The organism is Leptospiraceae bacterium (assembly GCA_016708435.1).
GTDB lineage: Bacteria > Spirochaetota > Leptospiria > Leptospirales > Leptospiraceae > UBA2033.
In genome coordinates, this window is sequence record JADJFV010000033.1 from 57,672 (window position 1) to 288,357 (window position 230,686).

Genomic DNA, 230,686 nt, shown 5'->3' on the forward strand with positions numbered 1-230,686 from the left:
TTCATCTAAAATGACCACTTGCCAATCTACAGATTTAAAAGTCTCAGCAACATCTTCTTGTTGGATCATTCCATAACTACAGACTATAAGATCGAACGGCTTCAAGCTTTCAATTATCTCGCTTCGATTTTTTCCGCCATATTGAATTGAATTGAGTGTTGGTGCAAAGCGCAAACTCTCTGTATGCCAGTTCATGCAAACAGAACTAGGAGCGATTACTAGGCTTGGTCCTTTTGCAGCGCGAGTTAGTAAAATAGCGAGAGACTGAATTGTTTTACCGAGTCCCATATCATCAGCAAGACAAGCACCAACACCCCAGTGAGAAAGTCGGGCTAACCACTCGTAACCTTCTGTTTGATAATCTCTTAACGTTGCTTGCAATGTATTGGGAAGTTCTGGCTTAAAATCCTTTATCTCTTTAAGTCTTTCCAGTTGCGCCTTCCATGCCTTATCCGCTTTAAGGCTCGCAACTTGGGAGGCGAAGTCTTCCATGAGCGGTGCGATCAAAGGAGAAAAACGAAGTCCTTCTTTGGTGGATTCAGAGAAGGCTCTTAATTCATCTAGTTGTTTTCTAAAAGTAGCGGTTAACGCAAGGAAACTCCCATCGTTCATTTTAATAAATCGACCCGGACTTTGTTCAAGTAATTCCAGAAGAACTTGCATCTCTATAATTTCTTTATTTCCCAAGTCGAGAGTTCCGTTCACAGAAAACCAATCATTGTCTTTTTTGATTCCCATATGAAATTTAGAAATATCAGCCTGTTTTTTGATTCTAAATCTTTCTCCCTCAGGCCATTCAATGATTGCAGTTTCGCCTATCGTTTGTATTTCAGATAATACTTCCAAGCAGGTTTCTGGAGTTTCTAAAATCCATTCATATTCAGAGGCTAAATTGGTAGATTGAAGTGTAGGGCATAATCGTAATAATTCGCTAAATCTCATTTCCTCTTCTAGTAAATTTCTAGTTGTGCTAAGTTTTTTTCCTTCTATGTCTGCGATTAGATTCTTGCCACCCTTGCCAGGTTTGTAATAGGGACCTTTTCCTGCAAAGGGTCGGCAAAATCCTGTTACCCGTAAACCTGCATCGTAAGGTAATAGGTGAAGATAGGGAGTCGAAATTGAATCTACTTTTTCTGTCTGAGTTTCTGCCCCGCCTATATCGGATTGAATTAGGATAGAGCTAGATAGATTTGTAATCGCTTTTAGAACTTGTTCTTTTGCTGTTTTGGGAATCTTTACATTTAACCCACTTAAGATTTTTGCAATTTGACGATGCTCGTTGGAAAATACAATCAGCTTTAAGCGAGAGGGTGTTTCTAATTGCAAAGTAAACTTTTCATCTTCCTCGATTTCTTTTGGATGAAGTAGTAGTTTAATTGTATTATCCGCTTCATTCTCTTCGACGGTTAATTCTGGTTCTCCTCTCTCTAAATCAAAGCGTGTCTTTAAATCTGTCCAGAATAAATAGGGGTGTCCGACAAGCTCTAAGAGAACATTAGCATCTAGAGAGTAGTCAAGTCCTCCATAATAGTTTTGAGAATAGGCTCTAATATAACTCGTAGCTCTAATGTCTTGCTCTAATAGGAAAGGAATTTTACTAGAATCGGTTTTTAGTCTTTTTAAGGATACGGGCTTTCCTGCCGACCATCCAGTTTTTTCAGAATAACTTTGCTCTATTGGTTGAATTCCTAATACAGTATTTCGTTTCTTATCATAGCCTATATTCCAGGCAATTCGCTTTTTGTCCGGCTGATTTGTATTAACCGTTGCTGTTTTTGATTTGAGGGAACTAAGAGCATTTAGAATGATATGCCAATCTTCTTTCTTTTCAATTGTATCTGATATAAAAAAACTACCCAACTCTTTTTTTAATTCTAATGCTTCTTTCGATTCTATCTTTTCAATCTTAGCAATTAGATCGAGCAATTGCATTTCCATCCATTTATAATTGGATTTTTTTACATTGTTTAATGACTTTTTTAAGTAAGGTAAGCTTTTATGAGAAGTGCTAGGATTTGTCCAATACAAAACAATGCCAAAAACAAATACATTCCAAAAGTCTTCACTCGATGGAGGAAGATAGCCAATATTAATTTTATTTACGTCTCTTTCTAAGCCTGAGGCAAATAGGCATAATCCATAAAGGGATTGAAATGGAAATCGAAATGGATGATTTATTTCTTTTGCAATCCTTGCTGAATAGTTCATTGCAGTTTGGTAGTTATCTGATTCCCCGGTTTTAAGGAGAACAAAGAAGTAGACTACACATAGATAAGATTCTAGAAGATAATTCTTCTTATTTGTTGTTCTCTTTCGATTCACGATGCCAGATTCAAAGAATGGAATCGCCTCGTCTGCTTTATTCTTAATAAAGTATTTTATTCCATCATTGAAGGGGTTTGCATTTTCATGGATTTTCTGAGTTAATTTATAAATTTCATCTCTTTCTTGCAATCTCCCTTGAAACATTAAATCTTCACAAACTAAATCTGGGATTATTCCTGTTATCCTCTTATCTTGATTCTTGCAGAGTTGAATAGCAAACTCGATTGCTTCTGGATTTGGAATTCCATTTTCTATAGATAAGGAAATGATAGTTCCATAAAACATTTCGAAATAATCTGAAGGGAATTCAAACGTTTGCATGAATTCTGGATCGTAGGGATTATTCAAAGAGGATAATACTTTGAAAATGTAATGATCAGAATCTCTCAGGGAATAGTAATTTCTCTTAGAAGATTTAATTCTTTCAAATTCGCCGAATATATTTTTCTCTCCTCGATAGAGTCCGATTCTACCGAGGACAAATATATCGTTATTTTCCATTCGATAGCTTTCTTCGGCGGCGAATTCAATGGTTCTAGCGGCTACTAAGAATGTGCCTTCTTTTATGGATTCACGAGTTATGATTTCGACGATTTCTGGATTGCATCTGTAAGCTTTTCCTTCAGGAAGAGTAAGCAATGTTAGCCGCTTTAATTCTTGTAAATGATGTTTTAATGTGTCAAGCTTGATTGTCCCATAGCGGAATGCTTTGAAGGGGGGACTGTTTACCAAAGCAAATATTTTTGTTTGGTTTACTTCAAAGTAAGCCAATGAAAATAGAACTAGAACCTGTTTGCTGAATTCAGGGAGTTTTCGATACTCCTCTAATAATTTCTTCTGGCTGTTTGTGAGGCTCATAGCTTTCTTTATTCTTATTAGAAAAAGAAAACTAATTAGTCAATTCGAAAAGATTTATTTTAATGAATGTAACCTAACGCGTAGGTAACGCATATATGCGTTACCTACGCGTTAGGTTACATTCAATGACCATCTATTTTCTCAAATCCAATGTATACGGAAATTCTGGATTTAACTCTTCTGAAAGAATATTCAAAGTATTTGGAGTATGTCCGAAGGGGGTAAAGCGTGTAAACCTCCTAGACTCTGCCTCATTTGAGTTTACTGGGAATGTAGTGTAGCCGCGACCACCCGGATGAGCCACAAAGTAAGTGCATCCACCAACAGCGCGGTTATTCCAAGTATCCACAACATCAAATACGATAGGTGCATGAATTGGAATTGTAGGATGTAAAGCAGATGGAGGCTGCCAAGCTCTATATCTGACTCCTCCCACAAACTCACCATTAACCCCTGTAGGTTGAATTGGAACAGGTCTACCGTTACATGTGATTATATGCCGTTTGCCGGTCATACCGAATACTCGCACTTGCACTCTTTCGAGAGACGAATCTACATAACGTGCAGTTCCACCTTGAATTCCTTCTTCTCCTAGGACTAACCAAGGCTCTATTGCCATTCTGATTTCTAATTTAATATCTCCTGATTGAACAGTTCCAAAAATAGGAAATCTAAAATCTAAAAATACTTTATACCAATTTGGATCAAACTCATAGCCTGTATCATTCAAATCTAAAATCACTTCTTTGAAATCTTCCCAAATAAAATGAGGTAATAAATACTTATCATGTAAAATCGTTCCATGTCGGAGAAGTGGTCTCTTGTATGGTTCATTCCAAAATTTCGAAACGAGTGAGCGAATAAGGAGCATTTGCGCTAGACTCATTCTTGTATGAGGTGGCATTTCAAATGCACGCATTTCTAAAATTCCAAGTCGCCCTGAGCTAGAATCAGGGGAGTAGAGTTTGTCAATGCAAAACTCCGCCCTATGCGTGTTACCCGTTAAGTCAGTCAATAAATTTCGAAACAATCTATCCACTAACCAAAGAGGAGTAAATGTATTTCTATCTAATTCTTTGAATGCAATTTCTAATTCGTTGAGACTTTCATGCCTTGCTTCATCTATACGTGGAGCTTGACTGGTAGGACCGACAAAAAGTCCTGAGAATAAATACGATAGACTCGGATGATTGTTCCAATAAGAAAGAAGACTTCTTAGTAAATCTGGTTTTCGTAGTAATGGGCTATCAGAAGGAGTCACTCCACCGAGGGTAATATGATTTCCCCCCCCAGTGCCTGTATGTCTTCCATCTAACATGAATTTTTCTGTGCCGAGTCTTGTGAAGTGTGCTTCTTCGTATAAAATTTCTGTATTTTTAACGAGAGTCTCCCAATCTTCTGTTGGATGAACGTTTACTTCTATTACTCCTGGATCTGGTGTGATTTGGAATCTTTGCAAACGAATATCGTAAGGAGGTAGGTATCCTTCGATTAATACCGGTATGCCGAGCTCCGATGCAGTCAGTTCTACAGAGGAAACTAAATCTAAGTATTCTTCCACATGATAGGTTGGAGGTAAGAATACAAATAGATTTCCATTTCTAGGCTCGACGCAAAGGGCAGTGCGAACCATTTCCCAGCTATCTTCTTTTAAATTGAGATTTCTATTCTCCGCATACTTTTTATAAAGTGCGTCTAACTCGCTGTTAGTCCCGTCAGTTCTTTTTTCATTCTTAATATAGACTTGTTGACGCTTGCTTACTTTATCATAAAAATTTTCCAGTTGTGCAGGTCTCGCAAAGCTAGAAGGCTCCTCTTCATAAAAATAACTTTCTGAATGAGGTAAAGAGCTAAGTGGTAATCTAAATCCCATTGGGGAGTCACCCGGTAATAAATAGAGTCTATCTCTTTTTACATGCCACTTGCCAGAGCGCCAAACACGACTTAGCCAGTCCCATTTAATTGGAAGCACAAAACCAGCCGTAGTTCCAAGTCCTGCTTCTAAAACACGACGTAGAGTTTTTCTTTCTTCCGTATCTTTTAAATTTCTTTTGAATGGATCCACATTTACAGGTAAAGTTCCTTCTTTCCATAGATAATAATAAACGTCTTCAAAGCCGGGTGCGACATGTTCGTCCGTTACCGCCAAATGCGTTGTTAGCCTACGAATAAATATCTCTGCATCTTCGGAAGTGTATTTTCCTTTTACTCTTTCATCTGCAATTAAATTTGGATCATTCCAGATTGCTTTCCCGTCTTTTCTCCAATAACAAGATAATGCCCAACGGGGAAGAGATTCTCCGGGATACCATTTTCCCTGTCCATAATGAAGTAATGGACCTGATGCGAATTTATCTTTTAGTTTATTAAATAATTCTATCGCATAATTCTTCTTAGTCGGTCCAAGAGCATCAGTGTTCCATTCTGCTCCTTCCATGTCGGACACGGATACGAACGTAGGCTCGCCACCCATCGTGAGTCTAACATCATTGTCTTTTAAATCCTTGTCTACTTTTTGACCGAGTGCATAAATTTTATTCCACACTTCTTCTGTATATGGCTTTGTAACTCTTGGCTCTTCCTCTATTCTAGTAACAGACATTTCGAATTGAAGTTCAGCCTCTGCTCCTTTCTCAATTCCACCTGCTATCGGTGCGGCACTAGAAGGATTAGGTGTGCAGGCTAATGGTATATGCCCCTCCCCCGCAAAGAGTCCAGAAGTAGGATCAAGTCCAACCCATCCAGCTCCAGGTAGATACACTTCTGTCCAAGCATGTAAGTCGGTGAAGTCAACGGTAGTTCCAGAAGGTCCATCAATTGCTTTTACATCGGGAACCAGTTGAATGAGGTAACCAGAAGTAAACCGCGCAGCCAGTCCAATGTGACGGAGCATTTGCACGAGTAGCCAGGCACTGTCTCTACAAGATCCTTTCTTTAAAATCAAAGTCTCTTCACTTGTTTGAACTCCCGGCTCCATACGAATGATATAGCCGACTTCCGAATGAACGACTTGATTGATATAAACTAAAAAGTCTACTGTTCTTCTTTTGGTGAGGTCTAGTTTAGAAATTAAACTCTTTAGAAGATTTCCGTCTTCTTTAACTTGCAAATAAGGAAGTAATTCACTTTTTAAATCTTCTGTATATTTGAATGGATATTCATCTGCATATTCTTCTAGAAAAAAATCAAATGGATTGATCACAGTCATCTCAGCAACTAAATCCACTTCTACTGTAAATTTATCTGCTTTCTCCGGAAAGACTAGACGTGCCTGATAATTGCCAAAAGGATCCTGCATCCAGTTGATAAAATGATCCCCTGGCTGAATCTTTAACGAATAGGCATGAATCGGCGTTCTAGCATGAGGCGCTGGTCTTAAACGGACGACCTGCGGGAAAATGGAAATAGGCTTTTTGTATTGATAATGAGTTTTATGATGTAAAGCTACGCGTATTGACATGATTTTTCCTATGATCTGAATCTTTCTATATAAGTATGCAAAATTTGGACTTACTTAGATTAAATTTGGTAAAAAAAGAAAGATTACCACGGATGAACACAGATGGACACGGATAGGATTACTCCTGTCACCTCGAACACGCGAAGGGAAGGACGCTTCCAAGCACAGGTTGGAAAAATCGTGAGAGGTCTATCAACCTTAATACTATAGTTCTAAGCAAAATAGACCTTGCGTCGGCGTTGGCTCGCGTGCAAGCGAAGGGAGGACGGTAAAGCTGTTCGAGGTGACAGCTTAAAACCGAAATTCGTAGTTTACTTCGTAGTAAGTTTCTCGACTGACGCCATTCGCGGTTGGAGCAAAGGCTTGGCGCGGCGAGGCATTAAAATTCCAATCTCCAAAGGCTGCTTTTTTGCCAATGGTTGTATTGGCGTTTGGATTAGCTTTTTCCCATTTATAACCTAAATAGAAAGAATGCATTAGCTGAATTGCATACACAATCGCCAATCCTTGGATTGCATTATTGCCAATGGTGGAAGCGCTAGAATAAGGTCCAAAATTTTGTGCACCAGTATAAGCAGCGATTAAAAATTTCGTTGTGCTATCGACATTAGTAGCAGCTGCAAGAACATAGAATGTTGTAGCAGTTTCCTTTTGATAGTTTTTTTCAGAGGCTTGAAATCCCTGGAAACTACTAGCAGCATAGCCTGCTGCTCCAAGGACTCCTACAAATGCTAACGCTGCATACCATTTGTTTCCTGCTTTCCATTGTCCCCATCCTGGAACGACTGCTGACCTCATAAAAAGCGTATACCTATTTTCAGGGATAACAACTGCCACTTTTTTTCTTTTTTCAGGAGGAAGCTTACTTTCTTCTTCGTCGATGATTTTTTTTAATTCTTTTGCATCTTTTACATCTCTGTAAGAAACTTTTAAAATATCGTTTTTCTGCAATTCAATTGCTTTACCGAGGTCATCGTTCATTCTCAGAACATTAGCATCTTGGAATGTGATTTTACCATGAATTACTTCATGAGTGCGTAGAATTACAGTTTCTGCTAATAAGGAATACTGTCCGAGGAGAACAAATAGAAATAATGTTTTCAACTTAAAGGAGTTTATTTTTATCATAATGAATTAGCCTTTTATCCTAATCTGTAAAACAAAGCGTATTGCAACCTTTATCTATAGAAAGATCATATTTTAACCAATTTGATAAAAATAAAGAAATTTATTTACCATTCCAATTGAATAAATTTCAATTTGACTTTATTTATTGAGAGATTTATTGTAAACAGTTAAGTAAGTTTGTAATATAAGTTAAATTAGGATTGCCCAGCATGAAATATGTATTAATACTTTTTTTCTTTTTGTTCTCCTGTAAAGGTAAGATTGATAATGAATTAAAAGATTCCATTTTAAAAATCTTAGCTGAAAATCAAAAGGTGCACGTGCTTTTACTTGAGAAATCTGAGACTATTCCAGAGAGTAAAGCTCTGTTAATTTCCATAAAAGAAGCAAGGTCACTTGCCAGTAAAAACGAAGACATTCAAAAGCAACTAGATAAAATGGAATCCACGCTAACGAATATAAATTCTAAGGATAAAGAAGCATTTTTTGAATCTCTATCAAGTTTCTCGGAAATATTAACCGACATTTTAAAGGCAAATCAGATTCGAACCGAATACAATAAATTCTATTGTCCTATGGTTGCAAAGTATTGGATCGCCAAAGGGGAAGTAGTGGAAAATCCTTATGCCCCTGAAATGCGAGAATGCGGAGAATTAGTAAAATAAATTAAAGTGTCAACCTCAAATTCTGAACTACAAAACTGCTTTCTAGATACGAATGTATACCAGGTATGTCCTGGTAATTGTCGTTCTGTATTGTCTATCAATTCTGCATGGATGGGTAATTTTAAAAAGTTTTGCATTGCAGGCAATAAACTCAATGGCTTCATGCGGGGTGAAAATACATTTACAGTTGCAGTCAGTGCGTTTCTTCAGGCACAAGCAAAGGTAATTGATGAATTTGCGAACGAAGGTCCCGAAAAATTAGATTTAATTCGCTATTTCTTTGGAATCTGTGAGCCAGAAGAAGTGCAAGATTTAGTCGAGAAGATGAGCAATGAAACTCTCTACCAAATTTTAGAAATTGACTACGATAATTATCTCAAAGTGCGAAAGATGCTCGCAAAAAAGCCAGATGTAAATAACTACTTTGCACTGAAGAGTAGCAGATACTGGAAATTAGTCTCTAATCAAAGAATTTGTAATATGATTGTCTATCTAGTTCGTGAAAAACAACAACATAAACTAGCTTCTCAATTCTTACTTATTCTTCCTCCCGAAGTCATGTCCGACTTTGATAAATACACTGACTTAAGTGAAGATGATGAAAAAAATCTTTATTTAGCCCTGGAGGATAATATCTATAACCTCCCACTCATCTCACCTAAGATTTATGAGCATATGATGAATTTGTTTAAGGATGATATGGAGATATTTTTCATCTTGGATACTATGGGAGAGCTTGTAAAACGACGTGGACAAATAGATGACATCACAGGCTCTTTCATCAAGCACTTTAAAAAGAGCGGACAGAGACTTACAATTCAATGGATTTATTCCGAATTGTATGGTTTAGAATATGAACTTGTTGTTGAAGTTTTAGATCAACTCCGCGAGAAAGAATACATAAGCTCTTCCGAAAAAACAACTCTTCAATCTCTTCTTAAAACCGGCAGTCTAGATTACCTAAAAGAAATGAAAATGGAAATTTTAAACACATAATTAATATGAGTTCGACGGTCACCTCGAACAGCTTCACCGTGAGAGGTCTGTCTTGCTTCCCCCCGATGCGATTTTGCTCCAGCGCCTTCGCATACTATCGTATTATTGTCGGATAGATTTCTCCATCCACCCATTTGCTTAGTCGCAAATCCTGCCGCCAAGCGATGTTCGAAATGACAGATAAGTCTTACATCGGACTCATCTCCCTTATTTCTCAATTGTAAATTCTATGTCGCTGCCCTCGACTTTGCCTTGAAGAGAAGCCTGTTTGCATTCGCCTACCCAGAATTCTTTTGAGTCTGTTTTCTCAATGCGAAAGCCATTTGTGGTTAGCTTAACTGGATATGCTTTTCTCTGGTTGGCATCTCGACTGAATTGTTTTACTTTTATTTCTCGATTGTTGATTCCAAAACGAAAGGTTCCATTATTATGAAAGTCGCCAGCTTTTTTTGCCATCCAGATATAATTTTTTCCATAGGTTAATGCACATTTGCTTCCATCATTGGATTTGATTTCTAATTCGGTTGCATCTGGCTCTGGAGGTGCGGGCGGCTTAATGGGAGTAGGCTCTGGTTCTGAGCTAGATTTTTCAAATGGTTTTAGTAATGGGAGTAACCCCTTTGCATCTCTTGCGCCTGACCATTTTCCGAGAGACTTACCGGTATTATCCAGAACAAAGAACATAGGAATTCCAAAGCTTCCGCTTCCTGTTGGAACTCTTCCGTATTCGTTATCACTTACTTTCCATGGAATGAATTTTTCTCTTAAGACAGCTTGCACTTCTGGTTTTGCAAATGCTTCCTTGTCCATGTAACGACAGGCGCCACACCAACTAGGCTCTGTGATGATTGCATAGATATTTAAGTTAGATGATTTTGCCTTTGCTGTGGCAGCTTGAAAATTTGCTTCCCAGTTGATTGGATCTGTGGTTCTAAATCCAATTTTCTTTTTGCCCTCTCTAATCTCAATCAGAATTTCTTTGGTAAATGTCTTAGGTGGATAACAAATGCCATTTTCTTTTTCTTCGCAGATTTGGGTTCGAATGCTCAAAGGAACTTTTGTAGTAGAGCCTTCTTTTTTAGTTCCTAGTTCAAATATTTTAAAGGCAAACACACCGTTATCCTTTAAAACCATTTCATCTAATTTCTTAACACCTAGTGGTCTTTTCGTTTCTATTAACTGAAATCCTAAATCAGGAGCAAAACTAAACGTAGTAATAATTCCAATCGCATCTGCATTGGCATGACTCAAATACAGGTAATGCTTCGGCGGCAAATTAGCCTTTACCTCAAAGTCAATCTCTCCCCCTGTCCTAAGAACGATTGGATTTTTAAAACTGAATTCCATTTTGGAATAGGGGTTTTCTTCTGAAAATAAATTAGGTGCAAAGAGTAAAGCTAGAAGTAGAAATAGTTTATGTATCATATTGCCTCGCAAGCGTTTCAGTCATTTGATTCTAAGTTTTCAGTTTTAGTCAATTCATTAATCAGCGTAGCGGCTATTTGAATCACTTTGACGTTAGGGAACCGTATTACATAAGAGCGACCTAAAAGGGACATAGAAGCCACATAGAAGCCGAATTCGGCTTCTATGTCTCTCTTAGATTAGAGTAAGATTGGTTTTAGATAGAAAGGCAATTTAAGAGAGATGCATGAACTGCTTCATCAATTAAATTTCCCTTTACAAGAAGTCCATTCAGCTTTAAATTATCAGAGTGGAAATCGGACAAAAGCCTGATAAACTCAGTCATATCAAACAATCCTTAGAGCTTGGAAGCATCATTGCTTTTTCTGACGATTATATTTCTTCCAATGAGATATTAACAAAATATAGTTTGTTCAGTGAAAAAAGTTTAAGCAAAGATGAATCAACAATCAAGCGAGCTATTAAAACGATTCATTCTTTTTTGAACTTAAAGATATTTGAATCAAAACCATCTTTCGGCTACAGACTGAAAAAAGAATTTAGGGATAATCGTGATTGGATTCTGCCTATTTTTACGCAATACCTTTTCATTTCAGAGTTAGAGTCCTTGAATTATTTCATGGAGCCGGTTTCCTTTCATTTAGATAGCAAATCACTTTATTATTTATACTTGTTCCAATGCGCAAAGAATAATAGAAAGACGATTCATTTTGAATACGTAAAATATTTAGAGAACGAACCAAAAATAAAATCCTTACAGGTTTATGCAATTATACAAAGAGGAAGAAAGCTCTTTGTTATGGGACTTGATACACAAAATGGAGATGTGAGGCATTATATTTTCACGCAGATAACGAAAGTTATAAAAATTGATCTAGAGAGTAATTATGATTTGCCTGACTCTGAATTTATTTCCAATTTTTATTCCGATAGCATCGAAGCGTATGAAGGTGTTCCTTCTCAAAAAGTGGTATTGAAATTAAGCAAGAACTCAGAAACATTTCTAACAAAGGAATACTTCCATAAATCACAAAAATTCTATCGAGACAAGAACGACTGTCTACTTTTGGAAATGTATATAAATAATGCCGAAGAACTATTCTCTCTTGTCTCCCGATTCATGGTGGATATTGAAATCATCGAACCTATTGCTTGGCGAGAAAAATATATAGATAACATAAAAAACGCATTGCTTTTACATCAAAAAATTGGATAAGGGCAGTAACTGCTCTTAACAGAAGTAAAAAGTGTGGTATAATTGGGGAAAGTGAGGAAGATAGAATGGAAAATGATCAAGTAATTATAGAGTCACCGAAATTAAAATGGGAAAAAGACGGCAGAGAAAATATTCCAACGAAAGGGAAACGAAGAGAACTGAAACCGTATCCTTATCAGGGGGAAACATGGAAAAAAATGGACTTTCACTTCTTACAACAAAATAGACAGACAGGAATCATCTGGGTTCCAACTGGTGGCGGAAAAACAGTAATCGCCGTAAAGTGGTTATATGAGAATGTGCTGGCAAAAGGAATGAGAGTTTTATGGATTACACACAGATTGCATTTATTAAAACAAGCAGCGGAAACATTCAATAGTATTTTTGATAATAAGTTTTTACCAGAAGAAAAAAAGGAAGAAGGAATTCATATAGCCCTAGTTGCAGGAACGGCACCTGGGACAAGATGGAAATCTATTGCCGAGCGTGATTCTGTGGTATTTAGCACAATACAAACTGCTTATAGCGATGAAAATATCCCTTCCGTAGAATTGATGCTACAACAATCTCCAAAAGGTTTATATGTAGTCGTAGATGAATGCCACCATGCACAAGCTCCGAGTTATCTAAAAGTATTGCATGTTCTAAAACAGGGGGGAGCAAAAATCATAGGTCTGTCTGCTACTCCTTACTCTATGGATGATAAAAAGACAAATCTACTTTGGAATTTTTTTGATTCACCGGATAAAAATCCTGTATCTAGAGTATATAAGCAATTTCTAATAGAAAATCATTTTTTAGCACACCCAAAAGTAGAAACAATACCAACTAAAATTGAACAAAGAGAAATTACTGGAGATGACCAAAATATTACAAAGAATAAAACAAAAGATTCCGAGTTAAAGCAATATGTTTTAAAGAGATTAGGAAATAATCCTGCTAGAAATAAACTAATTGCTCAAAGATATAAAGATAACCAAGAAGAATATGGAAAAACGATTATCTTCACGCCAGAAACATTAGCAAATAAGAAACTGGTGGAAGAGCTTAAAAAATTAGACGTAGAAGCTGACTATGTAGATACCTATCGTTCTAGTGAAGACAATCAAAAAGTGATGGAAAGATTTAGAACCGATCCAACTCTCAAAGTTTTAGTTAATACAGAAATTTGTTTAGAAGGATATGATGCACCCAAAACAAAAACCGTGATGATAGCCAGACCGACTTTATCTCAGACATTAGTCCAACAAATGGTAGGTCGTGCCATGAGAGGAGAACTGGCTGGCGGAAATAAAGAATGCAATCTTGTTACATTTGTAGATACATGGAAGGATTTTACTCCTCTTGATCCACAATTGGTTGTAAATGAAGAAGATAATGAAGATAGTAAATCTGTAGATGAAATCGTAAAGACAAAGAATGTAGCTGGTGAATTAATCCCTCAATCAATTATTGATGAATGTTACCTGTTATTGCAATCTATTCAGTTAGGAAGTATCCTCGGAACATTTGCAGCAATTCCCTATGGCTGGTATGAATGGGATACACCTGAAAATACAGAAAGAGAGCCTGAAAATTCTGGCACTAGAATGGGAGAAAGATTTTCTGAGAAAAGGCAGATACCTATCTTTGATGTACAAAGTGAAGGATACGACCAGTTAGTAACAGATATTAGAGAAAATAAATTACAAATTCCAAAAGATTTATCTGACGCTTTTGTAGAAAACGTCAGACATACTTACTTTGAAGTATGCCCAGATCCTGTTCCTCAATTATTAGATTTAAAAGACCTACTTACCGCATGGAGAGATGCTGGTGGAGTCGATGGAGTCACAAGAATTACTTTTAAAGAAAGGGAAAAATTTAATACCAAAAATATAGCACTTGAAATTTTGAAGAATGATTTACGCGAATCAGAAAAACAAAAATTAATTGATGATCATTGGTCTGATCCTATTTGCCAAAGATGCTATAAGCTCCGTCTTAAATTTGTAGAAGATATTGATTACCATAAAAATAATTTGGACGAGAAAAATAAAAAAGACAATGACTCAACAAGTCTAAGAGACAAAAAGCAAATTCCTAAAAAGACACTTGAAAAATGGAAAGAAGGAGAAGTAGGATACGAGTTAAGAAAAATATTGAATGATGTGGGTTCAAATAATAAACTATTTCCTTCTGGAATTCCATCTGTAAAAGATGTTTCTTATAACGATAAATTACTAAGTAAAAATGCCTTAGCTCAGTGCAACATGTCTGATGGAAATAAAATTCTTGTGTTGGATAAATTCAATTCACCTTCTGTTCCATTATTAATTTTGGAATTTTTAATGTACCACGAACTTATCCATGCACTCGGCTATTACAAACACGATGGAGCATTTAAAGAAATTGAAAGAAAGTTTATCCCTTCAAAAGAAGCACAAGAAGATGCAAATAAATATTCTGAATGGAAAGGTAGTTTAGGACAACAAAAGATTCTCTGGCAAGCAATTTGTGATCAGTTTTTAGATAATTTTTTGATAGATTATGATATTCAATCAAAAGATGAGCTTAGTAACGGAGAATACTAATGGAAACAATTTTTATTTCAGATGCGAATCTATTGTTAAAACACTTTGAAAAGGAAATCGCAGACTGCAAATCATTTCGATTTGCAGTAGCCTGGGCTTCAACAGCAGGTGGAAGAGGAAAACATTGGCAGTTGATTGATAGCAATCAAGCTAAATTGACTCAAGCAATTGTCGGAATTCAATTTCATCAGACTGAGCCAGAAGCTTTATTTCAATTGCATAAATGGAATAAGCTGAATATTGTTTATGATACAGCAGGCGTGTTTCATCCAAAATTCTATTTATTTGAAAATGAATCTTCCTTCTCATTGATTACAGGAAGTTCCAATTTCACAGCAGGTGGATTTCACAAGAATACGGAAAGCAATGTTCTAATCAAAGGGAACAAAAAAGAATCTATCTTCTCTGAACTTGAAGGATTTTATAGAATGTGCAAAGAAAAGTCACGCATACCTGATAAAATGGATTTAGTGGCTTATCAAAAGGAATATGAAAGGGCTAACTTGCAGTCTGGATACTTAAGCACATACTTTGCTCCAGAAGAAAGACATGAATTAATTACAAAAGCTGGCGACTCATTGCCAGATTATTCTTGGGAAAATATTTTTCAATTCACTTGGGATGAATATGTGCATGGATTGAAATATTTATCTATTACGAAATATTATAATGCTACTTTTTATCGACTCAATGAAGAAGGATGGCGGACTGATACAGTTTACGCAATAGATAGTTATAAGAAAATTATTCTGGAATATAAAACTCTTTCTAATATGCCTGAAGAAGAAAGAAAAGCTTTTTGTGGCACTCTGAGAATTTCTGAAAAATACGGGGATAGTGGCTGGTTAGGCTCAATGACTGGAGCTGGCTATTTTAAACAAATGGTTATCAATGAACCAAAAATTCTGGATGAATTTTTAAACTTAATACCAATAGAAGGTTCAGTTTCAGAGGATTCTCTCAATGAATATTTAAGTGGGATACTATCTATTGAAAATGTTGGTAATGGAATTGCACTTAGGTTACTTTCAGCGAAACGACCTGATTTATTTTTATCTATCAATAAAGCTACAGGAAATGACTTATTTGAAATGACTGGATTAAAAGGATTGAAGAATTCTCAGAAGAAAGAAGAATTTATTGAGGCTTATATTGAATTACATCGAAGAATTTATCGTTCCCCTTGGTTTCAATTTAATCTTCCTACTGACGGGTTAGAATCCAAGATCGCAAAATATAGAGTAGCCCTATTGGATTGTTTTTTCTATGAAGGATGAAATTACCAAAGGGCGTGGGTTAATCCACGCCCTTTGGTAAATGCAAAGTATACGATGAACCTTAGTCTGAATCAGGATTAAAGGATTTTTGGATTAACAGGATGTTGTGATAGGAATATTAATTTTTTAAAAAAATTTCTTCTTAACCTATTATTTCAATTCAATCTTTCTAGCAAAGGAATATAATCCAAGATCGCAAAATATAGGTTAGCCTCATTTAATACTATCTGCAAAGTTGTGAGGTTTAAGTTATTCATCTGTAGTTTCCAAAGCCCCAACGGGGCGGAATACTTTGTGGTAAGGGTGCTAGCCCTTACCACACAAGTGATAAAAGGTTTACCTTTCCCTAAACCTTAAAACCAATTTAGCTTGTGTATATTAAAATAAATAACTTGTGAGTAAAACATCTACTTCTAAATTGAGTAAGAAATTTATAGGAGATACTATGAAAGGAAAAATTCTTTTTTCAATTTTAATATTTACTCTCGGATTCCAAGGCTTGATTGCTGATGACAAGGAAGATAAATGTGCATCTTTCCAGAAAAAGGATACTTGCTCAAAGTATAGAGAGAAGCGCTCACCCAAAAAACAAGCATGTCAATGGCGAGTAGATAGACGCATCCTTCCATTCGGTGGTGAATGTTTGAATGTTTCTGAATACAAAAAGAAAGTAAAAGAAGAAGCGGAAGCAGCTAAAAAAGCGGAAGAAGAAAAAACATTCTGCGATGCATTTAGTAAAAGCGAAGATTGCAATAAGACAGATCAGAAATTTGCTTGCGGTTGGCTTACACATCCTCGGAAACCAACAGAAGGCAGATGTATCGTCAAACATGAATTAGACCGAATCCTAAGGGCAGAAGATCCATCCGATAGAAGACCTAAGTCACAAGAAGCAATTCAAATGTCTAGAGAAGACTATTTCAGAACGTTCGAATAAAAATAAGGATTCTATACAATGCGACTACACATAATTTACCTCTTAGTTTTAATTTGCCTTTATCCGCTAGAAGTTTTTTCTGAGGATACTCTTCTGGATTTAATGAAGTTAGGCGAGACTAGTCTGAGCCAGGGAAATTATGACAGCGCAATTACTTCTTATGAGAAAGCTTTGCAAAAATGTGATGAAAAAAATACTGATGCAAAGCTTTCCATTCTAGAAAAACTGGGATCATTAAATTTTAGAAAACAAATTTATAAAGAAGCAATTCGTTACCAGAAAGAGGCTTTAGAGTTAGGGTGTAAGATTCGCGGAGAAGCCTCTCTTTATTGTGGAGATGCAAATAAAAATCTAGGAAATTATTATTTTAAAATAGAGGAGACGGATACGGCACTAGAGGCATATGAGAGTAGCCGCAGTATCTACCAAAAAGCGCTTCCTGCTAAAGATGCAAAGCTTGGATTAATTTCCTCTCTCATTGGTGATTGTTATTTTGCCAAGGGAAATTTCCAGAAGGCGTTAGAGTATTACCTGCAGGATTTGGAAATTAGTGAGTTTGTTTTGGGTAAGACAAGTCCAGAGCTTGGAATCATATTTAATAGTATTGGAATTGCCTATCGAAACTTGGGCAAATACGACTTAGCCTTAACCTATTACAAAAAAGATTTTGAAATCAATCAATCGCATTATGGAATCACGCACCGTGCTACTGCCAATTCAATGAATAATATCGCTGCTGTGTATATGCACAAAGGTGACTATGAAAAAGCACTACAAGAATACTTTCGTTCTCTCAGTGAATATTTAAAAGGTAAACCAGTTGATCTAGACTTTGTGGCAAAGCTATACAATAATATTGGAGCTACGTATGAAAGGCAAGGAGAACTTGATAAGTCAATCGAATACTATGAAAAAGCGATTAAGCAGTATAGGTTAAAGGATAATAATAAGTATTCGCTTGCGATTGGTCTGAATAATTTAGGAATTGCCTACTTTAAAAAAACAGATTTGAATCTAAGCATTGATTATTATAAAGCAGCAATTAAAATTGCAGAAGAGCTTTCTTTATTTACTCATCCTTTTTATGCAACGGTTAATGCCAATTTGGCTGTATCCTATTTTCACGCAGGGGATTTTAAAGAGTCCCTAAGGATTCAAGAAAAAGTATTAGAAATTCGCCTGAAACAATACAAAGGGGATAATCCAGATTTGGCGACATCCTATGAAAGTATAGGAAATCTTTCCTTGAAAATGGGGGACAAGGAAAAAGGAAAAGAGTATTTAGAAAAAACTGTCAAAATGCTAGAAGCTTCTATTCCAAATCAACCCAGGCTTGCATTTGGTTATAATAGTTTAGGGCATTATTATTTAGAGAGGCTTGATTTTGAAAATGCTTTGCTCTATTACAATAAGGCATTTGCAATTCTAAAAACATTTAAAGATAGAATGGCGACTATCGACACGATGCTTTTCATAAAGAACACTTACTTGAAACAAGGAGAGACTGCAAAAGCAATTGAGGTTTGGAACAATGCAGTAGAGTCGATTGTAAAATTTCGTCAGGAGATGGGACGGGATAAATATTATTTTACAGAGAGATATAGAACTGAATTCGAAAAGTTGATTCTAAAATTTATATCCATGCAATTATACAAAGAAGCATTTTATACTTCCGAAAAAATGCGTGCGCTTTCTATCACAGAAAGTTTTAATTTAAAAACTGCTTTAACGAATGGTAAAATCAATAAAGAGGAAGTCGAAAAAGTAATCAATCTTCTTTCCGATATTGAATCTCTTTATTCTGCTAGAGCCTCCCAGCTTAGTCGGGGCAAACAAGGAGAAGCCGAAAGTAGTAAAATATTTCAAGAGCTAATGCATAAGGAGCAGGAGTTTGAACAGCTTGATAAAAGGCTAAAGCAAAAATATCCTGAATATGCAAAGTTTAGAGAGCCACCGAGTCTTAATTTAAATTTACTTCTTGAAAAATTAAAAAATTCTAAAAAGAATATCATTGAATATTTAATTTTAACCAATGAAAAAGGAGCAAAAGAAATTCATGTATTTGTTTTAGGGGATAATTTTAATTATCTTTACTTGGGTGAACAAAATGATTTAGTTTTGAAAATTGAAAATTTACGAAGGATGATTTCTACTTATCCCAAAGATAAAGCTAGAGAATTTTATGAACTCACTACACCGGAATCTGGCTCTGCTTATTACAGTGTAAGAGAGATGGCGCCTGATTTAGTAGAAGGGGATGTAATTAAAGAAGAAGTTGCAATCAATAGCCAAAGCCTAGCGCTTAATGCTGATTCTCCTACTCCAAAGGTGAAGACTATTGTAATTGGAAAAGTAAAATCCAGAATTAATCGACAAGCTATTGATGAGAAGATTAAAAAGTTTTCGCAAGAAATATACAATCAAATTTTAAATCCTATCATTAAAAAGAAAATACTCAACTCGAGTCAAATCGTGATTGTCCCCGATGGCTCTATCTATACGATTCCTTTTCCTGCGCTCCTAGACCACAATCGAAACTATCTAGTAGAAAATTATACTTTTTCTCTGATCCAATCTGCCAATGTATGGTATTTCTTGTCTAATTTTAAGAGAGAGGCTAATTATAAATACCCTGTTCTCGGAATCGGAAATCCGGTTTATAATAAAGCCAGCGATAAAAAGAAGAAGAAAGGCTCTGACAAAAGGCAGGCACTTCGCTCGGGGCTAACAAGAGGATTATCTTTTGATACAATCGAAACTGGCTTAAGTAATTTGCCCGGAAGTCTAGAAGAGATTAAAGAAATAAAAGAACTTTTTTATAAAAAAAGCAAAGGCTCCGACAAACATCTATTTACCGGACTTCATGCAAACAAAGATTCCATATTTAAATTAAAAGAGTCAGGAGAATTAAACCTATACAGGGTTGTTCATTTTTCTGTTCACGGGCTTTTCTTTTCGGATTCTCCTGAGTTAAATTCTCTTGCTCTAACCAGTAGAGCTATAGCGGCTAAATACTATAATGCGGAATTAAAAGAATACGAAAGTAAATTCGGAACAATAAAATCAGATTCTTTTTTAAAGAATGGAGAGATTTTAGATTTGGGAATTAATGCGGAGCTAATAGTCATGAGTGCTTGCGAGACTTCCCTTGGAACTCAATTATCGGGGGAAGGTTTTGTTGGTTTGCCGCAAGCATTTCTAATTGGAGGAAGCAAATACGTAATAGCCACACTTTGGTCAATCGATGATAAAGGCAGTAATCTATTTATGAACTTGTTATACAAAAATCTTCTCTCTGCAAAAAAATACGATCGACTTCCGATGATATTGCAAGAGACACAAAGAGAATTTATTAAGAACAGCAAAGCCAATGGACAACAAAAATATTCTGATCCATTCTATTGGTCTCCCTTTGTTATCTATGGGAAGTAGGGCAAATAGGTATTAAACTCTTTCGGGATACTTGCTTTTACGACTAACGATTCACCTTTCGTATTTGTAAAATGCAATTCATAGGCATGAAGTAGAGAGCGCGAAGCAAGTGGCGATTTACGATTTGTATAGACTTTATCACCCAGAATCGGAAAGCCTTTTTCGAATAAATGAATTCGTATTTGATGACGCCGTCCTGTTACGAGTCGAGCATATACTACTGAATAGCCTTTCTTTGCATCCCGATAGATTGTTTTACATTCAGTAATCGCTTTTTTTCCTCCGCTTCTTACAGTTGTCACTCGTTTGTTTCCATCTTTTAGAAAAGATTCGATTTTAAATTCATCCGGTGAATTCCCTTCCACTACCGCCAAATAGTATTTATCCGCTTCTTTTAAAAGCTCGTCTACTTCTTTGTTTGTCTCTTCCTTTAAACCAAATACTACAATTCCACTTGTCTCTAAGTCAAGACGATTCGCAGTTCTTAAATACGAAAGTCCTAATTCTTTTTGCAAGTTTCCTGTGAAATTCTCTCTCTTCGGATCTTTTGTTTCATGCACAGGAATTCCCGCTGGCTTATTTGCGATTAATATCGTTTCGTCTCTGTATAGGATTTGGGTCATGGTCACATCAAGTTTAAAAAATTTCGCAAGCGTAGGCTCCATCTTTCCCAGTTCCAATAAAGAATGAGGGATAAAGGATATTTGTTAAAACGAATGAGGGCACCTGAAACGGAGAATCGTGATTTGGCGCTTGGTGATTCATCTGTATTTTCGTTGAGCCAGATAGCAAGTCCTTTTATCCCTTTGAACTCTTTATTTCCAATTGTAAAATTCAAATCCAATTCCCCTTGAATCTTTTCTGGATGAATGAATGGAGCATAAAACCCGTAAGCCGTTAAATAAAAAACCATTGTTGTTTCCTGGTAATTTGCAGTCTTTAGATTTAAAACACAAATGAGTGGAACTCTAAGAATTTGTCTTTGAAAAAATTCTGGATTAACGAGTCCTCCAAAGAATACACTGATGGCAATCATGAAGGGGTAAATAATGAATATGCTAATATACTCATGAATCAAAATTTCCTTAAAAATAGTTTTTCTTATTTCTGGAAAGAAAGAATGGAGAGCAATGAATAAGAATCCAATGAAAAGGAAAAATAAAATAGAAAGAATTCGCTTCCCTTCGACTCTTTGAAAAAGTTTAATTCTCTTCTTATAAACTTTCTGCGCATTATAAAGCCAGAGTTCATATTTCGTATAACGTCTAATTAATTCGTAGTCCTGAATGGAAAGTTGGATTAAGTCTAATGCAAATTTCGGTAAAGAGCTTTTTGCAAAGGCACTGATGAACTCAACGAAAATAAAGTTGGAAACCAATAGAAGCGGGAGAAGCATAAGATACTTGCCCCCGATAAAGCCTGCATAATTATAGATGGCGTGAGAAATGTATGGAATTGTAAATCCTTCTAGTAGATATTTGTGTTTATAATTTTCCTTTGTAAAAAGAAACTTCATTAAAAAATATCCGGCGATTCCTCCGTTTAGCATATGCAACGAAGAAGAAGTAATTGTTCGCAGCATCATAGGCCAAAAAGATAGAACAGAGGAGTAAATCGTATTTTCGACAAATCCAAAAACTCCACCAATGACCACTCCATAGTAGATTCCATCATACAATACATCCCGGATCCGAAAATACCAAAGAAAGAGAAGAATGAAAGCGTATTTGACCAACTCCTCCAAGAGAGCCGAGTAAAAAAAAGCCTTATTGAAGATGTTTTCAGGGAAGCCGGTCTTTTGGAGGCTCAGTTGAAGCCCCAGTGAAAATCCGACAGCCGCAATGCCGAAAGAAGCACCAGCTAAATAATTTATCTCTCCAGTCGAATAGAGAAGCGAATTCTTGTAATGTTCCTGGTAGGCGTAAAGAATTATGCCACTAAAACCTAAAATTAAGTAAAGATTGGAGTCAAAGAGTAGCATTTTTTAATACTTTCATAAAAATCGAAAAAAAGAGTAGATTTTTTAAAAAAAAATTGTACATTTATGTCGATTTCTTATCATGTCAGAAGCAATAATTTCCGAGGATACTTATGCCAGAGTCTTTACAAAAAGTTATTAACCAAATCAAAGAGCTATTCGCAAAATTAGATAGCACCAAAAAGATTATTTTGGGGTCTGTTTTTGCGATTGTAGTGATCGCGATCATTATTCTCTCCACTTTTTCTTTAGATAAAAATGCTGTCATACTGTTCAAAGACCTCCAGCAAAAAGACTACGGTGAAATTACGAAAAAACTCGATGCTCTCGGCTATAAATATTCTGGCAGTGGTGATTCTATAATTTCGGTCGATCCAGAAAAAAGACAGGAAATAATTACAAAGCTTGCTCAGGAAAATTTAATTCCTGTAGGAGTACAAGGCTGGGAACTTTTTGACATCGAAAAGTTTACGGAAACTCAATTCGATAAAGACGTTAAAAAATACCGTGCCTTAAAGGGTGCGATTGAAAAATCTCTGATGACTCTACACAATATCGAAAAAGCAGACGTAAACATTGCTTTCCCTGATACCCAATACTTTGAACTAGATTCTTCAGCGAATCCTGTTAAAGCAGCGGTTATTCTTCATTTGGTGCCAGGCGTAGAAGGACTCTCTCGAAAAGAAATCAAAGGTATTGTAAACTTAGTTTCTCGTGGAGTTCCAAAATTAAAACCAGAAGATGTAAGTGTTGCTGACTCCAGTGGAAAAATTATCAGTGACTTTGAAGAAGATTTAGAAAAAGAAAAAATTGATCTCAGACTTGTGCAAGAAAAAATGAGAATTGCAGACGCGGAAAGAGTAAAGAAATTAATCGATATTCGTAACACTCTAAGATGGCAATTAGCCGGAGAGGAAAGAGTTGATATTACCCGCTTTGAGTATGATTTAAACTGGGATGAAGAGTCTTTCAAAGAAAACCTTGTAACTCCTGTAATTGCGAAAGCGGATAATCCTAATACTCCCTATGATGAAACAGAATTACTTCCCGGTCACGCTCTAAAAGTATCAAGCAAAGAAACATCGGAGAAATTCAACGGTCGTGGATTTACTCCTGAAGGACCTGCTGGAACAGAGCCAAATCTTCCACCCGGATACAAAGACGTAGATTACCAAAAAGCTAATTATGAGAAGAATGAAAACATTAATAACTTTGAATTCAATCGTAAAGTGCGTGAAGTCAAAAAACAAAAATGGAAGATCGACAAAATCACATTAGCCGTTGCCATTGATGGAGTCTGGACAAAGAAAGAATCAGATGATGGATACAAATTTGATAGAACTTATATTCCTGTTTCGGATGATGACTTGCGTAAAATCAAAAAGCATTTAGAGACAGCCATCGGTGCAGACAAGACTCGCGGTGATGCGGTAAACGTAATGTCTATCCCTCGTGATCGAAGCGCACAATTCGCAGCAGAAGATGCGGAGCTTGCTAGACAAAAAGCAATTCGAAATGCAATTGTGATTTCCCTTGCAATCCTTACATTCTTAATACTCGTAATCTTAATCTACAGAGCAATCAAGAAAGAGATCGCAAGAAGAAGAAGATTAAGAGAAGAAGAATTAGCTGCTCAACAACAAATGATGAGAGAAGCAGCACTCAGAGTAATGGAAGAAGGGGGAGCAGACGTAGAGCTCTCTCTCGACGAAAAACTCAGAAAAGAATTACTAGAAAATGCAATCAACCTTGCAAAAGAAAAACCAGAAGATGTAGCTCAATTACTAAGAACCTGGCTTTCTGAAGAGGAGGCAGGTTGATCCATACCAAGAAAAAAGCTAGCAGAGCGGCTATTCTCTATAGCCTCATTGGAGAGCATCTTCCCAAGGAAGTTTTGGCAGAGTTGAGCCAGGAAGAATTGGAGAAGCTCCTCAAAAAAGTATCTGCAATGAAAAAGCCTACAACGATTGAAGAGAAAAACGTCTTATCTAAGTTTGCCGAAACATTTACTAAGCTTAGTGGTAGCTCTAATACGGCTCTACATGCAAAGATTACAAAAGAGATAGAGAAGTTAATTCAAGAGACAGCGAATAACAAGGTTTCTCCGCTCGTTGAATTGAAAGAGAAAAAACGTGCTGAGCTTGCTTTGATTGTTAATGAAGAAGAAACAAGAATAGTCGCACTTGTAATGAGCTTTGCAAATCCAGATGAAGCATCTTCTCTTATAGAAGATTTTCCTGAAAAGAAAAGAGAGGAAATTATTTATGAAATTCATAAAATTGATTTTCACTCAGAATCTGTTCGAAATGAATTGGAACGATTTTTAAATTTCAAATTCGAATTAATTAAGAATAATCAAACTGTTTCTAAAGTAAAAAATCGGGGAAGTAAAATTACTGCTGAGATACTAAGCCGTATTAGCCCCCATGTTTCTTTTAGACTTTTTTCTAAAATCAAAAAGAAGAATCCACTATTCGCTGAAAATATAAATGAGCACTATTATACAATTGAAGATTTACAATTTGCGAGTAGATCTTCCCTGACAGAATTTTTAGCAAAGGTTCATCCTATTGTAATCGCTTCTTCTTTTAAAGGTGTTGAAACAGCGGTTAAAGACAAACTCTTAGAAAGATGTGAGCCTTGGCTTTCAAAGCAAGTTAGTCTGGAAATGGATTCGATGGGACCAATTTCACTCGCGGAAATAGAAGAAGCGCAAACTGCTATTATAACGCTCTTAAACGAATGTATCGACAAAGGCACTATTAAATTATGGAAGGTATAATCAATGGCTAAATTAGTATTCAAACCAATGCAAATTGCGGAAACTCAAGTTAGTGCGGGTGACGCAGTCGAGCTTGCAATTCCTGAGAAGTATAAGAAATTTCATACTGCAGAAGAGGAAGAAGAGTTTGAAGTAGACCAAGAAGGAAATATCATTGAGCAGTACCAAGGATCTTCCATTGACGAGATCGAAGCAGAGCTAGATCGCTATCGTCAAGAGACAGAAGATCAAGTCAGACAAATGCTTGCCGATGCAGAAGCAAAAGCAGAAAAAATTGTCGAAGATGGAAAGACTCGTGCCTTTCAATTAATTCAAGATTCTAAAGAGAAAGTTAAAACAGAAGAAGATTCGGGTCGTGCAAAAGCAGAGCAAATTTTAGATCGCGCAAAGCTAGAAGTCGAGCGTATGATCAAAGAAGCTGAGATGAAGGTTGCTGAAATCGAGCACGAAGCATATCAACGTGGTTACGATGCTGGACGAGAAGTAGGATTCAAGAAGGGGCAAGGCGAAGTAAGGCGACTCATTGACCGTTTAGGAACGATAGTTGGTAAAGCTATTGATATTCGAGAAGATATTATCCAGGCTTCTGAAAAACAAATGGTAGAAATGATTCTTATCATTGCTCGTAAAGTTATTAAAGATGAAATCATTGAGCGTAAAGAAATTGTGCTCAATAATATTCGAGAAGCTCTCAAAAGAATTAAAGATAGAGATCGTGTGGATATTCGTGTAAATTTCTCTGACTTGGAAATCACGACTGCACATAAAGACGAACTCATTAAACTCATGGAGTCTCTTCGTAAAGTTAATATATTTGAAGATTCTCGTATCGATCGCGGTGGTGTTATTATTGAAACAGATGTTGGCGCTATTGACGCTCGTATCTCTACACAACTCAAAGAAATTGAAGAAGCAATTCGAAACGCAGAGCCAATTTAGGATTAGCCGCTCAGGTAAAATCATTGATAGAAAAAAAGTTTACAGAGAAAATAGACGTACTCTCCAAGTATAAATTAATTGTTACTCGGACAGAGCCTATTCGTAAAAGCGGAAAGGTTCTTAAAGTACTTGGGAACGTTATTTTTTCCCAAGGTCCACCTGATTCTAAAATTGGTGAGATCATGGAGATAGAGCGTCAAGACCAGAAAGGTTATTTGCAGTGTGAAATCATTGGCTTCGATGGGCATAAGTATACTCTAATGCCTCTCGGTGAGGTAAGCGGTATTTTCCCTAAAGCGTTTGTGTTTTCTTCTGGGAAGAAACTTACTATTCACGTTGGCAAAGAGCTATTAGGCAGAGTAATGAATGGAGCCGGTAGACCGATAGACGGTAAAGGTATTATCGTTACAGGAGAAGAGCGTTCTCCCGACAATGATACTCCAAACCCTTTAGATAGACCTCTCATTAGAGAGCCTGTAGTTACTGGAGTTCGTGCCATTGACGGGTTACTCACGATTGGTCGCGGTCAGAGAATTGGCATTTTTTCAGGATCCGGCGTTGGTAAATCGACATTACTCGGTATGATCGCTCGTTATACGAATGCAGATGTAAACGTTATATCTCTAGTGGGAGAGCGTGGTCGTGAAGTAAATGAATTTCTAGAAAATGAAATTGGACCGGAAGCAATGACAAAGACGGTTGTATTTATTGCAACTTCGGATTCTCCTAAGATGCAACAAGTGAATTGTGCGTTACTCGCTACATCGGTTGCAGAATACTTTCGCGATCAAGGAATGCATGTGAATTTAATGATGGATTCCTTAACTCGTTTTGCACAGGCTAATCGTGAGATTGCAATTTCTTATGGAGAACCTTCTATTACCCGCGGTTTCTCCGCTTCCGTATTTTCGAAACTATCAAAATTAATTGAGAGATCAGGAACTTCTAAAACAGGCGGAAGTATTACAGGGATATACACAGTGTTAACCGAACCGGATGAAATGAATGAACCGGTTGCTGATGCTGTGAGAGGATATATGGATGGTCACATAGTTCTATCTAGAGACCTTGCGGAACATAACCATTATCCGGCAATAGATATTCCATCTTCACTTTCCAGAATTATGCCTGCAGTCGTTGGAGAAGATCATAAGATGTATTCTGATTTTGTAAGAGAATTAATTTCTACTTATAGAAAATCGGAAGATTTAATCATGCTCAATGCGTATGTGAAAGGCTCAGATCCAAAGACAGATTTGGCAATCAGTAAAAAGCAGATCATAGATGATTTTCTTACTCAGAAAATTGAGCAGAAGGTAAATTTTCAAGATATGCTCTATCAGCTAAGAGATATTTTCCTCATGCCGCCAGAAGATGAATTATAATTGAGAGACTATGAAAAAGTTCCAATTCAATCTTGAAACAGTCTTAAGAATTCGTCAAATTAAAGTCGATGAAGAATTAAAAAAGCTATCTATCATTGTGGGTAATTTGAATAAGCTGCAAAATGAGATTAATGAAAATAATCGCATAATCCAAACTTCTACAATAAGATATTCTGGGTCTGATATCAAGACATTGAAATTATTTGAAGGTTATATTAAAAGTCTTTATATTCAAAATGAAAATCTAAATAAATCAATGGCAGAGCAACAAACTATTTTGAATGAAGCAAGGCAAAGAGTCATTGCTGTGAAGAAAGACGCAGAAGTTTTAGAAATTCTAAAAAGAAATGCATTGGAAGAATATCACGAGAAAATGCTTAAACAAGAGCGCAATGAGGAAGAGGAAGTTACTAATTCTGAATTCGACCGAAGGAGAAGGGAAAATGAAGAGAATGCTGGCACAGCTACTATTAAAATCAAAAAGAGGGTTAAGAAAGTTAAATCCACTTCGGGTAAAGCTAAAACAGAGTATGAAAAGCTCATGGAGTATGCAGAATCCCTTAAACCAAAAAAGTGAGGACAAAAGGCTTGTTAGCCTCATTTACAATTTGAATTCAGAGAAAAATCCCAAGGATATAAAAATCCAAACTTCTCTTGTGAGACTTTCAAATAAAGTGACTGAGCTAGAAAGCATTGTGTTTAAGCTGAATAAAGCGATACACGATTATAATTAAGGAGTTTATATGGGAACGTTAGCCGATAAAGCAAGAGTTTTATATTTATTATTACTGATATTTTTTTTATTGACGGTTGGATTTTTTATTTTCGACTATTACGGATTAATCGATGCGGATGAAATATTTCCAGCTCTTGCAAAAAAACCAAGTCTAGTCAATTGGGATAAGGAATCTCCTACAGAAGTAGAAAAGTTAGAATACAAAAAAGCTCGTGAACGTCTAGATGAAGAATTAATTGAGATAGAAAAAATCCGCCAGTCTTTGGAAGAAGATAGAGAAAAAATTCAAAGCGAAAATGAAAAACTAAGTGAGATGAAAAAGAGCATTCAAGAAAAAGAAAAGCAAATGGCTCTTAGTAAAAAAGACAAAGAAAGCAGACTAGCAAAGATTAAAGTTCTAGCCAATAAAATTGCGAATATGCCCCCACCAAAAGCGAAAGAGCTTTTAGAAAACTGGCCTGACCAAGATATCATTGATGTTTTAAAGCAAATGGATAAGGATGCGGAAGAAGAAGGAACGAATACAATTACTACTTATTTGCTCACACTTTTCGATGAGAAAAGACGAGCAGTCATTACGAATAAATGGTTAGATCATGAAGCGGATCGAATTCCTGATGAGAACGCAAGTGTAATTTCTGAGTAATCCTTATTATCCGCTATTTGAAAAAGGACAAAAATCAATCTACCATGATATGTTTTTGTTCTTTACCTTCTGAATTGTAGCATCTCAGATTTTCATTCTTAGTGCAAGAACCTGTGTAACCGCCAACGCCACCACATTCGGAACCGCTAATCCTTTTACAAAGTTCTTGTGCTTTTCTTCTATCAGCGTTTGAATCACCATCTATACAGATTTTTACGCTGTCTACTTTTCTAAATGAATAGCATTTTGCAATTAACAATGAATTTGAAAAGAAGAAAGCGAGAAAGGGGATTAGTAAAAAAGTTTTCATAGCCAAACACTCCTGAATACCCTCACATGCTTTTGAAGTATTTTGAATGAATCAATTAAAAAAGATTTTAAAATCAAATAAAAATATTGCAGAATTCAAGTTAGGGGATAATAAAAATTAGACGCAATTAGAGAATTGCTTAAAAAATCATCCCCGATAAAAAGCTCGGAGATGATTCTCGGAGTTTTAAATTTCGAATTCTCCTTCAAAGACAGTGGTTGCAGGACCTTTCATAATCACGTTTCCTTTTTCAGTCCAGTCAATGAATAGAGTCCCGCCTCTCAGGTCAATGCGCGATTTGCGTCCTCCACGGTTTGTTAGATTAGCCGCTACATGCACTGCACAGGCTCCCGTTCCACAGGCAAGAGTCTCGCCTGCACCACGCTCCCAGGTGCGCTGGTAAAAATGATCTTTACCTCGAACGGAAACAAATTCTACGTTGGTTCGTCTTGGAAAAAGAGAATGCGTTTCTAATATCGGTCCAACTTCAGTAACAGGAAATTGATCAGAATCTTCTACGAAAATAACAGCATGCGGATTACCCATGCTAACCGTTGTAAATTTAAGCTTATGACCTTTGATTTCGATTTCGTGCTCGATGATTGGATGTACACCTGGAAGTAAAACCGGAACTTTTTCAGGAATCAATATTGGTTCGCCCATATCAACGGTGATAGACCGTAGTCAAACACGTATTTGCCTACGCAGCGGATTCCATTTCCACACATTTCAGACGAGGAACCATCCGAGTTATACATATCCATCGTAAAATCAGCTTTATCTGACTTGCGAATGAAGATAACACCGTCACTTCCAATTCCAAAATTACGATTCGAAATTTTTTGAATCTGCTCAGGAGTTAAACGAATATTATTCGAAGTTGCATCAATGTAAACATAATCGTTACCGATGCCTTCCATTTTTGTAAATTTAATTTTTTGCAAAGCTTTCCCTCTTAGGCTTTTATTTTTGCCAAACAAGAATTCTAATGGAAACTTAAAATGAGGGCAAACTATGCCAAGTATTTTTTTATTTTAACTCCTTACTTCCAATCTAACTCTCTTCTTATATATTCTAACCTCACTCTGTTGTGGAAAATATCGAATATCCCGAAGACGGAGGCTGATCGAATCTGAACGGTTGGAGTCTTTTCATCAAATAAAAATTCAACTTTATCCGGAAATCTAAATACCTTTGTAAAATAAAAAGTTTTAATGTAAAAGTTATTTGGGTCAGCAGTTACGCTTACATTTTCTTTTCCATCCAAAAGAGTTTTTAGTTTATTGAATGCGTCTTCTCTAGAAATATTTTCATAGGTATAAGGTTTGATACTATGAAGAGGATTCCATTTCCAGCTTTGCGACGAAACGCAGTTAGGCGTTGGCGGACAGTAGTTTAGTTCACCATCGTAAACACCCATTCTAGGACCAATAAAACTGGAACAACAAATTAGCAGAAATGTTAAAATTGGTTCTGGCGCCATATTAATGTTTGCTTTCGGCGTTGACTGCTTTCATGATTTTTGGAAATCCTGCTGGTTCGAGAATACTTGCCGCGGTAGCAACCCCACCCATTAAAGCTCCCATGATTCCGAGAGACATTACGTCAGAGCCAGAAAGATAAAAGTTTTTTAGTGGAGTTTTGGCACCTAGACATTTGAGTTTGTATCTCTCTGGAGTTGCGGATAATCCATAGAATTCTCCGTTTGGTCTGCCCGATAACTCTACATACGTAAGTGGTGTGGATAATTCCATGTATTCGACAAGGTCTTTGAAGCCAGAATAATGCTTTTCTACAAGGTTTAGTAGACCTTCTGAAATTATTTTCTTCAGAGCTTCATAGTCTTCGCCGCGCTTTCTCCATTTTGTATTTTCCCATTTTACAAAAGAATCAAAGTTTGCAAATGAAATAATCTCTGCTGTATGTCCTTTAGCACTCTTATTTTTTAGAGAAGGAAAAGATAAATAGCAGGCTTTTGGATTTCCTTTGAGTAGCGTATTATCTGAATTAGCTGCTTCTTCGTCATGATTGTAGGATTCATAAATCCAATTGTTCTCGCCTTTGAATCCAAGCTCAGAAGGATCTTTTTTTAATCCCAGGTAGAGTGTAACAGCACTTTTCCCCTTTGGGATAGCCTTAAGGTCTGCGTAATAGGATTCAGGAACAAAACCTTTTAGTAGTTTCGAGTAAGAATGGAGTGCGCCTGTAGAGGATACGACAATGGGAGCTTCGAAGATTTCAACTTGCTTTTCTCCGCGTTTGTGTTGGACTTCTACTCCTATCACTGTATTGTCTTCCACTATTAATCGAGTCACTTCCGTGCTTAATAAGCATTTACCGCCGTTTGATTCAATGATAGTTTTCGCGGCTTCTGCAATTGTGCTAGCACCCCCTTCTGGATAAACGGCTCCTTCCAGATAATGAGTTGCTATAATGGAATGAATTAAAAATGCACTCTTGGCTGGAGGCAAACCATAATCACCCCATTGACTCACAAGAAGAGCCTTTAGCTTTGGATTTTTAAAATGAGCATCGAGGTATTCTTGCGTTGTGGACAATGCAAGTTTTTCACTCCGTTGGTTCCAGAGGCGAATAAAAAAGCCAATAAAACTCGGAACTAATTCTGCCATCATTTTTAATTGTGCCCATCTACCGGCTTTTTTCATATCTTTAAAATACGTTTTGATTGCTACTTTTTCTTCCGGGAATTGTTTGCATAATTTCTCCGTATATTCTTTTTCATTAGAAGGAACGGTAAAGGTGAAGTCAGGATAAATGAATTTTTCAAATTCATAGGGTAATGCATTCCATTTCAATTTTTTATTTGTAATAAAATTAAAGATGTTTCCCCCCATTTCTCCTTCTTTCATCTTACCAATATAATGCACTCCGACATCCCAACTGAATTTTACTTTTCGTTTAAATTCATGCGTTAAGCCCCCGAGCTCCCAGTGTTGTTCGATGACTAAAACTTTTTTCTTTCCAACTTTCGTAAGAATTGTAGCAGTGGCTAATCCGCCTATGCCCGAGCCAATCACAATTGCATCGTATTTACTATTCATATTTATTTTCCTTTCGTTAAGTTTTTTATCTCTTTTAAGTCCTGCATGATCCAGAACATCAATTCGAAAGTGTCTCCTACATCTTCTGTGCTTCCTAGGTTTACTATAATATGCGAATCATAATCGGGAGAATAAAAAAGAAGTGTAGATAAAAGACCAGAATGTCCATGTGAATCGGGAGTGCTAGGCATTAGAAAAGACATATCACCAAATCTAACAGTCATTAACCCCTGTCCATAATAGATTCCGTCCATGAATTTATTCTTTCCCATGAGAGAAAGATAGGTTTTGTTTGGGACTAATTTTCCATTGAGAAGAGCTTTCTGAAATAGAAGTAAATCTTCTGTTGTTGAAATCAATCCTCCCCCTGCCCAATCTGCACTTATACTTTTAAATCCAGTCACATTTTTATCCCCAAGCATCATCGTAGAAACGGGTAATTTTGTTTTGTCGCTAGGCTCGCTTCGTAGATACATATATGTATTCTTCATCGCTAGAGGAGCAAATATCTTTTCTTGTAATACCACTTCTAGTTTTTTGTTTGTAATCTTTTCAATGACTAGACCTAATAGAATATAGCCAGTATCGGAATAATGAAATTTGGCGCCAGGTGGTGCGATTGCTTTTTGGTTTGTTCTTGTAAAATTTACTAAATCCAAAGGAGTCCAAAACTTCTCAGGATTTGTTGTGATTTCGTCGATTACTGATTTGTTCTTTTTGTCAACACTGTCAAAGTAATCATCAACTCCTGAAGTATGCGAAAGTAAATGAGAAATAGTTGCTTTTTCAGAATAGTCAACACCTTCATAGACAAATAGATTTATTAAAATTTCGGCTCCAAGTATTTTTTGCACGGAATCGTTTAATGACAATTTGCCGCTCTCAACTAATTGATAAATCAAAACACTGGTAAACATTTTTCCAATGCTAGCTGTATGAAAAGGCTGATCGGGTATTACTTTGCTTTTTTGATCTTCCAATAATCCAGCCGAAGACTTTAGGTGAATCTTTAAACTATCTGAGTGGACTAACAGAGTTGCCGCTTTGCTATATTTAGAATTTTTAAATGTCTTTTCAAATCGTTCAACAATTTTTGCTTCGCCTTCTTTTACAGAAGTTATGCTGCAATGAATAAGGAAAAAACCAATCCAAAAATAAATTAATTTCATATTAATCTCCTTTACTTCCCAATGCTTTTACGATTTTTAAAAAGGATTCAATTCTTTCTTTAGGCGCTTTACGAACTGGACCAAATAGAGTTGATTTAACGGGGCTAATACCGCAAAACTCCAAAGTTCCTTTTTTGAAAGCATTTAATCCAGGGGCATTTCTAAACCATTTATAATACCAAGTTGGTGCATCCATGGTAATGATAATACGAGCAGTTTTATTCTTTAATAGTTTTTCGGGTAATGGCGATTTTTCTCTGTATTTGAAAGCGAATCCGGGTAGAAAAGTTCTATCGATAAATCCTTTTAAGAGTGCTGGCATCATTTCCCACCAAACAGGGTATACAAAAACTAAATGTTGTGCTTCTAAAATATATTTTTGCGCTAAAACTAAATCAGGTTCAAAGACTTGTTTTGATTTATATCCTCCATAAAGAGAAAGATCAAATTTTAAATCAATAAGCTCTAATAACTTCACATCATAGCCGGAATTCTTAGCTTCTGTAAAATATGTTTGAGCAAGAGAAGCGCATAACGAGTCTTTGCCTGGATGCCCTTGTATAATTAGTATTTTTTTCATCGCATTATTCCTCAGTAATTCAATTGAATCGAAAGATTTGTCTCAGCTTGATTCATAATAACAGAAGTATCTTTGAATGCAGGCGGACCCATTTTCCCTTTTACATTATTTGAAAATCCGTATCCTTCTTTTGGCATCCCGATAAAATTTCGATCTAGTTTTTGATTTTCGTTTTCGTCATGGTAGACGGCTACTGAATAGTTGCCGTAATCAATCTTGTCAAAAATGATGATCCCATTTGAATCGGCAGGCGTTCTGCTTACGTAGGTGAATTTTTCCTGATTGAAGTCTGTATCGCTTTTAAATAAAGCAATATTTATAGTGCCTTTTTTATTTTTTATACCCTGAACACGAATTGTGAGTTTCGTATTATTAGCCGCTTGACTGTAGATTGTTTCCATTAAAAGGAAAATTCCAAATACCAAAATATTCTTTGCTCTCATTATTCTTCTCCGTCTTATAATTTTGATTCTATTGTGTGAATAGTTTCCTCTATCCATTCTAAGTAAGCTTTTTCGTAAAGCTCGCCCATGCGACGAGTTGCTTCCCATAGAATTGCATCACGGGCACAGGCCGGGTTTTCAATCGCAGCATCGGCAATTACTTTTGTGGTTACATGCAAATATGTGTTCAATTGCTCAATATGAAGTTTACGCTGTAGATGCAACTCATGCAGCAAATCTTTCTTATTTACATTTGCAGAGAAAAAAAGCTTTAAAAGCAACTCATCTTTGTTTTGAGGTATTTCAGTTAACGGTTTTTCAAGCCAAGTCTGTAAGTCCTTTCTACCCGCAGGCGTAATGGAATATCGTTTCCGATCAGGCTTATCTTCTTGGTTTTCGATTTCCGAAGTGAGTTTTTTTTCTTTTTCCAGCGCCTTCAAAGTCATGTAAATCTGGCTTAATTTGCAGTGCCAAAAATAGCTCGTTGATCCATCCATTGCTTGTTTCAATTCGTAGCCAAACATGGGCTGGTAGTTTAAATACCCTAAAATGGCATATTTAAGCATTTATAATGTCCTTATACATAATAATTTATATATAAATATTTATATATAAAAGCAAGCAATAAAATCACTGACTCGGAAAAATTTAATTTTGTTTATTGAGTGAAAGACTCTAGGGCAGCGTTTTCTGAATCGTAGATTTGCAGAATTGCCTTCATGGAATTTTGTTCGATAATCTTTTTTACAAAGCCAGTTACGTTTAGAATTTTTAGACTACCGCTATATTGCTGAAATTTTCTTGTCCATGTGACTAAGCTTACAAAACCAGAAGAATCCATGAAAGGCACATTTTCTAGGTTTACAATAATGCGAAGCTTGTTTTCGCGTATAAATTTTTCAAGTAGCTGGGTAATTTCTTTCGTGTTGTATAAATCTATTTTCCCACTAATAGATATCAGGATAACATTGTCTTTTTCTTTTGTTTCAATTTTCATATAATGCTTCCATGCAGGCTTTTGGTAATTTGTATCAAGTGCATTTTTACATTTCAAGAAGAATAAATTTTAAACTGATATAATTTTGAAAAAATGTAATTCTGGATTTGATTTAGGAAAAATTACTTGTTTAAATGCAGGGAATTACGCTGATACGTGGTATATTATTATTTGCCTCTTGATGGTAATATCTACTTGAGTAGTTATGACTGAACTAAATTCCTTCGTATTTTTTCTTTAATAATTCTACTAGCGAGTTGTAATCGTCTTCGCGCAAATGAATGGAGTGTCCGCCGGTTAAAATCACTGTATAACCTTCTTCATCGGAAGAGTAATTTCTTATTGCAATGACTGCGTTTAATACGATGTAGCCTGATCCATCTTTTAATTGATACATGTTTACATTCCTTAGAAATCTAGGATTTCTTCAACTGATTTAAATGGGGCTGATTGTGTTCGTTCATTTTTTGCAAGATTTCCAATGTAAAAAATCTTTGGCGAATAAAACCCTTTAGAATCAATGGATATTAGAAGGATTCTAAAATGGCAACTGTAGAAGAAATTAAAAGAGAACTCACCAAAGTAAAACACCCAGAACTCAAGAAAGACTTGGTTTCGCTTGGAATGATCGGAGATATTGAAAAAACAGAAGAGGGCTTTTTGATCAAAGCAAAAACTCCATCGGCAGATAGAAAATTGCAAATCGGTCTCGAAGCGCAAATTCGTCAGTTTGTGACCAAGCTTCCTGATGTGGGAAAAATTAAAATCAAGTTCGATGTAGATCCCAATATGAAGTTTGATGACGGGAATAAAATTCCTGGAGTTAAACGGACAATTGCGATTGGCTCTGGTAAGGGTGGGGTGGGCAAATCTACAGTAACTGCAAATCTCGCAATGACACTTGCAAATAAAGGTTTTAAGGTTGGTCTACTTGATGCAGATATTTACGGTCCTTCCATTGGAAAACTTTTTGGGATTAACGGGCGTGTTGCGCTCAAGTCAGAAGAAGATAAAATCTGGCCTCTTGAAAAATACGGAATCAAAATCATTTCTTTTTCTTTTTTAGTCGATGAGAACCAACCTGTTGTTTGGCGCGGTCCTATGCTTGGCAAAGCAGTTGAACAATTTCTTTACGATATTGTATGGGGTGAACTTGATTATCTGCTAATTGATCTTCCTCCAGGAACGGGTGATGTGCAATTGTCGCTTGCTCAACTTATTGATTTAAACGGAGCGGTTATTGTTACTACTCCGCAGGGTGTTGCTACTCTTGATGCATCGAAAGCGGGTGCAATGTTTAATCAGGTTAAAATTCCTATACTTGGAGTTGTGGAGAATATGAGCTATTTCATTCCGCCTGATATGCCCGATAAAAGATATTCTATCTTCGGCGAAGGTGGTGGGCAAAAACTAGCCGATTCTTTTAAGACGCCGCTCCTTGGAAAAATTCCCATGACCATGGATATCATGCAGTCTGGCGAAGCGGGCGATCCAATTGTTCACGCGCAAAAATCAGGCGCAGTAGCAAGCGCATACTCTGATATATTCGCTAAACTAGAAACCGAAATCGCAAACTGGGAATAGTGTGCAGTCACCTCGAACATGCGAAGGCGTTGGGCGCGACCAAGCGCAGGGCGGAAAAATCGTGAGAGGTCTATTTGACAATACCACAGCGTATTAAGCAAAATAGATCTCTCACGAAAAGGCTGTTCGAGATGACCGTTTAATCCATGTATAAGAATCTAATCATTATTTTCCTTTCTCTGGCACTTGTGCAATCGGGGAGTCTTCTGATGACTTCTACGAATACATTGATTGGGCTTGAATTGACAGGAAGTGAGTCATTATCTACACTTCCAGTTTCCTTAAATATTATTGCCTCCCTTCTTCTTACTATACCGGCTTCTTTTTTTATGGCTCGATTTGGAAGGAAGAGTGGATTTCTATTAGGAATTCTTTTTGGTCTTGTGGGGACAAGTTTTGTTATCCTCGGTTTACATACAAGGAGCTTTGTAATATTTTGTATGGGAAGTATTTTTATGGGATTTTTAAATTCCTTTTCCACATACTTTCGTTTTGCCGCTGCCGAAGTATCTCATCGTGATTTTAAATCTCGTGCTGTATCTCTCGTTCTAGCAAGTGGTGTTATTGCTGCTCTTATTGGACCAAATCTTTATAAATGGGGACTTAGTGTTTTTCAAGAACTCAAATTCATGGGCGGGTTTATTTTATTATACCCCTTGTATGCAATTGCATTTACAATTCTATTGTTTCTAAATACAGGAAAACCCGCTGCGATGAACTGGAGGACTAGCAAATCAACCAAAGAATTATTACTTAAAACTCCCCTTCTTAAAATCATTGCCCTTGGAAGTTTTGCTTACATTGTAATGGTGCTGATTATGGTAGCAACTCCACTCGGTATGAATCATTATCATTTTGGAATGAATGATATAACCCAAGTGATTCAGTTTCATGTTCTAGGAATGTTTGTGCCTTCTTTTTTTACAGGAAGTCTTATTAAGCGTTTTGGTGACAGGAAAATAATGTTAGCCGGTGCAATTCTCTTTTTGATTTGTGCATGGATTAATTTTATTGGTCATTCTCATATGCATTTTATATCTTCCCTGATTCTTTTAGGAGTAGGTTGGAATTTTTTATACGTTGGTGCAACTACACTTCTCTCTTATCAGATTCACGCTGAAGATCAACCGAAAGCGCAGGCACTCAATGATTTTTTTGTCACCGCCTTTGCTGCGATTTCAATAGCATCTTCCGGCAAACTTCACGAAGCACTAGGTTGGGCTAATTTGAATTTACTCGCAGTTCCCATTACTATATTGGGGATAGTTATCATTATGCGCAAACATAAAGTGATTGGGTGATTTAGAATTTGTAAAAACATTTCCATTGTATTTACGCATTGTTATTAAGATAAGAATTTAAACAGTCATTTCGAACATCGCTTGGCGGCTGGAAACTCCATGCAAATGGGAGATTGTGAAAACTAATGGCTAACGATAGTGTTAAGCAAGATAGACCTCTCACGATGAAGCTGTTCGAGGTGACAGTAGTAAAATCATTCTTATCTTAATTGCATTGATCGAAGCTGGACGAAATGTTTAGATTCCTTTTTTTATCAAAAAAAATACTATAGGAATTCGAAAGTATCAGTTTTTAAAACAGGTTCTGGAGAAAATTCGATGTTCTTACCCGTTTCGCCAATGAATGTTTTTGGTTTAAGAAAATTAGATATTACTTGAGATTAACTTGTTTTCCTAAATTCTGGCATATGTTATGCCACAAAGTAAAGATATCTCCTCCGTATTAATCATTGGTTCCGGTCCGATAGTTATCGGGCAGGCTTGCGAGTTCGATTACTCTGGAACTCAAGCAGCAAAAGCACTCAAAGAAAAAGGTCTTCGGACAATTTTGGTGAATTCAAATCCAGCTACCATCATGACCGACCCGATGCTTGCAGATGCAACTTACATTGAACCACTTACCGTTTCGGTTCTCACAAAAATTATTGAGAAAGAAAAACCTGATGCTGTTCTTCCTACTGTCGGTGGACAAACTGCACTCAATTTGGCAATGAATTTAGTCAAAGAAGGAATTCTGGAACGTTATGGGGTAAAGCTCATAGGAGCTCAAGCAGAGGCAATTAAAAAAGCAGAGGATAGAGACTTATTTAAAAAAGTAATGCTCTCTATCGGAATGAATGTCCCTAAGTCAGGTCTTGCTACCAATATGGAAGAGGCAAGAAAAATAAAAGATCAAGTGGGGATACCATTGATTGTCCGCCCAGCCTTTACTCTCGCAGGAACAGGCGGTGGGCATTGTCCAAGAGAAGAAGATTTCGAAGAAGTGGCAATGAAAGGGTTAAATGCTTCTCCTATCAGTCAGATATTAATTGAAGAGTCTGTAATCGGTTGGAAAGAATACGAATTAGAGGTTATGCGAGATACGGCGGATAACGTTGTAATTATTTGCTCTATCGAAAACATTGATCCAATGGGAGTTCATACGGGAGATTCCATTACAGTCGCTCCACAACAAACGTTATCCGATAAAGAATATCAATCCATGCGAGATATGGCTCTCAAAATTATTCGAGAGATTGGAGTTGAGACAGGTGGGTCTAATATACAGTTTGCGGTAAATCCGAAGAATGGGGATGTAATTGTAATTGAAATGAATCCGCGGGTTTCTCGTTCATCCGCTCTTGCCTCTAAGGCGACAGGTTTTCCAATTGCTAAAATTGCTGCTCTACTTGCCATTGGTTATACACTAGATGAAATCAAGAACGACATAACGCGTGTTACCCCCGCAAGTTTTGAACCTTCTATTGATTATGTTGTTACAAAAATTCCACGTTTTGCATTTGAAAAATTTCCCGGCGCAGATAGCACACTTGGAGTTCAAATGAAAGCGGTTGGTGAATCTATGGCGATTGGACGAACCTTTAAAGAAAGCTTTCAAAAGGCTCTCCGCTCTTTAGAAAATGATAGACTTGGTTTTGGTTCAGATGGTTATCTAAAAGAACTCATCGAATTACATAAAATACCCGCTTCTGAGAAAAAAGCATTTATAACTAAAGCAATTAAAATTCCTACAGACAAACGAATCTTCAATTTAAAGTTAGCGTTTAACGCCGGTTTTACAGTAGAAGAAATTGCAACCATCACTGGAATGGAGCCATGGTTCCTACGGCAAATGGAAGATATCCACAAGGTAGAATTTGAGTTTATTGAAAAAGGATTTGCCGTTATCCGCAAGATGAAACAATTTGGTTTTTCCAATCGACAACTTGCTTATCTTTCTTCTAAAGCAGAGATTGATTCTATTTTAGAATCTGAGTCTATTGTAAGTAAAATTAAATCCAAAGTAAATTCAATCCTCGTTAAAAAAGAAAAAGAAGTAGAAGACTATTTAATCAAAGAAAAAATCTTTCCTGTCTACAAAAGAATTGATACCTGTGCGGGAGAATTTGAAGCATATACTCCTTACTTCTATTCAACCTATGATACCGAAGATGAATCCAATGTAACCGATGCAAAATCTGTTATGATTCTTGGTGGTGGTCCAAATCGAATTGGTCAGGGTATTGAATTTGACTATTGTTGTTGTCATGCTTCGTATGCACTCCAAGATATGGGTGTTGAATCTATCATGGTAAATTCTAATCCTGAAACTGTATCGACTGATTATGATACTTCGGATAGACTTTATTTTGAGCCACTTTGTCTTGAAGACGTAATGAACATTTACCGCAATGAAAAACCGGTAGGCGTTATCGTTCAGTTCGGGGGGCAAACACCACTTAAGCTCGCAAATGAATTAGAAAAACGAGGCGTTCCTATTCTTGGAACAAGTCCTGATTCGATTGATCGTGCAGAAGATAGAAAAAGATTCGTAGAAGTTTTACAAAAACTAAATCTCAAACAACCTGCAAACGGTATGGCATCAAGAAGAGAAGATGCACGTAAAATTGCAAAAGAAATTTCTTATCCTGTCTTAGTTCGTCCTAGTTATGTTTTGGGTGGTCGAGCAATGGCAATCATCAACGATGAAGCCGGTCTTGATAAATACATGGATGAGGCTGAGGAAATTTCAGAAGAAAGACCAATTTTAATTGATTCCTTCTTAGACAGTGCCGTGGAAGTAGATGTGGATGCGTTATCCGACGCAGAGACTGTATTTATCGCAGGAATCATGGAGCATATCGAAGAAGCGGGAGTGCATAGTGGGGATTCGGCTTGTATGCTTCCACCGCAAAATATTTCCGAGAAAATGCTTATTGAGATAAAAGCGGCTACTCGTAAATTGGCGCTTGAGCTTGGAGTAAAGGGACTTATTAACATTCAGTTTGCAATCAAAGAAGAAACTCTTTATATTTTAGAAGTAAACCCAAGAGCATCTAGAACAGTTCCTTTTGTTTCTAAAGCGATTGGAATTCCGATTGTAAAGTATGCTACAATGATTATGCTCGGAAAAAAACTAAAAGATTTAATTCCAGCAGATGAGTATTCAGTTAAGTTAGTCAATGTAAAAGAAGCTGTTCTTCCATTTAATAAATTTCCAGGCGTAGATACAATTCTCGGTCCTGAAATGAGATCTACCGGAGAAGTAATGGGAATTGCCGCTACTGCCGGTGAAGCTTATTTGAAAGCACAAATCATGGCAGGGGAAGAGACTCCTAAAGGTGGAACGATTTTTGTAAGTATCAATGATAAGACTAAGCAAGATTTGCTTCCTTATATCGTTAAGCTTTCGAAGTTAGGCTACAACCTAATAGCCACTAAAGGAACTCATAAGCTTTTGTCGGATAACGGTGTTATGTCGCTCGTGATCAACAAACTTCATGAAGGTTTTCCGAATGTTGTGGATTATATCAAAGATAAGAAGATTAATCTAATCATCAATACTCCTCTCAGTCGGGTAACTAGAGACGATGCGTTTGCCATTAGACAAGCAGCGATCAAATATCGAGTGCCATGTTTGACTACTGCGGAAGCAGCAAGAGCGCTAGTTGATGGGCTCGTTGAGATGGGAAATAAAGGCTTTAGCATTCGATCTCTGCAAGAGATTCATAAAAAGTAGAATACTTTGCCACAGAGACAAACAATGTTTGTTGAGACAAGGGAAAATTTAGACACGAAGGGCTGAAGGAAAGAATGATTTTTGTAATCTGCTCAAGTGGTCTTCATGTCCTGCCTGGTGAAAAATCTTAATTCCACCGATTGAGGTCTGAGTGGCAGAAATTACGCCTTATGTCTGTTAGCCGCCCACCATTGGACAAGGTTGATAGAAAAAAATAGCACAAAAGAAATTACAAGTGTAGACACTGCAAGCGCAGTCGCTCCTACATAATCATACTGTTCTAGCTTTGTGAGAATCAGCAAAGGAGTAATTTCACTTACCATAGGCATATTTCCTGAAATAAAAACTACAGAGCCATATTCGCCTAATCCACGCGCAAACGCTAAAATAAATCCGCTGATTAGAGCAGGCAAGATAGTTGGGAAAATTACTTTGAAAAAGGTTTGCAGCCTGTTAGCCCCGAGACTTGCAGCGGCTTCTTCTACTTCTTTGTCTAATTCTTCTATCACAGGCTGAACGGAGCGAACGATAAACGGTAGACCTATAAAAACTAACGCAACAAAAATTCCAGCCGGTTTATACGCGATGAAAATTCCAGCAGGCTCTAAGAATCTACCAAACCAACCATTCTTAGAATAAATAGTTGCCAGTGTAATTCCGGCTACAGCAGTTGGAAGGGCAAATGGCAAATCAATGAGTGCATCTACAATTTTTTTCCCAAAGAAATTATAGCGAACTAAAACCCAAGCAATCAGAAGACCAAAAACAGCATTCGTCAGAGCCGCAAGAAAAGAAGCTCCAAAGCTAAGTTTATAAGAAGCAATTACTCGGGGCTCAGTTATTACACTCCAAAATTCAGCGAAGCTTAAAGAAGAAGTTTTTATAAAAAGTCCAGCAATGGGGATAATTACAATTATGCTGAGATAAAAAACTGTGTATCCGAGTGAAATTCCAAAGCCGGGTAGTATACTTTTTTTCTTTCCGAACATATTTACTTTTCCTTTTAATTTTAGATTGCGTAATCTTGCGATTCATCGAAGAAGATTCTGGTCTCTTTGGGGCTAACAAAGACTTTGTCCGCTTTCTTTATTCCCAATTCTTTATAACGTTGCATTGGAATTTCTACGAGTATAGGTTGATTGAACTCGTCTAATAATTCAACTCTCACAAGGGAGCCTGCTGGACTGATATGCTCTATCACCGCACTTGAAATTGTGTCAGCCTGTTTTGTGCGATGAATATCAAAATGATAAGGACGAATATAAATAAAGGCTTTGTTATTGTCTGACTTAGCTTCGCCTTTATGTTCTAACTCTTTGTCGCCTACGAACAATTTGCCGCCCTCGACTCTTCCGTGAAATAGATTTACATTTCCAATGAAATTGTAAACAAACGGAGTAGCCGGATTTGTATACACTTCTTCTGGAGTTCCAACTTGTTCAATTTTTCCTTGATTCATAACAACTACTCTATCAGCAACTTCAAGTGCCTCTTCTTGATCGTGTGTTACAAATACACTTGTTACATGAATTTCATCATGAAGTCTTCTGAGCCATCGTCTGAGTTCTTTTCTTACTTGAGCGTCTAACGCACCAAATGGTTCATCTAAAAGAAGGACTTGTGGCTCAACAGCTAAGGCTCGTGCGAGTGCGACTCTTTGTCTTTGACCACCGGAAAGTTGTGATGGGAATCTATCATGTAGCAATTCTAATTTTACAAGTTTCAAAAGACTCTCTACCCGATCTTTAATTTCAGATTTAGAAGGACGCACGCTTCTAGGGCGAACTTTAAGTCCGAAGGCAACATTTTCAAACACAGTCATATGTTTAAATAGAGCATAGTGTTGAAAAACGAATCCAACTTTTCTTTCACTTACATGTTTCTTAACAGTATCCTCTCCTGAAAAAAGGATCGAGCCGGAGTCTGGATGTTCAAGACCGGATATTATCCGGAGTAATGTTGTTTTGCCGCAACCGGAAGGACCGAGTAACGCAACAAGCTCTCCAGCTTCAATTTTTAAATTTAAACCTTTGATGGCATGAAACTTTCCAAAATGCTTATTGATATTTTGAATTTCTATACTCATGATTTATCACCTTTATGACTGAAGTAATTTATAATTTCTTTTATGATTAAAGTTGCGATAGCGGCTAATGTTAAAATTGAAGCTACGGCAAATGCACCAACATAGTTATACTCGTTATATAAAATTTCTACATGCAATGGGATAGTGTTCGTTAGCCCCCGAATATGTCCGGATACGACAGATACAGCACCAAATTCTCCCATCGCTCTTGCATTGCAAAGAATTACTCCATACAAAATTCCCCATTTGATATTTGGTAATGTTACTTTCCAGAAAGTTTGCCAACCACTTGCGCCGAGGATGATTGCCGCTTCCTCTTCCTCTGAGCCAAGGGATTGCATAATTGGTATTAGCTCCCGTGCGATGAATGGGAACGTTACGAAGATAGTTACAAGCACAATTCCGGGTGTTGCAAAAATAACTTTGATATCATGATTGTATAAGTATTCTCCGAAGTAGCCTTGCGTTCCAAAGATAAGAACATAAATCATTCCTGAAATGATTGGTGAGACTGAGAAGGGAATGTCAATTAAAGAAATTAACAAACTCCTTCCAGTAAATTCAAACCGTGCGATTGCCCAAGAGGCAGCCACTCCAAAAATTAAATTCAGAGGCACTGTAAAAAGCACTGCAATCAATGTAAGCTTCATTGCGGAAACTGCCATTGGGTCAGTGATACTTTCCAAATATACTTCATATCCTTTTTCAAATGCGTAAATGAAGATCGAGAACATAGGAACAACCAAAACAATCAGTATAAAGAGCAGTGCAATGGATGTTAAAATAAATTTTACAAAAAAAGATTCAGAGGTATTTAAATTGTTTTTCATTTTCTTACGCCGAGTTTTTTCTTTCCAAGCCTGCATACCATATCCAATATATTAAACTTTTTGTCAAATATATTACGCGACATTGTGTCGTTTTAGGGAAACTAGGGAAGAATTTCATGTGAAAGTATTCAAGAATTGAATATCTAGGCATAATTTATTGGATAGGAAAATTACCCTTCCTATTTTATTTGGTTAATAACTCACGAACGAGAGGGTGAATATGAAACAAAAAATGAAGGTATTTTTAATTGTTAGTTTTCTTTTCGCAATACAAGCATTATCCGCTAAGGATTCTATTTTAAATGTATCGTATGATCCGACAAGAGAATTTTATAAGGCTTACAACGAGTTATTTGCAAAGCATTGGAAAACAAAATCAGGAAAAGAAATTGAAGTCAATCAATCTCATGGTGGTTCAGGTAAGCAAGCTCGCTCGGTGATTGATGGACTTGAGGCAGATGTAGTAACACTTGCGCTTGCTTATGATATAGATTCCATTTCTGAAAAAGCCAAAAGACTTCCTGCTGATTGGCAAAGGCGGCTAACACACAATAGCTCTCCCTATACATCGACTATCGTATTTCTAATCAGAAAGGGCAATCCTAAAGGTATTAAAGATTGGAATGATCTAATTAAGCCGGGAGTGTAGGTAATAACGCCTAACCCCAAAACGAGTGGTGGTGCGAGATGGAATTATATGGCAGCCTGGGGATATGCGCTTAAAGCAAATAAGAATGACGAAGAGAAAGCCAAACAGTTCGTAACCGCTCTTTATAAAAACGTAAAAGTATTAGACTCAGGTGCAAGAGGAGCAACGACTACGTTTGTAAATCGTAAAATCGGTGATGTTCTAATCAATTGGGAAAATGAAGCGTATCTTTCTTTGAAAGAAGCAGATCCAAAAGACCCGGTAGAGATTATTGTTCCATCTACAAGCATTTATGCTGAGCCTCCTGTTGCTCTCGTTGATTCTAATGTTGACAAACATAAGACGAGAGAAGTATCAGAAGAGTATTTGAAATTTCTTTATTCTGTTGAAGCACAAGAATTGGCTGCCAAGAACTTTTACAGACCGACGCTTGATTCTGTTTTAAAGAAATACAAATCTACTTTCAAAGATGTAAAACTTTTTACGATTGATGAAATTGCTGGCGGATGGAAGAAAGCGCAGGAAAAGCATTTCAAAGACAAAGCCTTGTTTGATCAGATCTATTCGAACAAATAAAAAATTCTTGCAATCACAATAAATTGAATACGATGACTGCTATGAAACAATTTGTCATCGTATTCCTTTTTACTTTTTCTCTTTATGCAGAGCTTTCGAAAGCGGAAAAAGACAATCTCACAAAGACAGCAGAATGGCTTGCGGCATTCGATATAAAATATTCCAAAGCATGGACTCCGCCTGATAGCAATAAGCCGGTGAAGCTAGACTGCTCCGGGACTGTTCAATATCTATACAGCAAAGCATTGAGCAAAACAATGCCACGCGATTCTTATTCGCAATACAATTTTTTCAAAGAGAAGGGCTGGTTGTTTCAGCCTCCGAAAGGTGCGGATAATAAGGTGAATACGGAAGAATTAAAAAAGCAATTAAAGTTTGGTGATTTAATCTACTGGCAGGATTCATACAATGTGCCACCCGATAGAACACCACCAGTAAGTCATGTTATGATCTATATGGGAACGGATGTAACAGGCGTTATGCGCGTTGCAGGCTCTAATACCTGGGGCGATGGTCTAATCACGAAAGGAGGAGGACCTGATATTTATGTATTTGACCCAAATCAAAAGATTGGTTGTGTTAGAGAAGTTGAAGGAGATAAAAAGAGCAAATGCTTGCGTGATAGTGCCTTCATTGGCTTCGCACGATTTGACGCTGAAAAGCAGGTAATAGAGATTAAACCCAAAGAAGATAAAAATCCAGACATAGTAACTCCAAAGGAAAACAGTCATGATCCTCAAAAGCCAGATCCAGATGTGGAACTAAGATGAAACTACTAGAAAAAGTAAAAGCCAATCTCAATCGAAAATTAATGTCTTCTTCTGTTTTGAAGGTATTAGAAGAAGAAGAGTTAAATGGTGCAATCATTGCAAATCGATTTAGATATTTGTTTTTATTTTTAATTGTTGCAGGGGCAGCAATTAATCAATTTGAAATAAAAGATTTGGAAGCACGAAATAAAGGAATTATCATTTATGTGACAGGATTTTTTATTTATTTTGCGATTACTATTTTTCATACCCGCATTTTGACTTGTGGTAATAAAAATAAAATTCGCTTTTTTGGCTTTGTGACTGTTCTTTCTGATTTTGCTGTTTTGACAGGAATGATGTTTTCCTGGTATAAGTTGGAGAGTGCGGATAATTTTAATTATTTTCTGAAAAATCCATCCTTTATATATTTTTTGTTTCCTTTCATCTTGTCCTTAATACAAATTCGTTTGTCTTTAACGATAGTTTCCATAGTTGCGTTTCTTAGTATTCATATTTCTTCTGTTATATATGGAATGTATTTAGGTGTTCCCTTATCAGTTGATTGGAAATTGTATATTTTAGGAGATCAAATATATACCAGTGATTTATTTCTTTCTAGACCAATAGCTTACAGCAGTTTGGCGCTAGCGATTGGCTTTTCTATTTATAGAACCATTTTTATGGTGAAAAGAATTGGAACTATCGAAGCAGAAAAAAAATCTCTTAGTAAATATTTTTCTCCTGAAATTGTCGAAGAGATTACAAAAAATCCTGAGGTGTTAAATCAAGGAAAAAGGCAAGAGGTCACGATACTCTTTCAGGATATTCGCAATTTTACAAAAATGTCAGAGGGAATGAATCCGGATGAATTGGCTGAATTCTTAAATGAATTTAGAGCAAGGATGACGAATGTAGTATTTGCAAATGGAGGAACATTAGACAAATACATTGGAGATGCAATCATGGCAACGTTCGGAACACCGAATGTTACGCCTAACGACACGGTGAATGCGGTCAATACAGGATTACAAATGTTATCCTCACTAAGCGAATGGAATATGATTCGAAAGAAACAAGGCAAAGAAGAAATACGAATTGGAATTGGTCTTCATTGTGGAGAAGTTTTTACTGGTAGTGTTGGATTTGCCGGTAGAATGGAATATACCGTTATCGGAGATGCAGTCAATACTGCTTCTCGTATAGAAAGTCTTTGTAAGCAGTTTCAAGCAGAGTTTTTGATTTCCGATGAGGTCTATCAAAAAGTTAAGAATTCGATTCAAGCAGAAACTCTTCCATTAGTTGAAGTAAAAGGAAAAGAAAAACCCTTACAGGTTTACAAAGTTATTTCCTGATAAAATAATGGCAAGCACAGAGGCGATAATTAAATATTGAATAAAGGAACTGAGAATAAAATGAAATCAAAATTAGATTTAATCAAAGGCGGTATATGGGGAGTATGCGTTGGTGATGCACTTGGGCTACCTGTGCAATTTAAACTAAGAAATTATTTTAAGCGAGCACCGGTGAGCGATATGATTGGTTATGGAACATTTAATTTACCTCCGGGTAGTTGGTCGGATGATACTTCGATGACACTTTGCATTGCAGAAAGTTTAAGTAGAGGATACAATTTAGACGATATAGCTAATAATTTTATAAAGTGGTTTCAGAAAGGCTACCTTACTCCTTATGGGACCGCCTATGATATTGGTGGCTCAACGAATAGCTCAATCAGGCGACTAGTAAATGGCACTTCTCCATTAAACTCTGGAGATGCAAATATTGAGGCTAATGGCAACGGATCTCTCATGCGAACTTTGCCTTTGGCTTATTACTTTCATTTCAAACAAACAGACGAGCCGACAAAATATAAGATGATAAAAGAAGTATCTGCGATTACTCACGCTCATCCGCTCTCAGTGATTTCTTGTTATATTTATATTGACTTTGCATTGCTGCTATTGCAAGGAATTTCCATCGAGAAATCTTTTCAAATCATTGTAGCGGATAAGAGCAAATACCTCGGGTATTTGAATCCAGCAGAGAAAGTTTATTTTCAGAATATTTTCGAAAAAGACTTAAAGAATTTCTCTGAGCCGCAGATAAAATCGAGTGGGTTTGTGATTGATTCTCTTGAAGCATCTTTCTGGTGTTTATTGAATTTTTCTGATTACAAGCAGACTGTAATTCAAGCAGTTAATCTCGGAGACGATACAGATACGATAGCCGCCATAGCAGGTGGAGTAGCCGGCATTCATTATGGATTTAGTTCTATTCCTGCGAATTGGGTGAGCACGATTGTAAAAGGGAATGATATAGATGCAGTTTGTGAGGTGTTTGCTAAGAGTTTTTAGTTTTTCATTTCTGAATATTGGTTCTAAAAATTTCTTTTGCATCTTTGTCGATAAATTGAACCAATGCATCTCTTTCTTTAAGGGTAACTACAATAAACCCCGCCTCTGCTTTTGCAAAGATAGAGAAGGGGTTACTCTTCATTTCGCGCACCTTTGAACCAGCTCCGGAGATAAAAAAGTGAGTTCTCTTCTTCGGATTTTTTAGAAATTGCAAATCATGATCGTGACCTGAAAAATACAAATCTACCCCGTTATTCTCTAAATTATCCAGGAACTCGCTTTGAAGGGAAACAGTATCTCCGTGGTCTCCGGCTGAATACACTGGATGGTGGCCAACAACGATTTTCCACTGCGAGGAATTTTCTCTCAAAACTATGTTCATCCAATTCAATTGTGTGACTCCCTTTTCTTTTCTCATATAAGACCTATAACGAAATCCCAAGAAATGAATGAACTCATTCGTATCTGTAATTACAAATAACACTTTCTTTGATTGAGTTAAGTTTTTCTCGAAGGAGTAATAAGGGCTAGGAATAATCCAAAAAGAATTTTTCTCACTATAATCAATTAGGCTTTGAATATTGCCCATATAATCGTGATTACCCAGTGCGATATACCAGGGAATTTTGTTTGAAGCGGGATAAATTTTCTCAAACGATTCTTGGAAATGTAGATCGTTTATATCATTGACTCCGGTTTGATAAAAATTATCTCCCGTCGTGAGGATAAAGTCTATTTTCTGCTGGGTCCTGATTTTATTCATAGCAGAGGCAACTTGCTTTTGAAAAAAATTTCCCTTTTCGCCCCAATCTCCAATAACGATAAATCGCAATTCACCTCTCGATTTTTCTTCTTTTTGATTTTCAGTGGAATAATTCTTAGTCGTCGGTCTTGGGTTAGGCATTCTGTGAATCATGAACTCACAGGCGGAAAAAGTGGCTAATATCAAAAGAAACAGGAGAATGGTAGGTGTTTTCGAATTCATTTTGGCTTTTGTTGAATTAAATTCTGAGTGAGCCTTTCTTTCAAGGAAAATTTGAATGTGTAGAGAATTCTAAATCTAGGGAAATTCAAAAATGGACGATAAGAGAAAGAGGATACTTCATTCTAATTCAATTATATCTAGAGTGAATATATTTTATGTCGAGAGGTTTTTGCTTGAGAAAACATTTTATAATTATTTTATTATTGGGAAGTTTTAAATTATTTTCTGATTCGAATCAGCTTCCATCCGAGTTCGCCTATAACTTTAATTGTGCAGCGGCTAAGAGTTGTAATCTTCTACTGAATCATACAGAGGAAGATCTATTTGAAATTGAAGACGGATATAAATATTACGGCAATAGTCTTGGTGAATTCTATTGTGAAGAAGTTTCTGCGGCAAAGAAAATAAAATGGAAGAGAACTCTTGGAGCTGGAATCTATGCTCGCCCTTTAATTTTAGATGACAAAGTGATTTTTGGCTCTAAAGATGGAGCGTTATACGCACTCAATAAAAACACTGGAAGTATTGTATGGAAATACAACACCGCAGGAGAGGTAATAACTTCGGCAGCGGCTAACAAAGAACAAATTGTATTTAGTAGCACAGATGGAAATATTTATTCGATTACACAAAGACATGGTGCAAGGAAATGGTTGCATTTAGCGAGTTATAAAATCAATACTAATCCCGTTGTATTTAACGACAAAGTTTTTTTTGGAGATGCGGACGGAAACTTTTATTGTCTAAGTGCGGATAATGGCTCTTTGCTCTGGAAGATACATCTTACTGGAACAATATTACCTCATCCATCTGTTGAAAAGAATACAATGTATATTGCGACTACAAATGATCTAATGGCAATCGACTTAAAATCTGGAAAGCAAAACTGGAAAGTGGGAATTCCTAAACTCAAAAAAGCAAGCGTAGTATTGGCAGGTGATAATCTTTTGCTTTATGATTTTATTGATTCAATCACTTATTATAATCCATGGTCTGGAAAGAAATTAGGAACTAGATTCCAAAAACCAGCAGGTAGGCAAAAGATTTACAATTTCGACGGGGAAGAAACCAATTAGCCGCTAATACTGATTTCCGTAAATGGAGCCTATAAGTTGACGATAGAGGACAAGGGAAAAGGGAATAAATACTGTATCTGTTTCCCTAATTCCTTCTTCATAACGGCGAAATTCTTTTAATATGATGCGAGCATCGGCAGTCGTATCTAAAAGTCCATTGTAAACGATTTCGGTATTTGTAAGTAGCGGCAAAGTTCCCTTATCCGACTTCAGTTTTACAGATAGCTCTCGGAGGTTAATGATTGTTCTCCGTATATCGGGTCGATTTTCTTCTAATGTATTGTGAGAGGCAATGAAAAAATCATCATAGTATTTTCCAGAAGGAGAGTGATAGGGGACATTTCCATCTTTGGGATAAATCGGCTTAAAGAATGTGCTCTTATCATCTTGAAAACTTCCCGGTTCAATGTCTATACTTCTTCCTGAAAAACTAGTTTTATTTTTAAATTTTACATCGTAGTTTTCCCAGAGAGTAATCGGTTCCCGCATAATGAGTGTTAGCTCAATGGCATGTGATTTTCCTGATTCAAGAAATCTTTGATCGGGAACATCTTCTACCGGAACTTTTTTAATTTCTTGAACGAGTCCGAAGTCAACTCCCTTGACAGAGACTTCTGTTCCTTCTCTAAGACCATCGATACGTGTGTAGTATAATTTCATTCGATAGGGATACATTGCATCCGTATTAGTTTTTTCAACGATAGTATAGTTGAAGCTAAGACCGAGTAGCCCGAAAAAAAATAAACCAACTATCGTATATTTCATTTTTTTACCTTTAGCGAAACCATTAACTCTTTGAGTTCTTCGCCCATAAAATCTATGTATTTTAAATCTCGACTCATCTTCCATAAGTTAATTGAACCTTCATAAATCAAAGCCATTTTGCGGGCAACTTTGTCTAAGTCGGTTGCTTTGTCGATTAACCCTTTACTTGATTGTTCTTGTAGGTATTTTTTATAAACAGAAGTCCAACTAAGCTCAATCTCTTTGAATTTAGAATTGAACTTTGTATTGCTTATATCAAGTTGATTTAGAAAATTTACGAATGGGCATCCATTGTATTTCTTTACCTTGCTCCATTTCTTTATTACACTTACCCATTTTGCTGCGAAGTCTTCTGGTGTCTTACTTGAATTCATAAGTGTCAGCAGAAAATCCCGATTAACCTCTTCTTGCTTTGTAAGATATTCTATCCCTAGTTCATCTTTGGATGGAAAATAATAATAAAAGGCGGGCTTGGTGAGTTTACATTTATCTAGAATATCTTGAACAGATGTATTCACAAAACCTTTCTCATAAATTAGCTCCATGGCTACTTTTAAGATTTTTTCTTTGGTTTTGTTTTTATTCTTTCTAATCATTGCACTGCGGCTAATTTTGCTTGTCTGCGACTTCGATCTTCTAATTCTCGTTCCGTTCCAAGATATTTAACACGAGTTCCCATTACATGATCAAATAGAGGAAACGTAACACAAAAATTCATATCCTGGTCAGGTCCCATATGGTGGTCGTAATGCCAGGGTAGATTTTCTCTTCCCCAGTCAGGGTCTAGGTGAGATTTCTTATGCACATAATAGTAATAACCCCCTGAAAAGAAAATTCCAGCTACAAAACTCGGAGAGATAAGAGCTAGAGGCAAATGAGCAATACCTCCAAGAACAAGTCCGGCTAGTTCTTTACTCTGTGGATTCCATTCGAGTAGGCTGCGCTCATACGACGGGTCTCTAAAATTATTTTGTCTCGTTAGTTTATGATGCTCTCCCCAATGAAATCTCCAAAAGCTATCCTTCTTCTTTCCTTCTTCGTGGAGTAAGTATTTATGTGCAACCCACTCAAATGCATTCGCATAAAATAAGCCAGTTATAAAGCCTAACATAGATTAACCTCTCTCTTTTTATTTTCTTACAATTTCTCTAACATTTTTAGCTAAGATTTTACTTTTTGTCTTTTCTAAATTTTCTTTTACTCTAAATTTTACAATCTTTGTGATGAGACTGACTGGTAGCGGTTTGTCGATTGGAAATTTTATGGCACCTTTAGAGTTTTCATATTTAGATAGGTCTTCTTTGAATTCTTCTATTCCAGATGCTGTCGGATAAAATCCAATATGGGAATTCCAAGCCGCATAGTATACTAGCATTTTATCTAATTGAAATGCGGGCATATTATAGCTGATAAGTTCTTCCGCCTTTGGAGCCGCAGATTTAATAATAGAGCGCATACTCTTAAGTAATTCCTGAATTTCTGTTGGAAAGGTTGCTATGTATTCTTCTACAGTCTTAAATTTTATTTGTGTTTTGCTGCTCATTTTCTCTCCTAGAAAAAATATTTATAATACAAAGGCTACTAAAGAAAGATCACCGAAATGGAAAATTTTGGCAAGCTGATTTATTATCCAATTCAATATGTATTTATGATAACTTCATTATAATGAAAGTCGCAAGATACACTTCTAAAATACTGAGTGGAATTGCAAAGTAAAGAATTGATATAGGCAAAACTCCCATATTTCCAATGACTAACCACATTAATACAAAGCCTGCGAACCAAGCAATAAAGACTGTTTCTAGCAAAGAAAACTTTTTAGAGATCGTATAAATTGTAATGGAAAAGGCTAACGACCATATACCCCAAATAGCTCCATTGATTGGACTAGAAGGGAATATGAGTCCAAGACTCTCGTAGTGTTTCGTCCAATGGGTTTTTAAAATAAATTCATTGCGAGCAAATTCAGAAATGCTGATCCATAAGAATGCTAGTAGAATGGCTGTAACTGTTTTCATTAAAACTCCTATCTTCAATGTAAATCATTTTAAAAACCAATTAATTTTGTAAAGTTGAAAAAGGCTCTTCTTGTTTTACAGACTTTCCCCATATCGTTTGAAGAAATCAAAGTAGTTTGTATTTTGCCGGAAAGATTTCCCCTTTGGATTTTGTTCTTTTGTATTTTCGCAATCGTAAGTAAAATCAGAATTATTTGTTTTAATAAAATTAAGAGCTTTGGCTGATAGCCCAACTTTTCGGGCTATTGCATAATAGTGACTATATCCATACACATTCCTAAACTTTTTCTTCTTGAGTAATTTCTTCTCCAGTTTTGTAAGATAATTGGTTAATAGCTTCTGATCATTCTTTACTTCCACAAATTTATCCTTTTGAAATTTATACAGGACTGGTAAAAGCTTTCCGGTATAATGTGGGTCTGGCTCTAAGGTATTGTAACAATTATTGATTTTAAATTTATAGTATTTGAAATCTGTTAAAATCAATTCTTTATTCTTATCTCGGTCTAAATCTCTGAGGCTAAACTCTATTATGTCCTCAACGGCTCCTTGCTTGAGTTCCTTGTTTTCCAAATAAAAATAGTATAAATTGGAACTAACCATTCCTTCTCCGCCGGTAGTTGCTTGAATGAAGAAAATTTTTTTTCCATTGATCTTTTTCTGTTTTGTTTTAATGATGAAATGCATTCCAATTAAGGATTCGTGTAATACTTTATTTGTTTTTACTTCGATGATTTTTATTTCGGAGACAAAACTAGAAACCGGTCGGACATGAACTTTGTGATCGCTCCCCCAATCATACTCTGTGGCAAACAGCATTTTTCCCGTAAAAAATATTAGAAGTATGAAAATGAAATGTCTATTTATCAATTGGCTTTGCCTCAATACTTGAATCTGTGATATAGAGCGGATAGCCGCACTTCTCATAATAGGAAAGAATAATGTCAGCAATCTCTTCTTCGAATTTATATTTATCTACCTCTTTTATTCTTTCGACTGAGATAAAATTATTATCTAGATAAATAGATTCGACTTTTTCTGTTTTAAATAGTAATTGAATCAAGTTAGGAAGTGAGCTATCAAATTGCTCTTTAGTCAACGCGTAAGTCTTGACTGGCGAATCAGGAAATACGACATACCTATCTAGTTGAAATACAAAGATAGAGTCATTCGATCTAGTTGATACTTCCAGGTGAACGTTTGGATAATGAAAGTAAGCCTCTTCTTCTGAGTGAAAGTCTATATATGAGCCCCGTAAAAATAATTCATCTTGCTCGCTTATGATGAGTGGTATAGGATAATCGTTTAAAGTCTTGCGAATAGATTTGTAATCGTCGAAGCCAACCTGACAAAGAATTTTTTCCTTTTGATAGACTACCACTACTTTGAATGCTGATTTGACATTAGCCGGTCTATTTTCTAAATGATTTTTTATTTTTTGAATTGCATTGTCGGAAAATTGTAAAGGAGACAGATTTACACTAATTGATTTACGCGGTTCTAGGAGAGAGAATAGCTTTGAAATTAAACTCATAATTACTAGAATATTTATATCTATTTGTTTTACAAAATTATTTTCCAAATTTCTCTATGCATTTTATTTTTTGCTTAAGGTTTTAGAATTATGTCCGATAAAACTCTTATGAGTATAGTATATTCTAAACCGCGGAGCTGCCCTTTGCTCCAGTAAAATGTGTGGATTAAACACACACGTAAGTGAGGGCAACGTCTCTCATTTATTTTTTGCGTTTACTATTCGATTTTCTCTTTTTTATATATGTGTGCATACACCTCATTAGCCAAAGTAAATGCAAAAAGAAATTCAAATCATAAACATCGATACCAAGCATCGAGCACAGGCGATAGAATTAGTAAATCAATTCTTTCGGCAAGTGAATGCAATGAAACTCGATGGAGTTTTTAAGATTAAGCCAAGAGCTGCAGTTAAGATGGTCGATATTTATTTAAAGCTCCAAGGCACGGGCAAAGTCGTATTTGTCGGTGCTTTCGAGGACGATGAATTAGTTTCCTTACTCATAGCTCGAACAGAAGAAAGACCTCATTTAGAAGAGGAAAAAATTTTATACATTGATCTGGCTGTTACCAAGAGAGGTCGTATGAAGAAAGGCTATATGCATTCTCTTCTGGATTATACCGAAAGCTGGGCAAAGAAAAAAAAGATTCCTGTTATCGAATTACGGGCTATAACAGAGAATCGCGATGCTGTTCGATTCTGGGCTAATCGTGGTTATTCGGACTTTTATATCCGATTTCGTAAGATTGTGAAAGGCTAATAGTAACTAGACTACGACTCGTTTTATCTCACGCGAATTCACAGGCTGAATAATTCCTAATTCGGTGACGATACCGGAAATATACTTTGCAGGCGTTACATCAAAAGATGGATTGAGTGCTCTTGCTTTAACAGGGGAGAGAATACCTTTTGGAAGGTAAGGATTTCCATTTAAATCTTTTAAGAAAGAATTTTGCGTTAGCTCTTCTTCTTCTCTCATCTCGATTGGAATTTGCGATCCATCTTTAATGGAAAAATCAAAGCTAGTCTTAGTTGCTGCCACATAAAAAGGAATTTTATTTTCCTTTGCGACAATAGATAGTGCATAGGTTCCAATCTTATTCGCAGTATCACCGTTAGGCGCAATTCTATCTGCACCAACAATCACCGCATCTATCTTTCGATTTTGAAATAACCAGGCACTCATTCCTTCTGCGATAATATAGCAGGGAATATTTTCTTCTTGCATTTCCCAGGCTGTAAGCCTTGAGCCTTGTTGGTAAGGTCTTGTTTCATCTGCATAGACCGTGAGTTTGTAACCTGCATCTCGAAGAGAGCGGATAATGCCGATTGCCGTTCCATGCCCTGCTGTAGCAAGTGCGCCGGTATTGCAATGAGTCAGAATGGAAAGTTCTTTTGGTCTTTTAGGAAAAAGACTTAAACTGTTTTTCCCAATTTGTAGATTCCATTTTAAATCTTGTTCTAAAAGAGATAATGCATATTTTTCAGATAATTGGATTAGCTCTTTCAGAGTCTTGGTTAAATATACGGTCTCGGTTATTAATTTTAAATAGTCTTCAATAGCAAGTCGGAGGTTAACAGCCGTTGGTCTCGACTCTAATAGAGTCTTTGTCTTGCGCAAAAAATTATTGTATACTAATTTCTCTTTTGCATTTTTTAATTCTAAGACTAATCCGAATATGCCGGTCAAGGCAATTGCAGGCGCACCGCGAACTACCATCGACTTTATGCAGAATATTACGTCTTCTAAAGACTTACAGTCGATGAATTCTTTACTCGCAGGAATCTTTCTTTGGTCAAGAAGAGAAAGTCTATTTCCTTTCCAAAGTATTGATTTGAGAATTTCTCTTTGCGCCATCATTGCTTTTGACTAAAAATAAAGGCAAAGGTAAGCTGTATCTTCCTTCACTCTCAATTGGAATTTTTCGTTAGCCGCTACTGTAAAAGATTCATTCTTTCCAAAATCTTTCCATTCTGATTCACCCGGGAGTTTAACAGTGAGTAACCCTGAGATGACAGTCATAATTTCTTTTTGTGAAGTTCCAAATTCATAGTGTCCGGGTGCCATTACCCCCACAGTGGCAGGCGCCTCATTTGTTTTAAATCCGATTGATTTTACTTTTCCTTCAAAATACTCATTTACTTTAAACATAATCTTCCTTCTTAATTAACAATAAAACTACTCTTTTTATAAAATGATTTTATTACAAGGAAAAACTCTTGCCTTAATTACTCCTAGTCTTTTTATATAGACAATATGGCAAAAAAAATCTCCACTGTAATTTTCTTATTTTATTTGTTTATTTTTTCCCTAACGTTTTGTAAAGACCAAAGTAGAAATCTGACAATCATTTCCGGATCAGAAAACGAATCGATGGAACCAATCATCAAGCGATTCGCTGATGAAAACAATTTAACAATTAATATGAAATACAAAGGCTCTGTCGATATCATGATAGATCTTGCTAAAGAAAATAATGAGTTTGATGCAGTCTGGCCTGCCAGCACTCTTTGGGTAGGACTCGGTGATACAAATAAAAAAGTAAAACACCTAAAGTCTATCATGACATCGCCTATCGTATTTGGAATCCGAAAAAGTTTGGCACTTGAACTTGGTTTTGTAAATAAAGAAGTAACTGTCAAAGATATATTAAGTGCGATTCGTTCTAAGAAATTAAAATTTATAATGACTTCTGCTACTCAATCAAACTCTGGTACCTCAGCGTATCTCGGATTTCTATACGCTCTCCTTGGCAATCCAGAAACGATTACTGAAAAGGATCTCGCAAATCCTACTTTAAGAAAAGATATGAAAGAACTGCTAAGAGGTATTAACCGCTCATCTGGTAGTTCCGGCTGGCTCAAAGAACTTTTCTTAAATGGAAAATATGATGCAATGGTAAATTACGAATCTCTAATATTAGAAACTAATAAAATACTTGTCTCACGAGGAGAGGAGCCTCTTTATCTAGTCTATCCAATTGATGGAATTGTTATTTCTGATTCCCCCTTAGGCTATATCAATTCGGGAAATCAAAAGAAAGAAGAATCTTTCAAGAAATTACAAGACTATCTTTTATCAGAAAAGATTCAAAAAGAAATTTTACAATCAGGACGACGAGTGGGATTTGGTGGAACAATTGAGAACTCAGATAAAACTGTGTTTAATCCAGATTGGGGTGTTGATACACAAAAAATTATTTCTCCTATTAAACTTCCCTCTGCTGATATTATTCGAAAAGCACTTAGCATTTACCAGCAAGATTTTAGAAAAAGTTCTTATACTGTATTCTGTCTAGATTTTTCTGATAGCATGACCGGCAAAGGTGAAAAAGAATTAAAGGAAGCAATGAATTTACTTTTAGATAAGAAAAAAGCAGAGCAATACTTTATTAACTTTTCTCCCTCGGACAAAATTGTTGTTATCCCCTTCAGTGATATAACAATTGATACTTGGAAAGCTAACGGCAATAATCGGAAAGAAATTGAAACTCTAAACTCGCAGATTCAAGAATTGGCGCCAAGTGGGGCAACTGATATTTATTCTCCTGTTATAGAAGCCCTTGCAGAATTGGAAAATATTGATACAGACCAATACTCTCCTGCAATTATTTTGATGACGGACGGAGTCTCAAACTCTGGAAAGGAATTTGCAGACGTTAGCCGCAAATATAAGAACGCAGGAGTAGACATTCCTGTGTTTTCCATTATGTTCGGTGAAGCTTCGGAAAGCCAATTAAAAGAAATTTCTAAACTAACTCACGCGCGAGTATTTGATGGTAGATCTGATTTGATACAGGCATTTCGAACAGCCAAAGGTTATAATTAATGAAAAATTTTCTTAAAGATAAAGTAACCGTAAAAGGAAATTTATTTGCGGGGTTAACGGGTGGTAGCCTATTCTCGTTTTTCTTTTTGTTTTTAAATCTTCCGCTCACTGTATCAGTGCCTGCGTCTATCGTTTCTTATATTGCAGGGCTAATGATTTTTGCTAAAGCAAATAAAGATTACAATTTGAATTTTGATATTGGTTCCGGGGAAGGGAAAAGATCGAAAGAAATTTTACAAGAATTTCTAAAGAAAATCAATGATTTAAAATTTCATGCGTCTTCTATCAAGAATGCAAAGATTAAGCAAAAGACGGATGAAATTATTTTAGTTGTAGAAAAAATTTATTCTAATTTCGAAAAAGATCCTTCGGATATCACACAAGCGAGACAATTTCTTTTGTATTATATGGAATCTACTGTAAAAATCATTCAACTATATGTCGACTTGAGTTCACAGGATTCCAATTCTAAAGAATTAAAAGCCGCTCTCGTAAGAGGGGAATCAATTTTAGATTTGATTTTACATGCGTTTCAAGTGCAGCAATCACGATTTTTGAGTAATGATGTAATGGATTTTAATACAGAGATAGAAGTGTTAGAGAAGACTTTAAAAATGGAGAGCATGGAGTAAGATATGGATGATTTGAATAAAATAATTGGCGTAATAGTATTAGCCGCAATGATTGGAGCCGGGATCTTTTTTAAAATGTATAAGTCCGATTCTGATGCAATCGTTTTAAAGGGTTATATCGGAGGAGAGAAGGCAAATTTTCTTGAGAACGAAAAAGTTAAAAAAATTTTAAAGTCAAAATATAAAATTATCATAGAATATTCAAAAGCTGGCTCTATCGAAATGGTGCAAAGCTCTCCTGTGGATAATATGGATTTTCTCTGGCCTTCGAGTCAAGTAGCCCTCGAATTATTTAAAATTAAGAATCCAAAGAAGATTGTAAAGTCTGAGATTATTTTAAATTCTCCCATCGTTTTTTATAGCTGGGATTTAGTGGCAGATGCACTTATCAAAGAAGAAATTGTAACAAAAAAAGAAAATTCATTCTATATCAGTGACTTCAAAAAGCTAATACAAATTATCTCCTCTAAGAAAAAATGGAATGATATTGGTTTAAAAGAATTGTATGGAAATATTCTTATTCTCTCAACTGATCCAACTAAGTCAAATTCAGGAACAATGTTTGCTGGGTTGCTCGCAAATATAATAAGCGGAGATACGTTAGACGAAAGTTCTCTTCAAGAAGTGGGAGCCGAAGTAAGAGATTATTTCGCAAGACTCGGTTATATGGAAACATCTTCTTCTGATTTGTTTGAACAGTATTTAAAAACAGGAATGGGTGCAAAACCAATCATCGCCGGATACGAAAATCAAATTGTAGAATTTTCAATTGAACATGCTGACTTCTGGCCGAAAGTAAAAGAGAAAATTCGAATCCTATATCCGATTCCTACTGTTTGGAGTTCACAACCACTGATTATTTTAAATCCAAGAGCGGTTCATTTAATCACTGCCTTACAAGACAAAGAGATACAACAGATCGCATGGGAAAAACACGGATTTAGAACTGGAGTGATTGGACAAGAGAATGATCCGAAAATTTTAGAAGTCGTTGGTATTCCTGAGAGCATAACGCAGGTTGTTCCCATGCCAAATCCAATCATCATGGAAAAATTAATCAAAATAATTAAACCCTGAATTAAATAAACTATGAGTAAACTTCCGATTCACGAAGTATTAGAAGAAGTAAAGAATACTCTTAGAGCAAATCAGACCGTAATTTTAGAAGCGGCACCGGGAGCAGGCAAGACTACTGTTGTTCCTATTTCGCTACTCGAAGAAGAATGGTTGAGAGGCAAATCGATATTACTCTTAGAGCCAAGGCGACTCGCTGCGCGCAATGCTGCAAGTCGTATGTCAAATACTCTGAAAGAAGAAGTTGGTGGAGTTGTAGGTTACAGAATTCGTTTTGAATCGAAGGTTAGCTCTCGCACTCGAGTAGAAGTAGTGACAGAAGGAATTTTTACAAGAAGAATTCAATCTGATCCCGAGCTAAAAAACGTTGGGCTTGTTATCTTTGATGAATTTCACGAGAGAAATTTACAAACCGATCTAGGACTAGCACTTGCTCTTGAAGTGCAATCAGCATTACGCGAAGACTTAAAGATTTTAGTCATGTCTGCGACGTTAGACGGGAAAATGCTTTCTAGTTTTTTAAGTGCACCTGTTGTTAAGAGTGAAGGGCGAGTCTATCCTGTTGATGTTCGTTATACCAATGCATCCAAAGATAAATTGAATGTGGCAATTCTTTCTGCAATTAAAACTGCTCTAGCGGATAAGGGTGATATACTTGTATTCCTGCCAGGCTCAGGTGAGATTAGAAGAGTCCAAAGAGAGCTAGAAGAAAACTTTAATCTTGTGAATACTCTTATTTGTCCGCTCTATGGAGATCTTTCTCCAAAAGACCAAGAGATTGCGGTGAATCCAGATAAGTCTGGAAGAAGAAAAATAATATTATCCACAAACATTGCAGAGTCCAGTTTGACGATTGAAGGAGTAGGCATTGTAATTGACTCCGGTTTTTGTAGGATACCGCGCTTTGATCCTTCTAGCGGAATGTCAAAGCTTGTCACGACTGAGATCGCAAAAGATTCTGTCACACAGAGAACGGGTCGTGCAGGTCGGCTTGGTCCCGGCATCGCCTATCGTATTTGGTCAAAGGAAGAAGAAAAACACTTCGCCGAAAAAACGAAACCAGAAATTTTAGAAACAGAACTTTCTCAATTCTTACTTGAAGTAAGTTCTTGGGGCGCTCAGGTAGAAGATTTACGACTGCTTGATACACCACAGGAAAGTTCAGTGGCTCGTTCCAAATCTCTTTTGCAAAGCTTGCAGCTTTTAGATAAGAGCGGAAGAATTACTGAATTAGGAAAACAAGTCATTAAACTGCCTTTGCATCCTAGGTTGGGGTATATGATTGTTACCTGCTTCCATACAGAGGATTTATACCTAGCCTGTATACTTGCTGCTCTATTGAATGAAAAAAACATTTTCTCTGCAGGTCATTTCAGTTATCGTCAAGCAGACTTGGCTTTACAAATGGAAGAATTCTTAAAAAATCCAAACTCCTACAATGCTAGAAAAATTAAAATCTCTGCTGAGGAGATATTCAGAATTAGCTCCCATTCGAAAGAACAGGTTTTCAAGTCTACTGATTTAGCAAGAATTGGTATCTTGTTGAGTTATGCTTATCCGGATAGAATTGCAAAGATAAGAGAAAAGAAAAGTCTGCGATATAAACTTTCCTCTGGCAAAGGGGCAACTCTTCGCGAGCATGATTCTTTGTTAGGAAATGAATTCCTTGTGATCGCGGAATTAGACGGGGATAACAAAGAGTCAATCGTCTTCTCCGCTGCTAAAATTACACTCGAGCAAATTCTAGAATCTAACAAGAATCGGATTCAACATAAACGAAGTGCAAGGCTAGATGAAAGCACGGGAAGAATCTCTGTAGCAGAAGAAACGATTTTAGGTGAATTGGTGTTAGTCGTAAAAGAAATTCAAGAAGCGGTTACAAGTGATTTGCTTCTTGATGTATGGAAGAATTATCTTACCGACAATGGCTTATCGGTATTACCCTGGACAGAAGATTCTGAGAATTTCAAAATGAGATCTGAGTTTTTACGAACACAGGGAGAAGACTTGCCTTCTTTGGAGGAGGAAGTTTTACTTGCGAGCTTAGATAAGTGGATTCTGCCCTTTCTTGGCTCTACTCGAAAAGTTTCAGAATTAAAGAATCTAGATTTACTTTCCATCTTACAATCCATGTATTCCTATGAACAATTGCAGATTATCACGAAAGAAGCTCCAGAGCGTATGGAAGTTCCAAGTGGCTCTAAAATAAAGCTTGTATACAAAAAAGAAGAAGTCATTCTATCTGTAAAGCTTCAAGAACTATTTGGTCTAATGGAAACTCCGCGTGTTGCTCGCGGCAAAATACCATTAACCTTACAGCTATTATCTCCGTCTCAAAGACCAATTCAAATTACAAAAGACTTAGCAGGTTTTTGGGAGAGAACGTATATTGAGGTTAAAAAGGAATTAGCCGGTAGATATCCAAGACATCCTTGGCCTGATAATCCTAAAGAAGCACAGGCTACAAAGTTTACGAAAAAGAAAGCCTATTCTTCTTGAGGAAGCGCCTTCAATTGTCTGAGCGCGTATTTACCTCTCAGTTCACGCACTCTTAAATGAATCAACTCGCTTAAGCTATCTACCATTTTCTTTTTGTTTGGGTCATCAATTCTAGATTTAATTTTTTCTTTTACTGTATAAAATGCATTAGCCCTAATTTCTTTTGGTAGATTTCCGAAAAGGGATTTTAGAATTTTGATATGTGTATCATTTAAAATTCCCTTTTCATCTTCGGAAATGCATTTGTCTACAAAATCGGCAAGAGGCATTTCTCCTAGAATTTCATCTCTCTCTGAAAGGATTAAAAAGTATATGGTTCGAATCTCTCTTTGTGAAACACGAAGCTTCTCTTCTAGGTTCTGAAAGAAAAAAGATAAATCATCTAGAGTTTGATTTGGCTTTTTTACAACTTCTTTCATGATGAGGTAAATGAGAGTTACGTGCTTCTCACCTATTTCTGGGACATCTTTCTTGAGTCTATTGGTAATGGTTCGAATTGCTTCTTGCACATTAAAATTGGAACTTGCATCTTTGAAAAAAGATTTAATTTCAAATAATAGAATGTCTACAATATACGCATAATCAAGTTTAGTCTTTAATAGATCAGCGCCAGGTCCATGTGCAAGAGCTTCGAGTTTTGCATCTGAATCGCTGAGTGGACTTTTCTCTTCTGTCGTTGATTGCGTCTGAGCGTTGTTAGCCACATATTCTTCTGCGACGGTTTGTAAATGTTGAGCTGCATAAAAAACAGTTTGCACATAAGTTCCAACCAGTTTGATTCGATCTAGAAACTTAGGCATATTGTTTCCATTCTTAATCCAAGTCAAGCATTTACGAACTTGATCGCCTTGCTGTTTTCCAAAGAAAGCAATGTCACCGCCGGAAAGAAAAGGAAAAATATTTTGATTGGCTATGAATTTTTGTGCATCGCTTAGGCTGACAGTGGCTGTGCTAATATCCATTGTGTCAGTGCTGATGAATGAAATTTGAGAAGGATTGCGGGTAATCTTAAAAAAGTCTTCTTCATCCCAGAGACGTTTTACCAGAATATGAATCATCTGGTTATAGCCTATGGTCTTGAGTTTGTTTTGCTTTGGTGGGGGGAAAAAATAGGACTTATTGTTTTTTTTGTCATAAAAAACAGCCTTAATTTCATCTTGAATTCTCTTTTCGTAAGTGGTTCCCCTCTGAAAATTTAGGTAAACCTTTAATGCATTGGCGACAGTATTCTCATCGCTTTGATTTAAGATAATTTGACCTTCTAGATCCTCTAACAACTTGCCCATAAAAACCGTATTAACCTTATTAACATAGGCTCTAAATTTCTTCAAGAATTTATTTCAGCAAAACTTTTTGGATAAATGAACCCTAGAATTCAAAATAATTGCTTACTAATTCCAAACTATAAATAAGGTAGTCGAAAAAAAAACAGTCGGAGCAAGCGAATGGAAAATATACCAGAAGAAATCATAGAAAAAATCAACTCTTTGCAACAAGACCACAAATTCAAGATTATAAAGTATATTGAACGAGAAATTGAAGTAGGCAGAACACCTTCTGTAGAGGAGCTTTCTAGCATCATCCGGTATTTGAAGGAAGGGGATAAGAAAACCACACTCCATGAAATAGAGGGTATTTCGATTGAAAAGGAAAAACCTAAGAAATCTAATCAAGTCAGCGAAAAATGGAATTGCGTTACCTGCCGATTTCAAGAGTCTGGAATTTGTAAAAATAAAAAATCGGAATTATACGAGTCAAAGGTGTTTGCGTCAATCGTTTGCGTGCATTTTTTGGCTCAAAAGCCAACATGAAACAAAAACTCTACAAAGACGGAAATAAAAAGAATCCAGCCATTTTATTTCTACACGGATTTCCTTTTGACCATAGAATGTGGAAATCACAAATTGAATTTTTAAAAAATGACTATTATTGTCTAAGTTACGACATCCTCGAAAAATGGGAAAAATCAAAAAAAACAGAACCAACCCCCTTTGAATTTCTAGTTGATGACTTATTCGCAATTCTAGAAAAAGAGAAGTTGGGCAAATTGATAGTATGCGGTCTTTCGATGGGCGGATATATTATCTTGCGAGCATTAGAAAGAAAGCCTGAATTTTTTTCAAAGATAATTCTTTGCGACACAAGAACAGAAGCAGATTCCAATGAAGCAAAATTAAAACGAGTCGCAGGTATACAGAATATAAATGAGAATGGTGTGGATAAATTTCTAAAAGAATTTGCAACTAATACATTGTCTGAGCTAACAATCAAAGCCTATCCAAAACTTTATAAGAAAGCACTAAAAATCACAAAGGACAGAACAGAAAATAGCGTCAAATCATTCTTACTCGCAATGCAAGGAAGAACAGATACTACATCTGTTTTGAATCAAATTTCTGTTCCTACTTTAGTTCTCTGTGGGGAATTCGATACAATAACTCCTCCTGAGTCAATGGAAAAGTTATCTTCTCAAATTCCTTCGGCTGAATTTGTAAAAGTTCCCGAGGCAGGGCATATGGCTCCCTTTGAAAATCCCAAATTTGTAAATGAGAAGATTTTGGAATTTCTGAATAAATGAAATTAAGTTTGCGACTATCTTACTCCAATCATCTTCTAGTGGCTATTGTTTTTTTTCTGCTACTAGCGATAACTTCTGTTTATCCTCAAACTAATTTAGGTTTTAAGAAATCGCAGAAAGAGACGGTGGAAATAAATGAACTTGAAGTGTTCGCGGATAGGTTTTTCAAAGAAAAGAACTTGAATGCAAACCATGCGTTAGTTGTCTTAGTAAAAGATAAAAAAACTTTTTTTAAAACATACCCAGAGCATTCCCAATCTTTTTCGGAATTAACTCGTTTCAATTCAAAAGCATTTGATGAAATATTTACAGCTCTATCTTTATTGCAATTACAGGAAGCTGAAAAGATAAATCTTCGTGGTGACATTGCCAATTATAAATGGAAGTATGATCGAAATTTTAAACAGAACATTCTAATTGAAAATTTATTAACACATACATCAGGAATACAAGAAAATATAATTTATTCCAATCCAGAAAGAAAACGAGAGCCTGATTTTAATAAGAACACATCGCTCGTTCGATTTAGTGAGCCAAATGAATTTATTAGTTACAGCGCGGATGATTTGGTTATTCTTCATACAATATTACAGGATGCCGCGGGAAAGAGCAGGGAAGAATACATTCGAGAATCTATACTAGCAAAGTTAAATCTAGAAAATTCTGTTTTTGAAAATGCAGAGTTATTGGTAACTGGCAAAGATCTAGAAAAGATTATACCAATTTTTTTAAATGCAGAAGATTTAGCACTAAAAGGTATCCTTAAAAAAGAAACATGGAACGAAATCTTTCAAGAAAAATTACGTATGGAAGACAAACTACCTGGAACAGTCATTGGTTTTTTTGAACACTACGAGAATAATACTTGGGGCTATTCAAGAGTAAACGAAAGCAATGATCACACAGAGAAGTTTGTTTTTTTTCCTGATAAAAATTCCGCGATATATCTATATACTAATTCTTACAATCCAATCTTAAGAAGAGAAATTGTTTCTGAATTCTTAGATACTTTTTTCCCGGTAGAAAAAAAGAAAGTCAAACGCGATAAAAGTCCGGGTTATGATGAGTATCTGCAAAATTTTGAAGGCGAGTATGCTGCTGTTCAGATTTCTAAACATACAATCTCTAAGTTTAGAACTTATAACACTTCTATTCGTATTAAAAAAGAAAACAAAATGTTAATTTTAGAATCCGATAGAATGGATCCTTATGGAGACTTGGAAGGAAGATTGGAGTTTATAGAAATAGATCCATTTCTATTTCGCTGTCTGGATAGAGAAGCCTATATCTCTTTTAAAATGAATGAAGCGGGTAATGTAGAGTATTTGCTTTCAGGCTCTGGTCAACACGGGGCTTATCGAAAGTTGCCGCTTTTTGAAACAAAGACCTTTCATGAGAATCTAGGAATATTCTTTTTAAGCTTTTATTCTATTATGCTCTTGTTGTTGGTGGTAGAATTTCCCTATGCATTTGCTAAAAAAATTGCCTACGTTCCAAATCGAATGAGACGAAATGTGCATATTCTTCTTTGGTTAGAAACGATTCTCGGCCTAATTCTATTTGGTAGTTTTTATTTCTTTGTAGATCATTATAGGTTAATGGATACTCATGATTATATTCTACAACTGACTCCATATGATTATACCATCTTTAGTCTTCCGTTTGCCTTTATCCTCGGTATCAGCGCATTTACCTATTATGCGCTCAAGTCCCTCATCGAAAGAGGCTTACATCTATACCGACAAATTCAATCTGTATTGTTTTTACTAGTCTCTTTTGCTTTTATTTATTGGATGAGTTTCTGGAATTTACTCAGCTTTGGATTTTGAATCTTGGATAATTTTTTTAACTAGAAAAGATACTGTAAGCACAATAAACGAAGGAATCCATATCCAGATAAATTCTGAGGCTAATACAAGTATACCTGCTTCGGAGAAAAACCGTTTTCCAATAGGGGAGACTTGGATTGGGTGAAAGTCAAAAAAGAATCTTTCCGAAGAGAATGGACAATAAAGACAAACTCCAAGTCCTCCATTTGTGAGCGCATCGAGCAATGCATGGGAAAGTGTTGATATAAAAAATACGAACCAGAGTAGCAGATAACGGAAGTTAAACGCAAAATCTTTTCGATAAAACAAAAATAAAATTGGAATTGGAAAAATGGCAGAAAAAAAAATGGAATGTGTAATCCCACGATGTCCTAACCAATGGGAATAAGGAATTCCAAAACGAAATGCAATTACATCAGCATCCGGAATGATTGAGCATAAAAGAATAAGAATATAAAATTTTACTGTATCTGATTTAGTTTTAAATAAGGAACCTGCGGATACTGCTGCTATGCCGTGAGAAAAAATAGTAGGCATCTAGCGGGATTTGAATTTATTTACTAAATCTGTAGAGTTGATTTCTTGCATGAGACCAAATACATTGTCTGGCACAAAACGTCTATAAACCTGTGCCCTTCTGTAACCAAAGAATTTCCCTACATTCTCTCGCATATATTCTTCCGTTGTCATCGGATCATTTGTAATGCGCTTACGTGTAGATGCTGCATTTTCAAAGAAGTTTTTGTAGGATTCCCTAATATTAGAAACGGCTTTTGAGTAATTGATATATGCATCTACTTGAGAGGCTTTTAGGTCAAAGAATTTGTCTGCCCAGAAGTCTATGATATGCTTTTTGATAATTGCTTCTGGAAGAAATTTGATAATCTTATTGTTATCTACAAAATGGCAATAGCCGAAATCTCTACGAACCAAATCTTCTTGGATGATATTATATATTACAATCGGGCCTATATGATATAAGAAAGTATACGTATCATCGCACAAATCAACAAAGTCTCTCGAAAATAAATTAGTTACTGCAAAGTCAAGAAGTGTTTGCAGCATTTTATTGTATTTAGGTGCTGCAGAGTGTCCCATGTTTTTTCTGACAAGAGCCGCTGCGAGGTTAATGTTGTTATTATCCGATGGATTTAAAATCACAAAGCTTGAACTATAAAATTTCTTTTCTTCTTCTTTGAGGTCCCCTTTTTTCACATAGAGAATGTAAGCGTCATTTCTATTCCACTCCTTTGTTCCCTTTATAGTTGTGAAATAATAGTCGGTTTCTTGCGATGGAGTCTTTGGTTTTGATTGAAACAATCGATCTGATAGTTTAGGAGTAGTCGTTGTTGGAATTACTTCTAATTTGGGGAGATTCTTAAAAAGATTTTCATAAGTAAAATCCTTACCCTCTTCATATATGAGGTTACTGACAAGAAGCCGCTTGTCTGCTTTAGAAGAGCCAACAATATGACAATCAAAGGTCTTCTCAATTAAATCGAGCAGAGCCCTTGTATCATCATTTAGAATGCTGATTAGACTTAAATTCTCCTTTTGAATTCTCTCATAGAGAGGCTTGGTAATTGGATAGGTTGAAAATACCTTAGACATTCCAATGATATTATTCCAAGCAGTTTCGACGGATTTTAAAAAGGATGCTAAATTCTCGTAAATAATTTTGATTTTTAAAAATTCAGTTTCTTGCGGCTTCATGTCTTCTTCATCGGGAAAAAGTTCACTAGCTTGCTTCTCGACTTCGTCTTTCATTGACTGTCCGACTAATCTTTGAATAAACTTTGCATAAGCCGCTTGAATTTCTGTCAACTGAGCAAGGATATCTTCTTTCTGACTATCTATAATCTCTCGTGCGTCAGTCGATAGATTGGAGCCAAAAAGCACAGCTCGAATGTTTTCAATCGAGCTTATATGCAGTTGGGTTGTAATCGGAATATCAGTTGAAAATCTTTGTGGATTACCCTTTGCCATATTAGGTTAAAGCTGGATTCAACTCTCCATTAGATTTTGCAGACTTAGAAGTTTTTTCACTGCTTCCACCTTTAGGGTTTGCAGGAGAAACGATTGCCATTAACTCCTCATGTGTAATAATTTCTTGAGAAAGGAGGGCTTTCGCTATTTGCTCTAATTTCTTGAAATTCTTTTTGGCTAGATCACGACCTTTGTTTAGGCTAGTTTGCACAATGGCTCTAACTTCTTCATCAATTAAAGCGGCAAATTGTTCCGAATAATACTTATTAGACGCATGACCCATATCTCTACCAACGAATACTTGGTCGTTAGCCCCATTGTAGTTTACTGTTCCTAACTTTTCGGACATGCCCCATTCGCATACCATCTTGCGTGCAATGTTTGTTGCATGTTGAATGTCATTGCTAGAACCAGTAGATGTATTTCCAAAACGTAATTCTTCTGCAATAAAGCCACCCATTGCCATTACGATTTGATCCAACCAATAATTCTTTGGATGAATATGCTTTTCTTCAGCAGGTAAAGACTGAGTTAATCCTAAAGCACGACCGCGGGGGATAATGGTGACTTTGTGCACAGGCTCGGTATAAGGAAGTAGAGTTGCAAGAATTGCATGACCTGCTTCATGATAAGCAATCACTTCTTTTTCTTTCTCAGTGATAAAGAAAGACTTTCTTTCCGGTCCCATCATTACTTTGTCGCGTGCATCTTCTAGTTCATCTTGCGTGACTCGTTTTTTATTTCTGCGAGCTGCAAGAAGGGCTGCTTCATTAATCAAATTAGAAAGATCTGCTCCTGTAAATCCAGGGGTTCCACGAGCGATAGAGTTAAGAGAAATATCACTTGTAAGTGGAACTTTTTTGGTGTGAACATTTAGAATTGCTTCTCTTCCTTTCACGTCTGGCAAATCAACAATTACCTGTCTGTCAAAACGACCGGGACGAAGTAGGGCAGGGTCAAGAACGTCAGCTCTATTGGTTGCAGCAATTACGATTACCCCTTCGTTAGCCTCAAAGCCATCCATTTCAACAAGCATTTGATTGAGTGTTTGCTCTCTTTCATCATGTCCACCGCCAAGTCCTGCGCCGCGTAAGCGACCTACAGCATCAATCTCATCGATGAAAATAATACAAGGTGCGTTTTTCTTTCCTTGCTCAAATAAATCACGAACTCTAGAAGCTCCAACCCCTACAAACATTTCTACGAAGTCAGATCCAGAAATGCTAAAAAATGGAACTCCTGATTCTCCGGCAACCGCACGGGCTAATAACGTTTTACCTGTGCCGGGAGGACCTACTAATAATACACCTGTAGGAATACGAGCGCCGATTGCTTGGAATTTTTTTGGATCTTTTAAAAAGTCTATCATCTCGGATAATTCGGTCTTAGCCTCATCGCAACCAGCTACATCAGCGAAAGTTACTTTGACTTTTGGATCCATGTTCATCTTTGCTTTGCTCTTTCCGAAGCTAAATGCTTTGTTGCCTGTAGATTGAATTTGTTTCATCATGATGAACCAAACTACACCAATGATAAGAAGCCAGGGGATAATCGCTGTTATCGCATTTAAAAAACGATTTTCTTCTGTGGACTTAGCAACAAATGTAAGATTGGATTTACGAAGTTTTCCCAATACGTCTGTAGTGAGTGGAGCGACTATCGTTCTGAAAGGTTTTACACGTTTATCCTTTGCATCTTCAAACCAGCCTTCGATAACTTCTTTATCTATGGTGATCAGTTTTTTTGTTTTCCCTTCTGGGTTGATGATAATTTTTCCAATTGGTTTAATGCCGTCTGCTGGCTCGATCATATTTAAAAAGTCGGAATAAGAAATTTCCTCTACTTTGTTTTCTCGTTTCTCACTATTGTATAGACCATAGAGGACAAATAAAATAATCAGGAGGATAAAACCTACCTGCTTAAGATTCTTATTAATCATTAAAATTCTCCCGTGAATGTTAGTTTTCTGATTTATCAAATAATTGCAAGATAAAATACAGGCTTAGGACAAAGCGAGCCCAGCAATTATCCATAGTTTTTTGATGCATATCTTAGACCTTGGAAGGTTCCCATTTTGTGATTTAGCTGGAAATCCTTGCGTTATTGGAGACTTTCAAAGAGTGCCACTGATGAACATACGATCCTTGAATTGTAGAAAATTGGACTTGGGAAAAACGAGGGAATGAATTTTTAATCGAGAGCACAAAGCCTGCAGCACTGAAGAAAGTAAAAGAAATCTTTTAGCTGGTTATTTGTTGTCCTGCTCTTTGGAAGTATTCCCCTAGCTTGTCTAAGGCAGCGGAATGTCCAATGTTGTTTAAGCTAATACCTATTCTCCTCTAGTCAACTCGAACAGCTAAGTATACTTCGATTTCTTTATTACGAAAGCCTACGCAAATACGAAATTTACCCATTCCATTTAGCATAAACCTCATTGACTAAACAAATATCCAACATTTTGTAGTCAATAACCCTTAATTTAGATGACAAATTTAACTTTGTATTTAAAAGTTTGGAATAGAAAATAAACATTACAGGAAAATAACCAATGTCGTTGAATGATTTTATCTTTACCTCCGAGTCTGTTTCTGAAGGTCACCCTGACAAAGTATGTGATCAAATTTCTGATGCAATTTTAGATGCATTTCTAGCGCAAGATCCTAAATCAAGAGTTGCTTGCGAGTCATTAGTAACCACTAATTTAGTCGTTGTAGCTGGCGAAATCACAAGCAACGGAAAGATTGATGCCCAAGAAATTGTAAGAGGTGTTATCAACAAAATAGGTTATAATGATATAGCGATGGGATTTGATGCCGAATTTGCAGTAGTCCAAACTCACATTCACAAACAAAGCCCAGATATCTCGCAAGGCGTAACAGAAGGTCAAGGTTTATTTAAAGAGCAGGGCGCTGGTGATCAGGGATTAATGTTTGGATTTGCAATTGACGAAACAAAAGAATTAATGCCAATGCCAATCCAATACTCTCATGCACTCATGAAAAAATTGGCAGACTTAAGACATGGAAAGAAATTAAAATTTCTTCGCCCTGACGCAAAATCGCAAGTAACCGTAATTTACCAAAATGGTAAACCTGTTGCTGTGGATACTGTTGTAATTTCTACTCAACATACTCCAGAAGCAAAACATAAACAAATTAAAGAAGCAGTTATTGAAGAGTGCATTAAAAAAGTGATTCCTGCAAATCTTCTTAAAAAAACAAAATACTTCATCAATCCGACAGGCATATTCATCATTGGTGGTCCTCATGGTGATACTGGTTTAACAGGAAGAAAAATTATTGTCGATACATACGGTGGATATGGTAGACATGGCGGTGGTGCTTTCTCAGGAAAAGATCCTTCTAAAGTTGACCGATCTGCAGCTTATATGGGACGTTATATCGCCAAAAACATAGTAGCCGCTGGTCTTGCATCCAAATGTGAAGTTCAATTAGCTTATGCGATTGGTGTTGCCGAGCCTGTGTCTGTATTAGTAGACACATTTGGAACTTCTAAAATCCCTGATTCTGAAATTGTAAAACGTGTTAAAGCAAATTTTCGATTAACTCCAAGAGGAATTATTGAAACGTTAGGCTTACTTGAAAAAGGAAGAATTTATTCTGATACTGCAAGCTATGGTCACTTCGGCAGAACGGGCGAAACATTTACTTGGGAAAAAACTGATAAAGCAGAGGCACTTAAAGGCTAATGGGAGCAATCACTACTAACACAAATTCTGAACTAAAGGCAACCCGTGATGCTTACGGGGAAGCACTTGCTGAGCTGGGATCTGAAAACGAAAGCGTTGTAGTTTTGGATGCTGACCTTTCAGGTTCAACAAAAACAAGTGTTTTTAAAAAGAAATTTCCCAACAGATTTTTCAATATGGGTGTTGCGGAACAAAACTTAGTCGGTCATGCTGCTGGCATGGCTTTGACTGGATTAATTCCGTTTGCTTCTTCCTTTGCTATGTTCTTAGCGGGAAGAGCTTGGGAAGTTGTGCGCAACAGCGTTGCTTACCCCAATCTCAATGTTAAGTTAGTTGCCTCCCATGGGGGAATTACTCTTGGCGAAGATGGGGCTTCTCATCAAATCGTTGAGGATTTTGCCATTATGCGCGTGATTCCGGGGATGACAGTGATTTGCCCCGCTGACTTCAACGAAACAAAGCTTGTCATAAAGAAAATTGCTGAATACAAAGGTCCTGTTTACGTTCGGGTTGGTCGTCCTCCGATTCCTCTCATTCAAAGAGAAAATTACCAATTTGAAATTGGAAAAGGGGAGCTTCTTTCTGAAGGAAAGGATATTCTGATTGTTGCCTGTGGTCTTTTAGTTGGTGAGTCTATCAAGGCAGTAGAGGTTTTGCATGCAAAGGGAATTTCTGCTACCTTAATTAATATGGCTACGATAAAACCTATTGACAATGAGTTAATTTTAAAACATGCTAGAATTTGTCGTGCAGTAGTGACCTGCGAAGAGCATAGTGTAATTGGTGGCTTAGGATCTGCTGTCAGTGAACTTCTAGCAGAAGAATTCCCTGTTCCTGTATTAAAATTGGGAATGAAAGACGTTTTTGGAAAATCAGGGACATGGAGCGAACTATTGGATTACTTTGGCCTTCGGTCAGAGAAGATTGCTGCACTTGCCCAAAAAGCAGTTAAGATGAAGGCTAATAACTAAACCTTTTTTTTATTGCATACAAGTTTATTTACTTCCCTGTACTAAGTTTTAAACTTGTATTTCCGATAAGAATAGAGATACATTTGTAAACAGCTTGATTACCGATATTTTGTTTTGTGTGAGATATTGGTGGCGGGTTATAAGCGATTGAGCGGAAGTTTTTATTCAGTAGTTTATAAATATTTCTTTCTAAATTTTTTGGTTTCTTAAAAATGATTTAGAAATGGATAGTGAATGTATCAATTTGGGAGAATAAGAGACAAATGATAGATCCTGAAATCCAAACGGAAAAGATTGTGACCCAAAACAAAACTTTTCTAGTTGATTTAAAAAAGAATCAAGCAGGATATTATCTGAAAGTTTCCGAATGGTCAAATAGTAAAAAATCTTCCATCTTTGTTCCAGCGGAAGGAGTTGATAAATTGATAGAAATACTTTCAAGGTTTCAAACTCTGATTGCGAATGACAAAGAATAAGATACAGATAACTATGGACTTTTTAAGCACTAAATTATTCCGTACAAATGAGGAAGGAGAGTTTCGAATGAAGTTTAAAAATATTGTTATGATGGTGTTGATGGCTGTGCTAGGTTTACCATCTCTATATGCACAGGAAACAAAGACAGCTCCGGCTGCTGCTAATAATAGTGGTGGCGGTGGTGCGGCGATTGAGCCTTTGGAAAGAGTTACGCTCGAAGACTTCGAAGAATCCGAAGACTGGAGAGCGAAGTCAACTACTCCTCTGGGACAAACCAAAGTTCTTAAGATGATACAAAGAGGTATCATTAAAGATGTATTTGATGAAAAATCAGTACCTGACAAGAAGGACGATAAAGGTCAATATGTTCCGGTTGCCGAAGACCAAAAAGATAGAATTGGTGCAAACCATATCTTAGGTGTAAAGACATTCTTTGCAGAAAAGGGCTTTGATCGAGTAGAACTTTCTCCTCCGCATGAGTATATCATCAAAGGTAAAGCTCGGCAAATTTCGGTTTGGGTTTTAGGAAGAAAATTCAGACATACACTTTTTGCAAAATTCAGAGATTATAAAGGCAACACTCACAATATCAGATTAGGTAGACTAGATTTCTTTGGATGGAGAAAATTAACTGCTCCAATCCCAGGATACGTTCCACAAAGCACAAGATATTCTTTATTAGATAAGAACATTCACTTTGTTTCTTTGTTTGTTGCAAGTGATGTGCATGAAGTTGCTGGTGATTTTTATTTCTATGTTGATGATTTAGAAGTGAGATCTGATAAGTATGATATGATTTATCCTGGATTTGAAATCAAGGATAATTGGTAGAATTAATTTACTTGGTATGAGGGAATATATGAACAATAAGAAGAAATTAGTAGGTATACTTTCAAGCATAATTGCAATCGCGATTGCATTTTCTGGTATAGCCTATGCAGAAAAGAAAGGATTAAAAACAACAAACGGAAATGACCTAGGAAACAATGAGTTAAAATCAATTACATTGGAAACTTGGGACAAAGTTGAATGGGAAGTCTTCACTGACAAAGACTCTGAGTTGCCAGATAATTATGGGAAAAAACCTTATAAGAAAGATTTAGCTCCATCAACACAGTCTATGAGACAAGTTAAACTTCTTAAAGGCTACCCTAGAGATGTAAAATACATTGATTTAAGCAAAGACAAAGACAATTCTCAAGTTCTTGCGGTAAAATTCCATTTTACTTTTCCAGGAAACAATGAAGTAACAATCAGACCACCTAGAACTGCTGATTTCATAATCAACCGTCCAAGAATGTTTATCAATGACAACGCATTTTCAAACACAGAAGCTCAAAAAGCTCCTGAGAAGCGTGACATTAACAACGTAAACATTCAGCCTATCTACGGTGTAGAGTTACCAGGCGTAACAAAATCTATGTCTGTTTGGGTTCTAGGAAGAGGAATTGACTATATTCTAGAAGGTTGGTTCGAAGACTACAAAGGCGATACTCATGTAATCAAATTTGGCTCAGTTAACTTTGTTGGATGGCGTCCGATGACAGCAGTTATTCCTGCTAACATTCCACAATTCGTAGAAGCATACCCTGCAACTAAGAGCTTAGTTTTCAAACAATTCAAACTAAGATCTACCCCTAAAACTGGTGGAGACATTACTTATCTATTCTTTGATGAGTTAAAAATACTAGCTGATACATTCGATGTTCACTTTGATGGTGCAAATATCGACTTTGATCCAGAAGATTGTTCTAACAAACAAAGAGTGGAAGAAGTTGAGGCAAAAGCTAAAGGTATCAAACCTGTTAAGGATTGTGGTAACTCTGGTGGAGCCAAAAGCGCTCCTGCTGCTGAAAAGAAATAAGCCTTAAAAATCTTGTTTCCTCAAATGGAAAAACCTCACTGCAAAGGCAGTGAGGTTTTTTTTTGCCTAAAAATAGAAAAGCAAAGTCTGATATCCGCTCATCATCTAGAAAATCTTGTAATCTCACATAAGAGAAGTGACGTTTGTTCTCTCATTGCAAAATTCAATTCCTTTTAAAGGAAAGCTGATTTAAGCTGATATTTTATGGTTTACTTATTTCCTAACCTCAAAATATTAGAAATTAACGTCTTCTTTTACTAAAATAAATAAATAGAAATAAATCTTTAATTGCTTTTGGAGTGGTTTCATGTCCCAAGAAACAGTCATTACGAACGAAAAATCAAGCAGTGAACTAGATAAGCTCACAAATCTCTTTAATGAAGATATCTACGTGCGCGTCGATGCTTCTTCTGTTCCCGTTACAAAATTTAAAATCTTAGATGATTTAATTAGTCATTATAAAACCCTTGGAAAGCTCGATGAAGCTAGTCAAAAAATAGAGGAACACCTAAAAGATCATCCTGATAGCATTTCAGCTAGATATTTGACAGGATTTTTATCCTTAATCCAAAATAAAATTGAAGACTCTAATCATCTTAAGTCATTACTTGAGCAATTTAAAGTTCATGGTAAATGGACTATCATTGAATACATATCAGATCATATATTGCAATTTGGCGAGCAAAGACTTGCACTTAAATATAAAGCAGAGGCTCTTGAAAAATTAAATAAGAACAAAGAACTCAAACTTGTTTTAGAGAAATTAGCTAAACATGATCGCAAGAATCCAGAAATTGCAAAAAAATACGCTCTATCGATTCTAGACGAAGATAGAGACAAAGCTATTATCTTCCTTAAACAAGCAGCTGAGTCTTTCGCTAGATCAAAGGAATATGGGCAATTAGAAGAAATCTGGCCTATTCTGATCGAGCACAATTTTGAGGATTTACCCTTCTTTGAAAAAATTGAGCGAATTCTTCTTTCGGCTAGAGAAAAATCGAGAATCGTAATTTTATTTTATCCTTTAATGGAGACCTATAAGCAATTAGAAGACTACGACAAAACAATTCTATTGCTAAAGAAGATTCTTGACCATGAGCCGCTATCTCAAAAAGCAAGAAATGACTTAATTAGAGCCTACAAGGCAAAGTATGTGAATCACTCCTTGTTGGAAGAATTCTTAAAGATGTCAGAGATCGGTAATAGTAAAAAATCAATCAAAGCATGTATTACAAATTTTGAGCGAAATATTGTTTTTGACACCAATAACTATGTAATGCATAGAAATTGGGGTGTTGGCCAGATTAAATCAATCAGCAGCGCTAGTGATTCGATAGTAGTTGACTTTCTGGATAAAAAAGACCATAAGCTCTCTATTCAAATGGCGATTACTAGCCTTAAACCGCTCAAGCAAGATCATATTTGGGTGAAGTTATATGAAAACAGGCAACAGATCGTAGACTTATTTGCAAATGATATTCCAACATTCTTTGTTGAACTATTAACTTCCCACGATAATCTAATGACTCTTGGCGATATCAAGGCTGAGATCACTACAAAATTTTTAAGCAAATCAGAAGAATGGTCAAAGTGGTGGAACAAAGCTAAAATACTTCTAAAGAAAGATCCGCGCATTGGATTTAATCCAAAAAAGAAAGATGAAATCATTTACCGTCAAAAGCCAATTTCTCTAACAGAAGAGCTATCAGATAAATTTGCGGCGGTAACCGATATAAACAAAAAACTAGATATCGCCCTCGAAGCTCTTGAAGTATATGAAGAAGCTGAGGGAGCTGTAGAATCTTTTAATCACTTCTATTACGAAGAAGAAGAAGCGAAAGATATTTTCCGTAGACTTGTTGCTTATTTATACCTAGAAATTGCGTCTAGTTTGATTCACTCCGATGATTTACCACGTCATCAAAAACCAGAAGAAATTCAAAGACTGATTCAGTCTCAAACTAAGGAAGAATTGCTTAGTTTCTCAAAGCAATTAACGAACGTAGAAGTAAAAAAGAATTATGTAAATCTAATTCGAAAATACCATTCAGAATACACAAATATTTTCATGGGAATTTTATTTGAAGTCCCTGTAAAAGTAAACAAATATGCATTTGGAGTTTTAGTTTCTGAAAACAAGCACTCTGAATTAAACCTCTTTGTGGAAACAACGATAAATAAATCAAAAGAGAATCCAGAAGTGTTCTTGTGGGTTGCAAAATCCATATTATCTGGCTCATGGGATTATTCTTGGTTAAATGTATCTACTTCGGACTTAGTTCTTAGAACATTCCGTTTGTTAAAACCGCTTGGAAAGATTGAAGAGAAAGGAACAAAGCTCAAGAATGCAGCAATGGATATCCTGTTTGGAAATGATAATGAAACCGTCTCTATGGTTATCAAATCTAGCGATGCAGACTTTATTAGAAAAATCTACGCACTATTCAAAGAAGTGCCTTATGTTACTGATGCAGAGAAGGATAAACTTCTCAATCTAATTAATACTCTCAAACCTGGATTCTCGTGGGATGATAGCTATACTAGTTCCGATGACGACTCTTCTGACGATGGCTATTCAATTCCAAGCAATGTTATTCTCGTTACTAGAATGGGATTCAATGCAAAGAAAGAAGAATTTGAGCATCTCGTAAACGTTGAAATGGCAGAGAACTCAAGAGATATAGGTGAGGCACAAGAGAAAGGGGACTTGCGTGAAAATGCTGAATACAAGGCAGCAATGGAAAAACAAGTTCAACTTCAAGCTCAAATTAAAAAGTTAGAAACTGAACTCAAGAGTGCTCAGATTTTAGATATTACAGACGTTAAAACTGATAAAATGAATATAGGTTGCACTGTAAAATTGAAAAACGAAAACAATGGAGAAGAAGATACATACTCTATCCTAGGCGCCTGGGATGCTGATACAGAAAAGAACATCATCAGCTATCAGTCTCCAATGGGCAAAGCATTGTTAGGCAAGAAAATCGGGGATATGGCTTCTGTTGATTTTGAAGGAAGTCATATGAACTTTAGAGTTCTTGAGATTAGCCGTTACTCTATATAGTCTAAAAGCATAATCATCACCGCTCATTTATCGTAAGGACTTGATTAATCAAGTCCCTACGATAATGACGTTGCTTCTCTACGACTTAATCTCCCACTCACACTCTACAGGCAAAAAGCTAGGTCCATCAAACTTAGGAACACCAAGCCTCTCTACTTCAAAATCCAAAATATCATCTTTCCATAGATAACAGTTTGTTGTATGATTATCTCCCTCATGGAGTGCAAAACCAAGATTATATTTCCCATGGGAAATATTAAGGGGAAATGTAAAACTAACAGTAACGATAGACCCGGCCTTTAGATTCTTAAATTCCTTTTTTAGATGATAAGAGTTTGTTCCAAAGACTCGGAGTCCCTTTGCATCGTCAATATGAAATCCTATCGTCAAATCAGGAATAGCCGCTCGAAGCTTAATAGAAAAACTAATAGTTACAATTTCACCTATACCGAAAATGGATTTGGCTGTTCTATTGCCTTGCATTTGGAGAGAGTATGATTCTATATGTTCTGATTTAACTTGTTTTTCATTTGTAGATTCAGTAAAAGAATTATCTGCTAAGATCTGGATGTATTTCTTTAAGGCTAATGCCGGTGATCCACAAAATTCAATTTTGCCTTTTTCCATTACAATCATTCTGTCTGAAATCATTTGCAATAGATTTAGATCATGACTTACTATAATGATTGCAGAGCCTTCTTCTTTGAATCTTTGAAATCGAGAAAGAGATTTCTGTTGAAAGCTAGCATCTCCAACGGCAAGTGCTTCATCCACTAAAAGAATATCGGGACGATTAGCAGTTGCAAGTGCAAAGCCAAGACGCATCATCATTCCTGTAGAATAATTTTTTAAGGGAACATTTCTAAATTCATTCAGTCCAGAAAATTCAAATATGGAATCTGCTAAAGATTTAATTTCATTCAGAGAGTAACCCCATACTAGACCATTATAATAAACATTTTCATCACCGGATAACTCAGGATTAAACCCTACACCTAATTCCAAAATAGATCGAAGAGAACCACTCTTCTCCATTACGCCCGACTGAAATTTAGAAACGCCTGATAAAACTTTTAGTAGAGTAGATTTACCGGCACCGTTTCTTCCAATGATACCTATGATTTCGCCTGCATTTACTTCAATGTCTATTCCGCTAAGAGCAGTATAGGAGCGGCTACCCGGTATTAATCCGAAACTTAATGCAGTTAAAATTCTCTCCAGTGGAGTTTTAAAACCTATATATTTCTTTGTTAGATTTTGAACTCGAATCATAGATGATCCATTACAACCTCATCTAACTTGAAGCGAGTTAAAAAAAAGACTAAGACAAAAAAAGACAAAGGAAAAATAAAAATGAGAACTGGAAATTGAATAGAATAATCCTTTAAAACCAAAAATCGAAATACATCTAAAGGAATAATAAAGGGATTATATAGATTAACCTCTCGCAGAACTCCAGAAGGAAAATACAATACAGGCAGTGTCCAAAATATTATTTGTGAAAGAAGTCTCATGATCGGGGAAATGTCTTTTAATAGAATATTTACGCGAGCGAGGTATTCTAATACAAGCATTAGATAAAGTCCTGTTATTAAAATAATTGGATAAGAAAAAAAGAAAAAACGATAATCTAAACTTCCCGACCAAAGTAAAACGATAAACACCGGAATAGAAATTACAAAACTATGAATAATCATTTGCAAAAATGGAATCCACAAGAATAGATTTACTCCAAGACTTGATCGTTTGATTAATTGTCGATTGTCTGTAAGAATGCTTACACCACGAATTAACATTTCCTGAAGAGGTATCCAAAACAGGAGTCCGCTAAAAATATAACTAGAATAATCTAACTTAGAGTTTGGAAGATTTGAAGATTTATTCAGAATAAAAAAAACAAAAGTATAAATGGATATCAAACTCAAACTTTGAATCAACATCCAGAGAATCCCAAGCAGACTTCCTGCAAATTGAAGGGCATAGTCTCGCTTCACTAAGATCCAAAGGACTTGTAAGTTTTTTATTGCATTATTCATTAGGCTTGTCTTGAAACTACATTTTCAGGACTTAGCTCTTTATCAATGATTGATTTTTGGTATATTGGTTTTTTTAATATACCTTTAGTGAAGGTTTTGATTGGCAAAAGTTAAGAAGTGATTTGGTGCTTTAAAAGAATTCTTTTTTCAGCACAAGAGAAAACTCCTTCCTTTCCAATTACATAATGATCGAGTAAGGTTACTTCTAATTGTAAAAGTAAATTCTGAAGCTGGTTAAATAGTAGATAATCCTCTCGACTAGGCTCACAGGATTGGCGTGGATGGTTGTGTGCAATAATTACGTATTTTGCTGTATCATCTAGGACTTGTTTTACAATGTCACGAGAATGGACTCCGACTTCCGACAATCCCCCCCGTGCTAAAAGATCAAAGTTGATCAAAGTTTTATCAGGGGCGAGTGTAATTAAATAAAAGCATTCTCTTACTTCCTTTAATAGTTTTAGATACAGAACTTCTATTATGGATTCTATGTTTGCACCTGATTGATGAAAGATGTTTCTAAACTTTATACGGTTGCAAATTTCTCGCAAGGCTGATAGCATTGCTACCTTCGCCTTTCCGAGTCCCCTCTGCTTGTATAAGACAGAGGAAGGAGCGTTTACCAATCCAACAATGCTTGAGAATTGTAACAGTAGCTCCTTGGAGAGAATTTCTACATCTCGTCCATGTCCTCCACTTCCCAACAATATCGCAATAAGTTCCCAATCCTGAAGTTTTTCAGGGTTTCTTAATGCGATAGAGCGTGGATCGGTCTTCGATGTGAGACCTTTTGGAAAAGAAAGACTCAGATTCTTTTTAAATTGCGCTTCGTCAAATCAGATAGCTGATTTGAAAACCAAGCACCATTCTGAACGACTTCCCCTTGAAAAGCCTCCGATAGATATTCTTCGAAGGTTTTGCCATATCTATCCTCAACTGGTTTGGGTTTTAATTCCGCACCGGATAGACCGCCTTTCTTTCTGCGATAGTAAACTGGATGTTCCAAAGACCTAATAATCATGGTTGCCTCCGTTTCATTTATTAGACGACATAAATATGTATTATGTCAACAAAAAAATAAACTCAGTATATGTTTAGCATACTTAACGTTTATTAAGTATTTGTCAAGCTTTTCATGAAAAAATATGAAATTTACTAACAAATTTCATGAAAAGCTTCCTTGCTAACAAAAATAAGTATAATTTCAGGAAAGGACAAAATGCGTTATTTTTTGAAAAAAAAACTAGAAAATGGAATTTTTTTTGCGATATGCGAAATTGGTCATCCTTAATCTAATTTTTTTAAAGAAGGGCGAATCTAATTTCCTAAAATGCGACTTTTCATTATACCTTTGAAATTTTATTTTGTCAATTATCGCCTTTGAATTTAGGATGAAGTGCTTTGGAGAAAAAGAGAATACTCATTGTCGAAAATGATTTGGATATAGCAAGAACTCTAGCAGAATGCTTTAATAAATCGGGCTTCCGTGTTTCCCAATTTCAAAGTCTCAATTCTATTCTTCTCGAAGAAAATAATTGCCAGTCAGATTTAATGCTAATTGATATTGACTCCCTAGAAAATGGAGAAGAAATCAAAAAGAAGCGAGATTTTTTTCAAGCTTTCGATACCCCTATTCTCCTACTTTCCAATGATGAAAAAGCGGACTTGTCTGAAATCATTGAAATAACGTCTCCATTTGCAATTTTGTCTAAGAATTTTTCTGAATCAATATTACTTTCATCTGCGAACATTGCATTGAGATTAAACCAGAAAATGCAAGAGCAACAAGAAAAGGAGAGAAAATTAACAGAAAATGTTGAGTTAATGCAAAACATTTTAGATTGCTCGGCTGATTTTATTTTTGTAAAAGATAGAAATCTTCGAACAATTCTTTGCAATGAAATGGTCGCAAAGGCAGTCGGAAGAAAAGCTTCTGATTTAATCGGGCATAATGATATTGAAAATGGAGTTGATATTGAGTTAGTGAAAGGGAATCCAGAAAAAGGAATTCGAGGATATGAAAATGATGACCTTGCCGCTCTTGGAGGGGAAACTCTCAATAATCCGGCAGATCTTGTATACACAGATGGAAAAGTTTATGTATTTGATACAGTCAAACGTCCTCTTAGGAACCGAGATGGGGAGATCATTGGGCTACTCGGAATTAGCCGAGATATCACAGAAAGAAAAAATTCTGAGAGGCTACTTGCATCTGAAAGAGAACGACTTGCAGTAACTCTGCATAGTATTGGGGATGGAGTAATTTCAACTGACAGAGATGGAAAAATTTCTATGTTCAATAAAGCTGCAAAGGAACTGACAGGTTGGGATGCGACGGAAGCAATTGGAATGCCATTACCAAATGTGTTTAGAATTGTAGATCAAATTTCCGGAACTCCATTAGAAAATCCAATCGAGAGAATTATCCGAACTAGAGAACGAATAGAATTATCTGCTAATACTAGTTTGGTGACAAGAGCAGGAAGAGAACTTATTATTTCTTATAGCGTTGACCCAATGCAGGATAATGAAAATAAAATAATTGGCGTTGTAATTGTTTTTCGCGATATGACTGAAAAAATTAAACTCGAAGCGACGATTCAAAGAAATCAAAAATTAGAATCTATCGGAATTCTTGCAGGGGGAATTGCACATGACTTCAATAATCTCTTAGCTGGAATTTTTGGATATCTCGAAATTGCATTGATGTATAGTAAAGACCATCCAAGGATAGAGGAATATTTGAATAAGTCGTTATCAGCGTTCAATCGTGCGAAAGCGCTGACTCTTCAGCTTTTGACATTTTCGAAAGGTGGTGCGCCAATAAAAAAAATGGTGAGACTCACTCCAATTTTAAAAGCGAGCATTCAATTTTCCCTCAGTGGATCAAATATTTCGGTTCAATATGATTTAGAAGAAAATCTATGGATGACTGAAATTGATGAAAATCAAATTAGCCAAGTCATCGATAATATTGCGATTAACGCACAACAAGCAATGCCTGACGGCGGCACATTAGTAGTGAAAGCTGAAAATGTTTGGTTAAAACAAAAAGAATTCCCTCTTGATTCAAATCAAAGCTTTATCAAGGTTTCCTTTCAAGATGATGGTGTTGGAATTCAAAGAGAAATACTTCCCAGGATTTTTGATCCTTTTTTCTCTACCAAAACAAAAGGAACTGGACTTGGACTTACAACAGCATTTTCAATTATCAAAAGACATGGTGGCTTTTTCGATGTAGAATCTGTTCCAGGAAAGGGAACAATTTTCATTATCTATTTACCAGCTCAAAAAGGAAATGAAGTTAAAATTATAGATTCGAATGTGTCTACAATTAAAGGTAAAGCAAGAATTCTACTCATGGACGATGAAGAATATCTTCAAGAGATTGAATCTGTCCGATTGGAAAAAATGGGCTATGAAGTTATTTTAGCGAGACATGGTGATGAAGCAATTCATATAATAAAAGAAGCAGAAAATGCTGGAAAAGAATTTCATTTATTTATATTGGATTTAACAATACCGGGAGGGAAAGGCGGGATTCAGACATTAGAAGAAATTCGAAAAATAAATACAAAAACACCTGCCATTATCGCAAGCGGCTATTCAGAATCACCCGCTATCTCAGACCCGAAGAACTTTGGATTTGTTGCAAGCTTAAAAAAGCCTTACTCTAAAGATGAATTACTAGTCATTTTCGAAAAACTATCCTTGTAGCTCACCTTACTGCTCAAATGCGTAAAGTTTAAAATAAAATTCGCACATAAGTTCATTTTCTGTCCTAAGTATTTAGGGAATGATATGAATTATAGCACAGAGCAAAAGGCAATTCTAGAAGACGACTCAAATTTCAAACAGGTAATTGCGGCGGCAGGATCCGGTAAGACAAGCACAATGATTGCGCTACTAGAGAAAGTAATTAGAGAGAACACAGAAGACCAAACCGAGATACTCGTGATTACCTTTTCAAGAAAAGCGGTAGGCGAAATCAAAGAGCGTTTAGAAAAAAAAGTAACTCATTCAGAAATACGAATTCAAACATTTCATGCGTATTGCCTTTACATTTTACAAAAATACAATCCTGACTTTGCAACCACAGGAATCAAAATCATAGAGCCGAATGAAAAAGAAACTATTTTTAAGGACTACTTCAAGAGAGAACGATTTGCGATCGGAGGAATTCCGTATGAGTTCTTGCTTTCTTCGACTGGAAATTTTTTAGAGAAACACTTTCCTAAAATTGCTATCGAGGTAAATAATACGTATGCACAATACAAAAAAGAAAATGGAAAGTTAGACTTCGATGACTTGGTTCAAATTTATCTTCAAGCACTACGAGACAAAAAAGAATGGGCAATGGATGCAAGAAAAGAAGTCAAGCGAGTGATTGTAGACGAATTTCAAGATACAGACTTAAGTCAATTAGAGTGGCTAAGATTACTTAACCCCGAAAAGCTTTGTGTTGTGGGAGATGACTGGCAGGCGATTTACGGATTTAGAGGAGCGAGCACTGAACCATTTTTAAAGTTCAAAGATTTTTTTACTCCTTGCTCGATACATTTTCTAACGACCAATTACCGTTCTCTTCCTGCAATAGTGCAAACGTCCGCTATACCGATTGGAAAAAATAAAAAGAATATTAAAAAGCAAGTTCAACCCTTTCGAAAAGGAATTGCCAATGTGTTTAAAATTTTTCTAGATGAAGAACAGACACTAGATAGCCTTTGTGAAAAAATAAAACAGAGCGTGGTCGCTAATCCTGATTTAATGGTATTGTGTAGATCTAATTTTAGAATTCAACATCTCATTAAACTTGGAATTCCCGAAACGAACATTATCACAATTCATGCCTCGAAAGGATTGGAATTTGGAACGGTGTTTGTAGATTTACAATCAGGTTGGAATATCAAAATCAACGAAGACCCGGAAATCATTGAAGAAGAAAGGAGGATTCTTTATGTTGCCCTTAGCCGTGCCAAAGACAACCTTTATATTTTTGGAAATCGCAAACAAAAAAAAGACTTGATCGAAGACAATTTCTTTGGCTACTTCCGATTTGCCGTTCGAGAGATTCAGCTAGGACGGATAAAAGAATGTGCTTAATTTAGTTTCAATTGCTTCTTAAAGTTATTCACAATGTCTTCTACCGATAGTCTAAGATAATTTTTTGTTTGCTGACTTTTGATTATAATTCTTTCCGGCAAGACAACTCCAGATAAATGTCCTCCCAAGGAACAACCTGTATCTACTAGGATTTTATTGTCTCCGAATAGAACCTCTGGAACATGGATATGTCCATGCACTACTATTTTAGAAGTGATATTCTTGAAGTCATTTTTCCAATAAGTAAATACATAATCCTCTTCAGATTGCTGATTTAGCGGTTTATTTGGATTTAACCCTGAATGCGTAAAAATATAATTTTCGGTTTCGTAAATGAATACTAAATTATCCTTTAGCCACTGAAAGTTCGATTCTGAAATTTCATTCCTTTTTAAATATTGACTCTTCTCTTTTTTGTCCTTTATCGCGTCCATTGTCTGAAATAACCACAATTCGTGATTTCCAAAGAGAAAAATTGCATTTTCTAACTCGCGTAGTCGTGACAGAGTTTCATTTACCGAAGGTCCTCTGTCTATATAATCTCCTAAAAAAATAAGTTGATGGTCAGGGTAAGAATTGGCATAGTCTAAGATTTCATTCAGCGCATCTAAACAACCATGAATGTCACCAATGGCTAAATAATTTTCTTTTTTCACTTTAGCCATTGGCATATACCTTTGCGATGATTTAAAGTAACTTTACCGCCATCTCTACAGCATTTTTAGCGCCATCATAGATTCCATCGTGTGCATTGCGGATAACGCATTCATTCATACGCTGTAAGATTTGATTTTGCTCTGTAAGAAGTTTTACCATTTCAAATGCATGTTCGGGCTCTCTACATTCAGTCGTTCCTTCGCCAAGCTCCATAGAACGAAATGCAGAAGCTGCTTCGTGATCTCCAACCCGACGAATGAAAATTTTAGGAACGGGGTAAAAGGCTAATTCGGAAGGTTTTGTAACTAAAATATCAGACACACGAATCAAATAATCAGTCGTAGTAAAGGCTTCGTAGTAATTTGCATAAGAGAAAATTGTAATAGGAGCAAGTTTTGTTTCTTCTTTAGAATCAAAACTATGAGTCTTACAAAATTCGAGAAGAGATTTCCAATCACTGACAATATTATAATTTAAACCCATCGAAGCAAACTCAGTCTTGAATGTTTCAAAGATATTTGCATGATCGCCTGCGTTGATAAACAGGTGTAATTCGCCATTCTTCAATTTATTCTTAATCTTGTCGATGAGACTAAGAGTATAATTCTTCTGCGCACCGGCTCCACCGATTGGAAGAAGAAGACGTTTTGGTTTTTGTTTTTCAATGCGCTCAATACGGGCTTTAGAGTCTGCTTCAACGTTAGTTACTATAGGCTCAGGAACCCAATGACCAGCGATTTGTAAATTTTCTTTGGGAACACCCATATCAATAAACTTATGATAAGACGCAGGACTCTGAACTAAATTCAAAGCACCCGGAACGAGTAAATAGTATTGCGGATAATTGTCACAAATCAAGTGGATAACATTGGTAAACCCCGCTTCGACAGCGACTTGACCATTGAGCGGATAAGTGGAAATATACGGCAGAGAACGAGAAAGATCGGACATCATATTTGCATAACTCTCAGCGAGAAGAGCAGAAAGATAAAGAGAGCCAATGTTTCCCTGTGCAGTGAGTTGCCCCCAAGCCCATTCAATCGGACCGCCCCACTCAGAAGAGGCACGACTCATCTGACTATAAAGTCCATCAATTTCTTTGATGGCAACGGCTTCATTGGACTGAATACCGAGAAGATCATGTAGATACGGTTTCACTTTTTTGGCGAGCACCCAGGAGTAAACGGCATACGCCATACGATGATGACCGTAGCCCATACGAATTGTGCCAACCAAAATTCCTTTGTCTACTTGACAACCATCACCACGCTGGAAAATTTCTAGTCCACCAAGAATTGGGGATGGTTTAGAACTGAGAAAAATCTTCTCGTCTGATTTAATGCCGTAACGTAAAAATATCGCTGACTTAATTAACTGTGAGTAAGCGACTGTGATGAAATTTGGTTTCAAACCAAAAAGTTTTTCTTTGTTCATTGTTTAAAATTCCTATCTAATAAGAATATAGGAAAAGAAAGGTTTTTATGTGAAAGTATTTTTTTAATTCAAATCAAAAAATATTTGTTCTCTTGAGCAAGAAGTTTTATGGTAACCAAACGAGAATAAATATGAATAATCTAATTTCCTTTTTTGTTGCATCCCTCATCGTAATAGCTGCCGCTTTCGGTTTATTCAAATTAGTCGGAACAGGAGAATTTATGGATTGGTTAGTTGGTTCCCTTTCTATTATTTGGATGCTCTTTGTAGTGACGATTCCCTGGAATGCTTATTTCAAAGCAAGAGAAATCATTTACGAAGCAGAAATCTCCAAACTAAAGAACATTTCAGTCAGCGAAGAAGGCTTATTATTCGCTGAGAAAGTAGGAAGAAGATCTTTTTTTCTTTCCATCGGATTACACATAGTATCCGCTCTTGTATTATTTTGGGTAGCCTATTCGCAAATTAGCATTGTAGGTTATTACTCTTCCCTTTTAATTCTTCTTTTAACATTTCTTAGACCCGGAATTCGGTTTTATGAATATCTTCAGAAAAAATTAGAAATGATTCGCGAAGAATTTCATTATCCAAGAGAAGACATCGAATTACTTAAACATAAATTGGAAGAAGCAGGTTATTTGTTAAACCCTGATCTTAAAAGTGGTTCTTGGAAAGTAGCAGTAGACGATCAATTGTTGACAATGACATCTAAACTAGAACATCTCGAAAACAAACTTTCAGATAATTCTCAGCTAATCAAAGAAAATAAAATCGCACTCGATAAAGAATTAAGCACTCAATTAGAATCAATTCGAAAAGAAAACCAAGATCAAATTTCTAAAATTGTAGAGCACGGCGAAGTAGTAGAAAGTTTATCTGTCATTGGGAAATATTTGAAGAAGATGTGAAGATTTTTTTCGTAGATTTAATTTTCACCACTCAAAAATTTTCGACACACAACCTTTTTCCTTCTTGAAACCCCCAACAGAAAAACTCGGGGGTGACATATAAATGACAAAGTCAAACTTTATTGAACGATAGATCAAACTTAATCTATCATTCAACATTCCTAATTAACCCACCGCCGCTTTACATCTTTCACATAACCCACCCTTGTGGATATCGCGTGTATGTCGCCAGCAGCGCGGGCATTCGGGATTAGCCGGTAGAGTGACTTCAATTAAGAACTCATCGTTTTCGGCAGAGCTGAGTAGAGTGTGTTCGACTGAATTGCCAATTGGTTCAAATTCTACTTGAGAGACTACATAGAACAATTCGAAATCTTCGCAGGTAAAAAGTTTTTCTAGGATAGAAGAATTTTTATAGCTCACGAAAAGTTTTGCTTCGAGTGATTTTCCTATCTTTCCGTTTTGGCGAGCGTTCTCGAGTGCTTTTTGGACTAATTCTTTTGTCTCGAATACCTTTTCGAATTTCTGAATTAAAACTTCGTTTTTGTAAGCAGTTAAGTCAGGAAATTTTTCTAGGAACACAGAAGTTTTCTTTCCATAATTTTCCCAAACTTCTTCGGAAGTAAAGCTTAGAACTGGTGCGAGTAATACAACTAACGACTCGAGGATAACGGCTAACGCAGTGCAAGAAGAGCGTCTTGTTTTAGAGTCTCTTCGATCGCAATACATTCTATCGCGGATGATTTCAAAGTAGTCTTGTGATAATTCACTTACACAAAATTTTAAAACCTTTTGATAAATCTGGTGGAATTGAAAAGTTTCATAAGAAGACTTTAACTCTTCTGCAAGAATGTAAAGTTGTGCAAGATAGTATTGGTCAATCTCTTCCATTTCGGGATAAGGAACAGTATCCGCAGTTGTGTGACCTGCAAGATTTCCAAGTAGATAACGGAAGGTATTTCGAATCTTACGATACTGCTCACTTACGTTCTTGATGCTTTCTTTTCCGATTTTTACATCATCTCTAAAATCTTGAGAAGAAACCCATAGACGCAAAATATCAGCACCATAAACATTGATGATATCCGTTGTCGGATTAACGACATTACCCATTGACTTAGACATAGCATGACCTTTTTCATCTAGCACATAACCATGAGTAAGCACAGTTTTATAAGGAGGAATGCCGCGTAACGCCATCGAAGGCCAGAGACTGGATTGAAACCAACCCCTATGTTGATCCGAGCCTTCTAAATAAAGGTCAGCAGGAGATTCTCCTTTGTAATCAAGCACTGCAAAATTAGAAACGCCAGAATCAAACCAAACGTCTAAGATATCATTTTCTTTGATTACGTCTTTTACATCCCCGAACGGCAACTTGATATTAGGCGGAAGTAGGTCTTTTGGTTCACGGGTATACCAAACTTCGATACCTTCTTTTTTTACGATGTCCACAAAGTATTTTACAGTTTCGGGAGTCATGAAGGTTTCGCCATTAGCCAATCGAAAGGCAGGAATTGGAACTCCCCAATTTCTCTGACGAGACAAACACCAATCAGGACGGTTCTCTACCATCGAGCGGATACGGGTGATTCCCCAATCAGGAACCCATTTTACTTTGTCGATTGCCTCTAGAGAATTTTTGCGTAAATCCTTTTCGTCGATTTTAAAAAACCACTGTGGAGTTGCACGAAAAATTAAAGGCTTTTTACTTCTCCAGCTATGGGGATACTGATGCTCAAAGGTTGAGTAATGCACTAACGCATTCTTTTCTTTTAGTAATTCCACAATCTTTGGATTTGCTTCAAATATTTGGATTCCTTCCATGAGCGCAAACTCATGAGTATACTTTCCGCGATCATCCACCGGACTATACGGTTCAAGTCCAGCTGCGATTCCCACTCTATAGTCATCCATACCATGACCGGGTGCGGTATGCACACAACCAGTTCCCGCTTCTAGAGTTACGTGATTTCCAAAAAGAGGAATCGAAACTCTATCAACAAAAGGATGTTGAAATTTTAATTTAGATAATTCATCCGAAGAAATGGATTTTACTTTTTCTAATTTGATTTCACATTTTGCTTCTACGGATTCTTTTAGTCCATCGGCTAATATGAGTTTGCCATGAGACTCAGAGGAATACACGGAGTATTCGATGTCTTTGTTAAAACAAATTGCCAAGTTCGCAGGAAGAGTCCAGGGAGTAGTTGTCCAGATGAGGCAACTTGTATTAGCCTCTCCTACGACTGGAAATTTTACATAGATAGAAGGAGAGGTATGGTTCGCATACTCTATCTCAGCCTCAGCATGAGCCGTGCCGAGCGCAATACACCAATATACCGGCTTCTTGCCTTTGTAAACATAACCGTTACTAAATAAATCACCAAACACTTCGATGATCTTTGCTTCGTAATCAGGACTCATCGTGAGATACTTTCTATCTTCATCAAAGAAACAAAGAAATCGACTTAAGTCTTCGCTTTGTTTACCCACGTATTCATTTGCATACTCACGGCATTTTTTTCTAAGCTCGGTCGGACTTGTATTAGGTGCATCCTTTCCTAGATTTTTTAAAACTTGCACTTCAATTGGAAGACCATGACAATCCCAGCCTGGAATAATATCTGTATGAAAGCCCGCGAGATGTTTTGATTTTACAATGATGTCTTTTAGAATTTTATTTAAAGAATGTCCCACATGGAAATTTCCATTTGCATAAGGAGGTCCGTCATGCAGCACATAGCTCTTAGCCGCAGATCGAGATTCGCGCATCTTGGTAAAAAGTTTTTCTTTCTTCCACTTCGCGATAGTCGCAGGCTCTCTTTTGGAAAGATCCGCTTTCATCGGGAATTCTGTGGTCGGCAAAATGACTGTTTTTGAGTAAGGGTTTTCTTGTTTCTTATCTTCTTTCATACACCTGTCATTTTTTTAAAATAGGGAAATATTTCTATTTGAAAATTAAACAAGATTTACCAGGCGAAGGCGAAGGTCGCGAATACTTGGAGCGAAGGGTGGAATGAACACCGAGGACACCGATAAAAGATACGATATGCTTATTATAAGGTCGGTTCGGTGTTCATTTGTCATCCCCATTATGTTTCGACCCTAGAGAGAAACATTGAGTTTCGTTTTTTGTCGGGGATATCAAGAAGGCGAACAAACGTTTGTTCGCCTTCAAGAGGTTTCACGACATCAAATGGCATTTCAAAGATTACCACCGATAAAAGATTGGAAGTCGTTTTAGGTGATTGTTAATGCTTTAAATTTATGGAAAAGAAGAACCCACAAAGAGCACAAAGAAAAAACACACAAAGCACACTAAGAAAAATGATTCACTTTGTGTTCTTTGTGAAAACCATTGTGACCTTCGTGTTTAAAAAATCCCTATGTTGACAGCATTAATGGATATAACACACGTCGCTTAAAACTACCTCTGCGTTGTCAGTCAGGTTAGTTTTCCCTCTCTTTTATGATCTTCACAAATTCTTTTTGGAATTCTTTTAGGTCTGGTTCGTAGACATCGATGGGGATATTATCATTGAATATTATGTTATCATCCGATTTCCAGATAACCCAAAGTGCTGTAATGTAAAGGGTATAATCATTTTCGAATTCGATTTTTTTTAATAGATTTAATTTTTTATCAAAAATCCAGAAAGTAGATTTTATTTCATCGTGGCCGATAAAAGGAAAAAATCCAAAAGGTAAGAATTGACGGATAAAAAGTAAGAATGGCTTCCGCACTTATATCATAATTACGAGGTGAGTGGAAACCAATTACCCAATAATCAAAATCATTTTCTTTTAAGTAAATTTTATTTTTATCTGAAAAATCAAGTAAGTCTAAAATTTCTTTATGACCTAAATGCTTTGTCTTTTCCAAATACGTTTTTAAAAAGATTCGTAAATTGTTCTCTGAAATTGATTTATCTGGTTTTACTATATTAGATTTTTCGATTGTTTTTCCAATTTTTAAAAAAAAATTTGTTGTCCTTTCTGTAGATAATCTTTGATCTCTTCTTGCTCTGCCGATTCCGGTAACAAATTGGTTTGGATTAAATGGTATTATATCTGTATCATTTTTTTTCTCATAAATAAACTGTAAAGCCTTAACAAGATTGCTACTAAGTATTTGCCGATTATCACAGCATTCATCGCGATCATTATAAAACGGATGAAATCCAACAACTCCAATTTTCTTACTCTTTAAAATATTTTCTTCTTCTTGGGTTAAATTATACTTAGCCGCATCTCGAACGAAGTAGTGCCTGCAATTGTTTAATGTTAGAATCAAAAGGATTATTTGGATTAGTTTCATTGTTTTAATTTCGCAAGAAAATTCTCTTTTGTCAATGGGTAATTACCCTGATTGGGGAAATTACCTAATCTTTTAATAAAAAGCTTGCTGTTAAACTCTAATTGCGTAATTTCGATCATGTATGCATCCTGACCTAACCCAAATCAAATCAAAAGCACTCGAATGCGGCTTTTCGCTATTTGGCGTAGCGGATGCTGTGGTGCCAGAGAAAGACAAAGAAAATATTCGTTCCTGGGTAGAACAAGGATTAGCCGGAAAGATGGATTGGTATGCGCGTAACCAAGACTTACGGCTCAATCTAAACAACTTGGGATTTATTCCGCGCTCGGTGATTGTGCTTGGTTGTCTTTACCAGGATAGAGACTACGAAGAAGTATTCGCTACTAAAGATTATAAAATTTCACGTTATGCGACAGGAAAAGATTATCATAACGTTTTAAAGAAGATGTCTTTGCCTCTGCTCAAATACTTGCGAGAGAATTTTCCAGATAATAAATTTAGACAAGGTGTAGATTCGCTTCCCGTTCCCGAAAAAGTATTTGCAAGAGAAGCAGGAATTGGCTGGCAGGGAAAGAATACAAATATTATCAATGAAGACCTTGGCTCTTATTTTTTTCTCTCCGCCATTCTTACCGATTTACACTTATTAGCCGATAAACCTGTTACAGATCGATGTGGAACTTGTCGTGCTTGTCTAGATGCCTGTCCTACTGGCGCTTTATTTGAACCCTATAAAATCGACGCAGGTAAATGTATTTCCCATCATACGATTGAAGACCGAAGTGAAGTATTTTCTGATCCTGTGGCTAATGGCAAATGGGTGTATGGTTGTGATATTTGCCAAGAGGTATGTCCCTGGAATCGAGTAAAGGCGAAGAAGCGAGAAGTTTATACAATGAACGAAGAATTTAAACTCCGAGAAGAATTTAAAACTTTTACCAAACAGGATTTTTTAGAAATGACAGAAGAAGAGTTTAAAGAATTTGTGAAGGATAGTGCGATGGATAGGATAACGCATAGTATGTGGAAGAGGAATTTTGAAAGTATATGAAGACTTTTAACTACACAGTCACCTCGAACATCCGTTTGTGAGAGGTCTATCTGACTAAGAAAGGAAAAAGCAATTCTAGTCCTAAGAACTAAGGCAGATTTCTCACGGTGCAAACTTGGAAGCTGCTAGTTCGAAATGACTGAAAAAGTTTCGAAAATAAATAAACTATGACCACACAAGATAAACTACTCAACTGGTTTTTAAAGAACCAACGCAAACTTCCGTTTCGCGAAAACAAAGATCCGTATAAAATTTGGATTAGTGAGGTGATGTTACAGCAAACAAGAGTTGCCGCAATGCTTCCTTCTTATGAAAAATTCATTTTACGTTTTCCTACTATTACAAGTCTTGCTGAATCAACAGAGGAAGAAGTAATTCAATACTGGAAAGGCTTGGGATATTACTCCCGCGCGATTAATTTACGAAAGGGCGCTGTGTATTTAAAAGAGAATTTCAACTCTAAATTTCCTGATAGTCTTGAAGATGCATTGTCTGTTCCAGGAGTCGGACCCTATACAGCCCGCGCGGTCTTGTCGATAGCGTATAACAAAGAGTTTGCGGTATTAGATGGAAATGTAAAGCGAGTTCTCGCTAGATATTTTTTATTCAAAGAAAATATTTCCCTTCCTTCGTCTCACAAAGCCTTACAGGAATTAGCCGATACTTTTTTGAATTCCAAAAATCCAGGCGATCACAACCAGGCTATGATGGAACTAGGGGCAACTATTTGTTTGCCTGCTCCCCTTTGTATGCTTTGTCCTATTCAAAAAGGTTGTCTTGCATTTGAAAAAGGAAAACAGACTGAACTTCCAATCATGGGAAAAGAAAAAACAAAACTTCCAATCAAGTTAAAATTTTTCTTTCTGGAAAAAGACGAGCGCATACTCGTTGTTAAATACAAACACAGAAGATTTTTTAAAACTATTTTTACTCTTCCGTTTTTAATTGAAGGAAAGAAGCTACCTACTAGTTATGAAGACAATTCTGAATTCGGAAAATATTTAAGAGAAAAAGACACTGACGCAGATTGGTTAAAAACAGGCAAACACAGTATTACCCACCATGATATTGAATTACAACAAGCTAGATTTTCCCTCGATAATAAAAATTTACAAACCTTAGAAAATATTCTTTCTTCTAAAATTCCTTCTTTTGAAATAGAATGGAAATGGATTAAGAAAGAGGATTTGAAGTTAGAATTTGCTTCGTCGATTGCGGGAAGCTGAATGTGGATATGAAGTAAAGGATTTGCTGTTTATAGAGTCATTTCGAACTGAGCACATCGGTTTGTGCGAGTGTGAGAAATCTATTTAGCAAACAAAATAAAAAATGTTTCTAGTTCGAAATGAGTGGTGGCATGAATATACGCATAATTTTAGTTTTACACAATTGATATTTCTATGAAAAAATTTATTTTAATATTTTTCTTTATTGTTACCTGTTTCCCAAAATCACAGAAGGGGGTTCTTTCTCAAGAAGGAAATTGGTTGTCAAAGGAACGTTTTAATTCATTTGAACACTCTATTTTAAAACTTTCATTTTTACATAGCGGGGCATTTATAATCTCATCGCTTTCTTACAATTGTCGTGGCTTAATGGCTGGCTCATACGAATATGATTATAAAAATAATTCATTAAAATTGGAAGTAACTGGCGTAAAAGATTTTTGTATTAATCCTGAATGGAAAAAGTTTAAAACAATAAATTGCAATTTAATTAATGACTCTAATTCAGTAGATTACCAAGAAAAAATTTTTTGCTCTGAATTAAAAGTTACTTTTTGGAACTTAAATAAAAAAGTGATGCTCAATCAAAAAGTATTATTCAATGGTAATTCGATTATAACACTAGGATTCCAAAAGACTTTTTTTCCGAAGGGTGCTGAAGTTTTTTTATCTCCAAATGAAACAAGCGATAAATATTTATTTCCTGCTTGCGGGGACCATTGGGGTCTATACTGTTATTATTTACCTGAACCAAGCAAATTAATAGTTCTAGGTAAAAAAGTTGATTCAGATTGGATCTTAGTTAGAATTCCTTGCTCATATACAGCTTTTGGACAAGGATTTTATCCAGGAGAGGATGAATGTGAAGTAATTTATGGTTGGATAAAAATGAATATTGATTCAAAAATTTTAAAAAAGTAACTGCACATAACGGAGAGTTTCCACTTCAAGAGCAGACAACGCTCCGTTATTCGGAATCTGTCCAATCTCTCAATCTAAGCCTACGTACCATTCACGATAAGTGTAAAAGCAATAAAACATAAATTTACCAATAACAATACTACAAAATCCCAAAATTAAAAAAGTTGAAATATATACAAGCATTCAAATAATAAAACAATGCAATCGAACACAGTGCAGATATTTAAAAAACTAAAATTCTACTTGCAAAAATAGATTATCCTTGCGTTAATCAAAGTATGAATACCTTACAAGCTACAGTTCAGGAATTGGGATTTCCTACCATTGAGGAATTTGCAAGGTTCCATGCATTAGACATATTAGAGCATAAATTAGTAATGTATGAAAAGCAATTGGGAAACTTTCAACAAAAATATGGAGTTGAATTCCATGAGTTCGAAAATAATTCTTCTACATTTACGAAGTATGGAACTTTGGAAAAGGAAGATGATTTTATAGAGTGGGAAGGTATTTTGCATAGTTCAAAAGTAGTGCAAAAGAAAATACTCGGATTAAAAACAGAAAACCAAATAGCCTCTAAAATAGATTATCGTAAAAAAATAGAGGATTATTTTCAAAATGTTTGATAGAGCGTCTATTGATGATTTACTTCACCAATATTCACTAATACTCCGTTGGGATAATGCTCCGCATCATCCACACATAGGAAATTTTCCATATCATTTGCATCGTGAAAAAGAAGATGCAATTGAAGAATCTTCCGAAATGACATTGAGTTCTGTTCTTAACTTTATCAAGAAAATTATACAAAAGTAGACGCAGGAAAAAAAATGTGTTGTTAAATATTAAGGAAAAGTATGAACCATAAACCTCTCCACTCCACTCGCGAATTTGTAGAAGAATTAAAAAAAGAAAAAGAACTTTTAGTGATTGAAGATTCAGTAGATCCGAATTTAGAAATCGCTGAGATACAACGGCGAGTAGTCGCAAGACGTGGACCTGCGCTATTATTTACAAATGTAAAGGGCTCTAAATTTCCTGTGGCTACTAACCTGTATGGCTCTGCGCGAAGAATTCATATTGCCTTTGGTTCGCGTCCTGTTGATTTGATTCGTAAGATTGCGCATACCGCACAAAATATAATGCCACCGACTCCTAAGAAAATTTGGGAGGCAAGGCATCTCGCCTTTGAAGCATTAAAAGTCGGATTAAAAAAAGAAAGTTCTCCTAGAGTCCTTGATTCATCGATTACTCCTGTGGATATAATGCAATTACCCGCTCTTAAATCCTGGCCTATGGATGCGGGGCGTTTTATTACTTTGCCGCTTGTGTATACCGAAAGTCCTGTGAATGGAAAAGGAAATCTAGGAATGTATCGAATCCAATTTCATGATCGAGATACAACAGGTATGCATATTCAAATTCATCGTGGTGGAGGATTTCATCATTTTGAAGCAGAAGAAAAAAATATGAGTCTTCCCTGTCATATCTATGTAGGCGGACCTCCCGCAATGACGTTAGCCGCTGTAGCCCCAATGCCTGAGGAACTCAGTGAACTAATCATTGCTTCTTTACTTCTTGGTGAAAGATTAAAAATTACCCGCAATAAAAAATTTAGCAGCTTACCAATAGTATCCGATTCAGACTTTTTACTCATCGGAGAAATTCCTCCAAAAGTAAGACACCCGGAAGGACCTTTCGGAGACCATTATGGCTATTATGCGCTACAGCATGATTATCCTATTATGAAAGTCCATGGAATTCATCATCGTAAAGATGCTATTTGGCCTGCAACGGTAGTAGGTAGACCTCCACAGGAAGATCATTTTATTGCCGAGTTTTTACAGGATTTACTTTCTCCTATGTTTCCACTTGTTATGCCTAAAGCAATTTCTGTTTGGGCTTATGAGGAGTCGGGTGTTCATGCGTTAGCCGCTACTGTTGTTAAAGAGCGTTATCACAAAGAGGCATTTACAGCAGCTCTTCGTATTTTAGGAGAAGGGCATCTTTCTTTATCAAAATGTCTACTTGTTACAAACGAGATTATAAATCTAAAAAATTTCAAAAATACTTTTATTACAATTTTAGAGCGGATCAATTTACAAACGGATGTCCATATCTTTTCGAACATCTCACAGGATACTCTCGATTATACCGGACCAAAAGTAAATTCTGGTAGTAAGTTGATTCTTTTGGGAATCGGTGAGAAGCAAAATGATCTTACCCCCTCATTTACTGGTAAGCTTAAAAGTAAAAAGTTTCATTCTCCCACAGTCTTCTGTCCTGGTGCGTTAGTCGTATCAGGTCCTAAGTATAAGGCGGGTGATAAGGCGCTCGAAGATTTACTCAAAGAACAATCGATTCAAAAATTTCTATTTGTATTTCTAGTGGATGATGCGAAAGATACGTGTAAATCCGATCATGATTTTATTTGGAATATCTTTACTCGCTTTGAACCAGCAGGGGATGTATCGGGAAATTATTCTGTTTTACGAAATCACATCGCTTATAAAAATCCAATCGTCATTGATTGTCGATTGAAAGATTGGTATCCACCAGTATTGACTCCAGACTTGGACATAGTGAAGAGAGTAGACGAGCGATTCGGGAAATTATTGGATTCTATTCAGAGTCCATTTGATTATTTTATTTAATGTGCTTGCATTAAATCCTATAAAGTTAGAATTTACCCATGTCATTTTATAGATCTTTAGGCGCCAAATTTCAAATTTTATTAGTTGTGTCTCTTGCACTGTTTTTAGGATTTATTTTTTTATCAACAGTATCTATTGCTGAGGTGAACGATTTACATACTAAACTTGGGGATAAAGAGAATTATCTGTTATCCTTTCTTATAAAAATGGGAATTAGTTTTGTTGTAGTTAGTGCCCTTTGTATTTCTGCGGTATATTATGTTTTAACACAAACGTTTCGCCCGGTAGAGGCTATTTCTGATTTGCTCACAAAAGTCGCTCAAAATGATTTACAAGTTGATTTATTAGAATCAAAACGTCAAGACGAAATTGGAATCATCAGCCAATCTATTGACAATGTAATTCTTGGTTTTAGTGGTGTGCTTACTTCTATCAAGTTTACAGGCGAGCAAATTGGAGACGCAGGAAAGACATTCAATAAATCAGCGTCCCTATTGACTAAATCTGTAGACATACAATCAGATGCCGCCAATCAAGTGGCTCAGGGATTAGAAGAAATGAATGCATCACTTGATTTGATAAGTGTTAATTTTGAAAGTTCTGCTTCTTCTTTTAAAAACATTGATTCCAATTTAGAAGATCTTGCAAAGTCGGGAACAAAGATTCTACATGGAATGGATGAGCTTTCTACCATTGCAAAACAGTCTTTTGAAGAAGGTAAGATTGGGGAAAAAAATATTAACGATGCAATGGCTGCCATGGAGCAGATAAAAGTAAAAACAAATAAGATTACTGAGTTTACATCGCTTATCTCCGAAATTTCAGATCAAACAAATTTACTTTCTTTAAATGCAAGTATTGAAGCCGCAAGAGCCGGTGAGTATGGTAGAGGTTTCGCAGTAGTTGCCATGGAAGTAACCAAGCTCGCTGAAAAGACAATGACCAGCGTTAAAGAAGTAAAGTCAATCATTCATGATACAATTAAAACGGTTAATCATGGTTATGCGTGTGTGAATGATTCCTCCGAGAGTCTAAAGAAATTAATTCAAAATGTTCAGAAAGTTCAATCATCCTCTCAAAAAATAAACGTGCAAATTGTGAAGCAAGAAGACAATACAATTAAGATTTCAAAAAGTTCAAAAGCCTTAGCGGAGTTTTTAGAGATGGTTATCGAAAATGTGGGCGAAGAAAAAAAAGTCACCAATCAAATGCTTTCCTCTGTTGAAGAATTTTCTCTTTCTTTCCAATCTCTTCTCAAAGAGTCGGAAGAATTAAAAGAGCTTTCTGAAAATTTAAAAGCACAATCAGACGGACTTCTTAGTATTGTGAGTGGATTTAAATTGTAGTTTAATGCATCATTCTCTGTGGGTGGTTTGGTTACCGGAGGTAAAAAAAATAAAGAAAATTTTATTTGCTCGGTTCTTATAAAAATAGGAAATTTACTTGCTTAAATATGTATCTTCCTTACAAACGTATTGCTATGCTATATACAAATAAAGAACTTGAAACTCATTATCCCATTTCCGAACGAATGAAGCTAGAAAAATTAAAGGCTCAAAATTCTCCTGTTTATTGGATGAATGAATATATTTCTTCTAGTGTTCCTGGAACCTCAGATGTTCAATCTCTTGTCAGTTATTCTCAGAATGTTACAGAGCAATTAGAATCTGTGTATGAAGACATAGAGCCCTTTCTAAAAAAGACTAGTGACATAAAGCAATTAGCCGCTTACATCCAATCTTTAGAAGATCAAGTAGAGGATTTATACCAAGAAAAGGAAGAAGCGATTCTCTCCTTCGAAGGCGTGCATTCGATTTCTGATTTAGTAAAGCTTGCGAAAGGAATGGAAGAACAGTTGAAGTCTTTGTATCAAGAAAGAGATAATAATTAGAAAATTAATTAAGGAGTAAGAATTAGAATGGAAGATTTTGCAAAAGGAATTTTATACAATTTGGGACACCTGTCTCGGGATCAAGCAGATAATGCTAACTTCGGTATTGTGAAAGTAGATGACCAAGGTCAAATTTTACTTTATAATAAGTATGAGTCAGATCTTGCAGGGGTTCCAGTTGCAAGTGCAGAGGGGAAAAACTTTTTTACACAAGTAGCGATCTGCACAAACAATCGTCTTTTCTTTGGAAAATTTAAAGATGGTGTGACAAGTGGACATTTAGACTCATCGTTTAATTATGTGTTTACCTACAAAATGAAACCTACGAATGTTATGATTCAACTCTATCGGGACCAAGCTACATCTACTAATTGGATTTTTGTAAAAAAGAAGTAATCATTGCAAGAAGAAATTGGAAAGCTAAAAACCCTATATGATCGATATAGGGATCCATCCGTAGTTGCTAACTTGATTGAGGGTAATAACGAATTAACCGAAAAGCAGATTCTTCAAATAAAATACAATACTAAGTTGAAGAATCGTGCGTTAGGCGCGATTATTTCCATTCACAAAGACTCCGATATTGAAGAGATCAATTCTGCAATTCGTAATTTTTGGTTTGAGCTTAGATCGGAATGGATTAGGCATAATATGATTAATAACTACAATATGGTTATGAATGGCACAGCGGATATAGTCAGTGTTATGCAGTCTGGTTTTATTTCTGGAATGATTGGAGAATTAGAAGCTTTCATTCCAGAGGCAGAACTAGAAAAGATGAATGCTATAATGGTTAAGGTGCAATATGGAGATATTTAAATTTCTAATTCCGATAGGAAAAGATTAATTTTCTCCAACTGATCTTTACTAGTAGATAATTCTTTGGCTTTGAGTAAATCTTCCTTAGCCTCTACTTTTTTCCCAGAGAAAAAATAAGATATGCCTCTACAATAAAGAACAGATCCTTTTTTATTTTCAGGATATTTTTCTAAATAACTATTCCAAATAGAAATTGCTTCTGGAAATTTCTTTTCTTGTATTTGAATGAGTCCAAGTAGAAATAATGCTTCTGGTTTTTTGTCCTGGTTTTCTTTTCCATTGGAATTGTAAGATTTCAAAAAGTATTCTGATGAGTTCTTAAAATTTCCATTTCGATAATAGAAAAGTCCTAGATTATAATTAGGAAGAATGCCATCAGGAGATTCTTTTTGCTCCGAGATAAGACCTGCTTCGATATCTTTTTTGATATATGCTTCTTGTAATTTTGTGATTAATAGCTCGTTATTCGGTAGACCTGTAATTTTATCTATGAAGTTTCCATTTTTATCAAGCAGTAATATGGTTGGATATCCACGAACGGAATACTTAGCAACAATGTCTCTCGATTCATCGCCGTTGATTCGAACAGCAACAAATTTTTCTAGTTCTAGTGCGACATCTTTTGCAGGGAAAATTTTATTTTCGAGGTCTTTGCAATAAAGGCACCAGTCTGTGTATAAATCAATGATGACTGGCTTATTTTCCTCTTGCGCTTTTAGAAGAGCCTTGTCGAGCGAGGTTAACCATTTTGTTTCGGCGAGCATCGGAAAGGTAAAAAATAGAGTGAGAAAAATAGGGATAATTCGAATCATGGATAATACCTCTTTGTAAGTAGCAACTACTACAATAGAGATTTGATTTTAAAAAGAAACAGAAAAAAAGTTTTTGTTCAAACCGAAATTACTACAGAAAAAGGAATCTTTACAATCCAATGAAATTTTTAGAAGAATTAGAAGAATTATTAAAACAAAGAAAAAGAGAATTACCAGAAAAATCTTACACAGCCGAACTGTTTAAAAAAGGAATTGATCGAATCTTAAAGAAGGTAGGAGAAGAGGCTGGCGAAGTCATCATTGCAGCTAAGAATACAGATGAGCCTGAACTAGTTCATGAAGTCGCTGATTTGTTTTTTCATTTACAAGTATTATTAGTCGAGAAAAATATTCCTTTGTCAAAGATTGAAGATGAATTAAAAAAACGACATGGGCGGTAAATTAAAAGTATGCTCTTCAATTCGTTTTTATTTTTGATTTTTTTTGTAATCGTTTATCTACTTTATCATAATACATCCGAAAAGTTTCGAAAGCCAATCTTATTTTTCAGTTCTATTCTATTTTATGGAAGTTGGGACTATATAAGTTTTGATTCTATAATTCCAAGATTTTTAATTCACTTTTTAACTGTTATAACTATCAATTTTCTTTTCTTAAAATGGATGGAAAATTTGGCGAGTCAATCGGAAAAAAGAATTCCGCTTACGATTGCGATCGTGCTAAATATTTTAAACATTGCTTACTTTAAATATTTTTATTTTCTAGCTGAAATTCTTGGAATGATCATTGGCGAACCAAACTTGAAAGCAACTACAATGGGGAAAATACATATTATCCTTCCCATAGCAATTAGCTTTTATACATTCCAAATCATTGCTTATTTAGTAGACTACTACCGTGGGACTGTTACTGAGAAAACTTCTTACTTAGATTTCAGTATTTTTATACTATTCTTTCCACAACAATTAGCAGGACCTATTTTACGGGCTAATGAATTTATGCCGCAACTCAATACGAAGAGAACTCTTTCGGATGAACAGATTGTGCAGGGAATTGGACTCATTGGATTTGGACTTCTCAAAAAAGTTGTATTAGCTGATTCTATAGCTAGACTTTTAGATCCTGTCTATGCAAATCCTTCTGCTTATTCCGGCAAAGCAATCTTATGCGCCCTTGTGGGATTCTTTTTTCAACTCTGGGGAGATTTTTCCGGCTACAGCGATATTGCTCGTGGCTGCGGCAAACTTCTGGGTTTTGAATTACCAAAGAACTTCGTAGGACCTTTCTTTTCTCAGAGTTTTAAAGAAATGTGGACAAGATGGCATATTACTCTTTCTAGTTTTTTAAGGGATTATATCTATTTTCCGCTTGGTGGGAGTCGTGGATCAAGTCTCAGAACTGATTTGAATAATTTGATCACGATGTTTATTGCCGGAATCTGGCATGGGGCTAATTGGAATTATGTGGTTTGGGGAATTGTAATTGGTTTTTCTTTGATGTTCGAAAGAAATATTTTAAATCGATTTTATTTTTGGCGTGAAAGTAAAACAAAGTCAGCCATTGCAGTCCGTTTCCTTACGTTGGGAATATTCTGGTTTTTAATTGCAGATATGTTTCGAGTAGCAAAACTCAGTGATTTAGGCTTAATGATACAAAGGACAGCAACAATGGCAATGGGAGAAAAAATCCTATATGAAGAGTTTGGATATTTATGTGTTCTTTTCTTCATTTTACATGTATTTGAATACAACCCCTCTCTACTTGTATTAAGAGTTAAACGACCGGTAACCGCTATAGTCCTAAGTTCCATCGTTTTCTTATTTATGATGACTGCCCTGTCGAACAGACAAGTTCAATTCTTTTACTTCCAATTTTAACTATGAAATTAAAATACTTTCCAATTCTGTTACTCATTCTACTTTTTTGCTTTGATAAAATTTTTATAATTCCGCAAGTTCGTAAATTCGTGGTGCAAAATCATGTGAACTCTTATGAAGTTCTAGATACGCTTTTAGATAAGTTGTATTTAGAGCATATTGATAAAAACCAGAAGGTTCTTGGTAAGACTGTCGAGGAAATACAAAGAGAAACCATTCTATTTATGGGAACTTCTCGCAGTGTGGAATATGCTAATCTGAATAAGACTCTATTTGATAAAAATCCTTACATTAAAAATAAACAAGCACTAGAGCAAATCCCTGTTACCTCCTGGACAGTGCGGGCAGCCCCGTTTATTCACATCTACCAGATCTATTCTCATTTTCTAAAAAAGCATCCTCGCCCTAAAATGCTAGTGTTGGAAATCAATTACATATCTTTTAATAAGAATAATGTATTTAGAGAGAAGAAGGATATTTATGATTTTACATTGGAAGAATTTTCTGAGGTTTACGAAGAGTTATCCAACAAGGATAAAATTGAATATCTTTCGACATTGTTTTTCGTCTTGAATAAATCCAATATTAGCTGGAAGAGCTTAATTCGTTCCGGTGGAAATTCTGACCAAGATGTAAATGCGACTTTAGATTTTGTAATCAATGCAAAGAAACTCATGGAGATGAAAGAAAATAAAAATTCAGGTTGGATGCATGGAATTAAAGAACACCAAGAGTCTCCAGAGCAAATAGAGATTAACCGCAAATACACCGAGTGGGTAATTCAGTCTTTCTTTCAAAATTTTCAAATGGATTTAACATCTAGCAATTTATTTAAGAAAGTTTTACGGGAAGCAAAGGAAAAGAACATCAATCTTGTTTTGTATCGTCCCCGCACGCATGAAGAACTGAAATCTTCTACCAAGAAATATACAAAAGGAGAGGCAGAATGGCTCTTAGAAGTGAAGCGATTAGCGAAGGAAGCGTCCATTCCTTTTTATGATTTTGAAGAGCCCGGTTATTTGGAATGCGATTACTTTGCGGATACTAGCCATTTGTCTAAATCTTGTTTTCCGGAAGTGGTAGAGAAAATTGTTTTAGAGGGGCGGGAAAGAATACCACGGATGAACACGGATGAACACAAATGAATCGAAAGGTAACCATGGAGATCAGATTTTGTTTATTTGCTCTAATTAAAGTGATTAGTGCTGTCATGGTGTGGTTCGACAAAGCACACCAATCAAGCTTTTCGAATCCATACTTAGTAGAAGAGTATCCTTATCTTTTAAAGAATGATAAAAAATAGAATTCCAAAAGCGCGATTTCTAATTCAAAATAAAACTATCTCTCTAAAAGAGTTTGGGGAAATATTAGACTATAAAGTAAAGGTTCAAATTGGCAAGGATTGTAAGAAGAGAGTGAGTGTTTCGGAAAAGTTTCTTGCTTCTCTTTTGAAGCGGAAGGTTTTACTTTATGGAATTAATACTGGCTACGGTCCATTGGCTACTACTCATATACCTCTAGCTAATGCAAAAGAATTACAACGAAACTTAATTTATCATCTAGCGACTGGAGTAGGGGAGCCTTTCTCTGAACTCTATGTAAAAGCTTTGATGCTAGCTAGAATCATTTGTTTATCTAAGGGGTATTCGGCGATTAGCCTCATTTCCTTAGAAACGCTCATTGTTTTTTATAATTTAGAAATTATACCTATAATTCCAAAACTAGGAACGGTAGGGGCGAGTGGAGACTTAACGCCATTAGCTCACATGACTTTAGCACTCATGGGTGAGTCTGACGTAATTTACCTAGGAAAGAAAAAGTCTGCCAAGAATATAATCCAAAAAATGAAAATTAAACCACTCGACTTAGGTCCTAAAGAAGGCTTAGCCTTAGTAAATGGAACTTCCGTGATGACAGGAATTTCTGCGGTTAATGGATATTTGTCGGAGAGAGCACTTGACTTTGCAGTTTCTCTTTCTGTGCTTTATGCAGAAATCATGGAGGCGAAGGAAGAAGCCTTTCATCCTTTGATTGGAGAGGTTAAGCCTCATGCTGGTATGAAACAAGTCCTAAAGATTTTTCAGGAAAAAGCAAAAGGCAGTTCTCGGTTCAAAAAGAAAAGAGAACTGAGTCTTACTACAAGCATTTCTTATGAAAATGAACTCCTGCAAGATGCTTATTCCATTCGATGTATTCCACAAATCTTAGGAGCAGTGGCTGATGTGATTCACTTTCACAATGATACAGTGGAAGTGGAATTAAACTCAGTAACGGATAATCCCATTTTTGCTCTGCCGGAAGAGACAGTTCTACACGGTGGAAATTTTCAAGGTCATTCAATTGCGCTTGCTGCGGATAATCTCTATAATGCGATTACGAATCTTGCTATCCATTCAGAAAGAAAAATTGCCCGTATTACTGATCCAAAGTTAAACAACGGTTTGCCTCCTTTTTTACAGGGAGATAGAAACGGACTACAAAGTGGATTTATGGGTGCACAAGTCACGGCGACAGCAATTCTTGCTTGGATAAGAAGCAATGCTATTCCATCTTCCATTCAATCTATATCGACTAACGCAAATAACCAAGACGTAGTCAGTATGGGAACGATTGCAGCTCTTAAAACATCAGAATGCCTAGACAGAGTATTTGATATTCTTGCAATAGAAGCACTTGTAATGGCACAGGCATTTGAATTAGAGAATGGTTTTTCTCCAAATGCTGGTTTTAGTAAGAACTCTATTGAGCTTGTCAAGCGGATAAGAGTGATTTCACCCTTTCTTGGTAAAGATAGAAGTCTATCGAAAGAAATTCAGTCTTTGAGTCAGGCGATGAAGTTAAATAGATTGTAAGTAGTCACTTTCGAAATAGACTATTTCTCAATTTCATATAGTGCCCTAACCTCATCAGCGTCCATTGCACGGTTATACACCCGAACGTCATCTAGGCTTCCTTGATAGTAGTATATGTTGTCCATTCGTCGCCCAAAATATAAAGGAGAATCGCCGGTTGTAAGAGTAAAATTTCCCTGATTCACAAAGACTCCATTTTTATAAGTAAAAACAGTAGTAGAATTATAAACAAAAACCCAGTGATCCCAATTCGTGGTAAGTGCCTGTCCAGTATTCAGATCAGCAAAATGTCCATAAAACATTATGACTGAGTTTGAGAATACGCCATAAGCCTGTGATCCGACAAGGCTACCCCAATTCACTAAATGCTGAATTGTATTAGAAGGTGAGGCTGGATGTTTTACCCACGCACTAATAGTTCTAGGGTTACTTCCTGTAATCCCCACGTTGGAACCAGCCAGAATATAATCATCCGTTCCATCAAAATTATATGCGCTGTTAGCATTGCCTTTTCTATCCGTTACAAGCTGAGGCAAATTTTGAGTTCCCCCTGCTCCGTAAAAAGTGGAAGAATTTGATGTTACAGTGTCATTCGCATTTCCGGAAAATGGATGATAGGCAACTAGTCCATTGGAAATAGATAAATCGCTAATAGTCAGTGCAAGAGAAGACGTTCCAAGTGTGGCGTTGTCTCCTAAAACTTGTGTGATCTGAAATGTAAAAGTTTCATCGACTGCTTCATACGTAGTATCATTTGTAATTGGTATGTTAACTGTTTTACTTGTCTCGCCCGATCTAAAATACAGAGTGCCACTCGTTGCTGTATAATCTGTTCCTGCAACTGCTGTGCCATTGGAAGTAGTATAATCAACAGCGATGATACTTGCTGGACTTGCCGACAAACTGATAGTAACCGTTGCATTTCCAATGCCTTCCCAAATCGTTGCATTGACAATAGATGCATTCACTACTCTTGTTGTCGCATTGGAAGGAGTGAGGTTACTAACGATTATGCTGATTAAAGCTGTTGCGATTTGGGTTGCATTTTTTGCTGTGACCGTATAATCCATCTTATCCTTTAATACAGTAGGTGAACCGCTAATTACGCACAGATTACTGAATGACAAACCAGAAGGAAGAGAAGGAGAAATCGAACAGGATGAAATATCTCCAATTACGGAAGGGTTAATAGAAGAGATTGGCACATCCTTTACAAAGGCATACACTGTGTTTGCGTAACCAACATAGAGCGGTAACTGCCCAGCTTCTAAAACAGCGATACTTATTTTTGTATTGGTAGAGCCGCCCGCATTAGTTCCTGTGATTGTATATTGAGTTGTGTTTTGGACTTTCTGAGGAGTTCCATAAATTGTACAATTAGAAAGCAAATATAGTCCAACAGGCAATTCAGGAGATACAGAACAAGAAGAAATAAACCCAGAATACGAAGGACGCATAGGAGCTGTCGAGACTTGCTTATTCAAAGGATAAAACGAACTATTATAAGCAAGGGATGAAGGTGATACTAATTCCTCTGTTGTAAAAGAAAAAATATATTCTTGGTCTAGTTTTTTATTGCTATTTCCCCTAACGTTTATTTTTACAGTAGCGGTATATTTTGTTTTAGGTTTTAACAAAGTGTCCGGCGTAAAAACGACAACTTTGTTATTTTCAACAGAATATGTTCCAGGTATTGTATTTCCTGCATTATCTGTAACGTATATCGTATTGATCGTAACACTTGGGCGAAAAATTGGTTCTGAAAAAATGAGCTTTACTTTTACTTTAAGACCAACGTTTTGCTCATTATTAGAAGGCTCTTTCGTAATAAGATTTGGCGGTGGCGGTGGTGGTATTTCGGATCCGGCAACAGAAAAAGAAAGTTCAAAATCTCCTTTTGAAAGAGAATTTTCTGCTAGGTCAGAAACGTCTGAGCCTATTTTCACTTTGTATTTTTTGCCTTCCTCCCATCTGCCCGTCAGTGAAAAAATTATAACCGATGAGAGTCCACGACGAATTCCTACAGGAACTTGCAATCCGGTATCCTGCAAAGTTACTATAATATTTGCGTCCGGCAGAATTTTATTTACTGGTTCCGAAAAGTCGATACTTACAAATTGAGAAGAGTGAATGGTGTCGCCAACTCTACTATCTCTTACTCCAAACCCGAAACTTCGCATCGATGGAGATGTTTTGGTTTCTAAGGGAAAATGCTGAGTAACCTCTGGCAGAACTGTATCTTTTTTGTTAGAAGTCATAAAGGTAATAGAGAAGTCTTTTCCCATTGAAAGCTGAGCCGTATCCTTTACATTTGCATTGACTGTCAAATTGTAGTAAGTATAATTAGCCAAATCTTTTTTGGGTTTGAGTTGAAGAATATTTTCGGAAGTAAGAGACAGATCAAAACCTATAGCAGCACCGTTTTCTTTTAGAATAAAATTTTCCTCTTTTAAGGAACGAGGATCTAATGCCTCGCTAAATTCAATAGAAATTTTAGCATTAATATCTATACTAGACGATTCATCAATCGGTGTAATAGCGTTAATCGCTATAGGACTTACATCGCGCAAAGTTCCTGTAGTGAAATTAAACTCATAGTTGTTTTTTAGTTTATTCCCTGATGTATCCTGCACGCCGGATACATTGACCAGATACTTCTTATTAGCCACAAGATCAGAATTTGGTGTAAATATAAGACTGTTGTTTATAAATTCCGTTTTGCCTTCTACTACTATTCCATCCAGAGTTACTAAAAGAGGTTGACTAGTATATGCTGTAACTGTTTTTGAGAATAATATCGTTATGCTCCTGTTTAACTCAAATTCATCATCAATAGGATTGGGCGATGTAAAAGAAACGGTTGGCGGTGTTGTATCAGCCGTTAATAGTTTAGTCATATACGCATAGAGTGGCGAAGAATCCTTTACTTTTGAAATACAAGAAGAGTTCGTAAAAATAACAATCGCAATAAAAATTAGTATACTTACTAAATTCCTTATCTTATGAAAAATTTCTAAACCTAGCGGATAGTTCTTTTTTTGCACGATTGGTTGCTTCATACTTTTTCTCCTTTTTTAAAAACTACTTGTATACGAAATCCCGTAAACTTTACCGAGTTGAGTTGAATCACGAAAAATTTCTTGATTATATTGAACGGAAATATTCTTTAACTCCATCGGTATAGGAGTGAAGATAACATCGATTAAGTTCAATATATAAACACCTGCAAGAAATGCTGCTATTCGATTTACTTTTTCAATGTCTTCATTCATTACATTTTTTTGAATCTCTGAAAAGTAGAGGTAGTAGGGACTGTAAGAACGAGACTGATCTAAAAAAGACAATTGAACTAACGCATCATAGTTCCTTTTGTTGTTCTGATATTGTCCTAGAGCCGACTGGTATTGTATCCCTGCGGCAATCAAAAGAATTGGATATATAAAGGCTCTTACGTAATGTTCTTTTTCAAATTGACCCCACCCAGGAAAAAGAATCGACCTCCACACATAAGGTGTAATTGGCGGACTTCCTGCTTGCGGATTTTGAATGGGATGTTCCCATTGTTCTAATGTCCCACCTGCGATTTTACGTGAAAAATTTTCAACACGATCTTCCTCTTTTTCTTCCCCAGAAATAATAATCGTTTCAGAAAAATCCACTTTCTTTTTCGCGATGTCAATGACCTCTCCGACGATATAATACTTATTAGCCGCAAAACTAATCTCACCGGATAACAGCTTGTTTACTTTTAACTGTGCGGCAATTTGACTAGAACAAGAAACTGTGTTGCATTTATTTTTTTCTAATTCTTTTTCCACGGATAGCCTGTCAGGAACTACAAATAGGCCGGTATTGATTATCTTCGTTCGAATCAGATTAGAAAGAGATTCCGCTTTTGCTGATGTTATACCCTTTCCTGCTTTAAATTTTAAAATCATTATCTGTGGTTTCTCGGCTTCTTTAGGTTGCCAATTGGAATTTTGTAATAAAAATTCAGCGATTCGCAATCTCTCCAATTCATAATTATCTTGATTGGATAACACATCCTTCCACTGGACAATTTTAAACTTTAGAGACTTAACAAACTTTTTTGCAATTTTCTTTCTTGCCCCATCTTCATAAGCTATATCAAAAAAACCAGCTACAATACTTACTTTCACATTTTCAATGACCTGTCCATTCTTTAGGGCTAAAGTGTCGGCAAATATAGAGTAACCACAAAAAGAAAAAAGAAGAGTCGCCAAACGAAATATTTTATAAGAACAAATATCTTTCAGTGTTTTCATACGGAAATTAATTAGAGCGTGTCTGAGAAGACGTTAGGCTATTTCTCTAAGAGCATAACTTCTTCTCGGATAGGCTTTTATACCTAACGTGATTTTTACCCAGATTCAAGAAACTTATAGAAAGGAAAAGAAAAAAAGCATTTACTCAAAATTTATAAAGAGGAATCTTGGAATTCGAAAAAACAACAGGATACTGCAAATATGATAAACCTTTTTAAAAAAAATCTCTGCCTACAAAAAACATTCGTTCCACTTTCCAAAGTATTAATCCTGAGCGTTATTCTGCTTTCTTGCAAAGAGAAATCAGAGAAATCTATACTAGAAGAATTTCACCCAGAAGCGATAGTGCTTTTGTCTGTTGGAGATGTGACTAATAATGGTAAACCACTAAAGGGAGCAGACAGGATTAAAAACCTAGATACAATTCAAACAGGAATAAAATCTCTTTGCGATTTGCAAATCATGGGAATAGAATCTGAAACTATCATTCGTTTGCGCCCAGAGTCCAGTCTTAAATTGACAGGAAAAGTCCTAAACGACAGCAAAGAAGTAAATATACTAACTGAGGTTGGTGGATCCTTAATTCATGTAAAAAAATTAGGACAAAATGAAGGGTTTAGTAGCATCACACCCACTGTAGTCATTGCCGTTCGTGGAACAAAGTTTGAAGTGGATGTAAAAAAAAATGGAACAACTAAGACTACAGTATTAGAAGGAAAAGTTGCAGTGAAACTAAAACTTCCTCAAATAGAAAATATTACCGATGATCTCATTCAAAAAAGTGAGACTTTAAAAAACATCTTGGGCACTCTTAACGCAAAGGAAATTGTAATCGAGACAGGTTCAAGCTCGGAGGTAAATTCAGAGACGATAAAGAGTTTTTTAAAAGAGACAGGCACAGTTGATCTAATTGCAAATTTGACTCCAAATAACGTGGGTGATATTGACAAGAAATTTGACCCTAATGTTGTTAAGGAAAAGCTTTCTAAATTAGACAACAAATTCATCCAAGCCCCAAGTCAAAAAGCTGATTCAAAAATGGTAGAAGAGAAACTCAGAGAATGCGAAGAATTGCTATTTGCCGAAAGAGAAAAACTCAAAGATCCAAATATGATTCAAGATGCAATAAAACAAAGAACCAAATTAAACGAAAAATTAGTAATGAAACGAATCGAACAGATCATCGGTAAAGAATCAGAAATTTATATAATGAAAGATGGAAGGCGGATAATTGGAGTAACCGCATCTCAGGATGCCGTGAAAATTAAAATACAAACATCATATGGTCTAATCGAGATTCTAAAAAATGATGTCGAAAATGTAGAGCCTAACGAATAAAATAAAGTTAGGTAGTCACAAAAAAAAGCCCGACTTTTACATCGGGCTTTTTTATTATAAGGCAGGTCTGAGACCTGTCGTCTAATAAAGATTTATCTCTCAGAAGCTAATTCCCATTTCTCAGGAGATCTCCATAGACCGGAGAGTAATAGCTCACGAATCCAGATAAATTCTTTTGGAATCTTATCATAGAGTTTTGTGAAGAGTTCTTCGTGTAACAGCAATTCACTTTTCCAACCTTCTCGGTCAATTGAAATCACTTCATTGAATTGTTCTTTAGTAAATTCCATTCCTCTCCAATCAATATCTTCATGGCGTGGAACCCAACCAAGCGGAGATTCGATAGCAGAGATTTTACCTTGAGAACGTTCAACAACCCATTTGAGGATACGCATGTTTTGCCCAAAACCAGGCCATGCAAATTTTCCTTTATCGTTCTTACGGAAGAAGTTTACTCCGAAGATACGAGGTGGGTTTGGAAGTTTACGACCAAAGTTTAACCAATGTGTAAAGTAATCAGCCGCATGATAACCAATGAATGGTAACATAGCAAATGGATCGCGTCTAACGTTTCCAACAGCACCTACTGCCGCAGCAGTTGTTTCAGATCCCATAGTTGCAGCAGAATAAACACCGAAGTTCCAATTGAACGCTTGGTATACGACAGGAACAAGGCTACTTCTTCTACCACCAAATATGATTGCACTGATAGGAACACCTTTTGGATTTTCATATTCAGGGTCTACAGAAGGGCATTGGCTAAGTGGAGCGGTAAATCGCGCATTTGGATGAGCGGAAGGTTTTCCACTTGCAGGGTCAAAAGGTTTACCTGTCCAGTCAATTAAGCCTGCTGGTGCTTCAGGAGTCATTCCTTCCCACCATACATCTCCGTCTGGAGTGAGAGCTACGTTTGTAAAAATTGTATTTTTAGCTAATGCAGCCATTGCGTTTGGATTGGTTTCTACGTTAGTTCCAGGGGCTACACCAAATAAGCCTGCTTCTGGATTGATTGCATAGAGATGTCCATCTTCTTTTGGTTTAATCCAAGCAATATCATCTCCAACTGTTGTTACTTTCCAACCTTCCATTTCTTTTGGAGGAATAAGCATTGCAAAGTTTGTTTTACCACATGCACTTGGGAAAGCTGCGGTTACGTATGTTTTAACCCCTTGTGGATTTTCAACACCAAGGATAAGCATATGCTCTGCTAACCAACCTTCGTCGCGTGCCATTGTAGAAGCAATACGGAGCGCAAAACACTTCTTACCCAGAAGAGCGTTTCCACCGTATCCAGAACCATAAGACCAAATCATTTTTTCTTCTGGGAAATGAGTAATGTATTTTTCTTTGTTACAAGGCCAAGTAGAGTCTTTTTGTCCTGGTTCGAGTGGTGCCCCAACAGAGTGAAGAGCTTTTACGAATGGCTTGTCACCTAGAATGTCTAGGACTTTTTTTCCCATACGGGTCATGATTTTCATGTTCACGGCAACATAAGCAGAATCAGATAATTCTACACCGATATGCGCAATATCCGAACCAAGTGGACCCATGCTGAACGGAATCACATACATGGTTCTTCCTTTCATAGACCCTTCATAGAGTTTGGTCATTGTCTTTTTGATTTCATCTGGATGAACCCAATTATTTGTAGGACCTGCATCTTCTTTTCTTCGTGAGCAAATATAAGTTCTGTCTTCTACGCGTGCAACGTCAGTAGGATCTGAGAATGCAATGTAGGAATTTGGTTTTTTGGCAGGATTTAGTTTTTTAAATACCCCAGCATCAACGAGGTTTTGGCAAAGTTTATCGTATTCTTCTTCTGATCCGTCACACCAATAAATTTTATCAGGCTTACAAAGCTCTGCTGTTTCCTTAACCCAGTCGATTAACATTTTATTCTTTACATAAGATGGTATTTCCATGTATAAATTCTCCTCGTGTTTACTTTTATATACAATTTGATAAGTCCTTCCTATTTTCAAAGAACTTTTTTTTACTATTTAACTGAGATTTATCATAAGAATTAGGCTTCGTAAAGGCTAAGTGCCTTTCTGTAAAAAAAACAAAAGTTTTCTAAGCTACAGCAGTAGTCTTAGAAGAATTTATCACCCAGAGCGAAGAAAAATAAAGAGAATTTTTTTAAAAAATTGCAACCAAATCCTGTTGATTGGTCATCCCGTCCGTAAGCGAAAGATGTTTTAGGTATAATCCTGTAAATCTTGGAATCCTGCCTAAAAAAAGCGATTCGTGATTGACTACTGTAAAGATATTATAATAATTCCTAAGCATGAACCTTTCTCGTTTTACCCTACTATTCATCGGCTTATTTTTTTTTTCGAACACAGCTTGCAAACAGGCTACCAATTCCATTCTTCAAATTCCAATTGCATGGGAATATGCCGAGTCCGAGCAATATGAGCCTTTAAGCTTTCTTGCGGATAAGGAGTTTAAGCCTCTTGAAGAATCACAAATTAATGGCCTCGCAACGTTAGTTCCGAATGAAAAAGGCTTTTTATGGGTAAAAGGATCGTTTAATTTCAATTCTACGAATGAACCAGTCGCGATTTCACTTGGAAAAATTATAAGCGCAGAAGAAACGTATATAAATCGATTCTTTCTTGGAAGAACAATTCGAAAAACTAAAGAGCAGTGGAATTTTTGGAATCTATATCGGCATTATCCTGTTGCAAAAGAACATCTTCTTGAGGGGAAAAATGAAATACTCCTCAAAGTCTATGTTGATTCAGAAGGAGCAATTCCTGCTTACATCGAAATTGGAAATAGAGAGGAAATAGACGCTGTTATTTTTTCAAAAATGTTTTATGAGAGCTATTTGAATGGAATAGTCACGGTTTTATTTATTGTAATTGCTCTATACCATTTATTAATTTATTGGAAACGCAAACAAGACAAGGAAAATCTATATTATGCGATATTTTGCTTTTCCTATTCTTTGTATGGATTGAATTTTGTAAGTTGGATATTGGGATCATTTTTAGATGTCAATTATTTCTATTTTCAAAAATTCATTTTCACTTCTATGTTTGTTTCTGCCTATGCACTATATAGATTTATATCAATTTTTTTAAAGCGTAACGACCGGAAGTGGTTTTCCATTCTTTTTATGATTCTTCTGGTAATACCTCTGCTTATAACAATTGGTGCACCTAGTTATAATTTTATGTATAAGACTCGCGGCATAATTATGTTATTCATAATGCCATTTCTGGTATACATTCTGTTTGTCCCTGTATACAATTATATAAAATACAAAAACATGGAAGCAAAGACTATGCTCGCTAGTTTGGTAATTATTTTTACCATTGCATTTCATGATATATTCAATGTAGTATTCAAATGGAATTCTAGTTTTTGGGTTGGTCCTGGGATTCCTTTATTTATGGGAAGTATCATGTTCTTACTTGGAAATAAATTTGTTGATGTGTATAATCAAACAGATGAACTAAATGAAACTCTCGAACAAAAAGTCGTAGAGAGAACAAAAGAAGTAATGGAAAAGATGGATGTGATTAAAGCATTAAACATTCAGCAAGACGGAGATTATTACTTAACTTCTCTCATTGAAAGACCACTTGGAACTAATTATAATAAATCGAAGAATGTAAAGACTGAATTCTATGTAGAGCAGAAGAAAAGATTTCAGTTTAAAAACCGCAATTCAGAACTAGGTGGAGATATTTGCATTAGTGGTAACTTACGATTTGGCGATGGAAAGGATAGATATGTGTTCTTCTTTAACGGAGATGCGATGGGCAAATCCATGCAGGGAGCTGGTGGAGCGATTGTAGCGGGAACTGTGGTTAATAGTATTTTGGCGCGATCAGCTAGAAATAACAAGATTCAAAAGATTTCCCCTAAAGATTGGATAACGGAAACTTATCTCGAACTAGATAGCGTATTTAAAACCTTTGATGGATCTATGCTCATGTCCTGTGCCTGTGGAGTCATTAATGAGAAGACAGGTCAGATGTGGTATTTTAATGCAGAGCATCCCTGGGGAGTAATTTACCGAGACGGAAAAGCTGATTTCATTGAATCAGGATTAAATCTTAGAAAGCTAGGAACAATCATAGAAGGAAATGTTTTTCAAGTTCAGGAATTTCAATTTTGCAACGGAGATATTTTCTTTGCGGGCTCTGACGGAAGAGATGATTTGGATATTTCTCTAAACGGTGGGCGGGATATGAATGAAGACGAGACAAAATTTCTTCGTGCAGTAGAAAGCTCCGCCGGAGAGATTACCAAGCTTGTAGAAATCATTCATAGTCTTGGAAAGGTTACAGATGATTTGTCGCTTATTCGAATTGAATTTCATGACAAGGAAGAAGAGCAATCTGCTACATCCGAACTTATCGGGGAAGCTAAAAATCTTATCAATTCAGGTTCAGTATTAGAAGGTATTTCTAAATTATTGGAACATTTGAATCAAAAGCCGGAAGATTTATCTGCATTAGAAATACTTTCCAATTTATACTATGAACAAAAAGAGTATAGGGAAGCCAGTTTCTATATGGAGAAAATATTGGCTCTTTCGCCTAACGATTTGGATACAATCTTTAATCTTTCTCTATGCTATAAACATATGAGAGAATATGATTTATCGACTAGCTTTGCTGAAAAATTATTGGAAATGAATCCAAAGAAAATTTCCAATATTATCAATCTAGCAGATAATTATAGAATTAAAGGAGACTATTTAAAATCGAGAGAGTCGTTAAATCTTGCCATTGATTCCATTTCCTTCTTTGAAAACGCAGTCAAATTGGATAGAATCTTAAAAGCAAAAGGCTATTAACAGCTTGACGTAATTGTTTTATGCTGTTTGAATAATGATAGTAGTTGGATTATTAAAAGGTGGTATAAAAATGAGAGCAAATAAAACAAATATAGGATTTAATTTCTTATTAAAAACTTTAAAGAGTATTATTCTTTTTATCTGCTTTGGGTTTACTGTGGAAATTTTCTCTGCCGATATGCTTGTCGTTGCTATGACTAAAGTAGGAGAGGCAGTTTATCAGAGAGGTGGAGGAAAGGAAACTCCCATTGCTAAAGGACAGGTTTTCGATAAAAAAGATAAAATCATCACAAAAAATGGGTTTGTTGATTTACAAGTGGGGCTAAACTCTATTATCCGTGTTGCAAAGAATTCTACAATATCGCTATCTGAATTAATTGAAGAAGTTGGATCACAAAAAGTAGAACTGAATTTGAATAAGGGAGCAATATTCGCTAAGACAATAAAGAAAATGGATAAGAAATCAGAATTAAAAATTATCACACCCACCATCACGGCAGGAGTAAGAGGAACTCAATTTTTAATTCAAGAAGGCGAAGACAATTTATCCACAGAAGAAAAATTAGAGCCAGGGGTTTACGTAAAAGAAGGTGCTGTTGACTTAAAGACAGATTATTCTCCTGACACAATTGCTATTGAAGCGGGGCAAGAGCTTGTTACCTCCCAAAAGAATTTACAAGCCCAAATACTAAGTGATTACGCTCGCGAAAAAATGAAAATCCTAGACACCTTAAATGCAATGAAAGAATCAAACTACAAACAGTTACAGGAGCAAAGAGCAAAGAATAAAGATCTGATGAAGAAGTAATTACCAACGTATCGCTATTGGAGATTACAAAAATTTATTTTGCTCTTTCGAGTCTTCTTGCGATTCCATCTTTTGCATTTAAGATGAGCAATGTCAAATTGATAAGCCCAGAGCTTATTTCAAGTGTTTGTAATATCCAGAATAGATTTGTTACCGGCTGAATTTTTGAAAGGTATAATAAGATGTATGCGCTTGGCAATAAGATAAGTATTCCATTAGCCGCAATGAATTTCATACGGGACTGTTTTCTAATGATCAGAATGTTGGTTGATTTTCCAGCAAGCTTTCTTCCTGAAATGCCTGTTCCTATCAAGGTAATTACCAAAAAGGGTATTAACCAAGCGATGATTTGTTTCGCGGTGATTATTCTATTGAAGTCACCGGAGAATTCTGAGCTTATAGTTAGCACTTGGAAGAATAGAATAATGAGTATTGCCAATATCCCGCCTAGTTTATGCAATTGAGAGATTTTCATTTTCTCTCCTTGTTTTTATATTACTTGTCTGAACAAGTATTTACTTTTTATTTCATAAATAGAGTTCTGTCAACTTAATTAGTTGTCTAGACAAATATATTAATTGTTTAAGGAAGAATATAACAGAATATGGCTTTATGATTATATTGGATGAACAACTTGGATTTAATATTAATAGGATCGCCATTATTTTTAGAAGAGAATTGATGCGCTGTTTAAAAGAATATAAACTTTCTCCTGAACAATGGCAAGTGCTAGTAACTCTCTGGAATAAGAAAGCTCTTTCCCAGGCGCAGATAATCGAACTTACTCTTCAGGACGCTCCTTCGACATCAAAGATGATTTCTCGTATGGAAAAAAGCCAACTCATTGAAATAAATGCATCGAATAAAGACAAACGAGTAAAAGTTATTACTCTTACAAAAAAAGGCAATTCATATAGAAATACATTACCAAATAAATTATTAAAGCATTTCGAAAAATTATTAATCGATTTCCCACTTAATCAAAGGAAAATATTGTTGATTCAATTAAAACAATTACGCATTTCTCTAGGCGATATAAAAAAAGAAGGTGCAGAATAAATGTCCTTTCAAGAAAAATATAAAAAGAGAAGATTCATCTTTTTCTTCATTATCTTTTTTGTCTTTGGAATTCCTACTTATTTTTATCTGCGAGCCCTTCCTATTCCAATTCTTCCCGTAAAGAGTTCACTTACAGGAGGAGAATTCAGAATAGCCCACCGTTGTGGCAAACGAGTATTACCCGAAAATACCTTGTTTGCCTGTGGAGAAATCTTTCATAAAAATTTGGCTGATCTATTAGAAATGGATGTTCATCTGACTAAAGATTCTCATCTAGTAGTGATTCATGATTCTTCTGTTGATAGAACAACGAATGGAAAAGGAAAAGTGGCAGAGTTAAATTATGAAGAGATAAAGAATTTAGATGCAGGATATACTTTTACAGAAGATGGAGTTACATTTCCCTATCGAAGTAAAGGAATTTCTATTTTAGAATTAGAAGAATTTTTTAAAGAACTACCAAAAGCAAAGTATTATATAGAAGTAAAAGTCAAAGAACCATTAGCCGCAGAAATCTTAATTGGATTAATAAACAAATACCAAATGCAGGAAAGAGTATATATAGGTTCCGTTCGTGATGGAGTAAATGAAAATCTACGAAAACTATCCAATCATAAAATTCCTGTCTTCTCAGGGCTGATTCATTCCGGTAAATGGTATTTATCCTATCTACTCGGAATACGCGGGATTGTAAATCCACCGGAAGTATTGGCTATTCCTGATATGCCGCATCTACTTCCTATTACGGATGATTTTATGAACGCAGTCAGGGAGCAGAATATTACACTCCATATCTTCACTATCAATAACAAAGATCAAATTATAGAACTCAAAGCAATGGGATTAGACGGGGTAATGACGGATAATCCTGATTTGTTTTCACAAGATTAAAATTGTAAGATACCCCAAGTGCTTGGATTTGTTCCAAGCGTTCCAGTTGTCCAACGAAACCAATGCTGAGCTGCAGTTCCTGCGACTAAGTCATCATCGTTTACCCAGAAAGTAAAACCAATTACTTGACCTGCGGTTATTCCAGATATACCTAAGTCAGTAAAAGGAATTTTCATTTCTATATTCCAGCCTGCATCTGTATCTGCATCATTATTCAAGGTAGAACCTGTAGTATAGTTAGAGCGGGTAACGCTCGGTGTCCAAGCTAGCCAGCCGGGACCGCCTTTACCGTAATTTTCATAAGATGCTCCAGTGAGTGGCGTAACGATCATATGAAAATCATTTGCGTCTGTAGTCACTGTCCGGTTAAATCCCATATCAAAGAATAATTCAATCCCATCATTTAACCAGGGATTACCAGTGCTATCTACTCTTAGAAATTTATCATCCGAATGAATGAATATATAAAAATTATTGGCATCATAGGCAAATCGAATATAACCGGTTACATTCAAATCTGCTCCGCCAGTATAGTCTGCAAAAGTAGGAACGACTGGAAATGAAAAACTGATTTTAGGAGTTGAGTTCCAAGCAGTATCATTGTCTAGTCCATCAATTACGATAGAGTTGTCGGATACTACTGTCTGGATAATGGACGTTGTCCCTAACATGCCGGAGGCAATTGTTCCAGTCGAGTATTGGACGGCGTCGTTATATAAAAAAACTTTGTAGTAGTAGAGGGTTGCAGTAGAAACGGATGTGTCATCCATGCTCGCATTATCGCTATTAGCCGATATAGTAGTGCCGTCATTTATATCTGAGGGTACACTACCTATTTTGCGCTTAATTAACACGCCATTTAATTTACAATTGGAAGGATTTGTCCAAGTTAAGCTAATTTTATTTGGTGTTGTGGAAGTTGTGAGTAAAATTCCTGTCGGGTTTGTCGGAGCAGTAGACGTGCAGCTATCTGTTGTCACAGTCGTAGGTGTGGCGGTGGGTGTCGTTGTTGTCGTAGTTGGTGTTGCCGTCGGGATATTAGGTGTTGTAACGCTTATATCTGTTGAACTACTAATACTAGGCTTATTTAAATCAATAAAACCCTTTATGGCTGGCTGGTTTGGCTTATTGCAAGCAGTTAGTAATGCGGCAAAGATTAGAATCGTAGGAAGGTATTTCATGGTATTTGTGTCAAGTAGGATAAAGTCATAAGCGCAGTCCTCTTCTTATATTTAGACGAATTAAAATATTGATTTTTCTTCTAAATACTTAGGTCAATGTCGCCTTACTATAAATAAATTCTAGACATTTTTATTAAATTTTTACTTTAAAGGATGGCTTGTTTTTAATTTAAGTTAAATTTACAAGAACTAAGAAATTTGTATTTTGTGAATGTTTCTAAAGGAGAATTTTATGTTCAAATTTTTAATTGCGGTAGTATTAGTCGTTGGATTAGTAAGTTGTGAGAAAAAACCTAGCGGGCGCGTATTCTTTGTTAGCCCACAAAATGGAGAAGAGGTTAAAAGTCCTGTGGTTTTTAAAATGGGATTAGAAGGAATGGAGATTCAACCAGCAGGCGAAGTGCTACCTGGAAAAGGACATCATCATATCATCATCGACGGAGATCCAATCTCTTCCGGTCAAGCTGTTCCATTTATAGAAAAGAAAACATTTCACTACGGCAAAGGGCAAACGGAAGCTTCCATTGAACTTGAGCCAGGAGAATATGATGTTACCCTCCAATTTGCAAATGGTGCACATGTTTCATACGGACCTGAGCTTTCATCTAAAATTAGAATCAAGGTTATTCCGTGAATTTGATTTCAAAAAAGAAATTTTGGATTTTTGATATGGACGGGACATTGACTGTAGCCGTTCATGATTTCCCTGCGATAAAAAGAGAATTAGGAACGCCGGAGGAATTGGATATATTACATGGGATTAGTCTTATGTCAGAAGAGGACGCAAGGCTAGCCCATGAACGATTACAAGAAATCGAATTTAGATTAGCCTCTATCGGTAGAGCCGCGGCTGGAACTATGGAGCTTCTAGATACACTGGCGGCTAATAACTGTTATCTAGGAATACTGACTAGAAATACTTTAATCAATACACTGGAAACTTTGCGTGCCGCTAATTTGAAGAATTACTTTCCTGATTCTCATATTGTGAGTCGAGATCATGCAGAGCCTAAGCCAAGTCCTGATGGTATTCATATCTTACTGGACAAATGGAAAGCCTCTCCAAATGATGCAGTTATGGTCGGTGATTACATCTTCGATCTAGAAGCGGGAAATAGAGCTGGCTTGCATACTATTTACGTAGATCCAACAGGAGAATTTGTTTTCCGAGATCATGCGAGTCATTGCGTCAAACAATTGGATGAAGTTTTAAAGATTTAGAATGAGGAGAATACAAATATGGATTTAAACACAGAAATGTATCCAATCGATTTTTCAGAAGATGAACTAGACGTTCTAAAAAGCACATCAGTTCCTTATAAGTCAGTTCATAAGAAGATAACTTCTACTAAGAAGAATCGCGATGGATTTTATTATATAAAATTTACAATCAAGGAAATCAGAGAACTCAATGAATACCTTGCATCGATTTTGAACCGTGACCTTGCTGACGAAGGAGTGTTGAGCGAGATCATAGACAGACTTGACGCAACTCTTAAGAATACTGCCGGTTATCCGATCATAGATTAAAGTTTTCGTTTACCCCAATATCTCCGGGTCGGGCTTTCCTATGAAATAACCCTGCGAATGCTCGACTCCCATTTCCAATACTTTGGCTTGAATATTTTCTTCGGAGACGAACTCAGCAATTACTTCTGCATTAAGGCTATGCGACAATTCAATAATAGCCTTTGTAACTAAATAGGCTTTGTGGTTTTTAATAATATTCTTAATGAACCAGCCATCAATTTTTAGATAGTCGGGTTGAATCTCTATTAGCCGTGCCAAGTTAGAGTAATGCACACCGAAGTCGTCAATCGCAATCTTACAACCTAGCTCTTTTAGATTCTGTAAAGTCTTGAGGCTCTGGCTGTTTATATCTAAAGAAACATTTTCTAGGATTTCAAACGTTAGGCGAGAGGGAGATATATTATAGTATTGCAGTTTTGCTTCTACAAGTTGTGCAAAGTCTTTGTATTCCAAATCAAACTGAGTGATGTTAATCGAAAGCAGCTTGTCGGAGTTTTTAAATTTTTCAAATGCTTTGTCCATTACAATGATAGATATTAGTTTCATCAAGCCCATTGCACTTGCAAGATTGAGAAAACGATCAGGTAAGATTATAGAGCCTTCATCGTTCATTCGCACAAGACATTCATACTTAGTAATCTTTCCCGTCTTGTTATCCATTATCCCCTGAAAATACGGAATGATATGCTTCTTTTCAATCGCAGTATTTAATTTACGACCCCAAAAAATATTTTGCTTATGAAATTCGATTTCGTTTGTATGCTCGGAAAAATAAGAATTACTAGAATTGTTGAGTCGATGTAGCAAACCGGATTTAGCCGATGAGTATAGATTTTTATTCCCGTTTGTAATAGAAATAAATAATGATATTTGAAAAGAAAGTCCTTCTACTATAATATTCTCCGACTTAAGCATTAATCTAAAGAGAGAAAATTTATGAATAAAATTTTCGGTAGTTGGATTCGTGGATAAAATTAAGAATTCATCTTGCTGGGTGTGAAACATTTCTTCCCCATCTAGAACGCGTAAAGAGATAATCCGTATTAACTGCAAAAGGATTTTATTATATATCTTAGCTCCAAAGTATTCAATGAAATAGGAGTAATTTTCTACTTTTAAGACAGCAAGAGTAAGTGTGAGTCCTTGACTGGAATATTCTTCAAATCGCTTCTGTAATTTTTCCCAGTTCGCAAGATTGGTATCACTGTTATAAAAAAATGATTTTTCGAGTGCGGCATTTTTCTCTGTGAGTGCTTTTCGCGCATAAAAAGAATTAACCACGGCATTCACAATTTCAATTAAATCTTTAGGTTCAATCGGTTTGGAAAGAACCCGATAGATATTTGCTTTGTTCAGCGTGTTTACAGTCTCTATTGCATTGGCAAAGTCTACTAATAGAAAGTTTCTTGTTTCTGGATTTGTTTCATGGATGCGGATAAATAATTCGTCTCCGCGCATAATTGGCATTATCTGGTCACAGATTATGATCGGTATCTCTACTCCTCGGAGATTACAATCTGCGACAATTTCAAGGGCAAGGTCAGAGCGTTTGGAAGAAATAATTTCATATTCACTCCCAAACGTTTCTTTTAATTGAATCGTGATATTTTCTAAAAACAGGGATTCATCATCTACACATAGAATAACAGGTTTTTCCTCTCCTCTATGTTAGAAGGATTTTGCATTATTTTATTACTCTTGGCAAATGATTATTTACCTGCAAGTTGCGTATAATAGTAAATAGCCCCAGCAAGTGCGAGACCAGCAAGAGTAGCAAGTGTAATCTTAATCCAGCTCCATGGTCTATCGCCCGTTACTTCTCCGGTTCTCGCATTGATAATGAAACGATAAATTTTTTCATTGTAACGATAGCTGGAAATCCAAAGCGGTAAAAGTAAATGTTTAAATTTTACTTCGCTGTAGGTTGTATTCATGGTGGTAACTTGTTGATCATCGCCGCCAATGTCACCACGTATATGAGAACGAATCGGGTCTTCCATTTTTTGTTTTGAAATTGAAAATCCTTCTTCCAAGCCGATTTTGTATCTTTCCGTGACAAATCCACTTAGATAACGAGCATCATAAGGTTTTAACTCATGTAAATCCCAAGGCTCTAATTCATCAATCATTTCATGAGGTAAAGACTTGGACGCACAAACTAATACATCGTCAAAATCAACCTTAACGGAACCAGAAACAGGATACCATCGTGTATGACGAACCTCTCTGGTCTGGGTTTGACCTTGGTTGTCTTTGTAACTTTCGGTTACATAATAGTATTCTCCCCGTTGCCCAGTATATCGAGTAAATGTATTTGCATCGTATGTCCAATAAGGAAGATAGATTCCATCCATTCCACTCGCATTGGCACGTTTGCTTAGGTCGTTAGGTGCAAACCAAAGACCTTTGATCCAGTCGATGTATTTTTGTTTTGCCTGAGGCTTATCTACGTGAAAAGGAAGAACACTCTCAGGGACAAACATAGCATCTTGTCCCTTTACTTCGGCAACCATCGGAGAACCACAGAAGGCACATCGGTCAGACTGTGCCGTCATAATGGAATTAGCCCCACAGCCACTGCATTGAATTTCTTTCCCGCCCGTTACTACATCACTCGCTTTCACCGAGCGAACATTCTTCACTGCTTCATTGAAGTCATGCTCTACTACTTGAGTAGTTGCTGTAGCAGAACCATCAGTAGCCCCACTTGATGCGGGGATAACAACGACTTGTTCATGTCCACAATAGGCACATACAATTTTGTCTGTGCCAGGTTTGAAGGTAAGTTTGGCTCCACATTGAGAGCAGGGAAATTCTTTCTTTTCAGTAGCTGTTTCTTCCATAGGTCTATCCTTAAAAGTTTATTGTGGTGGTAAAGGAGGAGGCACAGAGCCAAAGAGTCCAGAGGTCTCTGGGTTCTCACTTGCTTTTACCCAACTAGCCATTCCATTTTTCCAGATGAGGCTATCGCGTGTTATCTGCCCATTTCCAATAGCAGCACGGAGTTGATCCATGTTGAAAGGTCCTTGCTGTTGTCCGTTTACCGCTACGAAATAAGCTACACCACCAGGAATTGGAGGAGGATTCGTGTTTTGTTGCTGTTGGTTATTCATCATTCCGCCCATTTGTTGACCCATGCCCATACCCATACCAGCACCCATTCCCATTCCCATCATTCCGCCAGAACCTTCATTTTGAGATGCGTTTAACATCGCGTCACCCATTTTCATTTGGTTGACTTTGTTTACATCGCGAACCATTGCGGCACCGGTATCATCGTCGAGGAATTTTTGTAGATTAGCCGGTAGAGAAATATTTTCAATGATGAACTTTGTAATCTCAAGACCGAGCTTTCCAAATTCTTCATTAACAAATCCTTGAATCTTAGCGCCTAACTCTTTGTAATTACGAGCAACGTCTAAAACAGGAATGTTCATTTCGGCTAACGCATCTGTAAACTCGCTAATTAGAAGACTACGAAGTTGATCTTCTACGTTTTCAATATCAAAGCTGCTGGATGTTCCGGAAACTTCTTTTACTAGTTTAATCGGATCAGCAACACGAATGGTGTAAGTTCCGAATGCACGCACTTGCACTTGACGAAACTCGGGGTCACGAAGCATGATAGGATTTTTAGTTCCCCATGTAAGACCTGTAAAGAGTTTTGTATTTACAAAATAAACTTCTGCTTTGAAAGGAGAGTTAAGACCATACTTCCAACTCTTGAGAGTGGTTAGAATCGGAATATTCTTGGTAGTAAGCTCATAGCGTCCCGGCTTGAATACATCTCCCATCTCGCCTTCATTTACAAAAATCGCAGTCTGTGATTCACGCACTGTTAATTGCGCACCGTTCTTTATCTCATTTCCCTGACGCTCGAATCTATGAACAAGCCCGGAAAGACTATCATCCGTATATTCTATGACATCAATAAACTCGCCTTTAGCTTTATCTATTATTTTATCAAAAATACCCATCTTCTATCTCCTTAGATCAAAATGAATCCAATTAGAGTATAGTTACTTAAGAACAAAATTAATCAATAAAAAAATGAAAAGTTTATGATACAAAGGGCGCAACATCGTAAGGAATCGAAAGAGGTATAACACCTCAAGATGACGATATTCGAGGTTGTTAAAATGCTTTAGGGAAAAAGGATAGTTCTCATTTTTTAGAAAATATAGTAAGCAGTAACTCCGAATTGTCCAGACATTGATATACTGGTTTTGTATTTGATAATTTCAAACTTTCGTTGAAAATAATCGGAACTCCTTCTCCTCTTTTTTCCATGTAATGCTTTCTTGAAATCGAATTATCTTCTTTCACTGGACAATCAGAAAGTAAATTGCTAATCAATTCATTTCGAGTCGATTGTCTCATTTCAATTGTGTCTAACGTCAATGTGTTTGGTAAATCACCAGGAGAATAAATTTCAACTCTATCTTCAAACATAAAAAAGCGAATCTTAGAACCATGAATGGAATAATCTCTATGAGCCACAGCATTTACAATCGCTTCAAAAATTGCTCTTTCGCTAAACGAAACAATCTCTTGTCTATCTGGATTCTTTCTCGCAGAAACCAATCTATTCTTTCTAAAGAAATGCATTGCATCTTCTATCTGTGTATCTAATGAGCCTGTTATTTTTCTTGCATCAATTTGATAGTTAGAATCCAAACTAAATCCTGCATACGAAACAGCTTCAATAAATGAACCAGCCAAATATTTTTCTGGATGATTCGAACACATAAGTAGACCAGCTACACTACAGCGCACAGAATGATTTTCATCCTGAGTAAGCAAGCCTCTCTTCAGTAGCCATGTCGCATAATCCTCCTTAACCTCTGGAATAAATCTTTTCCAAAGACGTTCTTCTAAGTCTTCAATAGCAGTTTGTGGAACTGCTTGTTCTTCGAAACGAATTAGTCTTGCTTGACTTCTTTGTTGAAAAAGTCTTGCTAAGTATTCTGGTGGCATTTCTCTTTTTGAGCTTCCTACTCTGTAAAAATAACCACTTGCAGATCTATGAACAAAAAGACTTTTAGCAATATCAATTTTAATTACAATTTTTTTATTTCCGGATAAGTCTTGTAATTCTCTCTTTTCAATAAGTGGATTCATCGGAGGTTTAATAATATCATAACAAATTTCTCTCACAAAACTTTCTACTAAATCAATATATTCCAACGAAATCCCAACTATATCTTTTGTCTTATCATCAACGCCTAACAGTATTACTCCTCCATTCGTATTTCCAAATGCACCGATTTCATCTGATAAATCTTTTCTGTCAGGTCCTGTTATCTTTTTTCCTGAAATATAAACTGCTTTTAATTCTAGAAATGAATCTTCTCCAAGTCGAATTTTATCAATAAGTTCTTCTGTTGTGTTAAACATACTGCTCTATCCTTTTAAAATGGAACAAATTTCTTTTGTAATTTTTATATCTTGAAGACAACCCTTATTTTCCATGTATAATTGTCTAATCCCTATTCATCTTTATGTTAACGAGTAAGATTCATAATCGTTTATCTATTTCAGTATTAATACTTCCGATGTCTTTTACTAAGCAATAATCCCACTTTCCTTTCGAGCCTTCTTGGTTAACAGCCTTTACCCACCGAAGCGCCGCAGCTTTTTTTAGTTCTACATCTTGGTTGAAATCATAACCCTTGGTTTCTAAGATTAAGTTTAAAATTGAGCCATCGGTCTTTTGAATCTTCACAATAAAATCAGGTTCATATTCATGTTGCTCTTCATTTTTCTGATATAAAATCCCAAAACCAAGACCAGTATTTTTAATGAAGCTAATAACGTTTTTATTTCCATCTAAAACATAAGCAGCAGATTGTTCAAATCTCTCGGTGTCTGCAATCATCGCATTTGCATGACTTTTATTTACAGGGTAAATATTTTTCTTAGTCACTTTATCTAAGAATCGAGTCGAGCCATCGGGTCTATGTTTTTCATACATAGGCAGTTCCATTTCTTCTTCATTAGCAGATTCTAAGAATTGAAAGATTGCATCTTCCATCATTCCATAATACGGCTGAAGAAAAACATCCTTCTGATCATTTGGTTCAACAGCTTTTACTTTCTTCGTAATGTATTCAGCGATGATTGAAAATAACTGAGGGAAAATTTTATGAGAAACAAGGTCTTTATTTTCTTGAATCAATCGAATAGTAAAGTTAGACGCCATAGCCCATGACAATTGTTGCACGCTTACTCTTTCTCGAAAATGAGCAAGCCCAATTCTTTGTGAAGTTCCGGGACCGTGAAAAGAAGACTTTCCATTGGTATCAACGGATAATCCTTTTAACTCTACTTCGGCAGGAATTCTTGTTGGGTCTAAAGTGATACTTGGAACACTGTCCCAATTTACTCTTACAATGGTTTTAATTTTAGTGAGATATTTTTCTACGCGGGGATAAGTGATTTCATATTGAGATTTATCGGGAACAGCAAACACTCGGTTCTTAGTTGTAGGCTTAACAGTTGTTCCACCTCCACCTCGAACAGGGATTACTTCAAAAGGCACGCCAAGTATCTGTGAATTTTCTTCATCAAAAAGACCGTTGTCGTTTAATTCATAGTATGCGCGCCTAAGACCTCTTCCCACAACTTGTTCGCAGAGTAGTTGAGACTGAAAAGGTCGGAGCCCTACAATCTGAGTAACGGTATTACAATCCCAGCCTTCTGTTAGCATAGACACACTCACAATGCACCTTACATCTCGTCCCGGTGGATGTTTAGGCTTACCTAACTTATCCGCAACTTCTTCAAATCCTTCTGGATAGATAATTCTACCTTGTAAATCTTTAGGCCAGTCGGTTTTTCCTACTGTCTGTAAAGTGTATCGCATCCATAAATTTTCAGAATTTTTATTTCCTGAATCGGAATCCTTATTTACATCCGAATATACTCGAATTGTATTTTCTTGATCGCTAGTGTTTTTCAAAGATTGAATTGCATGAGGAGGAATGCTGTTAGGTGAAATTCCTTTTCCAATCCAATCATACAAAATATCTGCTATTTTTTTAGTTTTGCAAATGATAATTAATACAGGTGGTCTATTATCGGTTATTCTTTTTAACCATTCCAATCTAGTATTTTCATATTCACCCATAATCATGGCGAGTGCATTATGCGCATACTTCAACACAGCCTCTGGTTTAGGATTTGCTTTTTTCCCACCGCGCTCAATTGGAGTCATTTGGCTTAACACATGATCCCAAAGTCTAAAATAAGCTGGTTGATCTTTTCCTGTAGAATCTCTTAAAGCAAGTTGTGGAATTTTTACAAGCCCTGATTCAATAGCATCCTGTAAAGGAAAGTCACTTACAGTCCAAGGAAATGGTTTACCTGTATCCTTTCCGGCGCGACCAATGAAATAAGGTGTAGCAGACAAATCCACACAGAATTGTATTTTTCTGATTTTGTGAATTCGATCTAGTCCTTCGATCCATACAGTAGATTCTCTTTCATCTACCAGAATATCGTCATCATTCTCTTCTTCAAAATCAAGTTCCTCTTCCTCATCTATTTCTTCTTTTTGGATACGATAGGCGTGATGGGCTTCGTCATTGAGAACAAGAACCGGACTTCTAGAACTAGACTCTCTACCTAGAATTCGTTTTACAACAGCAAGATCTGATTCCGTATACTCGTTGTAAACCACTTCAACCCATTCTAAGGTTCCATCTTTTCTAAGTTTTTTATTTCCAGTGGGTTGAATTGTGCCAGTAGAAATCTGGGTTTCCAAAGTAGAGAGGCTAAGAGTTCTTACCCCTCTAGTTAATTTATCTTCTGTTCCAATTTTAATTTTTTGGTAGGATTTTCTTGTAACACCTGCTTTGATTACCCGCGCACCGTCAGTCTGAATATTCTGCGGCTCGAATACATGCCAGTTTACGATGACTACTTTTCCTTGGTTTAACAAAGGAAATAAATCAGGAGGAACTAAATCCCTAGATCGATACAGACTTGCCTCTCCCGATTCAGGCTTTAATTCATTTAGTCTTTCTCGAATCGTTACGTTAGGCACTACGATTAGAACAGTGTCCGTATAATTGGGATTCTTTTTATCAACAGCTCGATTGAGTAAATTCCAAGCAATGAGCATTCCCATAACAGTAGATTTTCCAGTTCCTGTTGCCATTTTTGATGCATACCGTAAAAAGGCTTGCGGAGTATACTCTTGGTTATTCGTATCTTTAGGAGGAGTGAAATCTTTTGGAATTGAAATTCCAGCTAAAAAATCTTTTCTTGCTTCTCTTAGAAAAATAATCGTTTCAACAGCTTCTACTTGCGCATAAAATAATTTTTTACTTCTTTCAGCGTGAGTCCAGTGTTGTAATAACTGACGAGTAATATTCGTTGCCCCTTCGTAATTACTTTCTCTCCACTTTTGGATTTCAGTTCTAATTTTTTGGACTAGACTAAGGCTATACGCTCTGGGATATACATTAGATATTTCTAATATTCCGGGGACAGGCTCCCAAACCATAGACCCATCTCTTTCCGGTGGAAAAATAATTGATTCTCGCCTGCCTTCTTTTTTTTCGGGTGGTTTACTTGGATCAATATACCAATGGAGTTTGGGCTCTTCAAAAGGAGAATTTAGAATTGGCTCTGATACTATATTTGACATAGAGATTATTTACCTTTCTTTTTTGTAGGAATATTTTGAATTGCTTTATCAAAATCAGATTCCTTCTTATTACTTTCCTGCATTCTTTTTTGATGAAACAAGTTGTATTCTTTTTCTGAATGCTCGACCGCAAGTTCATGAGAAATTTTTCCAGCATGATCTAAAATTTCTCGATCATTAAGAGAAAGAAATCCATTGAGTTTAGTAATCCAGTCTTGCATATACATGGGAATTCTTCTCATCGCCTGACCTTCGGCAAATACCAAATACTGTTCCACTAAATTATTAAGCGCAAGAAGTTCATTTTCGTTCAAATAATTTTTAGCAATACCAACATCTTGCTTTCTGACTTTTTCGCCTCGCCAATTGGTGAGACCCATATTCGGTTGTGAGCTATCTGCCCTTTCGTGAATAATTTCGGCTGCTGTTTTTCCTGTGATTGCCCAATGCATTTTGTTTTGAACAGTTTTGAAAAATAGAATACTCATTTCTTGCGTTGGATCATAATCCACACTGGTTGCATAAATATCTGTAATTTTTTGGTAGAAACGTTTTTCAGATGTTCGAATATCCTGAATTCTTCGAATCAGTTCTTCGAAATAATCAAAAGGTTGATCTGGATTTTTTAGTCTTTCATCATCTAAGACAAATCCTTTAATGATGTATTCTTTTAATTTCTCGGTTGCCCATTGCCTGAACCGAGTGGCTATTTTCGATTTGATTCGATAGCCAACGGAAAGGATCATATCTAAATTATAAAATGCGACATCTCTTTCTACCTGCCTTTTTCCTTCTTGTTGAACTATCCGGAAATTCCGGATAGTTCGTTCTACACTCAATTCTTCTTCCTCTAAGATATTCTGTATATGTTCATTTACTGTTCTAACATCTTTTTGATACAACTCCGCCATCATCTTTTGAGAAAGCCAGACTGTATCGTCTTCTAATCGAACATCAATTTTGGTAAGTCCTGATTCCGAAATATAAATCAGAAATTGAGATTGATTCAAAGGTCAATCTCCTTCTCAATCATAAGCTCATTGCCGCGCTCGTCAATCACTTTGACGGCAATTCTTTTCTTTTCACCAGCTTCAAAAGGAGCAGAAACATTTCCTGCTAAGTGTTCCCAAACCGATTCGTCATACTCAGTCTTTAGTGCTTTGGCAATTTTTCCCCAGGCTGATGTTCTTGGGAAAAATGCTTGGTTCACATGAAAGACTGAACCGTTATAATCCTGATCTAAAAACCAAGCAGGAACATCTCTTCCGTCCCAGTGTTCGGATAACATAGTAGTAGGATCAAAGGTGTCGAGACCAACAAGCGTTACCTGCCACTTTCCATCTTTTAATTTCTTCGTTGTAACTTCGGGAAGACCACAAATACTAAATACCTGTGAACTTCTCATATTCTTCAAAAGATCGGACATGAGAAAATCAGGAGTAGCCTGCACATAATAAGCGGGAAGAGTCATTTCCTTAGCTTGTTCTATGAGCATACGCGCGTTAGGCTGAACAGCAAAACCGATGAAAACAATCTCAGAATAGTTTTTGAGATTTGCTTCTTTGATAGCATCTTGCACCATACGCTCGGAGATGGCTCCATTTTCGGGACCGATATGAAAGGCGAGAAGTCTACCTTCTGATTCTCCTTCTGCGTGAATGCTTTTAGCACGAGCGGGTTTTTGCATTTTGGAAAGGGAAATTTTTCTTCCACCGGTTAATTGTAAGTTGGCGGTCTTCTGTAATACATTTACCATTCGGTCAATATGATTCGAGAAATTTTCTACATAATCCGCAGGTGCTTCATCTTCTCCAAGCCCTGAGGGAGGAATGGTAGCTTCGACCACAAAAGGACCAGAGACGCGGGTAATGCGAGTATTCTCCTCTGGGCGATCGACTAGAATTTCCATCTCAGGCTCTATGTCGTTTGCGATACTTTTCAAAGTGATATGAGGAACAAGCCCTCCCACTTCTTCGCCTTTTTTATTCTGCTTACGTTTGTAGATATATCCACCGGAAGGTCCCATATTCGGGTCTTTCAAATCATACCAAGGAAAAGTTGCAGTGAGAATTCTCTGTCTAGCCAATGCCAATGGAACGCGGCTAACGTCACAGGTAATCCAACGTCTACCCCATTGCTCAGCGACATACGCCGTTGTGCCGCTACCACAAGTTGGATCAAAGACCAAATCGCCAGGGTCAGTGGTCATTAAGATACAGCGTTGGATAGGCAACATATTTGTTTGCACAACATATTGCTTTTCTTCAAAGCTATTCATAGTATCATACCACAACCCTCTAAGCTCGGTGAATGGAAAATCAGAAAAAAATCTTTTGTACAATATTTTATTTCCAAAGACTCCTAACCGATTTTGACTTTTTAATTTTTCTATACCACCCTCTGAGGTTCTCCAGCCTCTTGCACCATTAGGAATATTTTTTACACCCAGATATTCAATTTCAAATCTAGTACTATTACTACCAGTTTGAGAATCTAAACCATCTGCAGCAAATATCTTACCTTTCTTTATTTCTTCTTCTGTTGCTTTATTAAATGGTATGTTTTTATCATTATACTCAATCCACTTAAATTTAGAACTTGATTCGTCATCAAGATACCTTTCCATATACAATGGGTTATACTTTAGCTTTCCTTTTTCTTTTCCATACCATAAAATGTAATCATTAATACAAGGTAGGAAAGAACTTGTTTGCGAGACTGTTTTCCTAAATATTATTTCACTCACAAAATTCTCCGCACCAAACACCTCATCCAAAATCTCTCTCACATGGTGTACGTTCTCGTCGGAGATTTGGATGAAGATACTACCACTTTCGGTGAGAAGATCGCGGGCGATTTTGAAACGGTCACGCAAGTAGGTGAGGTAACTATGAATACCCAGTTCCCAAGTATCACGGTAGGCTTGCACCATTTCGGGTTCGCGGGAGAAGGAGTCGTCGTCTCCGTGGCTAACATCCTTTTTGCGCACGAAGGGTTGGAAATTGGAATTGTATTTCACACCATAGGGAGGATCCATAAAGATCGTCTGCACTTTCCCAGCCATGCCTTCGTATTCGATGAGAGAGTTCATCACCACGAGCGAATCACCGAGGATCATTCTGTTAGCCCACTTGTCGTTGTGCTCGTAGCTTTTTAGTTGCTCTGCAAAATTGCGAGTCGGGTCTGCAAATAGACTTCCCATTTCTCCGACTCCACTCTTTCTATGCCCCGTGAGTGTATTGATAATCGCCTCCGTAGAAAGTCTTTCATGCACAAAGAGAGGAAGAGTTGGAACTTCAAAACTGAGATGCTCTGCCTTCCCCGCCCAATCAAGGTTAGGCGATAGAGATGGATCATAGCTATACTTCTTGGGCTTTTTCTTGTTTTGAAATTGTGCCTGTGCTCCCACTTCGGGTCGGGAAATCATTTCGATTATCCGGTGCTCGTAGGAATCGACTAGAGTCTCCGTGTCTTCGGGAAAATTCATTGCATAAGATGGCTTTTTTGTAGGTTTAGTAGACGGTTTCTTTTTAGCAGACATGGAAACACTAATTAGCAGATTTTACTTTTTGGCAACTAGTAAATACTGGTAGAATGATTTATTTTGCTAGAGCGGATACATTTCATTTTTTGATATGTTTCCTACTTACACCATTGGATCAAGATTCATCCAGCCTTCGGTCTGCCTTCGATCAGCGTTCGATTATCATTCGATTATCATTCGATTAGGAAATGAATGGAAACGAAGAATACACGATTCCACTCTGAATAAAGAACAAGGCTTTGTATACTTTACTTTCACCCAATTAGTTTGAATTGTAAATTGATTATCGCTTATATATCTAATTGACATAATCCTAGCTAGTTACAATATCAAGTATACGAAACACTTAAAACAGCGATAGATGGATTTCAGACTGTCACTGATGGATTGGAACCTTATCCGGATAAAAGTATAAAGTCTAAAAATATTTTACAGACAATAGTATCGTTTTTTAAGAAATCATGAATCTAACAGAAATAAAAACAAATGGAAAAATGTGCATTTTTTTAAGTAAAGTTCCTTCTCTTACGATAGAGGAATATCTTAGTAAAGCTAAGGTTAATTACTATAATGCGATGAACGAAGGGATAAGAAACCCCTTTTTATTTTTTAAAAAGAAAAATGGATTTTTTTTTTGAAAAAAAAGGGTATTATTTTTTTTTAAACTAAAATCCTCTCGATTCTTCTACAATAATGGAGTATGCAAAGCAAGAAGGATTTGAGCGGGTAATCGTATTTATCTCTAAGAACCTGAGTCGAGACGAAAAACGCCTATTAAAGATATTAAAGCTAAATTCCTTTCTTTATTATCGTGAGGCTAATTTTTATTATGCTCAAAATATATTTAATCCAACAGGCTATATTCGTAAAGAAAAATTAACCCGAATATTAGAAGGCAAGGCAAAGCCTTCCTCGGAATCAACCTTTCGAATGATTGAATTAGAAATGGATAGAGAAATAAGCTCCAACCTAATAAAAATACGCTATGTAAACTGAAAGAAATTTCTTTGAATGCTGTCATACTTTAATCAAAGCCCGAATAGTATTCGAGCCGCTGAATCCTGTAAATCTTGTTAATCCTGTCTAAAAAAAAATTCGATCAAAATAGATATATCCTTCTGACTTGAGTTATAATTAAATAATTTTACTTTCCAAATCAGCCCGTCTAAATAAACGTATGAGGTGAAGATGAAAGTATTTTTCCCATTACGAAAAACGTTTAAAACTAGGGGTTTGTTTCAATTATTGTTTTTTCTATTGAATCTTGGTTCAAAGAAAGCGAGTCAAGAAGATCAAATTCGAATCCGAATTACAAATTTAATTTCCATTACATTCCTTTTGGGGATTGTAATTTTTACGACAATGCAGTTGATTTTGTTTTGCACTACCGAAATAGAGTTTTTATTCTCTTTTGGGTTGTTAAACTTAATGATCCTCGGTTTAAATCGTTTGGGCTACATTGGATTAACCAAAATCCTACATATAATCATTATCAATCTCTCTGTCTTTGTAATCGTTCAAAAAGAAAAAGATTTACCTGCCATTGTAGTATATCAACTATTAGCCGCATTTTTACCATTTTTGTTGTTTCGCTTGAGTCAGATCAAATACATTATCCTATCTATAATTTTTAATTTTGCTTTAGTGATTTTAAGTTCTCCTTATCTTTTTTCGTGGCTAACGCCCAATATTCATACCCAAAAGCAAATCATATATGAAACAGCATTTGCGCTTTGGAATAGTTATGTTTGCTCTATTTGCTTTCTTTTGTATTTCTATTTGCAAAACGAGAAAATGAAAAAGCGTGTCACAGCACAAACTCTTAGAACAAAAAATTTGAATGCTCAGCTTACAGAATTATTAGAAGAACAGAAATTAACCACGCAGATCATCGCGCATGATTTGCGTAATCCGCTTTCTTCTATTTTAGGAATTGAATCTATTTTAAATCCGATTCTTGAGAAAAATAAAACCATTCCGCAAGAAATTCCCAAATTTCTAGGTTTAATTTTTAAATCTGCGTCTAATGGAATCCGGGTAATTGAAGACATTAGAGACGCCTATTCCTTTGAACAAAAAGGGGTTACAATCGAAATCGAATCTTTACCAATAGAAGAAATTCTTTCGGAAATTTCTGTTAGCTTTCAGACTATGTTAGAGGAAAAGCAAGTGCGGATAATCCTATCTTGCCCCACGGGACTACGAATTAGGACAAATCGCCTTCGTTTAACACGAGCCATTGAAAATGCACTTACTAACGCTATTAAGTTTAGTCCCGAAAAAGGAGAAATTCAAATCAATGTATTTGCAAAAGATTATATTGATATTACCATTAAAGATTCTGGAATAGGCATTCCTAAGAAACTACATAGATTTTTATTTCAGAAATTTACCCAAGCCAAGCGCAGAGGCTTACACAACGAAGTCTCTACCGGACTCGGAATGTATATCATTCATAAAATCATGATTTCCCTTGGCGGTGCCGTCACAATCGACAGCATTGAGAACAGGGGAACAAGCATTAGCCTCTTACTGCCCCTGTCTAAAATGGAGTGATTTTTTATTTCATTTCCTCATAACCACATTCTTGCCCGGAAAGAATACAATCGTATCGTTTTGACCGAGTTGAATTTCGGTTGCGTATTCGTTATTAGCTGCTTGGTATTGCCCCACTTCATAGAATTTTAAACCTTTGGTGGATTTAATTTGAGCAATTGCGTCTGGGTTTTTCTTTAAATCAAAGCAGTAACTCTTTAAACAGAGTCTATCTGATTCTTCTATTCCATCTCCTTCTCCCATTTTCATTTGTTCATCTCTGCGGTAAATATCGATTATATCCTTAGTGAGAATATTGATAGATTTGATTCCGCTTCCACCATAGCCTGCATCTCCGATACTCCAACTAGTGGCTAAGTGGTCTTTGTCTATCCATCCATTTACAACTGTATCGGTAAATGCATTTACAGGTTGGTCATTGCTTGCTTTATAAACGACGACGAGGCAGCCTGCTTGCATATAATTGTTCATACAATCTGTTAATTCTGTATTGCCTTGAGCGGGAGTTGAATAAAATATAAAATAATAACTCCCTTCATTGTTTTTCTCGGAGCCTTCAATGATTGCATTGATCAAGTATCCGCCAAACACATAACCTGTTTTATCTCCAAATTGAACTTTTGCCCATTTGCCTTTTTTATCGTTTATTTCTATTTCTTCGCCCACTTCTTCTGTTGGCTCGATCATAGAATACTTTGGAATTAGAAAAGCAACCTTTCCTTCCAGAGAAGGCACATCCCTTGCATTAAGCCCACCATCTGCCATTACGATTTTAGTCGTTTGACGGGAGGCAGGATTTAATTGGGGATGAAAATCAGTGTTCCCATATTTATTGATTTTCTGCTTACAGTTTCCAATTTCTAAAAGGATAATCAGGATTATCCATATCATAGCATAGTTTTGTATTTTAATCTTCATTTGAAAAACTATTATATTACTTCCTTACTATTTTACAATAGAAAATATCGTTTGAGTTGGTTACAAAAAATGAAGAAAGTGATCTGGGGTTGCGTAAACGCATTGAAACTAGCATTTTTAGCATTGGGTTTTTTTGTTGGATAGCTTCAAACCTCATTCAAATTTCTGTCTAATACTTAATATGCTATATAAAGTATTGATAATATTACTTATAATTACGCTTAATCACTGTTATGCTACAGATAGAACCAAATACATAGATGAATACACTGCTAGACAAAGATTGTATCTAATCACAATTTTAAAATGTAGTATAAGTGGTGGAACATCTAAAAACAATGTGGAAGTATTTGCCTTTGTAGAAAAGAATTTTTCTAAGACTTATACTTTAACCGAAGGAGAGCGCAAAAAGGTTACCTATTTTAAAAAAGATGTAGATACTTGTGAAAGAAATATCACTGCCTTTGATTTTAAAAATTGTAATCTGAAAGACTTTGACCTCTTAAACTTACTCTCCAAAGGTCAGCTATGTAAATTGGAGCCAGCAAGCTTCTTCCAATTCTGATTAGAATTTTGCTGAATAACCAATATGCAAGATAAAAATATTTTTTACAATATGTTGCTCCTGGTAATTGCGAGTGGCATATTGCTTTGCGGCTTCGTGTGTGTTAGATTGGTGGATAGTATCTAATACCAATCTGTTTGCAATGCCCGCAGTCTTAGAAGGATCTACAGTCTTTCCATCATTGGGGTTAACATCATTATGCCCACCTATCCTTGGATAATTTCTATCGTTATCATACAGGTAAAGATTTGGTCGATGAGTTCCATTGAGTCCAATTAAGAAATGTCCGAAGAAAAATTGAAGACGAGCCGTTATATCACTAATTCCATTTCGTTTGTCGATGGAATTGTTCGGTGTTTGATAGCCTGCTTCTAGTATGGGGATAACACGAAAAAACTCCTCTTTAAAGAATTCGTGTTTAAGAATCGCTCTTGTATGAATGTTTCCGTTGCTAAGTCCGTTTGCCTCTGAGCTAAAACGGTAATAGGCTGTTATCTCCGGATTTAAGAATTTCAAAACGGAAGATCTATAACCAATCACCCATTCTCCAAATGTAAACTTCGACGGATAATTCTGATTATTCAGAAAAAACATTCCAGTTCTAAATCCTCCCGCCTTTGTTTCCCAGTCATAATACAATTGACCAAAGAATACATCGCGCATACCATTCTGCTCTCTATGTGGTTTTAATGCGTTCGGATCAAAGTCCAAAACTCCAGATTGAATTGCTCTATTGAATTTGTTTACTTGCTCATCACCGCCCGGTGTTGTTTGAAATCTTAAATCTGCATCTTTGTTCGATCTATTTTCCAATGGATTATTGGATGTGAGAAGAAATTTTAAACCCGGCAGAGGAAGATGAAAGATTACATTCGTGCTTAGAAACCAAGATTCGGCAAAGGACTTATAGCTATCTTGATTTCTGTGACTTAGCTTTTCTCCGTAGATGCTTAGTCCTCTGAAATTAATATCGTTTGCATAGTATTGTGTGATTGTAAAATCATGTTTGGTTTCTGCTGGTTTGTCGGACTTCACGATTTTAGGATTTGAGTCTTCTGTTTTTGTTTCTGTCTGAATGGAAGAGGATTCTTTTTTTCCTGACTCTACTGAATTTCCCGCTTGTCCTTGCAAAGCGAACGTTATTAGAAATAGGGTTGTGATGATTATTCTCATGCAGAAGTGCTTCCTTTATTTTTATTAAAAGACAGTGCGAGAATAATTCTCCTTTGTCTCAGTCTTAAAAGTTTATTCGAAAAAGAAATTAATTAAACCACTTTCCTTTTCCAATTATAAATACCAATTACTTTAATGAATACAAGAGCTATTCTGAAATATTTATTCGAATGAATGATGTTTTGCACTTGCAAGAAATGAAACTCTCTTAACGATGAATTATCAAATTGGAAAATGAGAATGGGAAAAGAAAACAGTAAAACTAAAATGCGAATTATAGATAAGGCTTGTGAGTTATTCCTCGCCTACGGTTACTCTAGAGTCACAATGGATGAGATTTGTCGCTCCCTTGTGATGAGTCGCAAGACAATGTATACATATTTTTCCAACAAAGAAGAGCTTCTTCGAGAAGTGATTCTCAACAGATCTCAATGTAGGCGCGTCGCGATTGATGGTATTCTCAGTGACTCTACGCTTGATTTTATGCAACGATTTAGAAAAATGATTGAATACATCAGTAAGGAAAGTCCACGAGAAAGTATTCACTTCATGCAAGATATAAAGACTAACGCACCGAATATTTGGTCAGAAATGATTGAGATTCGAAACAAGGACATTCCAATTCGAATGGGCAATTTTCTTAAAGATGGAATAAAACGCGGAATTGTCAAAAAAAATATGAAGACAGATATTTTTATCCGAATGCACCTTGCAGTAGTAAACGAATTAATGAATCCAGAAACACTCCTCGAAATGGGTTTCACTGTTGCTGAAATGATACAAGAAATAGATTCTGTTCTATTCTTTGGAATTATAGATCAAAACGCACCAGAATTCCATAAACCTACCCCTAAAAATAACAAGATCAAAAAGTAATTTCCATAAAAGGGTTTCCAACTATTTTTTTTGGAAACTTTTTGTTTGACAGGGTAGTCTACTGTTTAAGGATAGGAAACATAAATTGTATTATTTGTTTCCTTTGTTATTTTATGAAAATACTAAGAAATTTCCATTTGCTAGCATTTTTACCAGTATTAGTCCTTTTGACCGATTTATTAGTTCGTAAGGATATATTACTTCAATTTAATTCGCGTATGCGAGGATACTATCTATTATCCATAGCTGGTTCTTTCTTGTTCTATCTCTTTATTCTTTTCTTCTTAAATCAAATCGCAAGAAAGATACCGAAAGCAGTTTCTTATTTCTTGGCTTTCTTGATTGCACTTATTTATTCCTTTTCTCTAATTGGCAGTTACGGATATTTTTTCCGCGCGAATATGCTGCCTAATTATTTTGTATTTCATTATATGATTCAGGAGCCGCTGAATTCTTTTACACTTCTCAAAGATTCACTTTCCATTTTTAGTTTTTTTATTTATATGCTCCTCACTAGTTTCAGTTTTTTCATAATTTGTAAATTCTCCCAAATAAACTTACCCTTTAGCCGAGTTGGAAAGACAATCATTGTTATCCTCGGCATTTTTTCCTTATCCTTACTTACTATCATTACATTCAATACAAGATTTCAAGATCAACTTTATGTATCCGATGTAAATACGATTGCATTTGCTTCTAGAAACATTCTCAATAGACTTTCCTCTTCTCAAATGGGCTCGACTGGATTACAGTCTAGAACGAAAACATCCATACGGGAAAATATCCGTAAGCCTAAGTTTAATATTTTACTTGTAGTAGCAGAAAGTCTACGCAGAGATCATTTAAGTGTATACAATTATGAAAGAGAGACGACTCCATTTTTGAAGGGAGTTGTTTCTTCTAAACCGAAAGAATTTTTCCTATTTCAAAATGCTTATTCCAATGCAAGCTCGACTTTGATTTCTCTTCCAAGTATACTGACAGGAGCTTCTCCAGTTCAATCAGCAGCAGATACTCATTCTTATCCCGTATTTTGGGAGTATGGAAAAAAAGCAGAGATGGATACGTTTTATATCACCTCTCATAGTCTGGCATGGAATAATCTAAACGGATATTTATCGAATTCAGGTATTGATTTTTTGTATAATAGAGAGACTAGTGGTGAATCCATATATAACGACATTGGAATTGATGATAGAAAGACATTGCTAACATTTGATTCTCATATTAAAAAACTTGCAGTAGAAAAAAAGACATTTGCTGGCGTTCTTCATTTGAATACAAATCATTTTCCTTTTTTTGTTCCGGGAAGTTCAAAGAAGTGGGATGGAAATGATGTAAGGGATATGTATGACAATTCTGTTTATCATTTTGATAGACTGATGGAGTCTATGTTCAAGAGTCTTTCTGAATCAGGAACACTGGATAATACCATTATACTCATCACTTCCGATCATGGAGAATCTCTACTCGAACACAATTACCTTGGACATATAGAGAGTTATTATTTAGAAGCAGTTTCGATTCCTATGATGATTTATATTCCCAAATCTCTACAAAAAGAATCGCAACTAGAAAAGTTATACACAAATACACACAAGAATGTAATGAACTTAGATATAATTCCAACGGTTGTAGACTTACTCCTTGAATCCAATAAGGATAATTTTAAAACAGTTCAGCTTGGTGGTAAATCACTATTAGGCGAGATTTCCTCTGATAGAACGATTATTATTTCAAACAACAACGAAATTTCATTATACAAAGTAGGAATTAGTTACATTCGAAATGATATGCATTATATTCTAAAAATAAATTCGATTCCCAAGAAGGAAGAATTGTATAATATAAGGCTAGATCATTTCGAAAGTAAAAATATTTGGGGCGAGCAAGACCAAAAGAAAAAATTAGAAATGAGAAATGAGCTAAATGGATGCACAGTTTGTTCAGAGATTCTTTCTAATTTATAATCATTTCTGTCTACTAACATTAGTGTCGTGAAATTGAAATAATTGTCATGGTGACAATTATGCAACAACTCTATATACCATTAGCCTCATTTCTCTTTTGTCTTTGCAACAGATAATTACGAATCCAAATTATAATTCCGAATACTCCGAGCAGCAAATAAAGATTAGGCTCTGACATTCTCTGCACATCTTCGCCTACGTCTAGTGACTTATTCGAAGATAGCACCTGTTCTTGTTTGCGTTTGAGTGCTTCCTTTTGGGCTTCATTTTCTACTACCATATACGAAGTGACAGGAGTTAGAAACTTCGAAATAAAACTATAACGCACGAGTGGCAACCATTCTGTTTCCGATATTTCTGGATGGAGTGTATGCGAAATCCATTTCCCTTGTAAGTAGAGTCCCGAGTTCCAGTCTTTGGCTTTAATATCAGAAGGAAGAATCTCAAACTTAGAATTGGGGAGAATGATAGATGGATTAGCATCAAGCGGTAAATAAGCAGTATGTCCATTGGATAAAGTTTTCGTATAAACATATGGCTCAAAAGAAATACTAGTTTGATTTAACAAAGGCAAATTTGGATTATGCTTTAGAGAATGCGCGATTGGTTTTCCTTGCTCGTTTACTTCGTAGAAAAAGGTAGTTTCAGGATAAGCAATGGCAAGGTCAGAAAAGTTTTTTTCAATCACTGCGCTTTGCATATCTTCTGTTACTACAATCAGTATCGGAAATTCTTTTTTGTTCTCTTCGTAAGATTGCGCTAGTGTTTGGCGAATGGCTCTATCTAAATAAAATCCGCCGGTAAATTCAGTTTTACTCAATTGATTTTTCCAATCTGCAGAAGAAATATTCTTTGTATATTGGTTTACTAGACTAAATCTTGGAGTAGCTAATTCCTGTTTGCTGCTTTTTAGTAAGGATTCAATCTTTTGAATGTATTTATCCTTTTGTATTTGCTTTTCGAAGGAAGTATCAATTAAGAAATGAAAATAAGGAGTCCTTTGTGTTTTTGGTAATTGTATTTTCTCTAGGCTAGAAACATAGATTACTTTTTCGTTTAGGTTAGAAGGTAAATCTGCATTTTTCTCTCCGAGAGAAATCTTCTTTCCATCTAAAGTTATTTCTACTTGCTCTTTATGAATGATCTCCATTCCCGTTTTTCTAATTTCTCTTGCGTTAAATGGGAACACTTTGAAGGCAATTTCATTTCCACTGGTATAGTATATTATTCCGGGATCTCTTCTAGCATTTAAGATTTGCGAATACACCCACATAGCCGCTTTCTTTTCTGCGAGTATTCCACTTTCTTTTCTGTCTCCGACAAATAGATAGTAATCGCTAATCCATGCTCCTGTCGGCAAAGTAAATTGAGTAGAGAACTCGGATAGATTCATATCGGTTAGATTCTTAATTTCTAAATCAATCGTGCTAGTCCATGTCTTTGTATTTGAATTAAAACTGCTTTTCGTTTTAACATTAGAAATTTTAACTCCTGAATTATTGAATTGATTTACTGAAAATGGATTCAATGAAATCTCGGTTTTTCCAAAGAATATTTTTTCTATGAATTGGATTTTGGATTCAGAAAGCGTCATATTGTCTAATACAATCCAATTGAAATAAGAAGATAAAAAAGGAGTCTTTTGATTTACTGTTAAAAAACTTTGTCCTCTATTTCGTGCTTTGAAGTTGTGGATGGTTTGTATTGTTTTAAGCAAGGAATGTCGGTCTATTTTATACTCTCTCAAATAATCGGGAGTGTAGAGATAACTGAGCGTATTCGCAAGAGTTGTCCTATGGCTATAATATTGAAATGTAATCAGAGCGGGTAATGCAAATATTCCCACCGTGAAAAAAAGGATTAGAACCTTTTGCGAGAATTTATCTTTTAGAAAATGAAAGTCTGAATAGAGTTCATTTACATGAATCACAATCAATAGAAGTGGAGTCAGCATTAAAAAGCCGAGACCAAACGCAATAATCGCTAGAATAGAAAGGGGAAGATAAGGAAGAAATACCAGAAAGAAATAGAGCGTATACGAAAAAGTAACCGCTCTTAGAATAAATAGAGTGAATCTATAGATTTTATTTTCTAAATTTGGTAAGCATACAAACACTCCATTGGCAAATGCAAAAATATAAAACCAGAGACCATTGAAGTCACCGAAGATGCCGGCTTCATTTTCTCTGAATGAAAGATTTTTTATATCAAGACCATTGTTAATCGCAAGTCCCAAAAGAGGAAATACAATAGAAATTGGAATTTTCCAGAGGAGTTGGTATTTGGAAATGGTTTCCTGTTTCTTTACACTTAGGACATAGATACCGCGAATAATAAAGAGTAAAAATAAAACCGTTCCAATAATAAAAAAGACCGTTATCACATGAGTCTCATACTGAAAAGAAGTGTGACGCCAGAGTGGTAATATCACTTGTAGTAGCAAATACCAAATAGCCGGAACTGAGACTGCAAATAGAAAATTAAGCCAATTCTTACTTTGTCTTTCTTCTGGAGTAAGCCAGGCTACTAAGATAAATACATTGTGAATTAAAGTTGGCATTAAAAATGTTCCCGCATAAAAAAACACTTCATCGGAAACCATCCATTGTGGAATTGAAAAGGGAAGGATGGTTGCATAATGATAAGTTTGCGCATATAGAATTGATATATATCCAGTTAAAGAAAAAAACGCATAATAGATAGAAATCTCTAACTTATTCTTGATTAAATACAAAGCGTATAGGCTAGTCATTGTGAGTAAGGTCACAAAAGAAATACCCAGATAGAGCCAGATAAGCTTTGCCGGATCTTCAAGCAAGCTATGGATGAGAGTATACTTATTATACAAGAGATAAAAAAGAAGTAGCCCCGGCGCTGTTGTGAATAGGAGAAGTGATCTAGGATTGAGTAAGGTTTTCATGTGAGTCCTTCAAAAAAATAAAATGGATTAAAAGATAAAACATTATAAAAAAGAAAAGAAATATAAAACTGCCAATGGCTTCATGCGTTAAAAATTGATTATCCGCAAGTGTAAAATGAAAAAGACTTTGTATCTTGATGGAAATTAATATTCTAGAAGTATTTGTCAGCAAAGTCATTAGATAGGTAACAAAAAGTAGAAAGGGTAAATAAAGAAAAATTGAATTATTCTTGCGATTTTGAATGAAATGAAAACTAAACAGAGTAAAGCAAAGCATCCAGAAATTAAAACCAGAGCAGGATTTATCGATTAGGATGTTTAGATTTGGATAAAAGAATCCTTTCTCTGGAATGAAAATTGGGCTAGAGCCAGTCATTTGCTCAATTGCAATGCTGATTGGATTTAGCAAAAACGCCAAATGGCTGTTATCTGCTATTGAGTATAAATACTTAAAGCAAATAAATAGAAATGCAATGGAGAGATAATAGAAAGTATTTTTATTCATATGTAGATGACCTTATTGTAATTTGTCATAGTGAGCTTGTAGAACTATGACAAATTGCTATAACCAATCAAGCCTATTTGAATAAATAGAAGAAATACAATTGAATTGGCAAGACATAATTCAAATGGGTGATAAAAATCATAAACTTTTTTAGTTCTTTTTAATCTTATTTTTCTTGTGGATACGAGTTGTTAAATTCTTTATTAGAAATAGTGAGGAATTATATAGCATGGGAAAATATAAGGATTTATTTAACGAATCTATTCAACATCCAGAACAATTTTGGAAAGAGCAGTCAGAAATTATAAAATGGTTTCAAGAACCGAAGAGCATTTTATCAAAAGACCAAGACGGTTTATACAGGTGGTTTGAAGGCGGAAAATTAAATACTTCTTATCTAGCCCTTGATTATCATATCGAAAAAGGAAGAGGGGATGCGACTGCTCTAATTTATGATTCACCCGTAACAAATCAAATCAAGAAATTTACCTATTCCCAGTTAAGAGATGAAGTTGCAAAATTTGCTGGAGTCCTAAAACATTTTTCTGTATCGAAGGGGGATACGGTGATTATCTACATGCCGATGATCCCAGAAGCAGTAATCGCTATGCTTGCCTGTGCACGAATTGGTGCAGTGCATTCTGTCGTTTTCGGAGGATTTGCCCCTCATGAGTTAGCCGTTCGAATTGATGACTCTAAACCAAAGCTAATTATAAGTGCTTCTTATGGAGTTGAAGTTCATAAAATCCTTCCTTATAAACCAATGCTGGATGAAGCAATCCATCAAGCTACGCACAAACCTTTGCATACGATTATTTGCCAGCGTCCCGACATTGAAGATTTAATGCACACAGGAAGAGATCATTATTGGAATGATGTAATGGAGCATGCAGAGCCTACAGGCTACGTCGAATTAGACGCTACAGATCCACTCTATATTCTTTATACTTCTGGCACAACAGGAAAACCGAAAGGAGTAGTTCGGGATAACGGCGGTCATGCGGTAGCAATGAAGCTTAGCATGGAAGCTGTTTATGACGTTAAACCGGGAGACGTGTTTTGGGCTGCGTCTGATGTAGGGTGGGTAGTCGGACATTCTTATATTGTATATGCACCACTTCTTTTTGGTTGCACTACGATTCTCTATGAAGGAAAGCCAGTCAAGACTCCGGATGCGGGTGCGTTCTGGAGAGTTATTTCCGAGCATAAGGTTAATGTGCTATTTACCGCTCCGACTGCATTTAGAGCGATACGAAAAGAAGACCCAAATGGAGACCTTAAAAACAAATACGATATACGCTCTTTGAAATATTTATTCCTCGCAGGTGAAAGAACAGATCCGCCTACTTATGATTGGGCGAAAGAGTTGTTAGAAATTCCTATTATAGATCATTGGTGGCAGACAGAAACTGGATATGCGATTTGTGGAAATCTAATGGGAATCGAACCGATAGCGGCTAAGGCTGGTTCTGCGACAAAACCAATGTTTGGTTTCGACGTAAGGATTCTAGACGAAGAAGGTGTGGAAGTGAAGACCGGTCAGAAGGGGAATATCGTGATTAAACTCCCACTTCCTCCTGGATGTTTACCTACGCTCTGGAAAGATGCGGATAATTTTAAGAAGTCTTATTTAAGTCATTACGAAGGATTCTATCTTACCGGCGACGGTGGATATATCGACGAAGATGGATACTTATTTGTAATGGGGCGCATTGACGATGTAATTAACGTAGCAGGGCATAGATTATCAACCGGTGAGATGGAAGAAATTCTTGCTTCTCATCCTGCTGTGGCTGAGTGCGCTGTGATTGGAATTGAAGATGCAATGAAAGGTCAAGTCCCTATTGGTTTTGTTGTATTGAAGGATGGAGTAGTCCATGAGTATGATGAATTGGAAAAAGAGCTAATTCATCTTATCCGTGAAGAGATTGGTGCAATTGCTACATTCAAGAATGTCATTTTAGTCAAGCATCTTCCTAAGACTCGTTCGGGCAAAATTCTTCGTAAGACAATGCGTAAAATTGCTGATGGAGAAGAATACTCTGTTCCATCTACCATCGATGATCCTGTTATTTTAGACGAGATTATTGAATACCTAAGAGCGGCTAAGCTTGGTAAGGCGTTTGAAAAGTAAAGTCTATTCAGTAGTCGCCATAGTATCTTTTATGGTATTACAAAATTGCGCGACTCTTATTTCAATTCCTAACTGGCATAAAAAAAATGCACCCGTTTTTTATTCAGGGACAAGGTGTGATATAGGGATGATGATGGAAAATGGTGTTACTTATGATTTGATTTACATTTTCGATCTTCCCTTTTCTTTTCTACTCGATACTCTTTTAATTCCAATCTCTTTGCCGTTTGCCGCAGGAATGAGTCGTTGGCATCGTCAGATGATGGAATTTCCTATTGCCTGTTATGATGGATAAAGCGGTAAATAATCATTAACTCCTTCAATAAAATAGGGAAAAACACTATGAATTCAATGAAAATTTTCAATGTAGAGCAAATCCGTAGACTAGATGCTTATTCAATAGCAAACGAGCCCGTCTTATCTATCGAATTGATGGAGCGTGCTTCTCTTTCTTTTGTGAAATGGTTTACGACTTATTTCGATTCGAAAAATCCTATTCGTATTCTGGTGGGACTTGGAAACAATGGGGGAGATGGTCTTGCGATTGCACGGTTATTGGCAAATGAGGATTATTCGGTAGAAGTTTACATCATCTGGCATAGTAATACAACAAGTGACGACTTTAAAGTGAATTACGAGCGTTTGCCGCAAGCTGTAATCAAAAAAGACATTCGATCTATAGACGAAATTCTATCTGATAAAAAAGAATTGAATGATAAGAATGCAATCTTAATAGATGCACTTCTAGGCTCCGGCTTAACTAGGGAGCCGGAGGGATTACTTGCTGATGCAATTCAATACATGAATCAGTCCGGTCTAAGAATTGTTTCCGTTGATATTGCCTCTGGACTCTATGCAGATAAGATTACCAATCACAAAACAGTGGTTAATCCTGATTATACAATCGCATTTCAGATTCCTAAACTGGCTTTTCTTTTGCCAGAAAATTCTGCGCGAGTAGGAGAGTGGAAGATTGTAGACATAGGTCTTTCCTCTCAATTTATTTCAGAAGAAAAAACGAATCAGTATTATATTGATGCAAATTTAATAAAGAGTATTTACAAAAAACGAAAAAAGTTTTCTCATAAAGGTAGTTTCGGTAGAGCCTTGTTAGTCGCAGGCTCTTATGGAAAAATGGGAGCGGCAGTATTAGCGGCTAATGGGTGTTTACGAGCAGGCATTGGACTACTGACAGTGCAAGTTCCAAAATGCGGAGTAGATATTTTACAAACATCTGTCCCAGAAGCAATGGTAGTAAGCGGCAAATCAAAGAAAACGATAGAGGCATTGGAATGGGATAGCCTCCAACCTGATACAATCGGAATCGGTCCGGGCATAGGAAAGGCTCCAAAGGCGCTGGCTTGTCTAAGAAATATTTTGCAGAATACGAAGACTGCAATGGTAATTGACGCAGATGCAATCAATCTATTATCAGAAAACGAAGAACTGCTGAATATTGTTCCGCCTAATAGCATATTAACCCCACATATAAAAGAATTCGAAAGACTAGTTGGCACGGTGGATGATGATTTTTCAAGGCTTAATCTATTGCAAAGGATGGCAGTAGACAGAAAGTTATACATAGTATTAAAAGGAGCATTCACTGCAATTGCAACTCCGACCGGAGATTTATTTTTTAATTCAACGGGTAATCCCGGTATGGCGACAGGAGGAAGTGGAGATGTGCTCACAGGTATTCTTACATCTTTACTTGCACAGGGATATTTGCCATTAGACGCTTGTCTGCTTGGTGTATATCTTCATGGACTGGCAGGAGACTTAGCTGCAAAAGATATGAGTGAAGAAAGCCTGTTACCGTCTGATTTGATTTCCTACTTAGGGAAATCATTTTTATTAATCTCTAGATAAAGGAATGAAAATGGATTTATTAACTGCAATTGAAAATCGACATGCTTACAATGGATTTCATACAAATGAACCGGTCACACAAGAAGAGTTAGAAATGCTACTCAAGGCATTTAACAAAGCACCTTCTCAGTTTAATAGTCAACCGTGGAAAATCGTTATTATCCAAAACCCCGCGCGAAAGAAGAAACTCGCCGAGTATTGTGGAGATGCAATGCGTATCGCGATGCAAAGAGGAGAGTTCTGGAAAAAATACGGAAAGTATTTTTATCATGATACTAGAGGTGAGACAATTAAGAATGGGATGGGTATGAAGGTTGACAATGTGCCTAACGTTCTTAAGAAAATTATCAACTTTATCATTACAAATAAGTCACTCAGTTTGATTCGAGAAAGAGGAGTTCCAGTTCTATTGGGATCAGAAAATAAAAAGCTAGTAGAGAGTTCTCCAGTGTGTCTTGCCATGTTTTTAAGAAAAGAAGACTATAACCATAACGACAACTCTGCTTTTTATTCTACACTCTCTCTAGGAATGGCAGTCGAGAATATGTGGCTAATGGCAACTAGCCTAAATATAGGAATGCAATTTATGTCGATGCCTATGGAAGTTCCGGATATATGGAATGAAATTTCTAAAATGCTAGAATGCAAAGATGACTATGAAATGGTAGCTCTTATGAGACTAGGTCATAAGCCAAAGAAAGAAATTCGACCAGTTCTGGATTGGACATCTCCTGACCGTTTGCCATTATCCGAATGGACATCGAACGAAGTATTCAAATAAAGATGGCTCTTTTATTAGTCTTACAGGTGCTGCACATAATCACTGGAAGCCTCTGGCTATGCAGCTTTCTTTTTATGTATTTCATTCTCTGGCCTTCTTTTGTGAAAGTAAACTCAGTGGAAGCTATTCCTCTCAGTCATGCAATTAAGAAGGCAAGCGCTTCTTTGCTTGGAATGCTTGGGACAACGTCTATTATGCTCGGTATCATTCGAGGAATTTATTTTGGAGGAATTGATACTATAGATTCACTCTCTACGCCTTACGGAAGAAATTTTACATTCGCGATTCTTATTTCGATGACCATGGTTTTGATCGGTAGATTTTATGGATATAACCTAATTCACATTCCCTGCAAAGATGAAATCACAAAAAAGAAAACTCTATTTCGTATTTACTTTACAGGGACAATTCTTCTATTTTCGTATGCGCTTTTAATTTTATGCATGGTAGCTATGCGATATGGTGGAATTTAAAAGAAAAAACTCTTATCCTTTGAAATTTTGACTTCTTGATTACCTGGACTAAATCCATCCATCAATACTGGCTTTTGTGATTTCACTATGGCGGATGACGTTTTCGTTTTGGGTTTGCCTTTAGGCTCTCCTGCTTCATCACAAGATTCAATGGTATCGGTTACATCCACTTTGCCGGTGGATAGATTGTAGTCATACGTATTCGAAGCTTCACAGGGAGAGCTAAAAACCAAAGTGGCACCAATTAAAAACCAATTGTCTTTTTGGAATCTATATCTATGTGTATAATTCCATTTTTCCCTTGAACCTCCGAAGTGGCGAATTACGATTGCACCATTTTCAATAGTCAACTCTTCAAATGGATCACCCATCATTCCCCCGCCTTTACTTTGCAATACTGCACCGATACTCTTATGGAGCAAATTCCACTTATCCGCTTTCTTCTTAAAGATGTGAATCTCTCGCTCAGTGCCTAAATCACCTTCGCGTTTCGTGTCATAGACAGCGACTAATTCGTCTTCTTTGTCTCCATCCAAATCTCCCTTCGCTTCTTTTATATTGATGAAAGTAGCTGGACTTGGAATAGAAGGATTTGCAATCTCTGCTTGTCTTGGCTCTGTCTCTATTGCAGTGGGAGCTTCTTCTACTGGCTTTGGCTCTTCCTTTTTTTTGCAATATCCGAGCGTGGTTACGAGCACGATGATTATGATTAGTTTTGTAGTATGATTCACTTAACTCTCCTTTGCTTAAAACTCACCTTGCGCAAGATGAATTTTAACTATAATCTAATGGTATATTTTATTTTAAAGCAAAAATGTATTTCGATTTGTGGAAAATTGACGTTATCCGCCTGTGTTGATTTGAAGGGCGTAGATGTATTTGGATTTATGTAAGATGGAATAACCATTTCTTTTGTTTAAGAGTTTACTCTGTGTAATTCGGTTTCTTTCGTCATTGCTATTGTAGATTAATTCTTTTGTTTGTGCATTGTATCCAACGACTAAGATAAAATGATCACAAACCCATTTAGGATTTTCGTCAGGATAAATCTTTACACCGAGTAACACGGGATTACCCGCTTTTATATTTTCGATTACTTTCTTTTTTATGAAAACGGATGGATCGGAAACGGTAGAAGAGAGATTGACAAATGGTATTTTTAATTTCTTAAGAATTTTAATAATTTCGCCAGAGTGAATTCCTCTATTGGGTGGATTGACAAATGCATTGATTTCTGGTTGGGAAATATTGATTTTAAGGGATTGAGTGATTGACCAAATGCAGGCTTCTCCACAACTTCCCTCCGGCACTTCCCAATAGGTATCTGGTGGGTTTAATTTCTCTAGAATCAAATCGCCTTCCTTTCGTTCGAAACCCAAGAGCGAAGCGGCTGATAACAAGTATGCTACAGTAAAAATGGAATAAAATCTCTTCATAGAATGAAATAGATTATATCTCTTGCATTTATTCAACTCCTTATTCTTGACAGAATTTAATAGAATTGAAAAACTAAGCTTTATGACTCACCTTACGCAAGGTGAGTCATCAGCGTGCCCAGCGCTGAAAGTGGGGTTACACCTAACGGTGGGTTCGTCCCCCCATCGCTAAGTCGCTCACCGGCAGCCGAGCTATCGCGGGCTATTAATTTATTAGATTTATATAATATTCTTAATTCTATTAAAAATTCAATAGCTTTATTACTTTGCGTAAGGTGAGTTTATGAAATATTTATTCCTATTTTGTTTTTTAGTTTTGTCCAACTTGGCTTATGCAGATGCGTTACCCGATACAATGCCAGAAGATATTGTGATTCGTTATTATAAACCGCTCGGTCATGCAGGGCGTGGGTTCTCCATGGAGATGAGTGTGAAGAATTGTAAATACAAAGATCAATTTATCCAAAAGGAAAATGAATTTAGTTTTAGTCTTACTTCTGAGGAGCTAAGAGCAATTTACCGATCTTTTGTGAAAAACAAATTAAATAGAATAGAAAATGCAGATGATATGATGCACGATTATGATGGAGTTTCTCTTTCGATCTCATGGAAGGGTGGATCGGTTGAAGTGAGTCAAAGTGGTAGTCGAATAAAATCAAATTGGCAGAAAGAATGGGATAATATCATTACTCCACTCGAAAAAATTAAAGAGAGAGAGTATACAAAAGCTCTCAGTGAATTACAATTAAACCTAGACAAGAGTTTGTTAAATAGTTTTTTACATTTGCAATCAGACTCTTCTGCAAGGACAATACACAAATACATTGATGAATCTACCTTGAAAGAAAATCCAATTCGCATAAAAACATTGCCCGGAATTATTTCTATTCAGTGCACTTTATACAAAGGCTATGATCTAAAAAAGAAAGCAGAGATATACGCAGACTTTGATCCTGAACGCTCTTCACTTTGGGACAATAAACACAATGAATACTTGAATAGTTTAAAGCAGGAAACCTTTTACTTAACACTCGATTTTAAAGCAAAGAAGGTATTTCAAGTTATACGAAAGGGCGACAAGATACAAATCCAATAAGAACGAAGGTTTTCTATGTGTATTCTTTTTTTAGCTATTGAGCAACATCGGAATTATCCGCTTATCATCCTTGCTAACCGAGATGAGTTTCAACAAAGACCAACTACTAGCGCGCACTTCTGGAAAGAGTATCCTGATTTACTTGCGGGTAGAGATGAAAAGGAAGGTGGAACTTGGCTTGGACTTACTAGACAGGGAATAATTTCCGCTCTTACGAATTATCGGGATATACCGCTACACAAAGAAGGCAGACAGTCTCGTGGTTTACTTGTAAGAGACTATTTGACTTCCAATTTTTCTTCAGCGGATTATTTGGATTTGCTTGTTGCCAATAAAGACAAGTATAATCCTTATAATATATTAATTGGAAATCGAGAAGAGTTATTCGTATATAATAACGTTAGTAACCAGACCCAGAAATTAGAAACAGGATTTCACGGCTTGAGCAATGCGTATTTGAATTCACCCTGGCCTAAGATTAGTCGTGGCATTGAAGGTCTAAAGAATTATATTCTCAATTCTAAACTTGAAAAAGAAGATTTATTTACAATTATGAAAGATGAGACCAAGGCTCCTGATTCTCTCTTGCCAGATACAGGTGTCGGACTTGAAAAGGAAAGATTTCTTTCTTCTATCTTTCTGCAAGACCAGGTCTACGGCACCCGCTCCACTGCTCTTCTTTTATTTGACAGGCATAATTCTGTTAGCTTCTATGAACGAACCTATGACTACAAAGGAAATACAACAAATGAATTCTCAGTTAGTTATACTTTTTCTATTTAAAACTCACCGCACACATCGCACATGTTTATAAACATGTCTGTAACTAATACTATGCTCGCCAGAAATGATATTAAAACAATAAGCATCCTCAAAAGTTCTCGAATACTCATGAGCAGTCCAATAGTAATCCCCTTTCTCTTCCCATGCTTTAGGCAACTTAGTATTATACGCTACTTTTAATTCTTGTATGGTAGGGAGTCTCATGCCAATGCTTTCACATTTTATAGTTGCACCTTTCCAAGAAAGCTTTCCTTGGTATTCACTCCATTCTTTCGGTTTCTCTTCTGCGAATAAAACTACATTGAATAGACTCAAGAGTAGGGTGAGGATAATAAAGACCAAATTTTTCATTTGAATAAATCCTAAATAAATCTCTCTGTGCCTCCGTGTCTCAGTGGCAAAGAATCATTATTCCAAGCCAATTCTCTTATCAATACTAGCTTCCCTTTCTTCCATGACTGCTTGTGTATCACCCTTGAGCCAACGCTTTTCGATAGACCAGTAGTTGGGAGATTTTTTCTTTTCTAAGACTGAATTGGCCGCCATTGTAAGTAGAATGGATTGAGTCTTTTGTGTGAATGCATCTTTTTTAATAACAGCGCCGAAGTCTACAATTGTATCTAGCGGATTATCAAGTGTATCCTTTTCGTATGGCTCATAGTATTTTGGATCATCTGGATTTAAGGACAATACCGTGTTATTTTCTTTTGCAAAGACTTTGATGAAATTCACTTTGCGCTCTATTGTAGCATAGAGCATATAATTTTTATCTGTATCAATAGCGGTTAATACGTATTGGCTGTAGTTCTTTAAACCATAACGCTTTAGAATTTTTTGAAAGTGTTCGGTGGCGTCTTTCATGTCTTTGAATACTTGTCCTGTATCGCCGTCAGCTTTTGCTTCCTTTAATTTTTTGTCATAGGCATACTCATAGGCTACTTCGAGAGAGACTTTAATTTTTGTCTTGTTTAATATATCGTTGATAGTAAGAAGTTTTGTCTTGGAGAGATAAGGAATAAAAGAAATTCCTTCTACAAATCCTTTGGTCAATTGTGAAGGGGATAATTCCACTTCCCCTCGCGCACTAGCTCTTGTCCCTTTCGGCTTATCCGCCTTAACCGCATCTTTACTTGAACAAGATAATAAAGCTATCATGAGAAATGAAATAAGAATTTTGTTTGTAATCATAAATCTACTTTTTATCAATATAACAATAGACTGTCATCCCCGAAATTTTCTGTCGGGGATCTCAACATCTAGAGATTCCCGACATCGCTTGGCGGCAGTGTGAGCGAAGCGAAAGGGTGGAATTTCGGGAATGACAATGTGTCCATCGGTGGCAATCCCATTTTTTAATTCAACGACGGATCTTTTGTGTGCTCTGCAAAGTAGCGGTATATACCGCCTTTGCTCCTGAGGGCATCGCGCCAGACTGTTTCAGGGTCTGGATGAAAGATATTTCTTGGACTTGCGTCATGCGAAACCCAAGACTTACGAGCAAATTCAGATTCTAATTGTCCGGCACCCCAACCAGAATATCCATGAAATACATGGTAGGCAGTATCATCAGAGCCTAGAAGTTTGATTAGCAAATCATAACTACGACTTAAAAAAACTCCCGGTATTACTTGGAGTCCCGGATCTATCAGATTTGCATTGTTGTGGAGAATACTGATAAACCCGTGATCTACAGGTCCGCCCCAATACATAAGATTGTCCTGGATGCCTGCGGGTAACCCCATTACAACTTCACTCATTAGATAAGAAGATTTTTTATTTACTACTAACCCAAATGCACCGGATGAATCGTGATCGACAATGAAGACTACCGACTTATTGAAATCATCCGTTACAATGCTTGAATTTGAAATTAAGATTTTACCTTTGTGGGAAATTTCAGACATTTTATTTTTGTGAAATTTCTTTCAGTATCTTATGTGCAATCTCTAGCGTCTTAATGTCATTATCCCCTTGAACTTGAGGAGTATCCTTTCCAAGAATGCATTTTACAAAATGCTCATGCTCTTGCTTTAAAGGATTGTCTTTATGAACAAAGATTTTTTCAACAATGGACTCTTGTTTATATCGAATAGACTCAAGGCTCATCTGAGTATTAGAAGAAGCTTGTCTATGAAGTTCAATTTCTTGATCTGCAAAGTCTAATTTGATGTATGCGTTCTTGTCAGTAATGTTTAGCGTGCGAATTTTCGCCTGTGTGTTTCTAGAAGCAGCAATAGTAGCAACACAACCGTTCGCAAATTTCAATACGACAGTTGCAACATCTTCGTGTTCTGATACAAATTTTTGACCTACTGCATGAACAGTAACCACATCGGAGTTCACAAGATTTAATACAATATCAATATCATGAATCATCATGTCCAATACAACACCGACATCTTTAATGCGTGCATTGAAAGGGGCAAGTCTTCTAGATTCAATGAGCATTGGGGTATCTACGATTTTTCCAAGTTCAAGGATTGCACCGTTAAATCTTTCCACATGACCGACTTGCAGGATTAATTTGTTCTTAGCCGCCAATTCTACCAATTCTTTTGCCTGCTCTACTGATTCAGCAATTGGCTTTTCGACTAATACGTGTTTGCCGGCAGTCAATGCCAATTTGGAAAGAGTATGATGTAAAAAAGTAGGCGCCGCAATTACAACGGCATCCACATTTTGAATCAATTCTTCCGGAGTTGCGAAAGAAGGAACTCCGTATTTTTCAGAGATTAGCTTTACTCTGGCTGGGTCTGCATCGTAAATTCCTACTATCGTAGAATCTGATACTTGTTTTGCGACGTTCACATGAAATTGTCCCATGTGACCAACGCCTATAATGCCAATTTTTAATTTATCACTCATTTGAATATTTTCCCTTTGATATAACTACCAAAAGACTCATCGGAATCTTTTGCAAACTCTTCCAAAAGCTCGCGCTGTTTTTTTGTTAATTTTTTTGGAACTTCTACTTTGATTATCACATGTTGGTCGCCTTTTCCATAGGAACCTAAATAAGGAATCCCACTTCCTTTGAGTCGGAACACTTGACCGGGGTCAGTTCCTTCTGGAATTTTCATCATGATACTCTTACCTTCAATGGTAGGCACTTCTACTTCACCACCAAGACAAGCCATGACTAAAGGAATTACTTTCGTAACAATCAAATCATTTCCCTGACGCTCAAAGACTGGATGTTTCTTGATGTGGGTAACAACGTATAAATCGCCGTGAGGTCCACCATTCGGTCCTGCTTCTCCTTCTCCGCTTACTTTCAAGCGGCTACCGGATTCTACCCCTGGAGGAATTTTAATATTGATTGTGCGTTTTTTCTCTATTAGCCCCTCGCCTCGGCAAGTCTTACATGGATTGGATATTACCTGACCACGTCCGCCGCAACGTCCACAGGTTGTGGATACAGAAAAGAATCCCTGGGAATGACGCACTTGACCGGAACCAGAACAATCCGGACAAGTCTGCGGACTACTTCCCTTAGACGCTCCCGTTCCTTTGCAGTCTCCGCAAGTCTCTGCCCTAGGAATTTCAATTTTAAATTCTTTCCCTAAAGCAGCATCTTCTAAAGATATTTCTAGATTGTATCGTAGATCGCTACCACGCTTAGGACCAGATCGTCTACCGCCTCTTCCCCCTTCCCCAAATAAGCCCTCAAAGATTCCACCGAAGTCTCCGAATATATCGGAGAAATCAGTGTAAGCCCCTTGACCAAATCCAGGACCACCAGCGCCAACTCCTGCTTTGCCAAACTGATCGTATGCACGACGCTTACTAGCATCGCGCAAAACTTCATATGCCTCAGTGGCTTCTTTGAATTTGTCTTCGGATTCCTTATCACCTTTATTTTTATCAGGGTGATATTTTATTGCCAACTGACGATAAGCTTTTTTGATTTCTTCGTCAGTGGCAGTCTTGGAAACCCCAAGTATCTCGTAATAGCTTCTGTCGCTCATAGATTATTTCTTATCATCATCGACAACGGTATAATCCGCATCGACTACTTTTTCCCCGCTTCCATTGTTAGAAGCATTTCCAGATGGACCCGCTCCTGCTTGACCTTGAGCATCTCCACCTGGAGCAGCACCACCATCAGGAGAACCTTGTTGATACATAGCCGAGCCAATCTTTTGAGCTATCTGAGAGATGGATTCATGTGCAGCTTTGATTCTGTCGAAGTCATTGCTTGCAACTGCTTCATGTGCACGCTTGATTTCATCTTCAGCAAGTTGTTTGTCATTAGCTGGAACTTTGTCTCCTGCTTCTTTCAAAGTTTTTTCGAGCGCATAAGCAAGACTTTCCGTTTCATTTTTTGTTTCGGCAAGTTCACGAGCTTTTTTATCGGCAGCAGCGTTTACTTCTGCTTCTTTGATCATGCGTTTAATTTCATCATCAGAAAGACCAGTCGAAGATTCAATACGAATCTTTTGCTCTTTGCCAGTTCCTAAGTCTTTAGCGGATACATGCACGATACCGTTCGCATCAATGTCAAATGTTACTTCAATTTGAGGCACACCTTTAGGAGCAGATGGAATACCAACTAAATCAAAACGACCAAGAGTTCTATTGTCTCTTGCCATTTCTCTTTCCCCTTGCATTACATGAACACTAACTGCATTTTGGTTATCAGCGGCAGTTGAGAAGACTTGTGATTTTTTAGTTGGGATTGTAGTGTTTCGGTCGATGAGTTTAGTCATTACACCGCCTAACGTTTCGATACCAAGTGAAAGTGGAGTTACGTCAAGGAGCAATACATCAGTAACCTCACCAGCAAGAACGCCCGCTTGAATGGCAGCACCGGCAGCAACTACTTCATCAGGGTTTACAGATTTGTTTGGCTCACGACCAAATAATTCTTTTACTAAATCTTGAACTGCTGGAATACGAGTTGAACCACCTACTAGAATTACTTCATCAATTTCAGAAGCAGCAAGCCCTGCATCTTTCATTGCATTGATACAAGGAATACGAGTTCTTTCGACTAACGCTTTTGTCAATTGATCAAATTTAGCGCGTGTTAAAGTCATGTCTAAATGTTTTGGTCCACTTGCATCTGCTGTGATGAATGGAAGGTTGATTTGAGTGGATGTAGTTCCGGATAACTCGATCTTAGCCTTTTCAGCAGCTTCTTTTAAACGTTGAGATGTATTTTTGTCTTTAGAAATATCAATACCGGTTTGCTTTTTGAATTCTTCTACTAACCAATCTGTAACTACTTGGTCAAAGTCATCTCCACCGAGGTGAGTGTCACCATTGGTTGATTTTACTTCAAATACTCCATCACCGAGTTCGAGAACACTCACGTCAAATGTTCCACCACCTAAGTCATAGACTGCAATCTTAGCACTTGCTTTTTTCTTATCAAAACCATAAGCAAGAGCAGCAGCGGTAGGCTCATTGATAATGCGCTCTACTTCAAGACCGGCAATTCTTCCTGCGTCTTTAGTCGCTTGTCTTTGTTCGTCGTTGAAGTAAGCAGGAACAGTGATAACAGCTTTAGTAACTGTTGTTCCTAAATAATCTTCAGCAGTCTTTTTCATTTTCTGTAAAATTTTTGCAGAAATTTCTTGAGGAGTAAATTCTCCAGAAGAAGTTTCAAATTTTACGCCGTCGTTACCGGAACGAACTACTTTATAAGAAACGTTAGACGCTTCATTTGTGATTTCATTGAATCTTCTACCAACAAAACGTTTTGCAGAGCGCACAGTATTTGCTCCGTTTGTAATTGCCTGGTTTTTTGCGAATTGACCGACTAGGGTTTCACCTTTTGCTGTAAACGCTACGATAGAAGGAGTTGTTCTTGCTCCTTCAGAGTTTTGTATTACAACAAAGTCACCACCTTCCATTACTGCGACGCATGAGTTTGTTGTTCCTAAATCTATACCTATAATTTTTTCTTTTGCCATTGTATCACTCCTTTAATAGTTTGTTAAAATTTCGGCCTTGCTACTTTCACTCTTGCGGGCCTTAGCGCAAAAGACTCATTATTCTCAGTAAAAACATAGCCGGCTTGATAGACTTCAGTGACTGTTTCTTCTTTCACATCATCCGACTCTTCCGAAGCAATCGCTTCCATAGTTGTGGGATCGAAAGCTTGTCCTACAGGGCTTACTTTCATCACATTTTCTTTTTCCAAAATGCCATTCATTTCGCGTAGAATCATTCCTACACCATCAATAAAAGGTTTCATTTCTTCTGTTGCATTTACTCCAGTTCCAACTCTTTCCAGATTATCCATTGGGTTTAAGAGTTTGATGATAAAATTTTTCACCGCTTCTCTTTTGATTACAGCATACTCTGCTGCTGTTCGCCTTTTATAATTCTGAAATTCTGCGCGCTCTCTTAGCCAGGAGTCTTTAAGGGAAGCAATTTCTAACTTTGCTTTTTCCAATTCTTCCTGAGTTGCGGATACGCTTGATTTGTCCGTTTCTGCATCTACCGGTCTTTCTTCTCCAGTAGATTCAGTTTTTATAGTATTTTCCATTGTTTCGTTTTCTTGTGTTGCAACGTTTTCTTCTGCAGACATCTAAAAACCCCTCCTTTTCTATTTGCTTATTTTTGTTATCATTTCTGAAACAATTTTGGATGTAAAATCCACGAGTGGTAAAGCACGTGTATAATTCATCCTCTGTGGTCCAATAATTCCTAAAGAGCCAATTCTTTTTTCGCCCATTCGGTAGCTTGTGGCTACTATCGATACTCCTCTCAAATGTTCGCTGTTTGTTTCTCCGATGAAAGTGGATACTCCATCGGTAGCAATGTATTTTGTAAAAAATTCTTTTAGTAATTTCTTATCATCGAGTAAAGAAAAAACTGATTCTAGCATATCCGAATCATCATCTTTAAAGTTAGCGCATAAGTTTTGTAAGCCATCGACATATAAATCAACGTTATCCGTCATGTCATAAACAAAAGCAGATTGTAATACATCCGCAATTTTGTAAAAATCTTCCGGAGCATCTTTTCTTTGTAAAAGAAGAGGGAAGAGATTGAAAATTTCATCTAAATCATAGCCTTTGATATGGTCTTGCAGGAAACGAGAGATTTGATACAAAGACTCTTGCGATACATGGTCTTCGAAAAATAATTTATGATGTAATACAACGCCAGACCGAGTAACAAGTATCATTAAAACTTCAGCGCCATTTACATGAATCAGTTCTAAGTGTTTTAGAGTATCGAAATTTTTCTTAGGAGCTAAAACAACGCCTGCACTACAAGACAATAGAGAAAGCACTTTGCAGGTTACAGCAAGTATCTGCTCTAACTTGAATTCGTTTTTTAAATACTCTTCCTGAATGCGTTGTTTTTCTTTTAAACTGAGCTCATAAAGAGAAATCAAATTGTCTACGTAAATGCGATATCCACGCTCTGTAGGCACTCGCCCACCCGAATGATGGCGTGAGTTGATATATCCCCCATCTTCTAGGTCACGAAATACATTTCGAACGGTAGCAGGTGATAATCCGATATCATGTCTTTCAGAAAGTGTCTTCGAGCCAACAGGTTTATTATCTGAAACAAAGTCGTCAATTAAGACTTTCAATATCATTCTATGTCTTGGTGTCATCTCCATCTCAGTTCTCCTCTTTTAGCACTCTGAAGGTTAGAGTGCTAATTGCTAGAAAAAGTTTACAAAGACCCCCTTTTTACGTCAAGTTTTTTTAGAAAAAAAGAAAAAGCAGTCGTACCGGGGATTTTCCTTCGATTTATAGGTGGATTTGTATTCTTGTTAAGATGATTGTTTGGATACCCTTAATAGAAAAGTCGAGGTGATACTAATACTCTAACTTAAATCCCTCGACCCATTGACCATCAATGTTAAGAGGATTTACTTTATAGCTGTGCTTATCGCCTAGCTCGGCAAGAGCGGACTTTGTTAGTAAAATTTCTTCTCGTTTTGCGGTGTCTTCCCCGAGCTTACTAGCTGCATTGACTTCTTCGCCGAATATATCAGCATCACCAATGCGTAAGATTTTACCGTAACCAATGCCGACGCAGAGTAGGACTTTTTCGTGTTCGGGCTTATCGGTATTATACGCTTTAAGAGTCTTCTGCATTTTGATAGAGCATTCAAGGGCATCCTGGACTGTGCGGAAAATAAGCATTAGACTGTCGCCTTCTGCTTTGATGAGAAGTCCATTATGCTCATAAATGATTGGGAGCAAAATGCGCTCTGATTCAAAAATGATTTGAAGGAAATGAATGATTCCAAATTCTTTTGTGTTACGAGAAAAACCAGATAGGTCTGTAAAAATAATTGCCCAGTTTTCTCCGAAGAGGTTCCAGATTCTTTTATCAATGTCTGCTTTATTTGAACCGGGTTTTACTCTTTCTTCAATTAAGTTTCTAAGTCTTTCTTCTGATCGACTGCGGATAATATGTCTTATGTCTGCCATAGTTAGCGCTCCCTTACGCGGAGGGCACTTAGCAGTGGGCTCGCTACCGCGGGTTTATTTATCTAAATGATGAGTTTAATATGGAAATTTTAGCATTCAAATTTTTTATTTATTTTAAGCTTAATTCGTTTTATGTAAAACGAGTTTTGTTTTCTAAAATGGTTAGTTGCTTTAATAACATCATTTCCATTTCTTCGGGACCTGTTTTCTTGTATATATTAATCAAGTTGTTATACATTCTTTTAAGAATGGTAAGTGTGCTTGCTTTTGAAAAATATTCTGGAATATCTTTGTAGCCATTAGCCTCAAGAAAGCGAATACAGGTTTGTTTGTCGATTAATACACCTGCGTTAAATGGATCTACAAACGTTGTAAAGTCATTTGACTCATAATAGAGCATGAAGTGTAGGGGAAGATTAATTCCATAGAGGGGAAGACCAAGTCTCATTCCAACTAGAATGTAAACAACAGAAAGAGAAATAGGGATTCCTAATTTGTTTTCTAAAACTTTAGTTACAAAAGAATTGTCTGGCTCATGGTAGTAGATTTGATTTCCATTAAATCCTTCTTCCTGGTAGAGAACACGGGAGAGTAAATGAACTTTTACATCATCAGTGAGGATAATCTGATTTAGCTGAAAGAGTTCATTTAATCGATAAGCAAGCTTATCTAATGTTTCTTTAAACTTTTTATATGTTGCGGTTGGATCACCCATTGAGGATAATAAGAATATACCTTGCTCCAAATCGTTGTAGTTATTCGTGTGACCTTTCTCAGCGATTAGTTTGAGAGAGAAGTTTACTCTTTCTGAATGAATTTCATTTACATAATTGCGACTAGATAGACGAAGAGTTGGATCAGAAAGCTTTTCAACGACATCAATTACAGGATTCTGCCAGGGAATTTTTTTGGCTAGCTCTACAATAATATCTGTTTTGTTTTCAGGACGCGCAAACTCTAATTCATAGAAATTTCTTTCTATATTGGTTCCGCTAAAGTTTAACTCATCGTGTGAGTGGTCGTAGGAAAACATAATTTAATTTAATCTAGTACAAATATAATACGTCAACCTATTTGAAAAAAAAGAGTACTTTTTTAAAACAATGTTATCGGGTGATGTAAAACTTTCAGTAAGTATTTTTAGAGGACATAAGAAAAAATTATTGTCTCTTTGTGTAAATAAGGGGTTGTGTAAAAACAGAGAAAATATCTCTCACAAAGCACACAGAGGTCACAAAGAGTATTGACACATTCGATAAACTCAGCGCAGGTTTTATTGAATCTTTTCTCTGTGTTCTCAGTGCGCTCTGTGAGAAATTCATGCTTTTACATACTCACTTCAACTCTCTTAAGAATTCTTCTACTGGAATACAAAGAATTTCCCCTTTTTTTAGTCGTTCCTTTCCCCGGTAGAGAAAGATTGTCTCGCACATTGGATAATCTTCCTGGAAGCTTTTTAGTCCACGTAAATCGGCGTCATTTATCTTTGCTGAGTTTTTTACTTCAATTGCTTTGAATGTATTCTCCCCATACAAAACAAAATCGACTTCCACTCCAGAGCGGGTTCGCCAATAAGAAAGACTACAATCTTTTTTAGTCGAGTCAATATAGGCTCTTAGATGTTGTGCCACTAATCCTTCGAGTAAAGGACCATACATATCTTGTGGTGAGTCGAGAGGACCTTTGGGACGAATTTGAGAAAAGACTCCTGCATCGAAAAAATAGAATTTTCTATGGGCTACTAATTCTCTTTTTGCCTTCTTAGAAAATACGGGAAGTGTAAAAGAGAGAAGTAAATCTTCTAAAACAGAAAGATAGCCTTCCACAGTTTTGCGCTCCACTCCACATTCTCTTGCAATATTAGAAGTATTTAATATACTTCCGTGGGAAAAACTGGCCGCTTCTAAGAATCTAGAAAAACTTCCAATGTTGCGCACAAGTCCTTCTGCAAGAATTTCTTCTTTAATATAGAGTCCTAGATAGGCTCGTAAAACTTCTTTGGGATCGTCTTTGAAATATACAAGGGGAAGAAGACCTATGTCTAATGCCTTTTCCAGGCTAAATGCATCTCCCAATTCCGAAGCTGTAAATGGATGCATTTTAAAATACAAAGCGCGACCGGCGAGTAGGTCTACTCCTGACTGTTTTAATTTTCTGGCACTAGAGCCTGTCAGGATAAATTGAATTCCCTTCTTTTCTTCTATCAGGGAATGGATAACTGATAGCACTTCTGGAATTTTTTGAATCTCATCTAAAACAAATATTTTTGTGATAGGATTTCCATCTACTAGCTCTCTCAGAATTTCTGGTCTACTTTTGTATTGGCGAAATGTTTCTGGGTCTAGGAAATCAAGATATTGTGCAATGGGTAATCTTTGCCTAAGAAAAGTTGTTTTTCCCGTTCCTCTCGGACCAAGGAGAAAGAAACTTTCTTTAGGAATTGGGAATACTCGAATAAATGGTTCCATAATGCGCCTCATTTCGGAGTTGATACTTCCATTTTACGTCGCAATATGGAGTTGTCAACTCCATATTGCGACGCAAAATGGAGTTAGAGAAGAGTGGCTGTGTTTTTAGGTCTTGGCTAGTTCTTCTAGAGCTTGCTTAGCTTGGTCTGCATTCGGAGGAGTTCCATGCCATTCTGCCTTATTTTCCATGAAGGATACACCTTTTCCTATTATGGTTCTAAATACGATGAGAGTAGGAGAGCCTTTGTGGGTTTGTGCCTTTTCGAAAGAGGAAAGAATCTCCTCCATATTGTGGCCATCTGCTTCAATTACATTCCAACCGAAGGTGCGAAACTTTTGTGGTAGTGGCTCGAGGCGCATAACATCTTCCGTGTTCCCGTCAATCTGAATGAAATTTCTGTCCATGAAGGCGATAAGATTATCCAATTTGTAATGAACTGCTGATTGAGCGGCTTCCCAGGTCATTCCCTCTCCACACTCTCCATCAGAGATGCAAGCATAGATTCGATTTGTTTTCTTTTGATGACGAAGACCAAGTGCAATTCCAGTTGCAATCGAAAGCCCTTGACCGAGTGAGCCACTAGATGTTTCCAGTCCATCCATATAAGTAATGGAAGGATGTCCCTGTAAACGACTCTTTATATTTCTAAATGTAGAAAGTTCGGCTACTGGAAAGTAACCGCTAAGAGCCATTGACGCATAACGCACGGCACATACATGTCCATTCGAAAGAATTAGTCTGTCTCTTTCTTCCCAATTTGGATTTTTCGGATCGTGCTTTAGAATTTTAAAATACAAAGCAGAATAAATATCTGCAAGACCAAGTGGTCCTCCTGGATGACCGGACTTAGCCGCTGTTACCATCTTGATAACTTCTTCTCTGATTTCTCTTGCTTTGTTTTTTAATTCCTGGTTGTTCATGTTTTAATTCCTTGTTTCAAAAATAAAAAGTCCAGATATGAATACGATAGTGTAAAGAGGTAGAAATATAAAGTGCAGTTTTTTATGAGTTTCTGCTTTTCTTGTAATTCCTGTGTATGCCATGGTAAGCATTAATACCAAACTCACCGCCGCAAAGAATCGGTGAATTAAAATAATTGTAGGTGGAACAGTTGGAAAAATTCCTGCTGCTTCGATTCCGTTCATTAAATATTTATGGGTTAATAAGAAAATTGCGGTTATTAGATTAATAACCACTCCTGCGATATTTATTTTGCGATGAAGTGGGTTGTTTGATTTTCTAAAAAAATACCCAATATAAAAACAAATAACAGATATAGTCATGCCTGTATTGATTAGGTATAAGTTCATGTATGTCATAAAATTATAGTATTAGTGTTTTTCAATTGAAAAAAAGGGTTTTGCCACAGAGGCACTGAGACACAGAGAAGTAGTAAGAGAGTAAATCGCACAGAACAATGTTTGTTTTCAAAATTTAAGTTTATTGCTAAGTAATTACAAATCAATTTTTTAAATCCGCCTTCTTTACCATTCTCTGTCATGGAAATATTAGAATAAAAGTGATACAAATTCTCTAACACTCTGGGTCTCTGTGTCTAATTCTTCCTCTTCAACTTTCTAAGTATTTTTCCAAAGATTAAATCAAACTCATGAAGTCCTGCCAGTTTTGAAAATACAAAGTAGAGAACAATAGAAGGAATGATTCCAACACAGGCTTTTACTCTAGCAATATTTTCATGGGCAAGATTGATTTCTCGTAGAGACAATAGATTTTTTATATCTAAGAATTGCTCTACGAACACAAGCCAGAGAGTGAGTGCTGTAATTGGAATTAGAATTCTAGAAAGACGTTTTAGAATTTCGTGAATCGGAATATGAATCTCATGTCTTCTCATTTTTAGAAATAGAAAGGTAAACGTGATGTATGCCGCTACTGTAGAAGAAAGAGCAAGCCCTGCATGTTTTAGAAAATTCATCAAAATCAAATTGAGCCCAATGTTTATACTAAATGAAATCATATTGATTTGTAGCGGTGTCTTTGTGTCCTTAAATGCATAAAAAGAAGAAGTTAAGATTTTATTCATACTAAAAACAGGAATGGCAACCGAATAAAATTGCAAAGCTTGAATGGTAGATGCTGTAGATTTACTATCCCATTTGCCACCATAAAATATTGCGTCTACGATTGTTTCTCCCATGAATATAAAACCGAGTGCAGCAGGAATTGTGAGATAAAGCGCAAAACAAAGAGTATCTGCTAGCTCTGCTGGTATCGAATCTTTGCGATCTTCTTTCAGGCTTGCAAGTAGACCTGGCAAAGTAGTAGTCGCAAGTGCTACTCCTATTATTCCTGTTGGTAGTTGGATGAGTCTTTGCGAATAATCGAGACTAACCACAGCTCCAAGCCCCGGGTTTTGGTTTTGGATATAATTTGCTAGAAAAATATCTACTAATAGACTAATCTGATAAAACCCACCGCCTACTACAGCGGGAAGCATTAATGTTAATATCTTCTTAATGGCAGGATGTTTCCAATGAAAGTTTATTTTAGGCGCCAAATTTAATTTTTTGATGTAGAGAGCTTGAACGACTAATTGGAAGAAACCGCCGCAAACAATTCCAAAAGATAATACCTTTACTCTTTCTAAGGTATCATCGAAAAAACGAAACACTACAAGGAATACAAATAAATAACTTAGATTTAAAATGATCGGAGATAGAGAGGGAACGAAAAATTTTTGCTTTGAGTTTGCTATGGCTATGAAGATAGAAGATAAGCTTGCAGTAAAAATCAAAATAAATAAGATCAGGGAAAGTTCGATTACAAGGTTGGAATATTCTTCTGTTCCTCCTACTAGTAACGGAAGTAGATAAGGTGCGAATAATACAAATATGCCCACAAAGACTAATAGCATAAAACTTAAAAAAGAAAGCATTGCACCGGACATGACTCTTGCTTCTTCCTCACTAATCTTACTTGCATCTGAATAGATTGGCATAAAGGATTGAGATAAAGTTCCTTCTGCTAATAGATTCCGATACATATTTGGAAGCCGATAAGCAACAGAAAAAGCGGAAGCGACAAATCCTGTTCCAAAACTCACTGCCATATAATGATCACGGATAAGACCGAGTATCCGAGAGAGAAATGTATAAAAGGAAAGAGCGAGACTTTTTGCTGCTGAGCTAGTTTGTTTTTTTTCTATTTCCACTTGATTTTAACTTTTGGTTCCCAGTTTAATTTATTCATTACTTTTAATAGATCATTCCACACATCCTGTTGGACTTTACTATTTTCTCCGCCATTTCGAATTACATAGCTAGGATGATAGGTTGGCATAACGGGTATACCGTTGTAATCCGCCCAAACTCCTCGAAGTTTTGTAATTCCATCTTGCGTTTTGAGTAAAAACTTTGTAGATGGATTTCCGAGAGTAACAATTACCTTTGGTTGGATAATTTCGATTTGCTGCAAAAGGTAAGGACTGCATGCGGCAACTTCTTCTTGATCGGGCGCTCTATCTTTTTCCATCTTTAAGTCTTCCGTAGGACGACACTTCGCTATATTTGCTATATAGATAGAAGAACGCGAAACGCCCATAGCTTTTTCGATTAGCCTCGTTAATAGCTCTCCTGCTTTTCCGACAAAGGGTCGCCCGGTAATATCTTCTTGCCGACCCGGACCTTCGCCAATAAATAAAAGTTCCGCTTCGGGGTTTCCTTCCCCGAAAACTACTTTCGTTCGTGTTGTGGATAATTTGCATTTTGTGCAAACATCTGCTATTTGTTTGAGTTTCTCTAATTTTTCTGCTTTCATAGTTTATTCTTACTGGATAATAGAGATTAACCGGTTGTTCTAAGCCCACTGGCAATAGCATTAATTGATAGTAATAATTCAATCAAAAGATTATCAGCAGATGCTACGTTATGTTCGTGCAACCTTTCTCTCCATTCCTTTAAAAGATTTATCTGCATTAAATGTAAGCTCTTTAAGCCGGAACTTCTAAGGAATAAAGTTTTGAACATTCTTGGTCTTCTTGTTTCTGTAGTTGATTCAAAAAGAATCGATAGCATTTCTTTTGTTTTATCGTATTCAGTAATAATTTGATTTAGGTATTTTTCTCGCACATGCTCATCGTCTACAAGTTGACCGTATAATAGCATGATTTCCTTGTCCGCATTATACACATTTGTCTCAACATTCATCATCAAGTATCGAAAGAAAGGCCATGTAATAATTTCTTTTTGCAAAATGGAAAATGAATCAGGAGATTTCTTTTGTAAGTCGGCTAACGCACTGCCTACACCAAACCAGCCAGGCAAAAAGAAGCGGGATTGATTCCAGCTAAATACCCAGGGTATTGCTCGCAAATCTTTTAAAGAACGTTTGCCTGTTCTACGCGCTGGTCTAGATCCAATTCGACTATTTTCTAATGCATCAATTGGAGTAGCCTGACTATAAAAAATCATAAAACCTTCTGATCGAACTAAGCTTTCATATACCTTGCGACTTTTCTCAGCTAGACCTTGAACTAAGTTTTCTAGATGAACGGGGGTTTTCTTGATTATCCGGTGCCGTTGGCTAACACCCGTTACACCGGAAACTAATAATTCCAAATTATAAGTAGCATTGATTAAGTTTGCAAATTGTTGCGCAATGCTTTCGCCTTGTATCGTTGAACGGATATTACCCGTTAGTGTTGGATGAGGAAGCGCATCTAGAAAATGATGAGTCTTTCCTCCACCGCGGCTAATACTCCCGCCTCGCCCATGAAAGAAATTAATCTTCACTCCGTGTTTTCTTCCTATTTCGTCAATTTCCATTTGTGCTTTGTAAAGATACCATTGACTTGCTATTATTCCGCCGTCTTTATTGCTATCACTATATCCTAGCATTACTTGTTGGGTAGGAATTCCATCGGGAAAAGATTGATAGGCTAGGCTTAGCTTTGTCATGGGATGAGATAAAAATTCATTTATAATCGGTGCGCATTTTTCTAAATCTTCGATGGTTTCAAATAGCGGAACTACTGGCAAAAGGCAAACAAGTCCTTCTGTAGTGTTCATAACGAGCCCTGCTTCTCTAGCGAAGAGGTAAACAACGAGTAGATCCGAGAGCTTTCTTGTCATACTAACTATAAGCGAGCCAATTCCAGAAGTTCCGTATTTTTTTACATATTCTCCAATTACCAGATAACAGTCTCTTACCGCTTGCGCTTCTCCTTCCAGTGGCATCCCGGGACCAAGGAATGGGCGAGCAGATTCCAATTCTGAATTTAGAAACTGTAAACGCTCAAACTCATTCCAGTCAGAGAAATAAATATTTTTACTACCTGAAGCTTTCATAAGTCCAGCAAGTGCTTTGTCATGGAATTCACTGTTTTGTCTTATATCTAGTGATGCTAAATGAAAGCCAAATGTTTGCACAATTCTTTCTAGCGAAAAAATATCATATTCCACAATTCGAAATGCATCTACTTCTAAAAGAGAATCTCGCAACAGGGCAATGTCTTTTAATAAAGTAAAGTGATCCAGGTAAGTAAATTCATTTTCTGAATTTTCTTTAGAAGAGATTGGAGTTCTAGCTAATAGAATATTTACAAATTGTCGCCAGGGTTCGTTTGGATTACGGCTAATACATCTTTTCCCCACTTCGCCTAATATTACAGTCCATTCTGATATATACTGCAAGAGTCTTCTTGGAACAGAATGTAAATTCTCTGAAAGACTGAGACGAGATGCAAGGTGTAAAAGCTGAGTGTGAATGAGGTTAAGAGCTGTTTCACGCAATTCTAAGAGTGTTTCTTTTGTAACAGTAGCGGTTACTAATGGATGTCCATCTCTGTCTCCGCCTACCCAATTCCCAAAACTAATTCGCGGTAATTTTTCAATTCGATTGATAAGAGTTGGATCAAAGGAGTTTTCTAACCAGGCTTGTTTTAATTTTTTATCCTGCAAAATAATCGCACTAGGAAATACATTTTTTAGATAATGGATAATATTTTTTCTTTCTGAATTGATGTCTGGTTTTTGTAAGTAAATTTCACCTGTACGCCAAAGTCTTTCTAAGCAGAGTTTAATTTCATTTCTAAGATTTTCTTTTTCGGCTGGAGTCCAAATTGGATTTTCTCGTTTGACTAGAAGTAGGTATAGTTCTCGGTGTTGGTCTAGAACTGTAGCTCGTTTTGCTTCGGTAGGGTGAGCCGTTAAAACTGGTTGCACATGCACTTCCGAAAAGGTCTTTGAAATTTCAATTCCGCCGAGCCCATGCTCACGCAGTCTTTTGATATGCTCTCCCCAAGAGCCAACTATAAAATCAATTCCACTTTCGATTTCTACAGATCTTCTAAATTGAGTAGCAGCATTTTCCTCTACCATGTTTAGAAGTTGGAAAGAAATTGATAATGCCTGTGATGCTCGCAAAGGTAGGTTTGACTCTTCCGTTTCAAAATAGGAGGAAATCTTATTTCCTTCGATCCAAGGCAAGCTTGCTGCTAGGTCATCTTCTTTTAATTCAATCAAAACTTCTTTGAAACAAGACATTAAAAAGTGTAAATCGCTTTGGACTTTATCTATTTTCTTTTCTTTTTGCATACCAATTGGTCTCCTGTATAATAATTTACCATATTTTTAATTATCTACTTCGCTACTAAAAAAAACTTGACAGGTGGTAAAAAAAGGAAGCATATCATCATTTAATCTAATAACCGTCTTTATTCGTTGAATTTTTTACCTTAGAATTGCCGATATTTGCGGAAGGGAATATTATAAATGCCAAAAAAGAAACCTGGAACTTCAAATCGAAATACGTCTCCAAAGGTTGAGGCGATAGAGACTTCAACCGAATCCGAACAAACAACGGCGCCACCTATTACACCTCCCCCGGTAGCGCATCAGCATAGTCACTTAACAAAGGGCTTGATTCTAATTCTTACTTCTTCTTTACTCCTTTCTTTTCAGAATGTTGTAACGCGTGTGATTCTAAGTCCTAAGTCTCTTTTTGGATTATTTGATGGAATTGTGCTAAATTCTAGTTTATCCAATTCTCTTCTTATCTTAGTTTTACGTTGCGCGGTTGTATTGCCGATTATGGCATTCATTGTAGCGCCAAGACTCCATAAAAATACCTGGCAGGATATCAGGGATTTACCTAAGCCGGAAAACAAAACAAGATTCCTAAGTGTTTTAAGTAGCGGTTTTTTCCTATTTTGCTCTCAGCTTTGTATGTATGTTGCACTAGGTTCAATTCCTACAGGTATTGCTACAACGATTTTTTTCATTTATCCTACCATTACCATTTTACTTATGTGGGCTCTGTTTGGTGATAGACCTTCTCTTCCGCTTGTTTTTGCCATGGTTACAATTTATATCGGTGGGTTTATGACAATACCTGCGGCTGCATTTACACCGAAAGGGGAAGGCAACTTTGTGCTAGGTGCTTCGACTGCGGCAATGTCTGGAATAGCGTTTGCAGGGTATATCATTATGATTAAAAATGCTAAGATGCATCCCGCACCTTTCACTATCGTGAATTTTTCTATTATCCTTCTATTGGGTGGAGCGATTCTTCCTTTTATGAATTACCAAATAGATTCCACACATACAATGGATTTAGTGTATGGAACTTTGATTCTTGCAACAACGACGCTCGTTGGTTATCTCCTTCAAAATTTTGGTGTTCCACTTGTCGGTCCTTCTCTTGCTTCTGTAATTGGAGCCAGTGGTCCTGCAGTGACAGCACTCATGGCATTAGTTTTAATTGATGAAACATTGAATTTACAACAAGCATTGGGAGTATTTCTCGTTACTCTTTGGGTGTTAGGAATCAGTGTGGAAAATATGAAGAAATCTCCGGTACCGCCTCCTAAGAAATAGAATCCTTTCTTCTTCGCTTTAATAAGCATTTATTCACTTATGATTTATTGCAGTTAGTTTCATTTTTCTTCCGAAAATGAAACTAGGTGCAGTAAATCTACCAAATATCTTTTGGGATCAATTTCATGAATAGAAAACTATTACTCAGTTCCTTTTTACTTTTATTTCAGACAGAAATTTTTTACGCAGAAACTCCAGCCAAAATTGATAAATCAGAAATGAATCGAATCGTTTTGTGGGAAGGGGAAATTACTGGAATTTACAAAGACAAGGGTGCTGTTAGAACTCTCATTTCGCATAATCCGGAATGGGTTGGTGCTAACTTTGAAGAAATTAAAGCAGGCATTCTTAAAAAGAAAAAATTCGAATTGAGACAAAAGGTAACGAATAAAAAAATCGGATACTTTATTGTTACTAACGTTGAACTAGAAAAAGAAATCGAAAAAAATAAAAGAACCGACTATCAGATTTTATTGAATGGAAAATTTGACTTAGGTAAGAAATCACATTATAGCTTTATTTCAAATGATTTTACAATTTCTATGACTAGGTATGAAGAAAGTTACCTAGATCCTTCGGCTTTCTTTAAGGATAATATCACTTCGCCGTCAAAGACATTTATTCACCCAATAGATAAAAAAGAAATGATTCTTATTCCCTCTGGAGTTTTTATTTTTGGTCAAGGCTCAGATGGAGAATTGGATAATTATAATCCTGCTTTTCAGTCACCAGACGATACCAATTTGACGGAGATTGCTTCCTTTTATATTGATAAGTATGAAGTCACAAATGAGGAATATGCCCGTTATCTGCGTGATACAAATGCAAAGGCACCACTTTATTGGGTGAATGGAAAGTATCCGGACGGAAAAGAGCATCATCCAGTGGTGTCTCTTTCTTATAGGGAAGTAGAGCGTTATGCTTCTTGGGCAGGTAAAAGAGTTCCAACTGAATTTGAATGGGAAAAAGCCGCGCGTGGACAAGGACTAACTAGGACTTTAAAGAGAGATGAGTCTTATACAATCGAACTACAAACTATTAAATATCCATTTGGAAATAAATTTGACTCTCTCCTTTGCAATACAAAAGAAAGCAAAATTAACGATACAGTCTCTGTTTATGAGTTAGCGGCTAAGGGTGCTAGTCCGTTTGGTGTCATTGGAATGTGTGGTAATGCCGCAGAGTGGACAAGCAGTTGGTATGCTGCTTATGAAGGACATTTTACAAAGAATCCTGCTTTTGGAAAACAATACAAAGTTATTAGGGGTGGATCTTTTTTTGATGATAAAAAATCTTCTACAGTTTATTTTCGCTCCTACGGGGGTAATCCTAATTTGGCGGAGGACAGAAGAGCTGGGTTTAGGTTAGTTAAGGATTTGAATTAAGTATGATCAAACAACCAATACCGAGTGTTACAGGATGGAAAGCATTTAAAAAAAGTAAAATGCTAAAAACAGATACGATTGGCTTTTTCGTGTCACAATTTGAATCTCATGGAGATATGTTTCATTTTAATCTTTTAGGGTTAAATATGTATTTGCTCCGAGATCCTAGTTTAATTCGTTATGTGTTGCAAGAGAATAACAGTAATTATACGAAGAGTGTTTTCTATAAGGAATTGGAAATCATTATAGGCAAAGGCTTATTAACCAGTGAGGGGAGTGAGTGGAAGAAAAATCGTAGGCTTGCTCAATCAGCGTTTAAGAAAAGCTCGATAGAAGGATTTATTCCTATTTATTTTGAAGAGGCTGATTCAATTATACAAGATTGGAAAGGCAAAACTCAAATCGATATGGCAAAAGAGATGATGCGGCTAACGTTTAGAATTGTAGGAGGAGCCTTATTTAGTGCAAAGCTAGATGAAGACGCTCACATTGTAGACCGCTCTATGGGCATTGCTCTTGAGGAAGTAACAAAGCGTATCCAATCGCCAATTAGAATTCCATACTTCCTACCAATTCCTGCAAATCTAAGGTTAAAAAAAGCTGTTCGTGATCTGAATGGTGTCGTAAGCAAAATTATTTCAAATCGAATTAATTCTGGAGAAAGAGTAAAAGATTTACTGGATACTTTGATTTATGCGCGGGATGAAGAAACGGGTCTAGGACTGAGTCAAAAGCAAATTCAAGATGAAGTGGTTACGTTTTTACTAGCAGGGCATGAGACTACTTCGAATGCACTCACATGGACATTCTATCTTTTATCGGAGCATTCTGAAATTAGAAAAAAAGTCATCGAGGAAATTCGAAGTAATATTCCTTTAACTGGTAAAATTTCAATGGCAGATTTAGAAAAGCTATCTTTGACGGGGAGAGTTTTGCAAGAGTCTATGCGTCTTTATCCTCCCGTATGGATTATAGAACGAAATGCGATTGGCGATGATGTTATTGGTGAAACGAAAGTAGCCGCAGGCTCTCTAATTTCCATTTGCACTTATGCAGTTCATCATAATCCGGAAATATGGGATGAGCCTGAAAAATTTGATCCAGATAGATTTCTTCCTGAGAACGAAACTAAAAGACACAACTTCGCCTACATCCCATTTGGCGGTGGACCGAGAATATGTATAGGCAATAACTTTGCTTTTACGGAGGCTATGATGATACTTGCTTCTATTTTAAGAGTTTACGAGCCATTAGTCGCTCCTGATCAAAAAGTTGAGAAGGAGCCATTAGTTACTTTACGAACGAAGTATGGATTGAAAATGAATTTAGGATGATGAGGATTCCTCTTTCGGTCTTGTCCAACGTTCTAGAAAAAAAACTCCAAGTGTAAGAAAAGGAAGAATGGCAATTCCGTAAATAATGAATCCCACTGTCGATAAGAAAAAAATAGAAGAAGCCATTTCGCTAGTCTTAATCATATTTGAATCATCTGTAGTTATAAGAACAAAGGAAAGCATTATAGCCGCGCAGTAGACCAAAAGGATTCCTATGAGTAGAAGTTTTCTCAATCGTTTTGTTTTTATTTTTGTGCCAGCATAGCCTAATACTAATCCTATGATTGGAAACGCAGGAATGAGTATTGTCAATGCTCCCAATTCTCCTATTTCTTTCAATCCGATTAGATATAAGAAAATCCCAAGTCCTAGAAGTAAAAGAATGGAAACTATTATACCTTTTAAAAGATTATGCATTCATTCATGAAAAAGATATATTTGTAAAAATGCAAGAATTTAATAACTCACCTACGCAAAGCAATAAAATTATGGAAAATTTAATGAAAGTAATAATATTAGATAAATCTAATGAATTAATAGAATCAATAGCCCGCCTTATGTTGCGCCCACTCGGAAGCAACATTGAGTTTGGCGAACCCACCGTTAGGTGTAACCCACACATCCAGCGCTGGGCACGCTGGTCACTCACCTTGCGTAAGGTGAGTTAATAATGGACTTTTATTCTGAGAATGGAATATTACACCGAGGAATTTTAAATGAACAAAAATATTTTGAATGTAATGGAATTATGAATGGCTGATATTCAATATATCTGTTTATCTGATTTGCACTTTGGTGCGTATAATAGTCTATTAACCTACACTTCATCCGATGGTAAATTGGATTCAGGAAAAAAATCGGATGTTTTAATTCACTTTCTAAATATATTAGAAGAAATAATATCGAAAGTAAATAAAAAAAGAAAAGCCAAATTTATTTTGAATGGGGATATATTCGAATTAGCCCTTGCCAACACAAATGAGGCAGTGATGACGTTTGATTCCTTTTTGGAACTTGCTTTTATTAAAAGCAGACGGGAATTATTCTCTGATAAAATGATTTTTATTCCCGGCAATCATGACCACCATCTATGGGAGACAGCGAGGGAAAGACAATATCTAGAATATATGACTAAGCTAGAACCCGGTGAATTCATTGAACCACCTTGGCATCATACTAAAATGATTAAGCCCAATCCACTTAAGTCAAGATTCATAACCATTCTAATGCAACGTCATAAAAATTTACGAGACGGGCGGGCAATGACAGTTTACCCCAACCTGACTCTCGTGAATCGTGATACAGAAAAATACGTTGTCATCTCACATGGACATTTTATAGAAAATATTTATTACTTGATGAGCAATTTACAATCAATCTTACTTAATTCTAAATCTTTTCCTGAAACGATAGATCAGATTGAGAGAGAGAATTTTGCCTGGATAGACTTTTTCTGGTCTGTGCTAGGACGCTCGGGGGATGTAGGAACTAGCATTGGGATCATGTATGATATGCTACAAGATGAGAAGGCACTCAATGAACTTGCAAATAATCTTGTCACATACTTATTGAAGCGAGGAGATTTCCCTAGTTCATTACAAAATATGCTCAAGCCAATCATTGGATATATATTGACGAAGGTAGTGAGTCAGATTGCTGTAAATGAGAGAGGGCTAACAGATGATATTCTCGGAAAGGATGCAATGAGTGGATTACGAGCATATATCACTGGACCTTTGAAGTTGCAGTTCATGCATGAGAATAAGAATGTTTTGCCGAAAAAAATGGAATTTGTATTTGGACATACGCATAAGCCGTTTTGTAAAATGGAATCTGGATTTGCTGAAACTGGCTATCCCGAACAAATTGGAATTATTAACACTGGCGGATGGGTGATTGATACAGTTTTACCACAAAAGCAAGTAGGGGGAGCAATCACTCTCATTGATGAAGATAAAAATACCGTTTTACTAAGACTCTATAATGAGACAGATTTGGAAATTAAATTAGAAACCACAGAAAACGAAAATCCACTGTTTCAAAAGTTGGTTGAAAAAATAAATTTAAAATCTAAGACCTTTGCTGATTTCACTAAGTCCGTCGATTTGGGAATTCAAAATAAAAGATTGGTCATTAAAAATAGAATTAGCAAGTAATATTGCCCTCTGGAAAACGCCGTAGCTACTTTTTTGATAAAATCAACGAAAGCAAGTTCAATTTTAAACTTTCTTATAAGCATCTTCTGACCGATACTCTATAGTGTCGGTTTCTTATGCTAGCATCTACAGACAAAAACAATTGCAACCAGGTATGAAATGAAACGTTTAATTTTGCTTCTAACTCTTTTTATCGTGAGTCCTTCTTTATTTTCTGTCTCTCCTGATATGGATAATCTCAATATTCTTATCAATGAAAACAAAATTCACTTTGAATTTATCAACGTAGTTCTGAGTAATCTTATTAAGCCGCAAGCGGAGCCCGAAAAGCTTACAGACTATGCAAATACAAAAATAAAGCCAGAAGCGGCAGCAAAGCGAATCATTGACAAAGATGATTCCTTTTATTATGGAAAATTTCTAGAAGCCAATCAAAAAGACTTTGAAGGGAATCTATTATACTTTCGAGGAGATTATGGGGAAGCACACAAGCCTCTCAAAGAAGCACAGGGAAAAATAAAAGAATTATATGAAGATGCACTAGAGCGGCATACAGAGCATACCCGCGTGTTAGTTGCTTACGCTGCACAAAGAATCATAAAGTCAAATGACTATAGTTCTAAACATTTAATGAAGCTTGCTTTTCGTGATTTGAAAATCGCTGAAGACTATTATCAGCTTGGTTGGAATCAAGCCCCGTATCAGTTTAGAAATAAAATATCTCTCTATGAAGATGGATTTCGTGCCTCAAGAAGAGCGAGACGATTGACGATTCTTGCTCTTATGAATTTTAAAACGGCGAATGAAGATAAGAACACTTACAAGAAGCAATCACTCAGTGAGTTACACAATTCTGTCAATGAAGGAAAAGTGAATGACTATGAATATATCAAAGTGACGCTTAGAAATTTTATTGAAAACAAAATCATCGAAGGTAAAATTTCTACAACAGTTACGTTTCCTCGACCTAAAGGTGCAACGGATTATGAATTTAAAGCAAATAATTCAGGCACTCTTGACTTGATGGAAATGCTAGATGATTGCTATGCGATTATTACTTACAATCGAATTTCAATTCTTGATGAGACAAACAATGTTATCCGCAAAGACTCACCGGGTCCCGTAACACCAGAAAGTAATGCGAAACCAGCACCTGCTACTGGTGCCGGCACATCGCAACCAGTGAAATCAACACCAGCAACAAATCCACCGACTAATACTAATACAGGCAATCCTGTGGACTCACTACAAAAAAAGGAATAATTACTATGAATAAAATTTTATCTTATATATGTTTGTTAATTTTTACATTTAGCATTTCTGCAAACTCAAAAGGAAATATTGTCGATAGAAAAAAGAATTTTGACTCAAAGGCAAAGTTTTTATTTTCCATGCAAGAAATCATTACCTCTGAAAAATTGAATAAAGATTTGCAGGGCTTAAAAGATATGGCGAATGAAGTAGATACAACCTATCGATCCGGCGAAAAAGAAAAAATCAAAAAGACTCTTTCTGTTGGAGAAATGAAATTAGCCACTTCAATGAAAGATTATACTACATTCATTAGTGCGGAAACGAAAGAGTTGATGGAAGCCTATTCTTCTCAAGTAACTAACGCCGAAGAGAAAGAATCGGACAAAAAGTCTAAGCCTACAGTAGCAAGCACTACCACGAGAGAAAAATCCTCTGAATACTATACGATTGCAAAGGCAGACTATGCGAACGCTACAAAGTTTGAACGAGATGGAAATTTACAGTATGCAATACAATTATTTAAACGAGCTCTAAACTATACAGTGCTTGCTTTTGATAATGCAAAGTATCCACTCCCTGCAAAGTATGCGAATCTTTCCAAAACTTTTTCGCCAGCAAATGAAACAGCAGATACGCCACATCCAGCAGGAACTCATACAAGTCCTGCAAAAGAAAATAAAGATACAAAAGAAACTAAACCAGCCGGTCCAATAAAAAGTATCAAATAGCATTAAATTCATGCTAGAAATTATTAGGGTGTCGTCCTCTAATATTTCAAAAGGGGGTCTCAATTCATATCGAGATTCCCTACAAAAATTTTTAAGAATGACACTCTTATTGTAATCTTAGGTTAAAATAAGCTTGAAAGTGCTTAGCTATTTATGACATAAGTATATAACCCCTCTATGAAAATAGAATCTATTTATAAACACTTCATGGTGACTCCAGTCAGCCATCTTCCTGTTGTAGATGAAAATTCCGATATAGTCGGTCTCATCTCCAAAGAAAAAGTATTAATGGAGATGGCCGATGTCGCATCCACAATAGAAGAATACGAAAAAATTCCAGAGCAGTTCTTAGAATTCAATATCACTGAAAGTGTAATCTATTATTTCCGAAACAACCGCACCATACCTGTAATTAATACACTTTCCCAAAAAGTAGACTCATGGGAAAAGCCCCGCTTCCTAGCCGAAGTGTCCAAGCTAACTAGCCATACTCCTTCTATTAAAACAGAAAACATAGAAACAGAGGGCGAAGAGATGACAGAGAGCAGATCTGCAATCTACAAATTTATGTCTATGGTCCTAGCTAGCTTTCCGGACGCACTCTTTGCAACGGACAAGGAAGGTGTGACTACTTTTTATAATGAACGATTTGAAGTAGATATTCTTGGTCGTGGTATGTTCCGTGATTCAATAAGCTATACCGAAAAATATTTTAGAGAACTCAATCAGGATTTATTTGCAAACTACCTCAAAACCCATGAGCTTGATGTGGAATCTCGAAAGTCAACGGTTCCAATTATACAGGCTTTTGTAAAAGATTTGAATTTAGTATTAAGAATTATTACTCTTAAGAACGAACAAACCATTAGTGGATTTCTGTATCATTTCATCGACCCGCAAAATCGAATGAATCGAATGAATGAAGGCGGGTTGACCTTTCCATCAGTGGAAGAAGCATTTCAAATGAATGTTCCACTCCTCACTCTGATTGAAGAAATTGAAAGCCATTATATTTTTCAAAAGCTCAAACGAAATGATGAAAATATTTCCCATACTGCAGATGAACTTGGAATCCCTAGATCTACTTTGCAGAATAAGATTAAGCTTCTAAAGATTAACGAAAAGTTCAGTCGTGAAATTTCTAGCCCAATTCCAAGAAAAAGAAAAAAAATAGTAGAAAAAAAAGAACAGGCTGCTAAAAAGGTCTTAGCCTCCGAAAGTAAGCGGACTGCTCTTCCGAAAAGTAAGAAAGTCAAAAAGGGTTCTCCCAAGAAACCTTCTCTAACCTCAAAGAAATCTTCGCAGGCAAAAACCAATAAAAACAAGGTAAAACTAAAAGCTAAATCTAAAAAGAAGAAATAACTTCTTTTCTAATGAAATCGGCAATCATTCGCTAAGCCACAATCATTAGAATTCAAAATCCACTAACAGGCAACCCCATACTATGGCTATATCTAAAAAAGAAGAAAATTCAATTGAACAAGAAGAATACGAAAATCAACAATCACCAACATCGAATGAAAACCAAAATCAAAACGGTAATCATCCAAGACCCTTTAAAAAGAGAAAGAAATTTGACGGGCCTACTCCTGAACCAATTGATTTAGTAAAACTCAAACAGAAAGCTATCGGAGAGTTAACCGAGTTAGCTAAGAGCATGGGTGTTGAAAATACAAATGGTCTCAAGAAACAGAATTTAATTTTCGCGATTCTACAAAGCCAATCCGAGAAAGATGGTCAGGTTCATGCTGCCGGTGTCATGGAACGCCTTCCTGACGGATATGGATTCTTACGCTCCCCTGATTATAACTATGTTCCAGGTCCTGATGATATCTATGTTTCTCCTTCTCAAATAAAACTCTTTGGTCTAAGGACTGGGGATACTATCGAAGGACAAATTCGTCCTCCAAAAGAATCGGAAAGATTCTTTGCTATGCTCCGAGTAGAAACCGTAAACGGAGTTCCACCTGAAGTAGCTAATAAGCGTGCCTTATTTGACAACCTAACACCTCTTTATCCAAATGAAAGACTCAATATGGAATTTGATCCATCTCATATGGATACTCGTATCCTTGATTTGATGATCCCAATCGGGAAAGGGCAACGTGGACTGATTGTTGCTCCTCCTAGAACTGGTAAAACAATTTTAATGCAAAGTATTGCAAATGCGATTACCCGTAATCATCCCGAAGTCTATTTAATCGTATTGTTGATTGACGAGCGTCCAGAAGAAGTAACAGATATGGCGCGTAACGTTCGTGGAGAAGTGGTAAGTTCTACCTTCGATGAGCCTGCTCAGCGCCACGTTCAAGTAGCGGAAATGGTAATCGAGAAAGCAAAACGTCTCGTCGAGCATGGACGGGATGTTGTTGTATTACTTGACTCTATCACAAGACTTGCCCGCGCCTACAACCAAGTAATTCCAACGAGTGGAAAGATTCTTTCTGGTGGTGTGGATTCCAATGCGCTTCATAAACCAAAGCGTTTCTTTGGAGCAGCTCGTAATATCGAAGAAGGCGGTTCACTAACTATATTGGCAACTGCTCTTATCGATACAGGCTCTAAAATGGACGAGGTTATCTTTGAAGAATTTAAAGGAACTGGAAATATGGAAGTTCATTTAGATAGAAAGCTATCTGATAAGAGAATTTTCCCTGCAATCGACATAAATAAGTCAGGAACTCGTAAAGAAGAGCTTTTACTTCGTCCGGATATTTTACAAAAAGTCTTTATACTAAGAAAGGTACTTTCCCCTATGAGTATCACAGAAAGTATGGAATTATTGCTAGATAAAATGAGAACTACAAAGACCAATGAGGCCTTTCTAGCGAGCATGAATTCATAATTAAGGAGAACCAAATGAAAGAAGGAATACACCCACAATATAGAGATGTAATTTTTAAAGATATTTCTTGTGATTACGCGTTTAAATCAAAATCTACTGCGAAATCCAATGAAACAATGAAATGGGAAGATGGAAAAGAATATCCCGTTATCAAATTAGAAATTTCTAGTGCATCTCACCCTTTCTTCACCGACAAAGCAAAAGTTATCATGACTGCTGGTCGCGTTGACAAATTCAAAAAGAAATACAAGATGAAATAAATCTATGCTCGTGACCGTGTCTAAATGGTTTTTTGCCACAAAGGCACGGAGTCACAGAGAGTAATAGAGGGTTTCATATTAAACAATTTAAAAGGCTAAATATATTATTACACTCATTTGAGATTTTTAATATATTTATTTCTCTGCGCCTCAGTGTCTCTGAGGCAATTACCTAAGTCTAACATTCAGGAGTCTTACCAATGGCAATGAACTTCGAGAAATTCAAAGAAATCAACGATACAAGAATGAACTACCGCGAAATGGAAGATGCAACAGTTGTATCCAATTATCGCAACGTAGGCTGCGGGGATGGATATAGGATCTATCTTAAGATAGATGAGAATGAGTGCATAACAGATGCTAGCTATACGACAACTGGTTGTGGATTTGGAATTACTGCGCTTGCTATGGCTACTGAAATTGCAAAGAATAAGACCGTTTCAGAAGCAGAGACCTTAACAGAGTCTGATATAGAAAAACTATTTGAATTTCCTGAAAAAAGAAAGAATTATCCAGAATCAGCGATAGCTGCGCTCAAACAAGCCATTAAGGATTTTAAATCTGGTGATGGCATTCCCAAAGAAAAGCGAATCACCAAATCCAAAGCCCTTGAAATATTAAAAACGAAAGGCAATCTCTCCAACGAGAATTTATCTAGTATTATTCTCGAAAAAGAAAATTTAGATGGAGTTGATTTCTCAAATGCTGATTTGCACAATGCTTATCTACAAAATGGAAGTTATGTAGGTGCCAATTTTTCGGGAGCTAATTTACGCGGTGCATTTCTAAATAGCTGTAATTTACAGAATGCAAACTTTAGAGGAGCTGATTTACGTTGGGCTAAATTAGCTGGTGCAAAGATAGATGGGGCTGATTTTACAGACGCAATTTATGATATAGGCACAAGAATCGATTCCAATCAGGTTCATATCTTCAAAGTAATGCAAAAAGCTGGTAAAGATATCTATATGAAAGCAGAGGAAGTTATTTAATTGAAAGTAGGTGACCAAGCAAAATTACTTAAGAAGACCTTTATGCAAAATGGGGTCTTTATTCTCACAAATTCCATTGTTGAGATTGTAGACATTGAAAATGAATTGTATCATGTTATATACAATGACAAAGAAGGGCATCCGCACACTCTTAAAAATATCAAAGCGGAAGAACTTCAAAAAATCTAAGAATACGTTTTTTATTCTAGACATTTTCAAATTGAATAGTTAAATAGCTAAGATACGAACCTGTTGTAAAGTAACTCAGTTATAAACATGATTTTAACCCCTTCTCGAACCAGTGATCATTTAATTATAAAAATCCTTTCCGATGTAATGATGGATAATTCTAAGGATTTTTACAAAGAGTTTGAAGCTATTATCCAACAAAACACTGATTTCAAGGTAGTCAGCTTTGATTTCTATAAGGTCAACTTTATGGATTCTTCTGGTATTGGCTCACTGATTAGAGCGGCATCCTATGTAAAAAATCTACACTCCGCAGTGACTGTCTTTAATTTGAATAAATCACTTTATTCAGTTTTCCGACTTTCTGGTTTAGATAATATCATTGCAATCTATACGTATGATGAGTTTATCGAAATCTATCCCGAACTAAAATAATCACAGGTTAATTAAATGAAGTATTCTATTTCAAAAAAAATATTCTTTCTCTCCTTGACTTTACTTCTATCGCATTGTGCATCTTTCTATCAAACAAAGCATTTGGTTTATTCTACTCGTAATTCTGCTTTCTATAGAATGCCAAAAGATGAAATTAAAAACAAAGAATTCATTCAGGAAAAATTTACTCATCCCTATTCGATCCAACCCGAAAAACTAGTTGATATGCTTGGTAATTTACGGTTTAAAAAATACACTCGTATTGGTAGTTTACAAGATTTTGTTTTTCACCTAAGTGAATTAACGACCCTTAGCGTTGACTTAAAACAAGTATTGGAAAATATGAAGTCCGAAGACTGTGTCATGGGCATATCCATGTTTGACCACACTCAATCTGTAATCTCTAATAATAAGCGCACATCCTTCTTACTCTGGATTGATTCAAAAGGATTAAATCTAGTATTAGGGGAGATACAATCAGATGTTCCGCGTGATACTGCGAAAAATTTCTTTGAATGGACACAAGTTCCACAAGTTGCACTTTCCATCACTCCTGATGAAAATGAAATCGAACAAGAGAAGGAACAGCTTTTTACCTTCAACAAAGTAAATGGATACACCAATAAGAAATGGTTGATCTTTCCCTTGAAAGACCTAAATCAATATCAATTAAAAGATAGAAAATACAATTCAAATAAGAAGACAGACAACTAAATCTTTTTCTGATTAGTCATCACTTCTTTTACGAGTGGCGCATAACCGTCTTTATCCGACTTTAGAATATGGGATCTTAACCAGAAGAAAAGAAATTCAAGAGTTTTCTTTCCAACATTTGCGGTTCCTGTCTTAAGCTCCTCTTCTACGCTCTCGATCTTATCGATGAATTTTTTATGTTCTAGTTTATGATCAGAAAAATCTGGATAGGATGCCATTAGCATGAGTTCTTCTTCCATTGTAAAATGAGTATAGGTATAAATTTTTAAATTACTGATAATTCTTTTTAGTGCTTCTCTTTCGATATTAAATTGAATTGCTCGTTCCAAATCATTGATTACACTAAATAGAACCTTATGCTGATAATCCACAACATCAATATCTGTATTCCAGGAATCCTCCCAAATAACATAATCGACTTTTGCTTCTGGTGTAATCTTAAATCCTTCCACTAGAAATGTTGCAGTTCGATTTAGAAAAAACATAGCAGCTTTATCTCTTGGGTTAATCGTTAGTATCTGTAAGAATATTTCCCATGCTTTTTGATATTGACCACTTTGATAGATAATTACTCCACTATCAAATTGTTGCTTGGTTTTATCTTTTAGTTCAATCTGTTCGGGATAATCAACATTATACACTTCACATATAAATGTCTGTTCTTCTTTTCCTCGAATATAGGCATTGTCTAGAAATCGAATATGGTATTTATCTGGATCAACAATATTCTGAATCACATCTTCGCTAATAATGATAGGTGCACCATAGGACTTTGACAACGATTCAAGCCTAGAAGCAGTATTCACAACATCAGAAATAACAGTTGTTTGCATTCTTTTTTCACTTCCAAGAACGCCGAGTAATACTTCCCCGTAATGAATCCCGATTCCAATTTCGATTTTCTTGTCATTATTATTAATCCTAAAAACTCTTTCACGAATTTCTAGTTGCATTTCGATTGCGCAGTTAATTGCATCTTCTACATTATTTGGAAATATTGCTAACAGTGCATCTCCAATGTATTTATCAATGATACCGTTATGCCTTTCAATGATAGTGTTCATATGAGAATAGAATTGGTTTAGGAATTCAAAGATTTCTTTCGCAGATACTTTTTCTGCCATAGAGGTAAATGAGCGTATGTCAGCAAATAGAATTGTCATATCTTTATTGACTTGATCGCCCAGCTTTATTTCCCACATCTGCTTTTTGTTCAAGAGCGTTAAATACTCTTTAGGCACAAATTGATTGAACGATTCAGTTGTCTTTAGATAAAGCAATTTCATTTGCTGATTAATTTTTTTGAAGCGAGCTGTTAATTCTAATTTTTCTGATCTTGATTTTCCAAAAAACCTATACAATAAAATGAATATGATAAAATGAAAAAGAGTAAATAAAACTCGAAAGAGAATTGGAATATCTAAGACAATTCCGAAAATAAAAAACAAAGTTAGAGAAATGGATCCAAAAAATAAAATGTTTAGCTCTAAAGAAAACTGACTATACTTTTTTTCTTTTAGTAACTCCTTTAGGATTGTCTTGTTAGAACTGAAAAATTGCATTATTGAATCATTCCGTCAAGAATAGTTTCTTGCTTTTTCAGAAGAAGGTCATCTGTAAAAAAAGCGTAACGACCTCTCCCTTGTTCTTTTGCATGATACAATGCTAAATCTGCATTCTTCATGAGCTTACTCGGATTATCCCCATTGTCTGGATACAGACAGATTCCAACGCTTCCTCCAATTTCAACGGTATAACTTTCTAAAACCGTGAAAGGCTGACTTAAAAGGAAAACTATATCTTCTGCAATATTCGCGACGATTTCTATTTGTCGAATATCTTCTATCAATATAAAGAATTCATCTCCCCCTAAACGAGAAACCAAGTCTACTTCTCGTAAACGGGATTTGATTCGCAAAGCGACTTGTTGCAATAAATCATCGCCTGCTGAATGACCATATTTGTCATTAACCGCTTTGAATTTATCTAGGTCCAACATCAATGCTGCCATTTGGGTGTCGTTTCTACGATTTACAGTGATTCCATGCTTCAATCGCTCTTCCAATAATCTACGATTTGGTAACTGAGTCAGTGGATCATAGAATGCAAGTCGGTTTATGAACTCTTCTGTAGCTTTGCGCTCTGTAATATCCGTGAGAGTTGCTACATAGCGGTTAATAATATTATTCCCCCCAACAACAGCCGTAATCGTAAGCCACTGTGGATAGATTTCTCCACTCTTTCTACGATTCCAAACTTCCCCTTGCCATGCTTTTGTTTGATGAATGCTTTTCCACATAGTAGCATAAAAGGCTTCATCATGACGGCCTGAGCGAAATATGCTCGGACTTTTGCCAATGACTTCTTCCGGTTTATAGCCTGTTATACGAGTAAATGCATGATTGACTTTCAGAATGATACTAGAGGCATCTGTGATCATCATCCCTTCTTGCGCATCAAATACTGTTGCGGCTATTCGTAGTTCTGCTTCAGCTTGCTTTCTTTTTGTGATATCTTGCTTGACTGCAATAAAATGTGTTATTTCTCCTTCTAGATTTATTACGGGGGTAATCGTCATTTCCTCATCGTAAAAAGACCCATCCTTGCGACGATTTACGAGTTCACCATGCCAGACTTTTTTAGAAAGAATAGTATTCCACATCGTTTTGTAAAACTCGTCATCCTGTTTTCCTGATCTCATTATCTCCCTGGGATTTAGAGTATAGATTTCATTCATACTGTAACCTGTTAGATCACTGAATGCTTTGTTTGCCCATTCAATAAATCCTTTTCGGTTTGTAATCAGTATACCATTAGCCGCCGCCTGAAGTGCACTGTCTTTTAATTGGAGGTTTTCTATTCCCTGTTTGATATGGGTTATATAGATAGCAGTCGTTCCTGCAAATATAAAGAGTGTAAATAAATAAATCCATTCGTCAATGGAAGTTGACTTAGATGCAGATATTTGAATAAAAATTAAAAGCAAAGCAATAAGAACCGCACGGATACCAAGTCTTAAAGCAATCCACAGAATAAAACCAAAAAGCAAATAATTCTTCGAGAGAAAACTAAAACTTTCTTCAAACCAACGAAAGAAAACAATTTGTCCTAATAAAAAGGAAATGCTAAGCAGGAGGATGCTTTCGATTAACTCTCTTTTTCTAATTTGCTTATTTCTCTCCGTCCAGACTATCAAAAGAAATGAAAGAATAGAATTTTTCAATCGCAGAAATATGTGATTTTTTTTAATTGTTTTTTTCATTTGCTTATTCGCTGTAATAAATTTGAAAAAGGCTCTGTCTCGTAGATTTGCTAAAATCTAAGGGAAAACCATTAGAAGAATAAGACTCATTCCAAATTAATCTATTCACACGTTTATAGGTCATCAAAGGCAACGTTTTGGCAACCTTTTTAGATTATTTTTTATGTTACAAAAAAAAATTTTTGCAAAAAAGAGCTAAAAGTTTAGGAGAAGTCCTAAACTTTCGTTCTATGCAATTGGAATTTTTCAGTAAATTCAGTGCTAGGTGAAATATCTGGAATCTACTGCGGCTTTTTCTTTAATATATCGCTTAACTTTCCAAGGTCCGCCGGTTTGATTTGGACGTTCATTGCTTTGATATTTTCAGCTTGAATTTCCTGGTGAATTTCGGCGCGGTGCACAGATACATTCTTGGGAGCTTTGATTCCAATTTTTACCTGGTCACCTTTTATATCTACAATAACGACTTCGATATCGTTACCGATGATAATGGATTGATTGAGTCTTCTCGCTAGAACTAGCACTAGACTTTCTCCATTGGAATATTTTCTAAGATTAATTTTCTGAGAGGATGATTTTCATTCTTCGATATACACTGCTTAGCCGCACGAGTCTTTGGATTGATGATTACAGGACCCTGTAAGTTTGCAGTCATCATTTGCGGGTTGTCGTTAGGTATGGTGACTATCGTCATGATAAGAGCTTCTTCTAGACTTGAGACTTGAATTAAATCCAAATCCTCTTGTCCTAAAGCAGGCTTATAATCAGGTGCAAACAAATCAGGCTGAATTACAATAAATGCTAAATCTATTTCATTCAGAGATTGCAACCATTTAAAAGGGCTTTCTTGATTTTCTTCTATGAGCGCAAACTCGTTGTATTTCTCAAAACCTAAAATTCCTTCTGGAAAATTTAGAATTTGCCTTTCGTCAATTTGCATTTTTCCAAAAGGCTTTGTTTCTATTTCTTTTGTCATAGATTAACGTAAAAAGTCCATTAGAGTAGGCTTGATTACTTTAGAACCTACACTGAGTGCAGATTGGTGAATTGTTTCTAACCATTTTAAGTTCATGATGGTTTCAGGGAAATCTATCGCTTCGTTCTTAGCAAGAAGTTCAGCCATAAAAGATTTATCAAAATCAATTCTCTTTTCATGCTCTTCTAATCGATTCATTTTAGCACCAACGATCGAACGATGACGTAGAATATTTTCTAGCGCCATATCAATATCACCTAAATCACGACCGGAAATTCTTTCCTGGTCTTTAGCAGTTAAATCATTTCTAAGTTGAATCATTACATCAAAGATAGAATTTCCAGCAACAGTTGCTTCTTTCGAATAATTGGTTGGAGGCTCAGAGTAATTAACCTCTACAAGTCCGAGGTCTCTTAATACTGTTCCACCTTCGGAATCTTCTAACCAAATCTGATGAGGGGATGTGGAGGATAATGTAATGTTGTCGCTACCGAGCTTACTTGCTTTTACATCGAGAGGAGAACTATTGATTTTATCAATGATATCATCTAGTCTGTCGCCTGCAGAAATGGAAATTTCTACTCCGTCGATTTTAAACTTTTGATCAGAAGTAGCTGCATATTCAGAAGAATCACGATTAGCCGTAATACTCATATTGGTTCCCCAAAATGCTTTATTGCCGGCAACGTTTACTCCCATGTATTCGCCACGTTCGATTTCGCGAACTTGATCGCCTATATCGCCACGATATTCGACACCGACGATTTGGTCTTGGATTTCAATTCCTTTAAGACCTTTCATCTTTGCTTCCATTGCTTCAAAAGGTGGTCGGTCTATGGTGTGGCCGCCAAATAGATAACGTCCTGTCACATCGCGAGTATTTGCAATGTCGATAGTTGCTTTTAAAAGTTCATTGATTTCTTTTCCGATAGCTACTTCTAATTCGAAGCCTTTATCACCCTGGTAAATTCCGTTCGAAGCTTGCACTGTCAAAACTCTTACGCGTTGTAAAATCTCTGTTACCCGCTCGAGTTGTCCGTCTACTTGTTGTAAACGGGCTTTTCCTTCTGTAGCGTTTTTCATGAATTGGTCTAATTCATTTACACGGGAACGAAAATACATATTGTTAGTCGTAGCAGACGGATCATCAGAAGGACGACTGATTTTTAGACCTGTGCCTAATTGGTTTTGTGTTTCATCCAATTGGGATTGGTGTCTTGCTAAAGTATTTACAAGAGTGTTATTAGAAATTTGATTTGTGATTCTCATGATTATACTCCGAGTCTATTTATTATTACATCTAACATTTCGTTTTGCACATTAATCATCTTAGCCGCTGCATTATAAGAATGTTGGTATTGAACCATATTCGCCATCTCTTCGTCGAGGTTAACACCCATTACAGATTGACGAAGTTTTTCAAATTCACTTAAGAGTGCAGTTTGAGTTCCGAGTTCTTGTTTTGCTTCTCTAGCTTCTGTGCCGAGCTTAGAAATCATACCATTATAAAACGCGCTAAAATTCTCGTCATAACCTACCATCATTGGTTTGTCTTTTAGGAAATTTGCGACTAACAAAGCATTAGACCCATCTTTTTGTCCATTTGCTTTGTTGTAGTCTCCTGTTCCGCCAACATCTTTTCCACGGGCTGCTGCAATATTATTTACGTTATTCGCTATATCATCAGAAACACGAACAAAAGATGCAGGGTGAAACTGCGGAGTAAGAGTAATGTCTTGTGGTGCAGCTTGAAGCTTAGCGAGTTCGCCTAATCGATTGTAATCAAAAGATCCAGCCACTCCACTTCCATTTAAAATTCCAGTCATACCAACTAAAAGATTTCCAGAATCTTCTAAGTGACGAATCATAAAATTTTCGCGGATATTATTTTCAGCAGGGACACCTTTTAATACAAGCTGATTGTCGTGGTTCATAAAAGCGACAACGCCTGACTCTGAGCGATTGATCCTTTTGATAACATCGTTTAAAGTGTCATCGACGTTATACGGAATTAGAACTTGTGTAGATTTCTCATCATTTTTTTGAATGGTGATTGTTCCAGAAATTGCGATTGGTCTAGTTGCGTCGAGAGTTGTTCTACCGGTTACTCGGTATATGGCGGTCTTGTCGTTAATTCCATCACCATTTGAATCATACTCTGCATTTGAATTTAAAGCAAGGTCTCTTGGTTGAAAGAAGTTTAAGTTTGTCTTTCCGTTCAAACCAAATCCATCTTTGTGGATTTCGTTTACTGTGTCAGTGAGGTTAATGGCAAATGTATCCACATTGTCAATTTTTTCACGTAATACAAAGTCACGAACTTCAATTAAACCCTGGATATGACCGGAACGGAGTAATACATCTTTGCCGTCACGCTCCCAGACTAATTTTAATTTTCCTTCGTTGTCTGGATTACCAACCAATTCAACGTTTTCTTTTTTAGAACCCTGCACAAATATTTGCTGACCGATAAAAACCATAAACTCGTCTTTATCGCTTCTACCAATATTAATATCTACTAATTCAGATAATTCTTGTAAGAGTCCATCTCTTTTGTCATATAAATCATTTGGTCTATCGCCTAGCGCTTCGGCTTTCTGAATTTTTTCGTTTAATGCACGAATGCTATTTCCAATACCGTTTAGATGACTTGTTTTAGATTCGACTTCTTTGTTTGCCTGGTCCTGTAATTGTGTAAGCTTACGGTAAGTATCCTCAATTCGATTTCCAAGACCAATTGCTTTTTCTTTTACAACAGAGCGGTGTGCGCTTTCATCAGGATAATTTGCAAGCTCTTCCCATGCAGACCAGAATTGATCCATTTGTCCGCGAAGAGTCATTCCACCCGGCTCATTAAATACCATTTCAATTCTGTAAAGGTAATCATTTCGAGCAGACCAGTAATCTTTTACAGAGCTAGTTTCTTGGATTCTATCATCAATAAAACTATCTCTAATTCTTTCTATTTCAGGAACTTTAGAGCCCTGTCCAATTTGACCGGCAACCATGGCACGGTTCAGAGATGGATCATACATTGGCTCTGCTGCTGTGATTTGAACACGTTGACGAGCATACTGTTTGTTATCCGCATTTGAAATATTATGACCGGTTGTATGTAAAGCCTGTTGATGAACGGATAATCCTTTTTTGCCGACTTCTAATCCTGAAAATGTAGATCCCATTATTTGCTCCTTATGCTCTCATGTTTAACATTACGTTAGTGCGTGCTTTTGATTTTGAATTGTCACCGTATAATTCTGCGACGGGAGATTCACTTGCCGATTTAAGTGCTTCAATCGAAAGAGAAAACATATCTATTTTAGATTTCAAAAGTTCTTCATTGACTGTGATTTTCTCTTTTAAGTCCAATACAACGAATTTCAAATCATTGGTAAGAGGTTTAAATTTTGCAAGGGTGATTTTATCTAGGCGATTTAAAAATTCTGTGACGGTAGGAACAACGGCTCCGTCCTTTTCTTGGGAGAAAAATTCTGCGATAAGCTTGATTCGTTTTGCCTCTACACCGGTTAGAGTATCCATCATGGCAGATGTTTGCTTGGTAAAATTCTCCAAATGCTTTCCATTTGAGCGTAGTATTGCTTCCTTTTTACTCGTTTCTAAAATGAGTAAGCTTTTATATAAATTAATTTCTTCTTTGAATGCAGCTTCTAATTGTTCTAATTTCATTTTCACAGGAGATACCCTTTTATTTTCAATCGGCTTTTGGCTTGATAAGATTAGGCTTTTTTAAATTTATTTAAAGCAAATCTAGTTATGTTCCGAAAGGTATACACTTATGTCCCATATGATTCTTTGATCTAGACTATTTTTTACATTTACTAATGCTCTTTAAACACAGACAATCTACCCATTTTTTTCTCTACAGAAAACCGTCCTGCTTTTAGATTGAATCTATCTATCGGAAATTCTGGAAAATTAAAGCCATGCAGATTATACATAAAATAGATGATTTTCTATTCATCATCTTTCCCTATATGAAAGTGGAGGGGGGGGGTGATAACAATAGTCTTCTTGTTAAGAAGTTAGAAGAATATTACTCTTACGGTGAATACAAACCAAGAATTACAATCGAGAACGGTTACGTCATAGTAGACGTAGATAACTCCGCGATACTTTCCCAAGAATCCGATTACAAAAAAGCAATCCAGTATTGCGACAGCGGCAAATTTGCAGAAGCCGAACCAATCCTAAAATCACTCATCAAAGTAAATCCAACGAATTCGGAATATTACCGAGTCCTCGGACAAATTTATTCAGAACAGGGAAACCAAGACGAAGCGATTAATTGCCTCATCGACTCCTTACGATGGAATTCTAAAAACGGTTGGGCGCTTCTTATGATGGGAAATATATTTTCTAGATTCAAGAATGATATTTCTACCGCAATGAAATACTACGACCAATCTCTAAAAGTCAATCCGAATGATTTTATTGTAATTACAAATATTGGCGGAAGTCTACTCGGGCAAGGAAAATTAGTAGAGGCAAAGAAATACTTCGAACACTCCTTAGAGATTAACAAGGATTATCCAAATACTCATTATGCATTGGGAATCATTGCTGAGAAAGAAAACAATTTACAAACTGCCTTTCAAAATTCTATTATTGCAGCAAAACTATGTAAGCCACAAGATCAGCTCTATCAGAATTCTTTAAAGCAAGCATTTGAAGTTTCCGAAAGAATCGTTCAGGAAAACAAAGAAACTGCAATTGTAAAAAACTTTCTCCATAAACTTGAATTCGATTGTGATAAACAAATTGAATTAGTGGAAGATTCTAAAATTGCTACAGCGGCTAAGATTGAATTTGCGGAAAATTACAATCTAGAAAAGCATATTCTAAGGTATAAACCATCTTATCCCACAATCCAGCATCTAATTCTACATGAACTCGTTCATCTAGATTTTGTGATTCAAGCGAGAAAAGAAAAAGTGAATCTACTCTTTCTTTCTAATTCTGAAAACAAAGAAGAATTTCTCTCTTCTATCAAGTCTACAATAGAGTTACTTACAAAAAAAGGAATTCAAAAAGAGGCTATTCACAATTACACTCAAGCACTCTTTGAAGGAATCAACCACCAGATTTATAATACACCGATAGACTTATTCATTGAAGATTTAATTTACAATGAGTATCCAGAACTTAGAAGTTATCAATTTTTATCTATTTATACTTTTATCCAGGAGGGGATACGAGCTGTTACTGATCCAAAGACTTTAGAAGTAGCACCGACTGACCTTATTTCTAAAAGTAAGATTTATAATCTAGTGACTGCACTTCATTATAAAGACCTGTTCGGATTTGATTTAACTGCACAGTTTAAGCCAACACCAAAAGAACTAGAACAGTCAAAGAAATTTTTATCAGAATACTCGGATTTGAAATTAAACAAACAACCCGCAATTGAATATGAATTAGTAAAAAATTGGGCTAAAGTGTTACAACTAGATAAATACTTTAGTCTAGTCAGCGAAGATATTTACCGAGCGGAAAATCAGAATTCTTCGCTCGAAGATGAAACACGAAATGAAGAAGTAGAAATGTTTCAATTTCAACGCTCCCAAGAAATCATTGGAACCAATATGGCTGTAGTGACCTATATGGTAGATGCACTCCAATACTTTGAAAAAATGTCACAGGACAATATCAAAAAAATCGCAGTCGAAATTGCTTTACTCGGTGCCAAAGGATTTAGAACGGATAAGAATGATTATACTCTATCCTCAATTCCAAACACCCAATTCTCCGGCTACAAAATATTAGCCTACTATTATATTAGTTGGAAACTCGCTCTTCCTGAAATGCTACCCCAACTCCAACTCCCCTTTAACGATGAATACAAAGTAGCCTATACGATGTATGCAAAGGGAAACAAATGATGCCGATTAGCCAATACAATTGTGCCTGATGTGCTTGTGATCAATGAGCCTGCAAGAATTGAGTGTGGTGCATCGATAAAAGATACGATAGATTTTAAACTTACAGTCTATACGGGATTGTATAGGTTACAATTTCACCGCCCTTAACCGGCAAATTGACAGTTAAATCCCCCCATCGCTGCCACTCTCCATCAGCCAAGCTATGCAGTTCGACAGATTTGAGACATATGACGATTTACCGGTAGATATTTTGTAATAAAAATGAGATAATATTAATCAGTGTATATGCTTTCTTTATGTTGTCGTTTACTCATCTTCGGTCTAGCTCCGCTTATATCTCCGGTCTAGGTCCGGTTCAAACTGCCCTGGGTAACGCGTGTTAGACCGGCTCTATAAGCGGAGCTGGAGCGGTGGTGAGTTATGGAGTGGTAAAGGTTTGGTAAAGGGAATCTAATCCCCTCATTCTGTCGATATTGTGTGGCTAGTTAGGAGTATTCCCCTTTGCAAAGGGGATTGCTTTGAGGATAGGAATATTTTTTATTATTCGATAAATTATTCTTGAATCAGCGAAATATCTTTTTTTAAAAAACAATTGACCTGCCATTGTAACTATAGTTTTCTGTTTTAGTGCTTTTGCTTTAAATCCGAGATAAAAAATGGATACACAAAATAAACCAACCGATGAAGATAAGATGATTCAGAAGCTAACCATTCATAAGAAAATGATTGGCTGGGTATTGGGTTTGCTTGAAAAAGAAGAAATAGAAAGTGAAAGAACGTATGGAAATGATGCGCAGGGTGATATTTATTATCCATCGGAAGAGGATACAGAAACAATTCAAAAAATAGTTCGAGATCTAAATCAAAAATACAATCAGAAATAATGCCTTATATTGAAATTAAAACCAGAGCGAGAATAGATAAAGGATTGGCAGAATCTTTAATCCAGAAAGGATCTATTACAGCAGTCCTTACAACTGGAATTATTTCTGCTAGCGCAAAACAGTTATTTGATTCTGCTGGAATTGCATGGGCAGAAAATATTCCTGAACATGAATTCACAAAGTTAGAAAGTTTGGAGATGTAACTTGGAAATTTTATTTTATACAAAAGATGGAAACAATTTAGTAATTGATGTATCTGATATATTTTACAAATGGCTTGCTCTTTCGGAATTTTCTAAAATCCAAACATCGCACAGTATTACGTTAAAAGTTGACGAAGAAGAAGTTTCCATTCAGGCAGTAGAGCTAACAGAACAAAACCGCAATTCCTATATTTCCTTTTTTCAAAAATGTATTCTCTCAGAAAGTTATGACTTAGTTTTAAAAATGGAGTCTAGTTCTAAACCGGGGCTACTCAAAGCTAGCTCCTTCGAAGGAAGCTTGGAAAACTTACAGTATCGTATTAAGAAGTTTTATGAACTTCTGAGGTGCTTGGAAGATAGAACGTGGGTATATATGGAGTATGTGTGAGTAAAAGGAAATTAGGAATACATAATGCCGATTAGCCAATACATCGAAAATATAAACAAACTCTACAAGACTGGTCATGCGAGAGAGCATTCTTACCGTAGCGACTTACAGGTATTAATCAATACTATCGTTACTGATGTTTTAGTAACAAATGAACCCGCAAGAATTGAATGTGGTGCACCTGATTATATTATTACGAAGAGAGATATTCCAGTTGGTTATATCGAAGCGAAAGATATTGGAGTAGATTTAGAAAGCAAATCACTCAAAGAACAATTTGATAGATACAAAGCTTCTTTGCAGAATTTGATTTTTACGGATTATCTAACGTTTCATCTTTATATCAATGGAGAATTTAAAACAAAAGTCCAGATCGCAGAAATTAAAAATGGAAAAATAATTCCACTGTCCCAAAACTTTTCTATGTTCACTGATCTCATAAAAGATTTCTGTCTATTCGAAGGACAAACAATTAAATCCTCTTCGACGTTAGCCGCTATGATGGCGAAGAAAGCTAGGATGTTAGAAAATATAATTGAAGCAGCTTTACTTTCAGATATTAAAAAAGAAGAAACGAGTTCTCTGAGAGATCAAATGGATGCGTTTCAAAAAATACTAATCCATGATATTAAACCAAAAGAATTTGCAGACATCTATGCCCAGACAATCGCCTACGGAATGTTTGCCGCAAGGTTTCATGATAAGACTTTGGAAACTTTCTCTCGCCAAGAAGCAGCAGAGCTAATTCCCAAATCAAATCCATTTCTAAGAAGTTTATTCAGTTATATCGCAGGTCCCGATATTGATGACCGGATAAAATGGATTGTAGAATCATTAGCCGAAATATTTCGCTCTGCTGATGTTGCCTCTCTATTAAAAGATTTTGGAAAATCCACGCAGACGCAAGACCCAATCATTCATTTCTATGAAACCTTTCTGACTGAGTATGACCCTGCTCTTCGTAAAGCTCGTGGTGTTTGGTATACTCCAAGTCCTGCTGTGAACTTCATTGTGCGTGCGATAGACGATATACTAAAGACTGAATTTGGAATCAGAGAAGGAATTGCAGATAGTTCGATGATTGATATAGAAGTAAAACAACCCGGCGAAAAGAAACCCACAAAGAAAAAAGTCCATCGTGTTCAATTTCTAGACCCTGCAACAGGAACAGGAACATTCATCGCCGAACTCATTCGTCAAGTCTACCAAAAGTTCCAAGGTCAAGAAGGCATCTGGAGTAATTATGTGGAGAATCATCTTATACCGCGACTGCATGGATTCGAACTACTCATGGCATCTTACGCAATGGCACATTTAAAAATCGACATGCTCTTACAAGAGACTGATTTTAAACCCACCAAGAACCAACGCCTGAAAATCTATCTCACCAACTCCCTCGAAGAATACCAAGAAGACGATAGAACCTTATTCGCATTAGCCCGTTGGCTCAGTGAAGAAGCCCAACAAGCAAACGACGTTAAGCGCGATACCCCTGTGATGGTAGTAATGGGTAATCCGCCTTATGCGGTCAGCAGTAGCAATAAAAGCGATTGGATTCAAAACCTAGTGGCTGATTACAAAAAAGATTTGAATGAAAAAAACATTCAACCACTTTCTGATGACTATATCAAGTTCATTCGTTTCGGTCAGCATTTCATTGACAAAACAGGCGAAGGCATATTGGCATATATCTCAAATAACAGTTTCATCGACGGACTCATCCACCGTCAGATGCGAAAACATTTACTAGAAAGCTTCGATAAAATCTACATCCTAGACCTACATGGCAATGCAAAGAAAAAAGAAGTCTCTCCAGATGGCACACCCGACCAAAATGTATTTGATATAATGCAAGGTGTATCCATTAACCTCTTCATCAAAACAAACAAAAAAAAGAAAAAGGAACTCGCCAAAGTATTTCACTACGACCTATTCGGAAAACGAGAATTGAAATATGATTTCTTAAATGAGAATAGTGTTAAAAAGATTGAGTGGAATAATCTGGATTATGCGGAACCTAATTATTATTTTGTGAAGAAAGATTTTGAAGGTGGGAATGAATACGATACAGGCTTTTCCTTAGGAGAATTATTCTTATCATCTAGCACTGGTGTTGAGACAGGTAATGATGAAAAATTTATTCAGTTCAGCCTAGAAGACTTTGGTAAGGAAAATATTGAAAATTCGAATATTAATAAAATAAATAAGATTACATACAGACCTTTTGACATAAGATATTGTTATTACGATAATGATTTATTGCGAAGAGCTGCTTTCAAAAATCTAAAAAACTTCTTACATGAAAACATTGGATTAGCTTTCCCAAGACAGTCAACAAATTTAGAATGGTCTCATATTCAAGTAATTAAAGATTTATTTGATAATAGAGCACATTATAGTAATAAAGGGCGCTCTTTAATTTGCCCTCTCTATCTCTATCCAGATACCGCCAATCCAATGTTAGGCGCGACATCATACAGTAGAGACGCGATTCATCGCGTCTCCACAGAAGAGCCTAATCGCAAACCAAATCTAAATATGGATATCGTAAACGAGATTGCGGGCAAATTGGGATTAACCTTTACAGGGGAAAAAGATGCGACATCATATAGTAAAGACGCGATTAATCGCGTCTCTACGAAGAAATCGTCAATCGAAAATCCGAAATCATTTTCCCCCATCGATCTATTGGATTACATCTACGCGGTATTGCATTCACCATCGTATAGAGAAACATACAAAGAATTTTTAAAGATAGATTTTCCGCGAATACCGTATCCATCCATAACGAACATTTTGGCAATTGGTAAAATTGGGCGGAGAACTCAGACAAATTCATTTATTAGAATCCGATGTGGTTAATACGTATATAACGACGTATCCTGTGGATGGTGATAATGTGGTTGGGAAAATATCATACGTAACGGATATGGCATCGAATAGTAAAGACGCGATGAATCGCGTCTCTACGGAAAAATCGTCAATCGAAAATCCACAATCGTCATTCGGCAATGTCTTTATCAACGACAAACAGTATTTTGCCAATGTTCCCGAAGTAGCATGGAATTTTTATATTGGTGGATACCAGCCAGCACAGAAATGGTTGAAAGACAGAAAAGACCGCGCGCTTGGGTATGAAGATATTTTACATTATCAAAAGATCATTGTAGCATTGACCGAGACGGATAGGATAATGAAAGAGATAGATGAGGTGGAGACATGATACGAGTGTATTTGGATAATTGTTGTTTTAACAGACCATTTGATGATAAAAGTCAAATTCGAGTAAAGCTAGAAGCTGAGGCGAAACTTTATATTCAGGAAGAAATTAGGCTTGGTAAATTGGAGTTAATCTGGTCATATATTTTAGAATACGAAAATGCTTCGAATCCATTTAAAGAAAAAGTGAAGCAAATTTTAGAATGGAAAATTATTGCAATTAAGACAATCGTAGAAAATAGAAAAGTAAAAGAAAATTCTAGTCTATTTATGAAAATAGGAATTAAGAAAAAAGATTCTCTTCATATTGCATGTGCGCTTGAAGGAAAGTGCGATTATTTTATTACGACGGATGATAAAGTATTGCAAAAAGCTAAAAGCATTAAGAATATTGAAATTGTTGATCCAATTCAATTTATTAAGATAATCGGAGAATAGCAATGATTACAGATACAGAATTAAAACTAAAAGCATACGATGTTCTGCGAGAAAAATTAAACCTTGTTGATGTAGAAAGATTTATTTCTATTATTCAGAAAGAAAAATTTGATTATACAAAATGGAGAGAAAATCTTTTTGAAGATATGACTTTGGATGAACTGAGCAACAAGGCAATGAAATACTATAATAAACAAAATCCGCCTGCTAAAAAAACGACTAAGACTAGGAGTATCGGAAAAATAAAATGAGAACAGATAAAGTTTCGATCTTATAGGTTTAAGGTCTTATTCAAGCATTAAGTAGGTGTAACAATCTCCCAAAAAAAACTTCACACAATTACGCAGTTCGACAAATAAAAAGATTTGCTTTGAACACGATTAAAACGATTAGTAAAAATGGAACGCAGCAAAACCCGAAATAATATGCATTGTAGGATTTCTGCGTAGTCAAAGAATTGTATTATGGAAAATTTATCGATCTCGTCCTATTTATCTCTATCGTTTAGTTTTGGGTTATTATCCCTTCTTACACCTTGTGTGTTTCCATTGATTCCTATCACTGTTTCTTATTTTACGAAACGCCAGGAGGCTGAACATGCGAAGCCAGTTTTTGATGCGCTTTTATATTCTCTAGGAATTATTCTTTCGTTTAGTATAGCTGGTTTTTTAATTGCACTTCTTTTTGGTGCAAGCGGATTAAATAGATTAGCCTCAAATCCATATATGAACTTGATTATTGCAGTTGTATTTATATTGTTTGCTTTTAATCTATTTGGAATGTTTGAAATTTTAGTTTCGAGTAGCTTACTCACAAAGCTTTCTAATTTTCAATCCAAGAACAATCTACTGAGTATATGGGTAATGTCTTTTACATTTACACTTACGACTTTTACTTGCACGATGCCATTTATTGGAACGGTGCTTGTGTCTGCTTCGAAGGGGGAATGGTTTTATCCCATACTTGGAATGCTTGGTTATAGCTTTGCTTTCTCGATTCCATTCTTTTTACTTGCTTTGTTTCCTTCTGTCATCAAGAAGCTTCCTCGCTCAGGAAATTGGATGGTATCTTTTAAAATCATCTTAGGCTTTTTAGAATTAGCCGCTGCTCTTAAATTTATAAGCAATGCTGATCTCGTTTTTGGATGGAAGATACTTTCAAGAGAATTCTTTTTAGTTATCTGGGCTTCTCTTTTTATTGGAGCGGCGCTTTATTTATTTGGGTTCTTTTATTTTTCTCATGAGAAGAAAGAGGAGGGGAAATCAGCTCTAAGAATATTTGCTGCTATTTTCTTTCTTTCTGTTTCTCTTAATTTTTTAACAGCTACCAATGGTCGTTCCCTTGGTGAGTTAGATGCCTATTTACCGCCACCGAGTAATCAAATGAGTCATACCAAATTAGTAGAAGAGTTAGTGTGGATGGATAATTTAGAGCTTGCCAAAGCAGAGTCAAATAAATCAGGCAAAAAGATATTTGTAGATTTTACAGGCTATACCTGCACGAACTGTAGATGGATGGAGCAGAATATTTTCCCTGAACCGGAGGTGAAAGAATTACTATCGAGGTATATACTCGTTCGCCTCTATACGGATGGGGAAGAAAAAGTTCACGAAGAAAACCAGAAATACGAAGAAGATAAATTTGGAACGATCGCTCTTCCACTTTACGTAGGAATGGATGCAAATGAAAAAGTCTTAAATCAATTTCTAGGAATGACGCGAGATAAAGAGGAATACAAAAGGTTTTTAAAAGGAATGTTAGAGTAGAGACGTTGCTCGCAACGTCTCTACGTATTTGTTAGAATACAGTGATAATTATTCCAGAAGGAACATCACACTTGCTAAAAAATGCTGACTTTGCTTGGTTCGGAGTTGCTACTTTATTTTGCGTAAAATTGCAATTAGTCGCAGCAATTTGAGAATCCACACATTTAATCAGCGCTTGATACATTTCGACAGAAGTCTGTGCAACGACTGGAGGAGTAGCTGCTGCATCTGCTGCAATGTCTGCCTTGAGATTCCCATCACTACACATTACTGCCGGATTGAATCCTGAGTTAGAACCGATGCACTGATTCATTCTAATTACAGCATTTGCACAATACTTTCTCGCCTCTGAATTTTCTGTAGTCCTATTGAGTAGCGATAACAAAAGTAGGTTATTCTTGTCAGATTGATCTCCTGTTTTACTAGTCTCAGTGCAACCAACGGCTGCAAGGACAATCAATCCAACGCTTATAAACTTAAGAGTTTTATTTAATTTCATTTTTATTCTCCTTTCCTTAGAACTTAGCAACAACGCCAATGATGATGCCGTTCTGACCTTTGACAGCTCTTCCCGCTTGGTCGATGAACTGTGATCCGAGTGCCCAATCTCTTCTTAAGTCAACTTTGATGAGGAGATTTTCTGTAAAGTTATATGTAGGTGTCAAAGTAAATGTTCTAACTTGACCAAGGCTAGATGCTGGTCTTCCTAAGCCTGCAAATTTGGTGTTTGTTAATTCACCGGATGCTGCTTGTAGATCATATCTATCTCGTGGATTAACAAAAGCCATTGGTTGATTTACAGTTAATGATCCACCATAGCGGCTATCGTCAATATTTTCATAACGAGCGGCTACTGCGTATTTTTCGTTGATATTGTATTTTAACCAAATACCGTAGGTATTGTAGATTTTCTTAATGTCTTGTCCTTCTGGACGAAATTTCAAATCAGCACCACCTGTTTCTACGACACCGTTTCTGTTTGAGTCGATGTAGAAGCCGTCGTTAGTATAACCAGCAGCATTTGTAACTGCGTAACCAGATCTTTCGCCAAATGTCCAATCTAATAAAACAGTCAACTTATCAGTTGGGTTGAAAATGAAAGACATGTGGTTAATGAACCAATAATCTCTATTGTTCTTGCTTCTAGGATTCCACTGAGTATTAAGAGGTCCACCTGGTAATAATCCATTCATACCGTCTTGCGAAAGATAGAATTGGGCATCTGCCATTCTTCCTTGAGCAACATCATTTCCGTAAAGTGTGTTCCATACAATTTTGAATTTATCTTTAATTGCATCAAATTTTACTTGAGTTCCAATTGATTTCATTGCATTTGGACCATCAGAGTAAACATGGTTACCGCTAATTGATTGATTTGGGCTAGTTAATAGTCCTGACTGAGGAGCGGCTCCGACTGTCGCAGCGTTTGCACCTGTTGGTGTAGTTCCACTGTATCCAAATTGTTGACCATTAGCTGTAAATCCAGTTCCTTGAGCACTATTGTATAAATAGAGACCAGCAGCTAATTTATCAGATAAAGTAAGAGTTGCTCTAGCACCTGTGTGGATAAAAGGGATTGTGTTAAAGAATATATACCCTATGGTGTAGTTCATATTGTCCTTAGAGTCCAATACCTCATTACCAATATGAGTTGCCATTTTACCAGCATCAATTACAAGTCCTTTTGCAACAGGAAAGTAAAGAGAAACATAGGCTTGCTGAACCATTTGCATATTGTAGATTGCATTAGAGGATTGATATGGTCTTTCTTGATACATATTATTTTGACCATTTTGCATATCTAATCTAAATCCCCATGGGGTTTCTTTTTCTGGAAGTTTTTCCACCGAAAGTTTCACCGCATTCACTGCAAACTGCTTGTTGTAAGTGTGAAATGTTCCAGTCGTATCTTGAGTTGAGCCTTGTCTGTTATTTGCAGTGTAGTTATAATACACATCTACATACCCAGAAAAATTTACCTTGTCATACCATTTAGCTTCCGCGGGCTTAGGATCAGAACCTTTTGGGGTAATGGTCTGAGCTGAAATTCCCACAGTTGAAAAGATGAGTAGGCATAAAAGAATATTTTTTGTCTTCATCGTTTTATATCTCCTGCCTATCTTAGTGCAAGATGTGTGCCATAGTTTATTTTTTAAACAAAAGGCAATTATTCTTGATCAGGAAATAACTTTCTTACAAGTATCTCGCTATAAAAAGCATCTAGCTATAGAAAACTTAAGCATGTAGTAAATACTTATTTTGGAAAAAATTGTATTAATTATAAAAAATGCGTATAAATTGAGCAAATTAACCTTTCTACCTTACTTTGGGTGTCAAATAGTCCGCCATTTTTGAAGAGAGCCAATGTAAATGCCTTGGTGAGAATTGGAAACGAAATGGTTGTGTATACTCAATTTCCTAGGAACTTCTTTTTTGATTGCTTTGCCTTGCTTTTTAAAAGGCAAAAAAGGAATAGAAAAGCAACATGAAAGCAAGATGATTATATTCCTGCCTATTCCTTTGCATACGTTGACTGCATTCGAAAGCCATGCTACTATGCAATATTTGTAAGGAATCTGCACTTATCTAACTTTTTTACTTGATTGAAAAAAGGGATAGAAATTAATCAATAGGAAAAATTAAAGATATTGAAAAAAAAAGACTGTCATAGGTTTTATAAAATACGCAAACAAGAATGGTTTAGTATTTCATGCAGAGCCTAAAAAGTGTTTTCAATAAAGACGAAGCAAACGACATAACAAATATAAATTGTATCCTTTTAGCATTTTGTCGTGCGGAATGTCAAAATGCAAAAACCAATTTAGTTTGAATACCAGTTTAAAATTATGTAAGGAGATTATATGAGGGTGAAAATGATAAAAATATGTACTTTATTGCTTATTTCGGCAATAGTATCATCAGGATGTTCTATTTTTCAAAAGGAAGACGATGACAGTAAGTTCAACATGGTTGCCATTGCTGCATTAGCTGTAAATGCAACTAAACCGTTGACAGGCTCGTCAAGAGATATATATACTGGATTTGCAGATATTCCAGCTAGTATTTATCAAACAAGCACAAGTTCAACTTCGGCTTCTATTCAAGCAGAAACCAGAACTCTAGCAACAACGGATTACAAGTTCGTAGGATCTAGCCATTCTGTATCTAGCGTGTATGATTTAGTTAGAACCACTGCAAAAACAACGAGAGATATAACGAAATCTATCGGAGACTTAGTCTCTACATTGGAAGCAATTCCTGTTTCTACGACTTCTACTACTGCATTGACTGGAACTCGCACATGGAATGGTGTTCAAGCGAAATACCAATACCAGGCTAGCACAGTTTTGACAGGTGGAAAAAAGTTAGAAGTGTGGTACAATGGTGATGCCCCTCAATCAACAAATAAGGCAATCGAGTTAAACTATTTAGGAAGCTCGTCGTCTGGAAGTATTACAGGATTTGTTTTCCTACGTTTCCTTACTTCTGCTACAGCAACTACAATGTCAAAGGCATATATTAAGTTTGATTATAATTCTACTACCAAAACAAGAACTATGGTAGTTATCCTTCAAGGCATTGGAACACTCTTTACTGACAATGCACATTTCTTTGTGCAAGAAGTAGACGGAGTTACCACTATGGACGGAACTTATACTGTTAAAGATTACAATGCAAATGCTGTTGCTGGAACCGCAACCGGTGTAACTGCAAGTGCTAGAGCGTATGCTTTTTCTGCCATAGGAAATTCCAGTAAAGGGATAGTAAGAGCTGCTTTCCCACTTACAACTGACACAACAGTGGATCTTTATTCAAATACATCGATTGCGAGCACAGGTGCGGTTGGCGTTCCTGGATTAGCCAATATTGGACAAGTGTGGACAAATTTTGTTTTAGCCAATACTACTACTGTCTCTACCGTAAATGCAATTGGTGGTGTATGTGGATCTACTTTTATCACTTCCACATCAGCTACTGGTGGAAATCCAACGTCATTTACTGGCGTAACAACGGTTGGGATTTTAAAAACTTGTTTGGATTCAATCATTGCTTCGGGACAAACAACTTCAGCATCCATTGCTAGTGGTGTAAAGAATTTATACTATCTTACAAATATCAGAAATCCAGCTTATTATAATTTATCTGGATCGACAGCAACTCTATATGGTGTAGAAAGCTTAGAGGCGTCTGATACCAATAAAACTGAGTTTGACACACTAGAAAATAATACTGCATTTTTAAAGTATGTTAGAACAACATCTAACACTACCTACCCGGCTAGTTTTGACGCAGTAAACGTTGCTGCTCTCAATCTATTTACCGGAGCAGGCGTTCCTTCTGGAACTAGTGCGACTAACCTAACAAATCTAAATGCTAGATGGGGAGATGGAAATAGCACAGGAACAGCTTCTACTGCAACAGCAGGCTCAAATTTCATCAACGGAAGCTCTGATAACACTGCTCCAACAACTATTCCATAATTTTTGATTTTCGGTTTCTCTTCTTTTATAATGGAAGAGAGAAGAATGCAAAGCCTCTTCCCGTAAAGGAAGAGGTTTTTTTTTGCTTTCACAATTTTTCAGCGTTTTAAATCACTTTATTTCTTGTCTAAAAAATTATCCTTGAAAAACTGGTTTTATCAATGCTGCCTTAGCTCAATTGGTAGAGTAGCTGATTTGTAATCAGCCGGTTGGGGGTTCGATTCCCTTAGGCAGCTTGATAGTTTGTTTTTTTCGGCTGGTTTTTATCCCTAAGAATAATCACTACCAACCTTATTTATTTCAACCATGGGCAGATACTCAAGTGGTCAACGAGATCAGACTGTAAATCTGCTGGCTCCGCCTTCGGAGGTTCGAATCCTCCTCTGCCCACCATCTTATTATTTCAATTTACGAATATACAATACTTTTTCTACACGGGCAATGACTTCGCCTGATTCCGATTTTACTTCACAGTGAAATATTTTATTCATTTTGCCTTTAGAGTTTACTTCTTGTTTAATGCTATTTAGTTCTTCTTCGTTTACTTCGAAAGTAGCCAATACTGTTCCAGTGCCAGGTTTCACAAAATCAATCTTAGCCGCTTTGTCCCAAACAATGTATTTCTCTCCTAGGTTTTCCATCAATATAAACATATAAAATGGATCTGCCATAGCATAAAGAGATCCCCCGAAATGGGAATACACAAAGTTGCGGTTATACAGTCTTAGCTTCATACGAACATCAAATCGTCTAAAGTCATTTGATATTTTTGTTACTTTGATTCCAGCTCCCAAGTAAGGAATGTAGCAGTTTACTAACAACCTAAAATAGGTTGTTTTAAAAATTGGAGGAAGCCAGCGTTTCTTTTGTTGTAGTGATATTTTTTTCATAGGGAAATCCCCCTTAATCCCCCTTTGCGAAAGGGGGTGTTGTGGTTTACAGAATTCTTTTTTAGTAATTGGACTAATAGTAAGTATCTGCTATTTAAACTAAAAGTCCCTCTACACGAAAACCCCCTTTTGCAAAGGGGGCAAGGGGGATTTTAGTCCTTGTATCTCTCAACCATTAAGGCACCTGCGATTCCACCGTGAGCACATGCGGTTAACAATACTTTGTTTACGGATGGATCATTCTTCATATCCATTACAGCATTTGCTATTAGACGAATGCCTGTTGCTCCGAATGGATGTCCAATGGAAATAGAGCCACCATAGGTATTGATTTTCTTTTCATCAAAGCTTTTTTCCCAATCCCATCCTGTTTGGTTTTTGATTTCCTCTAAAGCACCAACGGCTGTAGCTGCAAATGCTTCATGAATTTCAACTGTATCTACATCCTGTATTTTCATGTTCATATCTTGGAGTAAACCGAGAGTAGCCGCAGCTTGTCCAAGTCCCATTTCATTTGGATGAACCCCTTTCATTTTCCAGCCTGTTAATACTGCGCTGATTTCAAGACCGAGTTCTTTTGCTTTTTCTACAGTAGTTACAATTACACCGGCTGCTCCATCAGAGCGGGGGCTAGCATTGAATATGCTCACAGTAGGAGCATGTGATTTTTTTAAATCCTTTGCATACTTAGCCTGGAATTCTGTGAATTTCATTTGTGGGTTATCGAACATGAGCATAGCTCTTCCCATACGATCGGGATTTTCGACTAGACCTTTTCTAAGTAGAACCGCTTCGTCCGCCTTCATTATATTACCCTCATCATCAGCGATAGGAATTAGGTAAGGATCATAAAGTCCTGCTTCGGTTGCTTCTAGTGCTCGCTTAAAACTTTGAAAGGCTACTTTATCGTTAACCGCACGAGAGAGTGCGTAGTTTTGCGAAACGATCTCGGCAGTGACTTGCATACCGTAACTAGTTTCTCCATCTCCTAAACCATCTTCGAGAGTATCACGAACTTCTACTCCTTCTGGCAGTATAGATTCCGCTAATGCTTTTTTTAATTTGTCAAGGCTAGCGGTTTTCTTGTTTATCCGTGCATTCTTTACTACGAATGGCATTGAGGTTTGAGACTCTTCTCCAATAGCAAGAAAGAGTTCTCCTTCTCCAAGTAGAATGCGACGGGCAGATTCTACAACAGATTCCATACCGGATACGCAGTTGTTAGCCACTGTTAAGCAAGGAATTTCATTTGGAAGTCCTATCAGGTTTGCAATTACGCGTGCTGAATTAGGTGCATTGGCAAAACCTTCTCCAACGACAACGCCGTCAATTTTGTTTAATGGCAGCTTGGTTTTAGAAATAATATCTTCTGCCACAATTTTTCCTAAATGATGCGCTGAGTATTTAGAAAGGGACTTTCCGATTTGCGCAAACGGAATTCTTCTGGGACTACAAAGTGCTATTTGTTTAGGTGATTTCATATAAATCCTCGATTAGACTAATTGGTCTAAGACTATCGTAAAATATTAGACTAATTTGTCTAATATTTTTTTTAAAGACAAATTTCGCCCTATTTTTAAACTAGGAATTTCCAATTAGGAAATTCCTTATGGCAAAGAAAACTATTTCCAAAGATGAGAATCCAAAAGAGCGCATTTTAGATACTGCTTCTAAATTATTTTATTTGCAGGGTTATAGTAATACTGGCATCAATCAAATTCTAGAAGAATCCAAAACTTTCAAACTAAGCTTTTATAATTACTTTACTTCCAAAGAAAATCTGGGAATCGAATATATCAAAATTCGAGAAACTGAATTTTTAGCATTCATGGATAGACTTATGAAAAGTCATCCCACCTATGAATCCTTTGTTCGAACCTGGATTCGTTTCTTACGCGCCGAAATTAAAAATCAAAAATATCATGGCTGCCCTTTTATCAATATTACCCTACAAACTTTTGGCAAAGAAGAAGTCTTTAAACCTCATATCAAATCTATGATTGGTAAATGGAAAAAGTCGATTACTAATTTTTTAATTCGCTCTCAAACTGCTACGAAGCCGAAAGCCGAAAAAATGGCTGTCCTTATCATTCAAATCTTCGAAGGCTCTGTCCAACTCTATATGGCTACGGATAATATCGATTATATCCATGACTTAGAAGAAAATCTCGTATCTCTGGGTGAGAAATAAAATGGTCAATACAGTCACCTCGAACAGCTTTATCGTTCCCCCCCTTCGCTCCAAGTATTCCCGACCAATGCCTGCGCAAGGTCTATCTAGCTTAAAACTATTGTTCGATTGCCAGATAGATTTCTCACGCCGCCCCATTTGCTTAGTCGCAAATCCATCCGTCAAGCAGTGTTCGAAATGACCGGAGTAGGTATGCGCTATTTTAAATTCTTATTTCTATTCTTACTACTTTCTTTTTCCAATTGCGCTTCCTTTCAAAACTATTTATCCAATAGAGCATTAGATTTTAAAGATATACTAACGTTAGGCGGTGAAGTAAATATATATGGCGGCAGCTTTTGGTTATGGTGTTTTGGGGGTGGGGCACAAATTGGTCAATTTGGAGATGGCTATGGAATGCGAAATGGTTACGTTGGTTACTATCGCACGGGAGGGCGTGAAAAATTAGGCGATTTAAAAATGGGCAATTCATTCTTTTTAATGAATAGCCAGGAGCACCTCCCAGAAGCTTATCATACTAAGCGATCAATGAATAAAGTTTATACACATGCTAATTTTTTATTTCTTCTCCCTGCCAATTTACAAGGTCGTCGAGGTAATCCGCCAACTTATAGATTACCTATGTTATGTAAGGCACCACTTACTATTGAAGCCTCTTACGGATTTGGGATTGGGGGAAGAATTGGGTTTAATATTGCTGAATTTTTTGACTTCCTTTTAGGATTTACAACTTTTGATATAATGGAAGATGATGAACCGTTGAAGCTAGAAGTAGAGACAGAGGGGGAAGAAGAATGAATGAATTTTGGCAAGTCAATGCAAAGAGTTTGAACAAAGAAAAGCTTTACAGAATTGATTGTAAGAGAAGTATTAATCTCAGGTTCTATTTTTGTCAAGGTGATGCAGTATGTATGAGATAAATGATCTATTGGAAGCAAAATTATACGATTCAAAAGAAGAACTCTTGAACGATGCAATTCGACACTTATTTATTTACAAACCAGATTTAAAATTACGACTTGCCATCTACAAATATAAATCTGGGAAAATTAGTCTAGCTAAAGCTGCTATACTTGCTGGATTTACTTGGATGGAAATGAAAGAGGTATTACTCGAAAAAGGAATCCAACCATTACTTGGTCCGGAATCAATTGAGGATATAAAGCTAGAAGTAGAAAATCTAAATACTTTTTTTGAATCCAAGCCTTGAAAGTTATTTCCAATACAACTGTAATTTCTAATTTCTCTGAAATCAATCGCATCGATTTATTAGAAAAACTCTTTGAAGATGTTTATATTACCTCTTCGGTTTACGAAGAAATAATAGCAGGTATTGAAACTGGTTATGACTTTTATAAAACTTTATTGGTTCACATTCCAACTCAATCAAAGAAGGGCTTTATTCATTTAATTGAGCTCAGCGATGATGAACTCTTGAAATTAGTCGAATTGCCGACCTCTTTGCATAAAGGAGAATGTAGTTCCATAATCATAGCGCAAAATAGGCAGTATCTATTCCTAACTGATGATCGGTTGGCAAGAAACTATTGCAAAAAAAATAACATAAATTTTTCAGGGACTATCGGCTGTTTAATATTATCCATTCAAAAGAAAATTATCGACTTAACGACTGCAAATGAAATTCTAAATAAGATGATTCAGAATGGATTTTATTCTCCTGTTCGAAAACTCGATGATTTTATCTGAGAGCCTAATCAATAAAATGAAGGAGACTGAAGATGAATGAATTTTGGCAAGTCAATGCAAAGAAGTCAGTGGCTGTGGTTTGTATTTTACTTTTTAATTTTGTGTTCTTTCATTTTTTTAAGTATAACAACCATTTACCGGATCCAAGTTTTAAAAGAACTAAGAATGCAATCTGGCTAGGACATAAATGGGTGGGAGAACGGTTAGAAGATTCAGACTATTCTTTATTATGCGCTAAACTAAGGACTGGAAGGATGACGGATGTATTTGCCCATGTAGGTCCCTTAGATGAACAGGGAAATATTGAATACAAGAAATACCATTATGCAAAAGAATTTCTAGTGCAAGTAAAAGCCTGTGATCCTGAAATTCATATCCAAGCCTGGATTGGACAAGTAGAATTAAAAGGAGGCGGGGTATTAGATATTAGCCAGACAGCAATACGAACCTCTATCATCGAGACTGCTGATATTTTATTACAACTTGGATTTGATGGAATTCATTATAATATAGAGCCTATTTTTTCAGGAGATGAGGCTATTCTTGATTTGCTGCAAAAGACTCATTTAATCACAAAAGCAAATGGAAAAATTCTATCTATCGCAAGTGATGAGATTGAACCATTTCCCTTTGCGGATAAACTAATTAGGATATTTGCTAGACGGGCAGGATTTTGGACTAAGGACTATTATCTGCAAGTCGCAAATCATGTAGATCAGATTGCAGTGATGATGTATGATACAGCTATTCCTTTTGCCTGGTTCTATGGTTATGTAGTGAAGTGGCAAGTAGAAAAAATAACAACACTCCTCGACGGCAAAGTATTGTTATTCTTTGGTGTTCCCACTTACGAAGAAGAGCGTTGGAGCTTTCATGCAAATGCAGAGAATATGTTTTCAGGAATAAGAGGAATTTCTATGGGGATTGAAGAAATTCCTCTCAATATTTTGCAAGATAAATTTGGTATAGCCATTTATTCAGAATGGACTACTGATGATGCAGAATGGAAAACTTTTAAGACAGACTGGTTACTTAGCTATTAGCCGAATTGAACAATCTTTTAACTATTTATTATCCTCAGCGGTTAATACACGAAAGCCGCTATCCATGAAAGTTGGAATCGATTTGTCTACCTTGTTCATCTCTTCCTCGGTCAGATTGAGCATAGAGAAATGTAATTTTAAAACTACATCGTCTAGTCTTTGTCTGACACTCCAATAATTATCACTCTTCACCTTTACTCCCTTTGCATCTACTTCAATAAAATAAGCTAAGATTTTACTCACTGAATTCGCGATTAACCGCGTGCCTTGTAGTTTAATTCCAATTCTTGATTCTATTCGGTTCTTTAATTCATTCAGGAACTTCTCTTGGTCTATCTTATTACTACTTCATTCCGTTGTGATTGATGCAATTAAATTCTTACTGTGAGAGTTTAATTGAATAATGGAATTATCCGTATACTTCACAATCCAATCCTCCGAATAGGGGAGAACAAAGATAAACCGCTCTCTATTTCCCGAAACAGAAATAATACCTTTGTCCTTATCGGATTGAATTGAAATATCAGAATCTTTTACATTTTCTCCTGTGAAAGATTCAACTTGTTTTACAAGTTTGTATTCATTGTTTCTGCTATCAAAGGAACAATGAATATAAAAGGAAAATAATATGTAGAGAAAGAAGATTCTAGTGGTCATTGCCGCTATTTTACTTAATACCAATTTCATTTAAGAACCCAATGATTTCAGTGTGAAGCAAAGGAGTATTCTCCGGTGCGCGAATATCTCCCGCCATCACATGATCTTTTACCTGGCTAAGATTACGTAACTTTTTTTGCTTAGAGCCGAGCAATGCAAACTTCTTAACAATTTCATCTGGATCGATTACCTTATCTTGCTCGGTATATAAATAAAGAGAAGGGACAGTTATTTTTTCTAACGGTATATCCTGGACATACTCAATTAGAGTCATTAAAGGAGTTAATGCTTCCCAACGATAACGATGTGTCCAATACTTTGCTACCTTCTCATTATGTGGCTCCCAATATCTTTCTTTTCCATATACTAATTTTGCAAAACCAACTCCAGCAGGATAAAGAAACATCTTTGTCATTTTGCTATTTGTATAAAAGTTTGGTGAAATAAAAATAAGTGCAGTAATGTCTTTTTGGTATTGTTCTTTACTTGCTAACCAAACGGCTAAGGTGCAACCAGTAGAAGAGCCAATGATGATTACTTTTTTTCCGATCTTCTTTCCTATTTCTAATGCTTCTACTGTATCGCTTAACCAGTCGTTTGCGCTAGCTTGCGAAAATGCATCTAGTGTTTGTGCGTGACCAGTTAGTCTTGTATAAAATATATTTGCTTTTAAGTCCTTTGCTACTAAGTCGGGAAGAGGAAGCATCTCAGGTCTAGATGCACTGTATCCGTGGAGGTAGACAACAGAGTATTCTGTTTGCTCTTGTTTGCCATTAGCCCAAAAGATTTTTTTCTCTGCTCCATCGACTACGTTTCCTAATTTGGATTCTGAGTTTGCAAGATAAGAATCCAATTCATTGACGGATGCGGTAATGGAAACTGGATTTACTTTTTCTTCCAGTCTATAGCGGGTAATGGGTAACGAGATAACGAAAACGCCTACTAGAGAAGCGATTGTTAGAAGTATCTTTTTTTTCATGTAAAGTCCTTGTAGAGTAAACTTGGTTGTATGCCACTATTCGCTTGGTATTTTCCTGATTTGTATTCGGTGATTTCTCCTTCTACTGTATGATAGAAGATTTGACAGATTTGCACATTGGGATAAATGACTAGCGGATGAATCACAGAAATTTCTAGAGTCCAAAATCCTTTGAAGCCAACATCCCCAAATCCAGCCGTAACATGCACATACATTCCAAGACGACCAATGGAAGATCTACCTTCTAACATTGGAACAAGATTAAATGTTTCTGTATACTCCAATGTTCTACCTAGGTAAAGAATTCCCGGTTTAAGCAAGTATCCTTCTTCTGGAATGATAATTTTTTCTGAGGGATTTGGTTTTTTCATGTCTAGCGGCATATTGGTATATACCAGTAGCTCATTGTGAAGACGGAGGTTGTAAGAATTGGGGTTTAGAAGATTTTCATCGTATGGTTTAATGTTTATATCTGTTCCAAGTTTTTTAGCGATTTCTTTTCCTGTGAGTATCAATTTATTCTCCAATAAAATTAGGTTTTCTTTTTTCTTTGAAAGCGGCGAGCGCCTCATTTCTATCTTTTGTTTTTAGGGTTTGTAAATAACAGGCTCTTTCTATATCCAGTGCTAGATTTAAGTCTTGACCATTTCCATTTTTGATTGCCTTCTTTGCCATTCGCACAGCTACAGGAGCAGACGAAGCAATTTCTTCTGCAAGGGAAGATTTCAAAGAACTAATTTCCGCTCTATTCGATATAGAATTTACAATTCCATATTGAAGAGCTTTTTCTGCATCTATTCTACGAGCCGTAAATACCAATTCCATTGAGCGGCTAACTCCAATTAAACGAGAAAGCCGTTGTGTTCCGCCTGCACCCGGAATAATACCAAGCTTTGTTTCTGTAAGACCAATCTTTGCTTCCTTCGCCATTATCCGTAAATCACAAGAGAGAGCAATTTCTAGTCCTCCCCCGTAAGCGTCTCCGTTTAGAATCGTGATAGTAGGAAAGGGCAAGTTTTCCAAGAAAGTGCAAGTATATCTGAATTGATCTAGAAAATGAATGACGTCTCTTTCTGTCATGCTTGCTCTCTCTTTTAAATCAGCCCCTGCACAAAAAACTTTCTCTCCTGCTCCTTCTAAAAATAGGGCTCGTATAGAAGCGTTAGTCGAAATCTCTTGGAGATGTTTTAAGAAAGAAGAAAGCAATTCTCGACTTACCGCATTACTCGATTCAGGTCGATTGAGGGTAATAGTCGCTATATGGTTTTCGATTGTTAATAGTGTTGTCATTGAAATTAATTTAAGTAAGTAAAACTCGATAAATTTTGGCAAGAGAAAAAGATTTTTAATTACTCACCTTACATTATCATTTCTTCACAAAAGAAATGATTGAGTTTAGGTGAGTGACCAGCGTGCCCAGCGCTGAGAATGGGGGTTACACCTAACGGTGGGTTCGCTGCCGCGGGCTATTGATTATTAGGTTTATCTAATAATCTTCGTTTCATTAAAACATCCATTATTCTATTCGTTCGCGTAAGGTAAGTTAATCCTTCTCTAATAGAAGCAGGGTTTCGAAATAGGGGGTGCGTGGAAAAAAGTCGGCGAGGGTTGCTTTCTTTAATGTATAGCTAGGTAAAAACTTTTTTAGGTCTTGGATTAGGCTTATATAATTACAGCTTGAATAGAGAATGAATTGGGGTTTGTGAATTTGTATCTGTTCAAGAATTAAATTTCCAAGTCCATTGCGGGGCGGATTTAGAATCCAAATGGGTCGGCTTAAATGCTTTGTTGAAATTTTTTCCTGGTATAGATTTCGCGTAAAGAATTCGAGGTTAGTGGCGAGATTCTTTTTTGCATTTTCCTTTGCATACAAAACAGCATTGGATTCTAGTTCATATCCAATGAGAGTCTTGCATTTAGAAGAGAGAAATATACTAATTAGCCCCGAACCACAAAAAAATTCCAGTATATCTAGATTATCCGCAGGTAAGAACTCAATGATTTCCTTGAGCCAGCCTTCTATCAAGTAGCGGTTAATCTGAAAAAATCCATCAGCAGGAACTTGAATCTTTTTGTTATCTATCGTAAATACAGAATCCATTTTCCCATAATCAAATACTTTGTCGGTAAATCGTAATTTGCCCTCTTTCTCTGAATTCGGCTTATACTCTTTGATAGATTCATTTAATTTATCCGGTAAATTTAAACAACCCGTTTGCGGAAATTCTACTAGATCGTTGGAGCCATTTTTAAAAAAACCTTTCTTTTGGTTTTGAATTTTAAACTGAACATTATTGCGATACTTTACTTCGCTTCCCTGAATGACTGAGAGTGCAGAATGAGTAATAGGTGTTTGCGGAAACTTATGATTAAACTCATTTAAGAAAAGATTCTTCTTAATGTCGATTTCTTTTGCGTAAGGAATATGGCGAAATGTGCATCCACCGCATAATAAGAATTTATCGCAATCGGAGGAAACTCTGTCACTAGAAGGCTCAAGCACAGAGATTACTTTTACTTGCTTAAATTTTTTAGTGATACTAACAGCTTCACATTCTACTAACTCACCCGGAATTGCTCCTGCTATAAAGTAGGTTTCCTCGTTTAGATAGCCTAGACAGAATCCATTATTGACCCATTTCTCTGCGCGAAGGGTTACTTTCAATTTATCTCTATCTCCGCAATACAAGTCTTTTCGTCTTTGTTATGCACTGATTTGTCTTTGATAAACAAAGTGATTAAGTAAATATTGTCAGGAAAATGAGTCGAATCCTCTAGAGCGAATAACTTAGATATGTCTACCTTTTGGGAATTAGAATTTTGAAAATCCAATTCGAAAGAAGTAATCTTTGTATCTTTCGGAAGTCTGAGTTCTTTGTCTATATTGATTGCTTCTCGTAGGAACACATCGACTTGTAAATGATTGGGACTTCGCAGTGGGGTGTAATTTTCTTTTACCAAGCAGGAATAGAAATTGAGAAAATGAAATTCTTTTTTTTGAAACTTTTCCTTTTCATATACATGAGTCAAGGTAAGTTCTAATTCTAAATCATAGTCAGGATGAATGGAATTTTGCTCTTTGATCCAAAAACTAGTTTTGTCTTTATCCGTTAGATATTTGATTTGAGAAAGTTTGTTCTTGCGATAGGATTTTGTGAAGTCTTCCATTCTAAACGGAGGTGACTTCGAATAGCTTTTGATTTTTTTTTCAGTATTCAAATAGATATAGGCATTGAGTCCAATTAAAGATAGGAATATTAGAACGAAAATAGATTTAGTCATAAGTAATGATGTCATTTAATTAGAAGGGATGGGAGGAATCAATGAAAATTGCGATTGTAGGTGGATCTGGTTTTATCGGTAGAAATTTAGCTAAAGCATTGCATAGCGCAGGCGAAGAAGTAATTATTTTTTCTAGAAAAAATTCTTTGCCCCAAGAATTAATGGGTCTAGCAAATATTCATTTAGTCTCCACTTCTAAACCAAGTGCAAAGGACTTGGAGGGAATTGATGCCTTAGTAAATCTTGCAGGCGAATCGGTTGTAGGCGAAAAGTGGTCTGATAAGCGAAAAGAAGCTCTTAGAACTTCTCGTGTAGATTTTACTAGAAGCATTGTAGAAGAATTGGCAAAGGTAAAAGTAAAGCCCAAAGTTCTTTTGCAAGGCTCTGCCATTGGGTTTTATGGAATGCATGAAACAGGAAAACCAGTCTTCTCAGAAGATGCAAAATCGGGAGAGGACTTTCTCGCCAAGCTTTGTGTCGATTGGGAAGAAGAAGCAAATCGCGCAAAAGATTTTGGCGTTCGCACAGTGCTAATCCGAACAGGAATTGTTCTTTCGCCGGAGAGTGGAGCCATGCAGCAAATGCTTCTTCCGTTTAAAATGTTTGTTGGTGGACCACTGGGTAATGGCAAACAGTATATGAGTTGGATTCACCTTGCCGATATGATTGGAGCGATTCAGTTCTTGCTTGCCAATCCCAAAGCTGAGGGAGCATTTAATTTTACAGCTCCGAATCCATGCTCGAATGAAGAATTTTCTACTGTGCTTGGCAAAGTAATGGGAAGACCTTCCTTTATGCGAGTGCCTAGTTTTCCTCTGATCGCATTGTATGGGGAAGGCGCAGAGGTAATTCTGAAAGGTCAGAACGTGATTCCTGCTAAACTCGCTGCATTTGGTTATCAATTTCAATTCTCTGAGTTAAAAAATGCTTTGGAAGATTTGTTAAAATGAAAGTTAATTTTACAAAGAATGAAATTTTCCTTTTCAGGAGACTACAAGCTAAAAAACTAATTTTTATAAAGGAGTATCTCGAATGAAAAAAAATGTTTATCAATTAATTTTCTTAACTGTTATTCTTTCCCTCGTATTAAATTGCGGAAAGAAAGAAGAAAAAGAAGAAGTTGCGGCACCAGAAGTTAAACCGGCTGCTACATTAGATCCAGAAGTTGCTAAAGGAAAGGAAGCATTTGACATCAACTGTTCTTCTTGCCACGGCGCAACTGGTGCAGGCGATGGAGTTGCGGCAGCATCTCTCAACCCAAAACCTAGAAATTACAAAGCACCAGCTAGCGAATGGAAAAATGGAAACACAGAAGCAGGCGTGTTAAAAACCCTCAATGAGGGAATCAAAGGCAGTCCAATGGTTGCTTACAAGCACCTAGGCGATGATACTTTGAAATCACTTGCAAAATACGTAGTTCATTTAACCAAAAATTAATTAGCTTTCGGTAAAAGAGGAGTGCAGATTGCACTTCTCTTCTACTAAATTCTCTAAACTTTATTAGGAAAATGTCTTGACTTAGAAAATTTCCTCTATTTATTATTAACTCTATGGTAGATGAATTCAAAATACATGTAGATTATGACAACGGTGTCATTCCAATCATTCACATCGCAGGCGAAATAACCTCAGAAGCAGACGAAGAAATAGTTAATTGCTATGCGTCTATTCCTGCCCCTAAAAAAAGTAGAGTTCTTATCGATTTTTCAAAAACCGCCTACATCAACTCTGCAGGCATTGCAACCTTAATTAGCTTAATTACCAAAGCATCCGAGAACCAAGGAAAGATTGAATTTTCTGGACTTAATTCTCATTTCCGAAAAGTTATGGACATCGTTGGTCTTACAGACTTCGTATTAATCCACGACAATATAGAACAAGCCCTCAAATAAAGAATTTCGGAAGCTACTATGTGCAACAAAAAGACACCTAGTAGTTATGCTTTCCTTTTATCTTATTCTCACGTAGGACTGACCTAAGAGCTGATTGCTTTTCTTTTTCCCCCAAAAATCGATGAAACTTTTGTCTTTTGCTCTAATAAGAGTGCTACCTAAAAGTTAGAAATTCGTAATTATTCATTTTAGACCTTCAGAGAGAAATGAACCGAGTATTCGATTCCTTTTTTGAAACTTGGGATAGCCCAAAGCCGGGGATGAGTTCTTCTTTTTCTCCAACTCTCGATATTTCCGAGAACGAAAAAGAATACACTATTAATGTGGAGCTACCGGGCATGGACGAAAAGGACGTAGAGGTTTCTTGCACCGATGATTCTCTTACTATTTCCGGTGTGAAAAAAAATGAAACCGAAGATAAAAAGGGAAATTATCATTATCTCGAAAGATCCTATGGCTCCTTTAAGCGAGTAATCCCTCTTGGCGATAATATTGATAAAACCAAGATTACAGCCAATTTCAAAAAGGAGTCCTATCATAAAAAACAGCAGTATATTTCTAAACAGCAAAAAATCCCTATTCAAACCGAAGTCATTTCCAGAAGTCGGATGAAAGTCCGCTGAATATAAATTATCCTCGCTTTCTTTCCTCGCTTTGTGCAAATAATATTCCGATTAGAAATGGAATGAATGGTAACAGTAGTTTTTTTTTCTGTAGTAAGTGACAAAACCTACCATAAAAAAGGCAGCAGTCAAAAAGCAAACAATCGCAATAAATAGAAGGCTAATATAAATTAGCTGTTGCAAATAATAATTTGGGGAAGTAACAGTAGTTTTTGATTCTGTATAAGTGACACTACTCGCATCATTAGAAATAGAAATTGTTTCTGTAATAGTAGAAATACTTTCTGATGAAAGAATTAGCTTTTGGTCTTGTGCCAATGCATCTTTTACATATACATTTACTAGCCAACCAAGAAGGACAACAGGGATGAGACTCAGATAAAAATATTGAGCGTTCTTGTAGGTTAGAACAAAATCAAAAAAACCGTGACCTATGACGACTATTAACAGAGATACAATGCTTGCAAAGACTATAGACTTATTTTGAAATCTAGATTTGGCTAACCAGTATCCTATAATGGCGCCCTCGAATATATGGGAGGGCACAGATAAAAATGCACGGAGCATTCCAACGGCTAATCCATGTTGCATTACATAGAAAATATTCTCGAATGTGGCAAATCCACTACTAACCGCTACTCCATAAACAATTCCATCCATTACTTCGTCAAAGTAAACACTCCGATACGAATAGAATCGTATTACGATGAACTTACACAATTCTTCTGTAAGTGCAATGATAAAAAAATTCTCGATGATCATGCCGACTAACGTATCTTTTCCGGGTAATTCAATGCTTGTCTCAATCATGCCGGCAGGAATTACAGTAGCCGCTCCCCAGAAAAAAGATTTCCAAATTACAACCCAGGGCTCTTTCTTATAAATGTCTTTAGAGTAATAACGATAGATTAAGAATATTCCCGGAGCAATTGATACAGCGAATAATAGTAGGTATTCCATTGGATAAAAATGAAATGGTAAGGCTTTAAGGTCAAGTAAAAAGAACTCGGGGATGACAAATAGAATTTATTGCGTTAATTTCAATCTATGAAAGAATTGTAAGGAAGAGGTTTTTAATGAAGAAAACAATTTTATTTTTACTCGCGTTCATTTCTGTCGGTGTATCGGCAGCAGATTTTACAGTTACTAGTGCCACAATCAAAAATGGTAGCACATTAACTAACAAACATGTATTCAATGGTTTTGGTTGCACAGGAGAAAATGTTTCTCCAGCACTCAAATGGGAAAATGCTCCTGCAGGAACAAAGAGCTTTGCAGTAACTATTTATGATCCAGATGCTCCAACTGGAAGTGGATGGTGGCATTGGACGTTAGTCAACATACCTGCTACAGTTACAGAATTAAAAGAAGGTGCTAGCTCTAAAGCACTTCCAAAAGGCGCTGTAGAAGGAAGAACTGACTTCGGCAAACCGGGATTTGGCGGTGCATGTCCTCCACAAGGTGACAAGCCACACAAATACATCATCACTGTCTACGCTCTTAAAACAGACAAGCTAGATGTAAACGGAGAAGCATCCGGTGCATTAGTTGGGTATAACATCGGTTTTGCGACACTCGCAAAAGCAAGCATCACAGCAACATTCAGTCGTCCTGCTGCAAAATAAATTTTTTATTCTTTGTAGAGACAGGTTTCAAACCTGTCTTTACTCCTTTAAAATACTTGCAAATAATTTGAATTTAGAATAGATTGAGTCAAAGGAGTTCTATTATGAATAATGCGTATATTTTAACTGGCTTTATGAAAGACAAATTCACAATTCAATTAGATGAAGCATTTAGTTTGCCAGAAAGCCGAGTAAGAATTATCATAGAACCGATAAGTAAAGAAGTTAATAAGAGTCAGTTTGTTTCTGCTTTAGAAAAAATTCGAAAAAGACAGGCGAAGCGAAAATTTATTCCTACTCCTAAAAGCGATGCCATTAATTTTTATTTAAGCGAAAGAGATTCTTGGGGATAATCATGAAAATCTACTTGGCTACTAATTCCGCGCGAATTATGGGTTTAAAACTCCAGACTCCATTCATCTTGCTTCTGCAAAAATAAATCAATGCGATATATTTTTGACCTTCGATGATAGACTAAAGAATTATAAAGATATCAAAGTTGAAATGCTTGAATAGAAAAAGTTATAAAAAAATATTCATGACCAGTTTTTGGTATTCTATTAATAAGAGGATATTAACTCATCCAAATCAGGTTTAGATTTCTTCCTTTATCTCCACATCTATGACTGTGATAATTTCTATTGTCCATAGTGCATATGTCTGAATCTATAAATTGAATTGGTAGGTTATTATCTATTAGCCTCTGGCGAAGAACGATATCTATTCCGAGTAGATACTTTTGATTATCCTTGGGCGAGATTGCTTCTGGCGAATACTCTTTAAATAATTCGAATAAGTCATTTCCTACTTCATAATTCTGTTTACGGGCACAGGGTCCCAAGTAAGCGTGAATAGATTTTGGTGAATAGCCTTGCGTTTGTAAATGGTGAAATAGTTTCTCTGAAATACCTAGATGAGTTCCCTTCCAGCCGGAGTGGATTACTCCGATTAACTGCTCTATCTCTGACCAGAAGAATAAAGGCATACAATCTGCTGTTTTAATGATTAAGACTTCGTCTCTTTGGGTTGTATATAAAGCATCTCCCGCAGCGGATAATGTAGATAAGTTCTTAGTGTCGTAGAACGTATCTCCATGCACTTGCTCTAAGAGAAATACTTTTTCGGAAGACATGTCTAATTTCTTTGCCACAAAGTTACGAATTGCTGGTGTAAGTTCTTCTTTTGAAATCCCTTCTAGTTCTTTTGTTTCTTCCTTTCCCCATACGGCAAAATGTATTGTTCTTGAAAAACTGGTTTGTATTTCTTTATGAATCATGGCTTGGTAATACTGTCGTAATAAACGAATGATAACCTTAATAGATTAGAATTACTGGATTGCCACGGAGGCACAAAGACACAGAGAAAATTAGAGTTTTATGCATAAAATACTGTTTGTTTTCGATATTAAAGTATTTTTTGATTCAAATATAATCCTTGTATTCGAATCTGATTTTTCCATCAACTCTCTTTGGCACGACACAGATAAATAAAAATGCTAAAACATCATTGCCTCCGTGTCTCTGTGGCAAAAAGAAATTATAGACAAGCAATTGGGTAAAAACATAATTGAAAGCTAAGATAGCAAAGGCGCTGTTTTTGATAAAATTATGAAATCTTTTATATTGTTATTTTTTATTCTATTTTTGAATCTATCTATCGGGGCAGCCGATTGGAATGAAGCATTGTTTGAATCATCTGAGAATGGTGATTTGCTTAAAGTGAAGCAAGCTCTTGAAAAAGGAGCTAAGATCAATTATCAATCTACTGATAAAGGGGAAACGACTCCTCTTATGATCGCTGCGGAAAAAGGAAACTTAGAAGTCTTAAAGTTTTTACTAAGCAAGAAAGCTAAGATTAATCTAAAAGACAGCGAGGATTATCACGCACTCATGTATGGTGTGCGCGGTGGAAATTTAGATGTAGTAAAGCTATTAATTCAACACAAAGCCAATGTAAATTCTGCTGGTCTGGATGGCTGGACTCCTCTCTTAGACGCGGCTAATCTGGGATATGCGGAAATAGTCAAATACCTATTAAAGTCAGGTGCGTCCATTGATGATGTAAATTCCTACGAAGAATCTCCTTTGATCCTTGCGGCTAAGAACGCACATACCGCTGTTGTAAAGATTCTATTAAAACATGGAGCGGATACTAGTCTGTTAGACGCCGAAGGTAAATCTGCACTCCAATATGCAGAAGCAGCAGGGCACAAAGAAATTATTGAACTTCTAAAGAAAAATCCTCCTAAGCAATGAAAGTTTGTTACGTATATAAAATCCACCATGAAGAATGAACTAAGTTTCATCCTTGAAAAGTCAACTTCTTCTATTTGCTATTTAGATGAAAATGGTATAATCAGTTTTGTAAATGATTCCTTTTGTAAATTATTTCAAATCAATAAAGACGAGGTCATTGGAAATACTCCCGGGTCTTTGTTAGAGAAATATTCTGTTGATTATTATTTAGAATCCGCTCTCGAATATTCTAGAATCTTTCGTAAGAGAGAAGATGTATGTGGCGAGTTCACTGTCCATTTAAAAACTGGAAGACGATTTGTTTTGGAAGTGAGCATATATTTCCTTTTAGATGGCACTGATCGCCCAATGGCTATTAGCTACATAGATGATATTACTTATTTTCGAGATTCTGAATTAACCTTAATTCAAACCTATAAGAATTTAATTGATTTAAAATTTGCACTCGATCAATCAAGCATTATAACTGTGACAGATGCAGATGGAGTTATCATTGCGGCAAATGATAATTTTTTAAAGATAAGTGGTTATGATAGAAATGAAATCGTCGGAAAAACTCATAGAATTGTTAAATCCGGTTATCATCCTCCTGATTTCTTTCAAAGTATGTGGACTCAAATTTCTTCCGGGAAAGTATGGCATGGAGAAATTAAAAATAAAAGAAAGGATGGAACTTATTATTGGGTTGATTCCCATATCATTCCTTTTTTAAATGAAGATGGAATTCCTTTTCAGTATATATCTATTCGAGAAAATATCACTGTAAGAAAAAGCGCACAAGACTTATTAGCCGCTAGTGAAGAAAAATTTAGACTCTTATATGAAAATGCACCTATTGGAATTATGCTTGTTGGTATGGATGGAGAAATTTTAGAATGCAATGAGTATTTATTAAAATTATTTGGTTTTGATAAGAATGAATTCATTGGCAATAAGTCTATTGATTTTCTCCAAGAAGAATTTCAAGAATACAAACTCAAAGCCTTTGAGCAGTTATTAAATCGAAAAACAAACCAGATTTATGTAGAGGAAAAGCATAAAACGAAAGAAGGAAACTTTATTTGGACAGGTTGTTATTCGAATGCGTGGTTTGATCGAGAAGGAAAGCTTATATGCATATTAAATTTTATTGTAGAGATTGAAAATCGCAAAAAGTCTGAAGAAGAACTTCTCAAGTTGGATGAATCTAAGAATGCAATATTGAATATTGTAGCTCACGATCTTAGATCTCCTATTGGTGGAATAATAAGTCTAATCCAGATTATGCTTGAAGAGGATGATAGTTCTGAAAATAGAAAATATCTTGAGCTTGCTCTACAATCAGGTAAACATGCTATAAATATCGCAAATGATATTTTGGAAATGATACAATCGTCTAACATCAAAAATGTTTTGGATAAGGAAACTACAGAGTTAAATGATTTTCTAAAAAATTGTATTCAGTTTCAAGAGCTACAAGCAAAAGAGAAGTCTATTGAAATATTTTTTTCTAGCACAGTGGACAAAGTCTTTTCGGAAATCAATCGAGATAAAATGATGCGAGCGATCACGAACTTATTATCCAATGCAACTAAATTCACAAAGAAAGGGGGAAAAATAGAAGTATCCTTAACATTAAAAAACAAACATCCATTTATCACTGTTAAAGATAGTGGAATCGGCATTCCAAAGAGCAAGCAACCTTTCTTATTTGAAAAATTCTCTATTGCCAGAAGAGCTGGAACTAGAGGAGAAAAATCAACAGGACTAGGCATGTTTATAGTAAAAGAAATAATTGATAGACATGCAGGTAAAATTTCATTTGATAGTGAAGAGAATAAAGGCACTAGTTTTTATATAGAATTATGAAGCAAAAAAATGATATAAACGAATCGATTCAAATCATTGAGGAAATCTTAAAACCGTATACTAAAGAAGTTTTAGAAATTGTAAATGATCTGCGAGACTTCTTCAAAGAAGAATTTCCTTCTCTTATAGAAAGAGGCTATCCTGTATGGAAAGGAATTGGCTATAGTGATTCCAAATCTGGCTATCTTTGTGCTATATTCCCATTAGACGGAGAGGTTAAAATAGGATTTGAATATGGAATTATTTTGAAAGACAAGGACAAAGTCTTACAAGGTGATGGAAAGCAAGTTAGATACCTTCCTATTCCATTAGACAAAGAGATTAACCGAAAGCAAATTAAAGATTTGGTCAAACAGTCATTAGCCCTTCCTACTTTAAAAAAAGATAAAATGGCAATGATTGATTTAGTGAGAAAGGCTTAAGGCACTGGGTTAATTCCCTTATAAATTCTTTCAATACGTTTTCTATTAGGACCGAGTGAGCGGTCAAACCTTGTTAGCTTCATACCGGCTACACTTGGATTTTTATCTTGAATCTTTTCTAATGCTTTTTTATCGCGGAGAATTTCTAGATTTACAATTTGCTTGATGGATGGCTTGATGAGTAGATTGAGTCCAAAGTGAGCAAACAAGGGATACTGCATGTAGGTAAACGCCATTAGCTGCACTCGACCCTCTGAAATTGGATTGAAGAACACATAAATCCTAAATCTTGTATCTCTTGGCTGGTTCGTCTTTGAGTCAATCCAGTATTGGTCATAAACACTGTATACGGGTGAAAAATAAGTAGTCCAATCATCTACAAATAAATCTTCTTTTCCTAATCCAAGAATATAGCGAAATAGAATCGGAAGTGTTTTTTGCGGACCTGTGTTTTTAATTCTTACATGAAAGTCTTCTGTTTCTGATTCAACGACTACTTCTTTCATACGCTTGGAATCATACCCTAAGAAGACATGTACGTCCGGTGTATGCTCCACTTCTGTGAAATTATCTAGAACTAATTCAAGTGGTGCTTCTATAGAGTAATGGCATATATCGATTAAGCGAAAATTTTCCTTATTAAAATAAGGAAATGGAGCAGAAGAATTCGCAGATTTAATCCAGACTGCCCCGTAAAACTCCATGCAATCAAAAGGAACAGCAGAAATTTTACATTCATCAGTGCCAGGGCTTTCTCCTTTTCCTGATCTATCAAAACTCATCCCGTGGTAAATACACGTTATCCTGTCATCTTTGACTGAGCCGAGGCTCAGTGGCATTCGTCGATGTGGACATGTATCTTCTAGAGCAGAGGCAAGTCCTTCTTTGTCTCTAAACAATACAATCTGTTTTCCGTTTAGGGTTATTTGTTTAGGGTTTTTCTTTAATTCAAGTGATTTTAAAACAGGATGCCAATGGTCAAACCTAGACATAGATTAAACCCTCCTAGTTTGGATACTCTTTAGAAATTTTATTGCCTATCTTCTTGGCTTCTATTCCTATATTTCTAAGGAAGCCACCAACATGATTGTTAAAGCCTAAAAAATAGAGTCCGGGTAATTCTGATTCGCTGCCTCTAATCTTAGGATAACCTTTTTCATTGAATAATTCGGGATAGCCGCTAAAGATCGATTCTAGACCTGATCTGTATCCAGTGGCGAGAAGAACTACATCATACTTTTCTTCTAATCCATTTTTAAATAGAATAGAGTCCCTATTGAATTTTTGGATTTCGGGGACAATCGAAATTAACCCCTGTGTGATGAGGCTAACAGTGCCTATATCTATAAGTGGAACTTTTTCCTGGTATTTGAGTTGGGAAATCGTTCCGAACTCAGGAGTGATAAGTCCATACTTAGAATAATCTGGAACAACCATTCCAAGTATTTTCTTACTTAAATAATCTCCTATCTTGGGAGGAAGAAAACTAAAAAGGAGTGCAGAGTATTGCATTGGTATTTTCCATATTTCTCTTGGGACAATGCGGACGGGACCCCGCACAGAAATATTTACCTTAGCCCCTGATTCAAATAAATCAATTGCAATCTCACCGCCTGTATTTCCAATTCCTACGATTAATACGCGTTTGCCTAAGAATGACTTTCCATTTCTATACTCTTTGCTGTGTAGGATTTGACCTTGAAAGTTTTCCATGCCCTCCCATTTGGGACTTAGAGGAGAATGATTGTAACCCGTTGCGACAACTACTTTCTTTGATTTGTAAATTATATCAGGAGTTTCTGTTATCCAGAACTCTCCTTCTCTACGAATGGATTTAGCAGGCTGATTTAAGTAAGGGACAAGAGAAAATTTCTTTGCATAGGCGTCCATGTATTCAATTAGCAATTGCTTTGACACATAACGCGGGTAATTCGCAGGATAAGGCATAAACGGAAGAGACGATAGTTGCTTTACAGTATGAAGATGCACTCTGTCGTAATGATTA

206 protein-coding genes, 2 tRNA genes and 4 pseudogenes (2 of these 212 only partly in view) are annotated in these 230,686 nt (G+C 36.3%); 112 read left to right on the top strand and 100 right to left on the bottom strand.

Annotated features, from left to right (window positions below):
* From IPH52_21080 to IPH52_21090, 3 genes are all read right to left on the bottom strand, one after another.
* Positions 1-3,183, bottom strand: the 5' portion of a protein-coding gene (locus tag IPH52_21080; protein MBK7057493.1) for a DEAD/DEAH box helicase. It extends 1,008 nt beyond the left edge of the window; only the first 3,183 of its 4,191 coding nucleotides appear in the window; the start codon lies at positions 3,181-3,183; the stop codon falls past the left edge of the window.
* A gap of 133 nt (positions 3,184-3,316) precedes the next feature.
* Complete coding sequence (locus IPH52_21085) at positions 3,317-6,643, bottom strand: transglutaminase family protein (protein ID MBK7057494.1); 3,327 nt, start codon at positions 6,641-6,643, stop codon at positions 3,317-3,319.
* A gap of 291 nt (positions 6,644-6,934) precedes the next feature.
* Positions 6,935-7,771 carry a hypothetical protein gene (locus IPH52_21090; GenBank protein MBK7057495.1) on the bottom strand — a complete coding sequence of 279 codons (837 nt, stop codon included), beginning with the start codon at positions 7,769-7,771 and terminating at the stop codon, positions 6,935-6,937.
* Positions 7,772-7,980: 209 nt separating this feature from the next.
* Between IPH52_21090 and IPH52_21095 the strand changes: the two genes are divergently transcribed.
* Both IPH52_21095 and IPH52_21100 read left to right on the top strand, forming a co-directional pair.
* Positions 7,981-8,436: a DUF3347 domain-containing protein gene (locus IPH52_21095; GenBank protein MBK7057496.1), complete on the top strand. Its 456-nt coding sequence runs from the start codon at positions 7,981-7,983 to the stop codon at positions 8,434-8,436.
* 6 nt (positions 8,437-8,442) lie between these two features.
* Positions 8,443-9,432 (top strand): hypothetical protein, encoded by a 990-nt coding sequence (locus IPH52_21100; protein ID MBK7057497.1) that lies wholly within the window; start codon positions 8,443-8,445, stop codon positions 9,430-9,432.
* Here the strand turns inward: IPH52_21100 and IPH52_21105 are convergent.
* Positions 9,393-9,650, bottom strand: coding sequence for a hypothetical protein (locus IPH52_21105; protein MBK7057498.1), 258 nt, complete (start codon positions 9,648-9,650; stop codon positions 9,393-9,395). The genes IPH52_21100 and IPH52_21105 overlap by 40 nt on opposite strands.
* The gene (locus tag IPH52_21110; protein MBK7057499.1) at positions 9,640-10,857 is read right to left on the bottom strand and encodes a thioredoxin family protein; all 1,218 of its coding nucleotides are present in this window, start codon (positions 10,855-10,857) and stop codon (positions 9,640-9,642) included. The genes IPH52_21105 and IPH52_21110 overlap by 11 nt, the downstream gene beginning before the upstream one ends.
* Before the next feature lie 289 nt (positions 10,858-11,146).
* Here IPH52_21110 and IPH52_21115 point away from each other — a divergent pair, with 289 nt between their 5' ends.
* The 5 genes from IPH52_21115 to IPH52_21135 all read left to right on the top strand — a co-directional run bounded on the left by IPH52_21115 (position 11,147) and on the right by IPH52_21135 (position 20,292).
* Positions 11,147-12,073, top strand: coding sequence for a WYL domain-containing protein (locus tag IPH52_21115; GenBank protein ID MBK7057500.1), 927 nt, complete (start codon positions 11,147-11,149; stop codon positions 12,071-12,073).
* A gap of 65 nt (positions 12,074-12,138) precedes the next feature.
* Positions 12,139-14,646 carry a DEAD/DEAH box helicase gene (locus tag IPH52_21120; GenBank protein MBK7057501.1) on the top strand — a complete coding sequence of 836 codons (2,508 nt, stop codon included), beginning with the start codon at positions 12,139-12,141 and terminating at the stop codon, positions 14,644-14,646.
* Complete coding sequence (locus IPH52_21125; GenBank protein ID MBK7057502.1) at positions 14,646-15,923, top strand: phospholipase D family protein; 1,278 nt, start codon at positions 14,646-14,648, stop codon at positions 15,921-15,923. Before IPH52_21120 ends, IPH52_21125 begins: the two co-directional genes overlap by 1 nt.
* Before the next feature lie 445 nt (positions 15,924-16,368).
* Positions 16,369-16,860 carry a hypothetical protein gene (locus IPH52_21130; protein ID MBK7057503.1) on the top strand — a complete coding sequence of 164 codons (492 nt, stop codon included), beginning with the start codon at positions 16,369-16,371 and terminating at the stop codon, positions 16,858-16,860.
* 18 nt (positions 16,861-16,878) lie between these two features.
* Complete coding sequence (locus IPH52_21135) at positions 16,879-20,292, top strand: tetratricopeptide repeat protein (protein ID MBK7057504.1); 3,414 nt, start codon at positions 16,879-16,881, stop codon at positions 20,290-20,292.
* On the opposite strand, the gene IPH52_21140 is transcribed toward IPH52_21135, so the two are convergent.
* Both IPH52_21140 and IPH52_21145 read right to left on the bottom strand, forming a co-directional pair.
* Positions 20,280-20,957 (bottom strand): RluA family pseudouridine synthase, encoded by a 678-nt coding sequence (locus IPH52_21140; protein ID MBK7057505.1) that lies wholly within the window; start codon positions 20,955-20,957, stop codon positions 20,280-20,282. The genes IPH52_21135 and IPH52_21140 overlap by 13 nt on opposite strands.
* Complete coding sequence (locus tag IPH52_21145) at positions 20,918-22,273, bottom strand: PrsW family intramembrane metalloprotease (protein ID MBK7057506.1); 1,356 nt, start codon at positions 22,271-22,273, stop codon at positions 20,918-20,920. The genes IPH52_21140 and IPH52_21145 overlap by 40 nt, the downstream gene beginning before the upstream one ends.
* Positions 22,274-22,383: 110 nt before the next feature.
* On the opposite strand from IPH52_21145, the gene fliF reads away from it, so the two are divergent.
* The 6 genes from fliF (at position 22,384) to IPH52_21175 (ending at position 28,758) form a co-directional block, all read left to right on the top strand.
* The gene (fliF, locus tag IPH52_21150) at positions 22,384-24,090 is read left to right on the top strand and encodes a flagellar M-ring protein FliF (protein ID MBK7057507.1); all 1,707 of its coding nucleotides are present in this window, start codon (positions 22,384-22,386) and stop codon (positions 24,088-24,090) included.
* Complete coding sequence (locus IPH52_21155) at positions 24,087-25,052, top strand: endoflagellar motor switch protein (protein ID MBK7057508.1); 966 nt, start codon at positions 24,087-24,089, stop codon at positions 25,050-25,052. The genes fliF and IPH52_21155 overlap by 4 nt, the downstream gene beginning before the upstream one ends.
* A gap of 3 nt (positions 25,053-25,055) precedes the next feature.
* Complete coding sequence (gene fliH / locus IPH52_21160) at positions 25,056-25,991, top strand: flagellar assembly protein FliH (protein MBK7057509.1); 936 nt, start codon at positions 25,056-25,058, stop codon at positions 25,989-25,991.
* Between the two features lie 23 nt (positions 25,992-26,014).
* Positions 26,015-27,376 carry a FliI/YscN family ATPase gene (locus tag IPH52_21165; protein MBK7057510.1) on the top strand — a complete coding sequence of 454 codons (1,362 nt, stop codon included), beginning with the start codon at positions 26,015-26,017 and terminating at the stop codon, positions 27,374-27,376.
* 10 nt (positions 27,377-27,386) lie between these two features.
* The gene (locus IPH52_21170) at positions 27,387-27,953 is read left to right on the top strand and encodes a hypothetical protein (GenBank protein ID MBK7057511.1); all 567 of its coding nucleotides are present in this window, start codon (positions 27,387-27,389) and stop codon (positions 27,951-27,953) included.
* A 166-nt stretch (positions 27,954-28,119) separates the two neighbouring features.
* Positions 28,120-28,758, top strand: a complete 639-nt coding sequence (locus IPH52_21175; protein ID MBK7057512.1) for a flagellar protein FlbB — start codon at positions 28,120-28,122, stop codon at positions 28,756-28,758.
* A gap of 34 nt (positions 28,759-28,792) precedes the next feature.
* Here IPH52_21175 and IPH52_21180 read toward each other — a convergent pair whose 3' ends face one another.
* The 10 genes and pseudogenes from IPH52_21180 to IPH52_21225 all read right to left on the bottom strand — a co-directional run bounded on the left by IPH52_21180 (position 28,793) and on the right by IPH52_21225 (position 35,716).
* Entirely contained in the window at positions 28,793-29,068 is a 276-nt protein-coding gene (locus IPH52_21180; protein MBK7057513.1) for a hypothetical protein, read from the bottom strand.
* 186 nt (positions 29,069-29,254) lie between these two features.
* A pseudogene (dapF, locus tag IPH52_21185) lies at positions 29,255-30,012 on the bottom strand (diaminopimelate epimerase).
* A 98-nt stretch (positions 30,013-30,110) separates the two neighbouring features.
* Positions 30,111-30,551, bottom strand: coding sequence for a DUF1499 domain-containing protein (locus tag IPH52_21190; GenBank protein ID MBK7057514.1), 441 nt, complete (start codon positions 30,549-30,551; stop codon positions 30,111-30,113).
* 1 nt (position 30,552) lies between these two features.
* Positions 30,553-32,130 carry an NAD(P)/FAD-dependent oxidoreductase gene (locus IPH52_21195; GenBank protein MBK7057515.1) on the bottom strand — a complete coding sequence of 526 codons (1,578 nt, stop codon included), beginning with the start codon at positions 32,128-32,130 and terminating at the stop codon, positions 30,553-30,555.
* A gap of 2 nt (positions 32,131-32,132) precedes the next feature.
* Positions 32,133-33,299 (bottom strand): beta-lactamase family protein, encoded by a 1,167-nt coding sequence (locus IPH52_21200; GenBank protein ID MBK7057516.1) that lies wholly within the window; start codon positions 33,297-33,299, stop codon positions 32,133-32,135.
* Position 33,300: 1 nt separating this feature from the next.
* Positions 33,301-33,879 (bottom strand): NAD(P)H-dependent oxidoreductase, encoded by a 579-nt coding sequence (locus tag IPH52_21205; protein MBK7057517.1) that lies wholly within the window; start codon positions 33,877-33,879, stop codon positions 33,301-33,303.
* A gap of 11 nt (positions 33,880-33,890) precedes the next feature.
* On the bottom strand, positions 33,891-34,322 hold the full coding sequence (locus tag IPH52_21210) for a DUF2141 domain-containing protein (GenBank protein MBK7057518.1): 432 nt from the start codon (positions 34,320-34,322) through the stop codon (positions 33,891-33,893).
* Between the two features lie 14 nt (positions 34,323-34,336).
* Positions 34,337-34,888, bottom strand: a complete 552-nt coding sequence (locus IPH52_21215) for a PadR family transcriptional regulator (GenBank protein ID MBK7057519.1) — start codon at positions 34,886-34,888, stop codon at positions 34,337-34,339.
* Between the two features lie 92 nt (positions 34,889-34,980).
* Positions 34,981-35,376, bottom strand: coding sequence for an STAS domain-containing protein (locus IPH52_21220; GenBank protein MBK7057520.1), 396 nt, complete (start codon positions 35,374-35,376; stop codon positions 34,981-34,983).
* A gap of 157 nt (positions 35,377-35,533) precedes the next feature.
* Positions 35,534-35,716: a hypothetical protein gene (locus IPH52_21225; protein MBK7057521.1), complete on the bottom strand. Its 183-nt coding sequence runs from the start codon at positions 35,714-35,716 to the stop codon at positions 35,534-35,536.
* Positions 35,717-35,862: 146 nt separating this feature from the next.
* On the opposite strand from IPH52_21225, the gene IPH52_21230 reads away from it, so the two are divergent.
* The 3 genes from IPH52_21230 to carB all read left to right on the top strand — a co-directional run bounded on the left by IPH52_21230 (position 35,863) and on the right by carB (position 41,922).
* Positions 35,863-36,903 (top strand): Mrp/NBP35 family ATP-binding protein, encoded by a 1,041-nt coding sequence (locus IPH52_21230; GenBank protein ID MBK7057522.1) that lies wholly within the window; start codon positions 35,863-35,865, stop codon positions 36,901-36,903.
* A 146-nt stretch (positions 36,904-37,049) separates the two neighbouring features.
* Positions 37,050-38,204, top strand: coding sequence for an MFS transporter (locus IPH52_21235; GenBank protein ID MBK7057523.1), 1,155 nt, complete (start codon positions 37,050-37,052; stop codon positions 38,202-38,204).
* Between the two features lie 412 nt (positions 38,205-38,616).
* Positions 38,617-41,922: a carbamoyl-phosphate synthase large subunit gene (gene carB / locus IPH52_21240; protein ID MBK7057524.1), complete on the top strand. Its 3,306-nt coding sequence runs from the start codon at positions 38,617-38,619 to the stop codon at positions 41,920-41,922.
* Between the two features lie 161 nt (positions 41,923-42,083).
* Here the strand turns inward: carB and cysT are convergent, their stop codons facing one another.
* Genes cysT through cysW form a run of 3 tightly spaced genes read right to left on the bottom strand, consistent with a single transcriptional unit; the run spans position 42,084 to position 44,874 of the window.
* Complete coding sequence (gene cysT, locus IPH52_21245) at positions 42,084-42,911, bottom strand: sulfate ABC transporter permease subunit CysT (GenBank protein ID MBK7057525.1); 828 nt, start codon at positions 42,909-42,911, stop codon at positions 42,084-42,086.
* A 20-nt stretch (positions 42,912-42,931) separates the two neighbouring features.
* Entirely contained in the window at positions 42,932-44,008 is a 1,077-nt protein-coding gene (locus tag IPH52_21250; protein MBK7057526.1) for a sulfate ABC transporter ATP-binding protein, read from the bottom strand.
* Positions 44,005-44,874, bottom strand: a complete 870-nt coding sequence (gene cysW, locus IPH52_21255) for a sulfate ABC transporter permease subunit CysW (protein ID MBK7057527.1) — start codon at positions 44,872-44,874, stop codon at positions 44,005-44,007. The genes IPH52_21250 and cysW overlap by 4 nt, the downstream gene beginning before the upstream one ends.
* Positions 44,875-45,058: 184 nt before the next feature.
* Here cysW and IPH52_21260 point away from each other — a divergent pair.
* From IPH52_21260 to IPH52_21275, 4 genes and pseudogenes are all read left to right on the top strand, one after another.
* Positions 45,059-46,063, top strand: a pseudogene (locus IPH52_21260) (sulfate ABC transporter substrate-binding protein).
* A 41-nt stretch (positions 46,064-46,104) separates the two neighbouring features.
* Positions 46,105-46,833, top strand: a complete 729-nt coding sequence (locus tag IPH52_21265; protein ID MBK7057528.1) for a C40 family peptidase — start codon at positions 46,105-46,107, stop codon at positions 46,831-46,833.
* Positions 46,830-48,167, top strand: a complete 1,338-nt coding sequence (locus tag IPH52_21270) for an adenylate/guanylate cyclase domain-containing protein (protein ID MBK7057529.1) — start codon at positions 46,830-46,832, stop codon at positions 48,165-48,167. The genes IPH52_21265 and IPH52_21270 overlap by 4 nt, the downstream gene beginning before the upstream one ends.
* 60 nt (positions 48,168-48,227) lie before the next feature.
* A complete protein-coding gene (locus IPH52_21275) occupies positions 48,228-49,169 on the top strand; it encodes an ADP-ribosylglycohydrolase family protein (GenBank protein ID MBK7057530.1) in 942 nt (313 codons plus the stop codon).
* A gap of 4 nt (positions 49,170-49,173) precedes the next feature.
* Here the strand turns inward: IPH52_21275 and IPH52_21280 are convergent, their stop codons facing one another.
* Positions 49,174-50,154 (bottom strand): metallophosphoesterase, encoded by a 981-nt coding sequence (locus tag IPH52_21280; protein ID MBK7057531.1) that lies wholly within the window; start codon positions 50,152-50,154, stop codon positions 49,174-49,176.
* 203 nt (positions 50,155-50,357) lie between these two features.
* On the opposite strand from IPH52_21280, the gene IPH52_21285 reads away from it, so the two are divergent.
* The gene (locus IPH52_21285) at positions 50,358-51,230 is read left to right on the top strand and encodes a PQQ-like beta-propeller repeat protein (GenBank protein MBK7057532.1); all 873 of its coding nucleotides are present in this window, start codon (positions 50,358-50,360) and stop codon (positions 51,228-51,230) included.
* 3 nt (positions 51,231-51,233) lie between these two features.
* Here the strand turns inward: IPH52_21285 and IPH52_21290 are convergent, their stop codons facing one another.
* The 7 genes from IPH52_21290 to IPH52_21320 form a co-directional block, all read right to left on the bottom strand.
* Positions 51,234-51,995 (bottom strand): MCE family protein, encoded by a 762-nt coding sequence (locus IPH52_21290; GenBank protein MBK7057533.1) that lies wholly within the window; start codon positions 51,993-51,995, stop codon positions 51,234-51,236.
* Positions 51,992-52,591 (bottom strand): TetR family transcriptional regulator, encoded by a 600-nt coding sequence (locus tag IPH52_21295; protein MBK7057534.1) that lies wholly within the window; start codon positions 52,589-52,591, stop codon positions 51,992-51,994. The genes IPH52_21290 and IPH52_21295 overlap by 4 nt, the downstream gene beginning before the upstream one ends.
* Positions 52,588-53,106, bottom strand: coding sequence for a sterol desaturase family protein (locus tag IPH52_21300; GenBank protein ID MBK7057535.1), 519 nt, complete (start codon positions 53,104-53,106; stop codon positions 52,588-52,590). Before IPH52_21300 ends, IPH52_21295 begins: the two co-directional genes overlap by 4 nt.
* Positions 53,107-53,124: 18 nt before the next feature.
* The gene (locus IPH52_21305; GenBank protein MBK7057536.1) at positions 53,125-53,538 is read right to left on the bottom strand and encodes a DUF1801 domain-containing protein; all 414 of its coding nucleotides are present in this window, start codon (positions 53,536-53,538) and stop codon (positions 53,125-53,127) included.
* Between the two features lie 103 nt (positions 53,539-53,641).
* Positions 53,642-54,013 carry a hypothetical protein gene (locus IPH52_21310; protein ID MBK7057537.1) on the bottom strand — a complete coding sequence of 124 codons (372 nt, stop codon included), beginning with the start codon at positions 54,011-54,013 and terminating at the stop codon, positions 53,642-53,644.
* A 75-nt stretch (positions 54,014-54,088) separates the two neighbouring features.
* Positions 54,089-54,883, bottom strand: a complete 795-nt coding sequence (locus IPH52_21315; protein MBK7057538.1) for a hypothetical protein — start codon at positions 54,881-54,883, stop codon at positions 54,089-54,091.
* On the bottom strand, positions 54,873-55,547 hold the full coding sequence (locus IPH52_21320) for a NifU N-terminal domain-containing protein (GenBank protein MBK7057539.1): 675 nt from the start codon (positions 55,545-55,547) through the stop codon (positions 54,873-54,875). The genes IPH52_21315 and IPH52_21320 overlap by 11 nt, the downstream gene beginning before the upstream one ends.
* A gap of 274 nt (positions 55,548-55,821) precedes the next feature.
* Here IPH52_21320 and IPH52_21325 point away from each other — a divergent pair, with 274 nt between their 5' ends.
* Entirely contained in the window at positions 55,822-56,307 is a 486-nt protein-coding gene (locus IPH52_21325) for a GNAT family N-acetyltransferase (GenBank protein MBK7057540.1), read from the top strand.
* A gap of 6 nt (positions 56,308-56,313) precedes the next feature.
* On the opposite strand, the gene mtnA is transcribed toward IPH52_21325, so the two are convergent.
* Together mtnA and IPH52_21335 are read right to left on the bottom strand one after the other, a co-directional pair.
* The gene (gene mtnA / locus IPH52_21330; protein MBK7057541.1) at positions 56,314-57,405 is read right to left on the bottom strand and encodes an S-methyl-5-thioribose-1-phosphate isomerase; all 1,092 of its coding nucleotides are present in this window, start codon (positions 57,403-57,405) and stop codon (positions 56,314-56,316) included.
* A gap of 12 nt (positions 57,406-57,417) precedes the next feature.
* Positions 57,418-57,699, bottom strand: coding sequence for a pyrimidine/purine nucleoside phosphorylase (locus IPH52_21335; GenBank protein ID MBK7057542.1), 282 nt, complete (start codon positions 57,697-57,699; stop codon positions 57,418-57,420).
* A gap of 105 nt (positions 57,700-57,804) precedes the next feature.
* Here IPH52_21335 and IPH52_21340 point away from each other — a divergent pair, with 105 nt between their 5' ends.
* Genes IPH52_21340 through hrpB form a run of 4 tightly spaced genes read left to right on the top strand, consistent with a single transcriptional unit; the run spans position 57,805 to position 63,581 of the window.
* Positions 57,805-59,376, top strand: a complete 1,572-nt coding sequence (locus tag IPH52_21340; protein ID MBK7057543.1) for a VWA domain-containing protein — start codon at positions 57,805-57,807, stop codon at positions 59,374-59,376.
* Complete coding sequence (locus tag IPH52_21345; protein ID MBK7057544.1) at positions 59,376-60,008, top strand: 5-bromo-4-chloroindolyl phosphate hydrolysis family protein; 633 nt, start codon at positions 59,376-59,378, stop codon at positions 60,006-60,008. The genes IPH52_21340 and IPH52_21345 overlap by 1 nt, the downstream gene beginning before the upstream one ends.
* 3 nt (positions 60,009-60,011) lie before the next feature.
* Positions 60,012-61,085 (top strand): hypothetical protein, encoded by a 1,074-nt coding sequence (locus IPH52_21350; GenBank protein ID MBK7057545.1) that lies wholly within the window; start codon positions 60,012-60,014, stop codon positions 61,083-61,085.
* A 12-nt stretch (positions 61,086-61,097) separates the two neighbouring features.
* Entirely contained in the window at positions 61,098-63,581 is a 2,484-nt protein-coding gene (gene hrpB, locus IPH52_21355; GenBank protein MBK7057546.1) for an ATP-dependent helicase HrpB, read from the top strand.
* Here hrpB and IPH52_21360 read toward each other — a convergent pair.
* Complete coding sequence (locus tag IPH52_21360; protein MBK7057547.1) at positions 63,569-64,867, bottom strand: hypothetical protein; 1,299 nt, start codon at positions 64,865-64,867, stop codon at positions 63,569-63,571. The two genes, hrpB and IPH52_21360, sit on opposite strands and share 13 nt — an antisense overlap.
* A 159-nt stretch (positions 64,868-65,026) precedes the next feature.
* Here IPH52_21360 and IPH52_21365 point away from each other — a divergent pair, with 159 nt between their 5' ends.
* Genes IPH52_21365 through IPH52_21375 form a run of 3 tightly spaced genes read left to right on the top strand, consistent with a single transcriptional unit; the run spans position 65,027 to position 67,988 of the window.
* Entirely contained in the window at positions 65,027-65,392 is a 366-nt protein-coding gene (locus tag IPH52_21365) for a hypothetical protein (GenBank protein ID MBK7057548.1), read from the top strand.
* The gene (locus IPH52_21370; protein ID MBK7057549.1) at positions 65,389-66,159 is read left to right on the top strand and encodes an alpha/beta hydrolase; all 771 of its coding nucleotides are present in this window, start codon (positions 65,389-65,391) and stop codon (positions 66,157-66,159) included. Before IPH52_21365 ends, IPH52_21370 begins: the two co-directional genes overlap by 4 nt.
* Positions 66,156-67,988 (top strand): serine hydrolase, encoded by a 1,833-nt coding sequence (locus IPH52_21375; protein MBK7057550.1) that lies wholly within the window; start codon positions 66,156-66,158, stop codon positions 67,986-67,988. Before IPH52_21370 ends, IPH52_21375 begins: the two co-directional genes overlap by 4 nt.
* Here the strand turns inward: IPH52_21375 and IPH52_21380 are convergent.
* The 3 genes from IPH52_21380 to ftsH are packed head-to-tail and all read right to left on the bottom strand — an operon-like array spanning position 67,968 to position 71,910.
* Positions 67,968-68,525: a metal-dependent hydrolase gene (locus IPH52_21380; GenBank protein ID MBK7057551.1), complete on the bottom strand. Its 558-nt coding sequence runs from the start codon at positions 68,523-68,525 to the stop codon at positions 67,968-67,970. The two genes, IPH52_21375 and IPH52_21380, sit on opposite strands and share 21 nt — an antisense overlap.
* Positions 68,526-69,974, bottom strand: a complete 1,449-nt coding sequence (locus IPH52_21385; GenBank protein ID MBK7057552.1) for a hypothetical protein — start codon at positions 69,972-69,974, stop codon at positions 68,526-68,528.
* Position 69,975: 1 nt separating this feature from the next.
* Positions 69,976-71,910, bottom strand: a complete 1,935-nt coding sequence (gene ftsH, locus IPH52_21390; protein ID MBK7057553.1) for an ATP-dependent zinc metalloprotease FtsH — start codon at positions 71,908-71,910, stop codon at positions 69,976-69,978.
* 612 nt (positions 71,911-72,522) lie between these two features.
* Here ftsH and IPH52_21395 point away from each other — a divergent pair.
* The 6 genes from IPH52_21395 to greA all read left to right on the top strand — a co-directional run bounded on the left by IPH52_21395 (position 72,523) and on the right by greA (position 80,059).
* Positions 72,523-73,683 (top strand): methionine adenosyltransferase, encoded by a 1,161-nt coding sequence (locus IPH52_21395; GenBank protein MBK7057554.1) that lies wholly within the window; start codon positions 72,523-72,525, stop codon positions 73,681-73,683.
* Positions 73,683-74,654 carry a transketolase family protein gene (locus tag IPH52_21400; GenBank protein MBK7057555.1) on the top strand — a complete coding sequence of 324 codons (972 nt, stop codon included), beginning with the start codon at positions 73,683-73,685 and terminating at the stop codon, positions 74,652-74,654. Before IPH52_21395 ends, IPH52_21400 begins: the two co-directional genes overlap by 1 nt.
* Before the next feature lie 266 nt (positions 74,655-74,920).
* The gene (locus IPH52_21405) at positions 74,921-75,130 is read left to right on the top strand and encodes a DNA-binding protein (GenBank protein MBK7057556.1); all 210 of its coding nucleotides are present in this window, start codon (positions 74,921-74,923) and stop codon (positions 75,128-75,130) included.
* Between the two features lie 67 nt (positions 75,131-75,197).
* The gene (locus IPH52_21410; GenBank protein MBK7057557.1) at positions 75,198-75,962 is read left to right on the top strand and encodes an endoflagellar filament sheath protein; all 765 of its coding nucleotides are present in this window, start codon (positions 75,198-75,200) and stop codon (positions 75,960-75,962) included.
* Between the two features lie 16 nt (positions 75,963-75,978).
* Entirely contained in the window at positions 75,979-76,995 is a 1,017-nt protein-coding gene (locus IPH52_21415; GenBank protein ID MBK7057558.1) for an endoflagellar filament sheath protein, read from the top strand.
* Between the two features lie 307 nt (positions 76,996-77,302).
* Positions 77,303-80,059, top strand: a complete 2,757-nt coding sequence (greA, locus tag IPH52_21420) for a transcription elongation factor GreA (GenBank protein ID MBK7057559.1) — start codon at positions 77,303-77,305, stop codon at positions 80,057-80,059.
* 78 nt (positions 80,060-80,137) lie between these two features.
* Here greA and IPH52_21425 read toward each other — a convergent pair whose 3' ends face one another.
* From IPH52_21425 to IPH52_21440, 4 genes are all read right to left on the bottom strand, one after another.
* Positions 80,138-81,331, bottom strand: coding sequence for an ABC transporter ATP-binding protein (locus tag IPH52_21425; GenBank protein ID MBK7057560.1), 1,194 nt, complete (start codon positions 81,329-81,331; stop codon positions 80,138-80,140).
* Complete coding sequence (locus IPH52_21430) at positions 81,328-82,095, bottom strand: ABC transporter permease (GenBank protein MBK7057561.1); 768 nt, start codon at positions 82,093-82,095, stop codon at positions 81,328-81,330. The genes IPH52_21425 and IPH52_21430 overlap by 4 nt, the downstream gene beginning before the upstream one ends.
* 110 nt (positions 82,096-82,205) lie before the next feature.
* Positions 82,206-82,802: a hypothetical protein gene (locus IPH52_21435; protein ID MBK7057562.1), complete on the bottom strand. Its 597-nt coding sequence runs from the start codon at positions 82,800-82,802 to the stop codon at positions 82,206-82,208.
* A 98-nt stretch (positions 82,803-82,900) separates the two neighbouring features.
* Positions 82,901-83,116 carry a hypothetical protein gene (locus tag IPH52_21440; GenBank protein MBK7057563.1) on the bottom strand — a complete coding sequence of 72 codons (216 nt, stop codon included), beginning with the start codon at positions 83,114-83,116 and terminating at the stop codon, positions 82,901-82,903.
* Between the two features lie 380 nt (positions 83,117-83,496).
* On the opposite strand from IPH52_21440, the gene IPH52_21445 reads away from it, so the two are divergent.
* Positions 83,497-85,812, top strand: a complete 2,316-nt coding sequence (locus IPH52_21445) for a PAS domain-containing protein (protein MBK7057564.1) — start codon at positions 83,497-83,499, stop codon at positions 85,810-85,812.
* An 84-nt stretch (positions 85,813-85,896) separates the two neighbouring features.
* The gene (locus IPH52_21450; protein MBK7057565.1) at positions 85,897-87,198 is read left to right on the top strand and encodes a UvrD-helicase domain-containing protein; all 1,302 of its coding nucleotides are present in this window, start codon (positions 85,897-85,899) and stop codon (positions 87,196-87,198) included.
* Here IPH52_21450 and IPH52_21455 read toward each other — a convergent pair.
* Together IPH52_21455 and IPH52_21460 are read right to left on the bottom strand one after the other, a co-directional pair.
* Positions 87,195-87,863 carry a serine/threonine protein phosphatase gene (locus tag IPH52_21455; GenBank protein MBK7057566.1) on the bottom strand — a complete coding sequence of 223 codons (669 nt, stop codon included), beginning with the start codon at positions 87,861-87,863 and terminating at the stop codon, positions 87,195-87,197. The two genes, IPH52_21450 and IPH52_21455, sit on opposite strands and share 4 nt — an antisense overlap.
* A 22-nt stretch (positions 87,864-87,885) precedes the next feature.
* Entirely contained in the window at positions 87,886-89,289 is a 1,404-nt protein-coding gene (locus IPH52_21460) for a hypothetical protein (protein ID MBK7057567.1), read from the bottom strand.
* Positions 89,290-89,420: 131 nt separating this feature from the next.
* Between IPH52_21460 and IPH52_21465 the strand changes: the two genes are divergently transcribed.
* Positions 89,421-90,197, top strand: a complete 777-nt coding sequence (locus tag IPH52_21465) for a hypothetical protein (GenBank protein ID MBK7057568.1) — start codon at positions 89,421-89,423, stop codon at positions 90,195-90,197.
* A gap of 165 nt (positions 90,198-90,362) precedes the next feature.
* Here the strand turns inward: IPH52_21465 and ileS are convergent, their stop codons facing one another.
* Together ileS and IPH52_21475 are read right to left on the bottom strand one after the other, a co-directional pair.
* Positions 90,363-93,113 (bottom strand): isoleucine--tRNA ligase, encoded by a 2,751-nt coding sequence (ileS, locus tag IPH52_21470; GenBank protein ID MBK7057569.1) that lies wholly within the window; start codon positions 93,111-93,113, stop codon positions 90,363-90,365.
* Positions 93,114-93,870: 757 nt separating this feature from the next.
* Positions 93,871-94,518 (bottom strand): hypothetical protein, encoded by a 648-nt coding sequence (locus IPH52_21475; GenBank protein ID MBK7057570.1) that lies wholly within the window; start codon positions 94,516-94,518, stop codon positions 93,871-93,873.
* A 121-nt stretch (positions 94,519-94,639) separates the two neighbouring features.
* Here IPH52_21475 and queG point away from each other — a divergent pair, with 121 nt between their 5' ends.
* From queG to IPH52_21525, 10 genes are all read left to right on the top strand, one after another.
* Positions 94,640-95,569, top strand: a complete 930-nt coding sequence (gene queG, locus IPH52_21480; GenBank protein MBK7057571.1) for a tRNA epoxyqueuosine(34) reductase QueG — start codon at positions 94,640-94,642, stop codon at positions 95,567-95,569.
* Between the two features lie 167 nt (positions 95,570-95,736).
* Positions 95,737-96,795, top strand: coding sequence for an A/G-specific adenine glycosylase (gene mutY, locus IPH52_21485; protein ID MBK7057572.1), 1,059 nt, complete (start codon positions 95,737-95,739; stop codon positions 96,793-96,795).
* A gap of 174 nt (positions 96,796-96,969) precedes the next feature.
* Positions 96,970-97,716, top strand: coding sequence for a hypothetical protein (locus tag IPH52_21490; GenBank protein ID MBK7057573.1), 747 nt, complete (start codon positions 96,970-96,972; stop codon positions 97,714-97,716).
* Positions 97,717-97,994: 278 nt separating this feature from the next.
* Positions 97,995-98,342: a hypothetical protein gene (locus tag IPH52_21495; protein ID MBK7057574.1), complete on the top strand. Its 348-nt coding sequence runs from the start codon at positions 97,995-97,997 to the stop codon at positions 98,340-98,342.
* Positions 98,335-98,532 (top strand): hypothetical protein, encoded by a 198-nt coding sequence (locus IPH52_21500; GenBank protein MBK7057575.1) that lies wholly within the window; start codon positions 98,335-98,337, stop codon positions 98,530-98,532. Before IPH52_21495 ends, IPH52_21500 begins: the two co-directional genes overlap by 8 nt.
* Positions 98,533-98,573: 41 nt before the next feature.
* Positions 98,574-100,370 carry a UbiD family decarboxylase gene (locus IPH52_21505; protein MBK7057576.1) on the top strand — a complete coding sequence of 599 codons (1,797 nt, stop codon included), beginning with the start codon at positions 98,574-98,576 and terminating at the stop codon, positions 100,368-100,370.
* Positions 100,371-100,408: 38 nt separating this feature from the next.
* A complete protein-coding gene (locus IPH52_21510; protein MBK7057577.1) occupies positions 100,409-101,716 on the top strand; it encodes a methyl-accepting chemotaxis protein in 1,308 nt (435 codons plus the stop codon).
* 134 nt (positions 101,717-101,850) lie between these two features.
* Positions 101,851-102,261 carry a hypothetical protein gene (locus IPH52_21515; GenBank protein ID MBK7057578.1) on the top strand — a complete coding sequence of 137 codons (411 nt, stop codon included), beginning with the start codon at positions 101,851-101,853 and terminating at the stop codon, positions 102,259-102,261.
* 27 nt (positions 102,262-102,288) lie between these two features.
* Positions 102,289-102,657, top strand: coding sequence for a photoactive yellow protein (locus IPH52_21520; protein ID MBK7057579.1), 369 nt, complete (start codon positions 102,289-102,291; stop codon positions 102,655-102,657).
* Between the two features lie 3 nt (positions 102,658-102,660).
* Positions 102,661-103,080 carry a hypothetical protein gene (locus IPH52_21525; protein ID MBK7057580.1) on the top strand — a complete coding sequence of 140 codons (420 nt, stop codon included), beginning with the start codon at positions 102,661-102,663 and terminating at the stop codon, positions 103,078-103,080.
* Here the strand turns inward: IPH52_21525 and IPH52_21530 are convergent.
* Positions 103,077-103,892, bottom strand: coding sequence for a thioredoxin family protein (locus IPH52_21530; protein MBK7057581.1), 816 nt, complete (start codon positions 103,890-103,892; stop codon positions 103,077-103,079). The two genes, IPH52_21525 and IPH52_21530, sit on opposite strands and share 4 nt — an antisense overlap.
* Positions 103,893-104,011: 119 nt before the next feature.
* Between IPH52_21530 and hisE the strand changes: the two genes are divergently transcribed.
* Genes hisE through IPH52_21555 form a run of 5 tightly spaced genes read left to right on the top strand, consistent with a single transcriptional unit; the run spans position 104,012 to position 108,582 of the window.
* Positions 104,012-104,293, top strand: coding sequence for a phosphoribosyl-ATP diphosphatase (gene hisE, locus IPH52_21535; GenBank protein ID MBK7057582.1), 282 nt, complete (start codon positions 104,012-104,014; stop codon positions 104,291-104,293).
* Between the two features lie 9 nt (positions 104,294-104,302).
* On the top strand, positions 104,303-105,730 hold the full coding sequence (locus IPH52_21540) for an MBOAT family protein (GenBank protein MBK7057583.1): 1,428 nt from the start codon (positions 104,303-104,305) through the stop codon (positions 105,728-105,730).
* 2 nt (positions 105,731-105,732) lie between these two features.
* Positions 105,733-106,875, top strand: coding sequence for a DUF1574 family protein (locus IPH52_21545; protein MBK7057584.1), 1,143 nt, complete (start codon positions 105,733-105,735; stop codon positions 106,873-106,875).
* Between the two features lie 14 nt (positions 106,876-106,889).
* Positions 106,890-107,033 (top strand): hypothetical protein, encoded by a 144-nt coding sequence (locus IPH52_21550; GenBank protein MBK7057585.1) that lies wholly within the window; start codon positions 106,890-106,892, stop codon positions 107,031-107,033.
* Positions 107,020-108,582, top strand: a complete 1,563-nt coding sequence (locus IPH52_21555) for an aromatic amino acid lyase (protein ID MBK7057586.1) — start codon at positions 107,020-107,022, stop codon at positions 108,580-108,582. The genes IPH52_21550 and IPH52_21555 overlap by 14 nt, the downstream gene beginning before the upstream one ends.
* A gap of 20 nt (positions 108,583-108,602) precedes the next feature.
* On the opposite strand, the gene IPH52_21560 is transcribed toward IPH52_21555, so the two are convergent.
* Both IPH52_21560 and IPH52_21565 read right to left on the bottom strand, forming a co-directional pair.
* A complete protein-coding gene (locus IPH52_21560; GenBank protein ID MBK7057587.1) occupies positions 108,603-111,641 on the bottom strand; it encodes an Ig-like domain-containing protein in 3,039 nt (1,012 codons plus the stop codon).
* 15 nt (positions 111,642-111,656) lie between these two features.
* Positions 111,657-112,868, bottom strand: a complete 1,212-nt coding sequence (locus IPH52_21565) for a hypothetical protein (protein ID MBK7057588.1) — start codon at positions 112,866-112,868, stop codon at positions 111,657-111,659.
* A gap of 201 nt (positions 112,869-113,069) precedes the next feature.
* On the opposite strand from IPH52_21565, the gene IPH52_21570 reads away from it, so the two are divergent.
* On the top strand, positions 113,070-114,206 hold the full coding sequence (locus IPH52_21570) for a FecR domain-containing protein (GenBank protein ID MBK7057589.1): 1,137 nt from the start codon (positions 113,070-113,072) through the stop codon (positions 114,204-114,206).
* A gap of 92 nt (positions 114,207-114,298) precedes the next feature.
* On the opposite strand, the gene IPH52_21575 is transcribed toward IPH52_21570, so the two are convergent.
* Entirely contained in the window at positions 114,299-116,128 is a 1,830-nt protein-coding gene (locus IPH52_21575; protein ID MBK7057590.1) for a phosphoenolpyruvate carboxykinase (GTP), read from the bottom strand.
* 365 nt (positions 116,129-116,493) lie between these two features.
* Between IPH52_21575 and IPH52_21580 the strand changes: the two genes are divergently transcribed.
* Together IPH52_21580 and IPH52_21585 are read left to right on the top strand one after the other, a co-directional pair.
* Positions 116,494-119,022, top strand: coding sequence for a SpoIIE family protein phosphatase (locus IPH52_21580; GenBank protein MBK7057591.1), 2,529 nt, complete (start codon positions 116,494-116,496; stop codon positions 119,020-119,022).
* A gap of 34 nt (positions 119,023-119,056) precedes the next feature.
* Complete coding sequence (locus IPH52_21585) at positions 119,057-119,830, top strand: FecR domain-containing protein (protein MBK7057592.1); 774 nt, start codon at positions 119,057-119,059, stop codon at positions 119,828-119,830.
* A gap of 34 nt (positions 119,831-119,864) precedes the next feature.
* Here IPH52_21585 and IPH52_21590 read toward each other — a convergent pair whose 3' ends face one another.
* Complete coding sequence (locus tag IPH52_21590; GenBank protein ID MBK7057593.1) at positions 119,865-120,305, bottom strand: hypothetical protein; 441 nt, start codon at positions 120,303-120,305, stop codon at positions 119,865-119,867.
* Positions 120,306-120,442: 137 nt separating this feature from the next.
* Between IPH52_21590 and IPH52_21595 the strand changes: the two genes are divergently transcribed.
* Both IPH52_21595 and IPH52_21600 read left to right on the top strand, forming a co-directional pair.
* The gene (locus tag IPH52_21595; protein MBK7057594.1) at positions 120,443-120,889 is read left to right on the top strand and encodes a MarR family transcriptional regulator; all 447 of its coding nucleotides are present in this window, start codon (positions 120,443-120,445) and stop codon (positions 120,887-120,889) included.
* Positions 120,890-121,780, top strand: a complete 891-nt coding sequence (locus IPH52_21600) for a hypothetical protein (protein MBK7057595.1) — start codon at positions 120,890-120,892, stop codon at positions 121,778-121,780. It begins immediately after the preceding gene.
* Here IPH52_21600 and IPH52_21605 read toward each other — a convergent pair.
* The gene (locus IPH52_21605) at positions 121,777-122,961 is read right to left on the bottom strand and encodes a hypothetical protein (protein ID MBK7057596.1); all 1,185 of its coding nucleotides are present in this window, start codon (positions 122,959-122,961) and stop codon (positions 121,777-121,779) included. The genes IPH52_21600 and IPH52_21605 overlap by 4 nt on opposite strands.
* Positions 122,962-123,193: 232 nt before the next feature.
* Here IPH52_21605 and IPH52_21610 point away from each other — a divergent pair, with 232 nt between their 5' ends.
* From IPH52_21610 to IPH52_21620, 3 genes are read left to right on the top strand one after another with little or no spacing between them, the layout of a single operon-like run.
* Complete coding sequence (locus IPH52_21610) at positions 123,194-123,595, top strand: DUF4399 domain-containing protein (GenBank protein ID MBK7057597.1); 402 nt, start codon at positions 123,194-123,196, stop codon at positions 123,593-123,595.
* A complete protein-coding gene (locus IPH52_21615) occupies positions 123,592-124,182 on the top strand; it encodes an HAD family hydrolase (GenBank protein ID MBK7057598.1) in 591 nt (196 codons plus the stop codon). The genes IPH52_21610 and IPH52_21615 overlap by 4 nt, the downstream gene beginning before the upstream one ends.
* A gap of 18 nt (positions 124,183-124,200) precedes the next feature.
* Entirely contained in the window at positions 124,201-124,491 is a 291-nt protein-coding gene (locus tag IPH52_21620; protein MBK7057599.1) for a hypothetical protein, read from the top strand.
* 9 nt (positions 124,492-124,500) lie between these two features.
* On the opposite strand, the gene IPH52_21625 is transcribed toward IPH52_21620, so the two are convergent.
* From IPH52_21625 to IPH52_21655, 7 genes are all read right to left on the bottom strand, one after another.
* The gene (locus IPH52_21625) at positions 124,501-125,949 is read right to left on the bottom strand and encodes an EAL domain-containing response regulator (GenBank protein ID MBK7057600.1); all 1,449 of its coding nucleotides are present in this window, start codon (positions 125,947-125,949) and stop codon (positions 124,501-124,503) included.
* A 251-nt stretch (positions 125,950-126,200) separates the two neighbouring features.
* Positions 126,201-127,334 carry a hypothetical protein gene (locus IPH52_21630; GenBank protein ID MBK7057601.1) on the bottom strand — a complete coding sequence of 378 codons (1,134 nt, stop codon included), beginning with the start codon at positions 127,332-127,334 and terminating at the stop codon, positions 126,201-126,203.
* Between the two features lie 18 nt (positions 127,335-127,352).
* Positions 127,353-128,468: an SPFH domain-containing protein gene (locus IPH52_21635; protein ID MBK7057602.1), complete on the bottom strand. Its 1,116-nt coding sequence runs from the start codon at positions 128,466-128,468 to the stop codon at positions 127,353-127,355.
* Between the two features lie 187 nt (positions 128,469-128,655).
* Positions 128,656-129,888, bottom strand: coding sequence for a putative DNA binding domain-containing protein (locus tag IPH52_21640; protein ID MBK7057603.1), 1,233 nt, complete (start codon positions 129,886-129,888; stop codon positions 128,656-128,658).
* Between the two features lie 121 nt (positions 129,889-130,009).
* Positions 130,010-133,144, bottom strand: a complete 3,135-nt coding sequence (locus tag IPH52_21645; GenBank protein MBK7057604.1) for a DEAD/DEAH box helicase family protein — start codon at positions 133,142-133,144, stop codon at positions 130,010-130,012.
* Positions 133,145-133,149: 5 nt separating this feature from the next.
* Positions 133,150-134,154, bottom strand: a complete 1,005-nt coding sequence (locus IPH52_21650) for a virulence RhuM family protein (protein ID MBK7057605.1) — start codon at positions 134,152-134,154, stop codon at positions 133,150-133,152.
* On the bottom strand, positions 134,151-136,631 hold the full coding sequence (locus tag IPH52_21655; protein MBK7057606.1) for a site-specific DNA-methyltransferase: 2,481 nt from the start codon (positions 136,629-136,631) through the stop codon (positions 134,151-134,153). Before IPH52_21655 ends, IPH52_21650 begins: the two co-directional genes overlap by 4 nt.
* Positions 136,632-137,381: 750 nt before the next feature.
* Between IPH52_21655 and IPH52_21660 the strand changes: the two genes are divergently transcribed.
* Together IPH52_21660 and IPH52_21665 are read left to right on the top strand one after the other, a co-directional pair.
* Positions 137,382-137,684: a hypothetical protein gene (locus IPH52_21660; GenBank protein MBK7057607.1), complete on the top strand. Its 303-nt coding sequence runs from the start codon at positions 137,382-137,384 to the stop codon at positions 137,682-137,684.
* Positions 137,685-137,876: 192 nt separating this feature from the next.
* On the top strand, positions 137,877-139,244 hold the full coding sequence (locus IPH52_21665; protein MBK7057608.1) for a HAMP domain-containing histidine kinase: 1,368 nt from the start codon (positions 137,877-137,879) through the stop codon (positions 139,242-139,244).
* A 9-nt stretch (positions 139,245-139,253) separates the two neighbouring features.
* Here IPH52_21665 and IPH52_21670 read toward each other — a convergent pair whose 3' ends face one another.
* Positions 139,254-140,162, bottom strand: coding sequence for an SH3 domain-containing protein (locus IPH52_21670; protein ID MBK7057609.1), 909 nt, complete (start codon positions 140,160-140,162; stop codon positions 139,254-139,256).
* 181 nt (positions 140,163-140,343) lie between these two features.
* On the opposite strand from IPH52_21670, the gene IPH52_21675 reads away from it, so the two are divergent.
* A complete protein-coding gene (locus IPH52_21675; protein ID MBK7057610.1) occupies positions 140,344-140,727 on the top strand; it encodes a hypothetical protein in 384 nt (127 codons plus the stop codon).
* Here the strand turns inward: IPH52_21675 and IPH52_21680 are convergent, their stop codons facing one another.
* Positions 140,728-141,900, bottom strand: a complete 1,173-nt coding sequence (locus IPH52_21680; protein MBK7057611.1) for a hypothetical protein — start codon at positions 141,898-141,900, stop codon at positions 140,728-140,730.
* Positions 141,901-142,140: 240 nt separating this feature from the next.
* Here IPH52_21680 and IPH52_21685 point away from each other — a divergent pair, with 240 nt between their 5' ends.
* Entirely contained in the window at positions 142,141-142,776 is a 636-nt protein-coding gene (locus IPH52_21685) for a TetR/AcrR family transcriptional regulator (GenBank protein MBK7057612.1), read from the top strand.
* Positions 142,777-142,913: 137 nt separating this feature from the next.
* Positions 142,914-144,746 (top strand): sulfatase-like hydrolase/transferase, encoded by a 1,833-nt coding sequence (locus IPH52_21690; GenBank protein ID MBK7057613.1) that lies wholly within the window; start codon positions 142,914-142,916, stop codon positions 144,744-144,746.
* Between the two features lie 70 nt (positions 144,747-144,816).
* Here IPH52_21690 and IPH52_21695 read toward each other — a convergent pair whose 3' ends face one another.
* Together IPH52_21695 and xrtK are read right to left on the bottom strand one after the other, a co-directional pair.
* Positions 144,817-147,666 (bottom strand): MSEP-CTERM sorting domain-containing protein, encoded by a 2,850-nt coding sequence (locus IPH52_21695; GenBank protein MBK7057614.1) that lies wholly within the window; start codon positions 147,664-147,666, stop codon positions 144,817-144,819.
* Positions 147,644-148,171, bottom strand: coding sequence for an exosortase K (gene xrtK / locus IPH52_21700; GenBank protein ID MBK7057615.1), 528 nt, complete (start codon positions 148,169-148,171; stop codon positions 147,644-147,646). The genes IPH52_21695 and xrtK overlap by 23 nt, the downstream gene beginning before the upstream one ends.
* Before the next feature lie 229 nt (positions 148,172-148,400).
* Between xrtK and IPH52_21705 the strand changes: the two genes are divergently transcribed.
* Genes IPH52_21705 through IPH52_21725 form a run of 5 tightly spaced genes read left to right on the top strand, consistent with a single transcriptional unit; the run spans position 148,401 to position 153,428 of the window.
* Positions 148,401-150,305: a propionyl-CoA synthetase gene (locus IPH52_21705; protein ID MBK7057616.1), complete on the top strand. Its 1,905-nt coding sequence runs from the start codon at positions 148,401-148,403 to the stop codon at positions 150,303-150,305.
* Positions 150,295-150,600 (top strand): YceK/YidQ family lipoprotein, encoded by a 306-nt coding sequence (locus IPH52_21710; GenBank protein MBK7057617.1) that lies wholly within the window; start codon positions 150,295-150,297, stop codon positions 150,598-150,600. Before IPH52_21705 ends, IPH52_21710 begins: the two co-directional genes overlap by 11 nt.
* Positions 150,601-150,656: 56 nt before the next feature.
* On the top strand, positions 150,657-152,174 hold the full coding sequence (locus IPH52_21715) for an NAD(P)H-hydrate dehydratase (protein MBK7057618.1): 1,518 nt from the start codon (positions 150,657-150,659) through the stop codon (positions 152,172-152,174).
* Between the two features lie 10 nt (positions 152,175-152,184).
* Positions 152,185-152,955 carry a nitroreductase family protein gene (locus IPH52_21720; GenBank protein MBK7057619.1) on the top strand — a complete coding sequence of 257 codons (771 nt, stop codon included), beginning with the start codon at positions 152,185-152,187 and terminating at the stop codon, positions 152,953-152,955.
* Positions 152,928-153,428: a hypothetical protein gene (locus tag IPH52_21725; protein ID MBK7057620.1), complete on the top strand. Its 501-nt coding sequence runs from the start codon at positions 152,928-152,930 to the stop codon at positions 153,426-153,428. The genes IPH52_21720 and IPH52_21725 overlap by 28 nt, the downstream gene beginning before the upstream one ends.
* Here the strand turns inward: IPH52_21725 and IPH52_21730 are convergent.
* Both IPH52_21730 and IPH52_21735 read right to left on the bottom strand, forming a co-directional pair.
* Positions 153,425-154,159 carry a hypothetical protein gene (locus IPH52_21730; protein ID MBK7057621.1) on the bottom strand — a complete coding sequence of 245 codons (735 nt, stop codon included), beginning with the start codon at positions 154,157-154,159 and terminating at the stop codon, positions 153,425-153,427. The genes IPH52_21725 and IPH52_21730 overlap by 4 nt on opposite strands.
* A 111-nt stretch (positions 154,160-154,270) precedes the next feature.
* Positions 154,271-154,864: a hypothetical protein gene (locus IPH52_21735; GenBank protein ID MBK7057622.1), complete on the bottom strand. Its 594-nt coding sequence runs from the start codon at positions 154,862-154,864 to the stop codon at positions 154,271-154,273.
* A gap of 283 nt (positions 154,865-155,147) precedes the next feature.
* Between IPH52_21735 and IPH52_21740 the strand changes: the two genes are divergently transcribed.
* On the top strand, positions 155,148-155,960 hold the full coding sequence (locus IPH52_21740; protein MBK7057623.1) for a hypothetical protein: 813 nt from the start codon (positions 155,148-155,150) through the stop codon (positions 155,958-155,960).
* Between the two features lie 15 nt (positions 155,961-155,975).
* Positions 155,976-156,743, top strand: coding sequence for an NRDE family protein (locus IPH52_21745; GenBank protein MBK7057624.1), 768 nt, complete (start codon positions 155,976-155,978; stop codon positions 156,741-156,743).
* A 3-nt stretch (positions 156,744-156,746) separates the two neighbouring features.
* Here the strand turns inward: IPH52_21745 and IPH52_21750 are convergent, their stop codons facing one another.
* The 16 genes from IPH52_21750 to IPH52_21825 form a co-directional block, all read right to left on the bottom strand.
* Positions 156,747-157,094 (bottom strand): DUF1566 domain-containing protein, encoded by a 348-nt coding sequence (locus tag IPH52_21750; GenBank protein MBK7057625.1) that lies wholly within the window; start codon positions 157,092-157,094, stop codon positions 156,747-156,749.
* A 57-nt stretch (positions 157,095-157,151) separates the two neighbouring features.
* Entirely contained in the window at positions 157,152-157,931 is a 780-nt protein-coding gene (locus tag IPH52_21755) for a hypothetical protein (protein MBK7057626.1), read from the bottom strand.
* 164 nt (positions 157,932-158,095) lie between these two features.
* Positions 158,096-158,647 carry a YqgE/AlgH family protein gene (locus IPH52_21760; GenBank protein MBK7057627.1) on the bottom strand — a complete coding sequence of 184 codons (552 nt, stop codon included), beginning with the start codon at positions 158,645-158,647 and terminating at the stop codon, positions 158,096-158,098.
* A 1-nt stretch (position 158,648) separates the two neighbouring features.
* Entirely contained in the window at positions 158,649-159,608 is a 960-nt protein-coding gene (locus IPH52_21765; GenBank protein ID MBK7057628.1) for a Gfo/Idh/MocA family oxidoreductase, read from the bottom strand.
* Positions 159,605-160,711, bottom strand: coding sequence for a molecular chaperone DnaJ (gene dnaJ, locus IPH52_21770; protein MBK7057629.1), 1,107 nt, complete (start codon positions 160,709-160,711; stop codon positions 159,605-159,607). The genes IPH52_21765 and dnaJ overlap by 4 nt, the downstream gene beginning before the upstream one ends.
* Before the next feature lie 3 nt (positions 160,712-160,714).
* A complete protein-coding gene (dnaK, locus tag IPH52_21775) occupies positions 160,715-162,661 on the bottom strand; it encodes a molecular chaperone DnaK (GenBank protein MBK7057630.1) in 1,947 nt (648 codons plus the stop codon).
* A gap of 23 nt (positions 162,662-162,684) precedes the next feature.
* The gene (grpE, locus tag IPH52_21780) at positions 162,685-163,281 is read right to left on the bottom strand and encodes a nucleotide exchange factor GrpE (GenBank protein ID MBK7057631.1); all 597 of its coding nucleotides are present in this window, start codon (positions 163,279-163,281) and stop codon (positions 162,685-162,687) included.
* Between the two features lie 18 nt (positions 163,282-163,299).
* Positions 163,300-164,331 carry a heat-inducible transcription repressor HrcA gene (gene hrcA, locus IPH52_21785; GenBank protein MBK7057632.1) on the bottom strand — a complete coding sequence of 344 codons (1,032 nt, stop codon included), beginning with the start codon at positions 164,329-164,331 and terminating at the stop codon, positions 163,300-163,302.
* A gap of 202 nt (positions 164,332-164,533) precedes the next feature.
* On the bottom strand, positions 164,534-165,154 hold the full coding sequence (locus tag IPH52_21790; protein MBK7057633.1) for an adenylate/guanylate cyclase domain-containing protein: 621 nt from the start codon (positions 165,152-165,154) through the stop codon (positions 164,534-164,536).
* Positions 165,155-165,284: 130 nt separating this feature from the next.
* On the bottom strand, positions 165,285-166,187 hold the full coding sequence (locus IPH52_21795; GenBank protein ID MBK7057634.1) for a transglutaminase family protein: 903 nt from the start codon (positions 166,185-166,187) through the stop codon (positions 165,285-165,287).
* Positions 166,188-166,488: 301 nt separating this feature from the next.
* Positions 166,489-167,622: an ATP-binding protein gene (locus tag IPH52_21800; protein ID MBK7057635.1), complete on the bottom strand. Its 1,134-nt coding sequence runs from the start codon at positions 167,620-167,622 to the stop codon at positions 166,489-166,491.
* A gap of 105 nt (positions 167,623-167,727) precedes the next feature.
* Positions 167,728-168,543, bottom strand: coding sequence for a transketolase (locus IPH52_21805; GenBank protein MBK7057636.1), 816 nt, complete (start codon positions 168,541-168,543; stop codon positions 167,728-167,730).
* Positions 168,544-168,546: 3 nt separating this feature from the next.
* Entirely contained in the window at positions 168,547-168,933 is a 387-nt protein-coding gene (locus IPH52_21810; GenBank protein ID MBK7057637.1) for a DUF420 domain-containing protein, read from the bottom strand.
* Between the two features lie 245 nt (positions 168,934-169,178).
* Positions 169,179-170,789 carry a murein biosynthesis integral membrane protein MurJ gene (gene murJ / locus IPH52_21815; protein MBK7057638.1) on the bottom strand — a complete coding sequence of 537 codons (1,611 nt, stop codon included), beginning with the start codon at positions 170,787-170,789 and terminating at the stop codon, positions 169,179-169,181.
* Positions 170,786-171,400: a uracil-DNA glycosylase gene (locus tag IPH52_21820; protein MBK7057639.1), complete on the bottom strand. Its 615-nt coding sequence runs from the start codon at positions 171,398-171,400 to the stop codon at positions 170,786-170,788. The genes murJ and IPH52_21820 overlap by 4 nt, the downstream gene beginning before the upstream one ends.
* Positions 171,401-171,426: 26 nt before the next feature.
* Positions 171,427-174,177 (bottom strand): phosphoenolpyruvate carboxylase, encoded by a 2,751-nt coding sequence (locus tag IPH52_21825; GenBank protein MBK7057640.1) that lies wholly within the window; start codon positions 174,175-174,177, stop codon positions 171,427-171,429.
* A gap of 177 nt (positions 174,178-174,354) precedes the next feature.
* Between IPH52_21825 and IPH52_21830 the strand changes: the two genes are divergently transcribed.
* The 3 genes from IPH52_21830 (at position 174,355) to IPH52_21840 (ending at position 178,177) form a co-directional block, all read left to right on the top strand.
* On the top strand, positions 174,355-175,458 hold the full coding sequence (locus tag IPH52_21830; GenBank protein ID MBK7057641.1) for a DMT family transporter: 1,104 nt from the start codon (positions 174,355-174,357) through the stop codon (positions 175,456-175,458).
* Between the two features lie 125 nt (positions 175,459-175,583).
* Positions 175,584-176,843: an SUMF1/EgtB/PvdO family nonheme iron enzyme gene (locus tag IPH52_21835; GenBank protein ID MBK7057642.1), complete on the top strand. Its 1,260-nt coding sequence runs from the start codon at positions 175,584-175,586 to the stop codon at positions 176,841-176,843.
* Positions 176,844-176,845: 2 nt separating this feature from the next.
* Entirely contained in the window at positions 176,846-178,177 is a 1,332-nt protein-coding gene (locus IPH52_21840; protein ID MBK7057643.1) for a cytochrome P450, read from the top strand.
* Here IPH52_21840 and IPH52_21845 read toward each other — a convergent pair.
* Complete coding sequence (locus IPH52_21845; protein MBK7057644.1) at positions 178,169-178,594, bottom strand: hypothetical protein; 426 nt, start codon at positions 178,592-178,594, stop codon at positions 178,169-178,171. The two genes, IPH52_21840 and IPH52_21845, sit on opposite strands and share 9 nt — an antisense overlap.
* A 335-nt stretch (positions 178,595-178,929) precedes the next feature.
* Here IPH52_21845 and IPH52_21850 point away from each other — a divergent pair, with 335 nt between their 5' ends.
* The 10 genes and pseudogenes from IPH52_21850 to IPH52_21895 all read left to right on the top strand — a co-directional run bounded on the left by IPH52_21850 (position 178,930) and on the right by IPH52_21895 (position 187,750).
* Positions 178,930-180,333 (top strand): metallophosphoesterase, encoded by a 1,404-nt coding sequence (locus tag IPH52_21850; GenBank protein ID MBK7057645.1) that lies wholly within the window; start codon positions 178,930-178,932, stop codon positions 180,331-180,333.
* Between the two features lie 159 nt (positions 180,334-180,492).
* Positions 180,493-181,596: a hypothetical protein gene (locus IPH52_21855; GenBank protein ID MBK7057646.1), complete on the top strand. Its 1,104-nt coding sequence runs from the start codon at positions 180,493-180,495 to the stop codon at positions 181,594-181,596.
* Positions 181,597-181,601: 5 nt separating this feature from the next.
* Complete coding sequence (locus IPH52_21860) at positions 181,602-182,315, top strand: hypothetical protein (protein ID MBK7057647.1); 714 nt, start codon at positions 181,602-181,604, stop codon at positions 182,313-182,315.
* Between the two features lie 177 nt (positions 182,316-182,492).
* Positions 182,493-183,677, top strand: coding sequence for a transcriptional regulator (locus IPH52_21865; protein ID MBK7057648.1), 1,185 nt, complete (start codon positions 182,493-182,495; stop codon positions 183,675-183,677).
* A gap of 16 nt (positions 183,678-183,693) precedes the next feature.
* Positions 183,694-185,160 (top strand): annotated as a pseudogene (gene rho / locus IPH52_21870) (transcription termination factor Rho).
* A gap of 14 nt (positions 185,161-185,174) precedes the next feature.
* On the top strand, positions 185,175-185,420 hold the full coding sequence (locus IPH52_21875; GenBank protein MBK7057649.1) for a type B 50S ribosomal protein L31: 246 nt from the start codon (positions 185,175-185,177) through the stop codon (positions 185,418-185,420).
* Between the two features lie 206 nt (positions 185,421-185,626).
* A complete protein-coding gene (locus IPH52_21880; protein MBK7057650.1) occupies positions 185,627-186,412 on the top strand; it encodes a pentapeptide repeat-containing protein in 786 nt (261 codons plus the stop codon).
* Positions 186,413-186,601, top strand: a complete 189-nt coding sequence (locus IPH52_21885; GenBank protein ID MBK7057651.1) for a hypothetical protein — start codon at positions 186,413-186,415, stop codon at positions 186,599-186,601.
* Positions 186,602-186,688: 87 nt separating this feature from the next.
* Positions 186,689-187,036 carry an STAS domain-containing protein gene (locus IPH52_21890; protein MBK7057652.1) on the top strand — a complete coding sequence of 116 codons (348 nt, stop codon included), beginning with the start codon at positions 186,689-186,691 and terminating at the stop codon, positions 187,034-187,036.
* Positions 187,037-187,051: 15 nt separating this feature from the next.
* Positions 187,052-187,750, top strand: a complete 699-nt coding sequence (locus IPH52_21895) for a hypothetical protein (protein MBK7057653.1) — start codon at positions 187,052-187,054, stop codon at positions 187,748-187,750.
* On the opposite strand, the gene IPH52_21900 is transcribed toward IPH52_21895, so the two are convergent.
* The 7 genes from IPH52_21900 to flgN all read right to left on the bottom strand — a co-directional run bounded on the left by IPH52_21900 (position 187,747) and on the right by flgN (position 195,675).
* A complete protein-coding gene (locus IPH52_21900) occupies positions 187,747-189,312 on the bottom strand; it encodes a bacteriohemerythrin (protein MBK7057654.1) in 1,566 nt (521 codons plus the stop codon). The two genes, IPH52_21895 and IPH52_21900, sit on opposite strands and share 4 nt — an antisense overlap.
* The gene (locus IPH52_21905) at positions 189,312-191,012 is read right to left on the bottom strand and encodes a diguanylate cyclase (protein MBK7057655.1); all 1,701 of its coding nucleotides are present in this window, start codon (positions 191,010-191,012) and stop codon (positions 189,312-189,314) included. The genes IPH52_21900 and IPH52_21905 overlap by 1 nt, the downstream gene beginning before the upstream one ends.
* 281 nt (positions 191,013-191,293) lie before the next feature.
* Positions 191,294-191,536, bottom strand: coding sequence for a carbon storage regulator CsrA (csrA, locus tag IPH52_21910; GenBank protein MBK7057656.1), 243 nt, complete (start codon positions 191,534-191,536; stop codon positions 191,294-191,296).
* Positions 191,536-191,988, bottom strand: coding sequence for a flagellar assembly protein FliW (fliW, locus tag IPH52_21915; protein ID MBK7057657.1), 453 nt, complete (start codon positions 191,986-191,988; stop codon positions 191,536-191,538). The genes csrA and fliW overlap by 1 nt, the downstream gene beginning before the upstream one ends.
* A 3-nt stretch (positions 191,989-191,991) precedes the next feature.
* Complete coding sequence (locus tag IPH52_21920; protein MBK7057658.1) at positions 191,992-193,257, bottom strand: flagellar hook-associated protein 3; 1,266 nt, start codon at positions 193,255-193,257, stop codon at positions 191,992-191,994.
* Between the two features lie 2 nt (positions 193,258-193,259).
* Complete coding sequence (gene flgK, locus IPH52_21925) at positions 193,260-195,170, bottom strand: flagellar hook-associated protein FlgK (GenBank protein MBK7057659.1); 1,911 nt, start codon at positions 195,168-195,170, stop codon at positions 193,260-193,262.
* A 10-nt stretch (positions 195,171-195,180) separates the two neighbouring features.
* On the bottom strand, positions 195,181-195,675 hold the full coding sequence (flgN, locus tag IPH52_21930) for a flagellar export chaperone FlgN (protein ID MBK7057660.1): 495 nt from the start codon (positions 195,673-195,675) through the stop codon (positions 195,181-195,183).
* A gap of 257 nt (positions 195,676-195,932) precedes the next feature.
* Here flgN and IPH52_21935 point away from each other — a divergent pair, with 257 nt between their 5' ends.
* The 8 genes and pseudogenes from IPH52_21935 to IPH52_21970 all read left to right on the top strand — a co-directional run bounded on the left by IPH52_21935 (position 195,933) and on the right by IPH52_21970 (position 204,786).
* Positions 195,933-197,888, top strand: coding sequence for a tetratricopeptide repeat protein (locus IPH52_21935; GenBank protein MBK7057661.1), 1,956 nt, complete (start codon positions 195,933-195,935; stop codon positions 197,886-197,888).
* Positions 197,889-198,544: 656 nt separating this feature from the next.
* Complete coding sequence (locus IPH52_21940) at positions 198,545-198,772, top strand: hypothetical protein (protein MBK7057662.1); 228 nt, start codon at positions 198,545-198,547, stop codon at positions 198,770-198,772.
* Positions 198,772-198,975, top strand: coding sequence for a hypothetical protein (locus IPH52_21945; GenBank protein MBK7057663.1), 204 nt, complete (start codon positions 198,772-198,774; stop codon positions 198,973-198,975). Before IPH52_21940 ends, IPH52_21945 begins: the two co-directional genes overlap by 1 nt.
* 1 nt (position 198,976) lies before the next feature.
* The gene (locus IPH52_21950) at positions 198,977-199,363 is read left to right on the top strand and encodes a hypothetical protein (protein ID MBK7057664.1); all 387 of its coding nucleotides are present in this window, start codon (positions 198,977-198,979) and stop codon (positions 199,361-199,363) included.
* Between the two features lie 24 nt (positions 199,364-199,387).
* Positions 199,388-202,586, top strand: a pseudogene (locus IPH52_21955) (N-6 DNA methylase).
* A complete protein-coding gene (locus IPH52_21960; protein MBK7057665.1) occupies positions 202,586-203,020 on the top strand; it encodes a PIN domain protein in 435 nt (144 codons plus the stop codon). The pseudogene IPH52_21955 and the gene IPH52_21960 overlap by 1 nt, the downstream one beginning before the upstream one ends.
* A gap of 2 nt (positions 203,021-203,022) precedes the next feature.
* Entirely contained in the window at positions 203,023-203,271 is a 249-nt protein-coding gene (locus IPH52_21965) for a hypothetical protein (protein MBK7057666.1), read from the top strand.
* Positions 203,272-203,484: 213 nt separating this feature from the next.
* The gene (locus IPH52_21970) at positions 203,485-204,786 is read left to right on the top strand and encodes a thioredoxin family protein (protein MBK7057667.1); all 1,302 of its coding nucleotides are present in this window, start codon (positions 203,485-203,487) and stop codon (positions 204,784-204,786) included.
* 31 nt (positions 204,787-204,817) lie between these two features.
* Here IPH52_21970 and IPH52_21975 read toward each other — a convergent pair whose 3' ends face one another.
* Both IPH52_21975 and IPH52_21980 read right to left on the bottom strand, forming a co-directional pair.
* Positions 204,818-205,285, bottom strand: a complete 468-nt coding sequence (locus IPH52_21975) for a hypothetical protein (protein ID MBK7057668.1) — start codon at positions 205,283-205,285, stop codon at positions 204,818-204,820.
* 16 nt (positions 205,286-205,301) lie between these two features.
* Positions 205,302-206,885, bottom strand: a complete 1,584-nt coding sequence (locus IPH52_21980; GenBank protein MBK7057669.1) for a porin — start codon at positions 206,883-206,885, stop codon at positions 205,302-205,304.
* A gap of 774 nt (positions 206,886-207,659) precedes the next feature.
* Between IPH52_21980 and IPH52_21985 the strand changes: the two genes are divergently transcribed.
* The 3 genes from IPH52_21985 (at position 207,660) to IPH52_21995 (ending at position 209,660) form a co-directional block, all read left to right on the top strand.
* The gene (locus IPH52_21985; protein MBK7057670.1) at positions 207,660-209,267 is read left to right on the top strand and encodes a hypothetical protein; all 1,608 of its coding nucleotides are present in this window, start codon (positions 207,660-207,662) and stop codon (positions 209,265-209,267) included.
* A gap of 163 nt (positions 209,268-209,430) precedes the next feature.
* Positions 209,431-209,503: transfer RNA gene (locus IPH52_21990), tRNA-Thr, on the top strand.
* Between the two features lie 72 nt (positions 209,504-209,575).
* Positions 209,576-209,660 (top strand) — tRNA-Tyr (locus tag IPH52_21995).
* A 5-nt stretch (positions 209,661-209,665) separates the two neighbouring features.
* Here IPH52_21995 and IPH52_22000 read toward each other — a convergent pair.
* A complete protein-coding gene (locus IPH52_22000) occupies positions 209,666-210,157 on the bottom strand; it encodes a YiiD C-terminal domain-containing protein (protein ID MBK7057671.1) in 492 nt (163 codons plus the stop codon).
* 152 nt (positions 210,158-210,309) lie between these two features.
* A complete protein-coding gene (locus IPH52_22005; protein MBK7057672.1) occupies positions 210,310-211,638 on the bottom strand; it encodes a thiolase family protein in 1,329 nt (442 codons plus the stop codon).
* 128 nt (positions 211,639-211,766) lie between these two features.
* Here IPH52_22005 and IPH52_22010 point away from each other — a divergent pair, with 128 nt between their 5' ends.
* From IPH52_22010 to IPH52_22030, 5 genes are all read left to right on the top strand, one after another.
* Complete coding sequence (locus IPH52_22010; GenBank protein MBK7057673.1) at positions 211,767-212,348, top strand: TetR/AcrR family transcriptional regulator; 582 nt, start codon at positions 211,767-211,769, stop codon at positions 212,346-212,348.
* A 108-nt stretch (positions 212,349-212,456) separates the two neighbouring features.
* On the top strand, positions 212,457-213,146 hold the full coding sequence (locus IPH52_22015) for a hypothetical protein (GenBank protein ID MBK7057674.1): 690 nt from the start codon (positions 212,457-212,459) through the stop codon (positions 213,144-213,146).
* 109 nt (positions 213,147-213,255) lie between these two features.
* A complete protein-coding gene (locus IPH52_22020; GenBank protein ID MBK7057675.1) occupies positions 213,256-213,558 on the top strand; it encodes a UPF0175 family protein in 303 nt (100 codons plus the stop codon).
* The gene (locus IPH52_22025) at positions 213,555-214,055 is read left to right on the top strand and encodes a DUF3368 domain-containing protein (protein MBK7057676.1); all 501 of its coding nucleotides are present in this window, start codon (positions 213,555-213,557) and stop codon (positions 214,053-214,055) included. Before IPH52_22020 ends, IPH52_22025 begins: the two co-directional genes overlap by 4 nt.
* 32 nt (positions 214,056-214,087) lie before the next feature.
* Positions 214,088-215,098 carry a hypothetical protein gene (locus IPH52_22030; GenBank protein MBK7057677.1) on the top strand — a complete coding sequence of 337 codons (1,011 nt, stop codon included), beginning with the start codon at positions 214,088-214,090 and terminating at the stop codon, positions 215,096-215,098.
* Between the two features lie 21 nt (positions 215,099-215,119).
* Here the strand turns inward: IPH52_22030 and IPH52_22035 are convergent, their stop codons facing one another.
* The 7 genes from IPH52_22035 to IPH52_22065 form a co-directional block, all read right to left on the bottom strand.
* Positions 215,120-215,341 (bottom strand): hypothetical protein, encoded by a 222-nt coding sequence (locus IPH52_22035; GenBank protein MBK7057678.1) that lies wholly within the window; start codon positions 215,339-215,341, stop codon positions 215,120-215,122.
* Between the two features lie 105 nt (positions 215,342-215,446).
* On the bottom strand, positions 215,447-215,785 hold the full coding sequence (locus tag IPH52_22040) for a hypothetical protein (GenBank protein ID MBK7057679.1): 339 nt from the start codon (positions 215,783-215,785) through the stop codon (positions 215,447-215,449).
* Entirely contained in the window at positions 215,766-216,734 is a 969-nt protein-coding gene (locus IPH52_22045; GenBank protein ID MBK7057680.1) for an alpha/beta hydrolase, read from the bottom strand. The genes IPH52_22040 and IPH52_22045 overlap by 20 nt, the downstream gene beginning before the upstream one ends.
* Positions 216,731-217,249, bottom strand: a complete 519-nt coding sequence (locus tag IPH52_22050) for a dCTP deaminase (GenBank protein ID MBK7057681.1) — start codon at positions 217,247-217,249, stop codon at positions 216,731-216,733. The genes IPH52_22045 and IPH52_22050 overlap by 4 nt, the downstream gene beginning before the upstream one ends.
* A 1-nt stretch (position 217,250) precedes the next feature.
* Positions 217,251-218,024, bottom strand: coding sequence for an enoyl-CoA hydratase/isomerase family protein (locus IPH52_22055; GenBank protein ID MBK7057682.1), 774 nt, complete (start codon positions 218,022-218,024; stop codon positions 217,251-217,253).
* Positions 218,025-218,277: 253 nt separating this feature from the next.
* On the bottom strand, positions 218,278-219,399 hold the full coding sequence (locus IPH52_22060; GenBank protein MBK7057683.1) for a class I SAM-dependent RNA methyltransferase: 1,122 nt from the start codon (positions 219,397-219,399) through the stop codon (positions 218,278-218,280).
* Positions 219,396-220,016 (bottom strand): hypothetical protein, encoded by a 621-nt coding sequence (locus IPH52_22065; GenBank protein ID MBK7057684.1) that lies wholly within the window; start codon positions 220,014-220,016, stop codon positions 219,396-219,398. Before IPH52_22065 ends, IPH52_22060 begins: the two co-directional genes overlap by 4 nt.
* Before the next feature lie 41 nt (positions 220,017-220,057).
* On the opposite strand from IPH52_22065, the gene IPH52_22070 reads away from it, so the two are divergent.
* The 4 genes from IPH52_22070 (at position 220,058) to IPH52_22085 (ending at position 222,531) form a co-directional block, all read left to right on the top strand.
* The gene (locus IPH52_22070; GenBank protein MBK7057685.1) at positions 220,058-220,966 is read left to right on the top strand and encodes a TIGR01777 family protein; all 909 of its coding nucleotides are present in this window, start codon (positions 220,058-220,060) and stop codon (positions 220,964-220,966) included.
* 82 nt (positions 220,967-221,048) lie between these two features.
* Complete coding sequence (locus IPH52_22075; protein MBK7057686.1) at positions 221,049-221,453, top strand: cytochrome c; 405 nt, start codon at positions 221,049-221,051, stop codon at positions 221,451-221,453.
* Positions 221,454-221,566: 113 nt separating this feature from the next.
* A complete protein-coding gene (locus tag IPH52_22080) occupies positions 221,567-221,908 on the top strand; it encodes an STAS domain-containing protein (protein ID MBK7057687.1) in 342 nt (113 codons plus the stop codon).
* Between the two features lie 206 nt (positions 221,909-222,114).
* Positions 222,115-222,531 (top strand): Hsp20/alpha crystallin family protein, encoded by a 417-nt coding sequence (locus tag IPH52_22085; protein ID MBK7057688.1) that lies wholly within the window; start codon positions 222,115-222,117, stop codon positions 222,529-222,531.
* A gap of 51 nt (positions 222,532-222,582) precedes the next feature.
* Here the strand turns inward: IPH52_22085 and IPH52_22090 are convergent, their stop codons facing one another.
* Complete coding sequence (locus tag IPH52_22090; protein ID MBK7057689.1) at positions 222,583-223,491, bottom strand: PrsW family intramembrane metalloprotease; 909 nt, start codon at positions 223,489-223,491, stop codon at positions 222,583-222,585.
* A gap of 116 nt (positions 223,492-223,607) precedes the next feature.
* Here IPH52_22090 and IPH52_22095 point away from each other — a divergent pair, with 116 nt between their 5' ends.
* The 3 genes from IPH52_22095 to IPH52_22105 all read left to right on the top strand — a co-directional run bounded on the left by IPH52_22095 (position 223,608) and on the right by IPH52_22105 (position 224,672).
* Positions 223,608-224,156, top strand: a complete 549-nt coding sequence (locus tag IPH52_22095) for a YbhB/YbcL family Raf kinase inhibitor-like protein (protein ID MBK7057690.1) — start codon at positions 223,608-223,610, stop codon at positions 224,154-224,156.
* 104 nt (positions 224,157-224,260) lie between these two features.
* Complete coding sequence (locus tag IPH52_22100; GenBank protein ID MBK7057691.1) at positions 224,261-224,509, top strand: hypothetical protein; 249 nt, start codon at positions 224,261-224,263, stop codon at positions 224,507-224,509.
* A gap of 61 nt (positions 224,510-224,570) precedes the next feature.
* A complete protein-coding gene (locus IPH52_22105) occupies positions 224,571-224,672 on the top strand; it encodes a hypothetical protein (protein MBK7057692.1) in 102 nt (33 codons plus the stop codon).
* Positions 224,673-224,730: 58 nt separating this feature from the next.
* Here the strand turns inward: IPH52_22105 and IPH52_22110 are convergent, their stop codons facing one another.
* Entirely contained in the window at positions 224,731-225,432 is a 702-nt protein-coding gene (locus tag IPH52_22110) for a polyphenol oxidase family protein (protein MBK7057693.1), read from the bottom strand.
* A gap of 331 nt (positions 225,433-225,763) precedes the next feature.
* Here IPH52_22110 and IPH52_22115 point away from each other — a divergent pair, with 331 nt between their 5' ends.
* The 3 genes from IPH52_22115 to IPH52_22125 are packed head-to-tail and all read left to right on the top strand — an operon-like array spanning position 225,764 to position 228,681.
* Positions 225,764-226,411, top strand: coding sequence for an ankyrin repeat domain-containing protein (locus IPH52_22115; protein ID MBK7057694.1), 648 nt, complete (start codon positions 225,764-225,766; stop codon positions 226,409-226,411).
* 27 nt (positions 226,412-226,438) lie between these two features.
* On the top strand, positions 226,439-228,259 hold the full coding sequence (locus IPH52_22120) for a PAS domain-containing sensor histidine kinase (GenBank protein ID MBK7057695.1): 1,821 nt from the start codon (positions 226,439-226,441) through the stop codon (positions 228,257-228,259).
* Positions 228,256-228,681: a DUF1801 domain-containing protein gene (locus tag IPH52_22125; GenBank protein MBK7057696.1), complete on the top strand. Its 426-nt coding sequence runs from the start codon at positions 228,256-228,258 to the stop codon at positions 228,679-228,681. The genes IPH52_22120 and IPH52_22125 overlap by 4 nt, the downstream gene beginning before the upstream one ends.
* Here the strand turns inward: IPH52_22125 and IPH52_22130 are convergent.
* Positions 228,678-229,673, bottom strand: a complete 996-nt coding sequence (locus tag IPH52_22130) for a Rieske 2Fe-2S domain-containing protein (protein ID MBK7057697.1) — start codon at positions 229,671-229,673, stop codon at positions 228,678-228,680. The genes IPH52_22125 and IPH52_22130 overlap by 4 nt on opposite strands.
* A 13-nt stretch (positions 229,674-229,686) precedes the next feature.
* Positions 229,687-230,686 carry the 3' portion of an NAD(P)/FAD-dependent oxidoreductase gene (locus tag IPH52_22135; protein MBK7057698.1) on the bottom strand. It continues 146 nt past the right edge of the window, so 1,000 of the gene's 1,146 nt are visible here — the last part of the coding sequence; its start codon lies off the right edge, out of view; its stop codon occupies positions 229,687-229,689.

Bases quoted from the DNA above. Each gene is read 5' to 3' on its own strand.
- IPH52_21520 (MBK7057579.1), top strand. From the start codon at position 102,289: ATGGAAGATTTTGCAAAAGGAATTTTATACAATTTGGGACACCTGTCT.
- IPH52_21675 (MBK7057610.1), top strand. From the start codon at position 140,344: ATGCTATATAAAGTATTGATAATATTACTTATAATTACGCTTAATCAC.
- IPH52_21810 (MBK7057637.1), bottom strand. From the start codon at position 168,933: ATGAACTTATACCTAATCAATACAGGCATGACTATATCTGTTATTTGT.
- IPH52_21745 (MBK7057624.1), top strand. From the start codon at position 155,976: ATGTGTATTCTTTTTTTAGCTATTGAGCAACATCGGAATTATCCGCTT.
- IPH52_21140 (MBK7057505.1), bottom strand. From the start codon at position 20,957: ATGGAGCCTACGCTTGCGAAATTTTTTAAACTTGATGTGACCATGACC.
- IPH52_21560 (MBK7057587.1), bottom strand. From the start codon at position 111,641: ATGAAGCAACCAATCGTGCAAAAAAAGAACTATCCGCTAGGTTTAGAA.
- IPH52_21300 (MBK7057535.1), bottom strand. From the start codon at position 53,106: ATGTTAGGCTTTATAACTGGCTTATTTTATGCGAATGCATTTGAGTGG.
- IPH52_21595 (MBK7057594.1), top strand. From the start codon at position 120,443: ATGATTATATTGGATGAACAACTTGGATTTAATATTAATAGGATCGCC.
- hrcA (MBK7057632.1), bottom strand. From the start codon at position 164,331: ATGGAGATGACACCAAGACATAGAATGATATTGAAAGTCTTAATTGAC.
- IPH52_21500 (MBK7057575.1), top strand. From the start codon at position 98,335: ATGTTTGATAGAGCGTCTATTGATGATTTACTTCACCAATATTCACTA.
- IPH52_21095 (MBK7057496.1), top strand. From the start codon at position 7,981: ATGAAATATGTATTAATACTTTTTTTCTTTTTGTTCTCCTGTAAAGGT.
- hisE (MBK7057582.1), top strand. From the start codon at position 104,012: ATGAAATTTTTAGAAGAATTAGAAGAATTATTAAAACAAAGAAAAAGA.
- IPH52_21340 (MBK7057543.1), top strand. From the start codon at position 57,805: ATGGCAAAAAAAATCTCCACTGTAATTTTCTTATTTTATTTGTTTATT.
- IPH52_22065 (MBK7057684.1), bottom strand. From the start codon at position 220,016: ATGACTAAATCTATTTTCGTTCTAATATTCCTATCTTTAATTGGACTC.
- IPH52_22115 (MBK7057694.1), top strand. From the start codon at position 225,764: ATGAAATCTTTTATATTGTTATTTTTTATTCTATTTTTGAATCTATCT.
- IPH52_21550 (MBK7057585.1), top strand. From the start codon at position 106,890: ATGGAGATCAGATTTTGTTTATTTGCTCTAATTAAAGTGATTAGTGCT.
- cysW (MBK7057527.1), bottom strand. From the start codon at position 44,874: ATGCAGGCTTGGAAAGAAAAAACTCGGCGTAAGAAAATGAAAAACAAT.
- IPH52_21235 (MBK7057523.1), top strand. From the start codon at position 37,050: ATGTATAAGAATCTAATCATTATTTTCCTTTCTCTGGCACTTGTGCAA.
- IPH52_21205 (MBK7057517.1), bottom strand. From the start codon at position 33,879: ATGAAAAAAATACTAATTATACAAGGGCATCCAGGCAAAGACTCGTTA.
- IPH52_21900 (MBK7057654.1), bottom strand. From the start codon at position 189,312: ATGCAATTTTTCAGTTCTAACAAGACAATCCTAAAGGAGTTACTAAAA.
- cysT (MBK7057525.1), bottom strand. From the start codon at position 42,911: ATGTTCGGAAAGAAAAAAAGTATACTACCCGGCTTTGGAATTTCACTC.
- IPH52_21130 (MBK7057503.1), top strand. From the start codon at position 16,369: ATGAAAGGAAAAATTCTTTTTTCAATTTTAATATTTACTCTCGGATTC.
- IPH52_21475 (MBK7057570.1), bottom strand. From the start codon at position 94,518: ATGAAACTAATCCAAATAATCCTTTTGATTCTAACATTAAACAATTGC.
- IPH52_21565 (MBK7057588.1), bottom strand. From the start codon at position 112,868: ATGAAAACACTGAAAGATATTTGTTCTTATAAAATATTTCGTTTGGCG.
- IPH52_21210 (MBK7057518.1), bottom strand. From the start codon at position 34,322: ATGAGAGCAAAGAATATTTTGGTATTTGGAATTTTCCTTTTAATGGAA.
- IPH52_22080 (MBK7057687.1), top strand. From the start codon at position 221,567: ATGGTAGATGAATTCAAAATACATGTAGATTATGACAACGGTGTCATT.
- IPH52_21175 (MBK7057512.1), top strand. From the start codon at position 28,120: ATGGGAACGTTAGCCGATAAAGCAAGAGTTTTATATTTATTATTACTG.
- hrpB (MBK7057546.1), top strand. From the start codon at position 61,098: ATGAGTAAACTTCCGATTCACGAAGTATTAGAAGAAGTAAAGAATACT.
- IPH52_21850 (MBK7057645.1), top strand. From the start codon at position 178,930: ATGGCTGATATTCAATATATCTGTTTATCTGATTTGCACTTTGGTGCG.
- IPH52_21685 (MBK7057612.1), top strand. From the start codon at position 142,141: ATGGGAAAAGAAAACAGTAAAACTAAAATGCGAATTATAGATAAGGCT.
- IPH52_21705 (MBK7057616.1), top strand. From the start codon at position 148,401: ATGGGAAAATATAAGGATTTATTTAACGAATCTATTCAACATCCAGAA.
- mtnA (MBK7057541.1), bottom strand. From the start codon at position 57,405: ATGGCGCAAAGAGAAATTCTCAAATCAATACTTTGGAAAGGAAATAGA.
- IPH52_21545 (MBK7057584.1), top strand. From the start codon at position 105,733: ATGAAATTAAAATACTTTCCAATTCTGTTACTCATTCTACTTTTTTGC.
- IPH52_22085 (MBK7057688.1), top strand. From the start codon at position 222,115: ATGAACCGAGTATTCGATTCCTTTTTTGAAACTTGGGATAGCCCAAAG.
- IPH52_21375 (MBK7057550.1), top strand. From the start codon at position 66,156: ATGAAATTAAGTTTGCGACTATCTTACTCCAATCATCTTCTAGTGGCT.
- IPH52_21755 (MBK7057626.1), bottom strand. From the start codon at position 157,931: ATGATTACAAACAAAATTCTTATTTCATTTCTCATGATAGCTTTATTA.
- IPH52_21450 (MBK7057565.1), top strand. From the start codon at position 85,897: ATGAATTATAGCACAGAGCAAAAGGCAATTCTAGAAGACGACTCAAAT.
- IPH52_22045 (MBK7057680.1), bottom strand. From the start codon at position 216,734: ATGAAAAAAAAGATACTTCTAACAATCGCTTCTCTAGTAGGCGTTTTC.
- IPH52_21395 (MBK7057554.1), top strand. From the start codon at position 72,523: ATGTCGTTGAATGATTTTATCTTTACCTCCGAGTCTGTTTCTGAAGGT.
- IPH52_21920 (MBK7057658.1), bottom strand. From the start codon at position 193,257: ATGAGAATCACAAATCAAATTTCTAATAACACTCTTGTAAATACTTTA.
- IPH52_21840 (MBK7057643.1), top strand. From the start codon at position 176,846: ATGATCAAACAACCAATACCGAGTGTTACAGGATGGAAAGCATTTAAA.
- IPH52_21640 (MBK7057603.1), bottom strand. From the start codon at position 129,888: ATGTTTAACACAACAGAAGAACTTATTGATAAAATTCGACTTGGAGAA.
- IPH52_21385 (MBK7057552.1), bottom strand. From the start codon at position 69,974: ATGGCAAAGGGTAATCCACAAAGATTTTCAACTGATATTCCGATTACA.
- IPH52_21430 (MBK7057561.1), bottom strand. From the start codon at position 82,095: ATGAATAATGCAATAAAAAACTTACAAGTCCTTTGGATCTTAGTGAAG.
- IPH52_21345 (MBK7057544.1), top strand. From the start codon at position 59,376: ATGAAAAATTTTCTTAAAGATAAAGTAACCGTAAAAGGAAATTTATTT.
- IPH52_22005 (MBK7057672.1), bottom strand. From the start codon at position 211,638: ATGAAATCACCTAAACAAATAGCACTTTGTAGTCCCAGAAGAATTCCG.
- fliW (MBK7057657.1), bottom strand. From the start codon at position 191,988: ATGACAAAAGAAATAGAAACAAAGCCTTTTGGAAAAATGCAAATTGAC.
- IPH52_21490 (MBK7057573.1), top strand. From the start codon at position 96,970: ATGAAAAAATTTATTTTAATATTTTTCTTTATTGTTACCTGTTTCCCA.
- dnaK (MBK7057630.1), bottom strand. From the start codon at position 162,661: ATGGCAAAAGAAAAAATTATAGGTATAGATTTAGGAACAACAAACTCA.
- IPH52_21400 (MBK7057555.1), top strand. From the start codon at position 73,683: ATGGGAGCAATCACTACTAACACAAATTCTGAACTAAAGGCAACCCGT.
- IPH52_21135 (MBK7057504.1), top strand. From the start codon at position 16,879: ATGCGACTACACATAATTTACCTCTTAGTTTTAATTTGCCTTTATCCG.
- IPH52_21195 (MBK7057515.1), bottom strand. From the start codon at position 32,130: ATGAATAGTAAATACGATGCAATTGTGATTGGCTCGGGCATAGGCGGA.
- IPH52_22020 (MBK7057675.1), top strand. From the start codon at position 213,256: ATGTATGAGATAAATGATCTATTGGAAGCAAAATTATACGATTCAAAA.
- IPH52_21720 (MBK7057619.1), top strand. From the start codon at position 152,185: ATGGATTTATTAACTGCAATTGAAAATCGACATGCTTACAATGGATTT.
- carB (MBK7057524.1), top strand. From the start codon at position 38,617: ATGCCACAAAGTAAAGATATCTCCTCCGTATTAATCATTGGTTCCGGT.
- IPH52_21215 (MBK7057519.1), bottom strand. From the start codon at position 34,888: ATGCTTAAATATGCCATTTTAGGGTATTTAAACTACCAGCCCATGTTT.
- IPH52_21320 (MBK7057539.1), bottom strand. From the start codon at position 55,547: ATGAGTTTAATTTCAAAGCTATTCTCTCTCCTAGAACCGCGTAAATCA.
- IPH52_21895 (MBK7057653.1), top strand. From the start codon at position 187,052: ATGAAGTATTCTATTTCAAAAAAAATATTCTTTCTCTCCTTGACTTTA.
- IPH52_21725 (MBK7057620.1), top strand. From the start codon at position 152,928: ATGGACATCGAACGAAGTATTCAAATAAAGATGGCTCTTTTATTAGTC.
- IPH52_21465 (MBK7057568.1), top strand. From the start codon at position 89,421: ATGAATAATCTAATTTCCTTTTTTGTTGCATCCCTCATCGTAATAGCT.
- IPH52_22110 (MBK7057693.1), bottom strand. From the start codon at position 225,432: ATGATTCATAAAGAAATACAAACCAGTTTTTCAAGAACAATACATTTT.
- IPH52_21680 (MBK7057611.1), bottom strand. From the start codon at position 141,900: ATGAGAATAATCATCACAACCCTATTTCTAATAACGTTCGCTTTGCAA.
- IPH52_21180 (MBK7057513.1), bottom strand. From the start codon at position 29,068: ATGAAAACTTTTTTACTAATCCCCTTTCTCGCTTTCTTCTTTTCAAAT.
- IPH52_21515 (MBK7057578.1), top strand. From the start codon at position 101,851: ATGCTATATACAAATAAAGAACTTGAAACTCATTATCCCATTTCCGAA.
- IPH52_21905 (MBK7057655.1), bottom strand. From the start codon at position 191,012: ATGAAAAAAACAATTAAAAAAAATCACATATTTCTGCGATTGAAAAAT.
- IPH52_21230 (MBK7057522.1), top strand. From the start codon at position 35,863: ATGGCAACTGTAGAAGAAATTAAAAGAGAACTCACCAAAGTAAAACAC.
- IPH52_21845 (MBK7057644.1), bottom strand. From the start codon at position 178,594: ATGCATAATCTTTTAAAAGGTATAATAGTTTCCATTCTTTTACTTCTA.
- IPH52_21290 (MBK7057533.1), bottom strand. From the start codon at position 51,995: ATGAAATATACGATAGTTGGTTTATTTTTTTTCGGGCTACTCGGTCTT.
- IPH52_21145 (MBK7057506.1), bottom strand. From the start codon at position 22,273: ATGCTACTCTTTGACTCCAATCTTTACTTAATTTTAGGTTTTAGTGGC.
- IPH52_21415 (MBK7057558.1), top strand. From the start codon at position 75,979: ATGAGGGAATATATGAACAATAAGAAGAAATTAGTAGGTATACTTTCA.
- IPH52_21965 (MBK7057666.1), top strand. From the start codon at position 203,023: ATGATTACAGATACAGAATTAAAACTAAAAGCATACGATGTTCTGCGA.
- IPH52_21820 (MBK7057639.1), bottom strand. From the start codon at position 171,400: ATGAAAGCAGAAAAATTAGAGAAACTCAAACAAATAGCAGATGTTTGC.
- IPH52_21310 (MBK7057537.1), bottom strand. From the start codon at position 54,013: ATGAAAACAGTTACAGCCATTCTACTAGCATTCTTATGGATCAGCATT.
- mutY (MBK7057572.1), top strand. From the start codon at position 95,737: ATGACCACACAAGATAAACTACTCAACTGGTTTTTAAAGAACCAACGC.
- IPH52_21280 (MBK7057531.1), bottom strand. From the start codon at position 50,154: ATGAATTCGAAAACACCTACCATTCTCCTGTTTCTTTTGATATTAGCC.
- IPH52_21630 (MBK7057601.1), bottom strand. From the start codon at position 127,334: ATGGAAGAAACAGCTACTGAAAAGAAAGAATTTCCCTGCTCTCAATGT.
- IPH52_21170 (MBK7057511.1), top strand. From the start codon at position 27,387: ATGAAAAAGTTCCAATTCAATCTTGAAACAGTCTTAAGAATTCGTCAA.
- IPH52_21410 (MBK7057557.1), top strand. From the start codon at position 75,198: ATGAAGTTTAAAAATATTGTTATGATGGTGTTGATGGCTGTGCTAGGT.
- IPH52_21825 (MBK7057640.1), bottom strand. From the start codon at position 174,177: ATGCAAAAAGAAAAGAAAATAGATAAAGTCCAAAGCGATTTACACTTT.
- IPH52_21875 (MBK7057649.1), top strand. From the start codon at position 185,175: ATGAAAGAAGGAATACACCCACAATATAGAGATGTAATTTTTAAAGAT.
- IPH52_21795 (MBK7057634.1), bottom strand. From the start codon at position 166,187: ATGTTTTCCTACGACCACTCACACGATGAGTTAAACTTTAGCGGAACC.
- IPH52_21670 (MBK7057609.1), bottom strand. From the start codon at position 140,162: ATGAAGATTAAAATACAAAACTATGCTATGATATGGATAATCCTGATT.
- IPH52_22130 (MBK7057697.1), bottom strand. From the start codon at position 229,673: ATGTCTAGGTTTGACCATTGGCATCCTGTTTTAAAATCACTTGAATTA.
- IPH52_22090 (MBK7057689.1), bottom strand. From the start codon at position 223,491: ATGGAATACCTACTATTATTCGCTGTATCAATTGCTCCGGGAATATTC.
- IPH52_21585 (MBK7057592.1), top strand. From the start codon at position 119,057: ATGATAGTAGTTGGATTATTAAAAGGTGGTATAAAAATGAGAGCAAAT.
- IPH52_21335 (MBK7057542.1), bottom strand. From the start codon at position 57,699: ATGTTTAAAGTAAATGAGTATTTTGAAGGAAAAGTAAAATCAATCGGA.
- IPH52_21740 (MBK7057623.1), top strand. From the start codon at position 155,148: ATGAAATATTTATTCCTATTTTGTTTTTTAGTTTTGTCCAACTTGGCT.
- IPH52_22075 (MBK7057686.1), top strand. From the start codon at position 221,049: ATGAAAAAAAATGTTTATCAATTAATTTTCTTAACTGTTATTCTTTCC.
- flgN (MBK7057660.1), bottom strand. From the start codon at position 195,675: ATGAAATTAGAACAATTAGAAGCTGCATTCAAAGAAGAAATTAATTTA.
- IPH52_21660 (MBK7057607.1), top strand. From the start codon at position 137,382: ATGGAGTATGCAAAGCAAGAAGGATTTGAGCGGGTAATCGTATTTATC.
- IPH52_21880 (MBK7057650.1), top strand. From the start codon at position 185,627: ATGAACTTCGAGAAATTCAAAGAAATCAACGATACAAGAATGAACTAC.
- IPH52_21610 (MBK7057597.1), top strand. From the start codon at position 123,194: ATGTTCAAATTTTTAATTGCGGTAGTATTAGTCGTTGGATTAGTAAGT.
- IPH52_21495 (MBK7057574.1), top strand. From the start codon at position 97,995: ATGAATACCTTACAAGCTACAGTTCAGGAATTGGGATTTCCTACCATT.
- IPH52_22030 (MBK7057677.1), top strand. From the start codon at position 214,088: ATGAATGAATTTTGGCAAGTCAATGCAAAGAAGTCAGTGGCTGTGGTT.
- IPH52_21380 (MBK7057551.1), bottom strand. From the start codon at position 68,525: ATGCCTACTATTTTTTCTCACGGCATAGCAGCAGTATCCGCAGGTTCC.
- IPH52_21455 (MBK7057566.1), bottom strand. From the start codon at position 87,863: ATGGCTAAAGTGAAAAAAGAAAATTATTTAGCCATTGGTGACATTCAT.
- IPH52_21425 (MBK7057560.1), bottom strand. From the start codon at position 81,331: ATGATTCGAGTTCAAAATCTAACAAAGAAATATATAGGTTTTAAAACT.
- IPH52_21635 (MBK7057602.1), bottom strand. From the start codon at position 128,468: ATGGGTATTTTTGATAAAATAATAGATAAAGCTAAAGGCGAGTTTATT.
- xrtK (MBK7057615.1), bottom strand. From the start codon at position 148,171: ATGAATAAAAATACTTTCTATTATCTCTCCATTGCATTTCTATTTATT.
- IPH52_21505 (MBK7057576.1), top strand. From the start codon at position 98,574: ATGAACCATAAACCTCTCCACTCCACTCGCGAATTTGTAGAAGAATTA.
- IPH52_21715 (MBK7057618.1), top strand. From the start codon at position 150,657: ATGAAAATTTTCAATGTAGAGCAAATCCGTAGACTAGATGCTTATTCA.
- IPH52_21830 (MBK7057641.1), top strand. From the start codon at position 174,355: ATGCCAAAAAAGAAACCTGGAACTTCAAATCGAAATACGTCTCCAAAG.
- IPH52_21200 (MBK7057516.1), bottom strand. From the start codon at position 33,299: ATGAAATTAATTTATTTTTGGATTGGTTTTTTCCTTATTCATTGCAGC.
- greA (MBK7057559.1), top strand. From the start codon at position 77,303: ATGTCCCAAGAAACAGTCATTACGAACGAAAAATCAAGCAGTGAACTA.
- IPH52_21665 (MBK7057608.1), top strand. From the start codon at position 137,877: ATGAAAGTATTTTTCCCATTACGAAAAACGTTTAAAACTAGGGGTTTG.
- IPH52_21800 (MBK7057635.1), bottom strand. From the start codon at position 167,622: ATGGAACCATTTATTCGAGTATTCCCAATTCCTAAAGAAAGTTTCTTT.
- IPH52_21605 (MBK7057596.1), bottom strand. From the start codon at position 122,961: ATGAAATACCTTCCTACGATTCTAATCTTTGCCGCATTACTAACTGCT.
- IPH52_22095 (MBK7057690.1), top strand. From the start codon at position 223,608: ATGAAGAAAACAATTTTATTTTTACTCGCGTTCATTTCTGTCGGTGTA.
- IPH52_21695 (MBK7057614.1), bottom strand. From the start codon at position 147,666: ATGAAAACCTTACTCAATCCTAGATCACTTCTCCTATTCACAACAGCG.
- IPH52_21120 (MBK7057501.1), top strand. From the start codon at position 12,139: ATGGAAAATGATCAAGTAATTATAGAGTCACCGAAATTAAAATGGGAA.
- IPH52_21540 (MBK7057583.1), top strand. From the start codon at position 104,303: ATGCTCTTCAATTCGTTTTTATTTTTGATTTTTTTTGTAATCGTTTAT.
- IPH52_21980 (MBK7057669.1), bottom strand. From the start codon at position 206,885: ATGAAGACAAAAAATATTCTTTTATGCCTACTCATCTTTTCAACTGTG.
- IPH52_21125 (MBK7057502.1), top strand. From the start codon at position 14,646: ATGGAAACAATTTTTATTTCAGATGCGAATCTATTGTTAAAACACTTT.
- IPH52_21590 (MBK7057593.1), bottom strand. From the start codon at position 120,305: ATGAAAATCTCTCAATTGCATAAACTAGGCGGGATATTGGCAATACTC.
- fliH (MBK7057509.1), top strand. From the start codon at position 25,056: ATGGCTAAATTAGTATTCAAACCAATGCAAATTGCGGAAACTCAAGTT.
- flgK (MBK7057659.1), bottom strand. From the start codon at position 195,170: ATGGGATCTACATTTTCAGGATTAGAAGTCGGCAAAAAAGGATTATCC.
- IPH52_21765 (MBK7057628.1), bottom strand. From the start codon at position 159,608: ATGAGTGATAAATTAAAAATTGGCATTATAGGCGTTGGTCACATGGGA.
- IPH52_21190 (MBK7057514.1), bottom strand. From the start codon at position 30,551: ATGGCGCCAGAACCAATTTTAACATTTCTGCTAATTTGTTGTTCCAGT.
- IPH52_22125 (MBK7057696.1), top strand. From the start codon at position 228,256: ATGAAGCAAAAAAATGATATAAACGAATCGATTCAAATCATTGAGGAA.
- IPH52_21440 (MBK7057563.1), bottom strand. From the start codon at position 83,116: ATGATTATTAGGTCTTTGGAACATCCAGTTTACTATCGCAGAAAGAAA.
- IPH52_21365 (MBK7057548.1), top strand. From the start codon at position 65,027: ATGGAAAATATACCAGAAGAAATCATAGAAAAAATCAACTCTTTGCAA.
- IPH52_21620 (MBK7057599.1), top strand. From the start codon at position 124,201: ATGGATTTAAACACAGAAATGTATCCAATCGATTTTTCAGAAGATGAA.
- IPH52_21325 (MBK7057540.1), top strand. From the start codon at position 55,822: ATGCAAAAAGAAATTCAAATCATAAACATCGATACCAAGCATCGAGCA.
- IPH52_21555 (MBK7057586.1), top strand. From the start codon at position 107,020: ATGATAAAAAATAGAATTCCAAAAGCGCGATTTCTAATTCAAAATAAA.
- IPH52_22100 (MBK7057691.1), top strand. From the start codon at position 224,261: ATGAATAATGCGTATATTTTAACTGGCTTTATGAAAGACAAATTCACA.
- IPH52_21270 (MBK7057529.1), top strand. From the start codon at position 46,830: ATGAAACTACTAGAAAAAGTAAAAGCCAATCTCAATCGAAAATTAATG.
- IPH52_21655 (MBK7057606.1), bottom strand. From the start codon at position 136,631: ATGAATTTTCCCGAAGACACGGAGACTCTAGTCGATTCCTACGAGCAC.
- IPH52_21360 (MBK7057547.1), bottom strand. From the start codon at position 64,867: ATGGGCAAGTTGTTAGAGGATCTAGAAGGTCAAATTATCTTAAATCAA.
- IPH52_21250 (MBK7057526.1), bottom strand. From the start codon at position 44,008: ATGAGTATAGAAATTCAAAATATCAATAAGCATTTTGGAAAGTTTCAT.
- IPH52_22120 (MBK7057695.1), top strand. From the start codon at position 226,439: ATGAAGAATGAACTAAGTTTCATCCTTGAAAAGTCAACTTCTTCTATT.
- IPH52_22010 (MBK7057673.1), top strand. From the start codon at position 211,767: ATGGCAAAGAAAACTATTTCCAAAGATGAGAATCCAAAAGAGCGCATT.
- IPH52_21460 (MBK7057567.1), bottom strand. From the start codon at position 89,289: ATGAACAAAGAAAAACTTTTTGGTTTGAAACCAAATTTCATCACAGTC.
- IPH52_21090 (MBK7057495.1), bottom strand. From the start codon at position 7,771: ATGATAAAAATAAACTCCTTTAAGTTGAAAACATTATTTCTATTTGTT.
- IPH52_22040 (MBK7057679.1), bottom strand. From the start codon at position 215,785: ATGAAATTGGTATTAAGTAAAATAGCGGCAATGACCACTAGAATCTTC.
- IPH52_21350 (MBK7057545.1), top strand. From the start codon at position 60,012: ATGGATGATTTGAATAAAATAATTGGCGTAATAGTATTAGCCGCAATG.
- ileS (MBK7057569.1), bottom strand. From the start codon at position 93,113: ATGAAAGAAGATAAGAAACAAGAAAACCCTTACTCAAAAACAGTCATT.
- fliF (MBK7057507.1), top strand. From the start codon at position 22,384: ATGCCAGAGTCTTTACAAAAAGTTATTAACCAAATCAAAGAGCTATTC.
- IPH52_21645 (MBK7057604.1), bottom strand. From the start codon at position 133,144: ATGTCAAATATAGTATCAGAGCCAATTCTAAATTCTCCTTTTGAAGAG.
- IPH52_21530 (MBK7057581.1), bottom strand. From the start codon at position 103,892: ATGATTCGAATTATCCCTATTTTTCTCACTCTATTTTTTACCTTTCCG.
- IPH52_21370 (MBK7057549.1), top strand. From the start codon at position 65,389: ATGAAACAAAAACTCTACAAAGACGGAAATAAAAAGAATCCAGCCATT.
- IPH52_21275 (MBK7057530.1), top strand. From the start codon at position 48,228: ATGAAATCAAAATTAGATTTAATCAAAGGCGGTATATGGGGAGTATGC.
- IPH52_22000 (MBK7057671.1), bottom strand. From the start codon at position 210,157: ATGAAAAAAATATCACTACAACAAAAGAAACGCTGGCTTCCTCCAATT.
- IPH52_21580 (MBK7057591.1), top strand. From the start codon at position 116,494: ATGAACCTTTCTCGTTTTACCCTACTATTCATCGGCTTATTTTTTTTT.
- dnaJ (MBK7057629.1), bottom strand. From the start codon at position 160,711: ATGAGCGACAGAAGCTATTACGAGATACTTGGGGTTTCCAAGACTGCC.
- IPH52_21890 (MBK7057652.1), top strand. From the start codon at position 186,689: ATGATTTTAACCCCTTCTCGAACCAGTGATCATTTAATTATAAAAATC.
- IPH52_21110 (MBK7057499.1), bottom strand. From the start codon at position 10,857: ATGATACATAAACTATTTCTACTTCTAGCTTTACTCTTTGCACCTAAT.
- IPH52_21600 (MBK7057595.1), top strand. From the start codon at position 120,890: ATGTCCTTTCAAGAAAAATATAAAAAGAGAAGATTCATCTTTTTCTTC.
- IPH52_21625 (MBK7057600.1), bottom strand. From the start codon at position 125,949: ATGCGCGGAGACGAATTATTTATCCGCATCCATGAAACAAATCCAGAA.
- IPH52_21570 (MBK7057589.1), top strand. From the start codon at position 113,070: ATGATAAACCTTTTTAAAAAAAATCTCTGCCTACAAAAAACATTCGTT.
- queG (MBK7057571.1), top strand. From the start codon at position 94,640: ATGCATCCTGACCTAACCCAAATCAAATCAAAAGCACTCGAATGCGGC.
- IPH52_21860 (MBK7057647.1), top strand. From the start codon at position 181,602: ATGAATAAAATTTTATCTTATATATGTTTGTTAATTTTTACATTTAGC.
- IPH52_21510 (MBK7057577.1), top strand. From the start codon at position 100,409: ATGTCATTTTATAGATCTTTAGGCGCCAAATTTCAAATTTTATTAGTT.
- grpE (MBK7057631.1), bottom strand. From the start codon at position 163,281: ATGTCTGCAGAAGAAAACGTTGCAACACAAGAAAACGAAACAATGGAA.
- IPH52_21975 (MBK7057668.1), bottom strand. From the start codon at position 205,285: ATGAAATTAAATAAAACTCTTAAGTTTATAAGCGTTGGATTGATTGTC.
- IPH52_21985 (MBK7057670.1), top strand. From the start codon at position 207,660: ATGATAAAAATATGTACTTTATTGCTTATTTCGGCAATAGTATCATCA.
- IPH52_21735 (MBK7057622.1), bottom strand. From the start codon at position 154,864: ATGAAGAGATTTTATTCCATTTTTACTGTAGCATACTTGTTATCAGCC.
- IPH52_21935 (MBK7057661.1), top strand. From the start codon at position 195,933: ATGCAGATTATACATAAAATAGATGATTTTCTATTCATCATCTTTCCC.
- IPH52_21945 (MBK7057663.1), top strand. From the start codon at position 198,772: ATGCCTTATATTGAAATTAAAACCAGAGCGAGAATAGATAAAGGATTG.
- IPH52_21575 (MBK7057590.1), bottom strand. From the start codon at position 116,128: ATGGAAATACCATCTTATGTAAAGAATAAAATGTTAATCGACTGGGTT.
- IPH52_22055 (MBK7057682.1), bottom strand. From the start codon at position 218,024: ATGACAACACTATTAACAATCGAAAACCATATAGCGACTATTACCCTC.
- IPH52_21970 (MBK7057667.1), top strand. From the start codon at position 203,485: ATGGAAAATTTATCGATCTCGTCCTATTTATCTCTATCGTTTAGTTTT.
- IPH52_21295 (MBK7057534.1), bottom strand. From the start codon at position 52,591: ATGATTAGAAAGAATAAAAACAAAACCAAAGAAAAAATCTTAAAAGTA.
- IPH52_21805 (MBK7057636.1), bottom strand. From the start codon at position 168,543: ATGAACAACCAGGAATTAAAAAACAAAGCAAGAGAAATCAGAGAAGAA.
- IPH52_21750 (MBK7057625.1), bottom strand. From the start codon at position 157,094: ATGAAAAATTTGGTCTTTATTATCCTCACCCTACTCTTGAGTCTATTC.
- IPH52_21940 (MBK7057662.1), top strand. From the start codon at position 198,545: ATGGATACACAAAATAAACCAACCGATGAAGATAAGATGATTCAGAAG.
- IPH52_21855 (MBK7057646.1), top strand. From the start codon at position 180,493: ATGAAACGTTTAATTTTGCTTCTAACTCTTTTTATCGTGAGTCCTTCT.
- IPH52_21790 (MBK7057633.1), bottom strand. From the start codon at position 165,154: ATGGCAGACATAAGACATATTATCCGCAGTCGATCAGAAGAAAGACTT.
- IPH52_21085 (MBK7057494.1), bottom strand. From the start codon at position 6,643: ATGTCAATACGCGTAGCTTTACATCATAAAACTCATTATCAATACAAA.
- IPH52_21225 (MBK7057521.1), bottom strand. From the start codon at position 35,716: ATGTATCAATTAAAAGATGGATCAGGCTACATCGTATTAAACGCAGTC.
- IPH52_22070 (MBK7057685.1), top strand. From the start codon at position 220,058: ATGAAAATTGCGATTGTAGGTGGATCTGGTTTTATCGGTAGAAATTTA.
- IPH52_21760 (MBK7057627.1), bottom strand. From the start codon at position 158,647: ATGTCTGAAATTTCCCACAAAGGTAAAATCTTAATTTCAAATTCAAGC.
- IPH52_21835 (MBK7057642.1), top strand. From the start codon at position 175,584: ATGAATAGAAAACTATTACTCAGTTCCTTTTTACTTTTATTTCAGACA.
- IPH52_21305 (MBK7057536.1), bottom strand. From the start codon at position 53,538: ATGAGCAGCAAAACACAAATAAAATTTAAGACTGTAGAAGAATACATA.
- IPH52_21265 (MBK7057528.1), top strand. From the start codon at position 46,105: ATGAAACAATTTGTCATCGTATTCCTTTTTACTTTTTCTCTTTATGCA.
- IPH52_21865 (MBK7057648.1), top strand. From the start codon at position 182,493: ATGAAAATAGAATCTATTTATAAACACTTCATGGTGACTCCAGTCAGC.